The organism is Massilia sp. TWP1-3-3, from assembly GCF_049897805.1.
In the GTDB taxonomy this organism is placed as follows: domain Bacteria; phylum Pseudomonadota; class Gammaproteobacteria; order Burkholderiales; family Burkholderiaceae_D; genus Telluria_A.
On the sequence record NZ_JAFCWX010000008.1, the window covers coordinates 1 to 230,686 of the forward strand.

At 62.8% G+C, this 230,686-nt stretch carries 196 protein-coding genes, 1 tRNA gene and 2 pseudogenes; 108 read left to right on the plus strand and 91 right to left on the minus strand.

The features are described 5' to 3' along the window. Positions 1-101 precede the first annotated feature (101 nt). The 6 genes from ACP7D4_RS09605 (at position 102) to ACP7D4_RS09630 (ending at position 6,648) form a co-directional block, all read left to right on the plus strand. Positions 102-602, plus strand: a complete 501-nt coding sequence (locus tag ACP7D4_RS09605; RefSeq protein WP_426208832.1) for a hypothetical protein — start codon at positions 102-104, stop codon at positions 600-602. 654 nt (positions 603-1,256) lie between these two features. After that, positions 1,257-1,823, plus strand: a complete 567-nt coding sequence (locus tag ACP7D4_RS09610) for a DUF2889 domain-containing protein (protein ID WP_426107164.1) — start codon at positions 1,257-1,259, stop codon at positions 1,821-1,823. A 75-nt stretch (positions 1,824-1,898) separates the two neighbouring features. Continuing rightward, a complete protein-coding gene (gene sucC / locus ACP7D4_RS09615) occupies positions 1,899-3,068 on the plus strand; it encodes an ADP-forming succinate--CoA ligase subunit beta (RefSeq protein ID WP_426107162.1) in 1,170 nt (389 codons plus the stop codon). Positions 3,069-3,083: 15 nt separating this feature from the next. Next, positions 3,084-3,965: a succinate--CoA ligase subunit alpha gene (gene sucD, locus ACP7D4_RS09620; protein WP_426107160.1), complete on the plus strand. Its 882-nt coding sequence runs from the start codon at positions 3,084-3,086 to the stop codon at positions 3,963-3,965. A gap of 296 nt (positions 3,966-4,261) precedes the next feature. Continuing rightward, positions 4,262-4,822: an FHA domain-containing protein gene (locus ACP7D4_RS09625; RefSeq protein WP_426107158.1), complete on the plus strand. Its 561-nt coding sequence runs from the start codon at positions 4,262-4,264 to the stop codon at positions 4,820-4,822. Beyond that, positions 4,822-6,648, plus strand: a complete 1,827-nt coding sequence (locus ACP7D4_RS09630) for a sulfatase-like hydrolase/transferase (RefSeq protein ID WP_426208834.1) — start codon at positions 4,822-4,824, stop codon at positions 6,646-6,648. The genes ACP7D4_RS09625 and ACP7D4_RS09630 overlap by 1 nt, the downstream gene beginning before the upstream one ends. A 16-nt stretch (positions 6,649-6,664) precedes the next feature. Here ACP7D4_RS09630 and ACP7D4_RS09635 read toward each other — a convergent pair whose 3' ends face one another. Together ACP7D4_RS09635 and ACP7D4_RS09640 are read right to left on the minus strand one after the other, a co-directional pair. Further along, the gene (locus ACP7D4_RS09635) at positions 6,665-7,081 is read right to left on the minus strand and encodes a pilin (protein WP_426208835.1); all 417 of its coding nucleotides are present in this window, start codon (positions 7,079-7,081) and stop codon (positions 6,665-6,667) included. A gap of 105 nt (positions 7,082-7,186) precedes the next feature. After that, positions 7,187-7,855: a pilin gene (locus ACP7D4_RS09640; RefSeq protein WP_426208837.1), complete on the minus strand. Its 669-nt coding sequence runs from the start codon at positions 7,853-7,855 to the stop codon at positions 7,187-7,189. 35 nt (positions 7,856-7,890) lie between these two features. On the opposite strand from ACP7D4_RS09640, the gene ACP7D4_RS09645 reads away from it, so the two are divergent. Further along, positions 7,891-8,361 (plus strand): hypothetical protein, encoded by a 471-nt coding sequence (locus ACP7D4_RS09645; RefSeq protein WP_426208839.1) that lies wholly within the window; start codon positions 7,891-7,893, stop codon positions 8,359-8,361. Positions 8,362-8,372: 11 nt separating this feature from the next. Here ACP7D4_RS09645 and moaC read toward each other — a convergent pair whose 3' ends face one another. Then, positions 8,373-8,873, minus strand: a complete 501-nt coding sequence (gene moaC, locus ACP7D4_RS09650) for a cyclic pyranopterin monophosphate synthase MoaC (RefSeq protein WP_426107151.1) — start codon at positions 8,871-8,873, stop codon at positions 8,373-8,375. A 100-nt stretch (positions 8,874-8,973) separates the two neighbouring features. Between moaC and ACP7D4_RS09655 the strand changes: the two genes are divergently transcribed. After that, positions 8,974-10,563 carry a M48 family metalloprotease gene (locus ACP7D4_RS09655; RefSeq protein WP_426209018.1) on the plus strand — a complete coding sequence of 530 codons (1,590 nt, stop codon included), beginning with the start codon at positions 8,974-8,976 and terminating at the stop codon, positions 10,561-10,563. Positions 10,564-10,615: 52 nt separating this feature from the next. On the opposite strand, the gene ACP7D4_RS09660 is transcribed toward ACP7D4_RS09655, so the two are convergent. Genes ACP7D4_RS09660 through ACP7D4_RS09675 form a run of 4 tightly spaced genes read right to left on the minus strand, consistent with a single transcriptional unit; the run spans position 10,616 to position 12,900 of the window. Then, positions 10,616-11,248, minus strand: coding sequence for a DUF2946 family protein (locus tag ACP7D4_RS09660; RefSeq protein WP_426107148.1), 633 nt, complete (start codon positions 11,246-11,248; stop codon positions 10,616-10,618). Then, a complete protein-coding gene (locus ACP7D4_RS09665) occupies positions 11,241-12,233 on the minus strand; it encodes a YheT family hydrolase (protein WP_426209019.1) in 993 nt (330 codons plus the stop codon). The genes ACP7D4_RS09660 and ACP7D4_RS09665 overlap by 8 nt, the downstream gene beginning before the upstream one ends. A 4-nt stretch (positions 12,234-12,237) precedes the next feature. Further along, complete coding sequence (locus tag ACP7D4_RS09670; RefSeq protein ID WP_426208840.1) at positions 12,238-12,666, minus strand: YybH family protein; 429 nt, start codon at positions 12,664-12,666, stop codon at positions 12,238-12,240. A 39-nt stretch (positions 12,667-12,705) separates the two neighbouring features. Continuing rightward, the gene (locus ACP7D4_RS09675; protein WP_426107146.1) at positions 12,706-12,900 is read right to left on the minus strand and encodes a zinc-finger domain-containing protein; all 195 of its coding nucleotides are present in this window, start codon (positions 12,898-12,900) and stop codon (positions 12,706-12,708) included. A 123-nt stretch (positions 12,901-13,023) separates the two neighbouring features. On the opposite strand from ACP7D4_RS09675, the gene ACP7D4_RS09680 reads away from it, so the two are divergent. The 13 genes from ACP7D4_RS09680 to ACP7D4_RS09740 all read left to right on the plus strand — a co-directional run bounded on the left by ACP7D4_RS09680 (position 13,024) and on the right by ACP7D4_RS09740 (position 27,176). Then, positions 13,024-13,773 (plus strand): AzlC family ABC transporter permease, encoded by a 750-nt coding sequence (locus ACP7D4_RS09680; protein WP_426107145.1) that lies wholly within the window; start codon positions 13,024-13,026, stop codon positions 13,771-13,773. A 1-nt stretch (position 13,774) separates the two neighbouring features. Beyond that, positions 13,775-14,104 carry an AzlD domain-containing protein gene (locus ACP7D4_RS09685; RefSeq protein WP_426208842.1) on the plus strand — a complete coding sequence of 110 codons (330 nt, stop codon included), beginning with the start codon at positions 13,775-13,777 and terminating at the stop codon, positions 14,102-14,104. Between the two features lie 65 nt (positions 14,105-14,169). After that, positions 14,170-15,375, plus strand: coding sequence for a phosphoglycerate kinase (locus ACP7D4_RS09690; RefSeq protein ID WP_426208843.1), 1,206 nt, complete (start codon positions 14,170-14,172; stop codon positions 15,373-15,375). A gap of 46 nt (positions 15,376-15,421) precedes the next feature. After that, positions 15,422-16,870, plus strand: a complete 1,449-nt coding sequence (gene pyk, locus ACP7D4_RS09695; RefSeq protein WP_426107142.1) for a pyruvate kinase — start codon at positions 15,422-15,424, stop codon at positions 16,868-16,870. A gap of 109 nt (positions 16,871-16,979) precedes the next feature. Then, positions 16,980-18,044 carry a class II fructose-bisphosphate aldolase gene (fba, locus tag ACP7D4_RS09700; protein WP_426107141.1) on the plus strand — a complete coding sequence of 355 codons (1,065 nt, stop codon included), beginning with the start codon at positions 16,980-16,982 and terminating at the stop codon, positions 18,042-18,044. Positions 18,045-18,163: 119 nt separating this feature from the next. Then, a complete protein-coding gene (locus tag ACP7D4_RS09705) occupies positions 18,164-19,060 on the plus strand; it encodes a phosphoribosylaminoimidazolesuccinocarboxamide synthase (RefSeq protein ID WP_426208845.1) in 897 nt (298 codons plus the stop codon). Between the two features lie 2 nt (positions 19,061-19,062). Beyond that, positions 19,063-19,584, plus strand: a complete 522-nt coding sequence (gene purE / locus ACP7D4_RS09710) for a 5-(carboxyamino)imidazole ribonucleotide mutase (protein ID WP_426208847.1) — start codon at positions 19,063-19,065, stop codon at positions 19,582-19,584. Beyond that, positions 19,581-20,762: a 5-(carboxyamino)imidazole ribonucleotide synthase gene (locus tag ACP7D4_RS09715; RefSeq protein WP_426208849.1), complete on the plus strand. Its 1,182-nt coding sequence runs from the start codon at positions 19,581-19,583 to the stop codon at positions 20,760-20,762. Before purE ends, ACP7D4_RS09715 begins: the two co-directional genes overlap by 4 nt. Before the next feature lie 2 nt (positions 20,763-20,764). Next, a complete protein-coding gene (locus tag ACP7D4_RS09720) occupies positions 20,765-21,796 on the plus strand; it encodes an L-threonylcarbamoyladenylate synthase (protein WP_426107207.1) in 1,032 nt (343 codons plus the stop codon). A gap of 196 nt (positions 21,797-21,992) precedes the next feature. Next, positions 21,993-23,345: an SGNH/GDSL hydrolase family protein gene (locus tag ACP7D4_RS09725; RefSeq protein ID WP_426107137.1), complete on the plus strand. Its 1,353-nt coding sequence runs from the start codon at positions 21,993-21,995 to the stop codon at positions 23,343-23,345. Positions 23,346-23,589: 244 nt separating this feature from the next. After that, complete coding sequence (locus ACP7D4_RS09730) at positions 23,590-24,993, plus strand: SGNH/GDSL hydrolase family protein (RefSeq protein WP_426208850.1); 1,404 nt, start codon at positions 23,590-23,592, stop codon at positions 24,991-24,993. A 35-nt stretch (positions 24,994-25,028) separates the two neighbouring features. Then, positions 25,029-25,709: an OmpW/AlkL family protein gene (locus ACP7D4_RS09735; protein ID WP_426208852.1), complete on the plus strand. Its 681-nt coding sequence runs from the start codon at positions 25,029-25,031 to the stop codon at positions 25,707-25,709. A gap of 222 nt (positions 25,710-25,931) precedes the next feature. After that, a complete protein-coding gene (locus tag ACP7D4_RS09740) occupies positions 25,932-27,176 on the plus strand; it encodes a DUF1565 domain-containing protein (protein WP_426208853.1) in 1,245 nt (414 codons plus the stop codon). Between the two features lie 197 nt (positions 27,177-27,373). Here the strand turns inward: ACP7D4_RS09740 and ACP7D4_RS09745 are convergent, their stop codons facing one another. Together ACP7D4_RS09745 and ACP7D4_RS09750 are read right to left on the minus strand one after the other, a co-directional pair. Beyond that, complete coding sequence (locus tag ACP7D4_RS09745; protein WP_426106115.1) at positions 27,374-28,570, minus strand: acyl-CoA dehydrogenase; 1,197 nt, start codon at positions 28,568-28,570, stop codon at positions 27,374-27,376. Between the two features lie 74 nt (positions 28,571-28,644). After that, positions 28,645-29,154 carry a flavin reductase family protein gene (locus tag ACP7D4_RS09750; RefSeq protein ID WP_426106114.1) on the minus strand — a complete coding sequence of 170 codons (510 nt, stop codon included), beginning with the start codon at positions 29,152-29,154 and terminating at the stop codon, positions 28,645-28,647. Positions 29,155-29,495: 341 nt separating this feature from the next. Here ACP7D4_RS09750 and ACP7D4_RS09755 point away from each other — a divergent pair, with 341 nt between their 5' ends. Further along, positions 29,496-30,545, plus strand: coding sequence for an HD domain-containing phosphohydrolase (locus ACP7D4_RS09755; protein ID WP_426106112.1), 1,050 nt, complete (start codon positions 29,496-29,498; stop codon positions 30,543-30,545). A gap of 10 nt (positions 30,546-30,555) precedes the next feature. Continuing rightward, positions 30,556-32,892, plus strand: a complete 2,337-nt coding sequence (locus ACP7D4_RS09760) for an ATP-binding protein (RefSeq protein WP_426208854.1) — start codon at positions 30,556-30,558, stop codon at positions 32,890-32,892. 160 nt (positions 32,893-33,052) lie between these two features. On the opposite strand, the gene ACP7D4_RS09765 is transcribed toward ACP7D4_RS09760, so the two are convergent. Further along, on the minus strand, positions 33,053-34,252 hold the full coding sequence (locus ACP7D4_RS09765) for a class I SAM-dependent methyltransferase (protein ID WP_426208856.1): 1,200 nt from the start codon (positions 34,250-34,252) through the stop codon (positions 33,053-33,055). Positions 34,253-34,296: 44 nt separating this feature from the next. Beyond that, complete coding sequence (pdxH, locus tag ACP7D4_RS09770; RefSeq protein WP_426208858.1) at positions 34,297-35,478, minus strand: pyridoxamine 5'-phosphate oxidase; 1,182 nt, start codon at positions 35,476-35,478, stop codon at positions 34,297-34,299. An 84-nt stretch (positions 35,479-35,562) separates the two neighbouring features. Between pdxH and ACP7D4_RS09775 the strand changes: the two genes are divergently transcribed. The 4 genes from ACP7D4_RS09775 to tssI all read left to right on the plus strand — a co-directional run bounded on the left by ACP7D4_RS09775 (position 35,563) and on the right by tssI (position 43,586). Further along, positions 35,563-36,444 carry a tRNA threonylcarbamoyladenosine dehydratase gene (locus ACP7D4_RS09775; protein ID WP_426208860.1) on the plus strand — a complete coding sequence of 294 codons (882 nt, stop codon included), beginning with the start codon at positions 35,563-35,565 and terminating at the stop codon, positions 36,442-36,444. Positions 36,445-36,489: 45 nt separating this feature from the next. Further along, positions 36,490-37,155: an FKBP-type peptidyl-prolyl cis-trans isomerase gene (locus ACP7D4_RS09780; protein WP_426208862.1), complete on the plus strand. Its 666-nt coding sequence runs from the start codon at positions 36,490-36,492 to the stop codon at positions 37,153-37,155. 27 nt (positions 37,156-37,182) lie between these two features. Beyond that, entirely contained in the window at positions 37,183-38,112 is a 930-nt protein-coding gene (cysK, locus tag ACP7D4_RS09785) for a cysteine synthase A (protein ID WP_426106105.1), read from the plus strand. A gap of 146 nt (positions 38,113-38,258) precedes the next feature. Next, positions 38,259-43,586, plus strand: a complete 5,328-nt coding sequence (gene tssI / locus ACP7D4_RS09790) for a type VI secretion system tip protein TssI/VgrG (RefSeq protein WP_426208863.1) — start codon at positions 38,259-38,261, stop codon at positions 43,584-43,586. Positions 43,587-43,780: 194 nt separating this feature from the next. On the opposite strand, the gene ACP7D4_RS09795 is transcribed toward tssI, so the two are convergent. The 13 genes from ACP7D4_RS09795 to ACP7D4_RS09855 all read right to left on the minus strand — a co-directional run bounded on the left by ACP7D4_RS09795 (position 43,781) and on the right by ACP7D4_RS09855 (position 56,163). Continuing rightward, on the minus strand, positions 43,781-44,713 hold the full coding sequence (locus ACP7D4_RS09795) for a formylglycine-generating enzyme family protein (RefSeq protein ID WP_426208864.1): 933 nt from the start codon (positions 44,711-44,713) through the stop codon (positions 43,781-43,783). Between the two features lie 648 nt (positions 44,714-45,361). Beyond that, entirely contained in the window at positions 45,362-45,778 is a 417-nt protein-coding gene (locus ACP7D4_RS09800) for a hypothetical protein (RefSeq protein WP_426208865.1), read from the minus strand. Then, positions 45,765-46,547, minus strand: coding sequence for a DUF3592 domain-containing protein (locus ACP7D4_RS09805; RefSeq protein ID WP_426208867.1), 783 nt, complete (start codon positions 46,545-46,547; stop codon positions 45,765-45,767). Before ACP7D4_RS09805 ends, ACP7D4_RS09800 begins: the two co-directional genes overlap by 14 nt. A 143-nt stretch (positions 46,548-46,690) precedes the next feature. Further along, positions 46,691-47,467, minus strand: a complete 777-nt coding sequence (locus tag ACP7D4_RS09810; RefSeq protein WP_426208869.1) for a DUF3592 domain-containing protein — start codon at positions 47,465-47,467, stop codon at positions 46,691-46,693. Next, positions 47,464-48,417, minus strand: coding sequence for a formylglycine-generating enzyme family protein (locus tag ACP7D4_RS09815; protein ID WP_426208871.1), 954 nt, complete (start codon positions 48,415-48,417; stop codon positions 47,464-47,466). Before ACP7D4_RS09815 ends, ACP7D4_RS09810 begins: the two co-directional genes overlap by 4 nt. A 94-nt stretch (positions 48,418-48,511) precedes the next feature. Then, the gene (locus tag ACP7D4_RS09820) at positions 48,512-49,495 is read right to left on the minus strand and encodes a cation diffusion facilitator family transporter (protein WP_426208873.1); all 984 of its coding nucleotides are present in this window, start codon (positions 49,493-49,495) and stop codon (positions 48,512-48,514) included. Then, positions 49,492-49,812 (minus strand): ArsR/SmtB family transcription factor, encoded by a 321-nt coding sequence (locus ACP7D4_RS09825; protein WP_426208875.1) that lies wholly within the window; start codon positions 49,810-49,812, stop codon positions 49,492-49,494. Before ACP7D4_RS09825 ends, ACP7D4_RS09820 begins: the two co-directional genes overlap by 4 nt. Positions 49,813-49,901: 89 nt before the next feature. Continuing rightward, positions 49,902-50,621 carry a hypothetical protein gene (locus ACP7D4_RS09830; RefSeq protein ID WP_426208877.1) on the minus strand — a complete coding sequence of 240 codons (720 nt, stop codon included), beginning with the start codon at positions 50,619-50,621 and terminating at the stop codon, positions 49,902-49,904. Positions 50,622-50,679: 58 nt separating this feature from the next. Then, positions 50,680-53,457, minus strand: a complete 2,778-nt coding sequence (locus ACP7D4_RS09835) for a M16 family metallopeptidase (protein WP_426208879.1) — start codon at positions 53,455-53,457, stop codon at positions 50,680-50,682. A gap of 2 nt (positions 53,458-53,459) precedes the next feature. Next, positions 53,460-53,981 (minus strand): hypothetical protein, encoded by a 522-nt coding sequence (locus tag ACP7D4_RS09840; protein ID WP_426208881.1) that lies wholly within the window; start codon positions 53,979-53,981, stop codon positions 53,460-53,462. A 4-nt stretch (positions 53,982-53,985) separates the two neighbouring features. Further along, a complete protein-coding gene (locus tag ACP7D4_RS09845) occupies positions 53,986-54,714 on the minus strand; it encodes a hypothetical protein (RefSeq protein WP_426208883.1) in 729 nt (242 codons plus the stop codon). Positions 54,715-54,731: 17 nt separating this feature from the next. Continuing rightward, the gene (locus tag ACP7D4_RS09850) at positions 54,732-55,664 is read right to left on the minus strand and encodes a metallophosphoesterase family protein (protein ID WP_426208885.1); all 933 of its coding nucleotides are present in this window, start codon (positions 55,662-55,664) and stop codon (positions 54,732-54,734) included. Positions 55,665-55,680: 16 nt separating this feature from the next. Next, positions 55,681-56,163 (minus strand): CinA family protein, encoded by a 483-nt coding sequence (locus ACP7D4_RS09855; protein ID WP_426106089.1) that lies wholly within the window; start codon positions 56,161-56,163, stop codon positions 55,681-55,683. Between the two features lie 343 nt (positions 56,164-56,506). Between ACP7D4_RS09855 and ACP7D4_RS09860 the strand changes: the two genes are divergently transcribed. Beyond that, positions 56,507-58,534 (plus strand): response regulator, encoded by a 2,028-nt coding sequence (locus ACP7D4_RS09860; RefSeq protein WP_426208887.1) that lies wholly within the window; start codon positions 56,507-56,509, stop codon positions 58,532-58,534. Then, positions 58,531-61,110 carry an EAL domain-containing protein gene (locus ACP7D4_RS09865; RefSeq protein WP_426208889.1) on the plus strand — a complete coding sequence of 860 codons (2,580 nt, stop codon included), beginning with the start codon at positions 58,531-58,533 and terminating at the stop codon, positions 61,108-61,110. The genes ACP7D4_RS09860 and ACP7D4_RS09865 overlap by 4 nt, the downstream gene beginning before the upstream one ends. 106 nt (positions 61,111-61,216) lie before the next feature. On the opposite strand, the gene thiL is transcribed toward ACP7D4_RS09865, so the two are convergent. The 4 genes from thiL to ACP7D4_RS09885 all read right to left on the minus strand — a co-directional run bounded on the left by thiL (position 61,217) and on the right by ACP7D4_RS09885 (position 64,098). Then, the gene (thiL, locus tag ACP7D4_RS09870; RefSeq protein WP_426208890.1) at positions 61,217-62,182 is read right to left on the minus strand and encodes a thiamine-phosphate kinase; all 966 of its coding nucleotides are present in this window, start codon (positions 62,180-62,182) and stop codon (positions 61,217-61,219) included. A 93-nt stretch (positions 62,183-62,275) separates the two neighbouring features. Then, a complete protein-coding gene (locus ACP7D4_RS09875; RefSeq protein ID WP_426208892.1) occupies positions 62,276-63,424 on the minus strand; it encodes an FAD-dependent oxidoreductase in 1,149 nt (382 codons plus the stop codon). 1 nt (position 63,425) lies between these two features. Beyond that, entirely contained in the window at positions 63,426-63,590 is a 165-nt protein-coding gene (locus ACP7D4_RS09880; protein WP_426106081.1) for a rubredoxin, read from the minus strand. Positions 63,591-63,615: 25 nt separating this feature from the next. Continuing rightward, positions 63,616-64,098 (minus strand): rubrerythrin family protein, encoded by a 483-nt coding sequence (locus tag ACP7D4_RS09885; protein ID WP_426208894.1) that lies wholly within the window; start codon positions 64,096-64,098, stop codon positions 63,616-63,618. Between the two features lie 164 nt (positions 64,099-64,262). On the opposite strand from ACP7D4_RS09885, the gene ACP7D4_RS09890 reads away from it, so the two are divergent. From ACP7D4_RS09890 to ACP7D4_RS09910, 5 genes are all read left to right on the plus strand, one after another. Further along, on the plus strand, positions 64,263-64,979 hold the full coding sequence (locus tag ACP7D4_RS09890) for a FadR/GntR family transcriptional regulator (protein WP_426106078.1): 717 nt from the start codon (positions 64,263-64,265) through the stop codon (positions 64,977-64,979). A 118-nt stretch (positions 64,980-65,097) separates the two neighbouring features. Continuing rightward, positions 65,098-66,009, plus strand: coding sequence for a 5-dehydro-4-deoxyglucarate dehydratase (gene kdgD, locus ACP7D4_RS09895; protein WP_426208896.1), 912 nt, complete (start codon positions 65,098-65,100; stop codon positions 66,007-66,009). Beyond that, positions 66,009-67,586 (plus strand): aldehyde dehydrogenase (NADP(+)), encoded by a 1,578-nt coding sequence (locus tag ACP7D4_RS09900; RefSeq protein ID WP_426209021.1) that lies wholly within the window; start codon positions 66,009-66,011, stop codon positions 67,584-67,586. Before kdgD ends, ACP7D4_RS09900 begins: the two co-directional genes overlap by 1 nt. Positions 67,587-67,628: 42 nt before the next feature. Further along, positions 67,629-68,999 carry an MFS transporter gene (locus ACP7D4_RS09905; protein WP_426208898.1) on the plus strand — a complete coding sequence of 457 codons (1,371 nt, stop codon included), beginning with the start codon at positions 67,629-67,631 and terminating at the stop codon, positions 68,997-68,999. Next, on the plus strand, positions 68,996-69,886 hold the full coding sequence (locus tag ACP7D4_RS09910; RefSeq protein ID WP_426106074.1) for an SMP-30/gluconolactonase/LRE family protein: 891 nt from the start codon (positions 68,996-68,998) through the stop codon (positions 69,884-69,886). Before ACP7D4_RS09905 ends, ACP7D4_RS09910 begins: the two co-directional genes overlap by 4 nt. Positions 69,887-69,888: 2 nt before the next feature. Here the strand turns inward: ACP7D4_RS09910 and ACP7D4_RS09915 are convergent, their stop codons facing one another. Beyond that, the gene (locus ACP7D4_RS09915) at positions 69,889-71,124 is read right to left on the minus strand and encodes a DUF4861 family protein (protein WP_426208900.1); all 1,236 of its coding nucleotides are present in this window, start codon (positions 71,122-71,124) and stop codon (positions 69,889-69,891) included. A 13-nt stretch (positions 71,125-71,137) separates the two neighbouring features. After that, complete coding sequence (locus ACP7D4_RS09920; protein WP_426208902.1) at positions 71,138-72,550, minus strand: glycoside hydrolase family 88/105 protein; 1,413 nt, start codon at positions 72,548-72,550, stop codon at positions 71,138-71,140. 241 nt (positions 72,551-72,791) lie between these two features. On the opposite strand from ACP7D4_RS09920, the gene garD reads away from it, so the two are divergent. From garD to ACP7D4_RS09935, 3 genes are read left to right on the plus strand one after another with little or no spacing between them, the layout of a single operon-like run. Continuing rightward, positions 72,792-74,339, plus strand: coding sequence for a galactarate dehydratase (garD, locus tag ACP7D4_RS09925; protein ID WP_426208904.1), 1,548 nt, complete (start codon positions 72,792-72,794; stop codon positions 74,337-74,339). Between the two features lie 30 nt (positions 74,340-74,369). Next, positions 74,370-75,182, plus strand: a complete 813-nt coding sequence (locus ACP7D4_RS09930) for an NAD-dependent epimerase/dehydratase family protein (protein ID WP_426208906.1) — start codon at positions 74,370-74,372, stop codon at positions 75,180-75,182. A 7-nt stretch (positions 75,183-75,189) separates the two neighbouring features. Next, positions 75,190-76,092, plus strand: coding sequence for an aldose 1-epimerase (locus tag ACP7D4_RS09935; protein WP_426208907.1), 903 nt, complete (start codon positions 75,190-75,192; stop codon positions 76,090-76,092). An 81-nt stretch (positions 76,093-76,173) separates the two neighbouring features. On the opposite strand, the gene ACP7D4_RS09940 is transcribed toward ACP7D4_RS09935, so the two are convergent. The 4 genes from ACP7D4_RS09940 to ACP7D4_RS09955 form a co-directional block, all read right to left on the minus strand. Further along, positions 76,174-79,419: a pectinesterase family protein gene (locus tag ACP7D4_RS09940; protein WP_426208908.1), complete on the minus strand. Its 3,246-nt coding sequence runs from the start codon at positions 79,417-79,419 to the stop codon at positions 76,174-76,176. Next, a complete protein-coding gene (locus ACP7D4_RS09945; RefSeq protein ID WP_426208910.1) occupies positions 79,416-80,156 on the minus strand; it encodes a rhamnogalacturonan acetylesterase in 741 nt (246 codons plus the stop codon). The genes ACP7D4_RS09940 and ACP7D4_RS09945 overlap by 4 nt, the downstream gene beginning before the upstream one ends. Positions 80,157-80,248: 92 nt before the next feature. Then, a complete protein-coding gene (locus tag ACP7D4_RS09950; RefSeq protein WP_426106062.1) occupies positions 80,249-80,947 on the minus strand; it encodes a FadR/GntR family transcriptional regulator in 699 nt (232 codons plus the stop codon). A gap of 166 nt (positions 80,948-81,113) precedes the next feature. Further along, positions 81,114-84,047 (minus strand): TonB-dependent receptor domain-containing protein, encoded by a 2,934-nt coding sequence (locus ACP7D4_RS09955; protein WP_426208911.1) that lies wholly within the window; start codon positions 84,045-84,047, stop codon positions 81,114-81,116. A 219-nt stretch (positions 84,048-84,266) separates the two neighbouring features. On the opposite strand from ACP7D4_RS09955, the gene ACP7D4_RS09960 reads away from it, so the two are divergent. After that, positions 84,267-86,093 (plus strand): glycoside hydrolase family 28 protein, encoded by a 1,827-nt coding sequence (locus tag ACP7D4_RS09960; protein ID WP_426208912.1) that lies wholly within the window; start codon positions 84,267-84,269, stop codon positions 86,091-86,093. 248 nt (positions 86,094-86,341) lie between these two features. Next, positions 86,342-88,654: an NADP-dependent malic enzyme gene (locus ACP7D4_RS09965; RefSeq protein ID WP_426106058.1), complete on the plus strand. Its 2,313-nt coding sequence runs from the start codon at positions 86,342-86,344 to the stop codon at positions 88,652-88,654. 117 nt (positions 88,655-88,771) lie between these two features. On the opposite strand, the gene ACP7D4_RS09970 is transcribed toward ACP7D4_RS09965, so the two are convergent. After that, positions 88,772-89,809 (minus strand): RNA methyltransferase, encoded by a 1,038-nt coding sequence (locus ACP7D4_RS09970; protein WP_426106056.1) that lies wholly within the window; start codon positions 89,807-89,809, stop codon positions 88,772-88,774. 163 nt (positions 89,810-89,972) lie between these two features. On the opposite strand from ACP7D4_RS09970, the gene ACP7D4_RS09975 reads away from it, so the two are divergent. The 12 genes and pseudogenes from ACP7D4_RS09975 to ACP7D4_RS10030 all read left to right on the plus strand — a co-directional run bounded on the left by ACP7D4_RS09975 (position 89,973) and on the right by ACP7D4_RS10030 (position 104,109). Beyond that, positions 89,973-90,389, plus strand: a complete 417-nt coding sequence (locus ACP7D4_RS09975) for a DUF2170 family protein (protein ID WP_426106055.1) — start codon at positions 89,973-89,975, stop codon at positions 90,387-90,389. A 10-nt stretch (positions 90,390-90,399) separates the two neighbouring features. After that, the gene (locus tag ACP7D4_RS09980; RefSeq protein WP_426208914.1) at positions 90,400-91,107 is read left to right on the plus strand and encodes a PspA/IM30 family protein; all 708 of its coding nucleotides are present in this window, start codon (positions 90,400-90,402) and stop codon (positions 91,105-91,107) included. Between the two features lie 9 nt (positions 91,108-91,116). Next, positions 91,117-91,458 (plus strand): hypothetical protein, encoded by a 342-nt coding sequence (locus ACP7D4_RS09985; RefSeq protein ID WP_426106053.1) that lies wholly within the window; start codon positions 91,117-91,119, stop codon positions 91,456-91,458. Between the two features lie 23 nt (positions 91,459-91,481). Further along, complete coding sequence (locus ACP7D4_RS09990) at positions 91,482-92,144, plus strand: ubiquinone biosynthesis protein (protein WP_426208916.1); 663 nt, start codon at positions 91,482-91,484, stop codon at positions 92,142-92,144. Between the two features lie 39 nt (positions 92,145-92,183). Further along, positions 92,184-94,259: a flotillin family protein gene (locus ACP7D4_RS09995; protein WP_426208918.1), complete on the plus strand. Its 2,076-nt coding sequence runs from the start codon at positions 92,184-92,186 to the stop codon at positions 94,257-94,259. Positions 94,260-94,281: 22 nt separating this feature from the next. Next, positions 94,282-94,374 (plus strand): annotated as a pseudogene (locus ACP7D4_RS10000) (zf-TFIIB domain-containing protein); the annotation flags it as partial. After that, complete coding sequence (locus ACP7D4_RS10005) at positions 94,375-94,812, plus strand: hypothetical protein (protein WP_426106118.1); 438 nt, start codon at positions 94,375-94,377, stop codon at positions 94,810-94,812. It begins immediately after the preceding pseudogene. A 4-nt stretch (positions 94,813-94,816) separates the two neighbouring features. Beyond that, positions 94,817-100,075, plus strand: a complete 5,259-nt coding sequence (locus ACP7D4_RS10010) for a DNA repair ATPase (protein WP_426208919.1) — start codon at positions 94,817-94,819, stop codon at positions 100,073-100,075. A 5-nt stretch (positions 100,076-100,080) separates the two neighbouring features. Further along, positions 100,081-100,635 (plus strand): DUF4166 domain-containing protein, encoded by a 555-nt coding sequence (locus tag ACP7D4_RS10015; RefSeq protein ID WP_426106049.1) that lies wholly within the window; start codon positions 100,081-100,083, stop codon positions 100,633-100,635. 240 nt (positions 100,636-100,875) lie between these two features. Then, positions 100,876-102,204 carry a selenium-binding protein SBP56-related protein gene (locus ACP7D4_RS10020; protein WP_426208921.1) on the plus strand — a complete coding sequence of 443 codons (1,329 nt, stop codon included), beginning with the start codon at positions 100,876-100,878 and terminating at the stop codon, positions 102,202-102,204. 76 nt (positions 102,205-102,280) lie between these two features. After that, positions 102,281-102,967, plus strand: coding sequence for an SCO family protein (locus ACP7D4_RS10025; protein WP_426106047.1), 687 nt, complete (start codon positions 102,281-102,283; stop codon positions 102,965-102,967). Continuing rightward, positions 102,964-104,109 (plus strand): cytochrome-c peroxidase, encoded by a 1,146-nt coding sequence (locus ACP7D4_RS10030; RefSeq protein ID WP_426208923.1) that lies wholly within the window; start codon positions 102,964-102,966, stop codon positions 104,107-104,109. The genes ACP7D4_RS10025 and ACP7D4_RS10030 overlap by 4 nt, the downstream gene beginning before the upstream one ends. Here ACP7D4_RS10030 and ACP7D4_RS10035 read toward each other — a convergent pair. Then, complete coding sequence (locus ACP7D4_RS10035; protein ID WP_426208925.1) at positions 104,106-105,242, minus strand: DUF4272 domain-containing protein; 1,137 nt, start codon at positions 105,240-105,242, stop codon at positions 104,106-104,108. The genes ACP7D4_RS10030 and ACP7D4_RS10035 overlap by 4 nt on opposite strands. A 150-nt stretch (positions 105,243-105,392) precedes the next feature. Here ACP7D4_RS10035 and ACP7D4_RS10040 point away from each other — a divergent pair, with 150 nt between their 5' ends. The 3 genes from ACP7D4_RS10040 to ACP7D4_RS10050 are packed head-to-tail and all read left to right on the plus strand — an operon-like array spanning position 105,393 to position 107,132. Next, positions 105,393-105,851 (plus strand): DUF2809 domain-containing protein, encoded by a 459-nt coding sequence (locus tag ACP7D4_RS10040; protein WP_426106044.1) that lies wholly within the window; start codon positions 105,393-105,395, stop codon positions 105,849-105,851. A gap of 52 nt (positions 105,852-105,903) precedes the next feature. Continuing rightward, positions 105,904-106,821: a hypothetical protein gene (locus ACP7D4_RS10045; RefSeq protein ID WP_426106043.1), complete on the plus strand. Its 918-nt coding sequence runs from the start codon at positions 105,904-105,906 to the stop codon at positions 106,819-106,821. Continuing rightward, a complete protein-coding gene (locus ACP7D4_RS10050; RefSeq protein WP_426106042.1) occupies positions 106,821-107,132 on the plus strand; it encodes a hypothetical protein in 312 nt (103 codons plus the stop codon). Before ACP7D4_RS10045 ends, ACP7D4_RS10050 begins: the two co-directional genes overlap by 1 nt. Positions 107,133-107,200: 68 nt before the next feature. On the opposite strand, the gene ACP7D4_RS10055 is transcribed toward ACP7D4_RS10050, so the two are convergent. Then, the gene (locus ACP7D4_RS10055) at positions 107,201-109,009 is read right to left on the minus strand and encodes a hypothetical protein (protein ID WP_426208927.1); all 1,809 of its coding nucleotides are present in this window, start codon (positions 109,007-109,009) and stop codon (positions 107,201-107,203) included. Positions 109,010-110,087: 1,078 nt separating this feature from the next. Between ACP7D4_RS10055 and ACP7D4_RS10060 the strand changes: the two genes are divergently transcribed. After that, positions 110,088-110,342, plus strand: coding sequence for a TIGR03643 family protein (locus ACP7D4_RS10060; protein WP_133115090.1), 255 nt, complete (start codon positions 110,088-110,090; stop codon positions 110,340-110,342). A gap of 514 nt (positions 110,343-110,856) precedes the next feature. Here ACP7D4_RS10060 and ACP7D4_RS10065 read toward each other — a convergent pair. After that, positions 110,857-111,366 (minus strand): GNAT family N-acetyltransferase, encoded by a 510-nt coding sequence (locus ACP7D4_RS10065; protein ID WP_426106038.1) that lies wholly within the window; start codon positions 111,364-111,366, stop codon positions 110,857-110,859. Positions 111,367-111,649: 283 nt separating this feature from the next. Beyond that, the gene (locus tag ACP7D4_RS10070; protein ID WP_426208928.1) at positions 111,650-112,996 is read right to left on the minus strand and encodes an HD-GYP domain-containing protein; all 1,347 of its coding nucleotides are present in this window, start codon (positions 112,994-112,996) and stop codon (positions 111,650-111,652) included. Positions 112,997-113,355: 359 nt separating this feature from the next. Here ACP7D4_RS10070 and ACP7D4_RS10075 point away from each other — a divergent pair, with 359 nt between their 5' ends. From ACP7D4_RS10075 to ACP7D4_RS10095, 5 genes are all read left to right on the plus strand, one after another. Beyond that, positions 113,356-114,306 (plus strand): chemotaxis protein, encoded by a 951-nt coding sequence (locus tag ACP7D4_RS10075; RefSeq protein WP_426106034.1) that lies wholly within the window; start codon positions 113,356-113,358, stop codon positions 114,304-114,306. A gap of 1,157 nt (positions 114,307-115,463) precedes the next feature. After that, positions 115,464-115,850: a hypothetical protein gene (locus ACP7D4_RS10080; RefSeq protein WP_426208929.1), complete on the plus strand. Its 387-nt coding sequence runs from the start codon at positions 115,464-115,466 to the stop codon at positions 115,848-115,850. Between the two features lie 55 nt (positions 115,851-115,905). Continuing rightward, positions 115,906-116,298, plus strand: a complete 393-nt coding sequence (locus ACP7D4_RS10085) for a hypothetical protein (protein WP_426208930.1) — start codon at positions 115,906-115,908, stop codon at positions 116,296-116,298. 417 nt (positions 116,299-116,715) lie between these two features. Continuing rightward, positions 116,716-117,009, plus strand: coding sequence for a hypothetical protein (locus ACP7D4_RS10090; RefSeq protein WP_426208931.1), 294 nt, complete (start codon positions 116,716-116,718; stop codon positions 117,007-117,009). A gap of 620 nt (positions 117,010-117,629) precedes the next feature. Next, positions 117,630-118,187: a hypothetical protein gene (locus tag ACP7D4_RS10095; RefSeq protein WP_426208932.1), complete on the plus strand. Its 558-nt coding sequence runs from the start codon at positions 117,630-117,632 to the stop codon at positions 118,185-118,187. Positions 118,188-118,965: 778 nt separating this feature from the next. Here the strand turns inward: ACP7D4_RS10095 and ACP7D4_RS10100 are convergent. Beyond that, positions 118,966-119,052 (minus strand) — tRNA-Leu (locus ACP7D4_RS10100). A gap of 140 nt (positions 119,053-119,192) precedes the next feature. Between ACP7D4_RS10100 and ACP7D4_RS10105 the strand changes: the two genes are divergently transcribed. Together ACP7D4_RS10105 and ACP7D4_RS10110 are read left to right on the plus strand one after the other, a co-directional pair. After that, complete coding sequence (locus ACP7D4_RS10105; RefSeq protein WP_426208933.1) at positions 119,193-121,154, plus strand: APC family permease; 1,962 nt, start codon at positions 119,193-119,195, stop codon at positions 121,152-121,154. Next, the gene (locus ACP7D4_RS10110) at positions 121,155-121,613 is read left to right on the plus strand and encodes a cupin domain-containing protein (RefSeq protein WP_426208934.1); all 459 of its coding nucleotides are present in this window, start codon (positions 121,155-121,157) and stop codon (positions 121,611-121,613) included. Here the strand turns inward: ACP7D4_RS10110 and ACP7D4_RS10115 are convergent. The 10 genes from ACP7D4_RS10115 to hutC all read right to left on the minus strand — a co-directional run bounded on the left by ACP7D4_RS10115 (position 121,610) and on the right by hutC (position 133,524). After that, entirely contained in the window at positions 121,610-122,035 is a 426-nt protein-coding gene (locus tag ACP7D4_RS10115; RefSeq protein WP_426108011.1) for a DoxX family protein, read from the minus strand. The two genes, ACP7D4_RS10110 and ACP7D4_RS10115, sit on opposite strands and share 4 nt — an antisense overlap. A 24-nt stretch (positions 122,036-122,059) precedes the next feature. After that, on the minus strand, positions 122,060-122,923 hold the full coding sequence (locus ACP7D4_RS10120; RefSeq protein ID WP_426208935.1) for a DODA-type extradiol aromatic ring-opening family dioxygenase: 864 nt from the start codon (positions 122,921-122,923) through the stop codon (positions 122,060-122,062). Positions 122,924-123,037: 114 nt separating this feature from the next. After that, a complete protein-coding gene (locus ACP7D4_RS10125) occupies positions 123,038-123,916 on the minus strand; it encodes a LysR family transcriptional regulator (RefSeq protein WP_426208936.1) in 879 nt (292 codons plus the stop codon). A 4-nt stretch (positions 123,917-123,920) separates the two neighbouring features. Further along, positions 123,921-125,645, minus strand: coding sequence for an ArnT family glycosyltransferase (locus ACP7D4_RS10130; RefSeq protein ID WP_426208937.1), 1,725 nt, complete (start codon positions 125,643-125,645; stop codon positions 123,921-123,923). Positions 125,646-125,738: 93 nt separating this feature from the next. Continuing rightward, complete coding sequence (locus tag ACP7D4_RS10135) at positions 125,739-126,008, minus strand: type B 50S ribosomal protein L31 (RefSeq protein ID WP_426208938.1); 270 nt, start codon at positions 126,006-126,008, stop codon at positions 125,739-125,741. A 322-nt stretch (positions 126,009-126,330) separates the two neighbouring features. Then, a complete protein-coding gene (gene rho / locus ACP7D4_RS10140; RefSeq protein WP_054268339.1) occupies positions 126,331-127,593 on the minus strand; it encodes a transcription termination factor Rho in 1,263 nt (420 codons plus the stop codon). 96 nt (positions 127,594-127,689) lie between these two features. Beyond that, entirely contained in the window at positions 127,690-128,016 is a 327-nt protein-coding gene (trxA, locus tag ACP7D4_RS10145) for a thioredoxin TrxA (RefSeq protein WP_426107962.1), read from the minus strand. Positions 128,017-128,188: 172 nt separating this feature from the next. Next, positions 128,189-128,674 carry a response regulator gene (locus tag ACP7D4_RS10150; RefSeq protein ID WP_426208940.1) on the minus strand — a complete coding sequence of 162 codons (486 nt, stop codon included), beginning with the start codon at positions 128,672-128,674 and terminating at the stop codon, positions 128,189-128,191. A gap of 89 nt (positions 128,675-128,763) precedes the next feature. After that, positions 128,764-132,618: a PAS domain S-box protein gene (locus ACP7D4_RS10155; protein ID WP_426208942.1), complete on the minus strand. Its 3,855-nt coding sequence runs from the start codon at positions 132,616-132,618 to the stop codon at positions 128,764-128,766. A 183-nt stretch (positions 132,619-132,801) separates the two neighbouring features. After that, entirely contained in the window at positions 132,802-133,524 is a 723-nt protein-coding gene (gene hutC / locus ACP7D4_RS10160; RefSeq protein ID WP_426104118.1) for a histidine utilization repressor, read from the minus strand. A 135-nt stretch (positions 133,525-133,659) separates the two neighbouring features. Between hutC and ada the strand changes: the two genes are divergently transcribed. Further along, complete coding sequence (gene ada / locus ACP7D4_RS10165; RefSeq protein WP_426208943.1) at positions 133,660-134,751, plus strand: bifunctional DNA-binding transcriptional regulator/O6-methylguanine-DNA methyltransferase Ada; 1,092 nt, start codon at positions 133,660-133,662, stop codon at positions 134,749-134,751. Positions 134,752-134,915: 164 nt separating this feature from the next. Here ada and ACP7D4_RS10170 read toward each other — a convergent pair whose 3' ends face one another. Then, entirely contained in the window at positions 134,916-135,599 is a 684-nt protein-coding gene (locus ACP7D4_RS10170; protein ID WP_426208945.1) for a transposase, read from the minus strand. Positions 135,600-135,792: 193 nt separating this feature from the next. On the opposite strand from ACP7D4_RS10170, the gene ACP7D4_RS10175 reads away from it, so the two are divergent. From ACP7D4_RS10175 to ACP7D4_RS10210, 8 genes are all read left to right on the plus strand, one after another. Continuing rightward, on the plus strand, positions 135,793-137,466 hold the full coding sequence (locus ACP7D4_RS10175) for an amidohydrolase (RefSeq protein ID WP_426104121.1): 1,674 nt from the start codon (positions 135,793-135,795) through the stop codon (positions 137,464-137,466). A gap of 103 nt (positions 137,467-137,569) precedes the next feature. Then, positions 137,570-139,285, plus strand: coding sequence for a urocanate hydratase (gene hutU / locus ACP7D4_RS10180; RefSeq protein WP_426104122.1), 1,716 nt, complete (start codon positions 137,570-137,572; stop codon positions 139,283-139,285). Next, on the plus strand, positions 139,282-140,844 hold the full coding sequence (gene hutH / locus ACP7D4_RS10185; RefSeq protein ID WP_426104123.1) for a histidine ammonia-lyase: 1,563 nt from the start codon (positions 139,282-139,284) through the stop codon (positions 140,842-140,844). Before hutU ends, hutH begins: the two co-directional genes overlap by 4 nt. A 40-nt stretch (positions 140,845-140,884) precedes the next feature. After that, positions 140,885-141,673 carry an N-formylglutamate deformylase gene (hutG, locus tag ACP7D4_RS10190; RefSeq protein WP_426208947.1) on the plus strand — a complete coding sequence of 263 codons (789 nt, stop codon included), beginning with the start codon at positions 140,885-140,887 and terminating at the stop codon, positions 141,671-141,673. Further along, entirely contained in the window at positions 141,670-143,052 is a 1,383-nt protein-coding gene (locus ACP7D4_RS10195; protein WP_426208948.1) for a formimidoylglutamate deiminase, read from the plus strand. Before hutG ends, ACP7D4_RS10195 begins: the two co-directional genes overlap by 4 nt. Continuing rightward, positions 143,049-143,633 carry a HutD/Ves family protein gene (locus ACP7D4_RS10200; protein ID WP_426208950.1) on the plus strand — a complete coding sequence of 195 codons (585 nt, stop codon included), beginning with the start codon at positions 143,049-143,051 and terminating at the stop codon, positions 143,631-143,633. Before ACP7D4_RS10195 ends, ACP7D4_RS10200 begins: the two co-directional genes overlap by 4 nt. Before the next feature lie 3 nt (positions 143,634-143,636). Beyond that, entirely contained in the window at positions 143,637-144,875 is a 1,239-nt protein-coding gene (hutI, locus tag ACP7D4_RS10205) for an imidazolonepropionase (protein ID WP_426208951.1), read from the plus strand. Positions 144,876-144,892: 17 nt separating this feature from the next. Next, positions 144,893-146,368: a glycine betaine ABC transporter substrate-binding protein gene (locus tag ACP7D4_RS10210; protein ID WP_426208953.1), complete on the plus strand. Its 1,476-nt coding sequence runs from the start codon at positions 144,893-144,895 to the stop codon at positions 146,366-146,368. A gap of 152 nt (positions 146,369-146,520) precedes the next feature. Here ACP7D4_RS10210 and ACP7D4_RS10215 read toward each other — a convergent pair whose 3' ends face one another. Then, entirely contained in the window at positions 146,521-147,009 is a 489-nt protein-coding gene (locus ACP7D4_RS10215; protein WP_426104129.1) for a GNAT family N-acetyltransferase, read from the minus strand. Then, the gene (locus ACP7D4_RS10220) at positions 147,006-147,944 is read right to left on the minus strand and encodes a DMT family transporter (protein WP_426104130.1); all 939 of its coding nucleotides are present in this window, start codon (positions 147,942-147,944) and stop codon (positions 147,006-147,008) included. Before ACP7D4_RS10220 ends, ACP7D4_RS10215 begins: the two co-directional genes overlap by 4 nt. A 153-nt stretch (positions 147,945-148,097) precedes the next feature. Here ACP7D4_RS10220 and ACP7D4_RS10225 point away from each other — a divergent pair, with 153 nt between their 5' ends. After that, positions 148,098-148,232: a hypothetical protein gene (locus ACP7D4_RS10225; RefSeq protein WP_426104131.1), complete on the plus strand. Its 135-nt coding sequence runs from the start codon at positions 148,098-148,100 to the stop codon at positions 148,230-148,232. Positions 148,233-148,241: 9 nt separating this feature from the next. Here ACP7D4_RS10225 and ACP7D4_RS10230 read toward each other — a convergent pair whose 3' ends face one another. Next, positions 148,242-148,688: a DUF962 domain-containing protein gene (locus ACP7D4_RS10230; protein ID WP_426104132.1), complete on the minus strand. Its 447-nt coding sequence runs from the start codon at positions 148,686-148,688 to the stop codon at positions 148,242-148,244. Positions 148,689-148,779: 91 nt separating this feature from the next. On the opposite strand from ACP7D4_RS10230, the gene ACP7D4_RS10235 reads away from it, so the two are divergent. Next, positions 148,780-149,268, plus strand: a complete 489-nt coding sequence (locus ACP7D4_RS10235) for a DNA-deoxyinosine glycosylase (protein ID WP_426104133.1) — start codon at positions 148,780-148,782, stop codon at positions 149,266-149,268. 129 nt (positions 149,269-149,397) lie between these two features. Beyond that, positions 149,398-150,051 (plus strand): glycine zipper 2TM domain-containing protein, encoded by a 654-nt coding sequence (locus ACP7D4_RS10240; protein ID WP_426208955.1) that lies wholly within the window; start codon positions 149,398-149,400, stop codon positions 150,049-150,051. Between the two features lie 28 nt (positions 150,052-150,079). Here the strand turns inward: ACP7D4_RS10240 and ACP7D4_RS10245 are convergent, their stop codons facing one another. Both ACP7D4_RS10245 and ACP7D4_RS10250 read right to left on the minus strand, forming a co-directional pair. Then, positions 150,080-150,979, minus strand: a complete 900-nt coding sequence (locus ACP7D4_RS10245; RefSeq protein ID WP_426208957.1) for a tetratricopeptide repeat protein — start codon at positions 150,977-150,979, stop codon at positions 150,080-150,082. 65 nt (positions 150,980-151,044) lie between these two features. Beyond that, positions 151,045-151,908 (minus strand): HDOD domain-containing protein, encoded by an 864-nt coding sequence (locus ACP7D4_RS10250; protein WP_426208959.1) that lies wholly within the window; start codon positions 151,906-151,908, stop codon positions 151,045-151,047. 145 nt (positions 151,909-152,053) lie between these two features. Here ACP7D4_RS10250 and ACP7D4_RS10255 point away from each other — a divergent pair, with 145 nt between their 5' ends. Next, positions 152,054-152,626 (plus strand): DNA-3-methyladenine glycosylase, encoded by a 573-nt coding sequence (locus ACP7D4_RS10255; protein ID WP_426104137.1) that lies wholly within the window; start codon positions 152,054-152,056, stop codon positions 152,624-152,626. 9 nt (positions 152,627-152,635) lie between these two features. On the opposite strand, the gene ACP7D4_RS10260 is transcribed toward ACP7D4_RS10255, so the two are convergent. The 3 genes from ACP7D4_RS10260 to ACP7D4_RS10270 are packed head-to-tail and all read right to left on the minus strand — an operon-like array spanning position 152,636 to position 155,313. Continuing rightward, the gene (locus tag ACP7D4_RS10260) at positions 152,636-154,357 is read right to left on the minus strand and encodes a methyl-accepting chemotaxis protein (protein WP_426208961.1); all 1,722 of its coding nucleotides are present in this window, start codon (positions 154,355-154,357) and stop codon (positions 152,636-152,638) included. Between the two features lie 56 nt (positions 154,358-154,413). Beyond that, positions 154,414-154,851 (minus strand): cache domain-containing protein, encoded by a 438-nt coding sequence (locus tag ACP7D4_RS10265; protein ID WP_426104139.1) that lies wholly within the window; start codon positions 154,849-154,851, stop codon positions 154,414-154,416. Between the two features lie 3 nt (positions 154,852-154,854). Then, positions 154,855-155,313: a cache domain-containing protein gene (locus tag ACP7D4_RS10270; protein WP_426104140.1), complete on the minus strand. Its 459-nt coding sequence runs from the start codon at positions 155,311-155,313 to the stop codon at positions 154,855-154,857. 226 nt (positions 155,314-155,539) lie between these two features. Between ACP7D4_RS10270 and ACP7D4_RS10275 the strand changes: the two genes are divergently transcribed. From ACP7D4_RS10275 to ACP7D4_RS10285, 3 genes are all read left to right on the plus strand, one after another. After that, entirely contained in the window at positions 155,540-156,892 is a 1,353-nt protein-coding gene (locus ACP7D4_RS10275) for an MFS transporter (RefSeq protein WP_426104141.1), read from the plus strand. 82 nt (positions 156,893-156,974) lie between these two features. Then, the gene (locus ACP7D4_RS10280; protein ID WP_426208963.1) at positions 156,975-158,312 is read left to right on the plus strand and encodes a PQQ-dependent sugar dehydrogenase; all 1,338 of its coding nucleotides are present in this window, start codon (positions 156,975-156,977) and stop codon (positions 158,310-158,312) included. An 86-nt stretch (positions 158,313-158,398) separates the two neighbouring features. After that, the gene (locus ACP7D4_RS10285; RefSeq protein ID WP_426104143.1) at positions 158,399-159,250 is read left to right on the plus strand and encodes a fumarylacetoacetate hydrolase family protein; all 852 of its coding nucleotides are present in this window, start codon (positions 158,399-158,401) and stop codon (positions 159,248-159,250) included. Positions 159,251-159,573: 323 nt separating this feature from the next. On the opposite strand, the gene ACP7D4_RS10290 is transcribed toward ACP7D4_RS10285, so the two are convergent. From ACP7D4_RS10290 to yjgA, 8 genes are all read right to left on the minus strand, one after another. Continuing rightward, positions 159,574-160,269 (minus strand): hypothetical protein, encoded by a 696-nt coding sequence (locus ACP7D4_RS10290; RefSeq protein ID WP_426208965.1) that lies wholly within the window; start codon positions 160,267-160,269, stop codon positions 159,574-159,576. 182 nt (positions 160,270-160,451) lie between these two features. Beyond that, the gene (locus tag ACP7D4_RS10295; RefSeq protein ID WP_426208966.1) at positions 160,452-161,804 is read right to left on the minus strand and encodes an aspartate aminotransferase family protein; all 1,353 of its coding nucleotides are present in this window, start codon (positions 161,802-161,804) and stop codon (positions 160,452-160,454) included. A 294-nt stretch (positions 161,805-162,098) separates the two neighbouring features. Beyond that, a complete protein-coding gene (locus ACP7D4_RS10300; protein WP_426104146.1) occupies positions 162,099-162,296 on the minus strand; it encodes a hypothetical protein in 198 nt (65 codons plus the stop codon). A 1-nt stretch (position 162,297) separates the two neighbouring features. Further along, complete coding sequence (locus ACP7D4_RS10305; protein WP_426208968.1) at positions 162,298-163,416, minus strand: saccharopine dehydrogenase NADP-binding domain-containing protein; 1,119 nt, start codon at positions 163,414-163,416, stop codon at positions 162,298-162,300. A gap of 7 nt (positions 163,417-163,423) precedes the next feature. Continuing rightward, complete coding sequence (locus ACP7D4_RS10310; protein WP_426208969.1) at positions 163,424-163,708, minus strand: hypothetical protein; 285 nt, start codon at positions 163,706-163,708, stop codon at positions 163,424-163,426. Positions 163,709-163,832: 124 nt separating this feature from the next. After that, entirely contained in the window at positions 163,833-164,504 is a 672-nt protein-coding gene (locus tag ACP7D4_RS10315; RefSeq protein ID WP_426208971.1) for an alpha/beta hydrolase, read from the minus strand. 5 nt (positions 164,505-164,509) lie between these two features. Beyond that, complete coding sequence (gene mog, locus ACP7D4_RS10320) at positions 164,510-165,160, minus strand: molybdopterin adenylyltransferase (RefSeq protein WP_426104150.1); 651 nt, start codon at positions 165,158-165,160, stop codon at positions 164,510-164,512. Continuing rightward, positions 165,153-165,770 carry a ribosome biogenesis factor YjgA gene (gene yjgA, locus ACP7D4_RS10325; RefSeq protein WP_426104151.1) on the minus strand — a complete coding sequence of 206 codons (618 nt, stop codon included), beginning with the start codon at positions 165,768-165,770 and terminating at the stop codon, positions 165,153-165,155. Before yjgA ends, mog begins: the two co-directional genes overlap by 8 nt. A gap of 91 nt (positions 165,771-165,861) precedes the next feature. Here yjgA and pmbA point away from each other — a divergent pair, with 91 nt between their 5' ends. Next, complete coding sequence (gene pmbA, locus ACP7D4_RS10330) at positions 165,862-167,214, plus strand: metalloprotease PmbA (RefSeq protein WP_426208973.1); 1,353 nt, start codon at positions 165,862-165,864, stop codon at positions 167,212-167,214. 69 nt (positions 167,215-167,283) lie between these two features. Next, complete coding sequence (locus tag ACP7D4_RS10335; protein WP_426104153.1) at positions 167,284-168,369, plus strand: TRAP transporter substrate-binding protein; 1,086 nt, start codon at positions 167,284-167,286, stop codon at positions 168,367-168,369. Between the two features lie 160 nt (positions 168,370-168,529). Here the strand turns inward: ACP7D4_RS10335 and ACP7D4_RS10340 are convergent, their stop codons facing one another. Continuing rightward, positions 168,530-170,644: a hybrid sensor histidine kinase/response regulator gene (locus tag ACP7D4_RS10340; protein WP_426208975.1), complete on the minus strand. Its 2,115-nt coding sequence runs from the start codon at positions 170,642-170,644 to the stop codon at positions 168,530-168,532. A 49-nt stretch (positions 170,645-170,693) separates the two neighbouring features. Next, a complete protein-coding gene (locus ACP7D4_RS10345; RefSeq protein WP_426208976.1) occupies positions 170,694-171,824 on the minus strand; it encodes a M14 family metallopeptidase in 1,131 nt (376 codons plus the stop codon). A 272-nt stretch (positions 171,825-172,096) separates the two neighbouring features. Between ACP7D4_RS10345 and ACP7D4_RS10350 the strand changes: the two genes are divergently transcribed. The 3 genes from ACP7D4_RS10350 to ACP7D4_RS10360 all read left to right on the plus strand — a co-directional run bounded on the left by ACP7D4_RS10350 (position 172,097) and on the right by ACP7D4_RS10360 (position 174,342). Continuing rightward, positions 172,097-173,182 carry a TRAP transporter substrate-binding protein gene (locus ACP7D4_RS10350; protein WP_426208978.1) on the plus strand — a complete coding sequence of 362 codons (1,086 nt, stop codon included), beginning with the start codon at positions 172,097-172,099 and terminating at the stop codon, positions 173,180-173,182. 115 nt (positions 173,183-173,297) lie between these two features. Then, a complete protein-coding gene (locus tag ACP7D4_RS10355) occupies positions 173,298-173,558 on the plus strand; it encodes a DUF2442 domain-containing protein (protein WP_426208980.1) in 261 nt (86 codons plus the stop codon). A gap of 40 nt (positions 173,559-173,598) precedes the next feature. Next, on the plus strand, positions 173,599-174,342 hold the full coding sequence (locus ACP7D4_RS10360) for a hypothetical protein (RefSeq protein ID WP_426104158.1): 744 nt from the start codon (positions 173,599-173,601) through the stop codon (positions 174,340-174,342). Positions 174,343-174,423: 81 nt separating this feature from the next. On the opposite strand, the gene paaX is transcribed toward ACP7D4_RS10360, so the two are convergent. Beyond that, entirely contained in the window at positions 174,424-175,347 is a 924-nt protein-coding gene (gene paaX, locus ACP7D4_RS10365) for a phenylacetic acid degradation operon negative regulatory protein PaaX (protein ID WP_426104159.1), read from the minus strand. 106 nt (positions 175,348-175,453) lie between these two features. Here paaX and paaA point away from each other — a divergent pair, with 106 nt between their 5' ends. The 12 genes from paaA to paaZ all read left to right on the plus strand — a co-directional run bounded on the left by paaA (position 175,454) and on the right by paaZ (position 187,388). Further along, complete coding sequence (gene paaA / locus ACP7D4_RS10370; RefSeq protein ID WP_426208982.1) at positions 175,454-176,440, plus strand: 1,2-phenylacetyl-CoA epoxidase subunit PaaA; 987 nt, start codon at positions 175,454-175,456, stop codon at positions 176,438-176,440. A gap of 133 nt (positions 176,441-176,573) precedes the next feature. Further along, positions 176,574-176,858: a 1,2-phenylacetyl-CoA epoxidase subunit PaaB gene (paaB, locus tag ACP7D4_RS10375; protein WP_176652393.1), complete on the plus strand. Its 285-nt coding sequence runs from the start codon at positions 176,574-176,576 to the stop codon at positions 176,856-176,858. A gap of 8 nt (positions 176,859-176,866) precedes the next feature. After that, a complete protein-coding gene (gene paaC / locus ACP7D4_RS10380; protein WP_426104161.1) occupies positions 176,867-177,622 on the plus strand; it encodes a 1,2-phenylacetyl-CoA epoxidase subunit PaaC in 756 nt (251 codons plus the stop codon). After that, positions 177,622-178,140, plus strand: a complete 519-nt coding sequence (gene paaD, locus ACP7D4_RS10385; protein WP_426208983.1) for a 1,2-phenylacetyl-CoA epoxidase subunit PaaD — start codon at positions 177,622-177,624, stop codon at positions 178,138-178,140. Before paaC ends, paaD begins: the two co-directional genes overlap by 1 nt. Before the next feature lie 10 nt (positions 178,141-178,150). Continuing rightward, positions 178,151-179,227 carry a 1,2-phenylacetyl-CoA epoxidase subunit PaaE gene (gene paaE / locus ACP7D4_RS10390; RefSeq protein WP_426208985.1) on the plus strand — a complete coding sequence of 359 codons (1,077 nt, stop codon included), beginning with the start codon at positions 178,151-178,153 and terminating at the stop codon, positions 179,225-179,227. 13 nt (positions 179,228-179,240) lie between these two features. Beyond that, positions 179,241-180,032, plus strand: coding sequence for a 2-(1,2-epoxy-1,2-dihydrophenyl)acetyl-CoA isomerase PaaG (gene paaG / locus ACP7D4_RS10395; RefSeq protein WP_426104164.1), 792 nt, complete (start codon positions 179,241-179,243; stop codon positions 180,030-180,032). A gap of 2 nt (positions 180,033-180,034) precedes the next feature. Beyond that, the gene (gene paaH, locus ACP7D4_RS10400) at positions 180,035-181,591 is read left to right on the plus strand and encodes a 3-hydroxyacyl-CoA dehydrogenase PaaH (protein ID WP_426208987.1); all 1,557 of its coding nucleotides are present in this window, start codon (positions 180,035-180,037) and stop codon (positions 181,589-181,591) included. Further along, a complete protein-coding gene (paaI, locus tag ACP7D4_RS10405) occupies positions 181,584-182,045 on the plus strand; it encodes a hydroxyphenylacetyl-CoA thioesterase PaaI (protein WP_426104166.1) in 462 nt (153 codons plus the stop codon). Before paaH ends, paaI begins: the two co-directional genes overlap by 8 nt. Before the next feature lie 16 nt (positions 182,046-182,061). Beyond that, entirely contained in the window at positions 182,062-183,378 is a 1,317-nt protein-coding gene (gene paaK / locus ACP7D4_RS10410) for a phenylacetate--CoA ligase PaaK (protein ID WP_426104167.1), read from the plus strand. A gap of 17 nt (positions 183,379-183,395) precedes the next feature. Next, a complete protein-coding gene (pcaF, locus tag ACP7D4_RS10415; RefSeq protein ID WP_426209022.1) occupies positions 183,396-184,601 on the plus strand; it encodes a 3-oxoadipyl-CoA thiolase in 1,206 nt (401 codons plus the stop codon). Between the two features lie 105 nt (positions 184,602-184,706). Continuing rightward, on the plus strand, positions 184,707-185,303 hold the full coding sequence (locus ACP7D4_RS10420; RefSeq protein WP_426104168.1) for a phenylacetic acid degradation protein PaaY: 597 nt from the start codon (positions 184,707-184,709) through the stop codon (positions 185,301-185,303). 15 nt (positions 185,304-185,318) lie between these two features. Continuing rightward, entirely contained in the window at positions 185,319-187,388 is a 2,070-nt protein-coding gene (paaZ, locus tag ACP7D4_RS10425; protein WP_426208989.1) for a phenylacetic acid degradation bifunctional protein PaaZ, read from the plus strand. A 200-nt stretch (positions 187,389-187,588) separates the two neighbouring features. On the opposite strand, the gene ACP7D4_RS10430 is transcribed toward paaZ, so the two are convergent. From ACP7D4_RS10430 to ACP7D4_RS10440, 3 genes are all read right to left on the minus strand, one after another. Next, positions 187,589-189,763 (minus strand): sensor domain-containing protein, encoded by a 2,175-nt coding sequence (locus ACP7D4_RS10430; protein WP_426208991.1) that lies wholly within the window; start codon positions 189,761-189,763, stop codon positions 187,589-187,591. A gap of 90 nt (positions 189,764-189,853) precedes the next feature. Further along, a complete protein-coding gene (locus ACP7D4_RS10435) occupies positions 189,854-191,236 on the minus strand; it encodes a DUF1501 domain-containing protein (protein WP_426209023.1) in 1,383 nt (460 codons plus the stop codon). Positions 191,237-191,262: 26 nt separating this feature from the next. Next, complete coding sequence (locus tag ACP7D4_RS10440) at positions 191,263-192,996, minus strand: DUF1800 domain-containing protein (protein WP_426208993.1); 1,734 nt, start codon at positions 192,994-192,996, stop codon at positions 191,263-191,265. A 260-nt stretch (positions 192,997-193,256) separates the two neighbouring features. On the opposite strand from ACP7D4_RS10440, the gene ACP7D4_RS10445 reads away from it, so the two are divergent. Together ACP7D4_RS10445 and ACP7D4_RS10450 are read left to right on the plus strand one after the other, a co-directional pair. After that, complete coding sequence (locus ACP7D4_RS10445) at positions 193,257-193,961, plus strand: hypothetical protein (RefSeq protein ID WP_426104172.1); 705 nt, start codon at positions 193,257-193,259, stop codon at positions 193,959-193,961. 91 nt (positions 193,962-194,052) lie between these two features. Further along, a complete protein-coding gene (locus tag ACP7D4_RS10450) occupies positions 194,053-196,188 on the plus strand; it encodes a TonB-dependent receptor (RefSeq protein ID WP_426208994.1) in 2,136 nt (711 codons plus the stop codon). Here ACP7D4_RS10450 and ACP7D4_RS10455 read toward each other — a convergent pair. From ACP7D4_RS10455 to argH, 4 genes and pseudogenes are all read right to left on the minus strand, one after another. After that, positions 196,137-196,406, minus strand: a pseudogene (locus ACP7D4_RS10455) (M24 family metallopeptidase); the annotation flags it as partial. The gene ACP7D4_RS10450 and the pseudogene ACP7D4_RS10455 overlap by 52 nt on opposite strands. A gap of 141 nt (positions 196,407-196,547) precedes the next feature. Next, on the minus strand, positions 196,548-198,284 hold the full coding sequence (locus ACP7D4_RS10460) for a TRAP transporter large permease (protein WP_426208996.1): 1,737 nt from the start codon (positions 198,282-198,284) through the stop codon (positions 196,548-196,550). A gap of 10 nt (positions 198,285-198,294) precedes the next feature. Further along, on the minus strand, positions 198,295-198,867 hold the full coding sequence (locus ACP7D4_RS10465) for a TRAP transporter small permease subunit (protein WP_426209024.1): 573 nt from the start codon (positions 198,865-198,867) through the stop codon (positions 198,295-198,297). A gap of 60 nt (positions 198,868-198,927) precedes the next feature. Continuing rightward, complete coding sequence (gene argH / locus ACP7D4_RS10470) at positions 198,928-200,325, minus strand: argininosuccinate lyase (RefSeq protein WP_426104176.1); 1,398 nt, start codon at positions 200,323-200,325, stop codon at positions 198,928-198,930. Between the two features lie 211 nt (positions 200,326-200,536). On the opposite strand from argH, the gene ACP7D4_RS10475 reads away from it, so the two are divergent. After that, positions 200,537-200,971 carry a GNAT family N-acetyltransferase gene (locus ACP7D4_RS10475; RefSeq protein WP_426104177.1) on the plus strand — a complete coding sequence of 145 codons (435 nt, stop codon included), beginning with the start codon at positions 200,537-200,539 and terminating at the stop codon, positions 200,969-200,971. Positions 200,972-201,079: 108 nt separating this feature from the next. Here the strand turns inward: ACP7D4_RS10475 and ACP7D4_RS10480 are convergent, their stop codons facing one another. Together ACP7D4_RS10480 and ACP7D4_RS10485 are read right to left on the minus strand one after the other, a co-directional pair. Next, positions 201,080-202,465: a YfcC family protein gene (locus tag ACP7D4_RS10480; RefSeq protein WP_426104178.1), complete on the minus strand. Its 1,386-nt coding sequence runs from the start codon at positions 202,463-202,465 to the stop codon at positions 201,080-201,082. Continuing rightward, entirely contained in the window at positions 202,465-203,583 is a 1,119-nt protein-coding gene (locus tag ACP7D4_RS10485; RefSeq protein WP_426104179.1) for a succinylglutamate desuccinylase/aspartoacylase family protein, read from the minus strand. The genes ACP7D4_RS10480 and ACP7D4_RS10485 overlap by 1 nt, the downstream gene beginning before the upstream one ends. Before the next feature lie 206 nt (positions 203,584-203,789). Between ACP7D4_RS10485 and ACP7D4_RS10490 the strand changes: the two genes are divergently transcribed. The 5 genes from ACP7D4_RS10490 (at position 203,790) to ACP7D4_RS10510 (ending at position 211,192) form a co-directional block, all read left to right on the plus strand. Continuing rightward, on the plus strand, positions 203,790-204,785 hold the full coding sequence (locus ACP7D4_RS10490) for a MurR/RpiR family transcriptional regulator (protein WP_426104180.1): 996 nt from the start codon (positions 203,790-203,792) through the stop codon (positions 204,783-204,785). Positions 204,786-204,789: 4 nt separating this feature from the next. Further along, positions 204,790-207,522: a TonB-dependent receptor gene (locus tag ACP7D4_RS10495; protein ID WP_426104181.1), complete on the plus strand. Its 2,733-nt coding sequence runs from the start codon at positions 204,790-204,792 to the stop codon at positions 207,520-207,522. 12 nt (positions 207,523-207,534) lie between these two features. Next, positions 207,535-208,872, plus strand: coding sequence for a cyanophycinase (locus ACP7D4_RS10500; protein ID WP_426104182.1), 1,338 nt, complete (start codon positions 207,535-207,537; stop codon positions 208,870-208,872). A gap of 165 nt (positions 208,873-209,037) precedes the next feature. Beyond that, positions 209,038-210,453, plus strand: a complete 1,416-nt coding sequence (locus ACP7D4_RS10505) for a M64 family metallopeptidase (RefSeq protein ID WP_426208998.1) — start codon at positions 209,038-209,040, stop codon at positions 210,451-210,453. A gap of 232 nt (positions 210,454-210,685) precedes the next feature. After that, on the plus strand, positions 210,686-211,192 hold the full coding sequence (locus ACP7D4_RS10510; RefSeq protein WP_426104184.1) for a hypothetical protein: 507 nt from the start codon (positions 210,686-210,688) through the stop codon (positions 211,190-211,192). A 193-nt stretch (positions 211,193-211,385) separates the two neighbouring features. On the opposite strand, the gene parC is transcribed toward ACP7D4_RS10510, so the two are convergent. From parC to ACP7D4_RS10535, 5 genes are read right to left on the minus strand one after another with little or no spacing between them, the layout of a single operon-like run. After that, entirely contained in the window at positions 211,386-213,710 is a 2,325-nt protein-coding gene (gene parC, locus ACP7D4_RS10515) for a DNA topoisomerase IV subunit A (protein ID WP_426104185.1), read from the minus strand. Positions 213,711-213,715: 5 nt separating this feature from the next. Beyond that, positions 213,716-215,452 (minus strand): hypothetical protein, encoded by a 1,737-nt coding sequence (locus ACP7D4_RS10520; RefSeq protein ID WP_426209000.1) that lies wholly within the window; start codon positions 215,450-215,452, stop codon positions 213,716-213,718. Then, positions 215,449-215,790, minus strand: coding sequence for a hypothetical protein (locus ACP7D4_RS10525; protein ID WP_426209001.1), 342 nt, complete (start codon positions 215,788-215,790; stop codon positions 215,449-215,451). Before ACP7D4_RS10525 ends, ACP7D4_RS10520 begins: the two co-directional genes overlap by 4 nt. Next, entirely contained in the window at positions 215,787-217,496 is a 1,710-nt protein-coding gene (locus tag ACP7D4_RS10530; RefSeq protein WP_426104189.1) for a molecular chaperone HscC, read from the minus strand. The genes ACP7D4_RS10525 and ACP7D4_RS10530 overlap by 4 nt, the downstream gene beginning before the upstream one ends. A gap of 1 nt (position 217,497) precedes the next feature. Next, positions 217,498-219,495 carry a DNA topoisomerase IV subunit B gene (locus tag ACP7D4_RS10535; protein ID WP_426104190.1) on the minus strand — a complete coding sequence of 666 codons (1,998 nt, stop codon included), beginning with the start codon at positions 219,493-219,495 and terminating at the stop codon, positions 217,498-217,500. Between the two features lie 161 nt (positions 219,496-219,656). Here ACP7D4_RS10535 and ACP7D4_RS10540 point away from each other — a divergent pair, with 161 nt between their 5' ends. Further along, the gene (locus ACP7D4_RS10540; RefSeq protein WP_426104192.1) at positions 219,657-220,475 is read left to right on the plus strand and encodes a response regulator; all 819 of its coding nucleotides are present in this window, start codon (positions 219,657-219,659) and stop codon (positions 220,473-220,475) included. A 68-nt stretch (positions 220,476-220,543) separates the two neighbouring features. Next, a complete protein-coding gene (locus tag ACP7D4_RS10545; protein ID WP_426104194.1) occupies positions 220,544-221,524 on the plus strand; it encodes a gamma-glutamyl-gamma-aminobutyrate hydrolase family protein in 981 nt (326 codons plus the stop codon). A gap of 169 nt (positions 221,525-221,693) precedes the next feature. Here ACP7D4_RS10545 and ACP7D4_RS10550 read toward each other — a convergent pair whose 3' ends face one another. From ACP7D4_RS10550 to ACP7D4_RS10570, 5 genes are all read right to left on the minus strand, one after another. Next, complete coding sequence (locus ACP7D4_RS10550) at positions 221,694-222,818, minus strand: YbdK family carboxylate-amine ligase (protein WP_426104196.1); 1,125 nt, start codon at positions 222,816-222,818, stop codon at positions 221,694-221,696. A gap of 1 nt (position 222,819) precedes the next feature. After that, on the minus strand, positions 222,820-224,001 hold the full coding sequence (locus ACP7D4_RS10555; protein WP_426209002.1) for a cation:proton antiporter: 1,182 nt from the start codon (positions 223,999-224,001) through the stop codon (positions 222,820-222,822). Positions 224,002-224,110: 109 nt separating this feature from the next. After that, the gene (locus ACP7D4_RS10560) at positions 224,111-225,280 is read right to left on the minus strand and encodes a vWA domain-containing protein (RefSeq protein WP_426209003.1); all 1,170 of its coding nucleotides are present in this window, start codon (positions 225,278-225,280) and stop codon (positions 224,111-224,113) included. Position 225,281: 1 nt separating this feature from the next. After that, positions 225,282-225,875 carry a GNAT family N-acetyltransferase gene (locus ACP7D4_RS10565; RefSeq protein WP_426209005.1) on the minus strand — a complete coding sequence of 198 codons (594 nt, stop codon included), beginning with the start codon at positions 225,873-225,875 and terminating at the stop codon, positions 225,282-225,284. Continuing rightward, positions 225,875-226,741, minus strand: coding sequence for an AAA family ATPase (locus ACP7D4_RS10570; protein WP_426104202.1), 867 nt, complete (start codon positions 226,739-226,741; stop codon positions 225,875-225,877). Before ACP7D4_RS10570 ends, ACP7D4_RS10565 begins: the two co-directional genes overlap by 1 nt. Before the next feature lie 250 nt (positions 226,742-226,991). On the opposite strand from ACP7D4_RS10570, the gene ACP7D4_RS10575 reads away from it, so the two are divergent. From ACP7D4_RS10575 to ACP7D4_RS10585, 3 genes are all read left to right on the plus strand, one after another. Then, positions 226,992-228,059, plus strand: a complete 1,068-nt coding sequence (locus tag ACP7D4_RS10575; RefSeq protein WP_426209006.1) for an alpha/beta hydrolase — start codon at positions 226,992-226,994, stop codon at positions 228,057-228,059. Between the two features lie 140 nt (positions 228,060-228,199). Then, positions 228,200-228,517, plus strand: coding sequence for a c-type cytochrome (locus ACP7D4_RS10580; protein WP_426104206.1), 318 nt, complete (start codon positions 228,200-228,202; stop codon positions 228,515-228,517). A gap of 10 nt (positions 228,518-228,527) precedes the next feature. Further along, positions 228,528-228,869 (plus strand): c-type cytochrome, encoded by a 342-nt coding sequence (locus ACP7D4_RS10585; RefSeq protein WP_426104208.1) that lies wholly within the window; start codon positions 228,528-228,530, stop codon positions 228,867-228,869. 115 nt (positions 228,870-228,984) lie between these two features. Here the strand turns inward: ACP7D4_RS10585 and ACP7D4_RS10590 are convergent, their stop codons facing one another. After that, the gene (locus tag ACP7D4_RS10590; protein WP_426104210.1) at positions 228,985-229,410 is read right to left on the minus strand and encodes a DUF1841 family protein; all 426 of its coding nucleotides are present in this window, start codon (positions 229,408-229,410) and stop codon (positions 228,985-228,987) included. 552 nt (positions 229,411-229,962) lie between these two features. Beyond that, complete coding sequence (locus ACP7D4_RS10595) at positions 229,963-230,592, minus strand: RNA pyrophosphohydrolase (protein WP_426104211.1); 630 nt, start codon at positions 230,590-230,592, stop codon at positions 229,963-229,965. Positions 230,593-230,686 lie beyond the last annotated feature (94 nt).

The following is a 230,686-nucleotide window of genomic DNA, read 5'->3' on the forward strand; positions in this document are numbered from 1 at the left end:
GAGGGCGAGGCTAGATTATGAATCGCCGCTCGTCGTTTATACTCAGCACATAGCCTTGCTGCAACATCCGACTGACACTGTTAATTAACCCAGTGTTGCGCTTGGTATTTGAAACCGCCCCCTTTACGCCATTTCATCTCGGGCCAGGCGCCCTGTTCAAGGCCATCGGTGGCCGCCATGTCAGCTTCATGGTGTTTGGCGGAGCGCAAGTCCTGATGGATATCGAGCCGCTGATGGGTATCATCCAGGGCAAGCCAATCCTCCACGGCGCCACCCATACGCTGGCAGGCGCACTGCTTATTGGACTTGCGGCAGCGTTGGTCGGCAAGCCTGTCAGCACATGGGTCCTGCGTCTCTTGGCCATTGCGCACGCTCCGCTGACCTGGCGCGCTTCGTTTGCCGGCGCGCTGCTGGGCACTTTTTCCCACGTGGTATTGGATGCTGCGATGCATTCCGATATCAATCCATGGCGGCCTATCGCCAACGGCAATGGCCTACTCGGAATCGTTCCCATCGGCTCGCTTCACATCCTGTGCGTGGGGCTGGGCTGCGTGGGCGCTGTCGTGATTGCCATGCGTGCCTGGCATGATGGAAAAGCCTAGCGCGCTTTCGGCCTGTCGTCACATGGCCGGCTGGCGCGCCGGCCCTTGCGCTGATCGCGCTAATGAACGTTGTTGCTGCCGTTGCGGTAATCAAGGACGACTCGTGCACGACGCGGCAAAAGCTCATGCAGATCGCATTGACCTGGGTCGCGCCGATCGTGGGCGCCCCTGTCGTTCTCGCCGTCCACATTAAAATCTGGCAAGTCGATGGCAAATGGCCGCGCCAAAGACCGAGGTGGGGACGAAGGACCTGGCGCCGACGGCGCATTCGTGAAGTCCCTGTCCGAACTGCTTGACGATGACTGAACTTTCCCAAAAAGGCAGGCCGGCTGGTCGACGACGACAGGCGTGCGGATGCAATCCGGCGTCGTTTTCACGCCGCAGTATAAATACCGTAGTAGTTCTACGGGGGCCGCCTTGCACGCTACCTTTTTCGGTCCAGCGACCCGCTCTCCTGCCACCGATATCATTTTTTCGTCAACCGATGAAATTCTGACAATGTCAGACCAAATAATTCAAGTACGAGCCCGCTGTGATAGACTTTCGGGGTTTTAGCAGCGCCGCATGAGCGGTTGTTGTCGTAGAAGCTGCGGCAACGTGCAATAGCACACTGGCTGCATACTATTTACGCCGCATTTCCGGCATTGGTTCTTTATGCCCCTGTCTTCTCCCGTTCCCCGCGCGCTACGGCACACCCGCGCGATTCACATCGAAGCGTTCGCGCGCGATGACGGCCTGTGGGACCTCGACGCCCGTATCACCGACGTCAAGGTCCAGGACGTGACGCTCGCTTCCGGCCTGCGGCCCGGCGGCACTTTTCTGCATCACTTGAGCTTGCGCATTACCATCAACCGCGAACTGACCATTGTCGATGCCGAAGCCGCGTCCGATGCCGTTCCGTATCCCGGTTACTGCGACACCGTGAGTCCGGCCTACCGGCATATGATCGGGCTGAACCTGATGAAAGGTTTTCGTCTAGGCATCAAGGAGCGGCTCTCCGGCGTGCTAGGCTGTACTCACCTGACCGAACTGGCCAATATTTTGCCCACGGCCGCCATTCAAGCGTACGCCAACGACGTCATCAAGACGCGCGACGGCGATGGCGACGACCAGCTGCCGGACCGGCCGTTTCAGATAGACAAATGCCACGCCCTGCGCGCTGACGGCCCCGGCGTCGTCAAGTACTACCCGCGCTGGGCACCAAAAGCCGTACCCGAATAGCAGTCGCAGTCCCGTTTTTATCACGTACTTAAACCGTATTTCCACATTATCAGTATTAGAAGAAGGGAAGCCAGCATGAAAATCCATGAGTATCAGGGCAAAGAAATCCTCCGGCAATTCGGGGTGACGGTACCGCGCGGTATTGCGTGCATGTCGGTGGAAGAAGCCATCAAGGCAGCCAAAACGCTGGGCGGTCCGGTCTGGGTCGTCAAGGCGCAAATCCATGCTGGCGGTCGCGGCAAGGGCGGCGGCGTCAAAGTCGCCAAGTCGATGGAACAGGTCAAGGAATTTTCCGAGCAGATCATGGGCATGCAGCTCAAGACGATCCAGACCGGCCCTGAAGGCCAGAAGGTTCGCCGCCTGTTGATCGAAGAAGGCGCCGACATCCAGAAGGAACTGTACGTTTCCCTGGTTACCGACCGCATCAGCCAGAAGGTTGTGCTGATGGCGTCAAGCGAAGGCGGCATGGACATCGAGGAAGTGGCGCACGCCAACCCTGAAAAAATCCACCACATCGCCATTGATCCGTCGGTCGGCATCACCGACGACGAATGCAACGACATCGGCACCAAGATCGGCATTCCTGCCGCTTCGCTGGCCGACTTCGGCGTGCAGATGAAGGGTTTGTACAAAGCGTACTGGGAAACCGACTGCTCGCTGGCGGAAATCAACCCCTTGATCCTGACCGGTTCGGGCAAGGTGATCGCGCTCGACGCCAAGTTCAACTTCGACTCCAACGCGCTGTACCGCCAGCCGAACATCGTCGCCATGCGCGACCTGGACGAAGAAGATCCGGCCGAAGTTGAAGCATCCAAATTCGACCTGGCTTACATTTCGCTCGACGGCAACATCGGCTGCCTGGTCAACGGCGCCGGCCTTGCCATGGCGACCATGGACACCATCAAGCTGTTCGGCGGCGAGCCGGCCAACTTCCTGGACGTGGGCGGCGGCGCGACGGCTGAAAAAGTCACTGAAGCGTTCAAGATCATGCTGAAGAACCCGGGTCTGAAAGCAATTCTGGTCAACATTTTCGGCGGCATCATGCGCTGCGACGTCATCGCCGAAGGCGTGATTACGGCATCCAAAGCGGTGTCCCTGCAAGTGCCGCTGGTAGTGCGCATGAAGGGTACGAACGAGGACATCGGCAAGAAAATGCTGGCCGATTCCGGCCTGCCGATCATCGCCGCCGATACGATGGAAGACGCAGCCAAGGCCGTGGTCGCCGCCGCTGCTGGTAAAGCCTAATTCGAAGGAATAAATATGTCGATCCTGATCAATAAAGATACAAAAGTAGTCACCCAGGGAATTACCGGCAAGACCGGTCAGTTCCACACCCGCATGTGCCGCGAATACGCGAACGGCAAAGAGGCGTTTGTCGCCGGCGTCAACCCGAAAAAAGCGGGCGAAGACTTCGAAGGCATTCCTATTTTTGCCAGCGTCGCCGAAGCCAAGAAAGAAACGGGCGCCAACGTGTCGGTTATCTATGTCCCGCCTGCCGGCGCTGCCGCCGCGATCTGGGAAGCCGTCGAAGCCGAACTCGACCTGGCGATCTGCATCACCGAAGGCATTCCCGTGCGCGACATGATGGCGCTCAAGGACCGCATGGCCAAGGCCGGCTCCAAGACCTTGCTGCTGGGCCCTAACTGCCCAGGCTTGATCACCCCTGACGAAATCAAGATTGGCATCATGCCGGGCCATATTCACCGCAAGGGCCGCATCGGCGTGGTGTCGCGTTCGGGCACCTTGACCTATGAAGCAGTCGGCCAGCTGACCGCCCTCGGTCTGGGCCAGTCGTCGGCGGTAGGCATCGGCGGCGACCCAATTAACGGCTTAAAGCACATCGATATCATGCAAATGTTCAACGACGATCCGGATACCGACGCGGTCATCATGATCGGCGAAATTGGCGGTCCTGACGAAGCCAACGCGGCTTACTGGATCAAGGACAACATGAAAAAGCCGGTAGTCTGCTTCATCGCCGGTGTCACGGCTCCTCCCGGCAAGCGCATGGGCCACGCCGGCGCGCTGATCTCGGGCGGCGCCGATACCGCGCAAGCCAAGCTGGACATCATGGAAGAATGCGGCATCAAAGCCACCAAGAATCCGTCGGAAATGGCGCGCTTGTTGAAAGCGATGCTGTAGTCAGTCGAGCAGTGCACTGAGTAAATAGAAGGGGAGCGAAAGCTCCCCTTTTTGCATGGTGCTTACCTTATTGGGCGATGCACCACGCGCAGTTACATAGACCTGTTGCGCATAGCTTTCAAATAACGCGATGCGGACGATCCGAGGTGCTCATGCTGAACACTACTCTTCCCGACTCGCCGTAGCGATTGCCCTCGCTTCCCGCGCGTCGTTAGCTTGTGGCTGAGGGGAAAAATAGTTGATAATGGGGAAAATGTTCGCTGTTTGTGTGTGTTCGGCAGTTCCGGAGAATCGTTGTGGCAAAAATTATCATCACGTCCGAGGGGCAATTTGTCCGCGAGGTAGAGCTCGTCAAGGAGCGCGTTACGATCGGGCGCAAGCCGCACAATGACGTGACGTTGGACGACCGTGCTGTCAGCAGTCAGCATGCGACCATTTCCCTGATGCTCGACGATGCCATCCTGGAAGACCTGGACAGCACTAATGGCACCCTGATCATGGGCGAAAAGATAACGCGGCGCACGCTCAAGGATGGCGACAAGATTACGATCGCCCATTTTGTGCTGGAGTATCTCGCGACGCCTCCCAAGCTGGCGCCGTCGGGCTTTGTCGAAGTGCTGAACGGCGCGCACGCCGGGAAAAAAATTCAGCTCACCAAGCCCTTGACCACCGTCGGCAAGCCTGGTGCGTCGGTTGTCGCCATTACCTGTTCCGGCGGCGCGTTTTCCGCGTCGCGCATCGATGGGGAACTTGGTCCTACGGTCAATGGCGGTGTTCTCGGGGATGCCTCGCTGCGCCTGTCCCATGGCGACGTGATCGACCTCGGCGGCACGCGCATGGTTTTCATGAGCAACTGATGATGACGCGCCGCGCTTACTTCGTCGTCGAACTGCTGCTATGGTTTGCGGCGCCGCTTGTGTTTCTTACCGTTTATGTCACTCACTACCATTATCCAGCGGTAGTCATTCTCGAACACCTATACCCGATTGCGCTGATCACCGCCTTTGGCATGCTGTTCCGGCTAATCCTGCAGCGTCTGATTCCCTGGCGCGCGCTTGCGCAGGCCGTCAATACGGTCTTTTGCGTGTCGGTGCTGAGTCTGTTGATCGCCTACTATGCACTCGTGCTGTCGGGTTTGAAATCATGGGGTAAGGTGATCAGTGAAGAACTGATTGGCGCGTATGCACAGCAGGCTGGCGGCCTTTGCGAATCCATGGGGCTGTCGTTTCCTGGCGTGGTTGCTGGCTTAGTGTTCGTGTGGGCGATGCTGGCGGGCCTGCACTATGCAGTCAGTCGCCGCTTTGAACCGCTTAAACAGACTGCACCATCGCGCTATCCGCGGTCACTTGTTACCGTGCTGCTTGTTTGCGCTGCGCCATTCCCACTGCACCGGTTGTTGGATTACACGCTCCTTACGCACGCCGGCTCGCAAGAACCGTTTTACCTGACGCTCCATTCAGGGAAATTGCCAGTTGACGGTGTCGATCCAACCATCCATTACAACGACACGTACTCTGTGCAGGAAAAGGAGGCGCGCCTTAAGTACAGCGTTAATCCGCAAGCATATCGCCGCAACGTGGTGCTCATCGTCGCCGATGCCTTGCGCGCCGACCACCTTGCCGTCTATGGTTATGAGCGGCCCACCAGTCCTTGGCTAACGCAGCAGGTAGCGCTGGGCCAGCTGCAACGCTATGATAATGTTCACAGCGTCTGTAGCGAGTCCAACTGCGCCATGGCCGGGCTGCTAGCGTCGCGCTACGTCCCGCAACTGCCAAGCGATCCGTTCACGCTGCCACAGGTGTTAAAGCTGCATGGCTACAAAATCGTGATGATCCTTGGCGGCGACCAGACAAATTATTACAACAAGCGTTCTTTGTTCGGCAAGGTGGACGACTATTACGATGGGTCCATGGCCAGCGGCTACTACATGAACGATGACAGCTTCGTTACCGAGAGAACCAAGCAACTGCCGGAGTGGAATGGCAAGCCGACAATGCTGCAATTTCATCTGATGTCGGCGCATTTGCTCGGCAAGCGACTTGACGCTTTTAGCAAGTGGACGCCTGTCAAAAGTTACGGTGGCAAGACGAGGGGAGAGCCCGAGCCGCAGTACACCAACTTTTATGACAATGGGGTACTGCAGTACGATGACTTTTTGCGCCAGATCCTTGAGACGCTGCGGGCCAAAAAATACCTGGATGATGCGATCGTCATCGTGACGTCCGATCACGGCGATAGCTTGGGTGACCGAGGGATATTTTCCCACGCAAAAAATGTTCATGAAGCCTTGATCCACATTCCACTGCTGATGTCCGGACTTGGGGCGGTCCCGACGTCCTTGGCTGTCAAACCTTTTATTTCGCAAATTGACATCGCGCCGACTGTATTGAACGAGTTGGACATGGCGGTACCGGCAACTTGGGTCGGCACCCCGATGCACGCGACGCTGGAAGCTGGCCGCAACAAGGAGCTGATCTTATTTAAACAGTTCGAATTTGCCGGGGTCTTTGATGGCAGGGAGCCCGGCAAGCTGTGGAAATACTGGCTGAACAACTACTCGAAGGAAGAGTTCGTGTATCGATTGGACCGCGATCCAGAGGAAAAGGCGAATGTGCTTTGGCAAGCACCACCGGAGTTGCTACAACAATGGCGCGCGCGGGTTGTACCGGCACTAGCGAAGTAGGCGCAGGAGGGCTACTTTATTCCGTAGGACAGATGACGTGCGCACCAACTGCTATCTGTGGAGCGGTGGTGCTGCAAGTCCAGACGCCGTCTACATCGCGCGCGAGCGTGATCAAGGTACCGTCGACAATAGTCGGGCCACCCTTAACGCTGCAAACGAGTTTAGCGCTTCCGTCTGGCTGGACCTCCAGCGTGTTAGTGCAATGAGATGTTTTGCTGGCAATGGTTACATCCTTCAGCCCGGGTTTGTTGCCGGCAACAATGCTCTCTTCAATTTTGGTCCTGCCCCAGTGCATTTCTGCATGGGCGGCATTCCACTTCGTTCTGCCAACATAGTTTGTGTACTGGGGGATTGCAACCGCTGCCAAGATCCCGATGATGGCTACCACGATCATCAGTTCAATCAGTGTAAATCCTTCTTGTTGGGTGCGCATGACGGACTCTCGTAAATACTGCTCATAGAAATAAAAACACCCCGTTCACATCTGCTCACGGGGTGTTTCGTCTTACTGAGGTGCCCCCCGAAGGGGCTTACTTAATTAAGAACCTTTGCAAGGGCCACCAGCAGTTGGATCTTTGCCGACGTATTTCTGCTTGACGGTCGTGGTGCACGCCCATGCGCCACCGTTCGACGACGTTGCGTCGGCCGTGCGGGTCATCGTGATGCTACCTGGATTAACGGTCGAAGGGCCGCCGAGGATTGCGCAAACAATGGTGCCAGCGCCGCCCGAGCCGCCAGTGACGCTAACGGTGCAGTTCGAGGTAGGCGATTTGAGACCGGTGTACGATACCTGCCACGCGCCTTGAGTATCGAGCATTTTTGTATCGATCCCAACCTGGCCGGCGGAAACTTCGGTATAGGCGGCAGCCCACTTGGCTTTAGCAACATAATCCTGGTATGCAGGAATGGCAACGGCAGCCAGAATACCGATAATGGCAACGACGATCATCAATTCGATCAGCGTGAAACCTTTTTGAGCCTGTTGCTTGTATTGTGCGAATTTCATAAATCCTCCGGTGGTGGTTTGTACGGCGAGTGGTGAATCGAATTTTTTCCTGCTGAAATAACATAGAGCAACATGTGTGCCAGACGCCAAACCTGTTCGATCGTAGAAATCTGTATAAAATATGGCAATTATGGCGGGCGAAAATGCCCGCCACTTGACCTGTGGCGCAAAAACTGTCGGTGCCGCTTCAAAAATTGGCACTAATGTTTGTGCTTCGGTAATGAGATGACCAAATTATGGAAGTAATTTCGCTGGCGGCGGCAATCACCCTGACGGAATGGAGCGAGCGCACGTTTTGGCGCCGATTCACGGAGGGTACGATCAAGAAGGAAAGTCGCAATGGCAAGGCGGTGATCCGCTTTGCGTCCATTCGCGACAATTTGTGCCTGCCGCTCAATGCCGACGATATGCTGCTCCTTGAACTGGCGGACGGCGGCGATGCTGGCGCGCAAACCGAGTTGGCGCTGCACTTTCTCGACCATCGCAAGCCCAAAGGCGCACTGGCGTGGCTGGGCTTGGCAACCAAGCAAGATGATGCGAACGCCATGTACTTTCTTGGGCGCTGCTATATAGATGGCGGCAGCAGGGATATCGAGCGCGATGAAAACCTCGGCCTGATGTGGGTGGCCAAGGCCGCCTGCCACGGCAGCGGCCTGGCAATTGCCGTCATGGAATCGATCCGCGAGCGAATCGGCGCGCCTGGCTGATTGCGCGCTGATTATTCCAGCGGCAAAGCGTTCCAGTCGCCGGACTTGCCACCATGCTTTTCCAGCACCCGCACATTGGTCATCACCATGCCGCGGTCGACCGCTTTGCACATGTCGTAAATGGTCAGCAGGCCTACTTGCACGGCCGTCAGCGCCTCCATCTCCACCCCTGTTTTGCCTATCGTTTCCACTTGTGCGCGGCAATGGACGCTGTTACCGGCCTGGTCGATCTCGAACTCGACCGCTACGCGTGTGATGGCCAGCGGATGACACAAAGGAATCAGGTCGCTGGTGCGCTTGGCGCCCATGATGGCGGCGATCCGGGCAATGCCCAGCACATCGCCTTTTTTTGCGTTGCCCGACGCGATCAGGGCCAGCGTGGCGCTCTGCATGCGGATGGTGCCGGCGGCAACGGCAATGCGGTGCGTGTCGCCCTTGGCGGCCACGTCTACCATATGGGCCTGGCCGGTGGCGTCGAAGTGGGTCAATTGCTCGTTGTTGGTGTCAGTCATAGCGTCAGGGGTAATATTTTGTTTCCGGCCGGGAGCGGGGCTGCGCCGGCGCGGAGGATACGGTTATCATAGCATCGTGAAAACGAAAACCCCTCCAGCCATGGCGGTTCGCCAACGCCGCCGCACCCGCCACCTATTGCTGTGCGGCGCCTTCCTTGCCGGCTGTTGCGGCCCGGCCGCGCAGGCGTGGGGCCAGATCCGCGCGGACGCGCCCGCGCTGCCTGTGCTGGGCGACGCGGCGCGCGGCGACCTGTCGCCAGTCATGGAACGCAAGCTGGGCGAAGAAATCATGCGCGACATCCGGCGCGACATCGATTTTCTCGACGACGCGCCCATCCTCGAATACCTGAACACCTTCGGCAGCGGGCTGGTCGCATCGCACCCCGGCGCGCGCGGCGAAACCAATGCCGACTACTATTTTTTCGCCGTGCGCGACAGCCAGCTCAACGCCTTTGCCTTGCCTGGCGGCTTCATCGGCGTGCACTCGGCGCTGCTGCTGGCCGCGCAGACCGAGTCCGAGCTGGCCTCGGTGCTGGGACACGAAGTAGGCCACGTGGCCCAGCGCCACATCGCCCGCATGATCGGCCAGCAAAAGCAAGACGCCTTGATTCCGCTGGCGGCCATGGTGCTGGCGGCCTTGGCCGCGCGCGGCAGTGGCGACGCGGCAATGGGCGTGATGGCCGGCGGGCAAGGCCTGGCCATTCAGCGCCAGCTCAATTTCACGCGCGAGGCTGAGCGCGAGGCCGACCGCGTGGGCTTTCAGATCATGTCCGAAGGCGGCTACGATACGTCCGGCATGGTCGCTTTTTTCGGGCGCCTGCAAACGGCCAGCCGGGCCTATTCGGATCTGATGCCCGCCTCGCTGCGCAGCCACCCGCTGACCTCGGAGCGCATTGCCGACATCCAGGCGCGGATTCGCGACGTGCCGTACCGCCAGCATGTCGACAACCTTGAATTTCAGCTGATCCGGGCCCGTGCGCGCGTGCTGCAAGACGGCAGCACGCAAGGCCTGGCCGAGGCCACAGCCGCGTTTGAATCGCAGCAGAAATCGCAGAACCGCCAGCAGCAAGTGGGCGCGCAGTACGGCCTGGCTTTCGTGGCGCTGAAAAGGGACCAGCTGCCCCAGGCGCAGGCGATGCTCGACAGGGCGCGCGCCACCTTGCGCCGTACTGAAGGTGCGTTTTCGACGGGGCAGGCGGGATCCGACGGCGCCGCCGTGTTTGCCGCGCTGGCGCTCGATATCAAGCTGGCTCCAGGGCAAAGCGCTGCCGTCAAGTTGCAGGGACTCAAGGACGCCGAACTGGCGCATCAGCAATTTCCGCTGGCGCGCGGCCTGGCTTGTCAGTACGCCGATGCATTGATCCTCAATGGCAAGCCGGACGAAGCCACGCGCTTTTTGCGCGAGCAAGTCTTGCAGTACCGGGAGGAGCCGAAATTGCATGAGTTGTTGAGCAAGGCGTATGCCGCGCAAGGAAAGCAAGCCTTGCAGCATATCGCGCTTGCCGAGCAGTACGCGCTCAGCGGTGGCAAGCAGGCGGCGCTCGATCAGCTGGCCATTGCGCGCAAGGCGGGCGATGCATCGTTTTACGACATGGCGCTGATCGATGCGCGCGAGCGTGAACTCAAGACGCTGCGGCTGGAGGAAATCAAGGAAGCGAAAAAGGCGGGCAGGCCTGACGAGGGGCGGTGACTTGGGATGGGTCGGTAGGTCTGGCGCTTATCCGACCTACGCCCCACGCTCCTCACTGCGGCGCGGTCACATTACCTGAATGGTCGTTCGCGTTGCTGGGGGGTGCCGGCAAGCGCGTGAAATGCAAGCGCTCAGGCACGTCGGCGCGTTTGATGGGCTCGACGGGAATGGACTGCTCCCTGTAGCGCAGCACCAGCTCGCCTTGGCCGTTCTCCAGCCACGCCATCAAGGCTTCGTCGGATGCTGCGGCGCCGTTCATTTCCAATGCCGTCATCAGCTGCGCCACATCACGGTCATCCACTTGCGCGACTTTGCCCCCGCAATCGACTATCAGCTCACCGGTCTCGGTCATGAACACGCGCTCGAGATGGACGACCGATTCGCCCGTCTGCAACACCAGCCCATGCTCGGGATCGGTGCGCGCAATGAACGGCGTTGCTTCCAAATTCAGGTACACCCGCTGCGGCCCATTCTGGAAATACCAGCAGCCGCGCTCATCCACAGCATAGTTGCGGTTAATAAAACCCAGCAGTGCAAGCTGGATCACCTTGTCGCCGGCCAGCCCCAGGTGCTGGGCGCGCTCGTCGCGCATGCGCCAGGCGCCGCGCGCATCCAGCGCCAGCCAGCCGTAGCAGTGCGGAACGTCCGGCCACTTGACCATGGCTTTTTTTACGATGTCATCCATGGCGCTCAGCTTCGCATAGTTCACCTGGCGCAGGCGCGCGCGACGGCGATGTGCCTTCAAGGAAGTGCAGCAGTTTGCGCGGCAGCCAGTCGAGCCGGCCGGGCACGCCGCCATTGGCGAACCCGACATGACCACCGTGCGCCGGGTAGTCCAGCGTCACCGCGCGCGAAGCGCTGGTCGGCAAGTGTACGCCGGGCAAAAACGGGTCGTTGCGGGCATTTAACACCAGCGTGGGAACGGTGATGTCGCCCAGCACGTGCTTGGCGCTGGCCCGGTTCCAGTAGTCGTCGGTATCCTTGTAGCCGTGCAGCGGCGCGGTCACGACATTGTCGAACGCGTACAGGTCGCGCGCATTGATCAGCGCATCGCGGTCGAACAAGCCGGGAAACTGGTCCAGCTTGGCCAGGCATTTCGGCTTGAGCGATTTAAGGAAATTGCGCGTGTACACCATGTTCAAGCCCGTTCCCAGCGATTCGCCGCCGCGCGCCAGGTCGAGCGGGGCCGACACTGCGCACGCGGCGTCGACAAAGTCGGCCTGGTGCTGCGACTCGCCCAGCCAGCGCAGCAGCGCATTGCCGCCCAGCGAAACGCCGGTGGCGTACAGCTTGCCGCCGGCGCGCTGGCGCAGGCGGCGCAAGATCCAGTCGACTTCCAGCGCGTCGCCGGAATGATAAAAGCGCGGCGCCAAATTCAGTTCGCCCGAGCAGCCGCGAAAATGCGGGATCGCGCCCGACCAGCCGCGCGCGGCCACGGCCGCCATCAGGGCGCGCGCATAGTGGCTGTCCGACGAGCCTTCCAGTCCGTGAAACAGCACCACCATCGGCTGGCCCGGTTCGCCGTCGACGAAATCGACATCGACAAAGTCGCCGTCCTGCGCATCCCAGCGCTCGCGCCGGAAAGCGACGGGCGGCTTGGCAATGCACAGGGCAGGGTAGATGGTCTGCAGGTGGGCGCCGGGCAGCCACAGTGGCGCGCTGTAATCCACGCGTTCAGTGCAGGCTGCTGCCCACGTGCTCGATGGCAGGCGCGGCGCCGGGCGCCACCGACACATGGTGCAGCACCATGCGCCAGCCGCGCGGGGTTTTCATGTACACATTGGTGGCGACCAGGTGCGCCGGTTCGTCGCCGGCGGTTGAGGTGACGCCCTCGATCACGGTATGCACCGAGCTCATCAAGTTATTTGTCTCGTACAGCCGGGACGGGTGGATTTGCAGGCCGCCCCGTTCCAGAATCGCTTCCCATGCCGTCTGGATGGCCACATGGCCGTGCAGGCGCGGTCCGCCCGGGTGAATGCAGACAATTTCCTCGTCCTCGGCCCAGAGCGCCATCAGCGCCTCGACGTCGGCCCGATTCAGTGCTTCGTAGAACGCGGCTTCAACTTCGGCCGCGCTGCCATTCATCTGTTTGACTTTCTTCATGCTGTCTCCGGGCGAAGCAGGGCAGGGCAGGTGCCGCGTTTAGTGGTGAGAGAGGACGGTGCCTGGCTTGAGGCGGTACTCGGTGCCGCAGTACGGGCACTTGGCCAGGCCATCGTGGCCAAAATCGAGGAACACGCGCGGATGCGACGACCACAGCGGCATGGCCGGGTTCGGGCAGTGGGCGGGCAGGTCCTTGTCGCCCAGTTCAACCGCAGGCAGCTTTTTGTCGTTCATGAATTCTCCGTCAGGCTATGCAAAACCACGATTTTAGTCGATTCCGGCAGCTTGCCGGAATGATCGGTAAAATAGTGGCACTCACCACGATGTAATTTTTGCATCACTCTTGAATTGCACCGCATGCCCGATCCCCGTTCCTCGCTGTCGCAGGAAAACCACATTCCCGTCCGCCTGGCGGACGAAGACCCGGCCATGTGGCGCGAGGGCTTCAAGGCTGGCGCGCCAACCCTGTTCGGCATCGCCGCCTGGGGCATGGTGGTCGGGGTTGCCCTGATCAAGGGCGGCTTGACGCTGAATCAGGCACTCGGCATGACGCTGCTGGTCTTCGCCGGGACCGCCCAGCTGGCCTCGCTGCCCCTGATTTTTGCCAACGCCCCGATCTGGGTGGTGTTTGCCACCGCACTTGTCGTCAACTTGCGTTTCGTGATTTTTTCGGCCTTGCTGGCGCCGCATTTCGCTCACTTGCCGTGGTACAAGCGTTTGCTGCTCGGTTACACGGCCGGCGACATCACCGTCAATATTTTCCTCCAGCGCTTTCCGACCGAGGCGCCCGCCGTGGGCAAGGTTTCCTACCTGAAGGCCTTGCTGATTCCTAACTGGCTGGCCTGGCAAGTCGGTTCGCTGGCCGGCATCTTTTTGGGCAGCACTGTGCCAGCCGCGTGGGGTCTGGGTTTCGCCGGCACCCTGGCCATTTTATGCATCCTGGTGCCCACCATGCTGACCAGCGCCGCGCTGTGCGGTGTGGTGGCCGCCAGCGCCACGGCGGTGCTGGCCTATGGCTTGCCATACAAACTGGGCATGCTGCTCGCCGTCGTGGTGGGCATGGTGGCCTCGATGCTGGTTCAGGAATTGATCGAAAGGAAAAATTGATATGTCTGAACTGGACATCTGGATCACCATTGTTGCGCTCGTGGTAGCCACGGCAATTGCGCGCAGTTCGTTCTGGCTGGTGGGCCACCACATCACGATCCCGCCTCGGGTGCAGGAAATGCTGCGCTACGCGCCCGGTTGCGCACTGGCGGCGATTATCGCGCCGGAACTATTGATGACAACCGACGCCCATCCGGTGTTTAGCCCGCTGAACATCAAACTGGCCTCCGCCGTGGCGGCCGGAATCTATTACCTGTTGCGTAAAAGTATGCTTGAAACCATCATTTTCGGCATGGCAGTGTTCACCATTCTACGTATCTGGCTGATGTAAGTATTTCATGCGGTGCTTGCGGTAAAATAGCGTTCTTTCATTATTTGACTCGTGGATACCCGCCCATGCACGCTGTTTTGAACTTTACCCGTTTGCAAGACCTCATCGACCAGAACGCCCTCGCCGGCAAGCGCGTCTTCATTCGCGCCGACCTGAATGTGCCGCAGGACGATGCCGGCAAGATCACGGAAGATACGCGCATCCGCGCTTCCGCACCGGCCATCGCCGCCGCCCTCAAGGCGGGCGCCGCCGTCATGGTCACCTCGCACCTGGGCCGCCCGACCGAAGGCGAATTCAAGCCGCAAGACAGCCTGGCGCCGGTCGCCGCGCGCCTGTCCGAGTTGCTCGGCCAGCCGGTGGAACTGAAGCAAGACTGGGTCGACGGCGTCGATGTCGCGCCGGGCCAGGTTGTGTTGCTGGAAAACTGCCGCGTCAACAAGGGTGAAAAAAAGAATAGCGACGAGCTGGCCCGGAAAATGGCCAAGCTGTGCGATATCTACGTCAATGACGCCTTCGGCACCGCCCACCGCGCCGAAGCGACCACCCACGGCATCGCCAAGTTCGCGCCCATCGTGTGCGCCGGCCCCTTGCTGGCCGCCGAACTTGACGCGCTGGGCAAGGCGCTGGGTGCACCGGCCCGTCCCTTGCTGGCCATCGTGGCCGGGTCCAAGGTGTCGTCCAAGCTCTCGATCCTCAAGGCACTGGCGGACAAGGTCGACAACCTGATCGTCGGCGGCGGCATCGCCAACACGTTCATGAAGGCCGTTGGCCTGAACATCGGCAAGTCGCTGGTCGAAGCCGAACTGGTGACGGAAGCCAAAGCCATCATCGACATGATGGCCGCGCGCGGCGCCACCGTGCCCATTCCGGTCGACGTGGTGTGCGCAAAAGAATTTTCGCCAACCGCGGTGGCCACCGTCAAGGCTGTGGCCGACGTGCAAGACGACGACATGATCCTCGACATTGGCCCGAAGACGGCAGCGACGCTGGCCGCGCAAATTGCCAAGGCCGGCACCATCGTCTGGAACGGCCCGGTCGGCGTGTTTGAATTCGACCAGTTCGGCGAAGGCACCAAAACGCTGGCGTTGGCCATTGCCGACTCCAATGCGTTCTCGATTGCAGGCGGCGGCGACACGCTGGCCGCCATTGCAAAGTACGCGATCACCGATAAAATCGGCTACATCTCTACGGGTGGCGGCGCCTTCCTCGAGTTCCTCGAAGGTAAGACCCTGCCAGCGGTTGAAATCCTGCTGCAGCGCAGTTCCCAGTAATTCCACAGCGCAGCCCTCTGGCTGCGCTTTTACTTAAAGGATAGCTATGTATCGTGGTACCAAGATCGTCGCAACCATCGGACCGGCATCGACCGATTTCGATATTCTCGTTCGCATGATTCAGGCCGGCGTTGACGTCGTGCGCCTGAATTTTTCCCACGGCAAGGCGCAAGACCATATCGACCGGGCTGCCCTGGTACGCAAGGCCGCGGCCCAGTGCGGGCGCGAAGTGGCGATCATGGCAGACATGCAGGGTCCGAAGATCCGCGTTGGCAAGTTTGAAGAAGGCAAGATTCAGCTCGAAAATGGCGACAAGTTCATTCTCGACGCCAAGTGGGGCGACGACGGCGAACTGGGCAACCAGGAACGCGTGGGCCTGGACTACAAGGCGCTGCCGCGCGACGTGCGCACCGGCGACAAGCTGCTGTTAAATGATGGCTTGATCGTGCTCGTGGTCGAGCGCATCGTCGGCCATGAAATCTTCACCGTCGTTAAAGTTGGTGGCGAGCTGTCCAACAACAAGGGCATCAACCGCCAGGGCGGCGGCTTGACCGCGCCGGCGCTGACGGCCAAGGACATGGAAGACATCAAGACGGCCATGAGTTTCCAGGCCGACTATCTGGCGATTTCGTTTCCAAAAAGCGCGACCGACATGGAAATGGCGCGCCAGCTGGCCAACATCGCCGGCGAGCAATACCATCACAAACCGATGATGATCGCCAAGATCGAGCGCGCCGAAGCCATTCCTGTGCTGCAGGAAATCCTGGACGCGTCGGACGGCATCATGGTCGCCCGCGGCGACTTGGCCGTGGAAGTAGGCAACGCCGCCGTGCCGGCGCTGCAAAAGCGCATGATCCGCATGGCGCGCGCCTCCAACAAGCTGGCCATTACGGCCACGCAAATGATGGAGTCGATGATCGTCAACGCCGTGCCGACCCGCGCCGAAGTGTCGGACGTGGCCAACGCCGTGCTGGACGGCACCGACGCCGTCATGACCTCGGCCGAAACCGCTTCCGGCCGCTATCCGGTTGAAACGGTGGAAATGATGGCGGCCATCTGCGCCGAAGCCGAGCAGTCCGAATACAACAAGCTCGACGCCGACTTCCTCAATGCGCGGTTTACCCGCATCGACCAGTCGATCGCCTACGCTGCGTTGTTTACGGCGCACCACTTGCGCGTCAAAGCCATCGTGGCGCTGACCGAGTCCGGCTCGACCGCTTTGTGGATGAGCCGCCACAGCATCGACACGCCGCTCTTCGCGCTGACCCCGATTACCACAACCCAGCGTAAAGTAGCCCTGTACCGCAACGTGCGCGCCTACCACCTGATGCAGTCGGGCGACAGCGCACAGGTGCTGCGCCAGGCGGAAGACTTGATGGTGGCCAAAGGAATCGTCAAAAAGGGTGACATGATCGTCGTCACTTGGGGCGAGCCGATGGGGCAGGTAGGCGGTACCAATGCACTGAAGATCGTGCGCGTCGGTGAATTTGATTAATTGAAAGCGGGCGGCGCCGACCAGGCGCCACCGGCGATTGCTGCAAGAACTGCGCGCATCCCGCGCTTCCTGGGCAACACTGGTTTCTTATTGTTTTTGGAGTATTACTATGGCTCTCGTATCTTTGCGTCAATTGCTGGACCATGCTGCTGAAAACGGCTATGGCTTGCCTGCGTTTAACGTCAACAACCTTGAACAGGTGCAGGCCATCATGGCTGCGGCTGACGCGGTCAACGCACCGGTCATCATGCAAGCGTCTGCGGGCGCGCGCAAGTATGCCGGCGAAGCGTTCCTGCGCCACCTGATCGAAGCGGCCGTCGAAGCGTATCCGCACATCCCGGTTGTCATGCACCAGGATCACGGCCAGTCACCGGCGGTGTGCATGACGGCAATCCGCTCCGGCTTCACTTCGGTAATGATGGACGGCTCCCTGGAAGCGGACGGCAAGAGCGTTGCCTCGTACGAATACAACGTGGAAGTCTCGCGTGAAGTGGTCAAGTTTTCGCACGCGATTGGCGTGACGGTCGAAGCGGAACTGGGCGTGCTCGGCTCGCTCGAGACCATGAAGGGCGACAAGGAAGACGGCCACGGCGCCGAAGGCACCATGACGCGCGAGCAACTGCTCACCGACGTGGCCCAGGCCGCCGACTTCGTGCAGCGCACCCAGTGCGACGCGCTGGCCATTGCCATCGGCACCTCGCACGGCGCCTACAAGTTCACCCGCAAGCCGACCGGCGACATCCTGGCCATCGACCGCATCAAAGAAATTCACGCGCGCATCCCGAACACCCACCTGGTGATGCACGGCTCGTCGGCAGTACCGCAAGAATTGCTGGCCATGATTCGCGAATTTGGCGGCGACATGAAAGAGACCTACGGCGTGCCGGTTGAAGAAGTGCAGGAAGGCATTCGCCACGGCGTTCGCAAGATCAACATCGACACCGACATTCGCCTGGCGATGACGGCAGCGGTGCGCAAGTACATGTTCCAAAATCCGGGCAAGTTCGATCCGCGCGACTTCTTGAAGCCGGCGCGCGAGGCGGCTACCGACATTTGCAAGGCGCGTTTCCTGTCGTTTGGCTGCGAAGGCCAAGCTGCCAAGATCAAGCCGATCACCATGGAAAAAATGGCCGAGCGCTACGTCAAGGGCGAGCTGTCGCAAATCGTCAAGTAACAATCGTCAAGCAACAATCGTCAAGTAACAATCGTCAAGTAACAATCGTCAAATAAGCTCTCTACCACGCATCAACCTCGCGCCCTCCGGGGCGCGTTTTTACCTGTACAAGGAAACACATGTCTGGCGTTCTCGAAACAAACCTGAAGTCCCTGCCATTTTTGCACCGCGGGAAAGTGCGCGACATTTACGCCGTGGGCGACGACAAGTTGCTGGTCATCCAGACCGACCGCCTGTCCGCCTTTGACGTCATCCTGAATGAGCCGATCCCTGAAAAGGGCAAGATTCTGACGGCCATGTCCAACTTCTGGTTCGCCAAATACAAAGACTTGATGCCCAACCACGATACCGGCATCGATCCGGTATCGCTGGTCTCGCCGGACGAGCGCGCACAAGTTGACGGCCGCGCCATCGTGGTCAAGAAAATGACGCCGCTGGGGATCGAAGCGATCGTCCGTGGCTACCTGATCGGTTCGGGCTGGAAAGATTACCAAAAGACGGGCAAGGTGTGCGGCATCGACTTGCCAGCCGGCCTGCAGGAAGCGCAAAAGCTGCCGCAGGTATTGTTCACACCGTCGACCAAGGCTCCGGCCGGCGCGCACGATGAAAACATCTCCTTCGAGCAAGCCGAACAGATCGTCGGCGCCGACATCGCGCGCCAGGTGCGCGACTACGCCGTGCAGCTGTACACCGCCGCCGCCGAATACGCGGCCACGCGCGGCATCATCATTGCCGACACCAAGTTCGAATTTGGCCTTGACGAGCACGGCACGGTGCACCTGATCGATGAAATTCTCACGCCCGACTCGTCGCGCTTCTGGCCAATGTCGAGCTACCAGGTCGGCATGTCGCCGCCGTCGTACGACAAGCAGTTTGTGCGCGACTATCTGGAAACGCTGACCGACTGGAACAAGGCCGCGCCGGCCCCGACCGTGCCAAGCGAAGTGATCGCCAACACCCGCGCCAAGTATCTTGAGGCGCTGGAACTGTTGACCGGCGTCACGCTGAAGGGTTGATGATGAGCGCAACGGTATCCGCTTTAACGTCGGCAACAACAGCACCGTTGGTCGGCATCGTCATGGGTTCCTCGTCCGACTGGGAAGTCATGCAGCACGCTGTGAACATCCTCAAGGATTTCGGCGTCCCTTTCGAAGCCCAGGTGGTGTCGGCCCACCGCATGCCTGACGATATGTTCGCCTACGCCGACAGCGCCCGCGCGCGCGGGCTGCGCGCCATCATCGCCGGCGCCGGCGGCGCGGCCCACCTGCCCGGCATGATTGCCGCCAAGACCATCGTGCCCGTGTTGGGCGTGCCGGTGCCGTCGCGCTATCTGTCGGGCAAGGATTCGCTGCTGTCGATCGTGCAAATGCCCAAGGGCATTCCCGTGGCCACCTTCGCCATCGGTGAAGCCGGCGCGGCCAACGCCGCGCTGGCCGCCATCGCCATGATCGCCTGCACCGACGAGGCCCTGGCCGAAAAACTCCAGCAATTTCGCCTGCAGCAAACCGCCGCTGCCAGGGCCATGACGTTGCCGGTATGACGGCCCCGCTTGCTCCTTTTCTGCCGCCTGCGCAGCTGGGCGTGATGGGCGGCGGCCAGCTTGGCCGCATGTTCGTGCACGCGGCCCAGGCCATGGGCTTCAAGGTGACGGTGCTGGAGGCGGCGCCCGACAGTCCTGCCGGGCAAGCCGCCGACAGCCTGATCGCCGCCGATTACAGCGACGCGCAGGCGCTGGCCCAGCTTGGCCAGTCGTGCGTTGCAGTCACGACCGAATTTGAAAACGTCCCCGCTGCCAGCTTGGAACTGCTGGCCAATCACGCCTTTGTGGCGCCGGCGGCGTCCTGCGTTGCCATCGCCCAGGACCGGATTGCCGAAAAACATTTCCTGGCCGCTTGCGCAGCGCGCTCCGGCGTGCCGCCGGCGCCGCACATGACCATTGCCGCGCCCGCCGACATCGACGCCATCCCTGACCTGCTGCTGCCCGGCATCCTGAAAACAGTGCGCATGGGCTATGACGGCAAGGGCCAGAGCGTGGTGCGCACGCGCGGCGATGTGCGCGCGGCATTCGCCACCATGGACGGCGTGACCTGCCTGCTGGAAAAGATGCTGCCGCTGGCGTACGAGGTGTCGGTACTCACCGCGCGCGGCTTTGACGGCGCATCGGTGGTCTACCCGATTGCCGAAAACGTGCACCGCGACGGCATCCTGTTCACCACCACCGTGCCCGGTCCGAATGTGGCGGCCGATTGCGCGGCCGCAGCGCAGCAGGCGGCGCGCGTTATCGTCGAAGAACTTGGCTACGTAGGCGTGCTGTGCATCGAATTTTTTGTGCTGACCGACGGTACGCTGGTGGTCAACGAAATGGCGCCGCGGCCGCACAACAGCGGCCACTACACGATGGACGCCTGCGTGACCAGCCAGTTCGCCCAGCAAGTGCGCGCCATGGCGCGCTTGCCGCTAGGCGAGGTGCGCCAGCATTCGCCGGCCGTCATGCTCAATATTTTGGGCGACATCTGGTTTGCGGACGGCGCCGCCGCGCCGCGCGAACCGGACTGGGCAAAATTGCTGGCGCTGCCAGGCGCTTGCCTGCACTTGTATGGCAAAGAGCAGGCGCGGCCAGGGCGCAAGATGGGCCATGTGACCTTGATTGCGCCCACGCTGGCCCAGGCCCAGGCCCAGTTGGTGGCGGCCTGCGCCATTCTCGGCATCGCGCCGTGAGCATGGACCTGGACCAGCCGCTTGACCTGGCCGCGATCGCTGCGGCCGCGCGCCTGCTGGAGCAGGGCCGTCTGGTGGCCTTGCCGACCGAAACCGTCTACGGCCTGGGAGCGGACGCCGAAAATCCGGCCGCGGTGGCCCGCATCTACGCGGCCAAGGGCCGCCCGCAAGACCATCCCGTCATCGTCCACCTGGCCCCCGGCGCCGACCTGGCGCACTGGGCGAGCGAGATTCCCCCGGAAGCGCACCAGCTCGCTGCCGCCTTCTGGCCCGGGCCGCTGACCATGATTCTCAAGCGCGCGCCGCACATTCCCGACGCCGTCTCCGGTGGCCAGGACACGGTTGGCCTGCGTTGCCCGTCGCACCCGGTCGCCATCGCGCTGTTGCAAGCATTCAAGGGCGGCAAGGGTGGGGTGGCGGCGCCATCGGCCAACAAGTTCGGCAACGTCAGCCCGACCACGGCGCGCCATGTGCGCGATGAATTTGGGGCCGACGGCAGTATTGATGCCGTGCTCGACGGCGGTCAAAGCCAGGTGGGCATCGAATCGACGATTGTCGACCTGTCACGTTTGGCTTCCCACGGGCCAGTTCTGTTGCGTCCTGGCCACATCAGTGCGGAAGCCATCGGCGCCGTGATTGGCCGCTTGCCGGCCGCGCCTGACGCCCAGGCGCCGCGCGCGTCGGGCACGCTCGAGTCGCATTACGCACCGCACACGCCAGTGGCCATGCAGAACAGTGCCGCGCTGGCGGCAACGCTGGCGCAGCTCGACGTTGCCGGACGTAGCGTGGCGTTGATCCATTATTCGGACTTCAGCCCCGTGCACGCCAGCGTTCGCCTGCCGCTGACTCCGGAAGGTTTTGCCTATGCGCTGTATGCCGCGCTGCGCGCCATGGACCATGCCGGGGCCGAGCTGATCCTGGTTGAAGCGCCGCCGCAGGGCGCCCAATGGCTGGGCGTGAACGACAGACTGAGGCGCGCCGCCTATGGTTCCACCACAATTGTGCAGGGACTGTTAAATAACACTGTCTCCTGACTGTCCGCGCTGCCGCCGGTTGCTATAATCGATTTCATCGCGCCCAGGGGCACGGGCTGGCGAGGGTCGATGTTGCATCGAACTGACGTCGCCAAAGTTTATTTCTATACAAGCGTGTAGAAGACTGGCATATTAGCTGAGTTGCGAATAGCACGCGCGTTCGTTTTAACACCAAAAATTTTATTCAGGAGACATAATGCGTCAAACCAATTTTGCGCTGGCTTTGCTTACGGCAGCCATTCTTTCGGCATGCGGCGGCAGCAGCAACGACACCGCTCCAGCCCCGGCAGCCAAACCGAAATTCCTCGCGCAGGTCAATTTTGGCGACAGTCTGTCCGACGCCGGCACCTACAAGGTTGGCGCGATCGCTCAACTGGGCGGCGGCAAGTACACCATCAACGGCGACCTGACCGCGACCAACGCTGCGCTCAATGGCAAGATCTGGCCAGAACTGGTCGCTGCCCAACTCGGCCTGCCGGCGCCCTGCGCTGCGCAAACCGGGCTCGAAGGCACGGGCACCGGCTTCAATGTTCCTGTCATCAATTACCCACTGTGCAATAACTACGCACAGGGCGGCTCGCGCGTTACCGTCGCTGAAGGGCCTGGCAACAAGCTCTACACGCCAACGCTGGGTCAGCTGACGCGGCCTGTCACGGAACAGATCGATCGCCACCTGGCGAAAAACGGCGGCAAGTTCAGCGGCACCGAAGTCGTTTTCGTGATGGCCGGCGGCAATGACGCCCTGCAACTGCTGAGCAACCTGAGCACCGCATCGACCGCCGCTGGTGGCCAGGCGTACGCCAAGTCGCTGGTCCCGGCGCTGGCAGCGGGCACCACCAACCCGGCAACGGCGGCAGGCACCATTTCCACCGCGTTCACCGCCGAACTCGGCCGCGGCGGCACCTTGCAAGCCGCCACCACCAACGCCATCGGCGCTGCCTACCAGCTGGGTTTCCGTACCGTCATCGATCCGGCAGTCAACACGCCAATCGTCGACAAGGCCAAGGCTGATGCCGCCGCCGCTGGCGCCGCCTATGGCGCTGCCAATGGTCCTGCGCAAGTGACCGCAATGAGCCAGGCCGGCGCTGACGAAGCAGCACTGATCCGCACCAAGATCCTTGCAAAAGGCGCCAAGTACGTTGTCGTCAACAACCTGCCTGACCTGGGCAGCAGCCCATTCGGCAAGGCCCTTGGCGTGTCGAGCCCATCGAGCCTGACGCTGGTCAACGGCATGGTCGGCGCCTTCAATCTGGCGTTGCGCGCCGGCATTGATGGCCTTGAGGCTAACGTCGTCTACGTTGACCTGTTCACCGTCAGCGCCGACCAGGTTGCCAATCCGTCGAATTACGGCATCTCCAACGCGGCAGCGCCGGCATGCCTGGCCACCAATGCACTCGGCGGTACTTCGCTGGTATGCAATGGCAAAAACCTCGTTGCCGGCGACGTCAGCCACTATCTGTTCGCAGACGGCGTGCACCCGACCCCGTTCGGCAGCTCGCTGATCTACAAGGCGACGACCGATGCAATGGTCGCGCGCGGCTGGCTGTAAGAGATTTTGAAGCCGCCTGGTCGTGACGACAGGCGATGCGCTAAAGGCTGCCCGGTTCAACACCAGGCGGCCTTTTTTTATGCCGGGGCGGGTCGCGCCAGCGGCACAATTCAAACTGGCATGTTTGAACAAATGGATTGTCACAAAAGCGCAAGACGAAAGCGTCATCCCGAATTAGTCTGGCATCCTTGGCAACGGGTCCAGTTCCGAGCAATCGTTTAAAAACACATAATTAGGAGATAGAATGCGTCAAACTCATTTCGCGCTGGCCATGTTGACGGCTGCCGTGCTCAGCGCTTGCGGCGGCGGCAACGGCACCAGTCCAGAAGAACAAAAGCTGGCCACCACGTTCAGCTCCATGGTGTCGTTCGGCGACAGCTTGTCCGACGTTGGCACGTATGCGGTGGGTAGCATCAAGCTGGCCGGCGGCGGCAAGTTCACCATCAATGGCGACAACACGGCCACCAGCGCCACGCTGACGGGCAAGAATTGGACCGAGCTGATGGCCAAGCAATTCGGCCTGCCGGCGCCGTGCGCCGCCCAGACCGGGCTGGACGGCAATGCCGCGGCCGGCTTTTCGGCGGCCGTGCTCGATCACCCGGAATGCCTGAGCTACGCCCAGGGCGGCGCGCGCGTGAGCAATCCTTATGGTCCCGAGAACAAAGTCACCGGCTCTGCGTTTGGCTTCTTGACCAAGCCGGTCGTGGAACAGGTCACGCGCCACCTGGCCAAGGCTGGCGGCAAGTTCAGCGGCACCGAAGTGGTGTTCGTCACCGCCGGCGGCAACGATGCCCTGGCGCAGCTCGGACAAATGCAGGCGGGCGCCAAGGCTGCGGGCGAGGCGGCGGGCGCTGCGGAAGGCGCCAGAGTGGCGGCCGAAACCTTCGTCACCACGCTGGTGAGCTTGCTGGCCCAGACCGCCGACAATCCGCAAACCGCAGGCCAGGCGATCGGCACGGCCGTCGCCATTGAATCACAGAACCCCGCGCGCACCACCCAGAGCATCATTAACGTGGCTGTCGCTAACGCCATGGCCCAGCCGGGCGCAACTGAATTGCAAGATCCACTGGTGGCAGGTTCAATCGTCGCCAAGTCGCAGACAACGGCAGAAGCTGCCGGGGCCGCCGCCGGCCTGGTGGCGGGCCAGAAGGCGGGCGCCGCCTACGCTGCGGCCCAGGCCCCGGCGATGGTCGCGGCAATGGGCGTGGCCGGCGCCGAACTGGCCGGCATCGTCAAGACGATGATTGTGGCCAAGGGTGCCAACTACGTGGTCGTCAACAACCTGCCGGACCTGGGCGGCTCGCCGGCCAGCAAGGCCCAGGATGCGGCCACGCAGACATTGATCAAGACGATGGTGACGACGTTCAACACGCAGCTCAAGGCGGGCGTGGCCGGGGAAGCGAAGGTGGTGTATGTCGATCTGTGGGCGACCAGCCACGACCAGATCCTCAATCCTGCGCCTTACGGTCTGACCAATACCAGCACGGCTGCGTGCACGGTCAAGTCGCTCGTTTGCACCGGCAAGACCTTGATCACCGGCGACGTCAGCCACTTTATGTTTGCCGACGACGTGTTGCCCACGCCGTATGAAAACACGCTGATCGCCAAGTATGTGGCCGAGCAAATGATCCTGAAAGGCTGGCTGTAAGCCACCGCCCCACCTACAAGAATTTCGGAGAAAAAATGAAAATACGTTTGCATAGTGCTGTTTCCGTGCTGGCCGCCGTTGCCGCGATGGCTGCCTCGTCGGGCGCGTTGGCGCAGGCTGAGGGGCAGTGGGCTATCAAGGCCGGGGTGGGCAAGATCACGCCCAAGGTCGAGAGTGGCGACGTCAGCGCGCCAGCGCTGCCGGGCAGTAAAGCGGCGATCAGTGCCGATACGCAGCCGGTGTTTGCGGTGGCCTACGGCGTGACCGACAACCTTACCGTCGAGCTTGACCTGGGGCTGCCGTACAAGCACAAGATATTGGGCGCGGGCGCCATCGAAGGCGTGGGCGTGCTGGGGACGGTCAAGGCTTTGCCGCCGACGCTGTTTGTCTACCACCGGTTCTATGAGCCGGAAGCGCGTTTCCGGCCGTACTTGGGCGTGGGCGCAACCTATGCTTATTTTGCAGATGAGACGGGCTCGGGCAAGTTGACGACGCTGAGCGATATTGGCGGTCCGCCGACGACGTTTTCGCTGAAGAACAAGTTCGCTGCGACGCTGCAGGTGGGATTGATCGTCAACATCAACAAGAAGTGGTTTGTAGACGGAAATATCAGCAAGACGTGGCTGAAGACGAAGGTGTCGTTTTCGTCGGGGCAGACGCAGGATATGACGCTCAATCCGCAGGCGGTGACGCTGGCGCTGGGGTACAAGTTTTAGATAATCAAATCTAGAGAAGTGCGACGGAGAAGCCGCTCAGCCACAAGCTGGGCGGCTTTTTTTCGCGCCCGGCTCCTGTTTGTTGCCGATCCCAAATTCGTCCGGCCGCACGCGTCACTTATGACACTGCTACTAGCCAGAAACTTTCTTAGGAAAAGCCTGAACCAAAGAATTTGATCGCCGTCAAAATCCTTCATTCATTGATTCACGAAGGAACGGTCCATGTCGACAACCCTCACCGCAAAGTGCCAACAACGCAAACATGTAGCAATCATTTTCACCGCTCTTGTCGGACTCGCCAGCGCCTGCAGCGCCGTCGCTCAATCGGAGCCGGATGCAGCAGCGGCAAGCCAGAACGCGCCAAGCGCTGGCGATGCCGGCGAATATCAAATTCCCGCCGAAACAATCGAAGCCCAAGCTGCCGGGCGCAATGTCTATGTTTCCGCATCCACCGGTAGCGACAGCAACCCAGGCACCCAGTCCAAGCCGTTCAAGACGCTCACCCGCGGCATCCGTGATGTCGCGGCCGGCAGCACGCTCTATGTGTCTCCCGGCACCTATGAGGGCGGCATCAAGACGAGCGCCAGCGGCACAGCCAGTGCCCGCATCCGTTACCTGTCGACTACGCCTTGGGCCGCAAAAATCGTCCCACCCGCCAATTCAAAAAACAGCACCGCCTGGGACAACCGCGGCAGCTACGTCACTATCGACGGCTTCGAAGTCTCCGGCACCAAGTCGCGCGCCGGAACCAAGTGGCGCAGCGGCATCTACAACGGCGGCTCCTACGTCAAAATCCTGCGCAACCACGTCTACGACATCGCCCGCAATTACAATTGCACCGGCGGCGGCGGCTCGGGCATCGGTGTGGACAGCTACTACAATGGCAAGCAGTCTGACGTGGTCGGCAACATCGTCCACGATATCGGGCCCAAAGGCTGCCGCTTTATCCACGGCATTTACGTCAGCACCTCCGGTTCCATCAAGAACAACCAGGTGTACCGGGTGGCGGAAGGGGGCATCCACCTGTGGCACGATGCGCGCGACGTGACCATTACAAACAATACGGTCGCCGCCTGCAACACCGGGATCATCATTGGCGGAGGCGATTTCTATCACTCACGCAGCGGCAACGACAATACCCATGTCTACAGCAATATTGTCTACGACAACAAAATGGGCATCTCCGAACAAGGCAAAACTGGCAAGCGCAACAGTTACCGCAACAACCTCGTGTACAAGAACGCGACCTACAACTTCAGTTTGAAAAATGGGCTGCAGCACGTGAATACAGTCTCGTCCGAGCCTTACTTCCAAGCCTACGGCAAGAGCGGTTTCATGGATCTAAGGATCACAAAGAGCTCGCCGGCTGTCGGGCGGGGCAGCGACATAGAGGCCGAAAGTGTCGACTTCAACGGGCGGCCACGCAATCACGTTACCGGATTTGATATTGGCGCCTATCAGCACTGAGTGCTGGGCAACTATTTTCTCCTAAACCTAGCTAGCGTTGCAACAAGCGCCGTCGATGACCCATGTTGGAATGCGAGCTTCGCTCTTTTCCAACCTACGCCACTCTCCGATTCCGTGGCCGGGCTTCTGCGCGGTTGTTCAGGGTGAACACGACGTAAAAAAACCCGCCGAAGCGGGTTTCATCATCAGCGATCCAGTTACTGGAACGCTTGAATGCCCGTCATCGCCCGCCCCAGAATGAGCGCGTGAATATCATGCGTGCCCTCATACGTATTGACCACTTCCAGGTTGACCATGTGACGGATCACGCCGAACTCGTCCGAGATGCCGTTTCCGCCCAACATATCGCGCGCGACACGGGCAATGTCCAGCGCCTTGCCGCATGAATTGCGCTTCATCATCGACGTGATCTCGACGGCAGCCGTGCCCGCGTCCTTCATGCGGCCCAGTTGCAGGCAGCCTTGCAGGCCGAGCGTGATTTCGGTCTGCATGTCGGCCAGCTTTTTCTGCACCAGTTGATTGGCCGCCAGCGGACGGCCAAACTGGTGCCGGTCCAGCGTGTACTGGCGCGCCTTGTGCCAGCAATCTTCCGCCGCGCCCAGAGCGCCCCAGGCGATGCCGTAGCGCGCCGAGTTCAGGCAGGTAAACGGTCCCTTCAGGCCGCGCACGTCCGGGAAGGCGTTTTCTTCCGGGCAGAACACATTGTCCATGACGATTTCGCCGGTGATCGATGCGCGCAGCCCGAACTTGCCGTGGATCGCAGGCGCCGACAAACCGGCCATGCCTTTTTCCAGCACAAAGCCGCGGATCGCGCCTTCATCATCCTTGGCCCAGACGACGAACACGTCGGCCACCGGTGAATTGGTGATCCACATCTTGGCGCCGGACAGCGAGTAGCCGCCGTCCACTTTTTTGGCGCGCGTGATCATGGAACCCGGGTCGGAACCATGGTTCGGCTCGGTCAGGCCAAAGCAGCCGATCCATTCGCCGGTCGCCAGCTTGGGCAGGTATTTCTGGCGCTGCTCTTCGGTGCCGAACTCGTAGATCGGCACCATCACCAGCGACGACTGCACGCTGGCCATTGAGCGGTAGCCCGAATCAACGCGTTCAATTTCGCGCGCAATCAAGCCGTATGCCACGTAGTTCAAGCCCGGGCCGCCGTATTGTTCAGGAATCGTCGGCCCCAGCAAGCCGAGCTCGCCCATTTCGCGAAAAATCGACGTGTCCATCTTTTCGTGGCGGAAGGCTTCCAGGATGCGCGGTTGCAGCTTGTCCTGGCAATAGGCAGCCGCAGCGTCACGAATCATGCGTTCGTCGTCGGTCAGTTGATTATTTAGGAGCAACGGATCGTCCCAGTGAAATTGGGCTTTACGCGGCGATTCGGATCGGTTCATGGCTTTTCCTGTCTCTGTTGACGTATTGTAAGGAGGGGGTAAGTTGTATAGACTACTTTGCCGGATGCCTGATTTTACCGCGTTTGCGTGCTGCCGAATTGCCCGGCATGAAAAATCAGGGAGGCTTGCGGGTGAAATGCGCATTCTTCGACTTCGCCGACGAAAATGACGTGGTCGCCTTCCGGGTAGCGGCTGCGGTTGTGGCATTCGAACCAGGCTGAAGCGCCCTTGAGGATGGGCTGGCCGGTGCGCGAGAGCTCGTACTCGACGCCGTCGAAGGGATTGTCGGTGCGTTTGGAAAAGCGCTGCGCCAGATGCGCTTGCTCGGCGCCCAGCACATTGATGACGTAGTGCGAGTTGCCGCTGAAAATCGGCAAGCTGTTGGCCGCGTTGCCCAGGCTCCACAGCACCAGCGGCGGCGCCAACGATACCGAATTGAACGAACTGGCCGTCAAGCCGCGAAAACTGCCGTCCGCCAGGCGCGTGGTAATGACGGTCACACCCGTGGCGAACTGCGACAGTGCCTGGCGAAACTGGGCCGCGTCGAAGTCGCGCGCGGCGGCGCGGGGAGAGCTTGTGTTCATTGGTGCCTCGTATATTTCTGACATTATGCCAAATTTTGGTGCAGCTCACAGCAGGAAATTGCCTCAGTGCTCAGCGTCCCGGTACAACAAGCGAGCCGTAGCGCACGGGGGCGCTTTGCGTTACAGTCGTCAACCTCAAGTTCCCACCTTGCGCGACCGGCATGTCGCAATCGACTGCAAGCGACATGGCGGTTCTGGACGGCGGCGGTTTCTGGTGCGGCGAGTCCTCTCCCTCAAGGTGATCAAATTCGGTAAGACCTTTGCCGACAGGTTAAAATAGTGTCGGGCGGACAACCAGACGTGCGGCTTGTCTTTATATGTGTAACCGGATCGGACCTGCAATGAAGGTAGTGATCGTCGACGACACGCACATCAACCTGGTGCTGATGTCGCGTTTGATGGAAAAGCTCGAGGGCGTGTCGACAGTCGCGTTCCAGTCGGCGCGCGAGGCGCTTGATTGGTGCCGCAGCAATCCCTACGACCTGCTCATTCTCGACTACATGATGCCCGACATTAACGGGCTCGAATTCATCAGCCAGCTCGACCCGGACCCGCGCGCCCGTCCACCGGTGCTGATGGTCACTGCCAGCCACGATGTTGAAATCCGTCACCGCGCGCTGGAAAATGGCGCCAACGATTTTTTGATCAAGCCGATCGACAAGGTCGAATTTTTGGCACGCACCCGCAATATGCTGGCGCTGCGGCGCGCCACCGTTGCGCTGGAGAGCCGCGCCAGCTGGCTGGCCAGCGAGGTGAACGCGGCCACCGCCGAACTGCGCGCGCGCGAGCAGGAAACCATCTTGCTGCTGTGCCGCGCCTCGGAATACCGCGATCCGGAAACGGGCGCCCACATCCAGCGCATGGCGCATTATTCCCGCCTCATTGCCGCCGAGCTGGGCATGTCGAGCGCCGAACAGGACCGCATCCTGAGCGCCGCGCCCATGCATGACATCGGCAAGGTCGGCACCCCCGACACCATTTTGCTCAAGCCCGGTCGCCTGAATCCGGACGAGATGGAAATCATGCGCCAGCACGCGCTGATCGGCTACAACATTCTGAAAAGCAGCGAAGCGAAAATGCTGCAGCTGGCCGCGGAAATTGCTTACTCGCACCACGAGCGTTTCGACGGGACCGGCTACCCGAACGGCCTGAAGGGCGACGCCATTCCGCTGGCCGGGCGCATCGTTGCCGTGGCCGACGTGTTCGACGCGCTGACCAATGTGCGTCCCTACAAGCAAGCCTGGACGCTGGAGGCGGCGCGCACCTTTTTGCTCGACAACAGCGGCTCCCATTTCGACCCGGCCTGCGTCAACGCGCTGCTGCGGCGCTGGTCCGACGTGCTCGCCATTCGCGGCCGCCTGAGCGACGCCGCCGCGCGCGACGCGGCCTAGGCCTGGCTTGATGCGCCACAAGCGATTGGTGCGCCAGGTGCGCCGCGCCTTTGGCGTGAGCAGCGAGCAGGCGCTGCAGGATTTGCTGGGCGCGCTGGCCGAGCGTGGCGACAAGGCGCTGGCCGACGGCATCGCCGCGCTGCTCGAGTCCACCCACCGCAACTACGAACAGTACGACCGCGACCTGCAGGTGCGCACCCGGATGCTCGACATCAGTTCCGAAGAACTGCTTGGCGCCAACGCCCAGCTGCGCGAGGAAGCGGGGCGCCAGCGCGAAGTGCTGCGCTCGCTGCAAGCAAGCGTGCAGCGCCTGACCTTTGACGCCGGCACCGCAAACGAGCCACCACCGGCCGACCACGACTTGCTGGGACTCACGCATGCGCTCGAACAATTGGTCCAGCAGCGCGAAACGGCGCGCGAGCTGACCGAGCAAATTCTCGACCAATTGCCCATTCCCGTTTTCCTGAAGGACCGCGAAGGGCGCTTTGTGCGCTTCAACCGCCAGTTCCAGAAGTTTTACCAGATGACGCGCGCCGAGCTGATGGGCGCCAAGATCGAGCATTTCACTTCGCCCGAGTGGGCCGCCGTCACCCAGCAGGAGGACGAGCAAGCCTGGCGCACGGGGCTGATGGTCAGCAGCGAGCGGCGCGTCACCCAGGTCGATCCACCGATCGATCTGGTAGTCAACCGAATCGTCATTACCAGCGGCGGCGAATCGTATTTGCTGGGCTTTTCCATTGATGTCAGCGAGCAGCGCGCCGCGCGCGACGCGATGCAGCGCGCGGTCGAGTCGGCGCAGGCGGCCAGCCAGGCCAAGAGTGATTTCCTGGCCAATATGAGCCATGAAATCCGCACGCCGATGAATGGCATTCTGGGCATGACCGAGCTGGTGCTTGAGTCGCGCCTGGAAGCGGAGCAGCGCGACGATATCGGCCTGGTCAAGGCATCGGCCGGGGCACTGCTCACAATCGTCAACGAAATTCTCGACTTTTCCAAGATCGAGGCTGGCCGGCTCGATTTGGAAGACGTGCCTTTCGACCTGCGCAAACTGGTGCGCGACACGGTGCGCCCAATGGCCCTGCGCGCGCAGCAAAAAGGCCTGGACCTGCAGGTCGCGATGCCGGCCAACTTGCCGCGCGCCATGAAGGGCGACCCCGGACGCTTGCGTCAGGTCTTGATCAATCTGCTCGCCAACGCCATCAAATTTACCCAGCAAGGCAGCGTGACGCTGGCGCTGGCGCTGGCCATGGGCGCCCGGGTGGACGAGCGCTGCGACATCGCCTTTGCCGTCAGCGATACCGGCATTGGCATTCCGCTGGAAAAGCAAAAGCTGATCTTTGAACCTTTCTCGCAAGTGGACGGCTCAACCACGCGTCAGTTCGGCGGCACGGGCCTGGGCCTGACCATTTGCCGCCGCCTGGTGATCTTGATGCAGGGCGACCTGACGGTAGCGAGCGAACCTGGCAAGGGCAGCACCTTCCGCTTTACCGTGCCCTTGCGCCACGCCGCCCAGCAACTGCCGGCGGACGATGAACTGGTGGACTTGGACGAGGTCGAACCTGTGACGGTGCCGGCACCGGCGCTGGCGCGGGAGCAAGGCAGCGGCAACGGTTTGCGCATTTTGCTGGCCGAAGACAATCCCGTCAACCAGCGCCTGGCCATGCGCTTGCTGCAAAAAATGGGGCACCGCATCACGCTGGTCGACAATGGACTTGCCGCGTTCGAATGCGTGGTGCAGGGCGGCTTCGAGCTGGTGCTGATGGACGTGCAAATGCCCGAACTGGACGGCCTGAGCGCAACGCGCCGGATTCGCCAGTGGGAGGCGGTGCACGGCGGCCACGTGCCAATCATTGCCATGACGGCGCGCGCCATGCAGGGCGACCGCGACCGTTGCCTGGAGGCGGGTATGGATGACTATCTGTCCAAGCCCATTGACAGCGAGCGGCTGCGCCAGATTGTCGGCCGCTTCCATATCGAGCAGGCCGGGCCGGTGCTGGCGTGGCGCGCCGCGCTGCTGCGTCTTGATGGCGATGCGCTGTTGCTGCTGGAACTGGCGCAACTGTTCATCGATGACGGGCCGCAATTGATGCGCACCTTGTATGACGCGCTGGCAGACGCCGACTTGCCCGGTTCGCAGCGGGCGGTGCACAGTTTGCAAGGTGTGCTGGTCAATTTCGGCGCGCAGCGCGCCATTTCGCAGGCCGAGCGGATGTCGGCCAGCTTGCACCAGCCGGCCCAGTCGGCGCAGTGGAAGGGGCAAGCGGTGGAGCTGGGCGCGGCGCTGGAGGAAGTGTATGCTGCCTTGCATGCCTTGATCACGGCCGGCCCGCAAGCCATGGCGGAGTAGGGGGCCGCGCCCACATGCCGCTCGCCTCGCGCGGCATCGTAGGGCGCAAAAGGGCAAAGCCCGCATTGCGCCATGCGTCTCGACGGCGCTTGCCGGAAAAGGGGGCCGCCCAGGCCTGCGCTTTTCCGACCTGCGTGCCTGCCAACTCCTTTGCCACGAATCACCGATACATGTACTTGCGTGACCACGCAATCCCCCCTGGAGCCCGGCCCGCCTTGCCGCACACCACCTGATACAAGCTGATCCAGTCATGCTCAAAGGCATACGTGCACCCCGCCAGATACACATGCCATATCCGGAATTTGCGCGGATCGGTCAGCAGCTTGATCTGCTCGGCCTTGGCCTCAAAATTATCCGTCCACAGCGCACACGTGCGCGCGTAGTGCCGTCGTAAGTTTTCCACATCGAGCGCCTCCAGTCCGCCTTCCTGCATGGCCGTAAGCACCGTCCCCAGATGCGCCAGCTCGCCATGCGGAAACACATAGCGCTGGATAAATTCCCCAGCGCCGAACGGCGCCGTCTTGCTGTTGGTATTGGTCGTGGTCAAGCCATGATTCATTGCCAGCCCGTCGTCCGCCAGCAGCGCATTGATGCGGCCAAAGTATTCCGGCAAGTGGCGCACGCCCACATGCTCGAACATCCCCACGCTGGTGATGCGGTCGAACTTGCCGCGCACGTCGCGGTAGTCTTCCAGCCGGATCTCGACCAGGTGGCCGACGCCGGCGCGCTCGACCTGCGCGCGCGCATGCCGCGCCTGGTTTTCGGACAAGGTGATGCCCACGCAGCGCGCGCCGTGGTGCTGGGCCGCCCGGATCACCAGCGCGCCCCAGCCGCAGCCGATGTCGAGCAAGGTATGCCCGGGCCGCAGGTCGATTTTCGTGAGGATGTGATCGATCTTTTTGCGTTGCGCCTGGGCCAGCGTTTCATCGCCGTTTTCAAAATAGGCGCACGAATACACCATGGCCGGATCGAGCCAGGCGGCATAAAAATCGTTGGAAACGTCGTAGTGGTAACTCACCGCCGCAGCGTCGATGGCGCGCGTGTGGGTAATGGAGCGCAGCGCGCGCAGCAACCGTCCGCGCGGCCCGCTGTTGGCCGCCAGCAAGCCAACCACGGCGATCATGTCATTGGCGCGGCCGGTGACGTCGATTGCCCCTTCAACATACGCGGTGCCCAGGTTGTACAGCGAAGGCGAGAGCAGGTAGCGCACCGCCGCCGCATTGGGCACGCGAATGGTGACGCGTGGCGGCTCGGACGAAAAATCGAGCCGCTGCCCGTTCCACAGTTCCACGCGCAGCGGCACGGCCACACGGTTGCGCACGCCTGTGCTCCAGGCATTGAGTCGGATCTGATTGAACACAAGCACCTCCCGCGCGTGGCAGCGCGGCAGGCGCCATCAGTGCGCTACGGTTGCAACCGCTGCCGCGTCCAGCTGCCGTCTGCCTGCAGCATGTACACAATGCGATCGTGAAAACGGGACCGGCGTCCCTGCCAAAATTCGATACGCTCGGGCACCAGGCGGAAGCCACCCCAGTTCAAAGGACGCGGTGGCTCTTCGCCGAACTGCCTTGCGATTGCAGCATAGTTGTCTTCAAGCGCGGCCCGGTTGAGAATTGGCAGGCTTTGCTCAGAAGCGATTGCCGCCAGGCGACTCTTGAGCGGACGGCTGTGAAAGTACTTGTCGCTCTCCTCGCTGGCGGTGCGTTCGACCCGGCCCTCGATGCGCACCTGGCGCTCCAGTTCCGGCCAAAAGAACAGCAGGGCGGCGTTCGGATTGGCGGCCAGCTGGCGTCCTTTCTGACTCTCGTAATTGGTGTACCAGGTAAAGCCGCGCGCATCGTACTGCTTGATCAGCACGATGCGCGATGTCGGCCGCCCGCGTTCGTCGACGGTGGCCACGCTCATCGCGTTCGGCTCGTTCACTTCGGCCTTCAAGGCTTGCTCGAACCAGGTATTGAATTGCTCGAAAGGATCGTCCGCCACCGCGTCTTCATCCAGCGTGGCCTGACCGTAATCCTTGCGCAGGCCGGCCACCGCGTCGCCCGTCGATACCGGCACCGCGATGCCGCGCCGCAGCTGCATCGCCTGGCCCAGCTGCGCCATCTGCGCCGCGCTGAAAATGCGCTTGGCCATCGGTGCAATGTGGCCTTCCTCGCGTTCCATGTGCGCGCCGTAAGTGTCCACAAAACGGCGCACGTCGTTCTCGCGCAGCAACGCCGCGCTGCCGTCGGCAATGGCGCGCAACTGTTCGTGCAGGCCTTGCCACATCGCATCCATCTGGCGGTGTTCGTCCAGGATGCCGGGCGCCAGCTGCGCCAGCAGCGCGGCGTCGTCGCCTTGCGCCGTGGCTTGCAGCATGGGGATCAGGTCTTGCTCTTCATCTTCATGATGCAGATGCGCTGCCTTGTCGAAATACTTGATGACTGCGGCGGCCGCCTGCTGCGCCTGTTCGTCGGCGCCATGCGCTGCCAGGTGCGGCAACAATTTCTCCATGGTGGCAAGTTGCTTGCGGATACGGTCGTGGCAATGCTTGAGTACGGCGATCGGCTGGTCGAAGCCGGGCGCGCTGTCGGGCAGGACGTTCATGGTGGGTTCTCTCGTTGCTTGCCAGGGTGGCTATACGCTGCATTTTAGAGCAGTCTGAACGGCCGCGTCCGTTAAAATGGCACAATGAAGACCTTCACACCGCCTATTTCTCCGGACCACGCCCACGAGGCCGATGTCGAGCGCCGCTTCGGCGGTATTGGCCGCCTGTATGGCCAGCCGGCGCTGGCGCGCTTTCGCGCCGCGCATATTTGCGTGATTGGCGTGGGCGGCGTCGGTTCCTGGATCGTTGAAGCGCTCGCGCGCAGCGCCATCGGGCAACTCACGCTGATCGACCTCGACAACGTGGCCGAGTCCAACATCAACCGCCAGATCCAGGCGCTCTCGGGCACCATCGGCCAAGCCAAGATCGATGCGCTGGCCGAACGCATCGCCCAGATCAATCCCTTTTGCCGCGTCAACCTGGTGGAAGATTTTATTACGCCCGACAACCTGGACCAGATGATCGGCGGCAAGGGCTTCGATTACGTGGTCGACGCCATCGACAGCGTCAAGTCGAAGGCCGCGCTGATTGCGTATTGCCGCGCGCATGCGCTGCCCATCATCGTCATCGGCAGCGCCGGCGGCAAGACTGACGCGGCCCGCATCGAAGTGCGCGACCTGACCAAGACCGAGCAGGAGCCTTTGCTCAAAATAGTCAGGAAACGCCTGCGCACCGATTACGGTTTTCCGCGCAGCCTGAAAACCAAATTCAACGTGGACGCCGTGTTTTCAATGGAACCGGTGGCGATGCCCGAAACGCTGGCCTGCGACATCGACATCGACATCGACGGCGAAGCGGCCGGCATCACCGGGCTGAACTGCGCCGGCTTTGGATCGAGCATGGTCGTGACCGCCACTTTCGGCATGATTGCCGCCGGACACGTGCTGAACCGGCTTGCGGCAGAGACTGCTTTATCATCAGTTTGCCCGAACCCTGTGCAGTCGTCCGATGCCTTGCTATCATAGCGTTACACAATTGCATGTAGCCCCACTTTTTCGAAAGAACCCAACATGATGCGTCGTTCCATTTACCTCCTGATGATTTGCACCGCCGCCGCTTCGATGGCGCACGCGGCCGGCCAGGCTGGCGATGCCAGCGCAAAGGCGACGGCAACGGCAACGGCAACGACCAAGCCGGCCGTCAAGGCTAAGCACAAGACCAAGCTGCAGGCCTCGGCCGCGGCAGCAGCCACGGCCGCCGCCGCCGCCACCGATTCCGCGTCCGCCGCGCAGCTTGCTGCCGGCGCCGCCAACGCTGCCGTGGCAGCCGAAGCGGGCGCCCCTGCAGCCGACGCGCCAGCGACGCTGACGGTGCCGTCCGCGCCCGGCTTGGATCCGCTGGTCATTACCGATACCGTGGTTGGCAAGGGTAAAGTGGCCGGCCAGGGTTCGATGGTGTCGGTGCATTACATCGGCTGGCTGTTCAAGTCGATGGCTCCGCGCCAGCGCGGACGCCAGTTCGATTCCTCGCACACGCGCGGCGAGCCGCTCGAGTTTGCGCTGGGCACCGGCCGCGTGATCAAGGGCTGGGACCAGGGCGTGATAGGCATGAAGGTGGGCGGCAAGCGCACCCTGATCATCCCCAGCCACCTGGCTTACGGCGGGCGCGGTGCGGGCGAGCTGATCGGGCCGAACGCGGACTTGATCTTCGACGTTGAACTGATGGACGTTAAATAACGCAAAGAACCACCTCGGGCGGGCACAATGAAAATCGCAAATGATGTCACTGAGTTAATCGGCAACACCCCGTTGGTCCGGATTCGCAACTTGGCCAAGGGGGCAGGCGCGGAAATTCTCGCCAAGCTCGAGTTTTACAATCCTGCCCACAGCGTCAAGGACAGGATCGGCCTGGCCATGATCGAAGCGGCCGAGGCAGCCGGTCTGATCGGGCCCGACACCATCATCGTCGAACCCACCAGCGGCAACACCGGCATTGCGCTGGCCATGGTGTGCGCGGCGCGCGGCTACCGCTGCAAACTGGTCATGCCCGAAACCATGAGCAGCGAACGGCGCGTGCTGCTGCGCGCGTATGGCGCCGAGCTGGTGCTCACGCCCGGCCCTGAAGGCATGCTGGGCGCCATCCGCACGGCCGAGGAAATGTGCGCGGCCAATCCCCACTACTTCATGCCGCAGCAGTTCAATAATCCTGCCAATCCCGAGATCCATCGGCGCACCACGGCCGAGGAAATCTGGCGCGATACCGACGGTAATGTCGATATCCTGATCGCCGGCGTGGGCACGGGTGGCACGATTACCGGTGTGAGCGAAGTCATCAAGTCGCGCAAGCCAGGCTTTCAGGCTATTGCCGTCGAGCCAGAGGCTTCACCCATGTTGTCCAAGGGCACCAAGGGACCGCACCCGATCCAGGGCATCGGCGCCGGGTTCATTCCCGGCGTGCTCAATACGGCGGCATACGATGAAGTCATCACCGTCAAGAGCGACGATGCTTTCGCAACCGCCAGGGCCGCAGCGCGCGAAGAAGGGCTGCTGGTTGGCATTTCGTCGGGTGCCGCACTGTGGGCGGCGATCCAGGTGGCGCGCCGTCCCGAAAATGCAGGCAAGCTGATCGTGACGATCATTCCCTCGTTTGGCGAGCGCTACCTGTCCACTGCGCTGTTCGCCAACCTGGCCTGAGGCGCGCTGCAGGGCGTCGTTTTTGATGCATTTTGACTATATTTTCATCAGTTCTGCACGATTAATAATTATATTAATGTAATGTTTGCTAAAATTAAAGCCTTGTTCTGCTCCTTGAGCGGCAAGGTTTTTGGGAGACATTACACATGGCCATCACGGCAGCATCGATTTCGCAGTTACTGTTAGCGCAATTTTCGCAGGAAACGCGCCTTCTTCAATTGACCACCCCGCTGGGACGCGACAAGCTCCTGGCGGAGTGCGTGCGCGGCGAAGAAAGTATCAGCGGTGGCTTCGAATTTGCGATCAGTGCGCTGTCGACCGATGCCGATATTGCGCTCAAGTCGCTGATTGGCCAGCCTGCGCTGTTGCAACTGCTCACTTCGCACAGTCGTGATGATCTGCGCCCTTTCCATGGCTACATTACCGGCATCGAGCACAGCGGCGCCAATGGCGGCTTTGCCCGCTACCAGCTGACACTGGGCCCGTGGACCAGCTTCCTCGGCCTTGGCCGCGACAGCCGTGTGTTCCAGGACATGACCGTGTTTGACATCCTGGACGCCGTCTTTGGCGAATACCAGGGCAAAGGCAGCCTGGCGCCCGAATGGCGCTTCGATATTGCCGACCGTGACGTCTACCCGATCCGCAGCTTGAGCACCCAATACCAGGAAAGCAACCTGGCCTTCGCCGAACGGCTGATGGCCGAAGAAGGCCTGTTTTATTTCTTTGAGCATAGCGGCGACCCTGGCAGCGCGACGCTGGGCAGCCATACGATGGTGATTGCCGACCATAACGGCAGCTTCCAGTCCAATCGTCAGCCGCAGATCCGCTTTACGCAGTCCGGCGCTGTCATGAAAGAAGACGGCCTCGACCGCTGGCGCACCGAGATGCGCCAGCAAACCAATGCGCTTGAACTAAGCAGCTGGGATTACCGCAGCCTTGACCACCGTCCGCTCAATACTGCCAGCGGCGACGGCAGTGAGACCGTGCTGCTTGGCCGCGACACGCTCGGACCGTACGCCTACGAAACGCGCAAGCAAGGCCAGCGCCTGGCCGATCATCAAATGCAAGGCCTGGTCGCGCGCAGGGAAGTTCATGTTGCTGCAGGCACCGTGCGCACGCTGTCGCCTGGCACCACCTTCACTTTGCAGGGGCAGGCCCAGCTCGACGCTGCCGACAGCGCCGACGGCCGCACCTTTTTGATCGTGCGCACCGTGCACCTGATGCACAACAATCTGAGCGCGGAACTGCAAGCTGACCTGCACGCCCGCCTTGCCCCGGCAGCGCTGACGCTGTTGATCGATGAAGAAAGTGCCGACAGTCTGCACGCAGTGGGCAAGGAAAAAGGCGAACGACCGCTCTACCGCAACCGCATCGACGCGATTCGCAGCAGCATTCCATACCGCAGCTGTGTGTTCGACAGCGAAGGGCGCGCGCGGTTCCAGCGTCCAACGATACGGGGCCAGCAAACAGCCATCGTGGTGGGCCCTGCGGGCAGCGTGATCCATACCGACCGCGACCACCGGGTAAAGGTGCAATTTCACTGGCAGCGCGGCGTGCAAAGCCACAGCCGCCTGGACCATCCGGCAGCGGGCAACCATACCGGCGCCCCGGCCGACGATACGGCAGGCACCTGGGTGCGGGTTGCCACACCGCTGGCGCCGGTCGCAGGCGCGAATTGGGGCAGCCACGCGCTGCCGCGCGTTGGGCAGGAAGTGCTGATCGATTTCTTCGAAGGCGACATTGATCGCCCGGTGGTCATTGGCGCCGTCTACAACGGCAGCGGGCAGGCCGACCAGCAGAATAACCAGGTCAGCCAGGGTGCTGGGGTAAGCACGGGCAATGCACCGCCATGGTTTCCGGGCGAAGCTGGCGCGCATGCGCATCCTGCGGTCCTGTCAGGCATCAAGACCCAGTCCATGAAGACCAGCCAGGGTGGCGCGGGTGCGTACAACCAACTGGTGATGGACGACAGCCCGGGCCAGTCGCGCCTGTCGCTGCAGCGGCACGCCGCTGCGCACAAAGGGACCGATGAACTGAACCTGGGCCACTTGCGCCATCAGACTGATAACCAGCGTTTGCAGCCAGTAGGCTTTGGCGCTGAATTGAAAACCGAGATGAGTGCGGCGGTACGCGCGGGCAAGGGGCTGCTGTTGTCGACCGATGCGCGGAATAACGCGACCGGGGCGCAACTTGATTCGAAGGAAGCGAGCGCGCAGGTGCAGCGCAGCATGAACTTGCAAAAGTCCATGGCGACGACCGCGCAAAAGCATAATGCCAAGTTGAAAAATGAACCCGCGCCGGAGAAGTTGCCTGCCATTGAGAAGATGGCGGACAGCATCGCCACGCTCGACACTAAGGCGAAGGGTGGCGAGGTCAAGGAAGGCAGCGGGGGCATGGGCGAAGTTGCTGCCTACAACATGCCGCAGCTGCAATTGTCGGCGCCGTCGGGCATTGTGGCGGCGACGCCAGCGAGCGCGATTATTTCTGCCGGTAGGACATCGAGCATCACGGCCGGGCAGGACATCAATCTGGCGTCGCAGGGCAATCAGTTTCACGCGGTGATGGATGGCATTAGCCTGTTCACGTATGGCAAGGCAAGCAATGCCGACAAGCCGAACCAGGAAGTGGGCATCAAGCTGCACGCGGCCAGCGGCAAGGTCAATGCGCATAGCCAGTCGGACGAAATTCGCGTGACTGCGGACAAGGCGATTACGGTGGCGAGCGTGACCAAGAGTGTGACCGTGGCCGCGGCAAAAAATGTGATGATGACGGCGCAGGGCGCGTTCCTGAAGATCGAGGGCGGCAACATCATGCTGCACGGTCCGGGAAAGATCGAGTTCAAGGCGAGCAAGAAAGAGCTGTCTGGTCCCGCTGATGGCAGCTTTGGCCCACCTGAACTGCCGAAGGCCAAGCCAAGATATGACGAGCAGTTCGTTATTGAGGACGAGTTCACTGGCCTGCTAATGGCCCATATGCCTTACTGCATCAAGCGAGGCGACGGTAAGGTATTTTCTGGCACCACAGATGAACATGGACGCACTGAACGCGTACACGGGAGTCGCCAGGACAGTGTCGAGATTTTCGTTGGTACGACCACGCCGCCCGGCTCTGCTGAATCGAGTGCGGGTGCCGGCCAAGTTGCGGCAAAGGGCGGCGAAAATGTGTCCCATCCAACTGCGCCTGCATCCGACGCTGGCAAGTCGAAGCCGACGCCTTCAGCGCCTGCCGGAACCGCGCCATCTCATCCGTCCGGTGCCGAACCCACGCACACTGGCGCACCTGCAAATAAGAAACCTGCGAGTGCCCCACCGCAGCGCCCGAAAGGCACCTTGAATACGACAAAAAATAGCCATGTCGTGGCCAAGTACGAACCTGCGCTTTTATACTTCAGGCCGGAGACTTTCGAACTCATTCATGTCCCCGAGCGTGCCGCAGCCAAGTTCGAGGCGCACATATTAGAAATGCGCAAAGTGGTAAGCGATTACCACAAAGCCAATGCAGAGGTTTCGGAGGTGCTCGATTCCTACGATGCGCTCAGGAAGTTTCCTGCCGATCCGGGCAAGCGTCTGGAAGCGGGGAGACTCCAGAAAGCTCACGCAGATGCATGTGAGAAAGTGCAAATTACCAACGCCAGGCTGCGCAAGAAATTAGGTCAACTTGACTCTCTTGAAAAGTTCAAAAAGGGTGGAGCAAGCAGAGGGATTGTCGAACTTGTGCCCGTTTATAAAAACGGCGAGCACAGGGCAAAAATGGTATTCGTAAATTCCCAAGAATTGGACAAGTCATGGCCGTGCATTTCCCTTGCACCGAAGGATGGGCCGGAAAAGCTTAATACGACAATGCATAAAGATCCGAAGGAAAACCTTTGGAAGAAAGATCCTACTACTGGAAGGAAGAAGCTCGATGCGGCAGAGCTGAAAAAGCAAGTCAGCGATGTCAAGAAAACCGAGGCTAAGTGGGAGCTCTATTCCTTCGACGAACATCAGACAATTAAGACGCTTAACTCCTGGACAGAAGAGTTCAACAAGAACACAAAGTGGGACGCGAAGGGAAAATTTGGAAGCGGTCAGCTGGGCAAGCTTGCTGATGACGTGATTGACCTTAAGGCAGAGGCGCAGTTAATGCGCTACGTCGGTGGAGTCGGCGTGGATGCAATTTGGAAGCCCCTTGAAGGCAAGGTTGGTCTGAAGGCAGAGGCAAAGGCGCAGCTTTCGTTGGCTGAAGGGAAAGTGAACTTCGTTGTGAATATTCCAAACAGATTTGGGTACGATCTTAAGTTTTGGAACATGAACAACACGAAGTCATTCAGCGTTGGTCTGATTCGGTTGCAAATGGAGACGGTGGTGGCCGGCGTCGTGGGTGCGCATTGCGTTGGGGAGTTAGGAATGGAGTTTGACAAGAACTCCTTTAGGGCCGTCCCTTCAACCCCGGGTCCCCCGCCCAATTTGCCTCCTCCGCCCGGTTGGAAGTTTGGAAGAGTTGGGTCTGCACATCCTGACAACGCACCAACAGCACAGGCGGGACCTCCATCGCATACAAAGGATCCCGATGAGTTAGTAAAAGGAGAGTTGGCTGTATTTGCCGGCGTGAAAGTTGATGTTGATCTCTATGTCCTCTTCCAATGGTGGAATTTTGAGAAGGCTGACGAGCAAAAATGGGACGACTTGGCAAAAATTTCGCCTGGCTTTTCGGCGATGGCCGGGGCTGGTGCATCTATTGGTCTAAAAATCATCTATAAGCACGGGAAGTTTGGAATCATTTTCCATGCAAGCGCGTCCTGGGGCCTCGGCCTGCGTGGGAAGATCGCTTTTGAAGTCAATGTTCCCGAAATATTCAATTTCGTTTGTTGGTTCTTCCACCAGTTACACGCTTCAAATTACGAATTTCTTGAATATGTCGAGAAGGCAGCATTCGATGCGATAAAGGACATTGTCTTTCTGGCGATTCAGTCGGGTCAGGCGTTGGGCGAGTTTATGTACGAGACGCAGCGGCAAATTGACGATGTTGCAAAGTCCGTATCACGGAAATTGGACGAGTCGGGCAAGCGAAATGCACTTGCGAAACGCATTCTAGCGGACGACACTTTGCTGCGATTTAGCACTCCTGAGACGAAAGGTATGCTTTTGTATCAGCTCACCCGCCACGGTCCCGCAGATAGTATGGACGTGGGCAACTATGGTTTTTCCAGCAGAGATGTGCTTTCGAACCGTTTTATCATGCTTCCGGACCGCTACCCTGAACGCAAAAGAGCCGTGTTGGCGATACTTAGGTGGGTCCAAACTCAAAATGAGTGGAAAAATGTATGCTGGCGTGTAACTCCGCAAGGCCAGAAGGGGCCGGGAAGTTATCGTGGACAGCTGATCAAATTTTTAGAGCAGGGCTTGGACATGAGCGATGCATTGAAAAAAATGGAAAGCGATTTAAGAGCCAAGCCTCGGGAAGGCAAGATTAAGCCCAATTTTGTGAAGGTTTAGGCAATAAGGGTGAACTTCGCAAGCTGCGGTCGCGGGTTTACTAACAGATGACCTCGCGCCAACTGCGCTTTCGGAGTTTTTTATAAAAAAGGGCGCCGCGGTATTCCCTTTTTGAAGCAAGTATGATTGCGCAACTGATCTTGTTGCGCATCTGCGTGGCAAGAATCAGCGGCCTCCAGTCGCAGCCGCGTCGGCTATTTTTGTCGGGTCACGCAGCGAAATCCATAGCCCGCGTTTGTCGCATTTTTTTTGCTATTTACCAGTTCCTGCTCACGCGCGCTACGTTCGAACGTTTTTGCAGGTAAATCGACACCATTATCGATACCGCGCACGACCTTTTTGGTGCCGCTATCGGGGCCATGCGGGTCTTTTGCAGGGGAACGTGCATAGTAATCCTCAGCATACCAGTCGTTGGTCCATTCGAAGCCGTTGATCCCCATATCGAACAATCCCAGCGAATTGGGCGGATATTTACCAACCGGCAAATCACCACTTCCTGAACCGCGGATTTTGACTACCTGATCGTAACTCGGGAAATTACGTCCAAGGTTCGCCTCCCCATTGTCCGTTGCGTAAACGAGAAACCTCCCGCGGGCACGAGCTGCATACTCCCACTCCGATTCCGTTGGCAAATCCATTGCTTGCCCAATTTGCTTTCCGATCCAATGACAATAGCCTAGGGCGTCTTGCCAATTTACTCCTACGGGAAACAGTGGGCTTTGTGGGTGGGCTCGTAACGTGGGGTCGTCTGCGACGACATCTGGTGCCTGGTATGGCAAGGGCAGGCCGTTCGCCGATGCGTAGATATCATAGTCACTAAGGGTGACCTTATATTTGGATATGGAGAAATCCGAAAGCATTACCTTGTGCAATGGACCGTCGTACGGCTCACTGGTGTAGGGCAATTTGTCGGCTGAATGAATTTCACCGAAGTCGCCCATTTGAAATTCGCCGCCCTGCACGAGCACCAACTGAGCCTTTGTTTTGGTGGCGAGCGCCTGGATTTGCACTGCTGTCGGCGTGGGGACGTGGACTGGCTTTGCTTCGCAGCCCAGTAAAAAACTTGTTGTAAGCAACGCAGCACAGGCAAGTGTCGGGCGAAGCGGAAGAATGGCTTTATTTTTCATGGGGTCGCTTGAGTTGTGACGCAGCTCCGCGTCGAATGTTATTGTCGCAAGATTTCTTCCAGAATATCACAGGACTGGCGAAAACCGGCTTAGGCACGAGCTGGCGAAAAACCATCGGAGATCCATGGATAGCCTTGGCATCAATAGAGCCCAATCATCCGAAGGCTCCGCCTCACGGCCCGGCACTGGCGCGCGATACACAGCGAAACCCATAAGAACGATTCGTGACGTTGGTCGGGCTCTTTGCCACTTCGGGTTCTCGCGCACGGCGTTGGAACTTCATGGCGGCATTGCTGCCGTTGTGATGACTGCGGATGACTTTCTTTAGCCCGCTTGCCGGCCCCGTCATATCGCTGGCCGGCGAGGCTGCGTAATAGCCCGCCGCATACCAGTCATTTGTCCATTCGAAGCCATTGCTCCCCACATCACATCATGCAAACCGAGCGAATTAGGCGGGAAAAGGCCGACCTGCCATTCCGCATTGCCGTCACCGCGAATTTTTTTTGGTTCCCTCGTATGAAGGAAAATTCCGCCTTGGTTCTTCTTTCCCGTTGTCCGTTGCCTGAATCAGCCAGGCGCCCCGCGCTCGGGCGGGGTACTCCCAGTCCGCCGCCGTAAGCAGCTCCATGGCCTGCCCGGTTTGCTTGCCTATCCGCCGGCAAAAATCTTGCGCATCCTACCATCCACCCCTACAGGGAAACGTGCGCTCTCAGGATGCGCGCGCATCGCGACGTCGCCTGCTTTCGCATTGCTTCCGGTGTAGGGCAGCGGTAACCCTGTCGCCTTGACGTAGCTATCATATTCCGCAAGCGTGACTTTATTTTTTGATATGACGAAGTCCGATAGCGTTACCTTGTGCAAGGGGCAGAAGAATGGATTTGGCCGAAGTCCCCCATCTGATAATCGCCGCCTTTCACAAGCACCATTTGATTCTTCATTTTTTCTGCGAGTGCCCGAATCTCGCCTTTCGTGGGAAGCGCAGGTCTGGCGTCGCAGCTCAGGAGACACCCAGCGACAATCAAACCAACTGCGGCGGCGGCGTAGTGCGGCATCATTGCCTTTCAACTAGCGCCTGTAACCTCGCCGGCAGTAGATTGAGCATGACAGATTGCGCAGGGTCCTTGGGGTCGTAAAGTAGCCGCGCCGCACCGTTCGCGCCTTCCAGTAGCTCAATCTTTTCCGTCGTCGCGCTGGCGGTGAAAACCCTGCCGTCCCGGTGCGTGAACTGGAAGCGGAAAGCGAACATATAGCGCCCGTTGTACTGCGTGCTCGTGATTTGTTTGCCAACCAGCGAGCCGGTCGTCAGTACGCCATGCCGCACAAGATGGATATTTTTCACGATCCACTTGATCGCAAAATAGGCCATCACCAGCCCTGCCAGTGTTACACCCAGCAATACGCCCCCCAGCCAAATACCGCCGGTGACGAATGGCGCCGCCGTCATCCCTTGAATGCGGGACAGCTCAGGTTTGTCGGCAACGTAGGCAACCGTCACGTGATCGCCTGGATTCAAATCGTTGTAAGCCGCCATTGATTTGCTGCGATGGTCGACGGCGCCAACCGTGTACGCATATTTGTAATCGTAGAGGTAATAGCCATTGTTGCGGCTGCCAACCGAAGCGCCCGATTTTGTTTTGCTTAGCAACACGGCTGTAGTGAGCGGGTCACTGTCCGTGAAATAAAACACGGACTTAAAGTCGGCCATGCTGTCAGCAACAACCAGGAACATGATTCCGACTACCAGCAGCAAGAGCGCGACGCCGACGCTGATTGTGTTGAGGAGCCTTATCCGGACGCCAAACGGGACAGAGCGCGGCAGAGCAGGCTCGCTCATGCCAACGCAGACTGAGTGATCGCGCTGGATCGGAATGCCTGTTTAAAGGGGCTTATTGGATATTTACACTGACCGCGGTGGCGAGCCGATAGTTTGCTAATTTCCATGAAATCTCTCCATATTGAATGACGAAGCGCCCGCGATTACCCAGGCACAAAAGAGCGCAGTTGCCTCGGCAGCCCATCGACCAGAATGGCATTCGACGGTTTGGCAGCATCGTAGAGAACCGGCTCGAGCTGCTGATCTTCCAGCAAGTCCGTCTCGTGCTCCTTCACGCTCCCCGTGCATATCCGGCCATCCTGATGCTTGAATTGAAACTGCACGTGAAATTCGTTTTTGCCGTTCACCGTCCACCCCGTACTCACCTTGCCCGTGACAGTTCCCGTAGTTAACACGCCTTTCCTCACCAAAAAGCTGAATTGCCAAGCCTTCTTCATCCCAAAAAATAAGATACCAAGACCTGTGACGCAAATCGCCGCCGCGCCCAGCGCCAGCCAGATGCCGACTTTGACGAACGGCCCCGAGCTCATGCCCTTGATACGGGCCACGCCCGGATTGCCTGGAACGTAGGCCACCGGTATCGCGCTGCCCGCCATCAGGCCGATATCCTTAGCATAAGAAACGCCTGTATAGCGGGATGAACCTGCGACGTAGGCGAACTTGTACTTGAATACGTAAAACCCCCTGCGGCCACCAGAACGATTCCCCGTCTGCCGCTTGTCGACCAACTGGCCCATCGTGACCGGGTCGCTATCCCTGAACTGCATGGTCGAACCAAAATCAGCCATTGATTGGGCCACGGCCACGAATACCGCCCCGAACAGGAACAGGGAAAAGCCGACGATGTTCATGATCGAGCGCACATAGAGGTTCAGCCGGACCCGTAACGGCACTTCGCGCGGCAGTCCCATCGAACTCATTGCTGGCCTTTCGCAGGCGCCACGGGATGGGATGCGCAGCGAAATCCATAGCCCCCATGGCTTTCAACTTGTGCACTGCGTTCCCGCTCCGGCGTGCGCCCGGCGCGCTGGAACGTCGTGGCCGCAAAGGCGTGGTTGCTCCACACGCCACGGATGACCTTTTCGGTCCCGCTCGCCGGACCGCGTGGATTGTCAGACGGCGAATGGCTGTAATAATCGGCCGCATACCAGTCGCTGGTCCATTCAAATCCTAGCGCCGCCAGATCGTGCAGTCCCAGAGGGTTGGCAGGGTACTGGCCTACAGAAAAATCACCAAAAAAGTCGTCGTCGCCCAGCGACTGAACGGGCCACGGGTAATTTCTTCCCAGGTCCATATCGCCGTTGTCTGTCGGATGCACTAACTTTCTCCCGCGTGCACGCGCCGCATATTCCCATTCGGCTTCAGTAGGCAGATCCATCGCTACGCCGGCCTGCTTGCCAATCCAGCGACAGTAATCCTGTGCCTCGCTCCAACTGACGCCTGCCGGAAATGCCGCGCTTTTCGGGTGAGCCCGACTCCTGCGGTCCGGGTGCCGCGCCTTGAGCATCGTGTAAGGCAGTAGCCGGCCATTCGCCGCAGCGTACAAGTCATAGTCGCCCAGCGTGACTTTGTATTTTCCGATCAAAAAGTCGTACAGCCTGACCTGATGCAGCGGTCGCTCGTCCATTTCGTCGGGCGGCGGTGCCTTCCGATCCGCACTGCGTTCCATGAAGTTACCCATCTGGAATTCACCTCCTGCGACGAAGACCAAGTGCTGCTTGGTCTTTTCCGCCAGCGCCTTGATTTGCGCTTGGGTCGGGAGCGGCGGCGGGGGGAAGGCTTTGTCCCGGCAGCCTTGAAAAATGCCGACCGTGAACATGGCGGCAATGGCCATCCCCGAATGCAGTGCAATAAGTGACTTCGATTTCATCTGGGCTCGCCTGCACTTGTCAGCGTCCGGCGTATATTCTTTTGTTTAAGATTGCCCAAAGCTTAACACAGCCATACACCCAAGTTGCACACCCTCAATGCCCCGCCACATCCAGCGCGCACCCATGCTCCGTCGTCCCCATCTCCACCTGCAGCGTGCAATGATGAATCGCATAGTCCGCCTTCAGCTGATCGGTAATCGCATCCACCGCCGCGTCGCCCGGATACCCCGCCGGCATCACCAGATGCGCCGTCAGCGCCGTCTGGGTCGTGCTCATGGCCCAAATATGCAAATCATGGATCGACGTTACGCCCGGTCGCGCCTGCAGGAACGCGGTCACCTTGGCCGCGTCCACATTGTCCGGCACCGCCGCCAGCACCATCCGCAGCGACTCTTTCAGCAGTGACCAGGTACTCACCAAAATCAGCAGCACGATGACGATACTGGCGGCCGGGTCCAGCCACGTCCAGCCCGTTGCCATGATGGTCAGGCCCGAAATCACCACGCCCAGCGAGATCGCCGCGTCTGCCGCCATGTGCTGGTAGGCGCCGCGGATATTGATGTCGTCCTTGCTGCCGGCCATGAACAGCCAGGCCGAAAAGCCATTCACGGCAACCCCGATCAAGGCCACCACCGCCACCGTGCCACCCACCACCGGCGCCGGGCTGGTGATGCGATGCACCGCCTCCCAGCCGATAGCGCCGCAGGCCAGCATCAGCAACAGCGCATTGAGCAGCGCCGCCAGAATCGAGGTGCTGCGCAAGCCGTAAGTGTAGCGATGATTGGTCGCGGTCTTGGCCAGCATGGCGGCGCCCCAGGCCAGCATCAGCCCCAGCACGTCTGATAAATTGTGCCCGGCATCGGCCATCAGCGCGGTGGAGTTGGCGATGAAGCCGTAGCCGAACTCGATCGCCACGAACAGCGTGTTCAGGCCGATCGCCAGCGCAAAGGCGCGCCCGTTGCCGTTGGGGTCAACGTGATGGTGATGGTGGCCATGGCCGTGATCATGCTTCTCGTGCGCATGCTCGTGCTTGCAATCGTGGCCGTGCTCGTGGTGGTCGTGGTGGTCGTGGTTCATGGGTCGATTCCGTTGGTGGGTTCTGCAATGTGTTCGAGCATGTCGGCCAGCACGCCGCTGATGTGGGCATCGGCCGCCGAATAAAACACCTGCTTGCCCTGGCGCTCGGCCTTGACGATGCGGGCCGCGCGCAGCAGGCGCAAGTGATGGCTGACCAGGGAGCTGCTCAGTTGCAGCGTGGCGCCGATGTCGCCGACGGCAATCGGCGCGTCCAGGCACGACAGCACAATGCGCAACCGCGTGGGGTCGCCAAGCAGATGAAACAGGTCGGCGAGCTGGGCAACATCGGTATCGCTGAAATTGTTCATAGTTAACATGTGAAGAGTTGTTCACATGTTAGGTCATGTTTGTCCGGGCAGCAAGGGAAACTTCACCGGGACTGCGCAGCAGACGCCGCCTTACCTGCTTAGTTGAGGTACGCCCGTATTTCCGGCTCGAGATAGTCAAGCATGACCGCGCTGGCCGCCTCGCCTGGCACGTAGAAAACGACGCGGCTTTCGCCTTCCGACACGATACTGCTCTGCGTATCGGCAGCGATGTCGTAGGAAAGGCCGTCCGTGGCGGTGAACTGCAGCACGCGCGCGGAGCCGCCCGTGGCCAGCTGCTTGCGCACGATCGTGGCATTGATCGTGATGCCATGCCGAATACGGCGAATGTCGTACAGCGCTCCAGATACGCTGATAAACAAGACAAGCAAACCCATCAAGCCGAAGCCCAGCGCCAGTACCAGAAGCCCGAACGAGCTGTTAGCGTCCAGTCCCTCGATGCGCGACATCTCAGGCGCGCCAAGAATGTACTGCACGTTCACCTGGTCCGTCTGGAGGTAGTCGGTGCTGACCATCTGCGCGTCATAGGTTCTGCCATTGACCTGGTAACGGTAGTCGTACGTGATATTCCTGCTGGTGGCGGTGTCGCTGCTGTTAGATGGACGAAAAACCTTCGTGACCACCCCAGCAACGCGCGGATCATCCTTGCTGAAATGCCGTGATACATCTGTGGCGGCCAAGTAAATGAACACAAACAGCAGCCCGAGCGCGAAAAAAGCCGCCCCCAGCCACATGGTAAAGCTATTGAAAAACCCCAGTCGGGCTTGGCGTGGAAGCGGGCGCGGAGGAGCAGTGATCATGGTGACTTTCGTTAACTTGCTGAAAAGTCATTATAGATCATCAGGCAAGCGCGGCCCCTTAACGCACCTTGCCGTCCACCCCACGTACTTCGATCGTCCCCAATTTCAGCTTTTTCAGCTGCGGTTCGATCTTCTTGCGGTCGCCCACCGCCACCACCACCAGTTTTTCCGGCACCAGGTATTTGCGGGCCGCGTCCTGCACCTGCGCCGCCGTCACGGTCGAAAACTGCTGCGCCAGCGTACTGTAATAATCGAGCGGCAGGTCGTACACGAACAAGCCGGCCAGGCTCGCGCCCACGCCTTCATTGGTGTCGAAGTGGCCCGGCAGCGACAGCACCTGTGCATTTTTCGCGTTGTCCAGTTCCCCCGCCGGCAGCGGGTGCTCGCGCATCGCCTTGACTTCCTTCATGATCTCGGCCACCGAAGCGCCGGTCGCATTGGTGCGCACGCTGCCGGCGATGTCGAACGGGCCCGCCGTGCGGCGGTAGTCGAACTGCGAAAACACGCCGTAGCTATACCCTTTTTCTTCGCGCAGCTTGTTGTTGATGCGGCTCGTGAACAAGCCGCCCAGCGCCGCGTTCATCACTTCCAGCGGCGCAAAGTCCGGCGTCTTGCGGTCGGGTCCCAGCAGCGTTACCTGCAGTGCCGTCTGGGTCGCATCGGCCTTGTGCACCAGCACCACGTTGGCCTTGGTCGTCACCGCCGCTGCGGCCACGTTCGCCGTCAGCGCGCCGGCCTTCCAGCTGCCGAACGATGCCTCGGCCAGCGCCTGCGCCTCGGCTTGCGTCAGGTCGCCCGAGAGCACCAGTGCCGCATTATTGGGCAGGTAGTGGCGCTGCCAGAAGCCGGCCAGATCGGCGCGCGTGGTCGCGGCGATCGCGGCCTCGATTCCCAGTTCGCCATGGCCGAACGGATGCTGCGGCCCGTACAGTACGTTCAGGGCGACCAGATCGGCGACGGCCGACGCATCTTCGCCATGCTGGGTCAATTCAGCCAGCCGGCTGCTGCGCTGGCGCTCCACTTCCACCTCGGGGAAAGCGGGATTGCGTAGCAGGTCGGCGGCAATTGCCAGCGTGCCGGCAAAATTGGCCTTGAGCGACAGGAACGAGATGCGCGTGCTTTCCGCGCCGCTTGAAATGCCGATCGCCGCGCCCAGCTGCGCCAGTTCCTCGGCGATCTGCGGCGCGCTGCGGCTGGCCGTGCCTTCATCGAGCATGGCCGCGGTAAAGCCGGCAAGGCCGGGCTGCGCCGGCGGATTGGCGCTGGCGCCCGCGCGCACGATCAATTCGGCCGCCACCAGCGGCAGCGCCGGGTTGTGGTGATGGATCACCGTCATGCCGTTGGCCAGCTTGAACGATTGCGCCGCCGGCAGCGTGATGCGCGGCGCCGGCCCGGCCTTGGGCACCTGGTGGCGCCAGGCTTCGTCGGCATTGGTGCCGGTGGCCTTGGGCGGCTTGTCCTTTGGCTTGGTGACCGGCACCTCGGGCGCCAGCACCGGCGTGCCCGGCACGCCATGCACCACCACGCGCGCGTTCTTGCGCAGCTGCGCAGCGAGCACGCGCTGCACGTCGGCCGGCGTCACGCGCCGGTAGCGCTCCAGGTCCTTGGCCAGGTAGTCCGGCTCGCCCGTGTACTGGTTGTATTCGTTGACGATGTCGGCCAGGCCGTCGCCGCCGATTTTTTCCACGGAGGTGAGCAGCGACGTTTCAATCGCATACTGGGCGCGCTGCACTTCCTGTTCGCTCGGCCCGGTCTTGATCAGGGCATCGAGTTCGGCATCAATCGCCGTTTCAATTTCTTGCGCGCTGTGCCCCGGGCGCGCGGTGACGTCGATCTCGAACACGGACGACAGCGCATAGCCGTGTTGCGATGCACTCACGTCTTGCGCCAGCTGCTTGTCGTACACCAGCGCCTTGTACAGCCGGCTGGCCTTGCCGCCGGCCAGGATCTGGGCGGCGATTGACAGCTCGGCGTCGTCCGGCTGGTAGGCCGGCGTGGTGAGGTAGCCGATGATCACGCGCTCAAGCTCGACCCGGTCGGCCACCGTCACGCGTCGCTCGGCCGTGATGACAGGCGTGGCGACGTTCGGCTTGGCGACGTCGGCGCCGCGCTTGAAAGTGCCGAAGTATTTGGCCACCAGCGCCCGCGCGCCGGCCTTGTCGATGTCGCCGGCGATCACCAGGCTGGCGTTGTTGGGCGCGTAATAGCGGGTGAAGAAGTCGCGCACGTCGGCCAGCCTGGCGCTCTGGATGTCGGCGTGCGAACCCATGATGTTGGCGTGATACGGGTGCGTCTTGGGGAACAGGTTCGCAAACAGCGCTTCTTCGACGATCCCGTACGGATGGTTCTCGATGCTCTCGCGCCGCTCGTTGCGCACCACGTCCTGCTGGTTGGTCAGCGCCTTCTGGTCCAGCACGTCGAGCAGGTAGCCCATGCGGTCCGCGTGCGCCCACAGCGCCAGCTCCAGCTGGTTCGACGGCAGCGTGTCGTAGTAGTTGGTGCGGTCAAAGTCGGTGCTGCCGTTCGAGTCGGTGGCGCCGGCGCCTTCCATCAGCTGGTCCACCAGCCCGCGCGGCGCGTGCTTGGTGGCGGCAAACATCATGTGCTCGAACAGGTGCGCAAAGCCGGTCAGGCCGGGCGCTTCGTTGGCCGGGCCCACGTGGTACCAGATGTTGACGGCCACCAGCGGCAGCTTGCGGTCTTCGACCAGGATCACTTCCAGGCCGTTGGGCAGCGTGTATTTTTCGATCGCCAGTTTGGGCGCGGCGGCAGCGCCGGTCATGGCGCCCAGCGAGAGCACCAGGGCGGGCACCGCCAGCAGATTAAGTGAAGACATGGTCAAGGTTTTTGCATCTCCGCCAGAATGGCGTTACGGGTTTTAGGGTCCAGTTTCTGGACGATTTTGTTGAGTTTTTCGCCGTGGCGAATGGCCAGCGCCTGCTCGGGCGTGAGCTCTTTTGCAATCACGGTCGAGGGCAGGGCGGCCGGTGGCTTCAACAGCAACGCCTGCCCGGCCAGCACCAGCAGCGCGCACAGAACGGCAGCGCCACCGGCCAGCGCTATCAAGCGTTTTTCCGCCAGCGGCGGCGCGACAGCGGGAGTGAGTGGCATGAGCGGCGTGGCGGGTGTGGCCAATGGCCGTTCTCCGGCGCCATAGCGGCACACGCTGCCGGCGGCCAGCAGGGCGTCTGCCTGCTCGGCCAGGTCGGCGGTGGCGTCGTCGAGCAGCGCCACGTGGCGCTCCACCGCTTCGGCCAGCACCGCTTCGTTCAGGGCGACGAGGGCGAAAATCGGGTCGTCGATGTCGATCCTGACGCCGGTCTTTTCAAACACCAGCGTGCGCAGTTTTTGCTGGTCCATCGTCTTACCACTGCACTTTGTCGAGTTGCTCGAACAGGTCGCGGAACACGACCTTGATGCGCTGCTTTTCCATCACGTTAAATTTTTCGCTTTCGCGCACTTCGGCGGCGGTCATGCGCGCGATATTCATCTTCTTGATGTCGGCCCCGAAGGTGTCGGCATTGCGCTGCGCCAGCACCACGCGGCCCACCACGCGCGCCGCATTGTCGGCGTAGGTCTGCGACTCGGTAAACACTTTGCCGGTGCCCGACTGCAGCAGGCCAAAATGCTCGTTCTCCCACAGCACCAGCGGCACGCTGGTCGACTTGGCGGTCGACACAAAGCCCATGGCCGTGTCGTGCAGCGTGTCGCCGCCGCCCACGATGCAGTGGATGTAGACCTTGCGCCCGGATTCTTGCAGTAGGTCGAAGCAATCGTTTTCGAGCAGGTAGCCCATCAGCGGCGAAAAAGTATTGGCGCCATTGTCGATCACGCAGTTGCCTTCTTCCTCCAGGATGTCGATCATCAGCGCGTCGAAGCGCTTGGGGTCGATGGTGCGCGCGTCGGTCATCACGGGCACGTGTTTCACATCCATCGCCTTGTAGCGCGAGAAGGTGGCGTTTTCCTGGTCGGTGTCGTAGCAGCGCAGGCGCTGCGCGTCCTTGCCCGCCAGCCATTGCGCCAGGATGGTGGAGACCAGCGTCTTGCCGATGCCGCCCTTACCCTGGAGAATGAAGTGTACCGTGTTGTGCATCTATTGCTCCCGTATGTTTAGTGGCACTTGCCTTCGCCGCGATCGGCTTGTTGCCCGTTCGGGAAGCCGTCATACGATGCTTCCAAAAATTCCCAGGTGTAGCTGTCTTCCCGCAACACCAGTTTCAGTACGCCAAAGCGGCTATTGTCGCGCACTTTGCTGTTCTCAATTGGGAACTTGAACGGCGTGTAGTACGCGCCGCCCGTGCCGACCACGAACTGGCGGATGCCGCGCTCTTCGTCGAGCTTGCCGTTGGCGTCTTGCGGCAGGAAGCGTTCGTAGATGTGGTCATGGCCCGACAGCACCAGTTCGGCGCCCGCCTCGTACAGCAAGGCCCAGGCCGGCCGCATCACCGCAATGCTGCCGTGCCAGCCGGAACTATACAGGGGGTGGTGCCAGTAGGCGAGGGTGCAGCGGGTCCGGCTGCCGGCCAAGTCCTTCTCCAGCCAGGCCAGTTGCGCCTGCTGGGCCGCGCCGCTCAGGTTGCTGTTGAGCGATATCACATGCCAGGCGCCCAGTTCCACGCTGTAGTAGCCGATACCGGCCGCGTTGCCAAAGTAGTCGAAATAGCCCTTTGCGCCGGGCGTGGCGTATTCATGGTTGCCGGGGGACGGCCAGGTGCGCGCCTTGAAGCGGCCCCAGGTGGGCTGGTAGCAGTCGTGAAATTCGCGCGCCGTGCCGCGCTGGTAGACGTTGTCGCCCAGCAGCAGGACCGACGCGTCCCGGCTGGCCGCAAGACCCCTCTCGACCAATTTTGCGGTGTCGTTGGCGTCCGACAGCAAGGCGGGTTTTTTCTCGCACCAGGCAATGTCGCCGGCCGCGTAGACGGTGTGCACGGTAGGCACGGTAGGCACGGTAGGGGCCTTGGGCGCCTGACGCGCCTGGCAGCCCGGCGCCAGCGCCATGCAGGCCGCCGCCAGCGGCCAGCCCCAGGAAAATAGGGATCGCAACGGACCGCGCGTCAGGCTATTCAACGAAGCGGAGCAGTCCCTTGAGGGCATGCACCACCGTCTGCTCGCGCACCGACTGGCGGTCGCCCGCGAACACCAGGCGCTCGGTATAGGTCGAGTCGCCGCGGGTCCAGCCAAAGCACACCGTGCCGACCGGCTTGCCCGGCACCGCGCCGGTGGGGCCGGCGATGCCCGTGGTCGACAGCGCCACGTGCGCGTTGCTGTTGGCCAGCGCACCCTTGGCCATGGCGGCGGCCACTTCTTCGCTTACCGTGCCCAGCTGCGCTATCAGCGCCGCCGACACGTCCAGCATTTCGGTCTTCGAGGCGTTGGAGTAGGCAATGAAGCCGCAGTCGAACCAGCCGGTCGAGCCGGCCACTTCCGTGATCGCCTGGGCGACTCCGCCCCCGGTGCAAGATTCGGCCGTGGCCAGCAGCAGCCCCTTCGCTTGCAGGGCGCGGCCCACCTGTGCGGCCAAGTCGATAATGTCGTTCGTCACGTGTTGCTCCTTGAGGTCGGTCGTCGGGTGAAATTGGGCGCGGCTGCGGCCTGGGCCTTCAATTCTACTTTACCATGCAGGGGCGAAAACTGTCCCCTGATCCTTATGTAATTGTGGGCAATAGTCAAGCTGGACAGCACAGCACCGGGCTGGGCGCATTGATATGCGACAAATAAGAGTATCTGCCGTGCGCCACTTCGTTGCTCGAGGCTGCTATCCTCTAATTGCGTAGGGGTAAGAACATTGCCCCATCCTTTTTTTGGACCAACATGCCGCCAGATCGTCCGATCCTGGTTCCCATGGGGGAACCACCCCCGCCGGCCCCGCTTGCCTGGGTCAAGGCATGATCACGCTGCGCTCGATCCGCCAAAAGCTGGTGGCCGTGGTGTTGCTGGCCACGCTTGCCGCGCTGGTCGTATCGATCAGCGCGCTGATGGCGTACGACCTGCGCGCCTACCATCGGGCGCTGCTGGCCGACATGTCGACCCAGGCCGAGCTGCTCGGCCGCATGACCGCTTCCGCGCTCGCCTTTGACGATGTCAAGCTGGCCAGCGACAACCTGGCGCTGCTGCGCATCCGCCCGGCCGTGCGCGCCGGCGCGCTGTATGACGCGCAGGGCAAGCTGTTCGCCGCTTACGCCGCGCCGGGCGACCAGCGCCCGCTGCCGCGCCACGCGCAGCCGGCGCAAATGCGGCTCGAGGGCGCGCGCGTTGTTGGTGATTCGCTGCTGGTCTACAAGCGGGTGTACGAAAACGGCGAGCTGCTCGGCACCGTGTACCTAAACGCCGAATACACGCTCGTTGCGCGCGCCATCGACTATCTGCTCGTCGCGCTCGGCGTCACGCTGCTGGCGCTGCTGATCGCATGGCTGCTCACGCGCCGCCTGGGGCGGTTTTTGACGGCGCCCATTTCCTCGATCACCGAAGTGGCGCGCGACGTCGTCGCCACGCGCGACTATTCGCGCCGCGCGCGCCGCATCAGCGACGACGAAGCGGGCGAACTGGTCGACTCCTTCAATGCCATGCTGACCGAAATCGAGACGCGCACCGGCGCGCTCGAGCAGTCCAACGACGCCATCGCGCGCGCGCAGCAGGAAGTAATGCGGCTAAACGAGCAGTTGGAGGGGCGCGTCCAGGAGCGCACCATGCAGCTGGAAATGATCAACCAGGAGCTTGAAGTGGCCATGGCTGCGGCCAACAGTGCCAGCGCCGCCAAGTCGGCCTTCCTGTCGTCCATGAGCCACGAACTGCGCACGCCGCTCAACGCCATCCTGGGCTTTACCCAGATATTGACGTCCGACACGCTGCCCACGACGCTGGCGCAAAAAAAGGAGTTCGCCAGCCATGTGCTCAAGTCCGGCCGCCATCTGCTCACCTTGATCAACGAAATCCTCGATCTGGCCAAGGTCGAATCGGGCACCGTCACGCTGTCGATGGAACCGGTGGCGTTAGACGACATGCTGGACGAATGCCGCGGCATGATCGAACCGCTGGCGCGCGCGCGCCAGATCCGCATGCTGTTCCCGGACGCCACCGGCGCGGTGGTGCTGGCCGACCGTACCCGCCTCAAGCAGGTGCTGCTCAATTTGCTGTCGAACGCGGTCAAGTACAACCGCGACCTGGGCGCCGTGGTCTTTAGCTGCACCTCTGCCGGGCCGGGGCGGGTGCGCCTGGCGGTGCAGGACACCGGCCACGGTTTGCAGAGCGACCAGGTAGCCGCGCTGTTCCAGCCGTTCAACCGGCTGGGCCAGGAAAACAGCGGCGAAGAGGGCACCGGCATCGGCCTGGTCGTCACGCGCCGGCTGGTCGAACTGATGAAAGGGGCGATTGGCGTCTCGAGCAGCGTCGGCGTGGGCACGCTGTTCTGGATCGAGCTTGGGTTGGCCGAGCCGGCCGCTTCGGCGCAGCCCAGCGCCACCATGCTGGCGCTGGAGCGGCGCCAGGCTCCCACCGGCCCCGGCGCTGTTCACACGCTGCTGTACGTGGAAGACAATCGCGCCAACCTCAAGCTGGTGCAGGAGATCGTCGCCTTTCGCAGCGACCTGCAGCTGCTCGCCGCGCCCGACGCCCACCTGGGCATCGACATGGCGAAGGCCCACCAGCCGCGCCTGATTCTGATGGACATCAACCTGCCCGGCATGAGCGGCATCGACGCCTTGCAGGAACTGCGGCGCGACCCGGCCACCAGCCACATTCCGGTGCTGGCGCTAACCGCCAACGCCATGCCGCGCGACGTGGAGCGGGGCCTGGAGGCGGGCTTTTACCGCTACCTCACCAAGCCGATCAACATCGACGAATTGAACGACGCGATCGACAGCACGCTGGCCATGCTCGACGCGCTGCGCGGCCAACAGCTGCGGGGGCAATCATGATCACCCAGGCCGACATTCACGCCGCCGCGATCCTGATCGTCGACGACCAGGCCGTTAATGTGCAGCTGCTCGAATACCTGCTGGTCAACACCGGCTACACCAACGTGAGCAGCACCACCGATTCGCTGACGGTGGCGGCCCTGCATCAACAGCACCGCTACGACCTAATCATCCTCGACCTGCACATGCCCGGCATGAACGGCTTTGAAGTCATGGAGGCGCTCAAGCCGATCGAGACCGGCTCTTACCTGCCGGTGCTGGTGGTGACGGCCGAACCGGACAAAAAGCTGCAGGCGCTCGACGCCGGCGCGCGCGATTTTGTCGGCAAGCCGTTCGAGCCGGTCGAGGTGCTCACCCGCATTCGCAACATGCTCGAAGTGCGCCTGATGCACCGCGCGGCATGCGACTACGGCGCGCTGCTCGAGCAGACAGTGCGCGAACGCACCGCCGAACTGCAGCGCTTTCGCAGCGCCATGGATGCCACCGCCGACGCCATCTTCCTGATCGACGGCGCCGGCATGGCGCTGATCGACGTCAACGAAGGCGCCTGCCGCATGCTGGGCCACGAGCGTGCGGCGCTGCTGGCGATCGCGCCGGCGCAGTTCGGCCTGTCCTGCCCCCTTGACCTGACGCTGCAGGACGCGCGCGGCGCGGCCGGCGACGCCGAACCGGATCTGGTGGAAGGCCGGCTCACGCGCGCCGACCAGACCTTGGTGCCGGTGGAGACCTACTGGCAGGTGCAGACGCTGGGCGCCCAGCGCATGCTCATAGCCGTGGCGCGCGACATCAGCGAGCGCCAGCTGGCGCAGCAGCGCCTCAAGCACCTGGCCAGCTACGACAGCCTGACCGGCCTGCCCAACCGCACCTTGTTCTTCCAGACGCTGCACGAGGCGATCGAGCTGGCGCAGGACAAGGAGTGGCGCATCGCCGTGCTGTTCATCGCGCTGGACCGCTTCAAGATCATCAACGATTCCGTGGGCGCGGCGCTGGGCGACGAGCTGTTGCGCCAGTTCAGCAGCCGCTTGGTCCAGTGCGTGCGCATTCGCGACACGGTGGGGCGCCTGGGCGGCGACGAGTTCGGCCTCATCGTCACCATGGCGCGCGACCAGGTCGATGCGGTGGGCGTGGCCAACGAGGTGCGCGAAGCGCTGCGCGCCCCGTTCGACCTGCACGGGCAGCAGGCCGCTCTGACCACCAGCATCGGCATCGCCATGTACCCGGACGACGCCACCGACCCCGAAACGCTGGTGCGCTACGCCGACACGGCCATGGTGCGCGCCAAGGAGGCGGGGCGCGACGGCTACCGCTTTTTCACCGCCGGCATGAACGTGCAAGTGCTCGCGCGCCTGGACCTGGAGCTGGCCTTGCGGCGCGCGCTCGACAACGACGAATTCGTGCTGTACTACCAGCCCAAGATCAACCTGTCGACGGGGCGCATCAGCGGCGCCGAAGCGCTGCTGCGCTGGAACCGCCCCGGCTACGGCCTGGTCTTCCCGGCCGAATTCATTCCCGTGATGGAGCAGACCGGCCTGATCGTGCGCGCCGGCGCGTGGGTCATCAATGAAGCATGCCGCCAGATGGCGCAGTGGGTGGCCGACGGCGTGGGCGAACTGCGGGTCGCGGTTAATGTGTCGAGCCGCCAGTTCGTCGAGGGCGACCTGGAAGCGGACGTGCGCGCCGCCATCGCCAACCACCATGCCGACCCCGCGCTGCTGGAGCTGGAGCTGACCGAAAGCGCGCTGATGTCGAACGCCGAACACACCATCGCGGTGCTGAACAACCTCAAGCAGCTCGGCATCAAGGTGGCGATCGACGATTTCGGCACCGGCTATTCGAGCCTGGCCTACTTGAAGCGCTTCCCGATCGACAAGCTGAAGATCGACATTGCCTTCGTGCGCGACATCATTGTCAACCCGGACGACGCTGCCATCGCGCGGGCGATCATCAGCATGGCGCACAGCATGAAGATGACGGTGATTGCCGAAGGCGTCGAGTCGCGCGCGCAGATGGTGTATTTGCGGCGCCACCGCTGCGACGAGATCCAGGGCTTTCACTTCAGCCGCCCGTTGCCGGCGCAGGAGATGGCCGCGATGCTGCTGGCCAACCGCGCGCTGCCGATGGAGCAAGTGGCGAGCGAGTCAAGCCGCCAGACGTTGCTGCTGGTCGATGACGACGTCAATGTGCTCTCGGCGCTGCACCGGCTGTTCCGGCGCGATAATTACCGGATTCTGACGGCCTTGTCGCCTGCGGAAGGATTCGAACTGCTAGCCCTGCACCAGGTGCAAGTGATCGTGTGCGACCAGCACATGCCCAACATGAGCGGCACCGAGTTCCTGAGCAAGGTCAAGGAGCTGTATCCGGAGACGATACGGATTATCCTGTCGGGCCATACCGGGCTTGAAGCGATGCTCGATTCGATCAATCGCGGGGCGATCCACCGGTTCTATACCAAGCCGTGGGACGACACGCAACTGCGCGACAATATCCGGCTCGCGTTTCACCACTACTGGCTGGTAAACGGCGCGCGCGACGAGCGCAGGGTGTCGCGCGAGCCTGGGGCCGAAGCGGCGCTGTGACAGCGGCATCACCCCACATCGTCCTCGCGTACGTGCGGGGACCCATGGAACAGTTGCTCAGTTGAACCGTTCCACGGGTCCCGCGTGCGGGAGGACGATGTGGTGGCTAGCTCGCGAAGTGATCAAACCCCGCCAGCCCCATCGACACCAGCGTACCGCCGCCATCAACCAAACGCAGCCCCGGTTCAGCGTCGATACTGCCCACCCTGGTCACCGCCGTCCCCGCCGCCAGCGCCGCCGCAACGATTGCCGCCCGGTTGGCCGCCGGCGCCGTAAAGCACAACTCGTAATCATCGCCGCCGGCGGCGCAAAACCGGCGCCGCAAATTCACGTCCTGCGCCCCCAGTACGGGTCCAGCCGGCAGCGCATCGACAGCGAGCGTGGCCCCCACCTGCGAGGCGGCCAGGATATGCCCCAGGTCGCCCACCAGCCCGTCTGAAATATCGATCGCCGCATGCGCCAGCGGCCCGGCGGCCAGCGCCATGCCCAGCGCCACGCGCGGCGCCGGCGTGTGCATGCGCGACGCGGCAATTGCCATCGGCCCTGGGTCGAGCGCATAGTCATCCCAGTAGCACGCCAGCGCCAGGCGCGCGTCACCGAGCGTGCCCGAGATCCAGATGTCGTCGCCAACCTTGGCCGCGTCGCGCCGCAGCGCGTGCCCCGGCGCCAGTTCCCCGAACACGGTGATGCAGATCGTCAGCGGTCCCTTGGTCGTGTCGCCGCCTATCAGTTCGCAATCGAAGGCGTCCGCCAGCGCGAACAGGCCGCCCGAAAACGCTTCCAGCCAGGCCGGATCGGCCGCCGGCAGCGCCAGCGCCAGCGTGAACGCGACCGGCTTGGCGCCCATGGCGGCCAGGTCCGACAGGTTCACGGCAATGCATTTGTGGCCCAGCATGCGCGCGTCGGCGCCGGCAAAAAAGTGACGGCCCTCGACCAGCATGTCGGTGGAAATGGCCATCTGCATGCCGGGCGCGGGCGCGAGCAGGGCGCAGTCGTCGCCGATGCCGAGCGTGGCGCGGCCCGGGCGCGGACGGTTGAAGTATCGTTTGATGAGGTCAAATTCAGAGAGCATGGGCTGATTGTACCGTCTATGATGGGCGAGCCCCTCGCGCGCAGTGACGATGTGAGGTTGGGTTTTTGAGCGCTCCACACGTCGCCCGGTGATTCAGCCAATTTCACCCTGCAGCTTTTGGCGCAGCGCCGGCGTGTGGGCTGAGATCCCGAACCCGTGCAGCTTGCCCTGTTCGTCGACAAAACGTGCAATCGTGCGCTCCCCATCGATTTCATCGACCCAGCTGCCTTTGATCCCCGCCGCCGGCGGCGCCAGCGCCAGTTTGTAGCTCGGCGTCTTGACGATCACCGCTTCCTTTTTATGCACGATCGGCGTGGGCGTGCCCGCCAGCGTGGCGGCGATCGCGCGCGCCGCAGTCAGCAGCGGCGCCACGTAAGGCAGCACGCCCACCCCCGCGTACTCGGCACAGTCGCCCAGCGCATACACCCCGTCCGCGCTGGTTTTTCCGTATGCATCGACCACGATGCCGCGCCCCGTGGCCAGCCCTGCCGCCTGCGCCAGAGCGATTGCCGGCCTCAGTCCCACCGCAGAGAGCACCAGATCGGCCGTCACTGCGCCACCATCGGCCAGCGTGACGAGTAAACCGTCGGCAGTACGCGCCACGCCCGCCACAGTCGTGCCAAGGCGCAAAGAGAGCGAGCGTCCGTGCCAGGCTTGCGCCAGTCCTGCCGCCAGGCTGGGCGCGGCCAGCGCCCCGAGCGGCTGCAAATTCGGGTCGACCAGCGTCACGTGGTGCCCGCCGGCGAGCAGGTCGTCGGCGAATTCGCAGCCTATCAAGCCGGCCCCGATAATCGTTACACGCGCTGCCTCGCCCACTTGTTCAAGGCGCGCGCGCATCTGCACATAGTCGTCCACATGGTTCACCGACAGCACTTCGGTAGCCGCGTCGCCCGCCATTGGCAGCCGGATCGGATCGGCGCCGAGCGCCAGCACCAGCTTGCCGTAGACGACCTCGCCCTGGTCGGTGCTCAATGTGCGCGCGGCGGTGTCGATCGCCAGCACCCGGGTGTGCGCCAGCACGGTCGCATCAAGCTGCGCGGCCATCTGCGCCGCGCTGTGCGAAACCAGTTGGTGCGCTGCCTTGCCAAGCGCGATGGCGTTTGACAGCATCGGCTTGGCGTACGCGCCGGCGCTGTCGCCGGCGACGATGATCAAGGGCGTCGCCTTGTCCAGCTTGCGCAGCTCGCGCGCCACGCCGTACGCGGCCATGCCGGCGCCGACAATGACGATGGGCCCGTTCATATTACAGCTCCACCATGTCGAAGTCGGACTTGGCCACGCCGCAGTCCGGGCAGGCCCAGTCGTCTGGAATGTCGTTCCAGCGGGTGCCGGCGGCGATGCCTTCGCCCGGCAAGCCGACGCTCTCGTCGTAGATAAAGCCGCATACGATGCACTGATAGGTTTTCATGGTGTGGTCCTTGTAAGTTGATGGTTCAGGCGGCGGCGTTGAGCTTGTCCAGCGCAGCCTTGTAGTGGTTGGCGTGGCGCTCTTCGACATTGGCCAGCGCGGCAAAGCGCTTGGCGGCAATTTCCAGCGTGCGGCGGAACTGGGCGGCGTGCACTTTGGACTCTTCAATCTGCTCGTCGTACTCGGCCACCGCGGCGCTGTTGCCTTCTTCAATGGCCAGGTGGCGGAACTTCGGATACATCTCGGTGTATTCGTACGTCTCGCCCTCGATCGCAATTTCCAGCGAGCGGGCCGGCGTCATCTTGTCCTTTGGGTAGAGCAGGTCAAGGTGGCCGAAAGCATGTTGAACTTCCTGGTCGGCGGTGGCTTCAAATGCTTCGGCAACTTCGATGTCGCCGGCGGCGCGCGCCAGCTTGGCAAAGTAGCGGTATTTGATGTGGGCCATCGATTCGCCGGCAAAAGCGGCTTCGAGGTTTTCGATGGTGACTGACTTGATCTGGGTGGTCATGCTGTTCTCCGGTGAAGTGGTATGAACGAATGATAGATAAAATCAATTGATTTGGGAAATTGATAGTATTCATCGAATCGATAGTATTTGTGCGTAGAGGATGTAAGTCGTCATACAACATGGGCGGCGCTATAATTGGGGTCTGACGACAATTCAGCCCAGCCATGAACCTGCCACGCAAGAAACACCGCAACCTCGCCCAAGGCGTCATTGAACAGTTCGCCAGCGACATTCACTCCGGCATCCTCAAGCCGGGCGACAAGCTGCCGACCGAGTCGGCCATCATGGCCTTGCATGGCGTGAGCCGCACCGTGGTGCGCGAAGCCATTTCGCACTTGCAGGCCAGCGGCCAGGTTGAAACCCGGCATGGGATCGGCACCTTCGTGCTGGAGGCGGCGCCCGCCACCGGCGGCTTGTTATCGGACACGATCGTCACCCTGCGCGACGTCCTCGCCATCCTGGAGTTGCGTATCTGCCTGGAGACCGAAGCGGCGGCGCTGGCGGCCGCTCGCCGCACCGACGAGCAGGCGGCGCAGCTGGGAATCATCGTCGAGTCCATGCGCGCCAGCGGCGAGCAGGGCGGTGCGGTCGGCGACGACGTCCAGTTTCACCTGCTGATCGCCCAGGCAACCGGCAATAAATATTTCGTCGAGATCCTGGCCCACCTTGGCTCGGCCATCATTCCCAGGGCGCGCGTGAACGCGGCCAAGCTCGCCCAGGATGAGCCAGGCGCGTTTACCCGGCGCGTGCACCATGAGCACGAAGAGATCTGGCGCGCCATCGAACGCCAGGATGGCGAAGGCGCGCGCGCTGCCATGCGTACCCACCTGAGCAACAGCCGCGAACGGCTGCGCCGCGCTCACGAAACCATGACCGCTTGACCACGACGGCAATAGTTCGCATAAGGATCTTGTAGCAGTCTATTTTATGTTGTACGATGACGTACGACTTAATATTCAGACTCAACATTTACTAGCTATCGCCCACACTGGAGTTGAAATGCATCCTCAAGAATTGAAACACACCCTGTCCTCCGGCTTGCTTTCCTTCCCGATCACCGACTTCGACGCCAATGGCGACTTTCGCGCCGATACCTACGCGCGCCGCCTGGAGTGGCTCGCGCCCTACGGCGCCAGCGCGCTGTTCGCCGCCGGCGGCACCGGCGAATTTTTTTCGCTCACGCATGCGGAGTACAGCGACGTCGTCAAGGTAGCGGTCGACACCTGCCGCGGCAAGGTGCCGATCCTGGCCGGCGCGGGCGGCCCGACCCGCAGCGCGATTGCCTTCGGCCAGGAAGCCCAGCGTCTCGGCGCACAGGGCGTGCTGCTGCTGCCGCATTACCTGACCGAAGCGAGCCAGGATGGCCTGGTGGCGCACGTCGAACAATTCTGCAAGGCGGTCGACATCGGCGTGGTCGTCTACAACCGCGGCCAGTGCCGCTTGACGCCCGATTCGCTTGCCACGCTGGCCGATCGCTGCCCCAACCTGATCGGCTTCAAGGACGGCATCGGCGACGTCGAACTGATGGTGTCGATCTGGCGCCACATGGGCGACCGTTTCAGCTACCTGGGCGGGCTGCCGACCGCGGAAGTCTATGCGGCTGCCTACAAAGCCCTGGGCGTGCCGGTGTATTCGTCGGCCGTCTTCAATTTCATGCCCAAGCTGGCGATGGACTTCTACCATGCCATTGCCACTGACGACCAGGCCACCAGCAACCGCCTGATCGACGACTTCTTCCTGCCGTACCTGGAAATTCGCAACCGCAAGGCCGGCTACGCGGTCAGTATCGTCAAGGCCGGCGCGCGCCTGGTGGGCTACGACGCCGGCCCGGTGCGCGCGCCGCTGACCGACCTGACCGGGGCCGAATGCGAGATGCTGCAAGCGTTGATCAGCACGCAGGGCCCGCAATGATGGCGTTTGATGGCAGCATGATCATTGCGGGGGCCGCAGTGCGCGGCGCAGCCGGCACGGTGCGCGCGATCGACCCGGCCAGCGGTGCCGAATTGGCGCCGCCTTTCGGGCTGGCCAGTGGCGGCGACGTCGAGCGCGCGTGCACGCTCGCTGACGCCGCATTCGACGCCTACCGCGCCACTTCGCTGGACGAACGGGCCGCCTTTCTGGAAGCGATCGCCCAGGAAATCCTGGACCTGGGACCGCAGCTGATCGAACGCGCGATGCAGGAGAGCGGCTTGCCGCAGGCGCGCCTGGAAGGCGAGCGCGGTCGCACCGTCGGCCAGCTGCGCCTGTTTGCCAAGGTGGTTCGCGACGGCCATTTTTTGGGCGCCACGCTCGATGGCGCGCTGCCTGACCGGGTGCCCGCGCGGCCCGATCTGCGCCTGTGCAAAATTGGCCTCGGTCCCGTGGCCGTATTTGGCGCAAGTAATTTTCCACTGGCGTTCTCGGTCGGCGGCGGCGACACCGCGTCTGCGCTGGCGGCCGGCTGCCCGGTGGTGGTCAAGGCCCACAATGCCCACCTTGGCACGTCCGAGCTGGTGGCGCGCGCCATCGCGCGCGCCGTGGCGTCGTGCCAGCTGCCGGCGGGCGTGTTTTCGATGGTGATCGGCGAAGGGCGCAGCGTGGGCCAGCAACTGGTGGCCCACCCGGCGATCAAGGCGGTCGGTTTTACCGGTTCGCGCCAGGGCGGCATGGCGCTGGTGCGGGTGGCCAATGGGCGCCATGAACCCATTCCCGTGTACGCCGAAATGAGCAGCGTGAACCCGGTGTTCATGCTGCCGCACGCACTGGCGGCCGACAACGGCGAGCTGGCCCAGGGTTTTGTCGATTCGCTGACCATGGGCGCGGGCCAGTTCTGCACCAACCCTGGCATGGTGCTGGCCATTGCCGGCGCCGATACCGACCGCTTTTTCGCGGCGGCCGCCGCCGCGCTGCAGGCCAAGGCCGGCGCCACCATGCTCACGCCCGGCATCCACCAGGCCTACCAGGGCGGCGTGGCGACGCTCGATGCCCTGCAAGGAGTAAGCCGGCTCGCCGCTGGCCAGGCCGGTGCGGGCTCCTGCGCCGCGACCGCAGCCCTGTATGCCTGCGATGCGCTCACCTACATGGCCACGCCGGCGCTGGAAGACGAAGTGTTCGGCCCCTGCTCGCTGCTGGTACGCTGCCACGACCAAGCCGAAATGCTGCAGGTCGCGCAACGCCTCGAAGGGCAGTTGACGGCCACCGTGCATGCGCTCCCTGCCGACCAGGCGCTCGCCGCGCGCCTGCTGCCGGTCCTGGAACGCAAGGCCGGCCGCATCCTGTTCAATGGCTTTCCGACCGGCGTCGAAGTGGCGCATGCGATGGTGCACGGCGGCCCTTTCCCGTCCACTTCGGACAGCCGCAGCACGTCGGTGGGGGCGGGCGCGATCGACCGCTTCCTGCGGCCCGTGTGCTACCAGAACCTGCCGGCGGCGCTGCTGCCGCCCGCGCTGGCCGACGCCAATCCGCTGGGGCTGACCCGCATGCAGGATGGCGTGCCGAGCGCGCCGTAACCTTCCACTCCCGTTGCAAACATAAAATAAAGACGAGACAATATGAAGCAGCAAGGAATGGGCAGTTACCGTTGGACGATCTGCGCGCTGTTATTTTTCGCCACGACCGTCAATTACCTGGACCGCCAGGTCCTGAGCCTGCTGGCGCCCGACCTGTCCAAGCAGTTTGGCTGGTCGAATACGGACTATGCCAACATCACGGCGGTGTTCCAGTTCGTGTACGCGATCTCGATGCTGTTCGCGGGGCGCGTGGTCGATAAACTCGGCACCAAGGCGGCCTTCGTGCTGGCCATTCTTGTCTGGTCGATCGGGGCGGTGATGCATGCCTTCGCGCTCGGCCTGGGCAGCGGCATGGCATCCGTCTTGAACGCGCTGGGCCTGGCGGCAGTGCCGGTATCGATCGCCGGCTTCATGATCGCGCGGGCCGTGCTGGCGCTGGGCGAGGCCGGCAATTTTCCGGCCGCGATCAAAGCCACGGCCGAATACTTCCCCAAAAAAGAGCGTGCCTTCGCCACCGGGATTTTCAATTCAGGCGCCAACGTGGGCGCCGTGCTGGCGCCGATCTGCGTGCCGCTGCTGGCCGCCGTGTGGGGCTGGCAGGCGGCGTTCGTGGCGGTGGGCGCGATCGGCTTTGTCTGGATGGGGCTGTGGATCACGTTCTACGAAAAGCCGGAACAGCAAAAACGCCTATCGAAGGCGGAACTGGCCTACATCACCAGCGACGACGCCCACAGTGGGGCGCTCGCGGGTGCGGCCGGCCTGGCGCTAAGCTGGGTTGCCTTGCTCGCCTATCGCCAGACCTGGGCCTTCGCCTTCGGCAAATTCATGACGGACGGCGTGTGGTGGTTCTTCCTGTTCTGGCTGCCCAAGTACCTGTCGGCGCAGTACGGCATGACGTCGTCCGACATCCAGTTACCGCTTGCCATCCTGTACAGCATGACCATGATCGGCAGCGTGGGCGGCGGCTATTTTCCGACCTATTTCATCAACAAGGGGGCCTCGCCTTACGACGGGCGCATGCGCGCCATGTTCCTCATTGCGCTGTTCCCGCTGGTGGTGCTGCTGGCCCAGCCGTTCGGCTACATCAGCTTCTGGGTGCCGGTCCTGCTGGTGGGCATCGGCACCGCAGCGCACCAGGCCTGGTCGGCCAACTTGTTCACCACCGTGTCCGACATGTTCCCCAAGCGCTCGATCGCTTCGGTGGTTGGCATCGGGGGCATGGCCGGTGGCCTTGGCGGCGTGTTGATCACCAAGATCGGCGGCTGGCTGTTCGATCACTACGGCGCGCTCGGCCAGGTATCGACCGGCTACACCATCATGTTCAGCGGCTGCGCGGTGGCCTATCTGCTGGCCTGGTGCGTGATGAAAACCCTGGTGCCGCGCTACCAGGTGATTACCGAGCCGTCGGCATGAAGGGCGGCGTGCGCATCGAGCGGATAGAGGCACCACGCTGCACGGTGGGCGAATCGCCGCTCTGGGTCGTGGCCGAGCAGGCCTGGTACTGGGTCGATATCGTGGAGCGCACCATCTGGCGCTGGAATCCGGCCAGCGGCGCCATCGCCAACTGGAACACGCCCCAGATGGTGGCATGCCTGGCCGCCCGCAGCGGCGGCGGCCTGGTGGCCGGCATGCAAAGCGGTTTGTTTGCCCTGGGCTTGGGCGACGCCGGCCTGCTCAGGGCCGCGGTGCTGGCCCGCCCTGTTGGAATCGAGGAGGGCATGCGCTTTAACGATGGGCGGTGCGACCGCCAGGGGCGTTTCTGGAGCGGCACCATGGTCATGGACATGGCGCAGGGCAGGGCCGAGGGCAAGTTGTACCGTCTGGACGCAGCCGCCCTGGAAGGGCCTTTTGTGTCAGGCCTGATGGTGCAGAACGGCCTGGCGTTTGCGCCCGACGGGCGCACCATGTACTTGTCCGACTCGCATCCGCAGGTCCAGAAAATATGGGCGTTCGACTATGATCCGGACAGTGGCGAGCCTTCGCGCCAGCGCCTGTTCGTCGATATGCTTGACCATCCCGGGCGGCCCGACGGCGCCGCGGTCGATGCCGACGGCTGCTACTGGATCTGCGGAAACGACGCCGGCTGCATCTTGCGGTTCACCCCGGACGGGCGGCTGGACCGCAGAATCGACGTGCCGATGGCCAAACCGTCCATGTGCAGCTTTGGCGGACCGGCTCTCGACACCATGCTGGTGACTTCGATCAGTGCCGGCCAGAGTCCGGACGACGCGTGGGCCGGCGCCACCATCGCCTTCAGGCCCGGCGTGCAGGGCTTGCCCGAGGTGCCCTGCGTCGCTTGAGCTCAAGGCTTGTCCGTCGCCGCGCCCGCGCTCAGCGACAGACGCAACGGATTGGCCACGCGCGCAGCCAGCGTGGCGATCTCGGCGTTCCATTGCTGGGAAGTGGCGATGCGCCCGGCTTTGGACCAGGCCGCGCCGACGTAATAGCGCAGCGGCCGGCCGGAAGCGACGCTGGCCAGCACCAGTTCATTGAGCCCGTCTTGCGCATAGGCGCTCGCACCCGGCAGCATGATGGCCGTGCCAAAGGCGCCATTGCCGGCCTGCTCAACCCATTGCATCAAGGCGCCACGCGCCGGGTCGCGCGTAATCGCAATCTGCGGCTGCTGGCCCTTGCCGGCGGGGTTCTTGTTCAGTCCTATCGCCACCGTCAGCGCCGCAGGTCCGGCAAACGTAAAGGTGCTGTCGACGCGGTCGAACTGGTGGCCGGCGTCGACCGTGAAGCGTTTGACTTCCGAGACTGCGACCCCGCCGGCGTCCCAGCTGTCGTAGCTCAGCTCGAAAATCGCGCGCACCGGGCCGTTGGCGAGCACCTTCCAGGATGCGTAGTTGACGCTCGTGTAGAGCTGCTTGCCGTCCCACACACCGCTGCCGCCGCAACCGCGCGACTGGCCGACGTTGTACATGTCCATGCCTTCGCCTTCGTCCTTGTGGTAGTGGTCATGTCCCTTGTTGTACCAGCGGTCCACGATCGGATAGCTGACCCGCTTGAACCAGATATCGAGCCCGCTGGTGACCAGTACTTCCTTGGTCACGCCGGGCGGGGCGGGCGCTGCCAGCGCGCGGCCGTACGTGCGGTGCGCCACCAGGTCGTTCTCCCAGGCGAAGTCGTCGAGCCGCTCCTGGACGTAGCGTGCCGTGACCGCGGCTTGAAACACGGGCGCGAGCGACTCGGTTTTTTCGACCGTGAAGCTGGCGCTTTTTTCACCCGCCGCAAAACTGTACTGGAAAATCAGTTCGCCATAGGCGGCGCCGATATTGCGCGGGTCCTTGGCCTGGGGCAGGACATTGGTGACCTGGTGCGCCAGTACGCGCCCGGCCCGGTCGCGCACGGCCAGGTGCTGGATCAGCGCGCCGGGCAGGGCGCGGTTCACTTCCGTCCACGGGACGCTGATGGTTTCGGACGCGCGCGCAATGGCCAGGTCGTGGCTGGCGTCGATGCGCAGCTGTTCGGCCGCATGGGACGCCGATGCGGCACCCAGCACGCCCGATACGGCGAGGAAAAGCATGGTTGGTTTCATGTGAGGCTCCGGCTTAGTGGTGTTCGCGGTAATCGGTGCTGCCGCCCTTGGGCACGTAGTGATAGGTGCGCACCTTGTACTCGATGTCGAAGGCTGGATTTTTCAGCAACTTGATCATCTCGGCGCCGGCCAGCAGCGTGGGGCCGTAGCCGTGCAGCGCATGCACGCTGGTGGGGCGGTGGTAGTAATAAGTCTGGTCGCCGGCGAGCGTAGTGCCAACGCAGGTGCCTTCAACCTGGCCCTTGGCGTTGATGCGCGCCGACAGGCCGGCCCACCCGGCCTGGGCGATCGCGCCGTAGGTCACGGGACTGATCCAGCCCTGGTTGATCGCATGCGCCAGGCCATACGTGAACATGGCGCTGGCCGAGCTTTCCAGGTAGGAGTCGTTGCGGTCGACCATCTGGTGCCACAGTCCCGCACCCGACTGCAGCTCTGCGACGCCACGCAAGGTGGCGCGCAGCTGGGCCAGCACCGGTGCGTAGCCGGGATGGGTTTTGGGCAGCACGTCAAGCAGGTCGGACATGGACAGCACGGCCCAGCCGTTGGCGCGCGCCCAGTAAAACCGGGGCGCGTCCGGGTGGTTGGCGTTCCAGCCGTGGGTATAGATGCCTTTCTGCTTGTCGAACATATAGGCCGACATCTGCAGCACGTTTTTTACCGCGTCGTCGAAGTACGCGCTCTTGCCGCTCATGCGGCCCAGTTCCGCGAGCGCGGGCACGCCCATGTACATGTCGTCGGCCCACAGCGACGACGCCTGCGGGCGCTTGCGCGCCATCGTACCGTCGGCGAGCCCGTACTGGCCAGCCGCCACCCACTGGCCGCAGACGGCGATCTGGGCCGACAGGTCGGGGCCAATGCCCGCTGCCCGCGCGCGCATCATGGCCGCGCACATGGCGCCGGCGTCGTCGAGCGAACGCGGATCGATGAAGCGCGAAAAACTGTTGGCGCGCCCCAGCTTGAACTTCCGTTCCTGGGCCCGGAAGTACGGGAGCCGGTCAGCGAAAAAGGCCAGGTGGCGCGCCGTCATGTCGGTGAAGCGGCGCTCGCCCGTGACCTCGGCCGCGCGCATCAGGCCCGCATGCACCACGCCCATTTCATAGACTTGCAGGCCGAAGTCGCCATCGCTCGCTTGCACGATGGCCTCGGCCACGGGCGTACTGAAGTCGGTGATCTCGGCGCCGTTATCCTTGCGCACCACGCGCGAGGGCGTCGCCGCGTCGAGGTAAGCGCGGATGCGGTGCAGCGCCGCGCCGATCTCTGCCGCGTCAGGTTTTTTATAGGGGATCGGGTAGCTGCCTTCGCCCAGGTCTTGCGCGTTCTTGTTGTCCGGGTTGCGGTACGGGCCTTCGGCGCGGGCCGGTCCAGCGACAGCGAGTACAGTCAGGCAGGCCAGCGCGGCGAGCAGTTTGCTTGGGGTGGGTGTCACGGTGTCTCCGGTAAGGTATGGGACGGCAAGCTGTTGCGCATTATCGGCCATTTCCACGGGCCAGAATGCCATTCGTGTCAGGCCGAAACCACGATTTGGTCGGTCCATTGTATTTTGGTTGGACCAAAATAGCAATGTGGACTAGCCAATCGCGACGCATATGTGGCATACTGGATGAACGGTCGCAAGCCTTGGTGCGGCGGCCGCCACACGGTATGACGAGGCGTTGACGACGATGATGATGACGATGAAAAATGACCAGGCACGCTATATCCGCATGCATGAGAACGACAATGTCGCCATTGTCGCCAACGATGGCGGCCTGGGCGCCGGTGCCGTGTTTGCGGACGGCCTGGCCCTGGTCGAGGCGGTACCCCAGGGGCACAAGGTCGCGCTGCACGACCTGGCCGAGGGCGATGCGGTGGTGCGCTACAACGTCACCATCGGCTACGCCAGTTGCGCCATTGCGCGCGGCGCCTGGGTGTCCGAGCGGGTGCTGCGCATGCCGCCGGCGCGCGCGCTAAGCGACCTGCCCGTGGCCACCCGCCTGGCGCCACCCGCCGCGCCGCTCGAGGGCTACACCTTCCAGGGCTACCGCAATGCCGACGGCAGCGTCGGCACGCGCAATATCCTGGCCATCACCACCACCGTGCAATGTGTCTCGGGCGTGGTCGATTTTGCGGTCCGGCGCATCAAGGAAGAACTGCTGCCGCGCTTTCCAAATGTGGACGACGTCATTGGCATCGAGCACAGCTACGGTTGCGGCGTGGCGATCGACGCTCCCGGCGCCGAAGTTCCGATCCGCACCCTGCGCAATATCAGCAAGAACCCCAATTTTGGCGGCGCGGTCATGGTGGTGAGCCTCGGCTGCGAAAAGCTGCCGCCGGCACGCCTGTTCCCGGCCGGCGCAATTGCCATCGGTGCGGCTGTGCCGTCCGTGGTGTGCCTGCAAGACCAGCAGCACGTGGGCTTTGACGCCATGATCGCCGCCATCGTCAGCACGGCCGAAGGCCATCTGCGGCAACTGGACGCGCGTCGCCGCGAAACCTGTCCCGCCTCGGAACTGGTGGTCGGCGTGCAGTGCGGCGGCAGCGACGCGTTTTCCGGCGTGACGGCCAATCCGGCTGTCGGCTTTGTCACCGACCTGCTGGTGCGCGCCGGCGCCACCGTCATGTTCTCGGAAGTGACCGAGGTGCGCGACGGGATCGACCAATTGACCGCGCGCGCCGCCAACGCCGACGTGGCCGCGGCCATGGTGCGCGAGATGCAGTGGTATGACGATTACCTGCTGCGGGGCGGCGTCGACCGCAGCGCCAACACCACGCCGGGCAACAAGGCGGGCGGCTTGTCGAATATCGTCGAAAAGGCCATGGGCTCGATCGTCAAGTCGGGCACCTCGCCCATCGTGGGGGTGCTTGCGCCAGGCGAAAAACTCACCCGCAAGGGCTTGATCTACGCCGCCACCCCGGCCAGCGATTTTATCTGCGGCACGCTGCAGCTGGCGGCCGGCATGAACCTGCACGTTTTCACGACCGGGCGCGGCACGCCCTACGGGCTGGCCGCCGTACCGGTTATCAAGGTGGCCACGCGCGACGAGCTGGCGCGCCGCTGGCATGACCTGATGGACGTCAATGCCGGGCGCATCGCCAGCGGCAGCGCGACGATCGAAGACGTGGGCTGGGAAATGTTTAAGCTGATGCTGGAAGTAGCTAGCGGGCGCAAGACCTGGGCCGAGCACCACAAGCTGCATAACGCGCTGGTGCTGTTCAACCCGGCCCCGGTCACGTGACCGGAACACTATCTGAACCAAGGAGACAACATGACGCAGGCAACCCCCTTTAAACGTATTCTTCTGACCGGCGCTGCCGGCGGCCTGGGCAAGGTGCTGCGCGAGCGTATCAAACCCTGGGCCGAAGTGATTCGCCTGAGCGACCTGGCCGACCTTGGCGTTGCCGGCGAAGGCGAGGAAATCGTGCAGTGCGACCTGGCCGACAAGGCGGCCGTGCTGGCCCTGATGGAAGGTGTGGACGCCGTGCTGCACTTCGGCGGCATTTCCACCGAGGCGCCGTTCGAGGCCATCATGCATGCCAATATCCTGGGCGTCGCCAACCTGTACGAAGCGGTCCACAAGGCCGGCGTCAAGCGCGTTGTGTTCGCCAGCTCGAACCATGCGGTGGGCTACTACCGCACCACCGACATGGTCGATGCCAGCATGCCGACCCGTCCGGACAGCATGTATGGAGTGAGCAAGTGCTTTGGCGAGTCGCTGTCGCGCTACTATTACGACCGCTTTGGGATCGAGACCGTTTGCCTGCGCATCGGATCGAGCTTTCCGGAGCCGCTCAACCGGCGCATGCTGACCACGTATTTCAGCTACGATGACCTGGTCGAAAGCCTGCGCTGCTGCCTGTTCGCGCCGCGCGTGGGGCACACGATCGCCTTTGGCGTCTCTGACAACGACAGCGCCTGGTGGGACAACAAGCACGCCGCCTTCCTGGGCTTTCGGGCCCGCGACAGTGCGCGCCAGTTCGCCGGCAAGTTCCCTGATTCTGCCGACTTCCCGGCGGCCGACGACATCACGGCGACCTACCAGGGCGGCAAGTTCCTGCTCGACGGGCCACAGTACCAATAGGTTCGGCGTGGACGTCGTCTCGCTGCGCAATGCGCACCTGCACGCGCAGGTGCTGCCTGCCATCGGCGGCGCCCTGGCCCGCCTTGACGCGCTGGCCGGCGGCCATCCGTGCACGCTCCTGCGCGCATGCGAACTGCCGGCCGGCGCGCCCGATCCCACGCCCTCGCAGCTGGCATGTTTCCCACTCGTGCCCTGGTCGAACCGGATCGGCGACGGCGGCTTTCACTTTGATGGCCGGCGCATCGACCTGGCGCCCAACCGCGCGGGCGAGCCTTGTCCGATCCATGGCGAAGGCTGGCAACAGCCCTGGCAGGTCGTTTCGCGTTCAGCGACCAGCGTGGCCTTGCTGCTCGACCGGGGCGGGCAATCGCCTTTCTCGTACGTGGCCCGGCTGTGCTATGCCTTGCGCGGGCCGCTGCTCGAAGTGACGCTGGAAGTGCGCAATGACGGCAACTACGCACTGCCGTTCGGCCTGGGGCTGCATCCCTGGCTGCCGCGCACCGAAGGCGTGCTGCTGCGCGCTGCGGCGCGTAGTGTCTGGCGGCGCGGCGAGGATGGCTTGCCCTCCGAGCCGACGGACATTCCGATTGAGTGGGATTTTAGCGGTGCGCGCCCGCTGCCCGAGCAAGCGATTGACAATGTGTTTTCAGGCTGGGATGGCGTGGCCGAGATCTTTTGGCCCGAATCCGCGCAGCGCTTGAAAATTACCGCGGACATGGGCTACTACATCGTCTACACGCGACCGGGCGCGGATTTTTTTTGCTTCGAGCCGGTCGATCACATGATCAATGCGCACAACTTGGAAGGCGGGCCGGTGCGCCATGGATTGAGTGTGCTGGCGCCGGGCCAGTCGCTGACGCGCACGGTTCGGTTTGAAGTTTTGGCCGACCCAATCCGCTACAGGCGGTAGGTCGGATAAGCGCCAGCGTAATCCGACATGCGTCTCGTTGACGCTGTCGGATTGCGCTGTCGCTTATCCGACCTACGCTCCTCACTGATCTGGCGGATTCCATCCCTTGCCGTTGTTGAAGCTGGCGAAGATTTTGGCGCGGCTGCCGAAGCGGGCGGTGCGCGCGGCCGCGTCTAGCACATGGCCGCCGCTGCGCTGCGACAGGTCGAGCGCGGCGCCGGCCAAATCGGTGCTGCCATGTTCGCGCCATCCGTGCGCGGCATCGGCTTGCGCCGGATTGGGCGCCGGCTCGCGTCCAACGCCGGCGCCGGCCCAGCCGCCCGGCGCGATGTGCCGGTCCATGCGGCAGTTGATGAAACTGACGTTGTCCCAGGTTGCGGCGGTGCCCGGACTGCGCGCCAGGTACGTGCTGGCCTCGGGGACCGCATTGCCGGCCGGGCCGGCGCCGTGGGTCAGTACGCTGTCGAGAAACACGAAGCCCGGCTCCGTGGCCGCCACCGTGCGCGCCTGGACGATGTAGCCGCCGGACGCCTGGTTGGCGCTGTCGCCGAGCGAGCGGATTTCGCTCTGTTCGAACAGGGCGGCCCGGTTGGCGCCCCAGATGAAGTCGACGTTGCCGGCGACCAGGGTGCGGTAGAACCAGGCGTAGCCCTTCAACTGCAGCGTATCCTGTTCGCTGAAAAATCGCGCGTCGCGCGCGACCAGGCGGCCGGCGTCGCTGTTGAAGTAGATGGTCTCGGCCTGCCCCGAACGGCTGTAGCGGCGCTCGCTGTCGTTGCGCAGCGTGAGCGAGGCAAGCGTGAGCAGGTCCAGCTCTTCGGCCAGCAACAGTGCGCGGCCCCCGCCGATGCCGGGTGTGCCGGGCGTGGCGCTGGCGCCTGAACCCGCATGCATGCCTTCATTGTTGGTGGCGTGGATGACGACGCCGTCGGCGCTCTCGCCGCGCAGCGTCACGCGGTCGCGGGCGCGCAAAAACAGCAATTCCTCGTAGCTGCCGTTGCGAATGGCGATGGTCAGCGGCGCGGCCTTCGGATAGCGCGCCATGGCGTGGTCGAGCGCCCCTTGCACAGTACGAAAGTCGGCCGGGCCGTCGTCGTCAACCACCAGGCGGGCAGGAGAGCCCATGTCCTTGCGGGTGCGAAACGACCAGCGGCCCACCGCATGCTTGAACACGCCCGCACCAATGATGACCAGGTACTCGGTGTCGTAGCCGAGCACGCCCGCGTGCAGGGCAATGTAGGCGCTGCGTTGGGAAATGCGGATCGGATCGCTCCGCACGTAGCGATGCCGCTCCGCTTTTGGCGGCCCAATCCTGGCGACTTCTTCCCCGGGGCGAATAATGTCGACCAGGGCCATGTCGCGCTTGCGGTAAATGCGCACCGATCCGGCCTCGCCGAGTACCGGCGGGGCGGCAAAGGTTAGGCGCAACGGCGTGTCGACCGGCACGCCGCGCGCGCCAGGTGGCGGAAACACCACGGGCGCGGGCAACTGCGCCGGCGGTTTGCCGAAGCGCGGGCCCACCTTGACGCTGAACCAGGTTTGCAGTGCCGGATCGGTCGGGCTGCTCAGAAGGACATCAGTCTCGCCCGGGCTGACCGGCACCACCGTAACGCCGGAAGCACTGACGGTGACGCTGGCCACGCGCGGATTATCCGAGCGCGCCGAAAAGGCGACGGGCGTGGCGCCGTCGCCGCCAAGGGCACTGACCGGCACCGTCAGCGGGCCGTCGCCGGCTTGGGCGCGCAGCACGTCGGCCACGCCCGAGAGGGCAAGGCGGGCCGGCTTGTCAGCCGCCGCGCCAGAGCTGGCCTGGTCGATCTGAAAGGCATTGCCCTGGCTATAAAAGCCTACTTGCGTGCCGCCGTGCGCGAAGCGCGCATCGTTCACCGTGCCGAGCTTTTCGCCATTCAGGTAGACCGTCAGCGCACTGCCTGCCAGCTCGACGCGCAACAGGTCGGGCCGGCGGTCGGGCGCTGCAAACCGGCGCAGCTGCTTTACGCGCGTCAGCACGCCGTCCTGCATGCGCATGACGTTCACTTCAAGCACACCGTCGGCCAGCGCCAGGCCAGCGCCCGACCAGTTGCCCGCTTGCTGGCGTCCAAGCAGCACCAGCTGGCCATTCCCGGTAGCTGGCCGCAGGGCGCCGATGCGGGCCTCGATGTGAAAGTCGGGCGTGGCCGGCGCCAGCTGCGAGGTGGCGGGGGCAAGGGCCAACATGGCGCCGTCCGGCATGCTGTCGAATTCCCAGTTGCCGGCGCCGGCATTGGCGAGCACGTGCTGTTTCACTTGCGGCGCCGGGAGCGCGGTGAAGGGGTAGGGCACCTGCCAGGCAGGTGCGGCCGGCAGTGCACATGCGCTCAAGGCTGCGCCATTCAGGGTCGAGCCGGCATCAAGGAAGGAATTACCGGCGCCATGGCTGCGCACCACGTCGGCACAGCCGCGCGCGCCATCGATCTCGTAGACATTGGCCTGGGCGATGATGTCGGCCTCCTTGCCCACGCCCACGCTGTACTGGTGCGGATAGGCCGCATGGCGGCGCGCGCCGACGTGATAGTTGTTGTACAGGTGCACCTGGCCGAAGCGCACCCGGGGCGCCCGGCTGGAGACAAACTCGAACAGGTTGTTGCTGAAGGTGACGTGCAGGCGCCCGCGGTCGTCGCTGGCATTGTCGCTTGAACCGATAAGCGAATTTTTTTCGTGCAGCGCGAAACGGTTGTACGACACCGTGACCAGGTCCGCACCGTGGCTGATGTCGAGCGCGCCGTCATGGCACTGCTTGGGCATGCCGTTTTCAAGCGGCGCCAATTGGTCGCCGTGCGGCGCGTCCGTAAAGCTGTTGTGGTCGATCCATACTTTGCGCGAGGCAGACACGGTGATGGCGTCGAACTGCGCGTTCCAGTGACCCTTGGGGCCATCTTCCGGATCCCAGAGCGGGTCCACGTCGCACGGGTTGCGCAAATTCAGCTTGCGGATGATGACGTTGCTGACCTTGTCCAGCACCAGGCTAGCGTGCAGCAGGCCGGAACCGCTGCCGGCGCCGGTCAGCGTGGTATTGCTGGGAACGCGCAGGGTGCCGCGTTGTTGCTGGTCGGCGCGGCTGGCAAACGGCTTGCCATCGCGCATGTCGATGATGCCTGCCACTTCAATCACGCGCGCGCCTCCAGCCAGCGCCGCGCGCAACTCGGCCGCACTGCTGACCGTCAGCGCGGCTACCGCGCCGCCGCCGCTGGTGCCGCCGTCTTGGCCGGCCCAGCCGTCGGCAAGCTGGGCCCGCGCCGGTACGCTGCACAGCAGGACCGCCGCAGCCAGCGCGCGCAGAGCGCTCATAACGGGCGCAGCGAGGCTGCCAGTGCCGGGTGCAGGCGCACCAGGTCGCGCAGCACGATGCCGGAAAACAGTACGGCGCCCTTGGGGCCGACATGGGTGTAGTCAAAGGCGCTCTTGCGCCCGTCGGGCAGCGCTTGTTGCGTGGCAGGTTCCTGGGCCAGGGTGTCGGCTTGCGCCGGGCCCATCGCCTGGACCGCCGCGGCGCTGTACTTGTACAGGTCGAGCAGGTCGGCCTGTTGCTGGCGCGCGATGGTGCGCACCGCTGCCGACCATGGCGCCAGGTCGTCGTGCAGCCACGGACCGCGAAAGCTGCGGCGCGTGAGGGGCGTGACCAAAATCGGCACCGCGCCCAGCGCGCGCGTCTCGCTCACGTAGCGCGCCAGATTGGCGGGATACTGGGTGACCAGGTCGGTGGACCGGCCCGGTTTGCCCGGCTGGTCGTTATGCCCGAACTGGATCAGCACGTAGGTGGCGCTGTAGGGGGCGCCCGCGCGCAACTGCTCCTGCACGGTGTTCCACAAGCCTTCGGCGCGGAAGCTGCCGCTGCTGCGCCCGCCGCGCGCCAGGTTGACGCAGGCCACGCCGGGCAGCAAGCGCGCGCACAGCGCCTCGCCATAACCGGTGCGCGGGGCCATGGTGGAGTCGCCCACCAGGATCACGCGGGCCGGCAGAAGTGGCGCGGCCAGCGCGCCAGCCGCGCTGGCGCACAGCGACAGAAAAAATGCGAAACGAAGCATTGTGCTCTCCTTCAGATTGATGGGCGAATGTCCAGACCGATTCTAATGCGGTTGGACCAGTTGCGCAATCTGGATGAGCCAATTCTCCGGTATTAGCCTCGCGAAAACGTGCGTGTGACCCGTTCGAGGTGGGCCCGCATGGCTTGGCGCGCGCCGCTGACGTCGTGGGCGGCAATCGCTTCAAGGATGGCGCGATGGTCGTTCAGGGTATTGGTGCGCAATTCTTCGGTCTGGAAATGTTCCTTGAGCTTGTGCCACAGGCTGCCGCGCTGATTCCACAGGTAATCGATGACGCCCACCATGGCGCTGTTGCCGGTGGCCCTGGCGATGGCCAGATGGAAGTTGCGGTCGGCCTGTTCGTTGGCGCTGCGGTCGTCGTGGTGCTTTTCCATTTCCAGCACGGCCAGCAAAATGGCGTCGATGGCCGAATCGGTCGCCATCTTGGCCGCCAGCGCCGCCACTTCGGCCTCGATCATGCGGCGCGCGGCCAGCACTTCAAACGGGCCCGGACCTATCTCCACCACGGGCGCGAGCGCTGCGGCCTGCTCGCTGACATACACGCCCGAGCCGCCCCGCACTTCGATGAAGCCGCCAAGTTCGAGGGCAATAAGCGCTTCGCGCAGCGACGTGCGGCTTACGCTTAGTTTGAGCGCCAGGTCGCGTTCGGACGGCAGGCGCTCGCCCGGGCCGATGTTTTCTTCTTCGATCAGGGCCTGGATCCGGCTGGCGACGACCCGGTACAGGCGCGGCTCGGCATGGTTCGCCTCTGGTGCTGCGGTAGTTTTTTTCATTGCGGGTGGGGGCGGCGTAGGCAGGGATGGAGATAAGCGATTTTAGGTTGGTCTGGCCAATCTGGCAAGGCGGTCGCGCCGCCTGCGACGTTTGGCAGCGTGGCCTTGCCAAAAAACAAGCGGACCCCGCAAGGAGCCCGCCGTCACACTGCACTACCAGTCGAGCTTAAAACTTGTACTCGACCGAGACGCGAAAGACACGGCCCATCATGTCGGCCAGGCTGGTGACGTAGCCGCCCGGATACAGGCTGTTCGCGGTCAGCGACGGGTATGCTTCGTTGATGTTGTTCACGCCGGCCGAGATCGTGGTGTGCTTGATGCCGCTGTATTTGACGTTCACATTGAACTGGCTGTACGCATCGATCTTGGTCAGCTTGGAACCGGTGCGCGGGGTCAGGTCGGTCAGCGAGGAATTGTAGCGCTGCGACAGGCTGGCGCGCCATGCACCGTAGGCGTAGCCGATCGAGGCCGTGTGTTTCCAGCGTGGGTTAATCTGCGGCAGGCCCGCCAGGCCCGAGTTCGGCCCCGCACTGCCATAGCGCCCGTCGTTGGTCACCACGCCAACGTTCTGGAGCCACACGCCATCCTTTTCGGCCTGGAACTCGTACTTGTGATACCAGGTGCCGTCGAGCTGGGCGTCGAAGTTGCCAAAGCTCGTCTGGGGAAAGCGGTAGCGGGCCGACAGGTCGGTGCCGCGGATGCGGGTCTGCCCGCGGTTGGCCTGGCTGGCCACGATGTGGTCGATCGTGCCGTCGCTGGCGCGCACGAAGTTGCCCGCATACTTGACCGGGTTTTGCTGGATCTCGGCAATGGCTACGGCGCCCAGGACGTCGCGCAGGCTCAAGCCCCAGTAGTCGAGCGTGATGGACAGGTTCTTCATTGGCTCAAGCGCAAAGCCGTACGAAAAACCGCGCGATTTCTCGGGCTTGAGGAAGGTGTTGTTGGGCGACTTGGTCCAGTACGAGGTCGATACATTGCAGACCTGCTCGGCGCTGTAGCCCGCGGCCGGGGTGCCGGTGGCAGGCACGGTTGGCTGCGCACTCGGGCACAGGACCGGGTCGTCCATCAGCTGGGTGCGCACTTCGGGCGTCGGGTTCTGGATATCCATGATGGACGGCGCGCGAAAACCCGTCGACAGCGAGCCGCGTAGTACAAGCGAGGCGGCGGGCTGCCAGCGCACGGCCAGCTTCGGATTGACCGTGCTCTGGTCCAGGTCCTTGTAGCGGTCGGCGCGCACGGCGGCGTTGACCAGCAAGGTCGGCGTGACCGGCATGTCGATTTCGAGCATCAGCGAGGTAATATCGCGGGTCAGCTTTTTGGCCACGCCTTGCGGCACCTCGCCCACCAGGTCGCTCTGCACTACGTTGCCCGTGGCGTCGATGTTGTAGCTGCCGTCGGCCTTGCGCAGCACGTAGTCGAGCGGGGCATTGAAGGTGCGGGCCGAATCGCGCCGCCATTCGCCCGACACCGCCAGCACCGCGTCGCCGCCGCCCAGCTTGAAGACGGGACGGGTCAGCGTCACATCCACGCTCTGGTTGTAGGCCTTGTTCAGGCGATAGGTGTAGTCTTCGGCCTGGATGCTGCGCAGGTATTCGGCGCCGGCCTCGTCCTGCAGGCCGAAGGGATTGAGGATGCCCTTGTCGAAGCCTTGCTGGGCTTTGCTGTACAAAATGTAGCCTTCGCCGGCCTGCGTGTCGCGCTCGGAACGGCCGTAGTTCAGGCCGGTGCGGTAGTCCCATCCCAGTACGCTGCCTTCCGCGGTCAGCACGATGCGCTCGTTGGTCTGCTCGTCGTTGCGGTAGGCGGAGCCAAGCTCGGCCGGACCCCACTGGAAGAAGACGGTGCGGTTGTTCAGGTTCAGGTCGCTGACGGTTCCCGGCGTGCGGGCCGGATCGATGTACATGGCCGGCGTGTTGGCGCCGGTATTGCTGCCCACGACCTTGACCGGCGCGGTGATGCCCTTGCCCGGATAAAAGCGGCTGGTGGATGGCAGCGAATAGGTCGTGAAGGGCTGGTTGGCGTTTGGAATTTGCAAGCCGCGGTACTTTTGCACGTTGAAGTTGCTGTGCAAGATATCCAGGTCGATCTTGTGGCCGCCCGCCAGATTCATGCTGGCGCGGGCGGCGATGTTGGTGATCTCGCTGCCGTCGGTGACCGCCGTCCAGTGCAGCGCGTCGCGGGCGCAGCCAGGGGCGTACACAGGCGGCGTGTTGGCGCTCGCCGCACCCAGCACCGGGATCGTGTAAGGCGCCACGCAGCCGGAGGCAAAGGCCGGATTGTAGTTGGCGTTGGCGGCACGGGTAAAACCGAAGTTGGCAATCGGGGAGGGATTGCGCGCATCGGGCAACAGGCCCAGGCCGAGGGAGCGCAGCACGGCCGGGTCGTGCTGTTCAAGCCGGTCCTTCTGAAACAGGGCCGACTTGGACTGGTGGTCGACCGCCAAATAAGCGTTCCAGCGGTCCTGGGCCAGGTCGCCGATACCGACAATGGCGCCGATGCTCCTGGTCTGGCCGCCGCCATCCTGTTGCGGGGTCGCATATTCGGCCTTGACCGTGGCGCCCTTGTAGCCGCGCTTGGTGATGAAGTTCTGGACGCCGCCAATGGCGTCGGCGCCGTAGGTTGAAGCGGCGCCGCCGTTGAGCGTTTCGATGCGCTCGAGCGCCGTGCGCGGGATCACGTTGACCGACACATACTGGTCTTGCAGCGGCTCGTTGGCAAGACGGCGTCCGTTGAGCAGCGTCAGGGTACGCATCGGGCCCAGGCCGCGCAGATTGGTCACGGGGCCGGCAGCGCCCGTATTGGTGCCCAGCGACAGCGACTGTGGCTGCTCGAGCACGAAGTCTTTCAGCTCAAGGTTGCCGCGCGCTTCCAGTTCGCTGGCCTTGATCGTCGACAGCGGCGTGGCGCCTTCGTTGGCGATGCGGCGGATCAGCGAGCCGGTGACCACGACGGCCTGCAAGGGTTCGGCTTGTACGGCCGCTTGCACGGCGGCCTTTGCGACAGTCTGGGCGTGGGCCGGCATGGCCAGTTGCAGCATGGCCGAAGCCACGGCGACGGCCATGACCGCAGGTTTGATCTCGGATGGGCGTGAACGGTGCATCTTGTCTCCTCATGGTTGTGATCACAATTGGCATGATCACTTTTTTTGTTTGATTGGACCAAATACTAAACTGGTCAGACCAATCAAACAAGCAAAATGTTGCGCAAACGTTGTTGTTTTGCCAGCGTCCTGCAACGACAGTGGCTGGTCCAGATTGCTATTTTGGTCCAGCCAAAATACAATGACTGAAGAGTAGCGGATGACAAATCAAGGAAAACCATGAAGCAAATGACTGTGCTCCCGAATCTGCAGCGTCGCACCCTGATCCGCGCCACGTCGGCCGCGGGCCTGCTGGCGGCCGGGGGCTGCGCCACCGGAACGGCGACCCTGGCGAGTCCCGCCGATCCGTGGCGGCGCGCCCAGGCGATCATTGATCGCGTGGGCCTGCCACGCACTTTTCGGCAGGAGGATTTTGTCATCACCGCTTACGGGGCCAGGCCGGCCGCGCTGGTCAGCGTCAAGGGAAGGCTGACCGACGACACATCGGGCCAGCTTGCTTCTCCCGCGCCCGGATCGCACGACTGCCATGGCGCCATCGCCGCCGCGATTGCCGCCTGCCACCAGGCCGGCGGCGGGCGCGTGCTGATCCCGGCGGGGAACTGGTACTGCGCCGGCCCCATGGTGCTGCGCTCGAATGTGCATGTGCACCTGGCGGCGGGCGCCCACGTCTTTTTTAGCGCCGAGCCGGCCGACTACGCCCGGCATGGCGATGTTGACTGCGGCGCCAACGGCAAGCTGGTGCTGTCGCGCTGGCAGGGCAACGATTGCCTGAACTATTCACCCCTGGTGTACGCCCATGGACAGGACAATATCGCCCTCACCGGCGCCGACTGGACCAGTGTGCTCGACGGCCAGGGCGGCTTGCCATTTGCAGGCGGCGCCAACTGCTGGTGGGATTGGAAAGGGCGTCACCGGGCGGGCGCGAGCGACAGCGAAGTGGCCGTCAACCCGCGCAACGCCGCCACGCTGGCCGTGCTCGCGCCGCAGCTGGGCGCAGCCAGGCGGGCGCAAATCCAGGGGGCGGGGGAGCGCTGGCGCAGCGACGCGCGCTACCTGCCCGCCCTGTCGGAAGCGGGGCTGCCGGTCGCGCAGCGCGTGTTTGGCATCGGGCACTTCCTGCGCCCTTGCATGATCGAATTCATCGGCTGCTCCAACGTGCTGCTGGAAGGCTACAAGGTGCAAGCTTCGCCATTCTGGCTGCACCACCCGGTCAATTGCCGCAATGTCCTGATCCGCAAGGTCAGCATGGACAGCATGGGACCGAACAGCGACGGCTTCGACCCGGAAGCGTGCGACGGTGTGCTGGTCGAGAACTGCACTTTCAATACCGGCGACGACTGCATCGCGATCAAGGCCGGCAAGAACAACGACACCGGCCATGGCCCAACGCGCAATATCGTGATCCAGCACTGCGTGATGAACAGCGGCCACGGCGCTGTGACGCTGGGCAGCGAAATGGCGGGCGGGATCGAGCACGTCTACGCGCAACATCTGGAATTTCGCAACATTCACTGGGCCAGCGATCCGCTCAATACCGCGATCCGGATGAAGACCAATATGAACCGGGGCGGCTTTCTGCGTCACTTTTATGTGCGTGACGTTTCAATACCCAACGGGGTGCAGGTTGCGCCAAAGTTCTATCCGCCGCTGCCAGGGTCGGTGATTTCGGCAAACACGGTGGCCTCGACCGCGGGCGGCATCATCACGATCGATTGCGATTACGCGCCCGCCGACGACAGCGTGCGCACGCGAGCGCCAATGGTCTCGCAGGTGCATATTTCCGGCGTCAAGGTGGGCAATGTGGCGACCCAGGGCGGGCAGTATTCCTGTTACCAGGCGCTGGTGATCCTGGGACCGGTGGCCTCGAGTTTCAATGGCGCGCCGGGCACGCCGGTGTTGCCGCTCACGGGCATCAGCATTAGCGACTGCGACTTCGGCACGCCGCGCAATGCGGCGCAACCATGGTTCCTGCATAACGTTCAGTCGCTCACGCTCAAGAACGTGATCATCGCGGGCAAGTCATTGTCGACGACCTTGTCGGCCTGAGGCGCCAGGTGACAGTCCCGGCGCCGGGGCCGAACTTTTCATCGTCGCAGCGCTCATAACCGTGTCGACGCGTGGTTTCGTGTGCGATACTTTTTTTGCTGGTTGCGATGAAATGTTGTCTAGACGAGGGCTCGTACCGGGTTCGAACCGCGCTCAAACCGGTTTGTTGGTAGAAATACGTAGCTTGCGAGTTTGGTACGTCTGCTAGAATCAACGATCCCCGTAAGTCATAGGAAGGCCGCACCAGCATGGATTCGTCATCGGAAAAAAAAGAAGAATTACGTCAACAGCTGCGCCTGGCAGCACTCGAATATCACGAATTTCCCCGTCCGGGCAAGATCAGCGTTACGCCCACCAAGCAGTTGCTCAACCAGCGCGACCTGGCCCTGGCCTATTCGCCCGGTGTGGCGGCGCCGTGCGAGGAAATCGTCAAGGATCCGGGCAACGCCTATAAATATACGGCGCGCGGCAATCTGGTCGCGGTCATCACCAACGGCACCGCCGTGCTGGGCCTGGGCAATATCGGTCCGCTCGCTTCCAAGCCGGTGATGGAAGGCAAGGGCGTACTGTTTAAAAAATTCGCCGGCATTGACGTCTTCGACATCGAAATCAACGAGCTCGATCCGGACAAGCTGGTCGACATTATCGCCTCGCTCGAGCCGACCTTTGGCGGCATCAACCTGGAAGACATCAAGGCGCCCGAGTGCTTCTACATCGAGCGCCAGCTGCGCAGCCGCATGAAGATCCCGGTCTTTCATGATGACCAGCACGGCACCGCCATCATCGTCGGCGCGGCCATCATCAATGGCATCAAGGTGGTCGGCAAGGATATGCGCGAGTGCAAGATGGTGGTGTCGGGCGCCGGCGCCGCGGCGCTCGCTTGCCTGGAACTGATCGTCGATCTTGGGTTTCCGATTGAAAACATTTTCGTCACCGACCTGGCCGGCGTGGTCTACAAGGGCCGTGCCGAGCTGATGGACCCGGACAAGGAACGCTTTGCCCAGGAAACGCCGCTGCGCACGCTGGCCGAAGTCATGCCGGGCGCCGACATTTTCCTCGGCCTGTCCGCCGGCGGCGTCTTGAAGCAGGACATGGTCAAGCAGATGGCGCCCAATCCCTTGATCCTGGCGCTGGCCAATCCAACCCCGGAAATCTTGCCTGAAGAAGTCAAGGCGGTGCGCGGCGACGCCATCATTGCCACCGGCCGTTCGGATTACCCGAACCAGGTCAACAACGTGCTGTGTTTCCCTTACATCTTCCGCGGCGCGCTCGATTGCGGCGCCACGACCATCACGCGCGAGATGGAAATTGCGGTAGTGCACGCGATCGCCGAACTGGCCCACGCCGAGCAGTCCGACGTCGTGGCCACCACCTACGGCATCAGCAACCTGTCGTTCGGTCCCGAATACCTGATCCCGATGCCGTTCGACCCGCGTTTGCTGATGCAGATCGCGCCGGCGGTGGCCAAGGCCGCCTTCGAGTCGGGCGTGGCAACGCGTCCGATTGCCGACCTGGACGCCTACGCCGAAAGCTTGCAGCAATTCGTGTACCGCAGCGGCACCTTCATGAAGCCGCTGTTCGCCCTGGCCAAGGCGGCGCCGCCCGAAATGAAGCGCATCGTCTACGCCGAAGGCGAAGACGAGCGCGTGCTGCGCGCGGTGCAGGTGGTGGTCGATGAAAAGCTGGCGCGCCCGATCCTGGTCGGTCGTCCGCAGGTGCTGCAACAGCGCATCGAAAAATTCGGCCTGCGCCTCAAGCTGGGCGAGCACTTCGACATCATCAACCCGGACCATGAAGACCGTTACCGCGACTTCTGGCAGACCTACTACCAGATGGCCATGCGCAAGGGCGTCACCCAGGAATACGCCAAGCTCGAAATGCGCCGCCGCCACAGCCTGATCGGCGCGATGATGATCCACAAGGGTGATGCCGACGGCATGATCTGCGGCACCTTCGGCACCACCAACTTGCACCTGCATTACATCGACCAGGTGCTGGGCCGGCGGCCGGGCGCCAATGTGTACGCAGCGATGAATTTCCTGATCCTGCCGGAGCGCCAGATGGCGCTGGTCGACACCCACGTCAATGAAAACCCGAGCGCCGAGCAGCTGGCCGAGATCACCATCATGGCCGCCGACGAGATGAGCCGCTTTGGCATTGTCCCGCGCGCAGCGCTGCTGTCGCACTCCAATTTCGGGTCTGCCAACAGCGAATCGGCCAAGAAGATGCGCGCGGCGCTCGCGCTGGTGCAGCAGCAGCGCCCCGAAATTGAAGTCGATGGCGAGATGCATGGCGACGTTGCGCTCGACGCCAAGCTGCGCAAGACCATGATGCCGCACTCCACGCTGCAGGGCGACGCCAATTTGCTGGTGATGCCTAACATTGACAGCGCCAATATTGCCTACAACCTGCTCAAGACTGCAGCGGGCAATGGCATTGCGATCGGGCCGGTGCTGCTGGGCTGCGCCAGGGCGGTGCATATCCTCACGCCATCGGCTACCGTGCGCCGGATTGTGAATATGACGGCGCTGTGCGTGGTGGACGCGGTGTCCGAGCGCTAGTCTCGGCAAGCCACAGCAACAGGGCAGGGCGTCGTGATGGGCGCCCTGCCCTTTTTTTTTGATTTTTTGAAGTGGGCCAGTGGCGGAGCTTGGCGGAATGCGCTGCGCTTTTCCGCCCTACGTTGCGGTCGTACTGGTACGGATCGGGATCACGCGCGGCGCGCCGGCGCGGGCGCGCAGTTGCCCGCAGCCGCCGTCGACGTCTTGCCCGGCCGAGTCGCGCAGCTTGGTCAAGATGCCGCGCCCGTGCAGCGCGGCGGCAATTGCGCGCGCCTTTTCCCAGCTGGGACGCTTGAAGGCGAGGTCGGGAATGGTGTTGTAGGGGATCATGTTGAGGACGGCGTATTTGCCTTTGAGCAGGGCGACAATGCCGTCTAGCTCATCCTCGCCATCGTTGATGCCGTCCAGCAGCGTCCACTGGTACTGGATCGGATAGCCCGTCTGGCGCGCATACGCTTCGCCCAGCGCCACCAGTTCGGCCGGGGTAAGCCGCGGCGCGCGCGGCAGCAGCTTTTCGCGCAGCGCCGCCTTGGTGGTGTGCAGCGACAGCGCCAGCGCGGGCTTGACGCGCCCGAGCGGCAAGCGCTCGAACACGCGCGCGTCGCCCACCGTGGAGAACACAATGTTCTTGTGGCCGATATTGCCTTCGGTGCCGAGCAGTTCGATGGCGTCGAGCACATTGTCCAGGTTGTGCGCCGGCTCGCCCATGCCCATGAAGACGACCTTTTTCACGCTCCGCTGTGCGCGCGCCAGCACCACCTGGGCGATGATTTCGCCGCTGGTTACTTGCCGGATCAATCCTTCGCGCCCGGTCATGCAGAACTGGCAGCCGACCGCGCAACCGACCTGGCTGGAGACGCACAGGCCGTCACGCGGCAGCAGCACGCTTTCCACCGTTTGCCCGTCGGCCAACCCCACCAGCAAGCGCGCCGAGCCATCTTCGCCAGGATGGGACGACACCAGGCGCGCCATGGCCGCCAAGTCGGCGTCCAACGCCGGCAAGGCGTCGCGCACGGCGCGCGGCAAAAAATCCTGCGCGCGCCGCCGCCCGTGCTCGTGCCCGGCGCCCTGGATCCAGTCGCGCAGCACGCGCTGTTCGTGCAAGGGCAGGGCGCCCAGGGCACGCAGGCGCTGGCGGATGGTGGCGATGTGCATGGTGTGTGGAGAGGTTTGCGGAAGGTTGGGGGCAGGCGCATTTTACACGCCGCTGCGGACCGACCAAGCAATAGTGATTGTTCAATAAACCGCTTGACATCTTATGTCGCAGGCCTATACTTTGGACATATTATGTCTGAGGATGAACACCATGGAAGTGGCAATGACACAGTTACTGGCAATTGAACAGGCGCTCAGCCTGAAGCTCGGTTCGCTGGGCGTGAGCGGCAACCTGTTGCCGGCAGAAGAGGCCGACGGGGTGCCGGTGATGCGCATCGTGATCGAGGGCCAGGAGGAGCTGCCGATTTTCGTTACCGGCTCGGCCAGCCAGGTGCTGTGCATCTGCTACCTGTGGACCGAAGACGAGATCAAGCCCGAGCGCCGCTCGGAGATGCTGGAGGCAATGATGGACCTCAACATCGCCATCCCGCTGTCGAATTTCGGTCGCATCGCCGGCCACTATGTGATTTACGGTTCGCTCGCGCATGACGCTGACGCCGCCAGCATTGCAACCGATGTGGCCATGGTGGCCGACAACGCGCTCGAGGCGCTCAACGTCTTCACGGACTATCTCAAATAAGGAGAGCAACATGGCTGTCTTTTCAAAAATTCTCACGATGCTGCGCGGCGATGTCCGGAGCATCGGCCAAAGCATCGTCGACAACAACGCCAACAATATCTACGAGCAGGAAATCGTGGAAGCAAAGGCACACGTGGCCACCGCCAAGCACGACCTGACCGGCGTGATGGCCAAGGAAATGCAAGCGACGCGCGAGATCGAACGTCTGGGCAAGGAAATGCACCGCTACGAAGACCTGGCCCTCGAAGCGCTGAAAAAAAAGCAGGATGCGCTGGCCGAGGAAGTGGCCGTCAAAGTAGCCGACATCGAACTGGCGCTGGCCGAACAGACGGGTGCGCGCGATCAGTTTGCCGGCCATATTACGCATCTGAAAGACTTGATCCGCAACGCCGAGGCGACGCTGCGCGAGCACGAGCGCGAGCTGGCCATGGCCAAGACCACCGAGAGCGTCTACCGCGCCACGGCGACGATCTCGCAAAGCATGGGCAGCAGCGGCAGCAAGCTAATGAGCGCGAAAGAGTCGCTCGAACGCATCAAGCAACGCCACCAGGACACGGCCGACCGGATGCAGGCGGCCGACGTGCTCGAGGGCGAATTTGGTAACAAGGCGCTGGAGCGCAAGCTGGCCGCCGCCGGCATTGGCGAGCCGGATCGCAAGGCGCAAGTGATGGCGCGTCTGCAGCAGCGCCTGAATGCGAAGCCGTCCGAGCCGAGCTGAGAGGCGAGCATGGTCAGCAGTTCGCCCCTCTGGACCAGTTCCGACGCGGCCCTGCGCGCGGTGCAGGTCGCCTTTGATGTCGAGAAAAAAGTGATCGATGCAGTGCGCTACGCCGCTTTTGAAAACCAGGTCTCGCCGTCGGACCAGATCCGCAAGATCCTCGGCTTGCCCTGCACCAGCAAGCCGGTGCGGCCGCGCCTGACGGTGAGCCTGTCGGACGCCGATTACGCGCTGCTGGCCGACAAGTTCGGCGTCGCCGCCGACGACAAGCGCAAGATCAAGGAAGCGCTGCATGAAGCATTAATAAACTTTGCCAAAAAGCAAATACCGCGCAACAATAGCGCGGACTAAACTTTACAACCAAAAGGCGTGCGATGCCCATCTTGCAGCTGCTGACCAGCTTCCCCACGGCCGTGCCCACGGTACTGCTGGCGGTCCTGATGATTTACTGGCTGATGTCGATCGTCGGCATTGTCGACTTGGGCGACGCGCTGCACGCGCACCACGGCCACCTGGACGGGATCGACGCAGCGCACGGCGCCACCGACCTGCCGGATCTGCATTCCCTGGCCGGTTACCTAGTCGCGCTCGGCCTGGGCGGGGTGCCGCTGTCGGTGGTGGCCAGTGTGCTGGTGTTTTTCACCTGGTTGGGCACAGCATTGCTGCACAACTACGTGATCGTTTACTTGCCGCTGGAAACCGTGCGCATGCTGTGCGGCGTGGCGGTGCTGCTGTTCACGGCGGCGCTGTCGATCCCGATTGCGGCGCGCGTCATCAAGCCGATGCGCGGCTTGTTCGTCAAGCACGTTGCGCGCAGCAACAGCAGCCTGGTGGGCCTGGAATGCAAGATCGTCACCGGAAAGGTCGATCCCGGTTTCGGCCGCGCCGAGGTGGCCGATTCGGGCGGCGGCATCAATATCCGGGTCTGGGCCAGCGAGCCCAATGGGCTGCGCAAGAATTCAAGAGCCATCATCGTCGCTTACGACGAAACAACCCGGCAGTACGAAGTGCAGGCAGTACCTGACAGTATTCACTAGCCAAAACACTCGCCAACCAACAGGAATCACAAGGAAATCATGGAAATTATGTTGCTCGCCATCGGTGGCATCGTCATCGTCGTCTTCGGCTTACTGGTGATGTTCGCCAAGTTTTACCACAAGGTAGAACAGGGTCACGTCATGATCATCAATACGCTGCGCGCCCAGCCAGAGGTTACCTTCACGGGCGGCATGGTGTATCCGATCATCCACAAAAAAGAGCTGATGGAAATTTCGCTCAAGACCATCGAGATCAGCCGCATGGGCAAGGATGGCTTGATTTGCATGGACAATATTCGCGCCGACATCAAAGTCACCTTTTTCCTGCACGTAAACAAGACCACCGAAGACGTGCTGAAAGTGGCGCAGACGGTCGGCTGCGTGCGCGCCTCGCACCAGGAAACGCTGGAAACCTTGTTTGAAGCGAAGTTTTCCGAAGCGCTCAAGACGGTCGGCAAGTCGATGGATTTTGTCGACCTGTACCAGGCACGCGGGCGCTTTCGGGATGACATCATTCGCCAGATCGGCGATGACTTGTCCGGCTACGTGCTGGAAGACGCTGCCATCGATTACATCGAGCAAACGTCGCTGTCCCACCTGGACGGCCACAATATTCTCGATGCGCAAGGCATCAAGAAGATCACCGAGCTGACCGCCATCGAACACATCCGCACCAACGAGTTGCAGCGCGATGAAGAAATGCGGATCAAGAAAAAAGACGTGGAAACGCGCGAAGCCATCCTGGAACTTGAGCGCCAGCAGTGCGACGCCGAGTCGCGCCAGGGCCGCGAAGTGCTGTCGGTTCGGGCGCGCGAGCAAGCCGAAACGCAAAAGATCCAGGCCGAAGAGCATGCCAAGTCTGAAATGGCGCGCCTGCAGTCCGAACAGATCGTGCTGGTGCAGCAGGAAAACACCACGCGCGAAAAAGAGGTGGCCGAGAATAACCGCAAGCGCGCCGTTGCCATCGAGGAAGAACGCGTCATCCGCGCCCGCCAGCTTGAAATCGTTGACCGCGAAAAGGAAGTGGCGCTGCAAACGATCGACAAGGAACGCGCCATCGAAGTGCAGAAGAAGGCCATTGCCGATGTCATCCGCGAGCGCATCGTGGTGGAACGCACCGTGGCCGAGCAGGAAGAAGCGATCAAGGATGTGCGCGCGGTTGCGCTGGCCGACCGTAACAAGAAGTCGATCGTGATCGCCGCCGAAGCGAGCGCCGAAGAAAAGCTGGTCATGACGGTCAAGGCTGCCGAGGGCGAAGAGCGCTCGGCCAAACACCTGGCCGCGCAAGACTTGACGCTGGCCGAGGCCGCGCTCAAAGTAGCCGAGCGCAACGCCGAAGCGCAAAAACGCAGCGCCGAAGGCAAGGAGGCCGAACTGGCCGCGCCAGGTTTGGCCAGTGCCAAGGTGATGATCGCCTCGGCCGACGCCCAGCTCAAGCAAGGCGCGGCACTGGCCGAAGCGACCCGCCTGCGCATGGCCGCCGAAGCGGCCGGCACGGAACAGATGGGCCTGGCACACGCCGCCGTCAAGGCAGCGGACGCCGCCGCGACCGCCACCCACGGTGACGCCGAAGCGAAAGTCATTGAAGCGCGCTTCGAAGCCGAATCGAAAGGCTTGGCGCTCAAGTTTGCCGCCATGTCGGCCATGAGCGCCGAAACGCGCGCCCATGAAGAGTTCCGCATGCAGCTGGAAATGACCAACCAGCAAATTAACAAGGGCATCGATGCGCAAACGCACATCGCCAAGGACCAGGCCGAAGTGCTGGGCAAGGCCTTGCAGAACGCTAAGATCGACATTGTCGGCGGAGAGGGCGATTATTTCGACAAGTTCGTCAAGGCACTGTCGATCGGCAAGGGCATCGATGCCACCGTCGAGAAGAGCCGCACCTTGCAAATTGGCCTGAAGGATCATTTGACGGGCGAGCGCGACATGGTGGGCGACTTGCGCGGCCTGATCGGCGCGCTGGGCAGCTCGTCCGGCGAATTGCAAAACCTGACGGTGGCCGGCTTGCTGGCGCGCGTTGCCCGCGACGGCAATACCCAGCAGCAAGCCGCGCTGCAAAGTTTGCTGGCCACGTTCCAGCCGCAACTTGAAGCGCCACGCGCGGGAGCATGAGGTGATGACGGAAAATACGATGATGTGCCCAGCTTGCGGCGCCAAACACTTTGCGCCCGTAAAAATTGAGGGTGGCCTGCCGGCCGCGCAATGCGCTAATTGCCAGGGCGTATGGATGGAACTGGAGCTGTACCGCATGTGGCGCAAGAACCGTCCGCAAATCGCCGCACATGAATTCGCCGGCGAGATTACCGAGGTCAATGATGCGGTGCGCCTGTGCCCGGCCACCGGCCGCATGATGACGCGCATTCGCGTGAGCAACGAGAATCCCTTGCTGCTGGACTATAGCGTGGCCGCCAAGGCGGTCTGGTTTGACAAGGGCGAGTGGGAACGGCTGGTCGCACTCGGGCTGTCGGACCAGCTCGATGCGGTGGTGTCGGAACGCTGGCAAGCCGACCTCAAGCAGGCCGCATCGCGCGAGCGCCTGGAAAAAGCCATGCGCGCGCGCTTTGGCGACAGCGGCTATGAGGAATTGCTGCGGGTGCGCGACTGGTTGTCGGCCCAGCCAAACCGCCTTGAAATGATTGCCTTCCTGAACGCCAAAGCAGACTAAGCACATGAGCGAAGCACCAGCAGGTTCAGTATCACCGGCAACGCCGGCGCAAACCATTGCACCAGCGGAAGCGGCCCCGCAATCGAGCAGCTTCGACCTGCTGCGCGCGCGCCTGGGCAACCATGGCAAGGCTTTGCTCGACAAGGCAGCCACGCTGAACGGGGCGCGGCTGGCCGAGTTTGGCCGCCAGGAAATGGTGTTGCTGTCGCGCACACGTGCCCGCACTGAAAACAATTGCGTGGCGCGCGACCTGGTGCTGGTGGGCGACGTGCTGCTGTTCGGTTACAACGTCTTCATTGGACTGCGCCAGGAGACCAAGGTTTCCGACGTCTTTGGCCTGTACCGCCTGCGCCGCGAAGGCGACCAGGCAGAGCTAGACCCGGTGCCGTTGGGCCAGACTTTCCTGGACGATCCGCGCTTCCTGCTCGAATTCAAGGAGCTGTACAGTTATTACAAGAACGCCCAGCTGATCCAGTTGCGGGTGCACCAGGGCAAGTTGCTGGCTGCCTTCAAGATCGGCGAGCGTTTTTCCGACATGCGCGTGTTCCGCTGGACACTCGCCGACAGCGGTGAAGCGGTCTACATCGACAACCGTGGCGAACGCGACATTGCGCTGCCGCCCACTCACGATTTTGAGTGGATCCAGACCACGCGCGAGCAGCACGTGCTGGGCAAGCACCCGCACGTCAACGTGCTCGACACGCTGTTCGTGGAGACGGTGGGCGGCGACTTGACCGTCAAGATCGAAGACAATACCGAAACCGGCCTGGGCATCTACAGCGAGCTGGTCGAGGACCGCAACCAGTCCCTCAACGATGGCGATATTTCCTACGCCGCCGTGGGCGAACTGATTTTGCTGCGCATTAAGCCGTACCGCGAAACGGTGTTTCGCTACCTGGTGTTCAACCGCCGCACGGTGCAGGTGACGCGGGTCGATGCGATTGGTGAATCTTGCGTGCAATTGCCGGAGGACCACGGCATCGTTTTCCCGGACGGCTATTTCCTGCAGAGCGGCGAGATGAAAATCTTCGCCGACCTGCCGCCCGAGCTCAAGTTCAAGCGCCGCGTCCTCTCGCCCAACGGTGAAGACGTACTGTACATTTTCTACGGCGTCGAGCCGGGCGTGTACGTGCTACTGACCTATAACATGATCAACAAGACGCTGGCGCAGCCGCTGGTTGCCCACGGCTACGCGCGTTTCAGTGACGGCAACATGCTGCTGTTTACGGCCGACAGCGACGAGCCCACGCGCAACCACAGCATGCAGTTGTGGCAGACCGCCTTCGACAGCGACGAGCACGCGGCCGGGCAAGCCCCGCGCCATAGTGCGTTGGGCAAGATCGGCAACCGCGAACTGGTGCGCGGCATTTCCGAACTGTATTCCATCGCCAAGCTGGTGCGCGAACAGGCCGAAGCCCCGCGCGACCAGTTGCCGGGCCGTTTTGTCTTCGAAACCCTGGTCAAGCAATGCCGCCGCATCATCGACGCCTACCATTGGCTGAACGGCGGGCAAGCGCACGGTGCGGGCGCCGAAGTGCAGGCGATGATCGAAGTGGCCGGCGCCACGCTGGACGAATTCGACAAGGTGGCGTCCGTGCGGCGCGAAGCTGCCAACACGCTGACCCAGACCACCCAGGCCCAGCGCCAGCTGGTGACGGAAACGGCGAGCCGGCTGTGGCAGTCGCCCACCGACTTCATCGAGGCGCTCAACCTGATCCGCCTGTTCCGGGGCCGCCTGGCCACGCTCAAGGAACAGCGTTACATGGACGTGGCAGCGCTCGCTGTGCTCGATACCGAACTGGCGGCCGAGGAAGGCCGCGTGGCCGACAAGACGGTGCAGTTTTTGGCGCAAGACAATGCCTTCGTCAAGGTCAATGACGACCTTGCCAAGCAGCGCGCCCAGCTGGGCAACATGCATACCACGGCCGAACTGGCGCCGTTGCACGACACGCTGGACCGCAACGCCGCCAACCTCGACGGCCTGACCGAATTGCTGGGCACGCTGGCGGTGGGCGACGCGACCTTGCGCACGCGTATCCTGAACACCATCTCCGGCATCTACGCGGACGTCAACAAGCTGCGCGCCGAAGCGCGCCATCGGCGCAAGCAATTGTCGCAGGGCGAGTCGGCAGCGGAGTTTGCGGCCCAGTTCCAGCTGTTCGGCCAGTCGGTCGAAAGCGCGCTGGAGCAGGCCGAATCGCCCGAACGCTGTGACGAGTTGCTCACGCGCTTGCTGGCGCAGCTGGAAGACCTGGAAGGCAAGTTTGCAGAGCAAGAAGATTACCTGGCCGAAATCGCGCACAAGCGCGAGTCCGTCTATGAAGCGCTGGAAGGGCGCAAGCAAGGCTTGCTGGACGCACGCGGACGACGCGTGCAAGCGATCATGGAAGCATCGCGCCGCATCATGGCGGGCGTCCCCAAGCGCCTGGCGCAACTGACCGAACCGGCCCAGCTGGAAGCCTATTTCGCAGCCGACGCACTACTGAATAAATTGAAGTCCAGCATAGAAGAGTTGCGCAAGCTGGGCAATGCCGTCGGCGCCGACGACCTGGCCGGCCAGCTGAAAGCCTTGCGCGAGCACGGCCAGCGTGCGCTGCGCGACCGCAACGAACTGGTGACCGGCAACACTATCCGCTTGGGACGCCACCGCTTTACGGTCAACCAGCAAGTGCTGGATTTGACGATTGTTTCCCACCAGGACCAGCTGGCGTTCAGCCTGACCGGCACCGACTATTTTTCGCCAGTTAATTCCCCCGAGCTGGACGCGCTGCAAGCCTACTGGGCGCTCGACAGATTGTCGGAAAGCCCGCAGGTGTACCGCGCCGAATATCTGGCTCACCAGATTATCCTGGCGGCGCAGCAAGGTACCGAGCAATGGTCCTGGCCGGCGCTGCTGGACGCGGTGCGCGAGCCCGTCACCGATGCCTTTGAGGAAAGCGTGCGCCGCTTCGCCGCCCCCCGTTTCCACGAGGGTTACCAGAAGGGCATTCACGACCATGACGCCGCCGTCATCTTGCGCCTGGTCGCGCCGCTGATGGAAAACGCGGCCTTGCTGCGGTTTGGTCCCCTCGCGCGCGCCATTGCCGTCTTGTACTGGCAGCACCTGACCGCCACGCCCAGCCTGCAACAGGGCGCCCAGACCGTCCAGCACCAGGCTGAGCAAGCCGAGTTGATGCGGCGCCAGTTCGGCAGCGAGCGCATGGCGGGCCAGATTGCCGCGCAGATCAAAAGCTCGGTGCAAAAATTCCTCGCGCAACAGCAGCTCGAGATCGAACCTTGGCTTGACAGCGCTACCGAATCGGTCCCGGCCCTGCTGGACCAGGTCGCCGCCTATCTGATGGCCGAACTGGGCGCCGAGGCCGGCGGGGCCAAGCGCGCCGCCGCGCACGAATGGGTGCTCAGCCGCGCCGGCGCCGATCTGGCGCAAGGCTTGCAGCAACACTTGAGCCGCCAGGCGATTGCCTTGCCGTGGACCGATGAAACGTTGACCTGGCGCGAGCGCTGGCAGCTGGCTACCGAGTGGCTGCATGGCTTTAGCGAACAGCAACAGATTGACCTGACCTTGCTGCCGGAAGCGGCGGCGCATTTGCTCTCCAGCCTGCCGCGCAGGGTACAGGCCGCCGAGCTGACCGCCAGGGCCAGCGGCTTGCTGGGCGACCATGCGCGCATCGACAACCAGGTGCTGGATCTGCAGCTCAACGAATTTTTGCGCCGCCTGGAGCACCACGTCGGCGTCATCGTGCCGGCCTACCGGCAACTGCAGCAATTGCGCCAACACCTGGTGCAGGAAGAAAAGGCCCGCCTGCGGCTGGAGCAGTTCCAGGCCAAGCCGCTGTCCAGCTTTGTGCGCAACCGCCTGATCGACGAAGTGTATCTGCCGCTGGTGGGCGACAACCTTGCCAAGCAGATTGGCGCGGCCGGCGAACAGCGCCGCACCGATTCGATGGGCATGCTGCTGTTGATTTCGCCGCCCGGTTACGGCAAGACCACGCTGATGGAATACCTGGGCGACCGCCTGGGCATGATCTTCGTGCGCATCAATTGCCCGGTGCTGGGCCACGGCGTGACTTCGCTCGATCCGGCCCAGGCGACCAATGCAGCGGCGCGCATGGAACTGGAAAAGCTGAACCTGGGCTTGGCGATGGGTAACAACGTCATGTTGTACCTGGACGATATCCAGCATACCCATCCCGAATTCCTGCAAAAATTTATCGCGCTGGCGGACGGCACGCGCCGCATCGAAGGCGTGTGGCGCGGCGAGAGCCGCAGCTACGATTTGCGCGGCAAGCGCTTTGCCATTGTGATGGCGGGCAATCCCTACACCGAGTCCGGCGACGTGTTCAAGATTCCCGACATGCTGGCCAACCGCGCCGACATCTATAACCTGGGCGACGTGTTGAGCGGCAAGGAAGATGTGTTTGCCATGTCGTACATTGAAAACGCGCTGGTCTCGCATCCGGAATTGCAGCCGCTCGCCTCGCGCGATCCGCAAGACGTGTACCGCCTGATCCGCATGGCGCAGGGCCAGCCGGTCGCCGCCAGCGAGCTCAAACACGCGTACACGACCCAGGAATTGGCCGAGATCTGCAATGTGCTGCAGCGCCTGTTCAAGGTGCGCGACGCCTTGCTGGGCGTGAACATGGCCTATATCGCATCGGCCGCGCAAGACGATGCGTACCGGATCGAGCCGCCGTTCAAGTTGCAGGGCAGCTATCGCAACATGAGCAAGCTGACGCCCAAGGTATCAGCGCTGATGAAGGATGGCGAACTCGACGACTTGCTGCGCGACCATTACCGGGGTGAAGCCCAAACCTTGACCACGGGGGCCGAGGAAAATCTATTGAAACTTGCGCACCTGCTGGGACGTCCAACAGAAGACGAACAGGCGCGCTGGCTGGCGCTGGTCGAAGACTTCGTACGCCTGCGCAAGCAGGGCGGCGCCGACGCCGATGGCGCCACCCGCGTGGCCAACACTTTGTCGGCCATCGGCATGCACATTGAAAGCCTGGGCTTGAAAATGAACCCGGCGGTGCATGTCAATGTACCGGAACAGCAAGCGCTGCAAGACGCCGTGCTACGCCTGGCGGACAGTTACGAGCAATCGCTGTTGCCATTGATCAGCGCGATGAACCACAAGATGCGGCTCGACCACAGCATCTGGGACAAGGTGCGCGACACCTCGGCCGACATCAAGGAGATTGAACAAAAATTGGCGCGGCTGATACCGAAAGCGGCGCCCAAGGCTGACAAGAACCCTGGTTGACACAGATGGCTAGCGCTGACCACCTTGTGGCGCACTGGTTCGGCGACGCGTTCGCGCAGTTGGCCCCCCAGCTGCAGGCTTTGCATGCGCACGGCGGCATGCTGCGCGGGCCCTGCAAGGTCGCGTATGGGAAGGGCTTGGCCGGCGTCGTGGGCAAGTTGCTGGCGCAGCGCCTGGGAATCGGCGCTGCTGGCGGGAACGCCACCATGACCGTGACGATCGCCGCCGACGTGACCGGACTGCGGTGGAGCCGGCGCTTCAATGACGGCCCGGCCTTCGTGTCGCATTTCGAGCCGGTCGGCCGCTATCCCGACGGCTATTGGCTGGAGCGCTCAGGCGCCATCAAGCTGCGTTTTGGCGTCGTGCTGAAGGAGGGTGCCTGGCATTGGCAGCAACAGCAGTTGAGCTGGCTGGGGATGCCGCTGCCGGGAAGACTGATGCCGGAAACCATCGCTTCCAAGGCCGTGGTCGACGGCGCCTATGTGTTTGGCGTAGACATTCGTTTTCCCTTGCTGGGTACGGTGTTGTCGTACCGAGGTGCACTTGCGTTGCTTGCCTAAATCAAAGAACGGCGCCACTGTCGTCTTTCTCGCGGCGCAGATGCGATACAGATTGCGGCTGATACCTTGTCCAACTGTGTCATTTAAACAACCGTTTCGAGATTGCCGGGCTGACGACGCAAACAAAGTCCCCGGCACCGCGCCGATACGCTACATTCGCTAGCGGACCGGCGTAATGTATTTGCGCTGACGATGATAAAAGCCAGCGCGACCGCGCCAACCTTATTGGAGACACAGCCCATGCACATCCATCGCATTAAAGCGGCCCCGCTAGCCGTTGCCTTTGCCCTCAGCGCGCTTGTTGCCACCCCGCTCGCGCTGGCGGACGAAACCTGTAATTCACCGTATATGTCCAGCCTGATCAAGGGCCAGGAAGATTACGTCCACGTCTGGACGCTCGGCGTCAAGGGCCTGGGCGACGGCTTCGACAAGCTCGTCACTGTCGACGTCAACCCCGCTTCCAAGCAATACGGCAAGGTGATCGGTCATATCTCGGTCGGCTCGCGCGGCGAAGCGCACCACATGGGCTTTACCGACGACCGCCGCTTCCTGTGGGCCGGCGGACTGGACGACAACAAGATTTACGTGTTCGACGTGGCTACCCAGCCCGGCAAGCCCAAGCTGGTCAAGACCATCACCGACTTCGCGACCAAGGGCGGCCTGGTCGGCCCGCACACGTTTTACGCCATGCCCGGCCGCATGCTGATTGGCGGCTTGTCGAACGCCAAGGATCACGGCGGCGTGACCGGCATGGCGATGTACAACAACAAGGGCGACTTTGTCAGCAAGCATGACATGCCTGTGGCCAATGGCGGCGATGGCTACGGCTACGACATTGCCATCAATCCCGGCAAGAACGCGATGCTCACGTCCAGCTTTACCGGCTGGAACAACTACATGATGGACCTTGGCAAGCTGATCAAGGACCAGGGCGCCATGAAAAATTTTGGCAGCACCATGGTAATGTGGAACCTCAAGGCCATGCAGCCAGAAAAGGTGTTGAAAGTTCCAGGTGCGCCGCTGGAAATTCGCTGGTCGCTCAAGCCTGGCGACGACTGGGCCATTACCGCCAGCGCGCTGACGTCCAAGCTGTGGCTGGTGAAAAAAGATGCCAAGGGCGAATGGCAAGCCAAGGACGTGGCCACCATCGGCGACCCGGCCAAGATTCCACTGCCGGTCGACATTTCGATCACCGCCGACGGCAAGGGCCTGTGGGTCAACACCTTCATGGACGGCACCACCCGCTACTTCGACCTGACCAATCCGGAAGCGCCCAAGCAGACCTACACCAAGCACACCGGTTCGCAGGTGAACATGGTTTCGCAAAGCTGGGACGGCAAGCGCGTCTACATCAGCAGCTCGCTGCTGGCCAACTGGGATAAAAAAGGCGCCGACGACGAGCAATTCCTCAAGCTGTTTGCGTGGGACGGCAAGGAACTCAAGGAAACCTGGAAGATCGACTTTTACAAAGAAAAATTGGGCCGCGCGCACCACATGAAGTTCGGCGCCAAGGCGATGACAACTGCCGCGATCCCGCAGCAGAAAGCGGCCGCGCTGGCGTTGCGTTAAGCCTAGGTTGGGCCGTACGCGGGGCCGTACTTGGCGTTGCCGGGTACGGCTTGTTGTTATCGATTCAGACAAGTTCATGAAAAATTTTCTCAACGCGGCAAGTTGCCTGGCGTTACTCTACGCCGCGCTGCCTGCGCCTGGCCTGGCGGCGCAGTCCGCCGTGCCGGCGTTGGCATTCAAGGCGCCGGCGCCGGGCACTTACAAGTTGTACCAGATCATGGCCGCGCCCGAGGGCGCCGTGCTCGAGACCGATGGCAAGTCGCACGCCCTGTCCGAGTTCACCAAGGGCAAGGTCACGCTGTTTTCCTTCATCTACACCTATTGCACGGACGCCAAAGGTTGCCCGCTCGCTTATGAAACGCTGCACAGCCTGAAAGCGGTGATTGAGCAGGACGCAACGCTGCGCGACAAGGTGCGCTTCGTCAGCATGAGTTTCGATCCCCGCAACGACACGCCCGAGACCATGCGCCTGTATGGCGACGCGGAAATGCGCGACCGCAAAGGCTTGCGCTGGCATTTCCTGACCACCCGTTCGGGGAAAGAACTCGCCCCCTTGCTCGATGGCTTCGGGCAAGACGTGACCGTCGCTGCGGACCAGCCGCAGGGCGCGCGCGTGCCCGTGCTCGCGCACATGCTCAAGGTTTTCTTGATCGACACCAATGGCAAGGTGCGCGAAATCTACAGCACGTCCTTCTTGCATCCGACCATTTTGCTCAACGACATCCGCACGCTGCTGCTCGAACCGCGCGGCCCACGCAAGTGAAACGTCTTTCCGTGATGGTGCTGTTGGCAGCGCTGCTTGCCTGCCGCGAACCATCGACCGTGTCGCTCCCCAGTCCGGCGCTGGGATTGCCGCCATTGCCAGCGCCTTCGGACGGGGCGGCAACGCCGGCCCAGATCGCGCTGGGCCGCAAGCTGTTCATGGACCGCCGCCTGTCGAGCAACGGCACCTTGTCGTGCGCCATGTGCCATGTCCCCGAACAAGGTTTTTCCGCTAATGAACTGGGCACGTCGATTGGCCTGGAAGGCCGCTCGCTGCGGCGCAACGCGCCAACACTGCTCAACGTTGCCTATGTGGGCAAGTTGTTCCACGACGGCCGCTCGCCATCGCTGGAATCCCAGGCCTGGGAGCCGTTGCTCAACCCCATCGAAATGGGCAACGTCGGCGCGCCCGATGTGCTGGCCCGGATCGGTGCGATGGCTGACTACGCCGGCTTGTTCGAGGCGGCTTTTCGCGGCGCCGGTCCCGACCGGGACAATGTTGCAGCAGCGCTCGCGGCCTACCAGCGCACGCTGGTATCGGGCAATTCGCGCTTTGACCGCTGGCGCTATGGCAAGGACAGGGCAGCCCTGACGGCCGCCGAGCAAGCCGGGTTTGCCGTGTTTGCAGGCAAAGGCCGCTGTATCGCCTGCCATACGGTGGGCGAGCGGCACGCGCTGTTGTCAGATGGGCGCTTTCACAACACGGGTCTGGGCTGGTTACGCAGCCAGCCCGATGCCGAGCGGCGTTACAAGGTGCAACTGGCGCCCGGGGTTTTTACGGAAGTATCGCAGCGCTCGCTGGCCAGCGTTTCGGAGGCGCTGCAGGAAGATGGCGGGCGTTTCGAGGTTACCCGCAATCGGGCCGACCGCTGGGCCTATCGCACGCCCAGCCTGCGCAATGTGGCCATTACCGGACCGTATATGCATGACGGCTCGCTTGCGACGCTGGAAGATGTGATTGCGTATTACGAGCGCGGCGGCATCGATAACCCTGGCAAGGATCCGCTGGTCACGCCGCTGGCGCTCAGTGACGAGGACAAGCGCAACCTGGCCGCATTCCTGCGCTCGCTAACGGGCGAGAACGCCGCAGCGCTCGCGGCCCAGGCCAGGGCCGGGGCCGCCATCAATCATGCGGGACACTAGGTCGGCGTATCCACGTCGTCCCACGCGGCGTCTTCAAACTGCACCAGCCAGTTCAAGGCGCGGTGCCGTTCCTGGATCACGCCCGCTTCCAGGCCGGCGCTCGTCGCTTGCTTGTCCGCTTGCGCTTGGCGCGTGATCCAATGCAGGCGCTGGTGCAGGTCCAGGCAATCGAGCAATTGCGCAACCGGGCGCAGGCGCGCCGCTTCGTGCACGCCGGCCGCGCGCAGCTTCAGCAGTGTTTGGGCGATCAGTTCAACGTCGCAAATAGCCGCCGGAAAAGGCAACTTGTCGAACACGCCCGCCGCCCACGCCAGGGTATAGGCGCATTCGTAGCACCAGCCGAACTTGACGGTATCCTTTTGGGTCGGCATCGTGTCGGCCATGAACTTGCGCTCTTGCGCACTGAACGCCGTGTCGGCCAGGCCCAGGCGGTGCATGATCTCGTCGCCCGGCATCGGGCTTTTCGAGGCGACCGATTCGGCCCGCACCGCCACCGCGAACAGCGCCATGAGGCGCTCGGCCACGGCGCCGGCGCTGCGCAGCACAACTTCCGATTCTGCAATAACGGGCGGCAGGCTGGGGGCCGGCGTCAAGTTGCGGTTGGCCAGCAACGCCTCGGTGCGCGCCTTGCGCTGGTGCGCCGCCTGCGGGTAGGGAACGCAGGCCTGGGGATTATCGTCGGCGCCGTCGGGCGAGAGCAGGACAGCGGTGGCGGGATCGCAGATAAATCCGCTTGGCAAAAATGCGATGGCATTGGCTTGCAGCGCCCAGGCGCTGTACCGGTCCATGTGCGAAGGATGCACCAGGATGCTGACGTGATGCCTGACTTTCTGGAGGTGGCGCAGCACCGCATAGCGCGCCGGCGTCATCGCGCCGTTGGCCAGGCTGCGGACCCAGCCGGCGAAACCGCGCAGATGTTCCTTGAGCGCAGGGTCGGACCCATCGCGCCTGCCTTGCACGGTATGCGGAAAGTCGAGCGCGGGCAAGGTGTTGACCGAACAGTAGGCGTTGATGAGCAAGTCGTCTTCAACGGTTGCCGATGTGACGGGCACTGGCGTGACTACCGGCATGACTTCCGGCGGGGCCGGGACCGCAACCTTGAGGGTGAAAAATTTTTTAAAAAAACCGAACATCACTTCTCTTTCCTGCCAGTTGATTCGCACATGTCTTGAATGGCGTTTTGAACGCCATGCGAAGTGTAATATTCGTCAATATTGCAGCTTACTTCAGGTTGGGCTCCCCGTCCATCTGTGCTGCCCGCAAACTGGGATGATGAGGAAATCTTGACCCGCACCCGAACGAGCAATAGCGTTTTGGCCCCGTACCGACGCCCCAGGCCTTGGCTTGCCCTGGGCCTCGTGCTGGTGGTCGCGCTCGGCCTGGCGTCGCGCGCCTACCCGGCGCTGTTTCCGGCAAGCCTGGGCAGCTACACGGGCGACGCGCTGTGGGCGCTGATGGTGTTTCTCGGCATCGCCTTCTTCAAGCCGGCGCTGTCACGCACGCGCCTGGCGGGCGCGGCACTGGCCTTCGCGTGGCTGGTCGAAGCGTCGCAGCTGTACCAGGCACCGTGGATCAATGCGCTGCGCGCCACCACGCCTGGCCACTTGGTGCTTGGAACGGGCTTTCAATGGCTGGACCTGGTCGCCTATGCAGCGGGGATTGCCTGTGGCTTTCTGGGCGACTGTTGTAGTTCCCCACACACAGTTGAGCGCTCGCAAGTTGATAAGTTAATAAATCAATAATCTGGATTTGTACACTGCCAATCAACCGACTGGCGTACTACCGGAGAAAATGATGAGAAGAGTGCTGGCGGCGGTGGCCGCATTGACGTTTCTGTGCTCGGCACGTGCGCAGGAAGCTGCTAAACCGCCGCCTTCCGTGATCGACCGATTTCACTTTGACACCACCTACGAACATGGTCGCTTGCTGACGCTCAAGACCCCGCGCGGTATCACCAAGTACGAATACGCGCCATCGGGTAAACTCAGCCGCAAGATACTTCCAACCGGCATCACCATCGATTATTTCCATGACCGGGACGGCAAGCTGGTGGAAACGCGTTTCTCCAACGGACTGGTGCGGACGCGGTATTACGATCGCAACGGCAAGTTATCCAAGATCATCGGTAGCGACGGCTATGTCCTGACCGTGACCGGTGCGGGCCAGTCGCGCAGCGTGGTGGTAACGGGGCCGAACAACTACCACTTCGACATGACGCCGATTATCCAGAAAGGGCGCACGTCGTATGCCGCAATGATGGGCAAGTCGAGACCGCACGCAATGTTGGCCGACAGTGGCGGCGGTGGCGGTTGCAGCGGCTCATGGTGGGGGGAGGCCGGTTGCGACTGGTACGACGGCGGTGATTTCGGCGGTAGCGGCAGTTACGACGACGGCTGGGGCGCGGGCGCCGATGAATGGAATGACAACGACGATGTCGCCGCCGACTGGGGCGTTGGAAACGGCGAGGGAGAATATGGCGACGACCCCTGGTACGGCGGGGCGGGCCCCGGATCGATGGACAGCGACCCGCTGCTGCCGTCGCCCGGCGACTACAATTACATGCGTTGCATGCAGTCCAACTGCGAAAATCAAAACGTCGACTTCAGAGCAATTTGCGCGCGCGAGCCCGTTCAAAACCAGGAAATGTGTTATCGCTACACGGCAAAATATTATTTCAAATGCGAGCGTGAATGCTGGTATGCGAGCTACTGATGGACGACGACATTGCCTGGGACTTGCTTTGTCTTGCCAGGAAAAACCAGATCACCGGGAACAAGCCGGAAGCGCTGAAGCGCTATGCGACGCTGATGCGTGCCGACCCGAAAGCCTTTCCTTTTTTTAATTTATTCCAGCGGACCTATGTGTTGTCGGGGCTGGTCGAGCTGGCGCGGCGCTATGCCCCGGCGCGCGCCGAACTGTTGCATTTGCTGGAAGCCAAGCGCCGGCAACTCGCGCTGGCGCCCGCCGATCAATACCTGGTCGATGACATTGCCACGATCGAGCAGGGCATCAGAAAGTTGTAGCCTTTCAAGCCCTACCAAACTGAGCATTCCGGCGCAACAGGCGTGGGCGTGATCCCGGCGGTTCGACCTTATGCCAGCCGAGTGTAGCGGAACACAATTTCGTAGCGGCTGTCTTCATCGTCGCTGATGTACTCGCGCCGTTCACGGTACTGCCCGGCAATCTTGCCCAGCGGCGTGACCTTGACCTTGATTCCTTGCGGAGTGACATGTTCGCTCGCTGCCGGCAGCGCAAAGTTCATGCTGGTCAGCTCCACCAGATCCTGTGTGCTGGGGCCGATCATATCCTCGATGATCGGATCGGCCGGCGCCCACAGTGCAACAAATACATCAATCGCAACGACCACCGCTGCTGCAATAGCGCCCGCGATCAATCCCTGCAGGCCGTAGCTTGCCAGCTTGCTGGCGATGCCGCCGGCCTCTTTGAGATGGTCGAGCACGAATGCCAATTGGTTTTTCAGAATCGAAATGAAAACATCAAGGGTGTTCTCTATCTGTTTTTCGAATGCCTCCTCGCCATCGATTTCGAAGCCCCGAATCGACAGCGCCACGCCGGCAATCGGCTGCTGGTGCGAGAAGAGCACATGGTCCATCGCGCGCGTCTCGCCGCTGTCGACGTCGGTAAAGCGGATTGCCGCGCCGCCGTTGGGCAACTGCGCGTCGCCCGATGACAGGTCGGGAAACAGCGGCACTGCAAGGATCCGGATGCCCACTTCGTCCGAGCCAAAGGAAGCGGGCGACGTTTCCGCACGCGCGAACAAGGTCTCGCTCTTGATCTCGAAGCGTGCGCTCGACGGCGTCGCCACACTGATGTATTCGACATTCGACAGCAGCACGGGGCCATGGCCCGGGAAGGGGCTCACATTGGGAACGGCGACCTGGAACGAATACACGCCGGGGGCAAGGTCGCCGGGTACCTGAAACGTGAGACGATCATGGACGCGGCAATCGAGGATCAGGCGGTCCTGCTCTTGAATGCGTTCCGTGAGCGGCGTTTCGTCGTCGCCGCACAACTGGGCGGGAACTTCACGCAGCACTGTTTCAGGCGCGGCCCTGGTCGCTATTCTCACCGTGGCGTCGACACTTGAAAAGTTCACACCCTCGACCACCACGCCCTGGCCCGCTTCGATCTCGAGCACGCGCTGGCAGGCGCCGCTTAGATCGTTGCCGGGGCAGTCGACGGCTTGTACGTCGCACACTTGCCGCAGTTCGCCGCCTTCCAGAATCACGCGGCAGCGCTGCTGCACTTCAGCCGGCGTGTAGTCGCCGAGGGCAAGGGGCGGCGTGAAAGAACTGGTGCGCAGACCGTTGACTCGGCAGATCCTCACCAGCGGATCGAAATTTTCTTCTCCCGGCACGAATGGCCGCACCCGCACCCGGCCCGCGTGTTCGTTCGTTGCACAGGCTGCGTCGTCGAAAGCCTGGATGCCGACGCGAGCGGCAATTTCCTGGGCGAACGCGGTTGCCAATTGCGCGAGGTCGACCGGTTGCTCGATTGCTGGCAGGAGGCTTGCATCGAACAGGCGGTTGCGCTCGCCGCTGGAGAGGCTGTCGAGCGATTCGCTGGCGCACGACAGCACACGTTTCAATTCCTTGGGCAAACTGCGCAGCGTGGCAAAGCCGCGTTCCTCCAGCGCATTGGCCGGCGTTTTGCCTGCCAGGTAGCGCCGCGCCATGTGAAAGAGCGAGGCGCCCAGCGCGCTCGGGACCCGATTGTTTGCCAGCAGCTTGTCGAGCTTGTTGCGGCGGCTCTGCTTGGGCTTGCCCCCCAGCGACACCGGTACGCAGGCGCCGGGAACCCCGGGCGGGCAGGTGTGGTCCTCTGGTGGTGGGCAGGCAGTGTCCGGTGAACGCTGCGGGGCGCAGTTATAGATGTTCACGTCGCCACGGCTTTTGATGTGAATATTGATGGTGCAAGCGCTTGCGTGGACGGGTTCGCAGTTGTTTGGGTCCTTGGATGTTGCTCCGTTTTTTTTGCTCGTTTTCATGATTTGATCCCCAGTATGAAGTCGACAGCCGCAGGTCGTGGATACTTCAAACAGACTCGGCACTAGTGACCGTAGCGCGGAAAGCAGGGCCGGCGTTGGACCGCGCACAAAGTCAGTGTGCTGGCTTGCCGTGAACGAAATGCTGCGAGAGATTTTCGGGATGGCAGCGCTGCTGCTCGGTCTTTCCTTGGCGCCGCAGGTGTCGGCTGGTGGCTGGCTGAGACGACGCTGTACGGGCCGCCACGACTGGAAGATAGAGTTCCAAATCCAAGTACCTCCGGCGGGTTGAGCGGGTCTGCGCCGTGCTGAATAGGTATTTTAAAATATGCTTTTTCTGTCACAAAAAATATCCGTTTTGCGACGACAGCAGCCGCGCTCGGGATGCTCGCCGATGGTCAAGTACAATCGACGGCATCCGGCCGACAGCGGCCATTCGTACGCTCGAAATTATGAACCCATGCAGCGACACCATCCTCAACAAAGTGTCGAGGCGTAACGCGATCTGAATTGCGCTGGGATCGACATGCCAGTAAAAATGAAACGAGAGACTAAATGGATCGGTTTGACTCGCAGCCGGGAAACGGGATTGATGACCTTGCATTGGCCCGACTTCGCGGGCATTTCCACAAGCCGGTTTCGCCTATGGGTGAGGCCTGGTTCATGGGCGAGAGAAGGATATTTGATGAGCTGCGAGGAGACCTTTCTAGAATTGGCGTAAGCAAATTGCAAGCACCGCTGCGCGAGATTGCTAGTTCACGGGGTCTTTGGTCTCGCGGGCTTCGTAGTCTTCTTTCTGCTCGAAGCAGCATGTATTCGTTGGTACAGGAAGGCCGGCCTCTACGAAGCCATACTACAGGTAATGGTATATTTTGCTAATGCGACAGAGCCCCGATGGACGCCGGTCGAAGCGATGGTGCGCTCGTGTCAGCAATATATCCTATCTATCGTGCTTGGAAGAAAAAGGAGAATTATGCAAAAGCGTGCTTTAAGCGACCAAGAAATCGATCGTATTGTTGAAATGGCGTGGGAGGACCGTACTACCTTCGATGCCATCGAGATGCAATTTGGCTTGAACCAGCAAGCTGTGATCGAACTGATGCGCACGGAAATGAAAGCATCAAGCTTTCGTATGTGGCGCCAGCGCACGCATGGCAGAAGCAGCAAACATGCCGCACTCAGAAGTGATGACATTACCCGTTTCAAATGCTCCAGTCGGCGCCAATAGCGCACGTTCAAAAGAACATGCTTTTCCGGTAATTCTTGGCGTCAGCGCATGGTGTCGCGCACCGCAGCGCGTCCGCTATCAATCATGGCGCCGAGGTTGTGTCGGGCCAGCGCATGGCCCAAGTACGATGCCAGGCCATACCAGTACACCGCCATGTTGCCATCCTGTAGCAAGCCCGGGCGGTTGGCGTGAATCACGCCGCCGGCAAAGGGAATTGCGACTGCGTCTCCACGACAGTTCGACGCAGTCGAAAGTGTCCAGATCTATCCCGAGTTCATCATTATTTAAGCGTCGCACGGCCGCCACGGCGCCCCAGTTGTCGAGATAGGTGCGGCAACGTAAGCGTCGAGTACAATCCGACAGAGATCGGCCAAAAGCTGCCGGTCACCGTAGGCGCGCATGAACAGGAAGCATGGAAATTGATCACTGAAAATATGATAGCGGCGCTCGCTAACTTTGCGCCGGCCGATGGGGCCGAAATTGTGGGTTGGTTATACGTTGCATGATGGGAAGCTCAAGGGGTATCGAGGAAAAGCACCATACGATCTTCGTCATGGTAGCCGCCGTCGATAAACGTGGAACGGCGGTCGACGCCCGTCTTGATGAAGCCGAATTTTTCGTACATCAACCTGGCGGCGTCATTGTCACTTCTGACGACCAAGGTTACCTGCACAAGTTGCGGAATCTGTCGCACATGATCGAGCATTTCAGTAAGCATACGAGCGCCCACTCCCTGGCCGCGAACCGTCGGTGAAACGTACAGACCCCAGATATTGCCGCGATGTTGAACCTGGGACATGGCTTCGCGCTTGAATCCTCCGATTGCGACCAAGCGTTCATCGATGAAGCCGCCAAAAATTAGATTGAGGGGGGTGGCCGTCAGTCGTTGCTGCATTTGTTGAAGCGACATCAAGCTTTCCTCCTCATGCGATGCCCACGCGACACCGGGCGATTCGAGGATGCCCGATAGCCGCAAGCTGCGATAGGCATTGACATCGGACGGGCTAAGTACTTTGGTTTGCATAGAAAGTCGTAAGCGGGAGCGTGAACAAAAACGGCAAACTACGCTGATTTGCGGCTCGACAGTGGAGCGTGTGGCAGTATGCGTAGTCCTATTGTAGTTGATAGGTCTACGACCGCTGTGGGGCGGCAAAAACCAAGCGGGCCGGCGCCGACGTGCCGTCGAGTACAATCGGCAGTGATCGGCCAAAAGCCGCCGTTCGAGTCATGACGAAATGTTAGTGCAGACTGGCGTCCTTTGCGGGCGAAAAGCTTGTTGCGTGAGACAGCTAGCGCACTTAATTCTGCTAGATAAACTCCTCCATAGCTTGCGCGGGATGAGCATGCAGTAGAGAATTGAGATGCTGTGAGTAGTCGTCGTCGAGCAGATTAATGAGCGGAACTAGCAGAAGCCGATCGTCCGACTGGACACTCTGCAACGCTAGGTCACGCGCGATATCGCGCAAATGCCACTGTATTTCTCGTGTTGCGACGTTTCGTTCGAACATCAGTGCGAGATCTTCGCTGCTTAGTCGTTCAGGGTCCAGACCCAACGGGAGGTCCAAACCGGTGCTGATGACCGCCCGCTGTATATGCTGGATGCGGATGATTGTTACTGCCAGCAGTTCCTTTACACGGGCTGACTTTGAACCGGATGAAATCAGTATGGTTTGGCTGGTTTTCAAAGCCGCGTCGATTCTTGAAAGCAGTCTGGGCACATCCTCTGCATCCACCCTGTAACTGCGCTCATCGTTCTCATGTACGGGAGGCGGACCTCCACGGAACGCCCCCGATAGGCCGAAAACCACTTCCCGAGCGTATTCACCAGGGATAATCTTCAGCGCGAGAGCAGCGCGCTCCAACGGATGATCCTTCACGATCACGCCTGCCACGGTTTCGGCGATGGCAACGACATGTCCAGCCATACTGATGGCAGGGCCAGTAAGCCGACGCGGATAGCCGCTTCCGTCACTGCGCTCATGGTGCTCGGCCACAGCACGCCCTACGCCTTGCGGATATGACTCCAGCTGGTTAATCAGCATCATTCCGGTATGGGGGTGGACAACGATGTGCGCCCACTCGTGGGGTAGCAAGCGCTTTCCCTTCCCGAGAAATGCCGGATCGATATACAGTTCGCCGATGTCGTGGAGCAATCCGGCCAGGCCGGCAATCGTTTGGTCCGTCTGGCTCAACCTGGCTTTGCGCGCGATCGCAATCGACAGCAGGCTCACCGTCACAGCATGGTCCAGCGCACTACCGCCTTCGCGATCCGCAATGGTCAGCATCATGCTCAAAGCACTGCCAAATTTCAGATGAGATAACAAGCCGACCGGCGATACGCCGTCTGTCTGGGTCACGGCAAGAATGTGGCTTAAGGCGGCCGAGGTCGCCAGCACCCGATCCGCCGATTGCCTGACCGACTTGCCGTTGACGCCCCCTTCGACAAAAATGCACGCTTCCAACGGTTTTTTCAGCTTATGGACAATGAGTCGCTCCTGCAGCGCCCGAGACACTTGCGTGCCTTTCGCCAACAGCTTGTTGCCGCGGGCGTCAAAAATATCTTCACTCGCTTCAACCCGCATGTTCTCGCTCAAGTCGATTACCTTGTTGAGGTAATGCTGATTGACTGCGATGTTTGAACTGAAATCGGGCATGGAATATCCTGCAAATACGATTAGGAACGGGGTCAACGTTAGCATGTATTATTTCATTTTGAAAACTATATTCTCTTCAATTCGCGTCCCCGTGGGCGCACAGCAACGCTGGCTAAGTTGCAAATAATTCTCAGTACGCCCATATTCCATAAGGCGAAGCGCGATTTTGCCGTCGCCGCGTGGCGTACAAATCACTTTGCCAGCGCAGAAGTGTAAGCTAGTGAAATCAATTCCAGATATAGTCTAGTCTCCTGTTTTCCATGCCCTCGAAACTAGGTCGTCCTGCCGGCCCCGTCTGCCGCAATCCATTTTTTCCGAATAAGCGTGGCCGTGCGCCGCGTTTTCACTTGTGGTGACAGATGAATAGCTTTCAACAGGAAATCGACGAACGCAGCAACTTAACCAGTTTGAACAAGATGGAGCTCCTCCTGTTCAGATTGGGGGGCGATGCCAGCGGCGCGCACACCGAACTGTACGGGATCAACGTATTCAAAGTGCGCGAAATCGTTGTTATGCCCGAGGTGACCAAGATTGCTGACAGCCATCCGCATATGCTGGGAGTGGTCAACGTGCGCGGCGAAATCATTCCTGTAATCGATTTGCCGTCCGTCGTGGGATGCATTCCCACGGGTCCCTTGCAACTCATGCTGATCACGGAGTTCGCGCGAACCACCCAGGCCTTTGCGGTCGACGCCGTTGACGAAATCGTGCGCCTAGAATGGACCGATGTGCTACCCAGCGATGCGGCGACATCGACGGCACTTATTACCAGCATTGCGAAAATAAATGGCGATGGTGTTGACGGGCGACTGGCCCAGGTGCTGGATGTGGAATCGATCTTGCGCCTGTTCCAGCGACCGGCAGAGCCAACCAAAGGTAAGCTCGGCGACGCCATCGTGCTGAAGAACGACCAGATACTCATCGCCGCAGACGACTCGATAATCGCCCGCACGCTAATTGAAGCTACTCTGAAAGAGCTGCAAATCAATTACGAGATGCTCGCTTCGGGCAAGCAGGTGTGGGATAGGCTTCAGCAGATCGAACTCGAAACCGCGTCCAGTGGCGGTTCGGCTCGCCAACGCGTCGCATTAATTCTGAGCGACCTGGAGATGCCTGAAATGGATGGCTTTACGCTGACCCGTAAAATAAAAAAGGATATCCGCTTTTCGTCCATCCCCGTCGTAATTCACTCATCCCTGTCGGGCGCAGCAAACGAGGCGCACGTCGACGGGGTCGGCGCCGACGCCTATATTGCCAAATTCATACCGGAAGAGCTTTCCGCTTTGTTGCGAAAAATGCTGAATTCTTAGACTACGTGTTGGTATGTACCGTTGAACCGGTCAGGGCGCTGTCCTCCAGGAGGAATTAACGGGCATTGATTGGTCCGCCTTGGGTCGCCAGCGGCGGAGACGGCAGACGTCAGACTGCAGTCAAGTACAATCGGCCGGAGCCGGCCAGAAGCGGACATTGCAAGTCAAACTAAGATCATATGAAACAGTCGCTAGCAGCCTGTCGGACTATGGGTAAAAAAGAAACTTTATTGACCGCTTGCTGAAAATTTAGGCTAAATTTCCGCATTTAAATGCCACGAATTGTATCCAGAGCCAATATTTTTCGTTTCAGGCGCGCAATCGTGTTTTAGTTTCGCAAGTCCGACAGGCTGCTAGCAAGTTTTTCGCAGTATTTCCGTATCGGGCTAGAAGTCGGGCTGTGTGAACCGGAAGAAGCTAGAGACTGGGCAATCTCAGTCATTGACCGCAGCGGGATGCTCTCGGTGGCCACTGCTGGGCGCTTTTACAGCGCCGCTAAGCGGTCAGGGGTGGGGGAATTTGAGGTGGCCAGAGGTGGGGGATTTTGACCGGCCAACGGGGTTCAGGGGTCGCCAGATCAGCTCAGAGTTGTGTATAGCGATATGGGTAAAGGCAGATGTCCTCAATGGCCTCCTTGTTATGCCTGGACACGAACTGCATCAGGAAGTGACGATGGAGATTCAGAGGCTCAAAAGCCTCTCGAGCGTTCCCTGCATTCGATCAGTACTCGAAGGTGGGTTTGACTTCCTCGCTTATACATCCTCTGACGACGAGGTAATCGCAAAGTGGTTCAGTCATGCTCTAGCCAAAATTGGCACGCGTGAGGCCATCGAAGTCATCAAAGAATTCTCTGTCGCTGACAATGTAGGGATCGCTGAGGAAATGAGCTACCGACTTGGAAAACTAGCGATCTAATGTGATCGCTTTGATTCATCGGTGCGATGTCCGATTAGGTGCGGCAGCGGCGGAGATGGCAGCTGCCGACTGCAGTCGAGTACAATCGGCAGGAGTCGGCCAGGAGCGGACCTTCAATTTGAGAGCAAACGCCAGCGAAGGTAGTGAAAATTGGATGTTTTCGCAAACAGCCGCGCTGCCGTCCGCTTGCGGCAAGAACGGTGGCAAATCTTGCCGGCGCCTATGTGAGATAAAGAGGTGTAATGGCTGTCCTGTCTGATAAATTGGTGGAATTGTGCGAATTTCTTCGTGTTTCAGGTGGACCGACAACTTGGCGCGGGATTAAAATTTTTGAGGTCGATTCGAACTATGATGATTATGGTAGGCCGCGTGTTTCGGGCGATCGACTGCTTTCGCAAGAAGAATATAGCGCACGCTTTGATGAGTTGCTAACCTGTGGACTTCCCTGGATTAATCTAAGCTGTTTTGGGATATATGACGGTTTTTTAGTTGTTGGAGTTGAAGCCTCAAACCCTTCGGCAACATTGATTTCGAACACGTCAATCAATTATTCGGGACTGCCAACCTCTGTGCTCAGCCCTCGGTGGGATTCGTCCTCTGCCTTGGTTATAGAGTGCCGCGAAGGCTAGCCATAATCGGCCGCAGTCGGCCAAAAGCCGCCTTTCAATTTTTGGGATCTAATGGATGCGTAAACCGGTCTACGACCTTACCCCTGCTGATTTGAAACTCTCTCCAATTTGGGAGTTTTCCTCTGATGAGGAAGGAATCGAGGGTCAAGACGAGGCTACGGTGCGACCGGTTATTTTGAATAACCTACAGGATGCATTAGCCGGATTGTGCATCGCAAAAGCACGGTTTAAGTTAGCGGATGGCTCGGCCATGTACGGATATCTGACACCCGGAATACCAGGTAGTTCTGACTTAGGCTCGATTCAACCAGCAATAGTCACGAACAGCGGTCAGGTATCATTTTGGTGCGGGACCATCGAACCTACTCAGGCATATCGAATCGTCATATGCGATGCTGGGGGAAAAATCGGAGGAGATCTTTCCGCTATCTTACGCTTTGGACACTGAACTGATTGATCATGAAGTTTCTGGGACTGTTCCTGGTTTTTTAGTTCTGGTAAATTGGAATTCTTCGTCTACGCGGGTCATCCGCTAGCGGCCAAGTTCGGACATTCGAACACAAAGTTCGACCGCAAACTCATCGCCACAAGTGGCTGCTGTGATTTCGGCTGACTTGAGGCGAGCCCGGCATCGTCAGATGCTGGGCCAAAACTCAACTTCCGTAGGGGGAGCAACGCCTTGTGTAAGATTTCGCTCGCAATCATTGTCGCCTGCTTACCGTTATTTGTAGTGGGCGCGCCCGGCGTTAACCCCAAGCCTCCGACCGAGGTGCGCAGAATGGCCTTTAGGGCGGTGGATCGCTGCTCGATGAGGATTACTTCCCAGGCTTCGTTTAAACGTGGGGAGTGTGGAACGAGCGGCTGCATGAATGCGCTTTTGTCGTGCAAAGTTGACGGTGAGGCGGTTGTCGAAAAAAATGCCACAACAGCGGTTCGCATGGCCGAAGACCACCAGATCGCCCCAAATTGTGCGAGCGTGCTCTCGTCGCTGGAGAAAATAGCCACCAACGATCTGGGACCATCGGAATATGATGGCGCTGCGGAAGGCTCATTTGATGCCGGCGAAGCGGTCGCCCTAGTGCGTCGGTTAGCGGCGTACGAATTGATCTACATCGTGGTAAAAGATCACAGTTGTTACGTCAAGACGATCGAAAAATGAGATGCCCCAGGGAATGCATTAAAAATCTCTCATTCACCTGCCTTGCTAACCGCTGCGGACGTGACGTTACAGAAATTTCTGCTCTGGGGCGGCAGCCGCCGAGCTTCAGAGTTCAACCAAACGGTCGAGTACAATCGGCAGAGACTGGCCAAGAGCTGTCGCTCATCAACCCGTGCGTGGATGATTTTTTGTCACATATCTATTTAAGCAGGTGGGGCGTAGCTCACGAACGACTGCGCGTTAGGCGCACAATGCGGTACTCCTGGGATCGCCTTTCTTGACCGGACCAGGGGCCCAGCCAAATGTATGCTCGGTCCTGAAGCGGAGCCACGATGCCAGGGCGGCTACAACGGTGCGGAATGGATGGCATGAGCCGTTGCGCACCTTCGATAACAGAGTTCAACGTGACTTGTATACCGATTTTAAAGAGATGATGGTGTTCGCGGTCCTGCTGGGGCCGCTAAACGCATACGCCTTCGATTCCCGATTCCCCCCAGTCTGCGAGCGTGCTGGCGACGCAATAGGGGGGGCATGGTCATTGGCTAGCGCAGGGTTATTGCTCCGAGACGCTTTCCCAAGCCGTCCAAGTCGGACGGCTGTTCATTGACGCTGGCTCGAGCGTGACATCGAATGCTGACCGTGCCATCCGGTCGGCCCGTCTGCTGGGGGCCAGCAGGTTCGACGGCGTGAACCTGCCGCCGGGCACGATATGGCTGAGGGCAAACAACGAATACGATTTCCCCAGCCCGGTCAACATTGGTCCGGTTCAATTGAATGGACAGGCCACGTTGCTTTACAGCGAGGCAGATGAGACTCGTCCCGGTACGTATGTCGCCGCGCGTCGTCCCGGGCAGGAAGGTACCGTGTCGTTCGAAGGAACTGAGGTCATCGAGGTGGTTTTTACAGAGCCGGACTACGCGGTGGATAGGATTTACCTCGACAAGCCCGGACGAATCCGCGGCTTGCTGGTCGCCGATTTTTTTTCGGCCGATGGGCATGTATTTGCTTTCAGTTCCGGAGGCAGGCAGGTGGTCGATGGCGTCCGCTTGGGCGGCTGCGAAGCAGTCACAATGTCAAATGGGAAGGTGACTTCCCACTTCCTCTATCCGCCATTCCGGCGCCAAATCGGCAATGTCCGCTGCGTTGCTGCGCCACCGGCAAAACGAGTAAGACGGTGACAACAATGCTGCCCATCCGACAGCAACTTCACCCGCGTGACCACGCGCATCCGCGAAGCCGGATTTGTCGTCTATGGTTTTGGCGCTGCACACCCTAAAACCCTTTTGGTCCCCAACGGACCAAGGCCCGCTCCGGGGAGGTAGTAGACATTCCGGAGGTTGGTTTCGAGAGGTATAATGGCCCAGGATTAGGAACGCTCGCGAAAACAGGAGGCGTTGCCAGTAACCCTTGCCCCAGTGCCAACACTAAGCCGATCAAAATAATACCGGACCGCTTGATCATTTCATACTTTTCAAATCCGATTCAAGTTTAAGAATGATTTTCTTCAGATCAGGGCCGGGAATCCGTTTGCTGATGTCGCTGATCAGGCTGTCTTTCTGTTCCTTGTATGGGACACCACGAAGATAGTACAACCCTTCTGCGTAGCATGTTGGCCACGCCGTGCATGGCGCCGGTAGGATGGCCGTCCGGGCTGCACAAGTCTGGCGGGGAAGTCAGCGGAACGGTCGAGATAGATCTGGCCGTTGATCTGAGCCTGTAACCTACCCAGTGGCAGTTCAAAGTACTCCAGCGCGACGTCCGCACCATCTCGTGTCTTCATATCATGAGACCGAAAATTGGTGCTGTAAGTTGGTGCTTGGCTGACGTACTACATGCAAAAAGCTGATTACAAACTCGCTTTCTGGATGGCACTGATCCAGTGAGCTGCAATTTGAAAGTGGGGAGGGGATGATTTTAGACACCAATAAACTTGAATGGACGTCTCTGACTGCGTTTTGGTGCCGGGAGCCGGAATCGAACCGGCACGCTGTTTCCAGCGCGGGATTTTGAGTCCCGTGCGTCTACCTATTCCGCCATCCCGGCAACGCGAGCCGCATTATGGCTGATTTGTCCGGTTCCGGCAACTGTTTCGCGATCGTGCGGCCCGGGGGGCGGTAGGCAGAAGGGGATCGGCGTATGATTCTGCCTACCTGAGCTACTCTGCCGCCCCTTCGGCCAGCAAGATGAAGAATAAAAAGATCCGGGAAATTTTACTCGGTAAAGCACTTGATCCCATGAAGAGTGAAACACGCCATTCGATGGCGTTGGTCGCCTTCCTTGCATGGGTGGGGCTGGGCGCCGACGGGCTGTCCTCCTCCGCTTACGGCCCCGAAGAAACCTTTCGCGCACTGGGCGGGCATAACGAGCTGGGCCTGTACCTGGCCATTGCCACCGCCGTCACCGTGTTCGTCATCGCGCTGGCCTACAACCAGGTCATCGAACTGTTTCCCACGGGCGGCGGCGGCTACCGCGTGGCAACCAGCCTGGTCGGCCCCTACATGGGCCTCATCTCCGGCTGCGCGCTGGTGCTCGACTACGTGCTGACGATTGCCATTTCCATCGCCTCCGGTGTCGACGCGCTCGCTTCCTTCCTGCCACTGGGTTTCCAGCCCTACAAGCTATGGGCGGAAGCGTTTTTCATTGCCTTGCTGATCGTGATGAATTTGCGCGGCCTGAAGGAAGCCATCCAGATCCTGCTGCCCATTTTCCTGGGCTTCGTGGTCAGCCACCTGGTGCTGATCGTGTACGGCATCGTCGCGCACGTCGCTTTCCTGCCGCAACTGGTGCCCACCACCATCGCCAGCACCAGCGAACTGGCCGGCAATATTGGCTGGACCGGCGTTGCCGCCATGCTGCTGCTGGCCTACTCGCAAGGCGGCGGCACCTATACGGGCCTGGAGGCGGTGTCCAATAATGTGAACCTGCTGGCCGAACCGCGCGTGCGCACCGGCAAGGTAACGATGATGTACATGGCCCTGTCGCTGGCCTTTACGGCCTCGGGCATCATCCTGCTGTACCTGTTGTGGGATGCCAAGCACGTCCCCGGACAAACACTGAACGCCTCCACCTTCAAGCTCATCATCGACAGCATGCACCTGGGTGGCCCGCTGCTCAACCAGGGCCTGCTGGTGCTGGTGCTTGCCTTCGAGGCCGGTTTGCTGTTTGTCGCCGCCAATACGGGCTTTTTGGGCGGGCCCGCCGTGCTCTCGAACATGGCCGGCGATTCGTGGGTGCCGCACAAGTTCCGCTACCTGTCGACCAGGCTGGTGACCCAAAATGGCATCCTGGTCATGGGCATCGCGGCGCTGGCCATCCTGTTCTGGACCGAAGGCAAGGTCACGCTGCTGGTGGTGCTGTATTCGATTTCCGTATTCCTGACCTTCGCCATCTCGCTGCTGGGCCTGGTCCTGTACTGGTGGCGCAGCCGCAACCAGGGGCATAGCTGGGTGCGTCGCCTGCTGCTGTCGTTGACCGGGTTCGTGATTTGCTCGGGCATCCTGGCCGTGTTGCTGTACGAGCGCTTTACTGAAGGCGGCTGGGCCACGGTGGCCATCATTGCCGCCATCGCCGGCCTGTGCGTTCTGGTGCGCAAGCATTACCGCGAAACCAAGCAAGCCATTCATTCGGTCGATGAAGTGTTTGCCAGCCAGCCATTTGGACCGGTCAAGGAAGCAGTCGAACCGGACAAGGAAAGCCAGACCGCCGTGTTCATCGTCGGTTCCTCGCGCGGGGGCGGCTTGCATGCCTTGCTGTGGGTGCAGCGCATGTTCCCCGGGCACTTCAAGAACTTCCTGTTCGTCAATGCGCGCACGGTCGATTCGCACGCCTACGGCGGGATTGGCGCGCTTGAAAAAATGCGCGAGGAAGCCGCTGACACGCTGGAGTTTTTCGTCGACTTTTGCCACAGTCACGGTATGGCCTCGTCCTCGTACATCAGCTTTGGCACCGATGCGGTCGACGAAGTGACCAAGCTGTGCGAGGAAATCAACCGCGATTATCCGAATTCGATTTTCTTTACCAGCAAGCTGATTTTTTCAACCGATAACTGGTTCACCCGCGTGCTGCACAACCAGGCGGCGCTCGCCGTCCAGCGCCGCCTGCACCTGGAAGGCTTGCAGATGGTGATTCTGCCGATGAAAGTGTAAATGCCCAAACTTGACCTCGCCGCCATTGCCACCAACATGGGGTCCGATTATCCGGCGCCCTTCCATGAACCCATCGGCCAGCGCATGCGCCAGCGCCTTGGCGACGCCGGCGGCCTGACCCAGTTCGGCGTCAACCGGGTGCAATTGCCGCCGGGGTGCTGGTCTGGCCAGCGCCACTGGCATGCCAAGGAAGATGAGTTCGTGTACGTCATTTCCGGCGAGGTGGTGCTGGTGACCGATCAGGGCGAGCAAGTGTTGTGCGCAGGCGAGTGTGCGGCGTTTCCCGCCAACACGCCCAATGCCCATCATCTGGTCAACCGCAGCGCTGCGCCTGCGGTATGCCTTGAAGTCGGTTTCCGCAGCTTGGACGAGCGCGTGGTGTATGCGGACATCGACATGGTGTACGACGCGACGGCCGATGCCTATTTCCACAAGGACGGCGCTGCCTACCCGCGCTAGTTGAAGCGGCCCGCCGCGCCGCCGATGCTGAAACGCCCGGCGCCCAGCAATGCAACGGCGATGGCTGCGAGCAGGTACATGCCCTGCAGTTCCAGCGCCCAGCCGCCGGTTGCCGACAGTGTGAACAAGTCGCCCATGTGCACCAGCAAGACGGCGACGACCATGTTGACGGCTACCACGGCGGCCGCCGCCCTGGTAGCGATGCCGAACAGGATCATCAGCGGCGCCACTATTTCGCCAACGTAGACCAGGTAGGCCAGAAAGCCTGGCAGACCGGCCTGGGCCAGCATGGTGCTGACAAACCCGACGCCGCCTGTCAGCTTCGATATGCCGTGAAACAGGAGGAGGATGGCAAGTGCGGCGCGCAGAACAAGCTTGCCGCTGTCGTCGGTGGCGTACAAATGAGGGCGATTAATCGTCATGAATATTCCCTGGTTGTCTAAAAATTAGCTGGCGCCGCCAAATTCGTACGATGCCATCGGCACTTTCATCACGTTCTCGACGACCAGCACCTTGCCTGCATCGTTGCCCGCAGCGCCAGCGACCACCATCAGCGGCAACAGGTGATCTTCCTGCGGGTGTGCCAGGCGGGCGCCGGGGGCGTGCTGCCAATCGACCAGCAGCTGGTTCCTGGCGGCGCCTTCTGTCTGTTGGATTGCGTCGCTGAGATAGCGTTCGAACGCCACCGCAACCCGGGTCGATTCATCGCGGCCAAAGCCGCGCATATTGTGATACGTCAGGCCGCTGCCGATAATGAGCACGCCCTCATCGCGCAATGGCTGCAAGGCTTGGCCGATCCGGATATGTTCGAGCGGATCGTAGCTGGACTTGAGCGAGAGCTTTACGACCGGTACGTCGGCCTCGGGATACATCAGTCCCACCGGTACAAACGTGCCGTGATCGAAACCGCGCCGCGCGTCGCCAAGTGCCGTTACGCCGGCCTCGCCCAGCAGCGCGGCGACCCGTTCTGCCAGTGCAGGGGAACCTGGCGCCGGATAATCGATCTGATAGGTATGTGCGGGAAAGCCTGAGTAATCGTATTCCATGGGCGGCCTGGCGGCGGTCGAGACTGAAAACTCGGCAGCTTCCCAGTGCCCGGTGATCACCAGTATCGCTGCCGGTTTCGCCGGCAGGCGCGCCGGCAAGGCCCGGAATGCGCGCTCGGTAGTGGCGTATTGCTCACGCACGCCGTCAATGTACGGCCATGGTCCTCCGCCGTGGGACAGGAAATACACGGGCATCCTGCCCGCGGCCGGGGTGGGCGTGGTCGTACTGGTGGCGGCGCTGGCGATGTTGGCGTTGGTGCTCATTGTTCGGCTCCTGTGGTTGCCTGGCATAGGCTATCAACGAACTATAGAAGCAAAACTTGCAGTGCACTAGCGGGGATAATCAGGAATGACTGTGCAGTATTTTGTACAATCCGGCTAGCCGGCCCCGGTCATGGCCAAGGCCATGGCAATGAACGCCTGCACCTTCGGCGACGCGTATTTCTGGCCCGGGTACACAAAGCTGAAGCCCGCCACGTCTTGCGTGGTCCAGTTGGGCAGGACGGGGACCAGCGTCCCGGCGGCGACAGCGTCGGCAACCAGAAAATCCGGGAGCCAGCCTATGCCTTCGCCGGCGATCACCAGCGCCTTGATGGCCTCGAAGTCATCGGTAATGACGCGGCTTGCAATGGCGACCTGTACGGTCGCCTTGCCGCTGGTCAAGTGCGCAGCCTGCATGGCCGCCAGCGCACTCAGGCGGTGCCGGTGCAACTCGCGTGGATGGGCGGGCGTGCCCGCGCTGGCCAGGTAGGCGGGCGCGGCCCACAGGTTGACGCTGATCGGTAAAAACCGCCTGGCCACCAGCGACGAGTCGTCAAGCCGGCCGGCGCGAATCGCCAGGTCAATGCCTTCTCCCACAAGATCCGCCATGCGGTTCGACAGCAGCAGTTCGACCCTGGTGCCAGGGTAGCGTTCCAGGTAGGCGTGTACGATCTTGGGCAACAAGGTGTGGCCAAGATCGACGGGCGCAGTCAGTTTCAACACCCCGGACGGGGTATTGTGCGTCGCCATCAGGGCCGCTTCGCCCAGCGCGATTTCGCGCACAGCAGTGGCGCAGTGACGGTAATACTGCTCGCCCGCTTGCGTCACGTAAAGTTTGCGCGTGGTGCGCTGGATCAGGATCGTGCCCAGGCGCTTTTCCAGGGCCGCTACTTTGGCGCTGACCGTGGTTTTAGGCATGTTCAACAGCCGGGCCGCGCTCGCAAAATTGCCTGCCTCAACCACCTTGACGAACACCGCGATCGCATCCAGATCCATCGAGCTACTTGCGCTGGTACAGCTTGAAGCGTTCGTCGCGGTCCGATGCGCGCCGGCCTTCCCAGATCTGCTGCCACTGCGCCGGGTCATGCACGGGCGCGCGTTCCTTGTCGTCGCGCAGCTTGACGCTGTCTTGCACCAGCAACAGTGAACAGCCCTGCTTCTCGCCGACCGGGGCAAACGGCACAGCGCCATAGTAGGCGAACGACGCGCGCTGCGGCAGGCCGACGTGGCCATCCACGCACTTGTCGCCCGCCGGCAGGTTAGCCGCCAATTGCCGGGCCACGGTGGCGTAGCTCTTGCTGTAGTTAAGGTCCGGTAGGAACAGCGTCATCAACAGCACCCACAGCAGGATCAGCCCACCGGACGACAGCACCACGGCGCGCCACAGCACGGCCGGCTGACGCGAAATGCGCCACAGCACCAAGGCGATCCAGCCCACGCTCGCGCAGGCGGCAACAATGAAGGGCACGGCGCTAAACTCCGGCACAAAGCCGGGCAGCAATTTCGCCGCATTGCGCGCCGCCCAGGCCGGCATGCCGCTCAACTGGGCAATCCAGAACATCCACAGCATGCCGGCCAGCATGGTGAGCACCATCACCGAAAACCAGTCGATGGCGTTGATGGTGCCCCGTTTCATGGTCGGCATGCCGAAGGCGGCCATGATGGCCAGCGGCGGCAACAGCTTGAGCAGGTCGCCATTCTGGGGCACCGGGTCGAGCACGATCAAAACCGTCAGCGTGGCCAGGAAGGTCAGCGGCAAGACAATGTGCAGCAAGTTGTCCTGGCGCCGCCAGGCGTAAATGGCCCAGGCCGCAAACGGCCATGCGGGCCAGAAAAACCAGATGCCCACGCGCAGGAAGGTCGCGATCGACGCCCAGGTGGGAAAGCCGACCTGGCTGGCGCTCCACAGCATCCAGCCCTGGACCGGGTTGACCGCGTCGCCGGGGATCAGCACGACGGCAGGGAAAATCCAGAGCAGGGCGATCAGCAACGCCGTCAGCACGGCCAGGCCGAGGTGGGCGAGGGTGCGCGGCAGCGGCATGTCGAGGAAACGGCTGCACAGGAGCAAGGCCAGCGCCAGCGTCACCGGCGTTTGCCAGCCGCGCGCCAGCGTCAGCAAGCCCAGCGACAAGCCGATCAGGGCGATATTGCGCAGCGATGGCGCCTCCACGTAGCGCACGGCGCGGTACAGGAAATAGGCGACCAGCGTGCCCTGCAGCGTGACCGCCAGCGTTTCGTGGCTGAACAGCAAGAGGCCCAGGCAGCCGAGATAGATCAGTGCGGCCGTGTCGGCCAGGGTGCGGCCGTAGTCGTTCGGTTCGGGCTGGCCGCCAAAGGCCAGGCGCAGCGGCTGCGCTTCGGGCCTGCGGCCCAGGTGAAACGCCGTGTACCAGACCGACATGGCGCCCACGACAAAAATGCCCATGGTCGAGACGCGCGCAGCCATGATATCGCCCAGCAACCAGCCGAACAGCTTGATGCACAAGGCGCCAAGCCAGAACGCAAGCGGTCCTTCGCTATCGACCGGCAGGCCGGCGATGTTGGGCGCGAACCAGTCGTGCAGGTTGCCTTGCGCCATGGTCCACATGATGCCGAAGCTGCCGGCGTCATCTTTCCACAGGTCGCGGCCAATCAGTCCGGGCAGGATGTACAGCAAGCCCAGGCCGAACAAGGCCCAGCGGGGCAGGGCGAGGGTGGCGGCGGCGGCGAGGCGGACTGGCTTCATCGATAACATGGGCACTGGGGAAATAAGGGTGGACGTAGTATCAACGAAAAAAAAGCAGCCGTGGCTGCTTTTTCGATCTTGCGCGGCAAAAACTTAGCCGTTTGCAACTGCGGTCTTGGAACCGACTGCGCCGAATTTCTGGCGGAACTTCTCGACGCGGCCAGCCGTGTCGACGATTTTGTGCTTGCCCGTGTAGAACGGATGCGATTCAGCCGACACCTCGATCTTGACCAGTGGGTATTCTTTACCGTCGTGGGTAATCTTGTCGCGGGTCTGGATGGTCGAGCGGGTCACGAATTTGAAGTCGCACGACAGGTCGTGGAACACTACTTCGCGGTAATCTGGGTGGATATCTTTACGCATGGTATTGCCTTTTTAGGTAGGTAGCCAAACAGCACTTCGTCGGTCGGTGACGCTTCTTGACCCGGTTGCCGCTCACTTGCCAGGGTTTAAATACTGCAACCGGCGATTATACAGGGGTTTTGGGACTTCAGGCAATGGCTGTCGGCGCATGTTGGCGTGGAGTCCGACCCCGGTTCGACGGCGGCGCTGGCGTCAACATGTTCAGTCGCCGTCGCACCGGGGGCCGACCCCTAAAAGAAAACCGGGGTCCGACCCCATGCCAACACTGCTTTACCACGTAAAAACGGACGGCAAGCCGTCCATTTTTTTTGATGCTTTGACGTTAACCGCCGCGGCGCATCATGTCGAAGAACTCATTATTGTTCTTCGTCGCCTTCATCTTGTCGAGGATGAACTCCATCGCTTCGATCTCGTCCATCGAGTACAGCAGCTTGCGCAAAATCCAGATCTTCTGCAACTGGTCTGCCTTGATCAGCAACTCTTCGCGGCGCGTACCGGATTTGTTCAGGTTGATCGCCGGATAAACCCGCTTCTCGGCCAAGCGGCGCTCGAGGTGGACTTCCATGTTGCCGGTACCCTTGAATTCCTCGTAAATCACGTCATCCATACGCGAACCGGTCTCGATCAGCGCGGTCGCGATAATGGTCAGCGAACCGCCTTCTTCGATATTGCGGGCCGCGCCAAAGAAACGCTTCGGACGCTGCAGCGCATTGGCATCCACACCACCGGTCAACACCTTGCCGGAAGCAGGAATGACAGTGTTGTAGGCGCGCGCCAGGCGGGTGATCGAGTCCAGCAAAATGATCACGTCTTTCTTCATTTCAACGAGGCGCTTGGCTTTTTCCAGCACCATCTCGGCCACTTGCACGTGGCGCGTGGCCGGCTCGTCAAAGGTGGAGGCCACCACTTCGCCGCGCACCGAACGCTGCATTTCCGTCACTTCTTCCGGACGCTCGTCGATCAGCAAGACGATCAGCGTGCAGTCGGGATGGTTGGCGGTAATTGCATGGGCGATGTGCTGCAGGATGACCGACTTGCCCGACTTGGGGGACGCCACCAGCAAACCGCGCTGGCCCTTGCCGATCGGGGCGATCAGGTCGATGATGCGGCCGGTGATGTTTTCCTGGCCATTCATTTCGCGCTCGAGGCGCAGCGGCTCGTTCGGGTGCAGCGGGGTCAGGTTCTCGAACAGAATGCGATGCTTGCTCGCTTCCGGAGATTCGCCGTTGACCTTGTCAACCTTGACCAGCGCAAAATAGCGCTCGCCGTCTTTCGGGGTGCGCACTTCGCCTTCGATCGAGTCACCCGTGTGCAGGTTGAAACGGCGAATTTGCGAAGGTGAAATATAAATGTCGTCGGTGGACGCCATGTAGCTGGCGTCGGGCGAGCGCAGGAAGCCAAAGCCGTCTGGCAACACCTCGAGGGCGCCGTCGCCGAAAATCTGTTCGCCTGACTTCGCGCGCTTCTTGAGAATGGCGAACATCAGTTCTTGTTTACGCAGCCGGGCCGCGTTGTCGATATCGAGGCCAATTGCCATCTCCAGTAGAGCAGAGACGTGCATAGCCTTCAGTTCAGATAAATGCATGAGTTGAGTCCCGTGACGGGAAGTAAAGGTAGGGGAGGGAACAGCGTGGGTTAATCAAAGACGGCAACGCGGGCGCGCTGCCGTCACATGGATTGTTTAGATGTTGCTGTCGATGAACGACGTCAGCTGGCCTTTGGCGAGGGCGCCAACTTTTTGGGCAGCCACGACACCATTCTTGAACAGGATCAGAGTTGGAATGCCGCGGATACCGAACTTGGCCGGTACGGCCTGGTTGGCGTCAACGTCCATCTTGGCGACCAAAATCTTGCCGTTGTATTCCTTGGCGACTTCTTCGAGCATGGGGCCGATGGCCTTGCACGGACCGCACCATTCGGCCCAGAAATCGACCAGCACGGGACGCTCGGACTTGAGAACGTCCGCTTCGAAGGATGCATCGCTGATGTGTTTAATGTTTTCGCTCATGTATTCCTCAACAGAGGTAGGGGTGTAACGCCTGGGGACAAGCCGGCCCTGCTTTGCATATCGCCAGCTTCCGTATTTTTAGTTGCAACACTATGATGGTGACACTGTGTGCAAATTCAATGTGGAAGGGCGGCAAGAGGGTGTCAGGCGGGGATTTAGCCGAAATAATAACCTATTTTGCCCGATGTGTCGCCGGATTGTACAAATTCTCGTTCTGGCCCCCGGCATGGGACGCCATCGTTGCCATGGTTGCCAGCGCGCTGCGCAGGTCGGCTTCGCTGATCGGCTTTTGCCAGGCGCCCAGCACCTTGAGCCCATGCGCGCGCGCCAACCTTTCGGCCGCGCGCCGCACGCCCCCATCCATGCCCGAGAGTAGCATCACGCTGCCCTGGAAACCGGCCGCCGCCGCCGCATGCATGAATTCGATGCCATCCATGTCCGGCATCGACAAGTCGCAGATCAACAGGGCCGGGCGTTCGCCGGCCAGCGTGGCCAGCGCGCGCCGCGCCTGCGTTTCGCAGCGCACGTCAAACCCGCCTAGCGCGGCCAGCATGTCGGCCATGATTTCCAACGTAAAGTTGTCGTCGTCGAGCAGCAGCACGCGCACGCTCTGGGCGGGGCGCGAGGGGAGTCGGGACGGGGCAGCGTTGTCGGTCATGGTGTCATCGGGGTGATAAGAACTTATATTATCGTGGAAGTTCGTCCTGCGCAGCGCACTGCAACAAAAACGGCTGTCAGCTAACACTCTTAGGTGTCGCTGGCGAAGGTCGTGTTCTGCATGATGTGCTCGGTAATTTTTTCCAGCAGCGGCCACAACCCGGCCACCATCGCGGCCGCCTCGGCCTGTTCCAGCTGCGCCGTGCCAAACGGCAAATCTTCCAGGCGCTGGCACATCTCGGCCATGCCCAGCGCCCCGACCGTGCGCGCGGCCGACTTGATGCGGTGTCCCAGTTCGCGCACCCGCATGACGTTGCCATCCCTGAGCGACGCTTCCATGTCATCCAGGCCGCTCTGGGTGCTGTGCAAGAATTTGAAGGCGAACTTGCGCACTTTGTCCTGGTCGTAGCTGAGCAGCTTGGCCAGGATCGTCAGGTCGATCACGTCCGGGTCGCCCGCCAGAATCGTGCGAAAGCCGCTGCCGGGGGCCGTCTGCGCCGGCCCGCTCGCCGCTGTAGCCTGCTGCGCCAGACAGTGGCGCGCGGGCAGCCAGCGCGCCACCGTCTGGCACAGCAGCGCCGGCTGGATCGGCTTACTGATAAAGTCATCCATGCCGGCGGCCATGCAGCGCTCGCGGTCTTCGCTGGTGGCCGTGGCCGTCATGGCCAGCACGCGCAAGCCCTGCAGGCGCGCGTCGAGCCGGATCAAGCGCGTGGCGTGCAAGCCGTCCATGACCGGCATCTGCACGTCCATCAGCACGCAGTCGAAGCTGGCCTTAGCCAGCAGGTCGAGCGCTTCGAGGCCGTTCTGCGCCAGGCACACGGTGCAGCCGGCTTCTTCCAGCATCTCGAGCGCAATTTGCTGGTTGAACGTATTGTCTTCAACCAGCAGGATGCGCGCGCCGTCCAGCGAGGGATGGACCGCTCCGACGGCTGCGCCCGCGCCACGGCCGTGGCGCTCGGCCAGTGCGCCGGCGGAGAGCTTGCCCACGCGCGCCGTAAACCAGAAATTGCTGCCCGCGCCAGGTTCGCTCTCCACGCCCACGTCGCCGTCCATCAGGTGCGCCAGCTGCTTGCAGATCGCCAGGCCCAGGCCGGTGCCGCCGTATTCGCGCGTGGTCGAGGTGTCGGCCTGCTGGAACGACTGGAACAGCTTGCCCGCTTCTTCGGGCGAAAGGCCAATCCCGTTGTCGCGCACCTCGAAGCGCAGCAGGCAGTCGGCAAGCTGCTCCTCGATCATCATGATGCGCACCATGATGGCGCCGCTGTGGCTGAACTTGATCGCATTGTTGGTGTAGTTGATCAAGACCTGGCCCAGGCGCAGCGGGTCGCCCTGCATCACCGCCGGCAGCGCCGGATCGATCTCGAACTGCAGCGCCAGGTCCTTGCTGGCAGCCTTGGGCGCCACCACCGTGGTCAAGGTTTCCAGCACATGCGCGAGCGTAAAGGCGACGTTCTCGATATCGAGCATGCCCGCCTCGATCTTGGAAAAATCGAGAATGTCGTCGATGATGCCCAGCAGGTGTTCGCCGGCGAAGCGGATCTTTTCGATGTAGTCGCGCTGGCGCGCATCGAGGTCGGTCTTGAGCGCCAGGTAAGCCATGCCGATCACGCCGTTCATCGGGGTGCGGATTTCATGGCTCATGTTGGCCAGGAACTGGCCCTTGGCCTGGCTGGCTTCCTCGGCCACCTGCTTGGCCAGGTCCAGCTGCACGGTGCGCTGGCCGACGCGTTCCTCGAGGTGTTCGTTCAGTTCGCGCAGCTGGCGCTCGGACTGGATCGAGTCGCTGATGTCGACCATCATGCCGATCAGGTATTCGGGCTCGCCCTGCTCATTGAAGACGGGCTTTTTGATGGTGCGGATGAACTGCATGCGCCCGCTGGCGGCGTTGAACGCAGACTCGACGTAGTCCACCATGGCGCCGCCCTCGAAGGCCTGGCGGTCGTGCGAAGCGTCGCCGGCGAGCTGTTCGACGGCGAGCGCGAACTGGCTCTCGCAGGCGCTGTTGACCAGGGTGACGCGTCCTTCCGGGTCCTTGATGAATAGCCCGATCGGCATCATCTGGATGATCTCGTGCAGGCGCGCCGCCAGCGCTTTCAAGGCCACCTCGGCCCGTTCGCGCTCGCTGATATCGCGCAGCGACACGATCCACACCGGCTGGCCCTGCGCCTGCATCGGTGTCAGGTTCACTTCGGCCGGAAAGCTGCTGCCGTCGCGCCGCCAGGCCGTCAGCACCTGGTTCGGTGCGCCCGCATTTTGCATGCCGGGCGCCAAGCGCGTGGCCTGCATCCCGGTCAGTTCGTCGAGCGTGTAGCCAAAGCCGCTGGCGCACAGCGCGTTGGCGTAGCGGATGCGCCCTTCGGCTGTGAGCACCAGCATCGCCTCGGGCGAGGCTTCGAGCACGGCGCGCACGCGCGCCTCGTCGGCCTCCTTGCGACCGCTGATGTCGGCCATGGTGCCGGTCATGCGCAGCGGCAGGCCGTCGGCGTCGCGCGCCACCACGATGCCGCGCCCCAGCATCCACTTCCACTGGCCATCCTTGGAGCGGATCCGAAACTCCACCGACAGGCTGGTACGGTCGCCGTCCGGCACCCGGCGCGTAAAAATTTTCGCCTCCGAGCGGAACGTGCCCAGGTCGTCCGGATGCAGGTGCATCAGCCACTCGTTAAAGCGCAGCTCGAATTCGTCCGGCCCGTAGCCGAGCAGCTCCTTGTAGCGCGGCGACAGGCTCAATTCGCCGCCCGGCTGGGTCAGTTGCCACATGCCTTCGCCCGAGCCTTCGAGCGCAAAGCCCCACAGGTTTTCGGCGCTGGTGAGCTGCTCCTGGGTCGCGCGCAAGGCGCGCCGCTCGGCGCGCAGCGATGCCGTCAGCTGCGCGAAGCGCCACGCCACGGCGCCCGCCGCCACCAGCAGGAACAGCGCCGCCGACAGCGTGATGTACAGCATGTGCACGTCCAGTGTCTGCGCCTTGTACAAAAAACCGTCCAGCGCAAAGTCGGCCGGCAGCAGGCCGAGCGCGGCGTAGATGCTGGCGATGGCGCGCCAGCGCTCCGGGTTCGAGTAGCCCGCTTCGATCACGTCGGTCTCCATCAGCGCCGCCATCTGGCCGGCCTGGTACAGCAAGTGTTCGCGTCCCAGGCGCTGCGGGTAGCGCGCCCGGATCAGGTCCACGATCTCGGCCTGGTGGGTCAGCGCGTAGCTCCAGCCGCGCAGGGTGGCTGCGCGGATCGCCGCGGCGCGCGCCGGATGCTCGCGCAGTTCGGCTTCGGTGGTAAACAGCACGTCGCCGTAAAAGTCAATCCCGGCCGTGCGCGGCGAGAGCAGGTCGAAGCTGGCGGCGCCGGTGGTGCCGGTGGTGCCGGCGGTGCCAGCGACGGTCAGCACCGGTGGATCGGTGATGAAGGCCGACATGGCGTCGACCCGGCCGGCGGCCAGGTCGTCCGGGTTGGCGCTGTGCGTCAGCTGCTGCAGACGCTCGAGCTGTACCCCGCTTTTTTTCAGGTACGCGAGCAGCTCGATGCTGCGCGGCGCCAGCATCACGCGCCGGATGTCGGGCAGTGCAACCTGGCCATCCGGGCCGGTGCGCACCATCAGTACCGCCGGAGAATGCTGGAAGATCGAGGCCAGCACCACCACCGGCTCGCCGCGGCTGCGCGCAAGCAGCAAGGTACTGTCGCCGATGCCGTAGGTCGCTTCCCCGGCCAGCACCGGCTGGGCGGGGTCAAGAGCGGCCAGTTCGCGCAGCTGCACTTCCAGCGCCGCCTCGCGGTAAAACCCTTTTTCCTGGGCCGCATACACCCCGGCATACTGGAACTGGTGCTTGCCGTTGAGCTGCAGCGTGACCTTTTCAAGCGCCACAACGTCGCCGGCCATGAGCGCCAGCGCCACCAGCGCGCTCAGGCGCAGGCGGGCAGGGGCGTGGCGGCTGCGGCGGAGCAGGGGCATGGTGTCGGCGGCGGCTAAAAAGTGATCAAGCAGAGTGATCAAGCAGAGTGATCCAGCAGAGTGATCAAGCAGGGGCGGGAAGGGAGCATGGACCCATTCTAAATGCGCTGTAAAGATAGCCGTAAATAATCTTTCAGGTCTTCGTGTGAAATAATATTACACACGAAGGCGTTTCATGAAATATTATTGCCCGACGCTGCCGGTGAACTGGTACAGCTGGCCTGGATGCCACATCGTCACCACCGACGCGATCTGGCCCAGCGCGCGGGTGCGGCGCTTGAGGACCAGGCAGCACTGGCGCGGCTCGATGGCCAGCATCTCGGCCACTTCGCGCGGGCTGTGCAGCGCTTCGATGCTGTAGGTGGCGCTTTGCAGCGGCGCGGCCTGCATCAGGTGTTCGTTGGGCGTGACGGCGGCGAAGTCCTGGGTCAGGTAATCGGGTGCGCAGGCCGGATTGACCCAGCGGTCCTCGACCTGGATCGGCGCCTCGTTCTCGAAGTGCACGATCACCGAATGGAACAGCGGCACGCCGGGCGCCAGCTCGAACTGCAGCGCCAGCAGGTCGGTGGCGCGCGCCTGTTCGAGCAGGTGCAAGCTGCTGTGGTGGCGGTGACCGCGGGCGCGGATTTCGTCGGCGATGCTGCGGATCTCGACCAGCGTGGCCTGGTACTTTTGCGGGGCCACGTAGGTGCCCGAACCCTGGCGGCGCGTGAGCACGTGTTCGGCCGTCAGTTCGCGCACCGCGCGATTGACCGTCATGCGCGAGACGCCGAACTGGCGCACCAGCGCCTGTTCGGACGGGACCACGTCGCCCTCCTTCCAGCGGCCGGCGGCGATTTCGCTCATCAGATAGTCCTTGATGCGCTGGAAAATGGGCGTGCTGTCTTGCGCAATCTGGTGTTCCAAACTACTCTCCGAAGGGCGGGCCGAGGATGGATTCTAGCACCGCGCGTGCGGCCCGATTCAAAAGCAAGAATGGGAGTGTTGCGGATGGCCGTACGCGCTACGATAGCGCCAGGTAAATACAAAGCGGAGCGCAGCATGAAACTTGAGACCATGGCGGCACCCTATGCCAGCGACGCGGCGCGCTGGGCGGCCGTGAAGGCGCGCGATGGCGGCGCCGACGGCCTGTTCTGGTATGCCGTCAAAAGCACCGGCGTGTACTGCAAGCCCTCGTGCGCGGCGCGCCCGGCGCTTGAGCGCAACGTCACCTTCCATGCCAGCCGGGCCGACGCCGAGGCAGCCGGCTTTCGGTCCTGCCTGCGCTGCAAGCCAGACTTGCCGCCGCTGGCCGAGCGTCATGGCGACGCCGTCGAGCGCGCGTGCCGGCTGATCGACGCCAGCGAGGCAGCGCTGGACCTGGACACGCTGGCGCAAGCTTGCGGCATGAGCCGCTTTCACTTCCACCGGGTCTTCAAGGCGCACACCGGCATCACGCCCAAGGCGTACGCCGCGGCCGGGCGCGCCGCGCGCCTGGCGCAGGCGCTGGCCGGCGCGACCAGCGTCACCGACGCCATTTACGCGGCTGGCTTTGGCTCGAGCGGGCGCTTTTATGCCGGCGCCCCCGACAGGCTGGGCATGCTGCCTTCCCGTTACCGTGCCGGGAGCAGTGGCGCGACGATCCGCTTTGCGATCGGGCAGTGCACGCTGGGCGCCATCTTGGTGGCCGCGACCGAGGTCGGCATTTGCGCCATCCTGATGGGCGACGACGCCGGCCAGCTGGCGCGCGAGCTGCAGGACCGCTTCCCGGCGGCCGAGCTGGTGGGCGCGGACGCCGGCTTTGAAGCGGCGGTGGCGACGGTGGTCGGTTTTGTCGAAGCGCCGGGAATCGGCTTTGACTTGCCGCTGGACGTACGTGGCACGGTGTTCCAGCAGCGCGTATGGGAAGCGTTGCGGCAAGTGCCGAGCGGGTCCACGGTCAGCTATGCCGAGCTGGCGGCGCGCATTGGCCTGCCGTCGGGAGCGCGCGCGGTGGCGGGCGCGTGCGCGGCCAATCCGGTGGCGGTCGCGATCCCTTGTCACCGGGTCGTGCGCAACGACGGCGCGCTGTCGGGCTACCGCTGGGGCGTCGAGCGCAAGCGCGCCCTGCTGGCGCGAGAAAGCACCCCTCCACCGGGGTCAGACCACGATTAAGCAAATGTTTTTTAATTGGGGTCAGACCTCCGAATTTGTGCAACTGTTTCTCCTATGGCTAGAAATCTGGCGCTTTGTTGTCTCTGCGGCAAAGGTACTGTGCCGCGTGAAATGTTTTTTAATTGGGGTCAGACCTCGACATTTGTGCAATGTTTTTTGCGGAATCAGAAGGGCCTGCGACCCGCAGTCTGCCGGGAAAAATCCCGGCCCAAAGCGACGCTGATCTGTTCCGAAAACTGCGCTGATCCATATATCCCGTTGCTTTGTGTCGCTTGCCGTACCTGGTCCAGCAGCGGTTCTGGCAACGCCTGCGCAAATAACGCGCGGTAGGAAGATTCTCTCGCGCGCTTTTCGGCGTCGATCGCATGGTAAAGATCGTGGGGCACCACGATGTCACTCGGTTCGCCGTGCGCATGCACGCGATAGCTCGACCAATCGTAGTCCACCGGATGGGCGACAATGCCGGCTCTGACGGGGTTAAGCTCAATGTAGCGTTGGCACGTCAGGAAGTAGCCTTCGTTATCCACCAGGCTGGAGTGGTAGCGTCCCTGCCATAAGGTGCCATACCGGCGATACCTGCGATTGACGTATTGCGTGTACCGCTGTCCTACTCGTTGCATGAGGGAAGCGGGCGCGGTAGTGTCCACGGGGGACGCTAGCAGATGCACGTGATTTGGCATCAGCACGTATGCGTGAAGGGTACAGTCGAACTCTGCAAGGGCGTCTTCCATCATGCCAAGAAAAACCTGGTAATCGCCCTTGCAAAAAAAACAGGGATTCCGATTGTTCCCGCGCTGCACGATGTGGAGCGGGACATTGGCAAAAACGGGGCGGCGATAGCGGCTCATGGTACCTCCTGGAATCGTGGAATTGCCTTCAAACTTAGCGCGGCCTGTAGCTGCCCACCAAGCATCGCTCAATCGAGCGCGAAGTTTCCAGAAATCGGAGGCCTGACCCCAGTTAAAAAACTATTTCAAAATTGAGGTCTGACCCCGGGGTTGCGCGCTACACTCTGAATTCGTTCATTTTTGGGGGTGGCTGATGCGCTTGATTCATTCTTCTGTTCTGGTTCTGCTGGCAGTCGGGGCCCTGGCCCACGCCAATACCGTCATTGATAACGCCAACGGCTACACGCTCGACAGCAAGGGCAAGCTCTTGCGCTTCTCGTCCATGGCCTTCGATCAGAACGGACGCATCCTGGCCGTCGGTTCGTCCGCGCTGGCCAAGGCCAAGGCGCCGGGCGCCAAGCATATCGATCTGCATGGGCAGACGGTGCTGCCGGGACTGATCGACGCGCACGGCCATGTCTTTGGCCTGGGCGAGCAGCTGACCCAGCTCGATTTGACCGGCAGCGCTTCGCTGGCCGCCGCGCTCGCGGCCACGTCCACCTACGCGGCGGTCAATCCGCAGCACGCCTGGCTGGTCGGGCGCGGCTGGAACCAGGAGATCTGGAAACTGGGCCGCTTTCCCACCGCCGCCGAACTCGATGGCGCCGTTGCCGACCGCCCCGTGTGGCTCTCGCGCGTCGATGGCCACGCAGCCTGGGCCAATACGCGCGCCATGCAACTGGCAGGCATCACGCGCGACACGCCCGACCCGGCCGGCGGCAAGATCGTGCGCGACGCGCAGGGCGAGGCCACCGGCCTGTTCGTCGATGCGGCCCAGGACCTGGTCACCAAAATCCTGCCGCGCCATACCAATGCCCAGGCCCGCGCGATCCTCGATCGCTCGCTGCAGCAAATCGCGGCGATGGGCCTGACCAGCGTGCACGATGCGGGCTTGAACGTGGCCGCCGATGCGCTGTATCGCCAGTACGCCGACGCCGGCAAGCTCACCACGCGCGTGTACGGCATGATCGGCGACACGGGCGAAGACTTCGACCAGCTCTCCAAGGCCGGCCCGCTCAAGTCCTACGCGGGCGACCTGTACGCGCTGCGCGCCGTCAAGCTGTACGCGGACGGCGCGCTGGGCAGCCGCGGCGCCGCCCTGATCGCGCCGTATTCGGATGAACCCAAGTCGCACGGCTTGCTGTTCCGGTCCAACGCCGACATCGCCGCAGCCATGGACAAGGCGATGCAGCGCGGCTACCAGGTCAATGTGCACGCCATTGGCGACGCCGGCAACCGCCAGGTGCTCGACGCCTACCAGCAGCTGGTGAAAAAGACCGCCAGCGTCGCCCAGCGCCACCGCATGGAGCATGCCCAGGTGGTGGACCTGGCCGATATCGCGCGCTTCAAGTCGATCGGGATCATCCCGTCGATGCAGCCGACCCACGCCACGTCCGACATGAACATGGCCGAACAACGCGTGGGCGCGCAGCGCATCAAGGGCGCCTACGCCTGGCGCACTTTTCTGAAGCAGGGCTCGCGCATCGCCTGTGGTTCCGACTTTCCGGTCGAGTCGCCCAATCCGTTCTTCGGCATCCACGCGGCCGTCACGCGCCAGGACGCCGCCGGCCAGCCCGCCGCCGGCTGGCACCCGGACCAGGCGATGACGCTGACCGAGGCGCTGCGCTGCTTCACGCTCGACGCGGCCTACGCGGCGCACCAGGAAAACGTGGTCGGCTCGCTCGAAAAAGGCAAGTGGGCCGACTTTATCGTCATCGACCGCGACCTGTTTGCGATCCCGCCGGCCGACCTGTACAAACTGGCCGTGCGCCAGACCTGGGTCGCGGGACGCATGGTGTACGCAGGCAGCGCCAAACCGATCGACTAAATTAAATCGGTTGACTGGGTTGTCTATACAACCTAAACTTTGTTCATTGCACGAGGCGCGTGCGGTGTCGCCGCGCCAGAGAGCACCACGCACAGGAGCTGCCATGACGCTTGAGATCAACCAGATGGGCATTGACCCCCGCTTTGACGCCACGCGCGAGATTCGCGCCCCGCGTGGCACCGACCTGGCCTGCAAAAGCTGGCTGACCGAGGCGGCCTACCGCATGATCCAGAATAACCTGGATGCGGAAGTGGCGGAAAACCCCAAGCACCTGGTGGTCTACGGCGGCATCGGGCGCGCCGCGCGGAATTGGGCTTGCTACGACCAGATCCTCGCGTCCCTGCGCGAACTGGAGGACGACCAGACCTTGCTGATCCAGTCCGGCAAACCGGTGGGCGTGTTCCAGACCCACCCGGACGCGCCGCGCGTGCTGATCGCAAACTCGAACCTGGTGCCCAAGTGGGCCAACTGGGAGCACTTCAATGAACTCGATCGCAAGGGCTTGTTCATGTATGGCCAGATGACGGCCGGCAGCTGGATTTACATCGGCACCCAGGGCATTGTGCAGGGCACCTACGAAACCTTCGCCGAAGCGGGCCGCCAGCATTTCGGCGGCGACTGGGGCGGGCGCTGGATTCTCACCGCGGGCCTGGGCGGGATGGGCGGCGCGCAGCCACTGGCCGCCTCTTTTGCCGGCGCGGTGTCGCTCACCATCGAGTGCCAGCAGTCCAGCATCGATTTTCGCCTGCGCACCAAGTACGTGGACAAGCAGGCCACGGACATCGACGACGCCATCGCGCTCATCAAGCACCACACGGGCCTGCGCGAAGCGGTCTCGATCGCCCTGCTCGGCAATGCGGCCGAAGTGCTGCCCGAGCTGGTGCGGCGCGCCAAAGCCGGCGGCCTGGTGCCCGACATGGTGACCGACCAGACCTCCGCGCATGACCTGATCAACGGCTACCTGCCGCTCGGCTGGAGCGTGGACCAGTGGAAGGCCGCGCAACAGGATCCGTCCCAGCACGCGCGCCTGACTGCCGCCGCCGCCCAGTCATGCGCGGTGCATGTGCAGGCAATCCTCGACTTGCATGCAATGGGCGTGAAGGCGGTCGACTATGGCAACAACATCCGCCAGGTGGCCAAGGACCAGGGTGTCGAAAATGCCTTTGCCTTCCCGGGCTTTGTGCCGGCCTACATCCGTCCCCAGTTCTGCGAAGGGCGCGGCCCGTTTCGCTGGGTGGCGCTGTCGGGCGACCCGGAAGACATTTACAAGACCGACGCCAAGATCAAGCAGCTGTTCCCCGACCAGAAGCAGGTCCACCACTGGCTCGACATGGCGCGCGCGCGCATCGCTTTCCAGGGCCTGCCGGCGCGCATCTGCTGGCTGGGGCTGGGCGAGCGCCACATCGCGGGCCTGGCCTTTAACGAGATGGTGCGCACGGGTGAACTGAAGGCGCCCATCGTGATCGGGCGCGACCACCTCGATACCGGCTCGGTGGCCAGCCCGAATCGCGAAACCGAGAGCATGCGCGACGGGACCGATGCCGTTTCCGACTGGCCGCTGCTCAACGCCATGCTCAACACCGCCGGCGGCGCCACCTGGGTCTCGCTGCACCACGGCGGCGGCGTGGGCATGGGGTACTCGCAGCATTCGGGCGTGGTGATCGTGGCCGACGGCACCGACGCCGCCGCCCGGCGCCTGGCGCGCGTGCTGGTCAACGACAGCGGCTCGGGCGTCATGCGCCATGCCGACGCCGGCTATGAAACCGCAATTGCCTGCGCCAAGCGCAACCACCTCAATCTTCCTATGGTCCCTCAATGAAAAACACCCAACAAGGCTGGACATTGACGCCGGGCGCGCTGGCGATGGACGACCTGCGCGCCGTCTGGGCCGCGCCGGCCAGGCTGACGCTCACGCCAAACGCCTATCCGGCCATCCTGGCGTCAGCGGCGGCGGTCGAGGCCATCGTGGCCAAGGGCGACGCCGCCTACGGCATCAACACCGGTTTCGGCATCCTGGCCAAGACGCGCATCCCCGACGAAAAGCTCGAGGAACTGCAGCGCAACCTGATCTTGTCGCATTCGGTCGGCACCGGCGAACTGCTGTCGGACGCGGTGGTGCGCCTGATCATGCTGATGAAAATCGGCAGCCTGGCGCGCGGCTATTCGGGCGTGCGCCCCCTGATCGTCGACACCCTTATCGCCATCTACAATGCGGGCATCGTGCCGGCCATTCCCGCCAAGGGCTCGGTCGGCGCTTCGGGCGACCTGGCGCCGCTGGCGCACATGACGCTGGCGATGCTGGGCGTGGGCCAGGTGCGCCACGACGGCAAGCTGGTCGAAGCGATCGACGCGCTGCAGGCGGCCGGCATCAAGCCGGTGGTGCTGGCGGCCAAGGAGGGCCTGGCGCTGATCAACGGCACCCAGGTCTCCAGCGCGCTGGCGCTGCATGGCTTGTTCATGACCGAGCGCCTGCTGGAAGCTGCGATGGTGGCTGGCGCGCTATCGCTGGACGCGGCCAAGGGCAGCGACGCGCCGTTTGACGCGCGCGTGCACGCAGTGCGCGGCCAGCCGGGCCAGATCGCCGCGGCCGCCATCTATCGCGAGCTGGTGGCCGCCAGCGCGATCCGCGCCTCGCACCTGGTGGGCGACGAGCGCGTGCAAGATCCTTACAGCCTGCGCTGCCAGCCGCAGGTGATGGGCGCGATCATCGACCTGATCGTCAATGTCTCGCGCACGCTGCTGATCGAGGCGAATGCCGTCACCGACAACCCGCTCATTTTTCCCGACGCCGGCTCGCCCGAGGGCGGCGAAATTATCTCGGGCGGTAACTTCCACGCCGAGCCGGTCGCCTTTGCGGCCGATACGCTGGCGCTGGCGATCGCGGAAATCGGCGGCCTGGCCGAGCGCCGCATTGCGCTCTTGATCGACGCTACCTTGTCCGGCCTGCCGCCGTTCCTGGTGCGCGAGCCGGGCATCAATTCGGGCTTCATGATCGCCCACGTCACGGCCGCCGCGCTGGCGTCCGAAAACAAGTCGCTGGCCCATCCGGCCAGCGTCGACAGCCTGCCCACGTCGGCCAACCAGGAAGACCACGTCAGCATGGCGACCTTCGCGGCGCGCCGGCTGGACGATATGGCGCAAAATACGGCTGTCATCGTCGGCATCGAACTGCTGGCCGCAGCCCAGGGGATCGACTTTCACCGGCCGCTCAAGTCCTCGCCGCAGCTCGAACACGTGCATTCGCAGCTGCGCGCCCGCGTGCCGTTCTATGACGCCGACCGTTTCTTTGCGCCCGATATCGAGGCTGCCAGGCAGATGGTGGTTGGCGGCGAATTGAGCGCTTCGTGCAAGGCGCTGTTCGCAGGCCTGTATATGTAATTTTACGGTGTAGTTTGACGATTAACGCGACGGAGCACTGATGGATTTCGAGTTCACGGAAGGCCGCATTCCCCTGCTGGTGTCCATGCCCCACGTGGGCACCGACATCCCGGACGACATCGCACTGCGCCTGGCGCCGTGCGCCAGCGCGCGCGCCGATACCGACTGGCATCTCAAGCAGTTGTATGGCTTTCTGGGCGAGATGGGCGCATCCGTGATCTCGGCGCGCTGGTCGCGCTACGTGATCGACCTGAATCGCCCGCATGACGACACCAATCTGTATCCGGGCCTGTCGACGACGGGCCTGTGCCCGGTCGACACCTTTGCCAGCGAACCGCTGTACTGCGGCGGCGACGCCCCGAACGAGCAGGAAGTGCGCGCCCGGCTGGTCCGTTACTGGGAGCCGTATCACCGCCAGCTGCGCGCCGAACTCGATCGCCTGCTGGCCATCCACCCCCGCGTGGCCCTGTGGGATGCGCACTCGATCGCGTCCCGGGTGCCGCGCTTTTTCGACGGTCGCCTGCCCGACCTGAATTTCGGCACCGCCAACGGGACGACCTGCGCGCCGCAGATGGAAGCGGCAGTGGTCGGCGTCGCGCGTGCGCAACAGGCGTTTTCGGTGGCCGTGAATGGTCGCTTCAAGGGCGGCTACATCACGCGCCACTACGGCCAGCCGGCACGCAAGGTGCACGCGATCCAGCTTGAAATGTGCCAGTGCCTGTACATGGATGAAAGCGCACCGTTCGCCTACCGTCCGGACGTGGCGGCGCGCGTCCAGCCCTTGCTGCGCCAGCTCGTCACGGCGGCAGTCGATTGGCCTGGCGAATGAATCCGGGTCTGACGCAGTCGCTGTTCGCGCGCCACGCACTGCTGCCGGACGGCTGGCGGGACGACGTGCGCATGCAATGGGATGGCGCCGGCAACCTGACCGCGGTCACTGCGGGCGCCACCTTCCTGCCCGGCGAAGCGCAGGCGGGCCTGGCCTTGCCTGGCATGGTCAACCTGCATTCGCATGCCTTTCAGCGCGCGCTGGGCGGCCTGACCGAGAAGGCGGGCGAGGGGCCGGACAGCTTCTGGACCTGGCGCGACCTGATGTATCGCTTTGCCCGCAACATCACTCCCGAGCATATCGAGGCGATCGCCGCGCAGCTGTTCTCGGAGTGTCTGCGCCATGGTTATACGTCGGTGTGCGAATTTCATTACGTGCAGCGCGACCAGCAGGGCGCCATGTATGCGCGCCCGGCCGAAACGGCTGAGCGCATCGTGGCCGCCGCGGCGCTGGCCGGCATCGGGGTGACGATGCTGCCGGTGTTGTACAGTTACGCCGGTTTCGGCGACCAGCCGCTCAGCATTGAACAACAGCGCTTCAAAACCGGGCCACGCGACGTGATGGACATTATCGCCGCGCTCGAGCCGCTGCGCGGGCCGCAGGTGGAAGTGGGCGTGGCGCCGCATTCGCTGCGCGCCGCCGCCGGCGCCCAGATTGCCGAGGTGCTGGCCAGCCTGCCGCCGGCGCGTCCGGTGCACATCCATGTCGCCGAACAGCAGGGCGAAGTGGCGCAGTCGATCGCCGCCACCGGCATGCGCCCGGTGCGCTACCTGATGGAGCAGTTCGAGCTGACGCAACGCTGGTGCCTGGTGCACGCGACCCACCTCGATGCGGGCGAGACCGCGGCGTTGGCCGCGAGCGGCGCGGTTGCCGGTCTGTGCCCGACCACGGAGGCGAACCTGGGCGACGGTCTGTTCCCGCTGGCGCCGTTCCTGGCCGCAGGCGGGCGCTTTGGCATCGGCAGCGACAGCCACGTGTCGCAGTCGCCCGTGGAAGAGCTGCGCTGGCTCGAGTACGGCCAGCGCCTGCTGCACCAGCAGCGCAACGTGGCCGCATCCCCGGGCGAGCGGCGGGTGGGCGACTTTTTGTGGCGGGGCGCCCTTGCCGGTGGCGCGCTGGCTGCTGGCCGCGCCGTGGGCGCGCTGGCCCCGGGCAAGCGCGCCGACCTGCTGGTGCTCGACAGCGACCATCCGAACCTGTTCGACGTGGCGCCGGCCGACGTGCTGAGCGCCTTGGTTTTCTGCGGCAACGACAACCTGGTGCGCGACGTGATGGTCGGCGGGCAGTGGGTGGTGCGCGATCAAAGCCACGTGGCGCAGGCGGCGATCGCACAGCGATACATGCACACCATCGCACAATTGCGTACACTGCGAGCATGACACTCCTGATCCCCTTTGCCGGCCTTGAGCCCGCTCCCTGGAAAAACGGCGGCGGCAGTACCACCGAACTGGCGATCGCGCCGCCGGGCGCCAGTCTCGACAAGTTCGACTGGCGCATCAGCCTGGCGACGATCGGCGCCGACGGCCCGTTTTCGCTGTTTGGGGGCGTGGACCGGTCGCTGGCGCTGGTCGACGGGCCGGGCGTGTTCCTCGACATTGACGAGGAGGGCCGTTTCGCGCTCGACTACGACGCGCCACTGGTCGAGTTCGCGGGCGAATCGCACGTGCTCGCCACGCTCAACGGTGGCCCGAGCACCGACTTCAACGTCATGACCCGGCGCGAGCGTTGCCACCACAAGCTGGGCCGGCGCGTGCTGGACGGCGTGTCCCAGTTCGCGCCGCGCGGCGACGTCTCGATCCTGTTCCTGGCCGAAGGCGACAGCCTGTCCGTGTGCAGCGATTCCGAACGCATCGGCCTGGTCCGGTACGACGCCGTCATTTTCGACACCAACACCATCTGGACGCTCGAAGCGGGGCAGGCCACCGTGTTCGTGGTCGACATCTTCCTCAACCAGGCGTAAGCGATGGCGCGGCCGTTCGAGACCGGCTTGGACAGCCTGTTCACCAACGTGCAGCTGGCAACCATGGCCGGCGGCTATGGCGAACTGCGCGACGGCGCCATTGGCGTAAGCGACGGGCGCATTGCCTGGATCGGCCTGGGGGCTGCAGCGCCGCCTGCGGCCGTGGTGCACGACGGGCGTGGGTGCTGGCTCACGCCCGGTCTCATCGATTGCCACACCCATATTGTCCATGCCGGCAACCGCAGCGATGAATTCGAAGCGCGCCTGAACGGCGCCACCTACGAGGACATTGCGCGCGCGGGCGGGGGCATCATGTCCACCGTGCGCGCCACGCGCGCGGCCAGCGACGAGGACCTGCTGCGCCAAAGCTTGCCGCGCATTGCCAGCTTGCTGGCCGAAGGCGTGACCACGCTTGAAATCAAGTCCGGCTACGGTTTGACGATCAAGGCCGAAGCGAAAATGCTGCGCGTGGCGCGCCGCGTCGGGCAGGTGCTGCCCGTGAACGTGGTTACCACCTTCCTTGGCGCGCACGCGCTGCCGCCCGAATTTGCCGGCCGCGCCGACGACTACGTGGCCCATATTTGCGAGCACATGCTGCCGCAGCTCGCCGCGGCCGGGCTGGTCGACGCGGTCGACGCGTTTTGCGAACGCATCGGCTTTTCCAACGCCCAGACTGGGCGCGTATTCGAGGCGGCGCGCGCACACGGCTTGCCGGTCAAGCTGCATGCCGAACAGCTGTCCGACCAGGGCGGGGCCGAACTGGTGGCGCGCTTCAAGGGCCTGTCGGCCGACCACCTGGAGCACCTGGGCGAAGATGGCATTGCCGCGATGGCCGCTGCCGGCACGGTGGCCGTGCTGCTGCCGGGCGCTTACTATTTTTTGCGCGACACCACGCCGCCGCCGATTGCCGCGCTGCGCGCGGCCGGGGTGCCGATGGCGGTGGCCACCGACTGCAATCCGGGCACCTCGCCCATGACGTCGCTGCTGCTGGCGATGAACATGGCTTGCACCCTGTGGCGCCTGACGCCCCAGGAGGCGCTGGCCGGCGCCACCATCCACGCGGCGCGCGCGCTCGGGCGCGCGGCGGACATCGGCTCGCTGGAAGTGGGCAAGCGCGCCGACTTTGCGCTGTGGGACATTGCGCGGCCGGCCGACCTGTCGTACGCGATCGGGCTGAACCCGTGCCGCGGCGTCGTCAACGCCGGCGTGCTGCGCGATCCGGTGGTAAGCTTGCCCGGTTAATTTTTCCGGGAGCGTGCGTGCGCGCCACAATCACTTTCATCGCTCTGTGCCTGCTTGGCTGGCTCGGCCTCGCTTCGGCCCATGCCGACGACGTGCTGCACGTGGGCTCCAAGCGCTTTACCGAGTCTTACGTGCTGGGCGAGGTGCTGACCCAGACCGCCGCCGCGCATGGCAAGGCCGAGCATCGCCAGGGCTTGGGTAATACGGCCATCGTGTTGGCCGCGCTGCGCGCCGGCAGCATCGACGTGTATCCGGAATACCTGGGCACGATCGACCTGGAGATATTAAAAAACTCGAAGCCGACTTCATTGGCGGCGATGCGCGCGGCACTGGCGCCGTGGGGCCTGGGCGTGGCGGTGCCGCTGGGCTTTAACAACACGTACGCACTGGCCGTGCGCGCCGACAGCACCGTCACAACGCTGTCGCAACTGGCGGGCCAGCCGCTGCGCTTTGGCCTGTCGCACGAATTCATCGGCCGCGCCGACGGCTGGCCGGGCCTGGCGCAGCGCTACGGCTTGCGCCAGCAGCCGCGCGGGCTCGATCACGGCATCGCCTACGAAGCGCTGGACCAGCGCCAGGTCGACGTGATCGACATCTACGCCACCGACGCAAAAATCGCACGCTACAAGCTGCGCGTGCTGAAAGACGACCTGGCGTACTTCCCGCGCTACGACGCCGTGCTGCTGTACCGGCTCGATGCGCCGGCGCGCTTTCCCGCAGCCTGGCGCGCCATCAGCGCCCTGGAAGGGCGGATGACGGCGGACCGGATGATCGCGATGAACGCGGCGGTCGAACTGGAAGGCAAGAGCTTTGCCAGCGTCGCGGCTGCGTGGCTGGCGCCGACCGTCGCCACGACCAGTGCCGTGCGCGCCGGCCTGATGGATAAACTGTTCGGCCCCGACCTGTGGACGTTGACGCGCCAGCACTTGCTGCTGGTGGCCGCAGCCGTGGTGCTGGCCTGCCTGATCGGCATTCCGCTGGGCATCCTGGCCGCACTGGCGCCGCGCCTGCGCCAGGTTGTGCTGGGCGCGGCGGGCGTGCTGCAGACCGTGCCGTCGCTGGCCTTGCTGGCGATATTGATTTCCTTGCTGGGCAAGATAGGCAGCGTGCCGGCGCTCATTGCGCTGGTCGTGTATGCGCTGCTGCCGGTGGTGCGCAATACCTGCACCGGCATCCTGGGCGTGCCGGCCGGCATGCGGCTGGCGGCCCAGGCGCTCGGGCTTTCCCCTGGTCAGCGCCTGCTGCATGTGGAGTTGCCGCTGGCGCTGCCGGTGATCTTGGCGGGCGTCAAGACGGCGGCGGTCATGAGCGTGGGGACGGCAACGATTGCCGCCTTTATCGGGGCCGGCGGCTATGGCGAGCGCATCACGATCGGCCTGGCGCTCAACGACAACGCCATGTTGCTGGCGGGTGCGATTCCGGCGGCGCTGCTGGCCTTGCTGACGCAAGCTTTGTTTGAAGGGGTGGAACGCCTTGCAATGCGCCGCGCATGAGGCACCTTTGCGCAATAACAAAGGACCGTTTTTCGGATGGGTAATTATTACTGGGACGAGCAAGAAGACGTAGACCAGCCTCTATCTCCCCTCCCCATCTTAAACACATGGGTTCACCCACGGCGCATTGCATGCCCGTGGGTTTTTTCTTTTTAGCCTTTGGCCAGTACGTCCAGCGCATCACCGGCCACGCGGCAGATGCGCCAGTCAGGCAGCAGCTCGGCGCCCATCCCTTTATAAAAATTGATCGCCGGTTCGTTCCAGTCCAGTACCGACCATTCGAAGCGGCCGCAATTGCGTTCGACGGCCAGCTGCGCCAGCGCCACGAGCATCTGGCGGCCATAACCCTTGCCGCGATGGTCTTGCTTGACGTACAGGTCTTCCAGATACAGTCCCTTGCGGGTGAGGAAAGTTGAAAAATTATGGAAAAACAGGGCGAAGGTGACGATCTCGCCGTTTTCTTCGCCCATGATGGCTTCGCACGCCGGGCGCGCGCCAAACAAGCCTTCGTGCAGCATGGCTTCGGTGGCGATGACGAGGTGTTCGAGTTTTTCGAACACGGCCAGTTCGACGATCATGGCGTGAATGTGGGCAACGTCGGCTGGCTGGGCCGGGCGGATCGTAAAAGTGTTGGTAGTCATGGAACCTCGGGGTAGGTGGTCAGGTTGATTGCTGCTTGGAGGGTAGGCGAGGGCGTGCGCACGGCCCAGGCCACGCTGGCCAGGCACACGAACATGCCGGAAAACTCGAGCGGACCGGGGCGGTAATGTTCGAGCTGCATCGACAGCAGCAGCGAGATGACCGGCGTGACGACGCCGATATACACAGCCTTTTGCGAACCGATCCGGTTGATCAGCGTGAAGTAGGCGGCAAACGCAATCACGGAGCCGAACAGCGACAAATACAGCAGCGCGGCCCAGTAACGCGGCGCCTGGGGTAGCGTGAAATGCTGGCCCGTCGCCAGGGCGTACAGTGCCACCATGACAGTGCCGGAGAACATCGACCAAGCCATGGTCAGGAATAAGTTCGACGACTGCTCGCGGATCTTGCTGACCACCACGTTGCCGGCCGAGCTGGCGATGGTGGCCGTGACGGCGAGCGCCAGGCCGAACAAAAAAGTGCCGGCGCCGCCGCGCACGATCTCGCCCCAGCCGTCGGCGATGGCGTGGAAGAACAGCATGGTCACGCCGCTGACGGCGACCATGCCGGCGGCCCAGGTGCGCCACGCGACCGGGGTGCCAAAGGCGAGGCGGCTGCACAGCGGGTTCCAAAACACCATCAGCGCGAACAGCACCGCCACCAGCGCCGAGACCAGGTATTGCTCAGACGTATAGGTGCACACATACGACAGCGCGAAGGTGAACAAACCTTGCAGCAGCACCCAGCGCACGGCCGGGCGCGGCAGGCGCAGGCTCTGCCCGCGCAGCAGGCACCAGGCAAACAGCGCAGCCGAAGCCAGCGCAAAGCGGTACACCACCGACACGGCAGGGGCGACTTCGCCCAGCTGGTAGGTGATGGCAAAAAAGGTGGAGCCCCAGATCAGGGAGGCAATCGCAAAAAGAAGGGGAGAGGACATCGCGAAAGTATACGGTGATTCGATGTTTCCTGCTGAACATTGCGCGAAAGCGACAGTGCGCCGTTCCGGCCTTGACCATCGTCAATACGGCGCCGTTCCCGCGCGTGCGCCAGGCGAAAGGCGCTACGCTGGTTGCTCTCTTGGGGAATGATCATGAAACCGCTGCTGCACCTGAAAACCGCCGTGCTGGTCGCCTACGTGGCACTGTGCGCGCACCTGGTCCTCGATTTGATGCAGGCCGATCCGGCGCTGCACGCAGCGCCACAGGCGCACGGGTTCGGTGAGTAGGATCAGGTGCTACCACGCCAGATGCAGGCGCCGGTACAGGAAGCTGAGCACGAACAGCGGTCCGATCAGCAAAAACCGCAGGTCTTCCAGGAAGGATGGCTTCTTGCCTTCGATCTTGTGGCCGATGAACTGGCCGATCCAAGCCAGCATGAAGATCCCGATCGACAGCGGCAGCACGGTCTGGCGCGGCATCAGGCTGAGCAAACCGAGCATCAGGCCCGACATCACCAGCATGCCCAGCGCGAAAGGCCTGGAAAGCTGGACATAGTAGGCCAGCGCGATGACCGCCACCGTCACCGCCGCCAGCGGGTGAAAGGCCCAGATCATGCCGAGCAGTGTGAAGACGATCACGGGTACGCACACGAAGTGGATCAGCTCGTTGGTATGGTTCAAGTGGCTTTCGCCGTATTGGGCCAACAGGGTGTCGATGGTGCGCGGCTGTACGGTGGTGGTCATGGTGAGCGGGTCTCCGAACTGGGCATTTTTGTTGTAGGGTTGCTTGCCGATTTTACACCGGGGCGGGGCGCCGGAAGTTAGAATCGGCGCCATGATCATCCCTCCCACCGCGCTCACCGGCCTGGCGCCCGTCATCGATGCCCACACCCGCATCCTGATCCTGGGCAGCTTTCCCGGCGCCGCTTCGCTGGCCGCGGGCCAGTACTACGCGCACCCGCGCAATGCGCTGTGGCCGATCCTGGCGGCGCTGACCGGCGAACCACTGGCGGCGCTGCCGTACGCCGAGCGTCTGGCGCGCCTGCTAAAGCACGGTGTCGGCCTGTGGGACGTGCTGGGGGCGTGCGAGCGGCAGGGCAGTCTCGATGCGCGCATCCGCCATCCGGCCGCCAACGATTTTACGCGGCTGCGCGCGCTGTGCCCGCAGTTGGCCGTGGTCGGCTTTAATGGCCAGACCTCGGGCAAGTTTGCGCCCCAGTTTGCCGCCGCCGGCTACCGCACGCTGATCCTGCCATCGACCTCGCCTGCGCTGGCCGCCATGTCGTTCGAGCAAAAACTGGAACGCTGGCAGCAGTTGCTGTGAACTGCAGCAGTTGCCTTGAGTCTTTTATCGATTACATCTGCTTACGATTGATACAGCATCGCCCTAGCCTTGCGTGCAGCGCGCCGTTAAGGTGGTCATGCAGACACATTCACAGCACAGGAGCAGACCATGGAAAAGATCACCACAGCAAGCCGGATTCACCCATTGATGGCAGCCGCGGCGTTGTCCGTCATCACCATCAGCGCTGTCGGCACTGCAGCGATCGCCGGCTGGTTACCCAATTCGCAGGCCCAGACTGCCCAGCTGCAACCGGCCCAGTTCCAATCGGCGCAGTTGCAGTCGGCGCCAGCCGTCGTCACCGCCACGCCAGCGCAGCAATTGCTCGAAGCCCAGCAATTGCTGGCAGCCCAGCAGGCCCTGGCAGCGCAGCGCCAACTCGCCGCGCAGCCCTTGGCAGTACCGGTCAACACGCTGGTGGCGCCTGCATCGGCAGTGCTGGCCGAGCCGACGCCGCGCGCCCACGCGGCAGCGCCCAAGACCCGTGTGGTCTATCGCGATGCACCCCAGCGTACCCGCGTGGTGTACCGCGACGCGCCGCAGCGTACCCGTCACTACAGCAACAGCTCGAGCTACCAGGCTCAGGCACCGGCGCCGCAGCCGCGCCAGCCTAACTATGTGGGCATCGGTACCGGCGCCGTTATTGGCGGCCTGCTCGGCAACCAGGTGGGCGGGGGTAATGGCAAGAAGCTCGCGACGGTGGCCGGCATCATCGGCGGCGGCTACCTCGGCAACGAGATGGCCAACCGCTACCAGCAGCGCTGAGCACAAACAGCATTGTGCCCAAACAGCACTAATTGAGCGAGCGCAGGTGGGCCAGCTTGGCGAAATAGCGGCGCTTGTCCTGGGCGCCGCTGCCGTAGGATAAGGCGGTCGCCATTTCCTTGCGCGCGGCGAGCGTCTCGCCCAGGCGCATGTGGGCAAGGCCCAGCCAGTAATGCAACTCATGGTTGAAGGGCGAGCGCGTCGTTTCGCGCGCGAACAGCTTTTTCGCTGCGGCGAAGTCGCCCGTTTCCATCGCCGTGATCCCCGCCTCGAAGAAATACAGGGGCGGCTCCGGATCGCGTGCGGCCAGCTGCGCTGCCAGGGCGCGCGCTTCGGCCACCTTGCCCAGCCGGTCGAGCACCGGCACCAGATTTTTCATCAGCATCGGGTCGGCCGGTGTGCGCGCGAGTGCGCGCCGGAACACCCGTTCAGACATGGCACTGTCGCCGCGCGTGTAATACACAACGCCCAGCGTGTTGTGGGCGGCGGTAAAGCCAGGCTCTTGCAGCACGGCCGCGCGCGGCCCTTCCAGCTCGAGCGCCTTGGCGAAGGCGGCGGTCATGATCACCAGCGACAGGCAATTGCCGCGCCGGCCGGCGAAGGTGGCGGCGGCGTCGCGCGTGGTGCTGTCGTCATACTCGAGCTTTAAACTTTTCTTCGCGTACAGGGCGTCGACCAAACCCAATTCAGGCCCGCGCGCGTGCAGCGCGTCCTGGAATTGCTTGCTGTTGAAAAATTCCAGCATCGGTCCGCTCATGGCGAACAGGCCCGCCGCCGTGGCCGGGGCCGACGGTGGCGCCACGCGCGCATCGGTCAACAGGTCGGCCAGCGCGCTTGGGCTGGGTGCGGGCGGCGCCTCGGGAGCGCTGGCGCGGCCGCCCAGCAGGCAAGCCAGGCTGGCCATCAGGGTGCGGGTCAAAATGTGCATGTCGAGCCCTCCACATGTGCATCAGTCCAGTATTGTCCCGCTTGCCGGCGATGTCAAATGGGTTGTTAGTGTTCGCCATGAAAGCAGTCGTGCAGTTCGTCGAGCAGGTCGGCCGTTTCCCCGCTCGACAAGCCGAGGTAGCGGCAGGCGCGCGCGCCTCCCTTGTCCCATTCGAGCGAACCGGGCATGCCCTGGTATTGCTGGATCGCGCTTTCGGCCAGCAGCGACAGCGCCACCAGCGAACGCACGCCGTCGTCGGTGGCCGTGTCTTCCAGCACCGCGTAATCCTGGTGGTGCAAGATGGCCCAGGAGACCTCGGTCGACAAGCCCCAGTTGCGCGCCAGCAGGCAACCGATGGCGGCGTGGTTGGTGCTGTGGCGCTCGTCCTCGAGCGCGGTCAACGCTCGCAGCGGGTCGCGCGCCGCTTCGGCGAAGGTGGCTGCGTAGTCAGGAAAGCGTGCCATCAGCAGCGGCACGCCGGTGTCGCAAAACAGGCCGAAGGTATGCGCCACGTCCGGTGCGCCGATGCGCAGGCGGCGCGCCAACATCACCATCGCTTGCGCGCGCCGGGTCGACAGGTCCCAGAAGCTGGCCAGCGCGGCATTGTCGGCGCCGATCGCCTGGCGCGCCAGCAGGCCCGTCATCAAGGCCGCGACCTGGTTGATGCCGAGCAATATGATGGCCTGGTCGACCGACTTGGCTTGGCGCTTGCCGCCATAAAACGAGGAATTGGCCAGTTTGAGCAGGGCGCCGGACATGCCGACGTCGCGCCCGATAATGCGCCCGATGGCGAGCGGGTCAGGCTCGTCGGCGCCCAGTTCGCGCTGCAGGTCGCACAGCAGGCTGGGACGGGGCGGAATCCGGATCGACTTGATCAGCGCGTCGACCGGGTCGGCGGTCAAACTTGCGCAAACGGCTAGGTTGCTCATTGGGTTTTGGCTTTGCATGAAAACGCGCAGAAGCCGACTATAAACTACTCCCGTCAAAGTTGCACTAAGGCAAAATAATTTTTCGCGGGAACGCGCCTGGCTTCTTGTGCGGCGGGCAATGCTGCTTTTTGGCTAGAATTGGCCCATGAACAAGCTCATTGCTGGAATCGATTTCTCGCGCGACGCGCAGACCGTGGCGCGCCAGCTGATCGGCGCCGTGGTGCTGGTCGATGGCGTGGGCGGGCGCATCGTCGAAACCGAGGCCTACGACCAGAGCGACCCCGCCTCGCACACCTTTGCCGGGCCGACCGAGCGCAACGGCGCCATGTTCGGCGCGCCTGGCCACGCCTATGTCTACCGCTCGTACGGCATCCACTGGTGCCTCAATTTCGTCTGCCGCGAAGCAGGCCACGGGGCCGGGGTGCTGATCCGCGCGCTTGAACCTTTGGCCGGGCTCGATCTGATGCGCGAACGGCGCGGGGTGGACGCGGTCGGCTTGCTGTGCTCGGGGCCGGGCAAGCTGTGTCAAGCCCTGGGGGTGACGCGGGCGCTGAACGGCGCGGCCTTGTCGCAGGCGCCGTTTTCGCTGGTGGCGCACGAGGGCGAAGGCGCCGCGCTGGTGGTGGCCGGTCCGCGGATCGGCATTTCCAAGGCGCTCGAGGTGCCCTGGCGCTTCGGGCTGGCCGGCTCGCGTTTCATGAGCCGCCCGTTTCGCTGACGCGCGCGTTCAAGCTTCGTGGCGGCCGGACGGTTGGTCCAGGCCGGGACGGTAGGGCAGGCCGCGCGCGGTGCGCTCGCGCATCGGACTGGCGCTCGCGCGCCGTTCCGGTGCGGTGCGTGCCGGGGGCGCTTTGCCCCTTGCCTCAGTGGTGTTTTCAGGATGGCAGTTTGGCCCGGTCTCGGCCTCGCCAATCCGAAACACCGACACCGCGTGCGCCAGGTTCGCCGTCTGCTCGTGCAAGCTGGCGGCAGCGGCAGCGGCCTGTTCGACCAATGCCGCGTTTTGCTGCGTCATGCCGTCCATCTGCACCAGCGCCAGATTAACCTCGGCAATGCCGGCCGCCTGCTGGGCGCTGGCCGCGCTGATGGCGCCGATAATGTCGTTCACCTGCCGCACCGACGCCACCACCTCGCCCATGCCGGCGCCGGCCGCGTTGACCGCCGCGTTGCCGGCGTCGATGCTGGCCACCGAGGCGGCCAGCAAGGTCTTGATCTGTCCGGCCGCCGCCACCGAACGCTGCGCCAGCGTGCGCACCTCGGTCGCCACCACCGCAAAGCCGCGACCATGGGCGCCCGCGCGCGCCGCTTCCACGCCCGCATTCAGCGCCAGGAGACTGGTCTGGAACGCGATCGCGTCCATCACGCCGATGATCTCGACAATCTTGTGCGAACTGGCTTTCAGCTGGTCCATCGTGATAACCGCCTGCTGCACGGCGCCGCCGCCGCCTTCGGCCAGCAGCGCGGCGCGCGCGGCCAGGTCGCTGGCGCGGCGCGCACTGGCTGCGTTGTCGGTCACCGCGCCGGTCAGCGCCTGCAGCGCGCCGGCCGTTTCTTCGAGCGAACTGGCCTGCAGCTCGGTGCGCGCCGACAGGTCGTGGTTGCCGCCGGCGATATCGTGCGCGGCGCTGTCGATCGCATGCACGCCGTCCAGGATGGCGCGCAGCGTGCCGCCCAGGCGCTCAATGGTGCGGTTGAGGGCGCGCGCCGTGTCGCCGATTTCATCGCGCCCGGCGCGCGCCGCGCCGGCGGCCAGGCGCCCCTGCGCCAAGGCGTCGACCGTGTCGGCAATGGCGCCGATATCGTCCAGCATGGCGCGCCGCACCTGCACCGTCACCAGCAGCGAGAGCGCAATCGAGGCCAGCACCAGCAGCGCCATGCCCAGCACCAGCTGGCGAAATTCCCGTTCCGCGACCTGGTAGCCTTCTTCGCTCAGTTTTTTTTCGAGTGCCGCCAGTTGCCCGACGCTGGCTTCGAGCGCACCGAACTGCTGTTCGGCCTTGTGCATGGCGTTCGCCGCCAGCGACTGGTCGGCCAGCGCCAACTCGATCGCTTCGGCGGTGCTGGCGCTGTATGCAGCCAGGGCCGCCGCGCTGGCGGCGGCGATGTCGCGCTCGGCCGGCGCGGCCACGTGCGTCAGGGCCTCCAGCGCGCCGCCCAGCGCGGCGTGGCGGCGCGCGATGTCAGCGCGCAGCGCGTCCAGACGCTCGCGGGCAAAGCTGCCGTTGATCCACGCGAGCAGCTGCCAGGTGCTGGCGTGCGCCTGCCTGGCGTCGGCCGCGATGTCGGCGACCGCCTTCAGGCGCGCGGCCCGTACCTGCACCATGTTCTCGAGCGAGGCATGCTGGCGCACCATGCCGTACCAGGCCAGGCCCGCCAGCAGCAGCAGCAGGGCGAGCACCACGCCGGGGGCAAGCAGCAGCTTGGGTCCGATCCGAAGTTTGTTCAGCATGGCGCTCCCCTGGTGCTGCGTGGCCGGTCCGTGGTCCGTGGGTGGTCAGTGCGTGCTCAGTCCTGAATCCCGGCCTCGAGGACCACGTCGCCGACCCGCTCGACCCAGGTGTCGCCCACGCGCCCCTTGCCGCTGGACTTGGCAAGCTCAATCACGTCGCGCGGATGAAAGCGCGTGGCCGGGTCAAGGCCGGCATTGTCGCTGCCGGTGAACTTGGGTCCGCGCGGGTGGGCCAGCACGACGCCCGTGTACAGGTCGCGCATCGTCACCGCCAGCGTGCCTTTCACCTTGGCCGGATCGGCCGAGTGAATGCGCATCATCATTTCTTCCTTGCCCATGGCGTCGACGATGACGGCGGCGCGCTTGGTCAACAGGCGCGCCTCTTCCTCCTTGAAGGCCGGATTGGCGCGGGACGCGGCGCCGGGCGGGGCGCTCGCGCCCATGCTGGCGGCCGCAGCCAGGCTGAGCATCGCGGCCAGGATCAGGGTTTTCATGGCTTATTTCTTGTAGATACCGGCTTCGAGGACGATGTCGTCCACGCGCAGCAAGTAGGTGGTTTTTGGCTCGATCTTGCCGGTCTCGGGATTTTTGTACGTGTAGTCGACCCAGCCCTTGCCTTGCTTGGCGGCGACCTGCAGGATTTCGCGCCGGTAGGTTTTGCCGTTGGTGTCGGGCACGTCGGTCAAGTCCTTGCCAACGATGGTGCGGTTGATCGGATGGGCCAGCACGACGCCGGTTTTCAGGTCGCGCACGTACAGGTAAAGCGAGCCGTTGATGAAGGTCGGGTCCTTGGCTGCGATGCGCCGGATCACTTCATCCTTGCCCTTGATCTTGACCATGGCGGCGCCTTTTTCGACCATCGCGACAGCGTCGCGCGGGGTCGGATCGGTGGTGGCGCCGGCCAGGCTTGACGCGAGCAAGAGGCAGGCGGCGCTAAAGTGAACGAGCTGTTTCATGTGAGTGTCCTTTGTAAGTTTATGTGGCCCAATATTGCTCAGGTGCATTCCCAATGTACGCTTGCTGCTTGTACGCAACTTGCGGTTACGCAAGAGCACTGCGGCTACTACTTACGTTGATTCCAAGCAATTAGAATTCCCTGAAAGATAGTAACGTCCCTATTCACAACGTCGGTTTCCCGTTGTTCAAAAACCGCCCCAGGCCGCTACTTCCCAGGAGTTCACCGTGACCGATCCCACCGCGTTTCCCGAGTCGCACAAAGGCGCCGGCCCCGCCGGCCTCGGCATCTTTTTCTACGTGTTCCTGCCGTTCGCGCTGGGCCACTTCCTGTCGCTGCTGCTGCGCAACGCCAACGCCGTGCTGGCGCCCTACCTGGTCGATTCGCTTGGTCTGGGCACGGCCGAGCTGGGCATGCTGACCAGCGCCTTTTACTTTGCCGTGGTGCTGGCGCAGTTGCCGGTGGGCGCCGCCATCGACCGCCACGGCTCGCGCAAGACGCTGCTGGTGCTGCTGCTATTGGCCGCCTGCGGCACCTTGATGTTCGCGCATGGCCGCTCCTACATAGACCTGATGGTGGCGCGTTTCATCATGGGCTTCGGGGTGGGCGGCACGCTGCTGGCCGGGGTCAAGGGGATCGCGCCGTGGCTGCCGCCGAGCAAGCTGCCTTCGCTACACGGCTACCTGATGGCGGCCGGCGGGCTGGGCGCGGCTTCGGCCACGCTGCCGGTGCGCCTGGTGCTCGACTACACCGACTGGCGCGCGCTGTTTACGCTGCTCGCTGCCGTCACCGCCGCCGTCGCGCTGCTGATCTGGTTTGTCACGCCGCGCACCTTCGTCAAACCGGCGCAGGCCGCGCTGCCAACCGGGCGCGCGCTGGCCGAAGTATGGCGCCATCCGAGTTTTCGCCGGGTGATCGCGCTGGTGCTGGCCTCGCATACGATCTTCCTGGGCTTGCAGGGACTGTGGATCGGACGCTGGCTGGCCGACGTTGGCCACATGTCCAATTCCTCGGTTGCCTTCCTGCTGTACTTGACCATGGCGGCCGTGATTTTCGGCGCCATCGGGGTGGGCATCATCACCGAATGGGCCGGGCGGCGCGGCATCGGCCCGCATGACGTGGCCGCCATCGGGGTCGGCCTGTTTTTGCTGCTGCAAGGGGCGATGGCGATCGGCTTTGCGCCCAGCTTTCCGCTGCTGGCGGTGCTGTTCGCGCTGATCGGCACCATCACCGGCATTGAATACACGCTGGTCGCGCAAAGCATGCCGGCGGCGCTGAGCAGCCGCGCCTCCGCCTGCCTGAACATGCTCATTTTCGCCGGCGCCTGCGTGGTGCAGGGCGGCTTTGGCCAGATCCTCAACTGCTGGACGCCGGACGCGCTGGGCCACTATCCGGCGCAGGCATACCGGGCCGCCTTTGTGGTGCTGATTGCGCTGCAGGTGCCAGGACTGGTGCTGTTCGCCCTGCGCCGCTTTCGCCAGCAACTGCAGCCGCTGGCGGACTTGGCCTGCGCGGACGAGGCCTTGCCGTGCATGCCTGCCGGGCTGGCAGGACGCGGGCGCGAACAAAGTACGGCGTAAAGATGGCGCGCCGTAGGCGGCGTTGCCGAATGCGCAAATGGTCTAGAATTCTCCGCAGAGATGCCTACCAGGAGAGTTTTCAATGTCTACCGTTTTCACCTTGCGCGCCCGTCCAGTCCCGCTGCTGCTGATGTCGTCTGTTCTGCTGGCGCTGGCCGGCTGCGCCGACAAGGCAATGCTGCCGCCGGTGGCCAGCACCGGGCCCGCGCCGGCGCTGCCCCAGCCCGTTAAAAGCCTCATTCCCACGGTCGATATCGCGCCCGCCAAGGGTTGGCCTGCCGGCGTCACGCCGCGCGCGGCCAGCGGCTTTGCGGTGGCCGCTTTCGCCACTGGCCTGACCCATCCGCGCTGGCTGTACGTACTGCCCAACGGCGACGTGCTGGTGGCCGAAACGAACGCGCCGCCGCGCCCCGACGAAGGCAAGGGCATCAAGGGCTGGGTGATGGGAAAGGTCATGAAAAAAGCGGGAGCGGCGGTGCCCAGCCCGAACCGCATCGTACTGCTGCGCGACGCCGACCATGACGGCGTGGCCGAAGTGAAGACTGAATTCATCAAGGGACTCAATTCGCCGTTCGGCATGGCGCTGGTCGGCTCCACGCTGTATGTGGCCAACACCGACGCCGTCGTCGCGTTCCCGTACACGCCCGGGCAGACCGCGATCTCCGCCGTGCCGGTGCCGGTGGCCCCGCTGCCGGGCGGCACGCTCAATCACCACTGGACCAAGAACATCATCGCCAGCAAGGACGGCGCCAAGCTGTACGCCACCGTCGGCTCGAATAGTAATGTCGCCGAAAACGGCATCGACAAGGAACAGGGGCGCGCCGCCATTGTCGAAATCGACCTGGCCAGCAAGGCCACGCGCCTGTTCGCGTCCGGCCTGCGCAACCCCAATGGCATGGGCTGGCAGCCGCAAAGCGGGGCCTTGTGGACAGTGGTGAACGAACGCGATGAACTGGGCAGCGACCTGGTGCCCGACTACCTGACGTCGGTGCGCGACGGTGCTTTCTACGGCTGGCCGTACTCCTACTACGGCAACCATGTCGACGAGCGCGTCAAGCCGCCGCGCCCCGACCTGGTGGCCAAGGCCGTCGCGCCCGACTACGCGCTGGGCACCCACGTGGCGCCGCTGGGCATGGTGTTCTACGAGGGCACGCTGTTCCCGCCGCAGTTCGCCGGCGGCGCCTTTGTCGGCCAGCACGGCTCGTGGAACCGCACGCCGCTCAATGGCTACAACGTGGTGTTCGTCCCGTTCGCCAACGGCAAGCCGAATGGTGCGCCGATCGAGCTGCTGGCCGGCTTTGTCAACCAGGCTGGAGATGCCTACGGACGCCCGGTCGGCGTGGCAGTCGACAAGGCGGGCGCGCTGCTGGTGGCCGACGACGTGGGCAACGCGGTGTGGCGCGTCACGCCCGCCAGGTAGACCGGTACGCTACAATCGCGGTCGTGCACGGTAGTGCCCATGTGTACACGACAGTATATTCACGCACCGCGATTGGAAACCCCACAATGAAACTGGTCCGCTACGGCCGCCCTGGCAAAGAAAAACCCGGCATGCTCGACGAAGAAGGTCGCCTGCGCGACTTGTCGGGCATCGTCGCCGATATCGATCCATCGCTACTGTCGGAGAAGGCGCTGCGCAAGCTCGCCAAGGTCGACTACAAGACGCTGCCGCTGGTGCGCGGCAATCCCCGCCTCGGCGTGCCGGTGGCGGGCGTGCGCAAGTTCATCGGCATCGGCCTCAATTACGCCGATCACGCGGCCGAGACGGGCGCGCCGATTCCGACCGAACCGATCATCTTCATGAAGGCCATCACGTGCCTGAACGGGCCGGACGACCCGGTCATGCTGCCGCAGGGGTCGAAAAAAACCGACTGGGAAGTCGAACTCGGGGTGGTGATCGGCACGCGCGCGCAGTACGTCAGCGAAGAAGACGCGCTTGCGTATGTGGCCGGGTACTGCGTCGTCAACGATGTCTCGGAGCGGCAGTACCAGAAGGAGCGCGGCCCGCAATGGGACAAGGGCAAGGGGTGCGACACCTTCGGCCCGGTCGGCCCGTGGCTGGTCACCCGCGACGAAGTCATCGACGTCCAGCGCCTGGACCTGTACCTGGAATTGAACGGCAAGCGCATGCAGACCGGTTGCACCGAGACGATGATTTTTTCAGTCGCGCAGATTGTCAGCTATGTGTCGCGCTTCATGACGCTCGAGCCGGGCGACATCATCGCCACCGGCACCCCGCCGGGCGTGGGCGATGCGCGCACGCCCAAGCGCTTCCTGAAAAAAGGCGACAAGCTGCGGCTGGGAATTGCCGGCCTGGGCGAGCAGCAGGCCGAGGTGCTGGCGTACAGCAAGGCTTGAATATATAAAATAGATTAGCCGCAAGTTGGGCGTGTCCGGGGTGGAGTGCCCTGTGCGCGCCCTCGGGCGTTTTGTCTCGTTTGATGTCGCATTTTGTCGAATTTGCCGGTCGCCTTGTCGCGTTTTGCGCTGCACGCGAAAACAAGACGTTGCATGGGACGGATGCGACAAAACGAGACATTGGATTCGACAAAACGCACGAGCGATTGCGGCGGCGCTGCCATGCTGCTGCTGCAACAGCTTGGCATTAGGAACTGTCGCGTATGCAAGGCCAGGGCCGCCAGTTGGCGCGGTGATTTTTCGGGCGCGAACGGGCGGCGTGATCAGCGGTAATTCAAGCGGTAGGCTTTTTCCGCAAGTTGAAACTTGGCAAGCCTTACAAGGTCTTCGGACGGTTCTCCTCCCGAACGCTGCTCCCGCAGCTCGCCAAGGTTGGCGATCAAATACGTTGGCGTCATGATCAGCCCGAAGGGCACGCCCCACCACCCCAAGAAAAAGGTAAACAGGAAAGACTTGAAATTCTGTTTGCGCCCGCAGGCAACGCAGCAAAAGCGGCTTTTCCGTTGATAGCTGGTGAAGTAAAGGGCGGACACCACGCGGTAATGATAACGAATTTCAATCACGCTTTCGGATGAGCCGCAGTCGGGGCAGGCACCAGAGCGCATTGCCAGCGCCCGCGCGCCGATCTGCCCCGCGCTGAGGTCGACTGCCGCTTCGCTGATGCGCGCGGCATGCAGGCAGTCTGCCGAGCAAAACTGTTGCCCCTGGTCGAAAAGTGGTTTTTTCTTTGCACTGTTACCGCAATAATCGCACTCGATCGTGCCCCGGGGACGCCGGATGTTGGCCTTTTGCGTCGCCTTGGTTCGGGCGTCGAGCTGGCCTGCCGTGATGCCGCGTTGTCCCAGCAATGTCACGACGGCGTCGCGTGCGTTATCGGCTAAGTCACCGGACAGTTTGAAGAGCAAGGCCTCGGTGTCGAGGTCGGCGAATTGCTCAACAAAATACTCTTTGGGATACATCAATGGGCGCTTTCGTCTTGTCGACAATCGCGCTCGATCATGCAAGGGCCTTGCAGGCGACGAACGCGACGAGTGCGACGAATGCGACGAATGCGACGAATGCGATGAATGCGATGAATGCACACACGCGACAAGAACAGGCATTGTAGTCGACTCACCGCCGGCGGGGGCCGCAGAGCACGCTACCACCCCGGCTGCGGCTTAAGCTTAGCTCCCGGCAACGCCGCGTTGATCGCGTCGGCGAGGCGCGACACGATCTCCGACAGGTCGGCATCGGTGGCGATAAAAGGCGGCGCGATCAAGACGTGGTCGCCATGCAGACCATCGATCGTGCCGCCGCCCGGATACACCATCAAGCCGCGCGCCATGGCCTGCTTTTTGATCAGCGCGTGCACCTTGAGCGCGGGATCGAAAGGCGCTTGCGACACCCGGTCGCGCACCAGTTCGAGCGCCATGAACAGGCCGCGGCCGCGAATATCGCCGACGTACTCGTGGCTGCCAAAGGCGTCGCGCAGCATGCGGCGCAGCGCCTCGCCGCGCTGGCGTACGGCCGCCAGCAGGTCGTCGCGTTCGATCACCTTTTGCACGGCCAGCGCCGCCGCCGCAGCCACCGGATGGCCGGTGTAGGCGTGGCCGTTCTGGAACACGCCGCTGCCGCTGCGCAAACGCTCGACCAGCGCGCCGCGTGCCAGCACCGCGCCGATCGGCTGGTAGCCGGCGCCCAGGCCATTGCCGATGACGGCGATGTCGGGCGAGATGCCATCTTGTTCGAGCGCGTGCATGGTGCCGGTGCGGCCCATGCCGCACATGACCTCGTCGGCGATCAGCAAAATGCCGTACTTGTCGCACAGCGTGCGCACACCGCGAAAGTAGCCGGCCGTGGGCGCGATCGCACCGCCGGTGGCGCCAACCACCGGCTCGGCGCAAAAGCCGATCACCTTTCCCGGCCCGGCCGCCAGGATCGCCGCTTCGAGTTCCTGCAGCAGCGCGAGCGTGTAATCCTCGCGCGACTGGCCTTCGGCGCGGTCGCGGTATTCGTAGCACGGGGCCACGCGCGGCACGTCCATCAGCAGCGGCGCGAACTGGTGGCGGCTCCAGGCGCTGTCGCCCACGGCCAGCGCGCCCAGCGTATTGCCATGGTAGCTCTGGCGGCGCGCGATGAACACGGTGCGCTCGCTGGCACCGCTCTCGACAAAATACTGGCGCGCCAGCTTGAGGGCGGTCTCCATCGCCTCGGAGCCGCCGGAGACCAGGTAGACTTCGCTCAAGCCCTCGGGGGCGCCCGCTACCAGGCGCTCGGCCAGTTCCTCGGCCACGTCGGTAGTGAAAAAGGCGGAATGGGCGTAGGCGTTGCGGTCGATCTGGCGGTGGATCGCGGTCAGGATATCGGGGTGGCCGTGGCCGAGCGTGGAGACGGTCGCGCCGCCGCAAGCGTCGATATAGGTGTTGCCGAGACTGTCGCGCACCAGCATTCCCTGCGCGCTGATGGCGACCGGCGGCTTGTCCCCCAGCCTGCGGTGCATGATGCGGCTCATGACGTTCCTCGCTCGAAATTATTGACAGTTGACAATAATCTGAGAAGGACCGGGGACTTTTGATATTTCCCGTGTGGAAAGCAAATAATCGATGAGGAGTCCTATAAGGGCCGCCCCATCTGCCGGCAATCGAAAAAAAGTTAGCTACCCCGTAGGTCGGAAAAGCGCAGCGCATTCCGACACTGCATGCGTCACATTGACGCTGGCAATGTCGGAATGCGCTGCGCTTTTCCGACCTACGGCCTACGGTGTACAGCCCTTCGCAGTGCCAAGCCGTCCGCGAGGACGACGCTGCTAAGCCAGCGCTTCCTTGGCCGCTTCCTCAGGCGTCAACCCATCATAAAACTGGTCGGTAAACCACTCGACCTGCTCTTCAATATGATCCTGCGCCTGCTTGACCGTGGCGCCGCCCTTCACCAGAAAACCTTCCACCTCGATACACCAGTGAATCAATGCCAGTGTTTCTTCGTCCAGTTCTTCTTTCTTGGCCATCTCATTCCCCTTTCAATGCATCGTTATTGGCGACAATCTCGCTCACCATATTCCATTTTGCAAACTCCGGTTCAAACTCGGCCAGCGTCAGCTGGCTGATGCTGGTGAACGCACCCGCCTCGAACGGCGCCCCCGCCGCCAGCCGGCGCGCCAGCAGGATCGCCGGCATGCACGGGATCTCGGGACCGTTGTCGTCGTCGGCCGCAATGTGCCATGCCAGGGAAGCGGCCACGCCCGCGCCATCGACCCCGCGCACGCGCACCACCATGCCGCCCAGCGCGCTGCCGAACGGGTCCAGCAGATCGGCGGCGCGGTCCATGAAGCCAGCCAGGCCTTCAGGCCTGGAAATCACCCCCCAGCGCCGCAAGGCCCCGATGACTGCTAGAGCCCGCTGGCTGACGCCCACTTCCAGCGCGGCCCGAAACATCACCGACTGCACGCCCTTGTAATACGCAGGGAACAGCTCAAGGTCCGGAATGTCGCACAGCGCCCCGATGCGCGGCTTGAGACGCGCGAACTGCACCCGGCTCGGTGCGCACCACCCGTACTGCGTCTCCCATCGCCCGCCGTGCCAGACTTCGATTGGCGCACCGCAGTAACTGAGCACGCTGGCCATCGTGGCGATCCCGCGCGGCGCCGTTTGCGCCGGCGCGATGCAGTAGTCAATCTCGCTGACGCTGCGCCAGCCCTGGGTGAGGTGATCGATGACCGCCGACGACAGGGCGGGCACGGTGCTGGCGCCGGTGACGGCCTTGCGGCCCTGGCGCCGGAACCATGGGTCCAGCGTGGCCGCAAAATCGCACACGAAACGCCGTCCGTCGGCCAGGTCGATGTAATGGGCGCCCGCCGCAGCGCTGGCCAGCGCCACGGCGTAGCCTTGTTCCTGGAACGGACCTGCGGTATGGATGACGAGCTCGGCGCCGAGCGCGGTCAGTGTGCGCCCGAGGTGTTCGTCGGTGATGTCGATGACGGCCGAAGCGGCGTCGCATTCGGCGGCCAGCGCGGCCGCCTTGACGCCGCTGCGCCCGGCGACGACCAGCTCGATCCCCGGCCAGTTGGCCAGCGCGCGGCAGATGCGGCTGCCAAAGTTCCCATAGCCGCCAAGGACGATGGTTTTCAAGCGCGGCTTACGAGGCCAGGCCTTTGACGAGCAGGCTGGCAACGGCTTCGTTCAAGTCGACGCCGGCCGTTTTGGCGTGTTCCTGCAGCTGCTTGACCAGGTCTGCATTGAGCTTGACGGCAAATGGGACCAGGCCCAGGGCGCGTTCGCGCTCGCGCAATTCCTTGCGGTCGACGACGGCGTTGTCGGCGTTGCCGGCGTTGCCCGCGTTGCCAAATACGGCGGCGCCGGGAGCTGCCATCTTGCCCATCAATTTTTTGGCGTCGCTCTTTGCCATTCCGGTTTTTTTCATTTGCTGCTTTCAGTGTAAGTGTTCATCGTAGGGCGGAAAAGCGAAGCGCATTCCGCCGACGGGTGCGCCTTCGTAACGCCGGCATGGCGGAATGCGCGATCGCTTTTCCGCCCTACGTTTTTAATCAGGCCAACAATACTTTTTTAAGCCAGGCGCCGATATCGTCGACTTCTTCCTGGCACAGCGAGTGCTGCATCATGTATTCGTGCCACTCGACCTGGTAGCCAAGCGCCTTGAGCAAGTCGCGCGACTGCTCCGCGCGGGCAATCGGAATCACACCATCCTGCACGCCGTGCACCATGAAGATCGGGGTGGCCACGCTGGCGTCATGCCGCTCATTGGACAGGTTGGCCGCGAGCGGCACATACCCCGACAGGCACATCAGTCCGGCCAGTTTTTCGGGATGGCGCAAGCCGGTCTGCAAGGCCATCGCACAACCTTGCGAGAACCCGGCCAGGATAATCCGGCCCGCTGGAATGCCGCGTTCCTTCTCGCGCGCAATCAGCGCCTCGACCTGCAATTGCGACGCGCGCAGCCCCTTTTCATCTTCGCGCTTGACCAGATCCTGCCCCATGATGTCGTACCAGGCTCGCATCACATAGCCGCCGTTCACCGTCACGGGCATGGTCTGCGCATGCGGGAACACGAAACGGATCGCCGGCAGACCGGCCAGGTCGAGCTCTTTGACCAACGGCACGAAGTCGTTGCCATCGGCGCCCAGGCCGTGCATCCAGATGATCGCGACCGTCGGATTGGGCGCGCTTTCCACTTCAATATTGTCGAGTAGTTGGCTCATGTTTTTCAATTGGTAGACTGCGCGCTTATCTGCGCTTTCAGCGCCGACTTGGGCCGGAACGCCTTGCACACGGCAGCATGGGTGTCGATGTACGGACCGCCGATCAGGTCCACGCAATACGGCACGGCGGCAAAAATGCCCGGTACGATTTGCTTGCCGTCGGCGTCCTTCGAACCTTCAAGCGTTTCCTTGATGGCCTTGGGCTGCCCGGGCAGATTCATGATCAGCGCCGCGTGGCCGTCGATCTCGCGGATCACCGCCGTCTGGCGCGACAGGATCGCGGTCGGCACGAACTGCAGGCTGATCTGGCGCATCTGCTCGCCGAAGCCGGGCATGTCGCGCGTCCCCACGGCCAGCGTCGCCTCGGGCGTCACGTCGCGCCGCGAAGGTCCGGTGCCGCCGGTGGTCAAGACCAGGTCGCACCGGGCCACGTCCACCAGTTCGATCAGCGTCGCTTCGATCTGCGCGCGCTCGTCGGCAATCAATCGCTGTTCGATGCGGTAGGGCGAGGCGAGGGCGGCGGCCAGCCAGTCGGCCAGCGCCGGCAAGCCCTGGTCTTGATAGACGCCGGCGCTGGCGCGGTCCGAGACCGACACCAGGCCGATCACCAGTTCGGCCACCGGTTCGGCCGTCACGCCGCCGGCCAAATCAGGCATCGCCGGACTCGTCATCGTCAAGCTCGGCGTCGGCGTCGGTTGCGGCCGCAGATGCTGCGCCGGCCTTGCCCTTCTTGGCCAGGTCCTTGAGGATCTGGTAAATTTCGCGATAGGCCTTGGGCGGCTTGTTCTCGGCCTGCTCCTTGCGCGCATTGCGGATCAGCGTGCGCAGGTGCTGCACGTCCAGTTCCGGATGCTCGGCCAGCAAGACGGTGAGCGCCTTGTCGTCGGCCAGCAGCTTGTCGCGGCGGCGCTCGAGCGCATGCAGGGCGGCGGTGTCGGCCTTGGACATGCCTTTCCAGCTGTCGATGGTCTGCTGGATGACGGCAATTTCAGCTTCGTCGAGGGTGCGCATTTTTTTGCCGACGAACTGCATCTGGCGCCGGCGGCCCTCGTGATTGGTAATCGTCTGGCACATCAGAATCGCATCGCGCACGTCCTCCGGCATCGGTACGCGCTTGACGCGGTCGCGCGCTTCGGCGACCAGCTCTTCGCCCAGCTTTTGCAAGTCGCTCATCTGGCGCTTGAGTTCGGACTTGGAAGGCCGCTCGTACTCTTGTTCGAATTCGGAGGATTGGAACCCGCAGGCACCGCGATTAGGATTTGGCATGATATAGATCCGATAGGCGCAAGGCCGACCGGTGAAAACTGTAAACGACTGCTATCATACCCTTTTAACCGCACAGTCGAAGAAAACACCCATGACCGAATCCGTTTTCATCCATACCCAGGATCAGCTCAGAGAGCTGGCGCGCGACGTGCTGGCCTTTGCCAGGCAGATCGGCGGCACCGATTGCGCGGTCGAAATCAGCGAAGGCAGCGGCCTGTCGGTCTCGGTGCGCAAGGGTCAGATCGAGACGATCGAGCAAAACAAGGACAAGGGCATGGGCGTGACGGTCTACAGCGGCCAAAAGCGCGGCAATGCCAGCACCTCCGACTTTTCCACCGCTGCCCTGCGCGCCACAGTGGAGGCGGCCTACAACATTGCCCGCTTCACGGCCGAAGACGACTGCGCGGGCCTGGCCGACGCCGACATGCTCGAGATGGCCCCGCGCGACCTGCGCCTGTGCTACCCCTGGCAAGTGACGACCGAGCAGGCGGTGGCGCTGGCCCAGCGCGCCGAAGCTGCCGCCTTTGGCGTGGATAAACGCATCACCAATTCCGAAGGCGCCAGCGTGCACGCGCAGCAGTCCCATTTTGTGGCGGCCAATTCGCGCGGCTTCATCGGCGGCTATCCGTTCTCGCGCCACACCCTGTCGGTCGCGCCCATTGCCGGCAAGGGCGCCAAAATGCAGCGCGACGACTGGTACACCTCGGTGCGCGACGCGCGCAACATGGCCGACCCGGAGCACGTGGGCCGCTACGCCGCCGAGCGCGCGCTGGCGCGCCTGAATGCGCGCAAACTTGACACCCGCACCTGCCCGGTACTGTTCGAAGCGCCGCTGGCCGCCGGCTTGCTGGGCGCTTTTGTGCAGGCGGTGTCGGGCGGCTCGCTGTACCGCAAGTCCAGCTTCCTGCTCGATTCGCTCGGCACGGCCGCCTTTGCGCCCCACATCCAGATCCTGGAAGACCCGCATGTTGTTGGCGGCGTGGGCGCCGCCCCGTTTGACGAAGAAGGCGTGCGCACCGTGCGCCGCAATGTGGTCCAGGACGGCGTAGTGCAAGGTTACTTCCTGTCGTCGTACTCGGCGCGCAAGCTGGGCATGCAAACCACCGGCAACGCTGGCGGCGCGCATGGCCTCACGCTGTCCTCATCCGCCACCAAACGCAGCGACGACTTCGCCGGCATGCTGCGCAAGATGGGCCGCGGCCTGCTGGTGACCGAACTGATGGGGCAGGGCACCAACTACGTCACCGGCGACTACTCGCGCGGCGCCTCCGGCTTTTGGGTCGAGAATGGCGAAATCCAGTATCCGGTCGAGGAAATCACCATCGCCGGCAACATGAAAGACATGTTCCAGCAGATCGTTGCGGTCGGCAACGACGTTTTGACGCGCGGTAGCAAGGTCACCGGTTCCATCCTGATCGAAAAGATGGTGGTCGGCGGGAGTTAAAATCGTTGCATGGTTGCCCAGTCAAACATACACTAGGCCGGGCAACCACAACAACACGGAGACTTCTACATGCAACGCCGTTCCTTCATCACCAAGGCTGCCGTCGGCGCCTCGGCCGGCATCATCGCCGCCCCCAGCATTGCGCAAGCCAATCCCACCATCAACTGGCGCCTGGCCAGCAGCTTTCCCAAAACGCTGGACACCATCTTCGGCGCGTCGGACACGCTCACCAAGCGCGTCTCGCAACTGACCGGCGGCAAGTTCAACATCCGTGTGTTCGCTGCGGGCGAAATCGTCCCCGGCTTGCAAGTGATGGATGCGGTGCAGGCCGGTACGGTGGAAATGGGCCACAGCGCGTCGTACTACTATTTCGGCAAGGACGCCACGTTCGCCTTCGATTGCGCGGTGCCGTTCGGCCTCACGTCGCGCCAGCATACCGCGTGGTACGAGCAGGGCGGCGGCAAGGAATTGATGCGCGACTTTTTCAAGGGCTACGGCATCGTCAACTTCTTGGGCGGCAATTCCGGCACGCAGATGGGTGGCTGGTTCCGCAAGGAGATCAAGACCGTGGCCGACCTGAAGGGCACCAAGATGCGCGTGGGCGGCTTTGCCGGCAAGGTCATGGAACGCTTGGGCCTGGTGCCGCAGCAGCTGGCGGGCGGCGACATCTATCCGGCGCTGGAAAAAGGCACCATCGACGCGGCCGAGTGGGTCGGCCCGTACGACGATGAAAAGCTGGGCCTGTACAAGGTGGCGCCGTACTACTACGCGCCGGGCTGGTGGGAAGCCGGCGCGAGTTTCTCGTTTTACGTGGGCGTAAAGGAATGGGAAAAACTGCCGAAGGAATACCAGGCGGCGCTGGAAGTGGCGACCTACGAAGCGCACGTCGTGATGCAGGCTGAATACGACGCCAAGAACCCGGCGGCGCTGGCGCGGCTGCTGAAAAACGGCGTCAAGCTGCGCACGTTCTCGAAAGACATCATGGCTGGCTGCCACAAGGCGGCAATCGACGTGATGGCTGAAGAAGCGGCCAAGAACGCCAAGTTCAAGAAAGTGTACGAACCGTGGCAGCGTTTCCGCCAAGATCAGAACATGTGGGCGTCGGTGTCTGAAGCCACCATGCAGCAATACCTGATCAGCGCCGGCCGCAAATAAGCCTTACCTCGCCGCGATCCTCGTCACGTAGGGCGGAAAAGGCCGTAGGCCGCATTCCGCCATGCGTCTCGGCGGCGCTTGTCGGAATGCGGGCTTCGCCCTTTTCCGACCTACCCGGTCATTTTGCTATCACGATGTAGTGAAGGCGCGGCTGCCCCTTCTACACTCCCGCCAACACACTGTGCCCGGCCACGATGCGCAGCAGCTTTTGCGCATCGACCGGCTTGACCATGTGATGATCGAACCCCGCCGCGAACGCGCGCTGGCGGTCGCTTTCCTGACCATACCCGGTCACCGCGATCAGCAACGCGCGCTCCAGCCCGCGCACTTCGCGCAAACGGCGCGCCAATTCATAACCGTCCATATCCGGCAGCCCGATGTCGAGAATGCAGATCGCCGGCAGCGCCTCGGTGGCCAGCTTCAGTCCCGCCAGCGACCTGTTCTCCACCATCACCTCATGCCCCGACGCTTCAAGCAGCATGCCCAGCATCGTGGCCGCGTCCGCATTGTCGTCAACAATCATGATGCGTTCATTCGCGTCGGCCGCTTCCAGCCGCGGATGCTTGCGCCGCTCGACCGGCTCGGGCAAGGCCTCAAAGCGCGGCAGGCGCAGCGAAAAACTGCTGCCGCAGTTGGCGCCTTCCGAAAAACAGCTGACCTGCCCGCCGTGCAGCGCGACCAGGCTCTTGACCAGCGCCAGTCCCAGTCCCAACCCGCCCTGCGACCGGTCGGAGGTGCGCTCGGCCTGCGCGAACAGGTCGAACACGCGCGTTTGCAGCTCGGGCGCAATGCCAATGCCGTCGTCGATGACGCGCACGATCACCTGCGACGGCTCGGTCGCCATCGTCAGGCGCACATGGCCGCCCTCGGGCGTGTACTTGGCCGCGTTGTTGAGTAAATTGGTGATCACCTGGACCAGCCGCGTCTCGTCGCCCAGCACCTGCGCCGTCTCCGGCGGCAGCTCCAGCGTGAGCCGGTGGTTGCGCGCGCCGATCAAGGGGCGCACCTGCTCCACGGCGCTGGCCACCACGTTCTTCATGTCTTGCGGCGCCTGGTTGAGCGTGACTTGGCCGCGCGTCACGCGCGACACGTCGAGCAAGTCGTCCACCAGCCCCGTCATGTGGCGCACCTGGCGGCTGATCACGGCGCTGGTGCGGCGCACGCGCTCCGCGTCCTGGGGCGAGCGTTCCATCAGTTCGGCGGCGGCCGAAATGGGCGCGAGCGGGTTGCGCAATTCGTGCGCGAGCATCGCCAAAAATTCATCCTTGCGCTGGTTCGACTCGCGCAGTTGGCCTTGCGCCTGCGCGCTTTCAACCGCCGACCAGGTGCGCTCGGCCATCTCTTGCGCCATCCGCACGTCGCTGTCGTGCCAGGCGCGCGCAACGTCGCTGTGCATCGACAAAATCGCAATCAGTTTGCCCCCTTTGACCAGCGGCACCGAGACCATGGCGCCAACGCCCATCGCCCGATAGGCGCTGGCGAAAGGCGCGGTGAAAACATCGGTGAACACGTCGGCCACGGCAATCGGGTGGCCCGCGCGCAGGCGCGCGATCACCTGCGGGCCGAAGTCGTCAAGCCGGCGGATTTCGCCCGCCACGCTGAGCGCGCCCTTGGCCAGCCAGTCGCGCCGGATATAAAAGGTGCCGCGCTCGTCGTCCACTTCGGCATACAGCACGCGCGCGACCTGGGTGGCGCGGCCCAGGCTTTCGCTGGCTGCAGCGACAATCGCCTCGCTCGAGGTGAGCGCGCGCAAGGTGTCGGACAGGTGCAGCTGGAACGCTTGCACCTGGCGCGCTTCGACATTGGCGGTCGTTTCCACCACCGCGCAATAGATCCCTCCGACCCCGCCGCCGGAACCTGCCACGGGCGAATACGAGAACGTGAACCAGGCACGCTGCACGCTGGCGTCGCGCTTGATCATCAGCGGCAAGTCTTCAAAGTAGCTGGAGCGCCCGGCCATGGCGTCGGCGGCAATCGGCGCGATGACTGGCCAGATCTCGCCCCACACCTGCTCGAAACGCTGGCCCAGGCCACCCGGGTGCTTGTCGCCCATGATGGTGGCGTAGTCGTCGTTGTAGAGGAAAATCAGTTTGGGCCCCCACGCGACAAACATAGGAAAGCGCGAATTGAGCATGAGGTTGACGACGGCCGACAGTTCGCTCGGCCACGCTGCCGGCGGCCCAAGCGGGCAGGCTTGCCAGTCGATGCTGCGCAAGCAGGCGCGCACCGCGCCGGGGCCGTCAAAGTTGCTGTACTGGTGCGAAAAATTGGTCATGAAATATTTTCTCATGAATAAGCTTTTCGCCGCAGTACGTTTCCTACGATTACTTGTTTGCCTTAAGGAACTGCACGATGGCTTGCAATACCGACGCGCCCAGGCGTGCGCTGCGCGCGCCATCCCAGCCGCAGTGCGGATCCGGGTCGTTGGCGTTGTCCTTGAACGGCAGCTCGAGCGTGAGCGACAGGCAGCCAAATGCGTGCGTGATGTGCGGCGAGCCCATGGTGAGGGTTTCGGGCGTGTAGGGCGCGTCGCCATAGCCGTGCTGGTCCTGGAAGTCCGGACTGGCGACCTTGAACAGGTCGGAAAACAGCTTTTCCGCCGCCGCCTGCTCGGACGTGAAGGTGGGCAGGGCGGCGCTGCCGGCCACAAACACATACGGCAAGCCTTCGTCGCCGTGCACGTCGAGAAACAGGTCGCAACCCGTCTCGAGCATCTTGTTCTTGACCACGAATACTTCCGGGCTGCGCGCCATGCTCGGCGTGTTCCACTCGCGGTTCAGGTTGGCGCCGGCGGCGTTGGTGCGCAGGTTGCCGCGCACCGAGCCGTCCGGATTCATGTTCGGCACCACGTAAAACACCGCCTCCTTGAGGCACTGGCGGCCATAGCCGTCGGCCGGGTCGAGCAGGGCGTCGAGCATGCCTTCGACGAACCATTCGGCCATCGTTTCGCCCGGGTGCTGGCGCGCGATGACCCACACTTTTTTCGCCGCCTGCGGGTTGCCGATGACCAGCGCATTGATGTCGTGCCCGTCGACTGTGCTGCCCAGGTCGAGCATGCGCACCTGCTCGGAGAGTTGCGCGCGGTCCAGCAGTTCAAGGTGGCGCTCCCAGGAATACGGCTCGAAATAGGCGTAGTAGACGCTGTCCATTTCCGGCGTGTGGGTAATCGTCATGACTTCGCCGTCAAAGCTGGTCGGGACCCGGAACCAGCTCACGCGGTCGTAACTGGCCATGGCCTGGTAATCGTTCCAGCCGTCCGGATAGGCCGTCTTGCCCGCGTTCAGGAAGCGGATTGTGCACGCCTCGCCCTGCGCGCCTTGCAGGCGGAAATAAAACCACTGGGTGATGTCGGCGTGCGAATCCTTGCGGATGTTCAGGTCGATGGCGCCGGCGCTGGTGGCGCTGACGACGTCGATGGCGCCGGCGTCGAACTGGCTGCTGATCTTGATAGACATTGTGTGTCCTTGGGGTCGATGGAAGGGGAAATGCGGCATGGCCGAGGCATTATCATAGCCTTTGATGCTGTCGTTTGCACATTAAAACAACAGTTTGTGCCGACAAACATGTGACAGTTCGATGACGCAGGGGGCTGCGCCCTTGGGTAAGTGTCAATTGGTTTTCGACAATAAATGTTGCAGTAAATAAGGCGTACGCTTTCCTGTTCACTAACGGTACAATTGTCACCTTTAGTAAATACGAAAATTTAACAACATTGGCTGGAGGTCAGATGCAGCGTCGTTCTTTCCTTACCAAGGCGGCCGCCGGGGCAGGCGTGGGCGTGGTTGCCGCACCGGCGCTGGCGCAGGCGCTGCCGACCATCCAGTGGCGTTTGGCGTCCAGTTTTCCTAAAACGCTGGACACGATTTTCGGCGCGGCCGACACCTTCACCCGGCGCGTGGCGCTGCTGACCGGTGGGCGCTTCCAGATCCGCGTGTTCGCCGGCGGCGAAATCGTCCCGGGCCTGCAAGTGATGGACGCCGTGCAGGCCGGCACGGTCGAAATGGGCCATACCGCGTCTTACTATTACTACGGCAAGGACGCCAGTTTTTCGTTTGATACGGCCATGCCGTTCGGGCTGACGTCGCGCCAGCAAACGGCGTGGTTCGACCAGGGTGGTGGGCGTGAGCTGATGCGTGAGTTTTTCCGCGGCTACGGCATCGTCAATTTCCTGGGCGGCAATACCGGAACCCAGATGGGCGGCTGGTACCGCAAACCCGTCAAGACGCTCGACGACGTCAAGGGGCTCAAAATCCGCATCGCCGGCCTGGCTGGGCGCGTGATGGAGCGCATGGGCGCGGTGCCGCAGCAAATCGCCGGCGCCGACGTCTACCCGGCGCTCGAAAAAGGCACGATCGACGCGGCCGAATGGGTGGGCCCGTACGACGATGAAAAGCTGGGCCTGGCCAAGGTGGCGCCGTATTACTACACGCCGGGCTGGTGGGAAGCGGGGCCGCAGCTGTCGTTCTACGTCAATATCAAGGAATGGGAAAAGCTGCCCAAGCAATACAAGGCGGCCATTGAAGCGGCCAGCTACGAAGCCCACGTCGTCATGCAGGCCGAGTACGACGCCAAGAATCCGGCAGCGCTCGCGCGCCTGCTCAAGGCCGGCGCCAAGCTGAATTATTTTTCCAAGCCCATCATGGATGCGGCCTACCGGTTTTCGAACCAGGTGATGGAGAAAGAGGCGTCGAAGAACGCCAAATTTAACAAGATCTACGTGCCGTGGAAGCGGTTCCGCCAGGACCAGAATATGTGGGCATCGGTCTCCGAAGCACAGATGCAAAATTACCTGATCTCCAGCGGACGCAAGTAACTGCTCAGTTTGTTTGTTTGTTGTTTGTTCTATGTCAAACCACACACTGGCGTAGCTGTTAATTTTTGTAACCGGTACGCGCCGCGTGGTCGGGTTTCGCTTTGGAGGGGTTTACATGTTAGGCATTTTCTTGAAATCGGCAAAAGTCACCAGCATTAACAGCCATGGCTTCTGGATCAAGTGCGGCGATGAAGAATTGTATTTGCCGTTCGTCGAGTTTCCCTGTTTCGAACACGCGACCGTCCCGCAAATCTGCCGCGTCAAATACGTCAGCTCGACCCGCATTCACTGGCCTGAACTGGACGTCGACTTCACGCTCGAATCGCTGCGCAACCCGCTCTCGTCTCCCGACAGCACCTTTCACTACGATTGCTAAACAGCTGTAGAATGGCGGCACATCCTCCATGGGAGTGAGCGTGTCGCCGTTTTCCCTGTTCTTTACCATTGTTTTGCTGTGTCCTGGCCTGTGCCTGGCCGCAAAGCTGCGCGTGTGCACCGACGTGCATCCGCACGCACCCTACCTGCTGCCCGACGGCGGCGGCAGTGTCGGCAAGCTGGTCGAAGCGGGCGCCCGCGCGGCCGGTTTCGAGCTCGAATTTTACGCCGTGCCGCTGGCGCGCTGCCGCGCCGAAGCCGAAGTGAACGTCGTTCATGCGTTTCCCATGACGCCCTATATTCCCAACGTACTGCCGTATGCCCGCTACCCGATGCGCCACGGCGTGCCCGATGCCGCGCGCGCCACCATGCGTGCGCGCATCATGCTGTACCAGCGCAGCGGCGGGCCGGTCACCTGGAACGGGCGCCGTGTTGGGGGCTTGGTGCGCCCGGTGCTGGTGCCCTCGGGCAGCCTGGCCATGATCGACGTGCTGCGCAAGATTGGCGCACCGATGGATGAGCAGGGCCGCTCGCTGCACGCCAACCTGTCCAAGCTGCTGGCCGGCCGGGGCGACGCCGCAGTCGGCGTCTGGGACGAGGGCGAACGCTTGCTGGCGCTGCCCGAATTCGCCGGCAAGATCGAAATGCTGGCGCTGCCCGTGTACGAGCAGGCCTATTTTCTGGTCGTCACCAAGGCGTTTTATGCCGAGCACGGCCCGGCCGTGGAAACCATGTGGGACACGATCGGGCGCCTGAACCAGAATCCGCCGCCCTTGCGCAGGTAGCCGCAGGTAGCCGCAGGTAATCGAAGTAAGCACAAGTAAGCACAAGTAAGCACAAGTAAGCACAAGCAAGCCCAAATCCGCTTACAGTCCCCCGAAGCGCTGGTAAAACGCAGCGTCCGCGGCGCTCGCCTGCGCGTCTTCGCGCCGCAGCGCGGCCAGCACATGCTGCTCGGCTGCGGCCTGCGTCATCCGGTACAGCGCGCGCGCCAGTTCATATGCCGCTGAACCCGGCCACGGATCGGGCAGCAGTTCAATCGGCAGCATTGGATCATGCAGCTGCACCCGGCGGTAAGCGTGAATGAGCAGCGTGCGGATCACGAAGGCTTGCTCCGGCGCTAGCGGCGCGCTTGCTTCCAGCAGCGCCAGCAGGGCCGAAAACTGGTCGATGAAACCGCGATAACCCTGCACCACGGCCGACAAATCCCAACCCTCGGCGGCCAGCTCGCGCAGCGGACGGCCCGCCACGCCCGGCAGTTCACCGGCGCGCAGCACCAGCAACTTGCCCTGCACGCCATGGCGCTGCAGCAGTTCGGCGATCACGTCGGCCCTGGCCACGGGATGGCCGAACATGCCCGGCGCGATCTGCGCGTAGCCTTCCCACGCCAGCTCTTTCTTGAGCGTGACGCGGGTAGGGGCGTCGATACTGTTGCCGGTCGCTAGCAGCATGGTCCAGCTGCCGTCCCAGTGCGTGGCCAGCGGCGCGTAAATGCGTCTGTTGGCCCGTTCAAAGCGCGGCAGCGCCTGCGGCAAGATCGCATACGAACTGCGGCGCCCGTCGCGGTTGGCCACCAGCCAACCCTCCTGCGCCAGGCGAAACACGCTGGTGCGCAGCAAGCGGTCCGACACGCCCACGCTCGCCAGCAGCTCGATCAGGCTGCCCAGCCAGATGGTGCCGCCATGGGGCGCGATGGTGTCGCCGAAGATCGTCATCACCAGCGACTTGGAACGCGGCGGGTCGGTGGCCAGGAACTGGGCTATCCATTCGGTCGGAGTCAATAGTTTCATACGCGAATCTTACCGTGAAAAACAATATGATCCACAAAAAGTGGTATACTTCGGGTTTTTTGTATCGTATTATGGTTTCCCAGTCTTAGCAACGGGAGCAACAACCATGTACGCACAATTGGTGGAAACCGGCCTGACAAAAGTCCAGACGGCCGAGGACATGGGCGAGCAGGAGCTGGCCTTCCAGGCCCGCATCGACGCCGGCATCAAGATCGAAGCGAAGGACTGGATGCCCGACGCTTACCGCAAGACGCTGATCCGCCAGATTTCCCAGCACGCGCACTCCGAGATCGTCGGCCAGCTGCCCGAAGGGAACTGGGTCACGCGCGCGCCCACGCTCAAGCGCAAGTCCATTTTGCTGGCCAAGATCCAGGACGAAGCCGGCCACGGCCTGTATCTGTACAGCGCGGCCGAAACGCTGGGCGTCTCGCGCGACGAACTGCTCGCCGCGCTCCACTCCGGCAAGGCCAAGTATTCGAGCATCTTCAATTATCCCACGCTGTCCTGGGCCGACATGGGCGCCGTGGGCTGGCTGGTCGATGGCTCGGCCATCATCAACCAGATCCCGCTGTGCCGCTGCTCGTACGGCCCGTACGCGCGCGCCATGATCCGCGTCTGCAAGGAAGAATCGTTCCACGCGCGCCAGGGCTACGACATCATGCTGAGCCTTGCCAAAGGCACGCCCGAGCAAAAGGCGATGGCGCAAGATGCGCTGAACCGCTGGTGGTGGCCGTCGCTGATGATGTTCGGCCCGTCCGACGCCGAATCGGTCAACAGCGCGCAGTCGGCGCAGTGGCGCATCAAGCTGTTCTCAAACGACGAACTGCGCCAGCGCATGGTGGACCAGACCGTGCCGCAGGCCGAGTTTTTGGGCTTGACCGTGCCCGATCCCGACCTCAAGTTCAATGCCGAGACGGGGCATTACGAGTTTGGCGAGATTGACTGGAGCGAGTTCCAGAATGTCTTGAAAGGGAACGGGCCGTGCAACCGCGAGCGCTTGGCCACGCGTGTCAAAGCCTATGACGACGGCGCATGGTTTCGCGATGCGCTCGTTGCGTACGCCGACAAAAAAGCGGTACGCGCCGCCGCGTAATTGAGATTGGCGGAATGCGCGCTACGCGCTTTTCCGCCCTACGATTGGAGCTGACGCAGCATCGTAGGGCGGAAAAGCGCGTTGCGCGCATTCCGCCATGATCCGCCAAGAACAAAACACCGGAGAACAAAAAATGAGCAAAGAATGGCCCCTGTGGGAAGTCTTCATCCGCAGCCAGCACGGCCTGGCCCACAAACACGTAGGCAGCCTGCACGCCCCGGACGCCGAAATGGCCGTCAATAACGCGCGCGACGTCTACACCCGCCGCAACGAAGGCGTCTCAATCTGGGTCGTGCGCGCGGCCGACATCGTCGCCTCCAGCCCATCCGACAAAGGCGCGCTGTTCGAGCCGTCCAACAGCAAAGTCTACCGCCACCCGACCTTCTTCCCGATGCCGGAAGAAGTCAAGAACCTGTGAGCGCGGCCGTGACCGATCCAAAATTCGACTACCTGCTGCGCCAGGGCGACAACGCCCTGATCCTGTCCCAGCAGCTCTCCAAGCTGTGCGGCAAAGGCCCGGCGCTGGAAGAAGACATGGCCCTGACCAACGTCGCGCTCGACCTGCTCGGGCAAACGCGCATGTGGCTCACCTACGCGGGTGAACTCGAAGGGCGCGGCCGCGATGAAGACGCTCTGAGCTTCCTGCGCGACGCCCACGACCTGCGCAACTGCCTGATCGTCGAGCAGCCGAATGGTAACTACGCCGACACCATGGTGCGCCAGTTCTACTTCGACACCTGGCACTATTTCCTGATGCAAGGCTTGACCGCCTCCACCGACCCGCGCATCGCCGACATCGCCGAAAAGTCGATCAAGGAAGTGACCTACCACCTGCGCCGCAGCGGCGACCTGATGGTGCGCATGGGCGACGGCACCCCCGACAGCCACGTCAAGACCCAGGCCGCCGTGAACGCCCTGTGGATGTACAGCGGCGAAGTGTTCCTGTACGACGCCGTCGATGAAGCGATGGTCGCGCTGGGCGTGGCCCCCGCCGCTGACGGCTTGCGCGCCAGCTTCCTCGAACACGTGTCCGAGATCCTGGCCGAAGCCACCTTGAGCATGCCCGACCCCGCAGCCTGGATGCAGCGCGGCGGCAAAACCGGCCGCCACAGCGAGCACCTGGGCTTCATCCTGGCCGAAATGCAGTTCCTGCAGCGCGCCTATCCCGGCGCACAGTGGTAATGCACGCGCAGAGCGCCAGCATCGAACAGGTCTGGACCTGGCTGGCCGCCGTGGCCGATCCGGAGATACCGGTCATCTCCGTGGTCGACCTGGGCATCGTGCGCGCCGTCGCTTTCGAGGGCGACGCCTGCGTCGTCACGATCACGCCCACCTACTCCGGCTGCCCGGCCATGCAGGTGATCGCCGAATCGGTGCAGGAAGCGCTGCACGGTCACGGCGTCAATAACGTCAGGCTGGTCAACCAGCTCTCGCCCGCCTGGACCACGGACTGGATGAGCGACGCCGGCAAGGCCGCCCTCAAAGGCTATGGCATTGCGCCGCCGGCCCAGCAAGTGGTCGACATCAGCGGCTTGCACGCAGGCGTCAAGCGCCGCGCCGAGCCGCTGTTGATCGTTGCCTGTCCCAATTGCGGGTCCACCCACACGCAGCTCACCAGCCAGTTCGGCTCCACGCCCTGCAAGGCCCTGTACAAGTGCCTGGATTGCCGCGAACCCTTCGATTACTTCAAGTGCCATTAAGACGAGCCCAATGAGCAAATTCCATCCCTTGCGCATCGCCCAGGTGCGCCACGAAACGCGCGACGCCATCGTCGTCACCTTTGCCGTGCCGCCCGAACTGGCGCCGAACTTTCTCTACCAGCAGGGCCAGCACTTGACGCTGCGCGCGCTGATCGACGGCGAAGACGTGCGCCGTTCCTACTCGATCTGCTCGGCCGTCCAGGAAGGCTTGCTGCGGGTGGCCATCAAGCGCACGCAAGGCGGCCTGTTCTCCAGCTGGGCCAACGATAACCTAAAGAGCGGCATGACGCTCGACGTCATGCCGCCCATGGGCCACTTCAACGTGCCCCTGAACGCCGACAATGCGCGCCACTACCTCGCCTTTGCGGCCGGCAGCGGCATCACGCCGATCCTGTCGATCATCAAGACCACCCTGCTGGCCGAACCTGACAGCCGGTTCACGCTGTTTTACGGGAACCGCGCCTCGTCGGCGGTGATCTTCAAGGACGAGCTGTCCGACTTGAAGGACACCTACATGGGGCGCTTGACACTGGCCTACGTCATGAGCCGCGAGCAGCAGGATATCGCGCTGTTCAACGGGCGCATCACCAAGGAAAAGTGCGAGCAGTTCATCGCTCACTGGATACGCGTGGAGGACATCGACATCGCCTTCATCTGCGGCCCTGAAGACATGATGCACGGCGTCTCGGCCGCCTTGCAGGAAGCCGGCATGCCCAAGGAGAACGTCAAGATTGAACTGTTCGCCGCCAGCATTCCCAAGCACCAGCACCAGGCGCGCACGCTGGACGCCGGCGCGCGCCACGAGACGGAAGTAACCGTCATCATGGATGGCAGCCACACCAGCTTCACCATGGACAAGGACAAGGAATCGATTCTCGACGCGGGCCTGCGCGCTGGCATCGACATGCGCTATTCTTGCAAAGGCGGCGTATGCTCTACTTGCCGCTGCAAGCTGATCGACGGCAAAGTCGATATGGACGCCAACTACGCGCTTGAAGACTACGAGATCGCCCGTGGTTTCGTCCTCAGCTGCCAGGCCTTCCCGGTCACCGACAAGGTGGTCGTCGACTTCGATCAAGCAGAATAAAAAGGGCACAGCCATGAACTTCGAACACATCAAATTCACGCTGAACAATGGCATCGCGGTGCTCACGCTGAACCGCCCCGATAAACTGAACAGCTTCACCCAGGCCATGCACATGGAAGTGCGCACCGCGCTGGTGGCGGTCAAGACGTCGCCCACCGCGCGCGTGCTGCTGCTGACCGGCGCCGGGCGCGGCTTTTGCGCCGGCCAGGACTTGTCCGATCGCGCCGTCGAGCCGGGTTCCGAGGGCGTGGACCTGGGCGAATCGGTGGAAACCTGGTACGCGCCGCTGGTGCTGGCCTTGAAGGCCTTGCCGATGCCGGTCATCTGCGCCGTCAATGGCGTGGCGGCCGGCGCCGGCGCCAACCTGGCGCTGGCCTGCGACATCGTGTTGGCCGGTAAATCGGCCAGCTTTGTCGAAGTATTTTGTAAACTTGGCCTGATCCCCGACACCGGCGGCACCTGGCACCTTCCGCGCCTGGTTGGCCATGCGCGCGCGATGGGCATGGCGCTGCTGGGCGAGAAAATCACCGCCGAGAGGGCCGAGCAGTGGGGCCTGATCTGGAAGTGCGTGCCCGACGAAGCGCTGATGGACCAGGCCATGGCCATGGCCGTGCACTTTTCGACGGCGCCCACCAAGGGCCTGGCCTACACCAAGCAGGCGCTGCTGGCCAGTTCGGCCAACACGCTGCCCGAACAGCTCCAGCTTGAAGGCTTGATGATGCGCGAACTTGGCTACACGGCCGACTACAAGGAAGGCGTAGCCGCCTTCATGGGCAAGCGCCCGCCAAATTTCAAGGGAGAGTGAGCATGGCGACGGCACTGGGAAAAGGCAGCGTGGTTGCCGTCATCGGCAGCGGCGCGATGGGCGCGGGCATCGCGCAGGTGGTCGCGGCCGCAGGCTACGAGGTCAAGCTGTTCGACACCCGTCCCGAGGCGGTGCAAAAAGCCATTCTTGACATCGGCAAGGTCTACGCCAAGCTGGTGGAAAAAGGCCGCATGGGCGGCGCCGACGCGCAAGCGGCGAATGCGCGCCTGCACTGCGTGGCCGACCTGCACGAGGTGGCCGGCTGCGCGCTCGTCATCGAAGCGATCGTGGAAAACCTGGACGTCAAGCGCATGCTGTTTGCCGACCTTGAAAACGTGGTGGCCGACGACTGCATCCTGGCCACCAATACCTCGTCCATTTCCGTGACCGCGATCGGCGCCAAACTGCGCCGCCCCGAGCGGCTGGTGGGCATGCACTTTTTCAACCCGGTGCCGCTGATGGCGCTGGTCGAAGTGATCAGCGGCCTGGCCACATCGCCGGTCGTCGCTGGCACCGTCTTCGCCACCGCTGCCGCCTGGGGAAAGAATCCCGTGCACGCCAAGTCGACGCCGGGCTTCATCGTCAACCGCGTCGCCCGTCCGTTCTACGCCGAGGCGCTGCGCCTGCTGTCGGAACAGGCCGCGGACCCGGCCACGCTCGACGCCGTGCTGCGCGAAGCGGGTGGCTTTCGCATGGGCCCGTTCGAACTGATGGACCTGATCGGCCATGACGTCAATTTTTCAGTGACGCAGTCGGTCTTTAACGCGTACTTTGGCGACCCGCGCTTCATGCCGTCGGTGCTGCAGCAAGAAATGGTCAACGCCGGCTTTTTGGGCCGCAAATCGGGCCGCGGTTTTTACCAGTACGGCGACGAGGCGGTGAAAGCGGCAGCCAGCCTTGAAGCGCCACAGCCCAAGCCGGAGGCGGTTGGCGTGAGCATTGAACCGGGCGTGAAAAACGCCGTCACCGAACCGGTCGAACAGCGTCTGCGCGCTGCCGGCTTTAGCGTGGCGCACCGCAAACCCTTGCCGGGCGCCGGCCAGCACGAAGCACCGGGCTTTCATTGCAACGGCGCCGCCGTGTTCCTGACCGACGGGCGCACGGCGACCGAACGCGCCAACGCCAACAACCATCCCGACACCGTGCTGTACGACCTGCAGTTCGACCCGGCCGGCGCCACCCGCATTGCGCTGGCCCGTTCGGACCAGTGCAGCGACGCGGCCTATGGCGCCGTCGTCGGCCTGTTCCAGGCGGCCGGCCTGCACGTCACCCGCCTTGACGACGTGCCGGGCATGGCCGTCATGCGCACGGTTGCCATGCTCGCCAATGAAGCTGCCGACGCCGTCAACCAGGGCGTGTGCTCGGCCGCCGCGGTCGATATCGCCATGCAAAAAGGCGTGAACTATCCGCGCGGGCCGCTCGCGTGGGCCGACAGCGTGGGCATCGCGCACGTAGTGACGGTGCTGTCGAACCTGGCCGCCACTTACGGCGAAGAGCGCTACCGCGTCTCGCCGCTGCTGCGCCGCAAGCTGGCCAATGGAACGCGCTTTCATGGATGAGCTGCCAACGCTGGCTCAGGCTCAGGCTCAGGCTCAGGCTCTGGCGCTGGCCGAACTGGCCGGCAAGACCATGTTCGAGCGCGATAATGCCAGTGGTGCGCTGGGCATGCAGCTGTCCGAAATTCGCCCCGGCTACGCGCGCATGACCATGCCGGTGCGCGCGGACATGCTCAACGGGCACGCCACCTGCCACGGCGGCTACATCTTCATGCTGGCCGACAGCGCCTTTGCGTTCGCCTGCAATTCGCATAACCATAATACGGTTGGCGCAGGCTGCACCATCGACTACCTGGCGCCTGGCCGCCTTGGCGACCTGCTGACCGCCGAAGCGGTGGAGCAGGCGCTGGCCGGCAAGACCGGCGTGTATGACGTCAAGGTGAGCAACCAGGAGGGACGCACCATCGCCCTGCTGCGCGGCAAATCGCATCGCGTCGCCGGCATGGTGGCCGGCTAACGCTGGGGACAACAACATGGTTCAACGCATACCTGCACCGGGCGACCTGGAACCGATCGAAACTGCCAGCGCCGACGAGCTGCAAGCCTTGCAGCTGCAGCGCCTGAAATGGTCGCTCAGGCACGCCTACGACAACGTGGCGCATTACAAAGCGGCGTTCGACGCGGCGGGGGTGCATCCGGACGATCTGCGCTCGCTGGCCGACCTCGCCAAATTCCCGTTCACCGACAAAAAGACCCTGCGCGACAATTACCCGTTCGGCATGTTCGCGGTACCGCGCGAGAAAGTGGTGCGCATTCACGCCTCGTCCGGCACCACCGGCAAGGCGACCGTGGTCGGCTACACGCAAAACGATATCGACACCTGGGCCGGCGTGGTGGCGCGTTCGATCCGCGCGGCCGGCGGGCGGGCCGGCGACATGGTGCACGTCGCCTACGGCTACGGCCTGTTCACCGGCGGGCTGGGCGCCCATTATGGCGCCGAGCGCCTGGGCTGCACCGTCATCCCCATGTCCGGCGGGCAGACTGAAAAGCAGGTGCAGCTGATCTGCGACTTCAAGCCCGAGATCATCATGGTCACGCCCTCGTACATGCTCAACATCGTCGAGGAATTCACGCGCCAGGGCCTGGATGCTGCCAAGTCGTCGCTGAAAGTGGGCATCTTCGGGGCCGAGCCGTGGACCGAAGCGATGCGCCGCGAGATTGAACAGCGCGCCGGCATCGACGCCGTCGACATCTACGGCCTGTCCGAGGTGATGGGCCCGGGCGTGGCCAGCGAATGCATCGAAAGCAAGGACGGCCCGGTGGTCTGGGAAGACCATTTCTACCCCGAGGTGATCGATCCGATTACCGGCGACGTGCTGCCCGACGGCGCAGAAGGCGAGCTGGTATTCACCTCGCTGACCAAGGAAGCGCTGCCGGTCATCCGCTACCGCACGCGCGACCTTACGCGATTGCTGCCGCCCACCTCGCGCGCCATGCGCCGCATGGGCAAGATCACGGGTCGCTCCGACGACATGCTGATCATCCGCGGCGTGAATGTCTTCCCCAGCCAGATCGAGGAACTGATCCTCAAACTGCCCCTTCTGGCGCCGCACTACCAGCTCATTGTCGCGCGCGAAGGGCACCTCGATACGCTCGCCGTCAAGGCCGAACTGCGCGACCCATCACTGTCGCAGGACGCCATGGCGGCACTGGCGCGCGAGCTTGAACACCATATCAAGACCTACGTGGGCGTGACCACGCGCGTCACGCTGGTCGGCCCGGAAGGCATCGAACGCACGCTGACCGGCAAGGCCAGGCGCGTGATCGATCAGCGCCCGACATTAACCTGAAAGCAGCCATGACCAATATGTACGACGCCTTTATTTGCGACGCCATCCGCACCCCTTTCGGCCGCTACGGCGGCTCCCTGTCGGGCGTGCGCGCCGACGACCTGGCCGCGCTGCCGATCGCCGCCCTGATCGCGCGCAATCCGCACGTGGACTGGCAAGCCGTTGACGATCTGTACTACGGCTGCGCCAACCAGGCCGGCGAAGACAACCGCAACATCGGCCGTATGGCGGCGCTGTTGGCCGGCTTGCCGCCCGAGGTGCCGGCCAATACCATCAACCGCCTGTGCGGCTCGAGCCTGGATGCGGTGGGCATCGGCGCGCGCGCCATCAAGGCCGGTGAAGCACAGCTGATCATCGCCGGCGGCGTCGAGAGCATGACGCGCGCGCCGTTCGTGATGGGCAAGGCCGACAGCGCCTTTGCGCGCGCCGCCAAGATCGAAGACACCACGCTCGGCTGGCGTTTTGTCAACCCGCTCATGAAGGCCAAGTACGGCATTGATTCAATGCCCGAGACGGCCGAGAACGTAGCAAAGGAATTTGGCATCAGCCGCGCCGACCAGGATGCGTTTGCGCTGCGCAGCCAGCAGCGCTGGGCCGCCGCGCATGCGGCGGGCGTGTTCAAGGAAGAGATCGTGGGCGTGACGGTTCACCAGAAAAAGGGCGAGTCGCGCCTGTTCGATACGGACGAACATGCAAGGCCCGACACCAGCCTCGAGATGCTCGCCAAGCTCAAGGGCGTGGTGGCGCCGGATGGCACGGTCACGGCGGGCAATGCGTCGGGCTTGAATGATGGCGCCTGTGCGATCCTGATCGCGTCAAGCGACGCGGCGGGGCGGTTTGGCTTGACGCCGCGTGCACGCATCGTCGGGATGGCCACCGCCGGTCTCGCGCCGCGGATTATGGGTTTTGGGCCGTCGCCCGCGAGCCGGAAGGTGCTGGCAATGACCGGGCTGACGATTGGGCAGATGGATGTGATTGAATTGAACGAAGCGTTTGCGGCCCAAGGGCTGGCGGTGACGCGCGATCTGGGGCTGGCCGACGATGCCGCGCATGTGAACCCGAATGGCGGTGCGATTGCGATCGGCCACCCGCTCGGTGCCTCGGGTGCGCGGCTGGTGATGGCGGCGGTCAATCAGCTGCACCGCACGGGCGGACGGTATGCCCTGTGCACCATGTGCATCGGCGTCGGCCAAGGCATCGCCTTGATCGTCGAAAGAGTGTAGTCGTGTCCGTAGGGCGGAAAAGCGGAGCGCATTCCGCCATGCTTGCCACAGTGGCGGAATGCGCTCCGCTTTTCCGCCCTACGTGTGGATGGATCGGTACCTACTATGGTTAAAGTTTACGAAATCAACGGCGTGCGGCCAGTAGTCCACCCCACCGCCTACATCCACCCGTCCGCAGTCCTGATCGGCGACGTGATCGTCGGCCCGCGCTGCTACGTCGGCCCGCTCGCGTCCCTGCGCGGCGACTTCGGCCGCCTGATCATGGAAGAAGGCGCCAACCTGCAAGACAGCTGTGTCATGCACGGCTTCCCGGGCGACGACACCGTGGTCGGCGTGGACGGCCATATCGGTCACGGCGCCATCCTGCATGGCTGCCGCATCCTGCGCAATGCCATGGTCGGCATGAACGCCGTGGTCATGGACCAAGCCGTTGTGGGCGAAGAATCGATCGTCGCCGCCATGAGCTTTGTAAAGGCCGGCATGATCATCCCCCCGCGCAGCATGGTCATGGGCACGCCCGCCCGCGTGGTGCGCGCGCTGACCGACCAGGACGTCGCCTGGAAGAGCTTCGGCACAAAACAGTACCACGACCTGGCCGTGCGCTCGCTGCAGACCATGCGCGAAGTCGACGCCTTGACCGAACCCGAAACCGACCGTCGCCGCATCGACTTCGGCGTTGACGCGCACGCCCCAAAAAACTAAATCTGGAGACCCACCATGTCCAACGTAGCAACCCTGCAAAGCCTGATCGGCGGCCGCTGGCTCGGCGCCGAAGCATCCGTTCCGCTCCACAGTGCCCTGAACAATGCGCTGATCTATCACACCCACGCCGAGAAAATTGACTTCGACGAAGCCGTTACCTACGCCCGCAAGACCGGCGTGCCGGCGCTGATGGCGCTCGACTTTCAAAAGCGCGCGCTGGCCTTAAAAGCGCTGGCGCTGTACCTGATGGAGCGCAAGGAAGAGCTGTACAAGGTCTCGGCCCTGACCGGCGCCACCCGCAGCGACAGCTGGGTCGACATTGAAGGAGGCATCGGCACCCTGTTCGCCTACGCCAGCATGGGCAGCCGCGAACTCCCGTCCAGCAACGTGCTGCATGAAGGCCCGGCACTCGCGCTGGGCAAAAACGGCGGCTTTGCCGGCACCCACATCCTGGTGCCGCGCGGCGGCCTGGCGGTGCACATCAACGCCTTCAATTTTCCGATCTGGGGCTTGCTTGAAAAATTCGCGCCCAGCTTTTTGGCCGCCATGCCCTGCATCGGTAAACCTGCTACGGCCACCAGCTACCTGACCGAGGCGGTGGTGCGCATGATCCACGATGCCGGCATCCTGCCGGAGGGATCGCTGCAGCTCGTCATCGGCAGTACCGGTGACCTGCTCGACCGCTTGAGCGGCTTTGACGTAGTCACCTTCACCGGTTCGGCCGACACCGCCGCCATACTGCGCGTGAACAAAAACCTGGTCGCCAATTCGGTGCCGTTCACCGCCGAAGCGGACTCGCTCAATTGTGCCATCCTGGGCCCGGACGTGTCGCCCGACGATGAAGAATTCGACCTGTTCGTCAAGGAAGTGGTGCGCGAAATGACTGGAAAATCCGGCCAGAAGTGCACCGCGATTCGCCGCATCATCGTGCCGCAGAACCGCATCGAGGCGGTTGGCGAACGCCTGCGCGCGCGCTTGGCTAAGATCGTGGTGGGCGACCCGTCGGTAGAAGGCGTGCGCATGGGCGCGCTGGCCTCGATGGCCCAGCAGCGCGACGTGGGCGAGCGCGTTGCGCTTCTGGCCAAGGGCAATGAGGTGCTGTTCGGTTCACAGGATGGCTTTGCGCCGGTAGGCGAAGGCGTAGCTGACGGCGCCTTCTTTTCGCCTACGCTGCTGCTGTGCCGTAACGGCATGAGCAACGACGCCGTGCACGACATCGAAGCCTTTGGCCCGGTGAGCACGATGATGGCTTACACGGACCTGGACGAAGCGCTGGCGCTGGCCGCGCGCGGCAAGGGAAGCCTGGTCAGCACGCTGTGCACCAGGGACCCGATGATCGCGGCCAGGGCGGTGCCGGTAATCGCCGCCTCGCACGGGCGCGTGCTGGTGCTCGATCGCGAAGCGGCGGTCGATTCGACCGGGCACGGTTCGCCATTGCCCCAATTGAAGCATGGCGGCCCTGGGCGCGCCGGTGGCGGCGAAGAGCTGGGCGGAATCCGCGCGGTGCGCCACTTCCTGCAGCGCGCCGCGTTGCAGGGTTCACCCACCATGCTGGCCGCCGTCACGGGCGAGTATGTGCGGGGCGCAGCGGTCAAGGAAAGCGAGCTGCATCCGTTTCGCAAGTACTTCGAGGACCTGGAAATGGGCGACTCGCTGCTGACGCACCGGCGCACCGTGAGCGAGGCCGATATCGTCGCCTTTGGCGGGATCTCGGGCGACTTTTTCTACATGCACTTTGACGAGATTGCGGCGCGCGAGTCGCAGTTCGGCAAGCGCATTGCGCACGGTTACTTTGTGCTGTCGGCCGCGGCAGGCTTGTTCGTTTCGCCCGCGCCGGGGCCGGTGCTGGCCAACTACGGGCTCGATAATCTGCGCTTCATTACGCCGGTGGCCATTGGCGACACGATCCGCGCGCGGCTCACGTGCAAGCGCAAAGTGGACCGCAACCGCACCGATGAACAGGGTGTGGGGCAGGGCGTTGTGGCGTGGGATGTGCAGGTGACGAACCAGAATGACGAACTGGTGGCGAGCTATGATATTTTGACGCTGGTGATGAAGCGCTCATTGCGGCTGGTGCAAACCTAAGCTGGTCCCGGGCGGAACATGGCGGAATGCACTTCGTTTTTCCGCCCTACGTAAACCTCGGCTCGCCTGGCGGAATGCACTTCGTTTTTCCGCCCTACGTAGGCCTCGGCTCGCTTGGCGGAATGCACTTCGTTTTTCCGCCCTACGCATACCTCGGACCGTAGGGCGGAAAAGGCCTTGGCCGCATTCCGCCAAGCGAGCTACAGATGCCTGCCCGACCGCACCAGCGCCTCGAACTCACCCGCCGGCAGCGCCTTGCTGAACAAGAAACCCTGCATCTCATCGCACGCAAGCGTGCGCATCACCGCCAGCTGCGCGTCGGTCTCCACGCCTTCAGCCACCACCTTCAGTCCCATGCTGTGCGCCATGGCGATAATGGCTGCGGCAATCGCCTCATCCCCGGCATTGCTGCCCACGCCCGATATGAACGAGCGGTCGATTTTGACGAAATCGAACGGAAAGCGCTTGAGCTGCGCCAGCGACGAGTACCCGGTGCCAAAATCATCGAGCGACAACTGCACCCCTAGCGCCTTTAACGCGCGCAGATTGCGCGCAGCCTCGTCCGGGTTGTCCATCACCGCCGTCTCCGTCAGCTCGAACTCAATAAACCGCTGCTCGAGCCCATACGCGGCCATCGTGCCGGCGATCATATTGAGCAGCTCGGCCTGCATGCACTGCACCGCCGACAAATTGATCGCCACCGGCACAATGGCCGCGCCGCTGCCCTGCCACGCCTTTTGCTGCGCGCAGACCGCGTCGATCACCCACGCTCCGATCGGCCGGATCAAGCCGGTCTCCTCGGCCAGCGCGATAAAGTCGATCGGCCCGACCACGCCGCGCTCCGGATGGTTCCAGCGGATCAAGGCTTCGGCGCTGACCACCGCGCCGCTGACCAGGTCCACGCGCGGCTGGTAGTACATCTCGAACTGATGCTCTTCGAGCGCCGTCTGCAGCGCGTGCTCGAGCGCCATGCGCGCGGCCAGGGCAGCGTTCATGCGCGGCGCGTAGTACAGATAGCGCTCGCCCGACGACTTGGCGTTCTTGAGCGCCGCCTCGGCGTGCTTGAACAGCGTTTCAGCGTCCGCGCCGTCGGCCGGATACAGCGCCAGCCCGGCGCGGGTCGAGATGCGCACGTCGTGGCCGTCAAGCTCGAACGGCTGGTCGAGCGCGCCGAACACCGCCTGCTGCAAGACTTCGGCCGCGTCTTCGGCGCGCGCCAGTTCGGCCAGCGTCAGTGCAAAGGTGTCGCCGCCGATGCGCGCCAGGTTGTATGCGTCGGGCAGGCAGGCGCCCAGGCGCTGGGCGATCTGTACCAGCAAGGCGTCGCCGGCGTGGCGGCCCAGCGCGTCGTTCAACTGCGCAAAGCGGTCCAGGTTGATCAGCGCCACCCCCAGCAGCGGGTGCGACCCGGCATGCAGCAGTTGCGCCAGCCGGTCCTGGAACAGGCGCCGGTTGGGCAGGGCGGTCATGACGTCGTAATAGGCCATGTAGCTCAGCTGCTCTTCGCGGTCCAGGAACAGCAGCGCAAACGAGAGGTCGCCGGCCAGTTCGTTGAGCACTTTCAGTTCGTCGGCGTCGAACACGTGGGGCGTGTCGGACACCAGCGTGAGCACCGCCTCCAGGCGCTCGCCCACCAGCAGCGGAAACGACGCCACGGCCCGAAAGCCGCGCGCGGCAAGGTGGTCGCAGAAGGGGACCATGGCCCCATCTGTATCGATGTCGTTGCACACGACCGGGGTGCGCTCGCGCGCCGCGCGCGTGGCAATCCAGCCGCTGTCAAGCAGCGCCGCCCGCGCCGGCAAAGCGCACCCTGCATGGGACTCATTGCGCAGCGTTGCGCCGTGCGCCTCCGCCTTGTCGATGCTGGCCGCGACGAAGCCGCCTTCCATGGTCGCCAGGCGGCACGCTTCCTTGAACAGGGCATCACGGTCGCGAATGCGCACAATGGCCGAATTGATCCCCGACAGCAGCGCATAGACGCGGTTCAGGCGAGCGATCTTGCGCTGCGCCTGGACCCGGTCCGTCACGTCATGGGCCAGCACGAACTTGCACGCGCGGCCGTGAAACAACAAGGGGTGCGAGCTGATCTCGACGTCGATCAGCGCGCCTTCTTTTGTGCAATGGTGCCAGGTGCCGGATTTTTCGAACGTGTCGCGCGGCGCGCTTTTCAGGTTGGCGTACAGCCTGGGCAGTTCATCGGCGGGGCGCAAATCGGCGATCGTCAGCGCCAGAAATTCCGCCTCGCTGTAACCGTAGTGAACGACAGCGGCCGTGTTTACCGCCAGGAACGCCAGCGTCTCCAGGTCGTACACCCACATCGGCAGCGGGTGCGCCAGGAAAAGTTCGTCAAACGACGTGTCGTTCGGTTCTGCCATCAAGAAAGTTCGACCGCATGGAAACTGCGACGCCGTACGTTGTAAAAAATGCAGCTAGCAAAAGATGCGGTAGTGTTTCAAGACTGAAGTTTAAACGAAGCCGAGCTTGCGCACGGTTGAATTGTAGTTCGACAAGTTAGGCAATAGCGACAGCAATTCGCTGTCCGAGACGCCGAGCCAGCCGCCGACGGTGGCGGCAACTTGTTCGACTGATGTGGTCGGCAACAAGCGCCCCTGGCCCACATCGTCCGGGCCGCCGTTGGCGACAATTGGCGCGGTACCGTAAAACTTGCTGCCGTTCACTGCGCCGCCCATGACAAAATGCATGCTGCCCCAGCCGTGGTCGGATCCGTTGGCGTTGCCCGTCAGCGTACGGCCAAAGTCTGATGCGGTAAACGTTGTGACCTGATTGGCAACGCCAAGTTCCGCCGTCGCTGCATAAAAGGCCGCCAGCGCGTCGCCCAGTTTGCTCATCAATACCGGGTGGTCGGTCAGCATGCCGTCGTGCGTATCAAAGCCGCCCAGCGACACGAAAAACACCTGGCGCTTGGTACCCAGCGTGCCCGATGCCGAGATCATGCGCGCCACCAGCTTGAGCTGGTCGCCCAAGCTGTTCCCGGCCGGGAACACCGTGGTGAGCGCCGGGGCGCTTGCCAGCGCGCCAGTCAAGATGTCATTGGCCTCGATCGAGCGCTTGCTGACGATGTTGTATTCGTTTTCCAGCATGTGCGCGCGTGGCTGGGTAATCAGCGTGCGCAGGGCAGCGCTCGCCGCGCTCGAACCAAACAAGGGATTTTTCAAGCCGGAAAGCGGGACCGAGCCGCTGGTCGATACTTGATATTGCACGGCGCTCTTGCCGGACAAATAGACGGCATTGCCCGACACGTTCACGCAGGTGAAGGTAGCATACGTGTTTCCCGCCTGGAACAGGTCGCCCATGCGCCCGCCCCAGCCCGAGGTTGCCCCTTCCGGCGAGGATGATTGCCATACCGATTGCTGGTCATTGTGCGAAAACAACTTTGGCGGCAGCTTGACTGACTTGTTCGTGTATTGCCTCTTGGTGGTCGGCTGCACCAGCGTGCCGACGTTGAGCAGCACGCCCAGCTTGCCCGTATTGAACAAGGGCACGAGCGGCGCCAGGCCCGGCGCCAGCGCGTACTGGTGGGCGAACCCGGCCGTGTCGAGCGGAGCGGTGGCGCTCGTGAGCGCGGTGGCGGCCAGGCTGTCGCGGCTGTGGGCAAACGACGGTCGCGCCTGCTGGTAAATAGCGTAATTGCTGGTGTCGTACGGCACCAGTGTGTTCGCATAGTCGTTGCCGCCGTACAGGAATACGCAGACCAGCGCCTTGTAATCGGTGGCGCCTGCCGCGCTCGCTTCCGCCATCGCAGCCAGGTTGATTGCCCAAGGCGCCGCCACGCCGGCAACGGACAGGGCCGATGCGCGTTTCAGAAAGGCGCGCCGCGATGCGGTCATTCCATCTTTGCTGTTCAAGGCGGCTCCTATTTTTGCACAATGAATTCAGGCGCGGCCATCACCATGACGAGCGCTGCGTAAATGCGGTTAAGTCGGCTTGCATCGGTGCCCGATGGCATGCTGTCCAGCGCGCCTTTGATCAATGCCACCGTTGGCGCCGACAACTGGCCGGCGACCAGCACCACGTTGATTTCATCGAGCAGCGTTTGCGCCGTGTCGGCCAGCGGCAGCAGGGCGCTGTAGTCGCCCTTGACGTCGCCCACGCCGCGGCTGATCACGGTCTGCAGGTAATTGACGTAGCCAACCACGGTCGACTCGTTAGTGATCTGAAACTCCGGCGCCACCAGGCCGGCCGTGCCCATGGCACTGTTGGGCGGCACGTAGCCGGGCCGGAAAAAATTGAACACGCTGCCGGAACGCAAGGGGCTCTGGCCTAGGCGCGTGCCCGGATCGGACGTATTGCCAATGGCCCAGGCGTCGCTGGGGGAGGTGGCCTTGAAGGCGCGGCCCCAGGCGGTCAAGCGCAGGATCGGCTCGCGCAATTTGCCGAAGCCAGGCTCGAGCAGGTGCGCCGCGCTGCGCGCCTCGGCGTCGAGCAAAATGGCCTTGATCACGGCCTTCAGGTTGCCCTTGACGCCGCTGCCATCGTTATTGAACACGGTAGCCACGCGCGTCACGTAGGCCGCGCTCGGGTTGCTGCACACCATGCGCTGGATCAGCTGGCGGCCGATGAACGGCCCCACGTTGGCGTGCGCGAAGATAGCGTCCAGCGCCTGGCTCAGGCTGGCGACACCGTCGACGCCGGCCGCGATCGTGGTGCCCAAAAATGTCTTGCTGCCCCCCTCGTGACGGGTGGCGGTTTGAATCATCGGGCGACGCTTGAAGTCCGGCGTGTCGGTGGTGGTGCCCGTCAAGTCGTAGTTCCAGCCGGTGAACACGCGCGCCAGGCCGGTGATGTCGTCCAGCGTATAGGTTTCCGTGGGCAGGCCAGTGCGCAGTTTTGGCGTGCCGTCGAGGTTAAGCTGGACCAGGCCGATGGTAAACAGCTGCATGATTTCGCGCGCGTAGTTCTCGTCCGGCATGGCGCCGGTGGTCGCGTTGAACTTGACGTTGTTGCGGTAGGTGAGAAATTCACCCATCGGCGCGCTGAGCGAGACTTGTTGCAGCAGCGTGCGGTAGCTGCCAAAGGCGTTTTCTTCCAGCAGGTCGAGGTAGGCGGCGGCCGAAAATGCCTTCCAGCCCGAACCGACGAAACCGGTGACGGCCGCGACCAGAATTTCGGAGAGCGCGAGCGTGACGCGCTGGCGCAAGGTGTCGGGCGCGGTGAGCAGCTTGCGCCACTGGCAGGCGTCGGCGCCCGCTTCGCTGTTCTTGTTGGCCGCCGCGTCGTAGCCGCCTGCCACCAGATAGTCCCAGCGCGCGCCGCTGGCCGGCATGGCAAATTGTTCGTCTAGCCAGCCGGCGTAGCCGAGCAATTGCACTTTGGTGATTTGCTCGCGCGTGGCGCCCATCGAGGCCTGGGCCAGGAAGCGCGAGGCCCGTTCGGGGGTGACGGGTTCGGGCGGAACAACCACCGGGGGCGGTGTTGGCGTCGGGGTGGGAGCGCCGCCACCACCGCCACCACCGCCGCCGCAGGCGGAAAGCGCCACGCCGGAAAGCAGGGCGCCAATTGGCAGGGCCAACGAAGGCGGCGCGGCGCGGGACTTGTCGAGGGAATCAGCTTCGATATCGGTCAGACAATCATCATGTGACACTGGCATGGCAACCACCCTGATGTGTTCGTTTGTCTGTCGATAATAGATGATTTTAGGAATGTAACCTATCTCCCATTTGTAAATATTTGTGAATGGATTTGCTGTACCATCCGTGGCGAAGTGATGGCCGTGAACGCTGTAAAAGTATCGCATGGCGCGCTGTTTGGTCCCGCCAGGAGAGACTTTTCATTGCGCAGCGGGTGTGGCCTTGATCCTAAATATACTTGGTGATCATCGTAAAGTCACTGACCTGCTCCATGCAAACCATGTCATCAACCATCCGGCAGCGTGGCGCCACAGCTGCCGCGCTGGTCCTGTCGCTCGCGGTGACCGGATGCGCCACTGTGACCCACACCATCCCTCAAGATATTGCCTCGACCGACACGCCATTCGAAGTACGCTCTGCCGGCCGCATGTACCAGCTATTTAGCGACGGATACTTTCAAGTGGGCAGCTATGGGGTGACGGGGATACACCATGACATCAGCGTTGGAAATGAGCTGAGCATCGGCCAGTACAGCCAGGCAAGCGCGACGGGACGTTTTACCTTTGCCATCGCCGGCCCGCGCGCCGCCTGGAGCGCGCAATGCAACCGCGTGTTCCAGTCGAGGGCGATTGCACTGCGCCGGGTGGATGTGGAATCGAGCAAGTCCATGCTGTATTGCGAACTGGGCAGCGGCGCGCAGCGCGCCACGCTGGAACTGCACGACAACGCCAAGGGTTTATACGGACTGGTCCAGATCGGCAGCGATCGCTACGACATGCGCGGTTTTTCACACGACAATTCTGCGGCGGACCCTGGTACGGTTTCCGATGTGCTGGGCCTGCGCATCGACCGCGGCGGCCAGAATGTGGCCGCGCTGGCGCTCGCCCGTCCCGGGACCTTCTGGCTCAACAGCCGCTTGGCGCCCGAACAGCAAGACGCCTTCGCCGCCGTGCTGGCGGCCTTGCTGATCAACGCCAGGCACTGATGGCAAGGCGCTGCCACTAGGGCCTGGTGCCGGTGAACATTCTCGGCTGATGCCACGCACATTCGTCATTGCAAAAATCTATAATGCCGATATGCCTTCCAATCGAGTTTTCACCTTTGCCAAAATCGTCCCGGCTGCGGCGTCGCGTGCCGACGCGCTCAAGACACTGAGCATGATCGTCCTTGGCCTGGTCGCGCTGCCGGCGGCAACCCGTGCGCAAGAGCCGCCCGCCACGGTCACGGTGACAGCCAAGAAAGAGGCGGTCGTCAAAAAGCTCGACAAGACAGTGTATGACGCATCGAACATGCCGCGGGCGGCCAACGGTACGGCGCAAGACGTTTTGCAGTCGACACCTGGTTTGTCGGTGACGGTCGACGGGCAGATCTCGGTCAAGGGGAATGGCCAGGTCACGGTTTTGGTCGACGGCAAGCCAACGGCCATGTTGTCGGGTGACGGGCGGGCGGTGGCGCTGCAAACCATGAGCGGCGCCGACATCGCCAGCATCGAAGTCATCACCAATCCGTCCGCCGCCTATGCCAATGGCGGGGCAATTTTGAACATCGTCTTGAAGCGCAATCGCAAGCCGGGCGCGCACAGGCAGGTGCAGGCCAGCGCCGCCGACCAGGGCTTGTGGAATGTCAGCACTTCCGGCGACGTGACGCGCAAGGCGATGAGCGTGCATGGCAGCCTGGCGCTACGCCATGACGGCACGTTCAAAGTGCGCCGCTCGGCCGTCGGCTGGCATAATCGTCTCGACGGCCAGACCGGGCAAACGCTGCAGGCGTCGGAAGTGTTCGTGCGCCGCATCGTGCAAAGCGCGGCACTGGGCGTCGACTACACCCTGAGCGACACCGATAGCCTGAGCCTTTCGACGCGTTATAACCGGCGCCGCTCGCGCCCCCTGTTCGACGTGTTGAACGAAGAACGTACGGGTGCGGCCCAGAGCATTTTTCACCGCATTTCGCTTGGCCCCAACGAGCAGTCTGACGGCAGCGCCAGCCTCAGTTACAGCCGCCAGGACAGCGGTGCCGCGCTCAAGGCCACGCTCCAGCGTAGCGATACGCACGGGCTGATCGACAAGTCGTATCGCGACGTGTTCGTGCAACCTGTGCGCGCCACCGCCTACAGTCACGGCGCCACCAGGTCGGCGCGCCACCTGAGCGAAGCGAGCATCGACTGGAGCCGTCCATCGGAACACGGCCAGTGGGGCCTGGGCGTCGATATCCAGCGCCAGGGCGACGACATCGACAACTACCAGGGCGCAGTCGATCCTGCGACCGGGGCCGAGACGCCCGCGGCCGACACCACCAACGGCTACGCGGTGAGCACCACGCTGAGCGCGGCCTATCTGACCGACCAGATCAAACGCGGGCAATGGGAAGTGCTGCTGGGCGCCAGGGCCGAGCGCATGGCGCTGCGGGTCAGTCCCGCGCAGGGCAGCGTGCAAAACAGCGCGCAGACCAGCCATTGGCAGGCGTTCAATCCCAGCCTGAACCTGAAGTATGCCGTCAGCGACAGCACCGGTCTGACGCTTGGCTACCGGCGCAGTTTGCAAAGGCCCGATTCGCGCGACCTCAATCCGTTCAGCACCTACGTCGACGCGCAAAATATCAGCCGCGGCAATCCCCGCCTCAAGCCGCAGTTGCTCACCTCATGGGAAGCAGGCGCCGATGCCGCCCTGGAGCACTTGAGCGGCAGTGTGGGTGCCTTCTACCGCGCCAGCAGCGATACGGTCACCGATGCGCGCAGTTTTGCCGACCAGGTGCTGGTGACCTCCAAGCAAAATGGCGGGCGCGCGCGCTCGGCCGGCGTCACCGGGGCGGTGAATTGGAAGCGCGACGCAAAGCTGCAGGTGGGCCTGGACGGCGGCGCCTACCGCGTGATGCTGCAGACGCCCGACCTGCCCGGCCTGGTGCGCCAGGATCGTATCTCGACTTACATCAACGTCACGGCCACCTACAACGCGGGACCGGACGAGGTGTCGCTTGACGCGCATGGCCAGTCGGCGGGAATCACGCCGCTCGGGCGCTATGGGGCCACCAGCAGTGTGAACCTGAGCTGGAAACACCGATTGACGAAGACGCTCAGCATGACGGTCAACGCCAGCGATATTTTCGACGGCAGCAAGCGCACCTATCAAACCGAATCGAGTACCTTTCGGCAGAGTGGCTTCGATCACTTCGTCGCGCGGCGCCTGTATGTGGGCTTGGTGCAAAAGACCGAGTGAGCGGCGAGCCCGAACGGGGCGTCAATGCGGTGCGCCGGCTCTGTGAACCACTTCGGCCCCGTCGCCGTCATGTAAAAATGGTCTTCGTGGCGGATCCCGAATTGCCCCGGAATGCAGATCATCGGCTCATTCGAAAAGCACATGCCCACTTCCAGCGGCGTGCTGTCGCTGCCCACCAGGTAAGGCCACTCATGAATATCCATCCCGATGCCATGCCCCGTGCGGTGGGGAAGTGGCGGACTTTATCGCGCGCGCGCACCGCATGGTCGAAAGCGAACGGCTTCGGGGCGGGCTACAAACTGCCGGGCCTGCAGCACCTGCCCTGCCCATCGTGGCGCCGCCTATGCGCATGCTGTTCCTTATTTTTTCGGGTCGGCGTCGGTCGAGAAATGCAGCGCCGGCGTCGTGTCTTCTTCCTTCTTTGCTTCCGGCTTGGCCTGGTCCGGCGTGGCTTGCCCATCAGTGGAAAAATTCAGTTCCGGCGTGCTGTCCGTGTCGTCTTTTACCGCGTCAGGCTCGGCCAGCGGCGCATCGATTTTCAGTTCCAGCTTTTCTTCCATGTCGACCGCTTTTTCGACCGACACAATGCGCGGATAGGCGATGATCAGCGCCACCATGATGACCTGGATGCAGACAAAGGGAATCGCGCCCCAGTAGATGTCCGACGTCTTGACTTCCTTGGGCGCCACCGAGCGCAGGTAGAACAGCGCAAAGCCGAATGGCGGATGCATGAATGAGGTCTGCATGTTCACGCCGAGCAGCACGCCGAACCAGATCAGGTCGATGCCCAGCTTGTGCGCCACGGGACCGACCAGCGGCACCAGGATGAAGGCCAACTCGAAAAAATCGAGAAAAAAGGCGAGCAGGAAGAACATCACGTTGACGACAATCAGAAAGCCCGTTTGGCCGCCCGGCAGGCTGGTCAGCAAGTGCTCGACCCACAGGTCACCGCTCACGCCGCGAAACACCAGCGCGAACACGGTCGAACCGATCAGGATGAACATCACAAAGCACGACAGGCGCGTGGTGTGGCCGAGCGCCTGCTTGAGGAGCGCAAAGTCGAGCCGGCGGTTGGCCATCGCCATCAGCAGCGCGCCCATGGCGCCCATGCCGCCGCCTTCGGTCGGGGTGGCGATGCCGACGAAAATCGTCCCCAGCACCAGGAAAATAAGCGTGAGCGGGGGCACCAGCACGAACACGACTTTTTCAGCCATGACCGACAACAGCCCCAATGTGAATTTGCGATTGGCCAGCGCGAACACGAACACGCTGACGATGCCCACGGCGGCCGAGTAGATGCCCAGTTTGTCGCTCGCCAGGTCAGCGTGGCTGGCGCCCCACAGGTGGGCGAACGCGAAGGACACGCCGATGGCGCCGGCAATGAGCACCAGCAGCGAACCGATGCCGCTGTCGCCGTTGGGCTGGCGCAGGTTGCGCGCTTCGAGCGGCAGTGCCGGCATGTGCTTGGGCTTGAAAATCGACAGCGCCAGCACGTAGCCGGCGTACATTGCGGTCAGCATCAGGCCGGGCAGGAAGGCGGCGCGGTACATGTCGCCCACCGAGCGGCCCAGCTGGTCGGCCATCACGATCAGCACCAGCGAAGGCGGAATGATCTGGGCCAGCGTGCCGGAGGCGGCAATCACGCCGGACGCCAGGCGCTTGTCGTAACCATAGCGCAGCATCACGGGCAGCGAAATCAAACCCATCGAAATGACCGAGGCGGCCACCACGCCGGTGGTGGCGGCCAGCAGCGCACCGACAAAAATGACGGCATAGGCCACGCCGCCGCGCACGGGGCCGAACAGCTGTCCGATGGTGTCGAGCAGGTCCTCGGCCATCCCCGACCTTTCCAGGATCAAGCCCATGAAGGTGAAGAAGGGGATCGCCAGCAGCGTGTCGTTGGCCATGATGCCAAAAATCCGGTTGGGCAGCGCCTGCAGCAGTTCCGGCTTGAGCAGCCCGAGTTCGATCCCGACCAGGCCGAAGAACAGGCCGTTGGCGGCCAGCGAAAACGCAACCGGAAAACCGGACAGCAGGAAAATGACGAGCGCGCCGAACATGATGGGCGCGATATTCGCAATGAGGAAGTGTTCCATGATCGAAGGCTCAGTCGAGATTGTTGGCGGCTTTGATCGCGTCGATCCCGTCCTGTGGCGTGGAAACGTGCTTGGCGAATTCGTGGCCGTCGCTGCGGCCGGTCAGAAAAGCGATGCGCTTGATGATCTCCGACAGGCCCTGCAGCACCAGCAGCAAAAAGCCCAGCGGCACCAGCAGCTTGGCCGGCCAGACGATCAAGCCGCCCGCGTTGCTCGACATTTCGGCGCTGCGCAGGGAAATGAGCGCAAACGGAATGCCATGCCACAGGATCAAGAGGCACACCGGAATCAGGAACAGGAGAAAGCCCAGCAGGTCGATCCAGACTTGCGTGCGTTTTGAAAAGCGCCCGACGATGACGTCGATGCGCACATGCTCGTCGCGCCGCAAGGTGTAGGCCGACGCCAGCATGAAGATGGCGGCGTACAGGTACCACTGGATTTCGAGCCAGCCGTTGGAGCTGTAGTTAAAGGAATAGCGCACCAGCGCGTTGCCGGCGCAGATGATGACGGCCCCCAGCAGCGCCCAGCCGACCAGGCCTGCGATTTTTTCGTTCAGGCCGTCGATCAGGCGTGAGAGTTTCATGAACATGTGCAGGAGTCTCCGTTATCTATTGTTTGAACTACGCGCCTGCGCCCTGCCGTTTTACTTCGCCAGCTGCTCCCTGACGCGCGCAATCGCCAGCTTCACCTGGCGCGGCGCGGTGCCGCCCACATGGTCGCGCGCGGCGACCGAGCCTTCGAGCGTGAGCACGGCGAACACATCGTCCTCGATCAGGCTGGAAAAATCGCGCAGGCGTTCGAGCGACATCTCCGACAGGTCGCACTTGGCGTCGTCGCAGGCGCGCACGGCGTGGGCCACCGCTTCGTGCGCGTCGCGAAACGGCAAGCCCTTCTTGACCAGGTAGTCGGCCAGGTCGGTGGCGGTGGCGTAGCCTTGCAGGGCGGCGGCGCGCATATTGTCCGGCTTGACGGTGATGCCCGAGGCCATGTCGGCGAAGATGCGCAGCGTGTCGACGACGGTGTCGACGGTGTCGAACAGCGGCTCCTTGTCTTCCTGGTTGTCCTTGTTGTAGGCCAGCGGCTGGCCCTTCATCAGCGTCAGCAGGCCCGTCAGGTGGCCATAGACGCGGCCGGTCTTGCCGCGCGCCAGTTCGGGCACATCCGGGTTTTTCTTTTGCGGCATGATCGACGAACCGGTGCAAAAGCGGTCGGCAATGTCGATAAAGCCCACGCGCGGACTCATCCAGATGATCAGCTCTTCGGACATGCGCGAGACGTGCATCATGATCAAGGCGGCCGCGGCGCAGAACTCAATGGCGAAATCGCGGTCTGACACTGCATCGAGCGAGTTGTGGCACACGTCGTCAAAACCAAGCGTGCGGGCAACGCGCTCGCGGTCGATCGGGAAGGTGGTGCCGGCCAGTGCGGCGGCGCCAAGGGGCAGGCGGTTGACGCGCTTGCGGGTATCGGCCATGCGTTCACAGTCGCGCCCGAACATTTCAACGTAGGCGAGCATATGGTGGCCAAACGTAATTGGCTGGGCAACCTGCATGTGGGTAAAGCCCGGCATGATGGTATCGGCGTGCTGTTCGGCAAGGTCGGTCAGCGCGCCGCGCAGGGCGTTCAGCAGTACCGTGATGTCGTCGATCGCGCCGCGCACGTACAGGCGGATATCGGTGGCGACCTGGTCGTTGCGCGAGCGGCCCGTATGCAGGCGCTTGCCGGCGTCGCCCACCAGTTCGGTCAGGCGTTTTTCGATGTTCAGGTGCACGTCTTCCAGGTCGAGCAGCCAGGTAAAGGTGCCTGCGTCGATCTCACTTTTGATCTGGGCCATGCCGCGCTCGATTTCGGCGCGGTCAAAGTCGCTGATGATGCCCTGATCTTGCAGCATCTCGGCATGCGCCAGCGAACCCTGGATATCGAACAGGGCCAGGCGTTTGTCGAAAAATACCGAAGCGGTGTAGCGCTTGACGAGGTCGGAGACGGGTTCGGAGAAGCGGGCGGACCAGGCTTCGGCCTTTTTGGAAAATTGTGAGGTCATGTGGGAGGTTCCTTATATTTACCTGATTATAAACAAGGTAAGAGTGAGGCGTACAATTGCTCCGGCACCTTGGTGACTTGGTCGATCGTCAGCCGGTCTGCAATGCGGGCGAAAAACATTCGAAAATATTTATCCAAAAATCGTACAAGGGAACGTTGGTGTCTCCGCGTTCAACGTTAGAATTGCTTCTTTCAGCAGGATCCGAGCAGCCATGGCCAGTGTGTCGAATTTCCAGATCAGTACCGACCGGACGGAGCTTGACGTTCCGCTCATTTACCGTTTTCTGAGCGAGCAGTCGACTTGGGCTGTGGGCATTACCCGCGCCCTGGTGGATCGGTCGATTGAAAATTCCCTATGTTTCGGCGGCTACGTCGACGGTCGCCAGGTGGCGTTTGCGCGCGTGGTGACCGACTACGCCACTTTTGGCAACCTGGTCGACATGTTCGTCATTCCCGAGTATCGGGGGCGCGGCTACAGCGCCGAGATCATGAAGGCCGTGATCTCCCATCCCAGCCTGAAGGGCTTGCGGCGCCTGACGCTGGCCACTGGCGACGCGCATGGCCTGTACGAAAAATTCGGCTTCACGGCGCCGCAGCGCCCCGAAACGCTCATGGAACGCTACTTCCCGAACATGTACCTCAGCTAGCCCCCCGCCCGGCAATTCGCCGGCCCCACTGCCCCACATCCAAAGTCCCGGCAACGATCAGTCCGCAATTTCACACACAATCTCACCCGGGGTAAGATTTCTTTGGCTCTATTGCCAGTTCATCAGGCAGGGGGGGATGAGCAGCAGCAGCGCCAGGACGAAGTACAGTGCCTGCAGCGGTATCATCCACTTGAACCAGGTTATCCAGGGGATGCGCGCCAGCGCCAGCACGCCGATCGTCACCCCCGAGGTGGGAATCGCCGGCAGTGTCAGCTCGCCGAACTGGAACGCCAAAATGGCGGTCTGGCGCGTCACGCCCACCAGGTCGGCCAGCGGCGCCATGATCGGCATCGTCAACGCAGCCTGCCCGGTGCCCGAGTGGACGAAAAAATTGATCACGGTCTGGATCAGAAACATTTTCTGCGCGGCGAACACCGGACTGGACGACTGCACCAGCGGCATCAGCGAATGCAGCATGGTGTCGATGATGTGCGCCTCGCGTGCCAGGATCAGCGTGCCGCGCGCCAGCGCGATCACCAGCGCCGTGGTCACCAGGTCGCGCGCGCCATGGATGAAGGCGTCCACAAAAGCGTCGCTGTCGAGCCGCCCGACAATGCCGACCACGATCGCCATCCCCATGAACAACGCGGCAATCTGCGCGATATCCCACTTGAACTGCACCACGCCGACCACCATCGCCGTCATGAAACCCAGGAAGATGAACAACACCGCCGCGTGCTTGCCGGTCATGCCGGCAAAGTCGTCGAAACTGACGCTGTTTTGCTGGCGCCGCTCCTGATCCATCTCGAAAGTCGGGCTAAGCGATGGCTGGCGCTTGATGCGCGCCGCGTACCACATCAGGAACGCGATGGTTACGCCGGTGAAGATCAGCCACACGATGATCCGGTACCCCAACCCCGAAAACATTTCGATGCCCGAGATACCCTGCGCCACGCCGACATTGAAAGGGTTCAGGAACGCTGCCGCAAAACCGACCTGCGCGCTGACAAACGGGATCGATACGCCAACGATCGAATCGTAGCCAAGCGCCAGCGCCATGGGCACGAAAATGAGCACGAAGGGAATCGATTCTTCGCTCATGCCAAACGTGGCCCCGCCCAGCGAGAACATGGTCACGAACACCGGAATCATCATGCTGCGCACAAAGGCCGAATGCGTATGCGCGCGGGCCACGCTCTTGATCATCGAATCGATGGCGTCAGTGCGCTGCAGGACCGAAAAAGCGCCGCCGACAATGAGCACGAAGCCGATGATTTCGGCCGCCTCGATGAAGCCCTTGATGGGCGCCATCATCAGCTCCACCAAGCCTTGCGGGTTGCTGGCGATGTGATGGAAGGTGTTGGGATCGATGCGCGGTTTGCCGTCGACGATCAGCTTGTCGTACTGCCCGCCCGGCACCAGCCAGGTGGACAGGGCGATCATCGCCAGGATCAGGAACAGCAGGACAAAGGTATTGGGGAGGCGGATTTTCATTATTGGCTCAGCAGTTTGCCGGCGCGGAAAGCGACCTGGCCGGCGATTTTACCGACCGCCATCCCGCGCAGCAGGTGGCGGTGCGCGGTGCGGGCAAAGAACACGCCTTCAACCGTCGCTTTCAGCTCGGTCGTGGCGCCGCTCACCGGCTCGACCAGGTCGGCGATGATGTCGCCCGGCTGCACGCGCTCGCCCAGCGCCTTGCGAAACACCACGATGCCGGCGTGCGGCGCGGCGATCGGCTCCACGCCTTCGAGCGGCGTGGGGCCGCACACGGGAGCGGGCATCGGATCGGGCACGATGTCCAGCACGCCCGCATGCGCCAAAAAGTTGAGCAGGGCGCGCGCATCCTGCTTCGCATAGTCGTAATTGACGTCCATCTCGCCGCGCAGTTCCACCGTCACCGACAGGCAGGCCGGCGGGATCGGGAACGCCGGGCCGAAGTGCGCCGGCAAGTCCCACCACAGGCGGCTGCAGGCTTCGTCGAACGGTTCCTCGCCCGCCGCCAGCGCCAGCAGCAGCGCGTGCGCGCCCAGGTAGGCTGACAGCGGCGCGGCAGCCTGCGCCAGCGGAGTGCCGGCGTAGATATGCAGCACGGCCTCGTTATCGCAATGCAGGTCGAGCACGATGTCGGCATCGATCGCCATGCCCAGCAGCGTTTTCTTGAGCGTTTCGGCGTCGGTGGCCGGTGTCCAGCTGGCCACCGACTGGCGCGCGTGCGCGCGGATCAGTGCCACGTTGGCCGCGGCATCTTGCCCCAGGCTGCCCGCCAGCGACTGCTTCAAGTCGTCGGCCACGTGTTTGTAGGCGCGGTTGAAGTTGGTGCCGGTGCTCAGGTCAAAGCGGCCGAACGGCGCTCCGTGGATGGCCTGCGCCAGGCCGAGCGGATTGGCGGCCGGGACCAGGATGATCTCGCCCTTGATGCTGCCCGCAGCTTCGAGCGCGGCCAGTTCGGTGCGCAAAAACTGCGCCACCAGCATGCCGGGCACTTCATCGGCGTGCAGCGCGGCCTGGATGTAGACCTTCTTGCCGGCGCCCGGTGCGCCGTAGTGAAAGCTGGTGAGCTGGCTGGACATGCTGCTGCCCGGCGGTGATATCGCGTGTGTGTGTGATTGCATGATCAGGTAGGAGTTGCTGCGGTTGGCCGACAAGGTGGCATGAATCGATTATGTCTCATTTTTTTCATGTCGTAAATAAATGCAAGAATATTTTCAAAAAGAAGTTGAGTTTTATTTTTTATGGCGGTACAGTCAATGTCATCTTGAAAATATTCATGAAAAAGACTCTTACAGGTTTTTTTTCAAACCAGCGCACAGGACCATCCATGAAGTCGACCCAGATTGCCAGTCCCCGCGATTATGCCTCGCCCGAGATCGGTTTTGCAGAATCTTCGCTCGGCGTCACGCTGCTCAAGGTGCTCTCCGAGGGTTCGGCCTCGAACCGCGCCATTGCCGACTACCTGCTGCGCAACCAGGTGCGCGTGACGGCGGTCGGCATCGAGGAGCTGGCCGAAAGCTGCCAAGTGTCGGCCGCCACCATCAGCCGCTTTGCGCGCGACATCGGCTTCAAGAATTACGCGGCGATGCGCAACGAGGTCGCCGCCACGCTGCAGTCGGTGCTGCAGCCGGTCGACAAGCTGCGCAACAATATCGCGCGCCGGCCCGGCGCCACCGCACCGGCGCTCGAAAGCCTGGAATACGCCAGCGCCAACGTCAAGGCGTGCAGCCAGGCGCTCGACTTGGCCGCACTGGAAAAAATCGTCACGGTACTGACCCGTGCGCGCGCCGTGTATGTGCTCGGCTTTGGCCTGTCGTCGCAACTGGCCGCCATGCTGGCGCTGCACCTGCAGCCGTTTTGCCAGCAAGTGATCGAAGTGGCGGGGCAGGGCGGCACCGAAGTCGCCGCCGGCCACCTGGCCAACATCACCGCCCACGACGCGCTGGTCGTGATCTCGTTTCCGCGCTACTCGCGCGACGTGATCCGGCTGGCCGAATTCGCCCGCCAGCGCGACGCCTGCGTGGTATCGATCACCGACTCGCCGGCGTCGGCGCTGGCCAAGGTAGCCAACCACGTGCTGTACGCCCAGAGCACCCATCCGGTGCTACCCAGCAGCGCGAGCGCGGCCATCGCCGTGATCGAAGCGCTGGTCGTTACGCTGATGGTCTCCAACCAGGACAACGTCGCCAAAGCCGCGCGCCTGACCGATGCCATTGCGGCCTGGCTGCAGGGCGCCGATGCAGATTTCAACAGCAGTACCGGTGGCGTCCGCCGCCGGCCCCCCGTTCGCACCAAGAAGACCATAAAAACCCCTCAGGAGTAACGACATGACCCAGCACTATAAAAAGCAGCCCGCCCGGACTGCTCTGGCCGCTGCATTGGCCGCCGCATTTGGTTTGTTCTCGCACGACGTGCTGGCGCAGGAGGAGGCGGCCAAGGTGCAGCGGGTCGAAATTACCGGTTCCTCGATCAAGCGCCTGGCCAGCGAGACCGCGCTGCCGGTGCAGACGATCCGGCGCGAAGACATTGAAAAAAGCGGCGTCACCACCGCCGCCGAACTGCTGAAAAACGTCAGCGCCAACACCGCGCCGCTGTCGGACGGCGCCAGTATCACCGACGGCACCTCCGGCCAGCGCGGCTTTAACGGCGCCAACCTGCGCGGCCTGGGCGTGTCGTCCACGCTGGTGCTGCTCAACGGCCGGCGCCTGGCCAACTTTGCCTCGCCCGGCGACAATGCCGGCGTTGACTTGAACAACATCCCGGCCGGCGCGATCCAGCGCGTCGAGATCCTCAAGGATGGCGCCTCGGCCATCTACGGGACCGACGCCATCGGCGGGGTGATCAACTTCATCACCCGCAAGGACTACCAGGGCGTGGACCTGAACGCGTCGGCTGCCGCCACCCAGCACGGCGGCGCCGGCAAGCGCACCGCCAGCATCAGCGGCGGCAAGGGCGACCTGTCCAAAGACCGCTTCAATGTCTTCGGCGTGCTCGACGTGCAGCAGCTCGATCCGCTGCGCTCGACCCAGCGCGGTTTTATCGCCGAACGCCCATTGGCAACCACGCTGCCGGCGCTCATGTCCAGTAACACCTATCCGGCCAACGTCGACGTTTCCGGCGCCCAGCGCAATGCACTGATCGCGTCCGGCGCCCTGCCGGCGGGCAGCACCCGCAACCGCGTCAATCCGAGCGCGCGAACCTGCAATGGCCCGGCCAGCGTGTACGCGCCGCAGGGCCCGGGCGGCCCGCTTGGCTGCAGCTACGACTACATGCAGGACACCGAGCTGTATCCTGAGTCGCGCAAGATCGGCTTCATCGGCCGCGCCACGTTCCAGGTCGCGCCGGATCACCAGGTATTCGCCGAAGTGGTGCAGTCGCAGGCGAACAGCCGCTACGTGCTCAGTTCCAACCCGATCCGCATCCGCAACCTGGCCGTCAACCGGCTGCCGCCTGCCTACGCCACGGCGCTCGGCGCGCCCGGCCTGCCGGCCACCGTCAGCGGGATTCGCTACCGCATGGAAGAAGCGGGCAACCGCACCAATGAAGTGACCAGCCGCGCGCAGCGCCTGGTGCTGGGCGCCTCGGGCGTGCTTGGCGGCTGGGACTACGACCTGGGCGTGAGCCGGGCCGAGAACCGCGCCACCGACAGCTATGTGGACGGCTACGTGCTGTTCGACCAGTTCGACGCCGGCGTGCGTTCGGGCTTGATCAACCCGTTCGGGCCTTCCGGCCAGACCGGCCGCGACCTGATCAACAGCATCAAGATCAATGACGACGCGCGCAAGTCGAAGGGCGTCTCGAGCGCCATCGACGGCAAGGTGTCAAAGTCGCTGATGGCGCTCGAAGGCGGCGACATGGCCATTGCCATCGGCGGCGAAGCGCGGCGCGAGAACACCACGTTCACGCCGTCGCCGCTGCTATTGTCGAACAATATCGCGGGCGACCGCAGCACCGGCTCGGCCGATCTGACGCCGACCGACGACAGCCGCAAGGTGTATTCCGTGTTCGCCGAGCTGAACGTGCCATTGACCCGCGCGCTCGAAATTCAACTGGCGCTGCGCCACGACGACTACAGCCAGGTCGGTTCCACCACCAACCCGAAAATCGGCATCCGCTGGCAGCCCTCCAAAACGGTACTGCTGCGCGCCTCGGCCAACACGGGCTTTCGCGCACCGTCGCTCGCTGACCTGAACCGGCCCACCACCTATGGCACCGCAGCGAGCTTCCTGACCGACCCGCAGTGCGTGAGCACGGGCCTGGACAAGATTGACGGCTGCACCGACCAGTGGCCAGTGGAGCGCCGCTCGAATCCGGATTTGAAGCCTGAAACGTCGCGCCAGTTCGCGCTGGGCGCGATGTGGGACGCTACCCGCCAGTTGAACCTGTCGCTCGACTACTGGAATATCGAAAAAAGGGATGTGATCAGCACCCTTGGCGAGCAGGTCATCGTCGACAGCCCCGCAAAATACAACGCCAAGTACATCGTGCGCGATGCTGATGGCTTCATTACCAACATCTTGCTGCAGAAGGAAAACCAGGGCCGCCTGAAAACCTCCGGCGTCGATGTCGGCGTCGATTACAAGAGCGCACCGGCGCCGATGGGCCGCTTCAGCGTTAACCTGAGCGGTACCCTGGTGCTAAAATACGACCGCCAGTTCGGGCCGCTCGAAGCGGACCGCAGCAACCTTGGCGTGTTCCTCAATGACCAGGTGATCCAGAAATGGCGCCACCGGATCAGTTTTGGCTTCGACCGCGGCCCCTTGAGCGCGACGCTGGCGAACCAGTATTCGTCGTCGTACCGCGACCAGAACACGACCTACGACCCGTCCAGCAATGCGCTGCTAGCGGCGCGCAGGGTCAAGGCGTATTCGCTGTGGGACCTGAGCGCCAGCTACGCTTTGAGCGGCGCGGTCAAGCTGCGGGCGGGCGTGCTCAACGTGCTTGACACGGCTCCGCCGTATTCTAATCAAGCATATTATTTCCTGGCCGGTTATGATCCTACCTATACCGACCCGCGCGGCCGCAGTGCGTTTGCGAGCGTGAATTACTCATTCAAATAGAGAGAAACACCGATGTTGAAAATGGCCCGCCAATCTGCACAGAGTGTATTAGTGGCGCTGGTGCTGGCCGCTCTGGCCGGCGTGGCGGGGGCGCAGGTAGCGGTTCCGGCGCCGGCGCCGGCCGCCGCGCCGGTGCAGCCGGAGATCAAGGCGCAGGACCAGGTCAAGGCAAGTAGCCCGGCCGAGGCCAAGGCGCCGGCCGGGGCGGCGGTGGCGCCGAAAGGCACGCTGGTGATCATTGGCGGTGGCCTGCGCGGCGAGAACGAACCGGTCTGGGAACGGATCGTCGAACTGGCCGGCGGCAAGGGCGCGCGCATTGCCGTCTTCGGCTCGGCCTCGGCCAATCCTGAACGCGCCGCCAGGCTCGATGTGGCGCGCCTCAATTTCTACGGCGCCGACGCCTTTGTGGTGCCGATCGCTGTCAAGCTTCCCAATACCGATTACCGCGCGCTGGCCAATGATGCGGCGCTTGCGGCGCAGGTCAGTTCCGCGGCGGGCGCGTATTTCGTCGGCGGCGACCAGGCCCGCATCACCGAAGCGCTGCGCAAACCGGACGGCAGCAGCACGCTGATGCTCGACGCCCTGTGGCAGCTGTACCGGCGCGGCGGCGTAATCGCCGGAACCAGCGCCGGCGCGGCGATCATGAGCAAGACCATGTTCTACAACGTCAGCTCGGTGCTGACCACGCTCAAGCGCGGCGTGGCCGACGGCATGGAGATGGCGCCGGGGATCGGCTTCATTGGCGACGACGTGTTCGTCGACCAGCACCTGCTGGTGCGCGGGCGCTTCGCGCGCATGCTGCCGGTGATGCTGGCCAAGGGTTACAAGACCGGGCTGGGGATCGACGAAAATACCGCCATGATCATCCATCCCAACCGCGACGTGGAAGTGCTGGGTTACAAGGGGGCGCTGCTGATCGACCTGCGCCATGCGAGCAGCGTGCCGGGTCCTTTCAATGTCAGCAACGCGCGTTTGAGCTATCTTGACAATGGCGACCGCTTCAACATTGCCAGCCACGTTTTTACACCAGGCGCGGACAAGCTTGGCGGTAAATTCGATCCGGCCAATCCGTACTACAAGGGGCCGTTGTTTACGGCCGATGTGCTGGGGCACACCACCATTGTCGACCTGATGACCAAGCTGCTTGACAGCGACCAGCCGGACGCCATCGGCATTGCCTTTGGCAGCCCGCGCGACTTGCAGGCGGACCTGGGCTTCGAGTTCAAGCTGAGCCGGATCAACGACAGCGTGGGGTATGCATCCACGGTGGCCGATGCGTATTCGGTGTATGACATTCGGCTGGACGTCAAGCCGATCAAGATTCAGCAGCCGTTTTACCAATACAGGTAACATCGGCGTTGTGCGGGGGCCGCCAAGTGCCCCGCGCTTCCGCCACATCGTCCCCGCGTGCGCGAGGACGATGTGGCGGGTGTTCCGGGTGTAACTCAATATATTGATGATCCTCACACGCGCCTTACAATGGGAGCAACAATCACCCTCCCGCAAGGACCCGCCATGCCCCTGTCCCCGCTCCATATCCTGCGTTTTTGCGCCGCCATGCTGGCGCTGGCCGCCGCCACCGCGCACGCCGCCCAACCAGCCACGATCCGCGTCGACTACACCCACAGCGGCAATGCCCTGTCCGACCAGTACGCCCTCGAACGCGTCGTCGTCGAACCGCTGCCGTGGCCCGGCAGCCTGGCGCAAGGGCTCGACAACACCGACCGTGGCCAGAACCGGGTCGAAGTGGTCGACGCCAAAACCGGCGACTTGCTCTATTCGCGCGGCTTTTCCACCATCTTCGGCGAATGGCGCACTACCGATCAAGCGACCAAGGCCAGCCGCTCATTCCAGGAATCGGTGCGCTTCCCCAAGCCGGCCGCTCCGGTGCGCGTGCGCGTACTGAAACGCGATGAACGCAATCAGTTCTCGGTGGCGTGGAGCGTGGAGCTCGACACCGATGCGCCGGACGTGGTGCGCAAGCAGCAACCTGCCCCCGCCTGGCCGATCCCGATCCGGGTCAACGGCGCCTCGCCCGACAAGGTCGACCTGCTCGTCATTGGCGACGGCTACACCGCCGCCGACATGAAAAAATTCGAAGCCGATGCAAAACGCCTGGCCGACCATTTGTTCACCGTCTCGCCGTTCAAGGAGCGCGCTGCAGACTTCAATGTCTGGGGCCTGGCCGTACCAACCCAGGAGCCGGGCGTTTCGCGCCCGTCGACCGGCGTGCACCATGCGTCGGCCCTGGGCACGCGCTACGACATTTTCGGCAGCGAGCGCTATGTGCTTACGCTCGACAACCGCGCCCTGCGCGAGATCGCCCAGCACGCGCCCTACGAGTTCATTGAAATTTTGGTCAACAACGACACTTACGGGGGCGGCGGCATCTTCGGCCAGTTCAGCACCGCTGCGGCCAGCAACGACTGGGCCAATTACTTGTTCGTGCACGAATTCGGCCACCACTTCGCCGGCCTGGCCGACGAGTACTACACTTCGCCGGTGGCGTACGCGCCGTCGGACAAGCGCATGGAGCCGTGGGAGCCGAATGTGACGGCGCTGCGCGACCCGGCCGCGCTTAAATGGAAGCGCCATGTCCTGGCCGGGACGCCCTTGCCGACGCCCTGGCCCAAGGCCGAATACGAGGAGCATTCGCGCGCTTACCAGAAGCGCCGCGCCGCGCTGCGCGCCGCCAATCGGCCGGAGTCGGACATGAACGCCTTGTTTCGCGAAGACTTGGCGTTTACGGGCAAATTGTTTTCACAGGCTCCGCAGCGGCGCACCGTGGGCGCTTTCGAAGGCGCCAATTACGAGGCGAAAGGCTTTTATCGTTCTGAGATGCAATGCATTATGTTTGACCGAAGTGAAAGATTCTGTAACGTCTGTAACGACGGCATTGAAACGATCATCGATCTCTACAGCGGGAAATAGGCGTAGTGCCCGCAGGTACCGGAGGTCTGTTGATGGGGTCGCATTTTTCCTCGTCTTGATATTGCCTTTGAGTACCCATAAAGTGCGTGCGGTGGCGCACAGACCCTGTTGTCTATAAACCATATTCTGGATCCGTTACTTGACGAAACATACAGTTGAGGACGCTAGATGAGCGGGAACTTCGCTCCGAAACGCTCACGAATTTCCACCATATAGTTAAAGGCACCTAAACATGAATAAATTACTCGCTACCCTGATCGCCGGTTTGTTTGCTACGTCGGTTTTTGCACAAACTCCTGCAGTGACCGCCAAGGCTACTGCTGCTACGCCAGCATCGTCGGCTGTTGTTAAAGCAGTTGCCGAAGGTGACAAGGACATCGCCAAGGCAGAGATGAAAGAAGCCAAAGTCGACGCCAAGGCTGACACCAAAGTCACCAAAGCTCATGCTAAAGCCCACGAAAAGAAAGTCAAAGCCAAAGCGAAAGCTGTTGAAGCTCACGCCGACGCAGTGGAACATGTCGCCAAGGCAGACCCAGAAGACAAAATGAAAGCAGAAGCCAAGGGCGAGAAGAAAGTTGCTTCCGCCAACTTGAAGGCTGAAAAGAAGATGATCAAAGCTGATGCAAAAGCAGAGAAAGTTGCTGTTGAAGCTGGCGCCGACAAGGCTGTTGCTGCTGCCAAGACTGCAGAAGTCAAAGCGGAAGCCAAAGCTGACGTAAAAAAAGCCGCAACCAAGTAATATTGGTTCAGCAGTAAAGAAAAACGGAGCCTGCGGGCTCCGTTTTTTGTTGGCTGATCAAGTCTGATCAAGCCATGAGATGCCGCTTCCCGTAGGGCGGAAAAGCGCAAGCGCATTCCGCCAGTGCGTGCGACCCATTAACGCATGCATCGGCGGAATGCGCTCTCGCTTTTCCGCCCTACGTTTGCCGTCACTATACGATCGGTTTGAGCGTGATGCACTTGATCTTGGCCACCAGCGCCTTGCCCTTGCGCGCGCGCTTGCCAAAGTGGACCGCCAGCCCTGAAGCGGACAAGTCCACGTCGCGCGGCTTGTTGCCGGCCCAGGTGCCGTGCACGGTCACGCCCTTTTGGCTGATCGGCTGCACCGATATCAGCTTTTCCTTCGGCTCCAGTTCCATCAGCGTGACGCCGCGCCCGCCATTGGTCAGCGTCTTGAGTTCATCCATGCCGAACACCAGCAGCCGACCCTTTTCGGACAGGCACGCCACGGCACTGGCATTGGCCGCCACGACCTGCGGCGGCAGTGGCGCGCCGCCTTCGTCGAGTGTCATGAAAGCTTTGCCGCCCCGTAGTCGGCTGACCATGTCGCCAGCCTTGGCCGCGAAACCGTAGCCGCTCGAAGACGACAGCAACAGGTTGGTCGCGGCGCTCCCCGCAAAGTAGTGCAGGATGCGCACGCCGCCCGACAGATCGACCAGCGTCGTCACCGGCACGCCGTCGCCGCGCGCGCCCGGCAGGGCCGCCACGGGCACGGAATAGACCTTGCCGTTGTCGCCAAAGCCGAGCAGGGTGTCAACGGTGCGGCATTCGAAGGCGCCGTACAGCGAGTCGCCCGCCTTGAAGGTGAATTGCGCGATATCGTGGCCGATGCCGGTACGCGCGCGCACCCAGCCTTTTTCGGAAATGATGACCGTGACCGGTTCGTCGATGATTTTCTGTTCGGTGCTGGCGCGCTGCGCTTCCTCGATCAGCGTGCGGCGCGTGTCGCCGTACTGCTTGGCGTCGGCCTCGATCTCCTTGATGATCAGGCGTTTCATCGTTGCCGGGTTGTCGAGGATATCCTGCAGCGATGCCTTGTCCTTGCGCAGTGCGGCCAGTTCCTGCTGAATTTTGATGTGTTCCAGGCGCGCGAGCTGGCGCAGGCGCAATTCGAGAATATCTTCGGCCTGGATGTCCGACAGCCTGAATTCTGCAATCAGGGCCGCTTTCGGCTCGTCAGAATTGCGGATGATGCGGATCACTTCATCGATATTGAGCAGGACCGCCTCGCGCCCCTCCAGAATGTGGATGCGATCATTGACCTTGCCCAGCCTGTGCTCGGTGCGCCGGCGCACCGTCACAAAGCGGAAGTCGATCCATTCCTGCAAGATGTCGGTCAGCCCTTTTTGGCGCGGACGGCCGTCGCCGCCGATCATGACCAGGTTGATCGAGTTCGACGACTCCAGCGACGTATGCGCCAGCAGCATCTGCATGAATTCGGTCTGGTCCTGGTTCTTCGACTTCGGCTCGAACACCAAGCGCACCGGTGCGGCGCGGCCCGATTCGTCGCGGATCGTGTCGAGCGAACCGAGGATCAGCTGCTTGAGCGTGAGCTGTTCCGGCGAGAGTGCTTTTTTGCCCATCCTGATTTTCGGATTGGTCAGCTCCTCGATTTCCTCGAGCACCTTTTGCGACGACGTCCCCGGCGGCAGTTCCGACACCACGGCCTGCCACTGCCCGCGCGCCAGCTCTTCGATCTTCCAGCGCGCGCGTACCTTCATCGAGCCGCGCCCGGTGGCGTACATCTCGGCGATCTGCGCCGGCGGCGTGATGATCTGCCCGCCGCCCGGGAAGTCCGGGCCGGGCACCAGCGCCATCAGTTCGGTGTGCGTGATTTTCGGGTTGCGGATCATCGCCACCGCGGCCTGCGCCACCTCGGTCAGGTTGTGCGACGGGATTTCCGTCGCCAGACCAACCGCGATGCCCGAGGCGCCATTGAGCAGCACCATTGGCAGGCGGGCCGGCAGCGTCTTCGGTTCCTTGTGTTCGCCGTCGTAGTTGGGCTGGAAGTCGACCGTGCCCTGGTCGATTTCATCGAGCAGCAGCGCCGCGATAGGGCTCAGACGTGCTTCCGTGTAGCGCATCGCCGCAGCGCCGTCGCCGTCGCGCGAGCCGAAATTGCCCTGGCCGTCGATCAGCGGGTAGCGCAGCGAAAACTCCTGCGCCATGCGTACCATGGCGTCATAAATCGACTGGTCGCCGTGCGGGTGCAATTTACCCATCACGTCGCCGACCACGGCGGCCGATTTGCTCGGCTTGGCCGTGGCCGAGAGGCGCAGTTCGTTCATGCGGTACAGGATGCGGCGCTGGACCGGCTTCTGGCCGTCCGCCACGTCCGGCAGCGCGCGGCCCTTGACGACCGAGACGGCGTAGTCGAGGTAGGCGCGTTCGGCGAAGGTGGACAGCGTCAGCGTTTCGGCGTCGTCGTCGCCCGGCGGCGGTGGAGGTGCTTCAAAGAGATCGGTTTGGTTAGGCATGGTGCTTATGAAAATTGATGTTGATTGGTTTTTGCGCGAACCATGTTCACGCTCATGAAAGTAGCGATAAAGATCAGGCCAAGGGTGAGGCTGGCCACGGGCTGGCTGGCGAGGCTCGACGCCGCCCCGAAAACATTGAACAGAAGAGCGCGCACGACGTAGGCTGCAATGACGGCGTAAAAATGCTGGATCGTCGGCCGTGACAGCAGCATCCCGGCGAGCAGCCAGATCCACATTCCCTGCGGGTACTCGGCATCGACTTGCACCCTGCCGGCGTAGCCGGTCAATGCGGCGACGCCCGCGAGCCAGGTAACGCGGCCAACGATGATCCAGCTGTCCGGCACGCCCAGCCAGTCGGCCAGGTCGGCCCCGCCGCGATTAAGCAGCAAGAAGAAGCAGTATGCGGCCAGCATGTATGTCAACATGCCGTTGACACCATGACTGCTGTAACCCATGCTCAGGCTGACGACGACGCCGACGACAGCTGCAATAGCGAGCCCTCGGCGCGACATTACTGCTGAATTTGCAAACGTGGCGGCGAGGGCGCAACCGAGCATCACCGCAAAAAGGCACAGTGAGGCCAGCTTCGACAGGTTCGGGATGAACAGGCACAGCGACGCAATCGCAAACACGCCCATCCAGCCAAATTGTGCGCCCGGTCGAAAGCGCACGTCATGCACCATCTTCGCGAGCCAGTTCCCCAGGGCCGCCGCGTAATCGCGTCCCTTGAACACCAGATAGCCAATGCCGATAAAGGAGATGGAATGGGCCACGATGAAGGCCGGCAGACCGTAGTCTTTCAGCAGGGTGACGGTCTGCCCTTCAGGCGTTACTGTATTAATATTGAGCAGCGTGAAAACCGCGATCAACCACAATCCCATTCCGGTCAGGAATGAGCCAAACGCAGTGCCAATAAAATAGCGCTTGCGTTCGGCGGCTGCTTCCCACGCTTCGAAGATGTCGCCATCGAGGTGAAAGTGCAGCATGTCGGCGTGCCCCCAACGGATCGAGGCTGCCAGTTCGCGCATTCTGACGGTGAACGCCTTATCGCACAGTCGCAGGAACTTGTTCTTGCCTTCGCCGTCAAGCAATACGCGAACCGCTTCGTCCTCGCCCGCCTGCGCGCGGAAATACATGAGCGAGCGGTAGGCGCGCAACCATGACAGCATGGCGCCTGTCTCTTCTGGCATGTCGCGCGAGACCAGGATGCAGTCCTCTTCCCATCGAAAGTACTCTGCCAGCGCCACGCGCAATTCATCGGCGCATCCTTCTGCGGCACAGTACTGGACGGCGCACAGCTCGAAGCAGTGGCGCACGTCGAAGTTGAGCAGTTCGCCATCGACTTCAAGCCGCCGCAGGGCCTGGCCCGGCTCTACGTGGACGTCGGTCAGGAAAGCGACCCATACGCGGCGCGCTTCGATCATGGGATCCACCGCCAAGCTGGACGCCGGTTCGAATTCGTAGGCGGCGGTATAGATTTGCGCTTCCGGTTCGGTCGCATCCTCCTGGCCGCGCTGGTAGGCTGCGGTGTACACCGGAACTTCAGTAGCTTCGTCCTCATCTTCGTCGGCCAGCGCCGCTTGCCTTGCGAGCCGCAGGGCGGACTCGTAAGCCTCGCGCAACGCCTGGAACGCCTGCTGGTCGTCTTCGGGGCGGGTAATTTTCAGCCTGGCGGCGTACGCGCGTTTGATCGCGCGTTCATCGCTGGTGGCCTTTATCCCGAGAATGGACCAGATATTCACGGCGCGATCCCGCTTTCAAAAGGCGCAGGGGCCAGGAAGGCGCAGGCCGCAACCAGCAAGTTCAACAGCGGACCGCCGTCGCAGAATGCCTTGTGTCCTTGCGTCACCTGGCCGGGTTCCTGCAGCACGAAGTCATTCCAGATCTGCGGCGCCGGGCCGCTTGCTGCATCGACCGGCCCGGCACCCATCCGCAGCGCCGCATCGTATGCTGCGCGCAGCTCCTGGAACGCCTCGGGATTTTCCTCGGGACGCGTGACTTTCAACCTCCTGGCGCACGCGCGCTTGATCTCGCGCTCGTCGCCGGTCGCCTTCGTCCTCAGGATGGTCCACACATTCACAGGAAAATACCGCCTTCGAGCTGGCGCATCACCTGCTCGAGCACCTCGCGCGCGCGGCGCGTGGCGATCGGCTCCTGCTTGTCGAGCACGGCCTGGAAGGCGGCGATATGCTGGGCCAGAAATTCGCGGTCCTGGCCGAGCAGCTGTTCGTACAGACGGTCGGCCTGGGCCACCAGCGTGCGGTTTTCAATCCGGTCGCGCGGATGGATCTTCAGTTCGGACAGTTCGACCAGGCGCTGCTCGATCTGCGCGGGCGTCATCACGCCGGCGTTTTCGGTGATCACCAGCTTGTGCTTTTCCTGCGAGGGCAGCACAGTGATTTCCGCTTCCAGCACGCCGCTCACGTCGTAAGTAAAGCGCACGTCGGCGCTCACTTCGCCCGCTTTCTTCGCGTCGATCGGAAACGTTAATGTACCCAGGTAGATATTGTCGGAAACGCGCCTTGACTCGCCCTGGTACACCTTGACCATCAGCTCCTTCTGGTAGTCGTTGATGGTGGTGATGTTCTCCACGCGCGACACCGGCACCGTCGAATTGCGCTCGATGATGGGCAGGAAGTGGCCGCCCTCATAGTTGTTGGGACCGACCTGACGCGCAATGCCGATCCCCAGCGAATACGGCGCCACGTCCGTCATCACCACTTCGTCGAGCGCCGCGTCGCGCATTTTCAGGCCCGCCTGCACGGCCGCGCCCAGGGCAATGGCTTCGTCGGGATCGAGATGGATCATCGGGAAACGGCCAAACATGCGCGATGCCAGTTTGCGCACCAGCGGCATGCGCGTGGCGCCGCCGGCCAGCACCACGGAATCGAGCTCGGACGCCTTGATGGTGGCGTCGCGCAGCGCGCGCTCCACCGGCGTGCGCAGGCGCTGCATCAGCGGCTCGCACAGTTGCGCCAGCGCGTCTTCGCTCAGCTCCCAGCTGTATTCTGTGCCGTTGTAGTGGAACGTCATCTTCGCCGTGGCGGCCTCCGACAGCGCGCGCTTGACGCGTTCGGCCTCGTCGCGCAGGCGCTGGCGCTGGCTGGGACTGAGCGGTTGGCCGCCGAGTGCCTTGTCCAGGCCACTCTTGATGAAAAAAGTGTCGAACATCAGGGTGACGAAGTCTTCGCCGCCCAAAAAATTGTCGCCGGCCGAGGCGCGCACTTCCATCACGCCTTCGAACAGTTCGAGGATCGACACGTCGAAGGTGCCCCCGCCCAGGTCGAACACCAAAAACTTGGTCTCGCGCTGGGTATCCTGGATGCCGTAGGCAAGCGCCGCGGCGGTCGGCTCGTTGAGCAGGCGCTCGACTTTCAGCCCTGCCAGCTGGCCGGCCACGCGGGTGGCCTTGCGCTGCGCGTCGCTGAAATACGCCGGCACCGTGATGATGGCTTCGGTGACCTTGTGGCCGAGGAAGGCCTCGGCATCTTCCTTGAGCGAGCGCAGCACCATCGACGACAGTTCTTCCGGACGGAAGCTCTGCTTGCCAAGCTGCGTCTGGCGCTCGCTGCCCATGTAGCGCTTGAACAGGGCCGCCGTCAGGTGCGGGTGGGTCTGCAGGCGCGCGCGCGCCGCTTCGCCGATCAGCACCGTGCCGTCGTCGTCCATGCCCACGCACGAGGGCGTCAGGTTCTGGCCCAGGGCGTTGGGAATGATGTTCGCCTTCCCGTCGCGCCAGACTGCTACCAGGCTGTTGGTGGTGCCAAGGTCGATCCCGATGATCATCTCAGATATCCGCTTCCGTTTCGTTGCCGTGCTCTTCGATCCACGCGCGGCGTGCTGCGGCCTCGCCCTTGCCCATCAACATATTAAAGCGCGCCGACGAGTCGCCGTGGCTGAAGTCGCCCAGCTTCACAGGCAGCAGGCGCCGCGTGTCCGGGTTCATCGTGGTTTCCCACAGCTGTTCGGCGTTCATCTCGCCCAGGCCCTTGAAGCGCGAGATGCTCCACGCGCCTGCCTTCAAACCGTCCTTGGACAGCTTGTCTTCGATCGCCAGCAGTTCGCCGGCGTCGAGCGCATACAGCTTCTGGATCGGCTTTTTGCCGCGCGCCGGTGCGTCAACCCGGTACAGGGGCGGGCGCGCGATGCAGATGTTCCCGTTCGTGAACAGGGCAGGGAAGTGCTTGAAAAAGAGCGTGAGCAGCAGTACCTGGATGTGCGAGCCGTCGACGTCGGCGTCCGACAGGATGCAGATTTTGCCGTAGCGAAGACCGGACAAATCAGGTGCGTCGCCGTGGCTGTGCGGGTCCACGCCAATGGCGACCGCAATGTCGTGGATCTCGTTGTTGGCAAACAGGCGGTCGCGGTCGGTCTCCCATGAATTGAGCACCTTGCCGCGCAACGGCAGGATGGCCTGAAATTCCTTGTCGCGCCCCATCTTGGCCGAGCCGCCCGCCGAGTCGCCCTCGACCAGGAAGATCTCGTTGCGCGCAATGTCGGTCGATTCGCAATCGGTCAGCTTGCCCGGTAAAACGGCCACGCCCGACGATTTTTTCTTCTCGACCTTTTGCAGCGAGCGCAGGCGCGACTGAGCCTGCTTGATGACCAGGTCAGCGAGCTTTTTGCCGTATTCGACGTGCTGGTTCAGCCACAGTTCGAGCGGCGGCTTGGTAAAGCTCGACACCAGGCGCACCGCGTCGCGCGAGTTCAGGCGCTCCTTGATCTGGCCCTGGAACTGCGGGTCGAGCACCTTGGCCGAGAGCACGAACGAGACGCGCGCAAACACGTCTTCGGGCAGCAGCTTGACGCCTTTTGGCAGCAGCGAGTGCATCTCGACGAAGCTTTTCACGGCGCCAAACAAGCCGTCGCGCAGGCCCGATTCGTGGGTGCCGCCGTTGGAGGTCGGGATCAGGTTGACATAGGACTCGCGCACCACGCCGCCTTCTTCGGTCCAGGCCACGACCCAGGCCGCGCCTTCGCCTTCGGCAAAGCCGTCGGTTTCGCCGTTCGAGTACTGGGCGCCTTCGAACACCGGGATCAGGGTTTCGCCGCTCGAACTTTGCGCCAGCATTTCGTTCAGGTAGCCGCGCAAGCCTTCTTCGTACTTCCAGGTGGTGACGTCGCCGGTCTTGCCGTTGGTGAGCGTGACCGTCACGCCCGGCAGCAGCACGGCCTTGGAGCGCAGCAGGCGCTGCAACTCGGGCTGCGAGATGGCGGGCGAATCAAAATACTTGGGATCGGGCCAGGCGGTCACGCGCGTGCCGCTCTTTTTGCCGTCGCGCGGGGCGGGCACCGAGACCAGCGGTTCGATCACGTCGCCGTGCGCGAACGCCATCTTGTGCATGCCGTTGCCGTTTTCTTCCTTGCGCCAGACCGTGATCTCCAGGCGCGTGGAAAGCGCATTGGTGACCGAGACGCCAACGCCGTGCAAGCCGCCCGAAAACGCATACGCGCCGCCCGAACCCTTGTCGAACTTGCCGCCCGCGTGCAATCGCGTGAAGACGATTTCCACCGTCGGCACGTTTTCTTCAGGGTGCAGGCCGACCGGGATGCCGCGGCCGTCGTCCTCCACCGTGATCGAACCGTCGGGGTTGAGCGTCACGCCGATGTTCTTGCAGTGCCCTCCCAGTGCTTCGTCGGAGGCGTTGTCGATCACTTCCTGGATGATGTGAAGCGGATTCTCGGTGCGGGTGTACATGCCCGGACGCTGTTTTACGGGTTCGAGGCCCTTGAGAACGCGGATGGATGATTCGCTGTAGTCGGATACGGGTTTTTTGGTGGCCATGTCAAAATTCTTTATGCGGATGCCTGCGCATTCTATCTTGTCGGACGGCAAAGTAAGAAGATTCGGCGAGAATCACTGCTTGCCAGCGCTGCCAATTGTGGTTAGATTCGTACGCACAGTGTGTCGGACGTGTGAATTCTTCCCCGGGTTGCCATAAATGTATGCATAAATACCCTTTTGCCATACGCCTGACCGGGTTCTGCCCGGAGGAAAGACCACGCCTGGCCAATATCCTGGCCAAGGCGCCGGTCGACGGGCCGGGCTATTTTTGCCTGCTTGAAGACAGTTTGCAAGACCCCGACCTGACGATCGCCAACGGCGACGACATCAAGGCGCTGGCGCGCCTGATGGCCATGCCGCCCACCGCGCTCGAACCGGCGCTGGTGGTGGGCGATGCGGTGCTCGATTTTCCGTATCCGCGCCTGGCGCGCCCGCTCGAGTTGCCGCGCCTGTTCGCCGTGCTGGGCGAGCTGCTGCAGCGCCGGGCCGAGGCGCAGGCGCAGTTGACCGCGCGCGGCCTGCCTTTCATCACCGAGCGGCGGCGCCAGCCGCGGCTGGACCTGGACATCACCGATCCGGACGAGTACGCCAGGCGGCGCAAGGCGCCCATCAAGGGCGCCGTGCTGATCATCGACAAGAGCGGGGCGCTGCGCGACCACATGGCCACGCTGATCGGCGAGTCGATCGCCGTCGAGTGGACCGATACTGCCGCCACCGCCGTGCGGCTGTGCGAGGAAACGCCGGTGTCGGTGGTGTTCATCAATACCTCGACGCCCGGGATCGATCCGTACGGCCTGGCCGGCGCCATCAAGACCCAGCGCAGCGGCGAGCGCATCGCCATTGTGCTGCTGGTGGGCGGCGCCTTTCACTATCACAGCCAGCGGGCCAAGGCGGCGGGGGTGCGCGGCATCCTCGACAAACCGGTTGCCGACCGCCACATCGTCGCCACGCTCAAAAGGCTGCTGTCGTTTCCCCTGTGACGCTGCACTGGAACCTTTTTGTTACATCTTTGAATCGTGCGACGGGCACATCGGGCTATATTTGACGGATGCCCGATTATGACAAGCCCGACCGGCGCGGACCGCCGACCGAAAAAGACGGTCTGCCGCATGCCACCCGCGTTCCGGACCGGCGCGCGGCCGATGCGCCGCCGCGCTATCTCAAGGTCAACGACACGCCACTGTCGTTGGCCCGGCGCATCGTCAGTTCGCGCTGGCGTGCGATGCGCGACAAGATCGGACGCGATTTTCTGCGCCGCACGCTGCGCATCGGGGTCTCTGCCCGCATTTTTCATCCGGAGCCTGGTTCCACGGGTTTGCGCAGCAAAAATCTGCAATATCTTGAAGAATCGATCGCCCAGTGGGTGATGTCGCGCGACGTGCTGGTGTTCATGGTGCCGACGGTTAATACCAGCGGTCTTCTACATCCCAGCAACATCACCTTGCGCCATTACGCGCGCCATCTGGACGGACTGGTGCTGCAGGGAGGGGCGGATGTGTCGCCGCAGACCTATTCCGAGGCGCCGACCAGGCCCGAGTGGAATGGCGACCGGGCGCGCGACCTGTATGAGCTGGAGTTGCTGCATGAGTTTGTGGATGCGGGCAAACCGGTGCTGGGGATTTGCCGTGGCTGCCAGCTGATCAATGTGGCGTTCGGCGGCAGCCTGTACCAGGATGTGGCGACCAACGTGCCTGAGGCGCTGGCGCACGTGCATTCGGATTACGATGCGCATCGGCATGCGATCGTGTTTCCCGAGGGGTCGTCGCTCAGCCAGATGTTTCCGAAGGGGGCGCGGCCGGTTGTCAATTCGATTCACCACCAGGCGGTCAAGGATCTGGGGCGCGATATTGTGGTGGAGGCGGTGTCGGACCCGGACGGGATCATTGAAGCGATCCGGTATCAGCGGGCGAACTTTGTGATGGGGTTGCAGTGGCACCCGGAGTTTCACCGCGCGGGCGGCGTGGATTTGCTCGATTGCACGCCAATTTTGGACCGGTTTTTGCGGGCTGCGCGGGAAACCCGGCTGTAAAAGGCCGATGCTGCAATCGGCTTGGCCAACGCCCAGGTCGAACAAGGCCGGAGGCGCTGGGCGGCCTCCTTTTGCGTCAAGCGCCGTCGAGACGCATGGCGGAATGCGGGCAAGCCCTTTTCCGCCCTACGGCCCGTGGAAGTGCATAGTATTCCCACCGATCGCCCCTTCAATCACCGCTCCCCCTGAAGCGCCTGATCGCCGCATCCACCATCGCCTCCGCGCTGCCATGCGCCGCATACTCCATGCGCAGGTAACTCGCGTCGCTCGACCCCTGCGCCGCGGCCGACAAATGCCGTAACGCCGCCAAGCTCCCCAGCGCCTCGCCGTGCGGCTCCATCCGCTCCAGCGACGCCAGAATATCGTCCCGCAGCGACGTCGTCTCGTACGTCTTGGGATGCGTGATCGATCCATCGAGCCCGAACCGGCACGCCTGGAAGCGGTTGAAGTTGTACACCAGGTAGTCGTCCTCCACCGGCGCCTCTTCGCGCCGCTCCAGCAGGTGGCGGCACAGCGCCTGCAAGTATCCCGCCAGCGCCGCCGCCCGTTCCACCGTCAGCGGCGTGTCGCACACGCGCAGCTCGATGGTGCCGTACTCCGGCTTGGGCCGGATATCCCAGTAAAAATCCTTCATGCTCTTGATGATCCCGGTGGCCTCCATCTTGGCAAAGTACGCATTGGCAAATTCGTCCCAGGTCAGCATGAACGGCGCGCGCCCGCTCATCGGAAAAGCAAAGACTGAATTCAAACGCGCCGAATCGAAATGACTGTCATGCCCCTGCACGAAGGGCGACGACGCCGACAGCGCAATAAAATGCGGAATGTAGCGGCTGAGCGAATGCAGCAGGAACATGGCGTCGTCGCCCGAGGCGCACCCAATGTGCACGTGCTGGCCAAACACGGTGAACTGCTTGGCCAGATAGCCGTACAGCGCCGACAGTTCCCGAAAGCGCGGCTTTTCAAAGATCTTTTGTTCCGACCAATGCTGAAACGGATGCGTGCCGCCGCCCGACAGGCCGATATTAAGCTGGTCGCCGGCCGCCACCAGGATGTCGCGGATCTCGATCAGTTCGGCCAGCAGCGGCAGGTGGTGGGTGTGCACGCTCGAATTAATTTCGATCATGCTCTCGGCGATTTCCGGCGTTACGTTGCCGGGAAAGGGTTTGCGCGCCAACAGGTGCAGCAGGTCGGGGCTGGCGGCCGTCAGGTTGAAGTCCGACAGGTTCACCAGCTGCAGCTCGAGCTCCACGCCAAAGGTGAGCGCCTGCGACTGGGCGAATGGTTCGAGCGGCATGTCAGCTCTTCACCGGCGTTTCTTTGGCCCACACCAGCGCGCGCTGGATCAGGATCGGGCCGAACACTTCAAGCAGCAAGGTCACGCCGGCCATGGCGCGCAATTCCTCGGCCAGGTTCACGCCGCGCAAGCGTGTGTGCTCGAGCAGCAGGATCACAAATACCGACACCGGCGCCAGCCCTATCCCGGTCAGCGCACCCTTGCGCCACGAAATGCCCGACAGGTGCGAAAACGCCGTCACGCCGGCGGTCTTGGTCAGCAATCGCACCAGTACCAGCGCCAGCGCCAGCGTTATGCCGTCGGCCACGGTGCGCCAGTCCAGCGTGGAGGCGGCGAACACGAACAGCAGCACCGTGAGCAGTTCGCCCAACGGTCCAAAATTGCGCTGCGCCTGGCCAAACGCCACCCGCCTGTGGCGCGCCGTCAGCCCGAACGCGAGCGTGGACACCACCGGCGAGAGCTGCGCCGCGTAGCACACTGACACCAGCAAGATCACGGCCAGCGCAAAGCCCACCGTGGCGTCCTCGGACAGATTGCCCAGGGCGCGCAGCAACGCCGGCACGGCCACGCCGAACGCGGCGCCGATGGCGCCCGACAGCAGCAGCGCAACCAGACTGCTCAAGGTGGCATCGCCAATGTCGGCCGAGCTCTTGAAAATCCAGAATCCGACAATGACGTTGAAGGTGAACACCGCCATCACGCAGTTGAGCGCCGACAGGTGCAGCACCCGTTCGGTCACCTGGCCCGAACTGCGGCTTTCGTTAATGACGCGCACGACGGTGGCGGGCGAGGTCGACATGCCCAGCGAGGCGAGCATCAGCGCCGTCATCGACGAGGTGTCGAAGGCGCTGGCGACCAGGTAGATGGCGACAAAAGTGGCCAGCGCTTCGGCCAGGGAAGCGGCTCCCAGCCAGGGGTTGGTGCGCAGCCAGCGCAGGTTGATGCGGTAACCGAGCTCGAACAGGATCAGGCCAAAGGCCACGTCCGCCAAAAACAATATCGGCCCCGCGCCGGAGGGCGGCAGCACGCCAATCTGCGGGGCCGCCAGCGCAAAGCCGGTGACGCCGTAAAAACTGATGCGCGGCAGGCTTGTCAGGCGCTGGCCGATTTCTCCCGCGATCCAGGCGATGCAGATCGCCACGGGCCACGACAGGTCGGTCAGAATCGTCAGCAAATCGGGCATGAGGTCCTCGGTGGTAGATCGGGTAGATCGCACGCGGCATTGCGTGCCCGATTCTACAACCCGATCTCCCGCGCACGATTCCACATGGCGGGAATCCCGAGGAAAGTCCTTATTTACTCAGCAGGCGCATGGCGCGTTCCAGCCCATCGATGGTAAGCGGAAACATCCGGTTGTTCATGATTTGCCTGATCACGGAGATCGACTGGCGATACTGCCAGACGCCTTCCGGCTCAGGATTGAGCCAGGTGAATTTGGGGAAGGCGTGGCAAAAGCGGGCCAGCCATTCGGCGCCGGCTTCCTCGTTGTTGTATTCGACCGAGCCGCCGGGGGCCAGCACTTCATAAGGACTCATGGTCGCGTCGCCGACAAAAATGAGCTTGGTGTCGGCCGGGTACTTGCGCAAGATGTCCCAGGTCGGAAAGCGCTCGGCCGTGCGGCGCCGGTTGTTCTTCCAGAGGTAGTCGTAGACGCAGTTATGGAAGTAGAAAAACTCCATGTTCTTGAATTCCGTCTTGGCCGCCGAGAACAGCTCTTCGGTGCGCTCGATATGGTCGTCCATCGAACCGCCTACGTCGAGCAGCATCAGCACCTTGATCTTGTTCTTGCGCTCGGGCTGCATCTTGATGTCGAGGTAGCCGGCGTTGCTGGCGGTGGCGCGGATGGTGGCGTCGAGCGCGAATTCGTCCTCGGCGCCCTGGCGCGCGAATTTGCGCAGGCGCCGCAGCGCGACCTTGATGTTGCGCGTGCCCAGTTCGCGGTCGGCGTCGTAATCCTTGTAGGCGCGCTGCTCCCACACCTTGACGGCGGTCCGGTTGCCGCCGGCGCCGCCGATGCGGATGCCTTCCGGGTTGGTGCCGCCATTGCCGAACGGCGAAGTGCCGCCGGTACCGATCCACTTGCTGCCGCCTTCGTGGCGTTCCTTCTGCTCCTTGAGCAGTTCGTTCAGGCGCTCCATCAGCTTGTCGTAGCCGAATTTTTCAAGCTGGGCTTTTTGTTCGGCCGACAGCTCGCGCTCCATGCGCTTGATCAGCCAGTCCATTGGAATGCCGGTGCCCGTTTCGAACGCCGCGTTGATGCCCTTGAAGTACTGGGCAAAGGCGCGGTCGAACTTGTCGAAGTGGGCTTCGTCCTTGACCAGCGTGAGGCGCGACAGATAGTAAAAGTCGTCCATCGATGGCGCGATCACTTCCTGCTGCATCGCTTCGAGCAGGGTCAGGAACTCCTTGATCGTGACCGGGATCTTGGCGTCCTTGAGCGAAAAGAAAAAATCAATCAGCACGTTAGTTCCTTTGCAGCGTGTACTGCAGCTTGTAATGCAGGTGTGCTTTGATTTCCGGCCACTCGCCGCGCAGGATGCTATACATGACCGTGTCGCGCACGGTGCCGTCGCGGCGCAGGTGGTGGTGGCGCAGCACGCCGTCTTTTTTGGCGCCCAGGCGCTCGATGGCGGCCTGCGAGTGGAGATTGAAGTTGTCGGTGCGCAGTCCCACCACGGCGCAGCCGAGCGTGTCGAAGGCGTGCGAGAGCAGCAGCAGCTTGCAGCTGGTGTTGACATGGCTGCGCTGGCGGCTCTTGGCGTACCAGGTCCAGCCAATTTCCACGCGGTCCACTTCAGGCACGATGTCGTGGTAGCTGGTGGTGCCCATGACGGCCCCGCTGGCGACGTCGAGCACCGCGAAAGCGAGCCGGTTCGGCGTGGCCAGCGCGCTGGCGATGTCGTGCTCAACGTCCTGCGGCTCGGGCATCGACGTGGTGCGCAGCTTCCACAGCTCGCCGTCGCCGGCGGCCGCGCGCAGGCCGTCGGCGTGCGCCATCGAGAGCGGTTCGAGGCGCACGCCGTTGAACTCGAGCCGCAATGGTGCGACCTGGATCATCAGCGGTTCGCCCGTTGCATGGCGATCAGGCGTTCGAACAGGTGCACGTCCTGCTCGTTCTTGAGGAGCGCCCCGTGCAGCGGCGGCACGATGGCCTTGGCGTCCTTGCTGCGCAGCGCTTCGGCCGGGATGTCTTCGGCCAGCAGCAGTTTTAACCAGTCGAGAAACTCGGAAGTGGACGGTTTTTTCTTCAGGCCAGGCACGTCGCGCACTTCGTAAAAGCTTTGCAATGCGGTGGCCAGCAGTTCCTGCTTAAGGGTCGGGAAGTGGACCTTGACGATCTGCTCCATCGTATCCTTGTCCGGGAATTTGATGTAGTGGAAAAAGCAGCGGCGCAGGAAGGCGTCGGGCAGTTCCTTCTCGTTGTTGGAGGTGATGATCACCAGCGGACGGTGGGTGGCGACGACCATCTCGCGCGTCTCGTAGACGTAGAACTCCATGCGGTCAAGTTCGCGCAGCAGGTCGTTGGGGAACTCGATGTCTGCCTTGTCGATTTCGTCAATCAGGAGCACCACCGGTTCCGGCGCCGTAAAGGCTTGCCACAGCACGCCCTTGACGATGTAATTGTTGATGTCGCGAACGCGCTCGTCGCCAAGCTGCGAGTCGCGCAGGCGCGAGACGGCGTCATATTCGTACAGGCCTTGCTGGGCCTTGGTGGTGGACTTGATATGCCACTGCATCAGCGGCATGTCGAGCGCCTGCGCCACTTCTTCGGCCAGCATGGTCTTGCCGGTGCCCGGCTCGCCCTTGATCAGCAGCGGACGCTGGAGCGTGAGGGCGGCGTTGACCGCCAGTTTCAGGTCGGCTGTGGCGACGTAGCTGTCCGAACCCTGGAAACGGTGAGCCTTGTTGTGCGGTGCTTGCATGGGCGTGTATGGTCAAAGTGAAGTTAATCGGAGTATACGGCAGAACGGGAAGTGCAGGCTCGCCGGCGCCCTGAACCCGAGTGCGCACACTAATGACATCGCGTGGACGGAAAAGCGGCATCTCGTTTTGTGGGCACTTCGAGCTTTAATGTTAGAGTATTAACCTTGCTCGATTGCTTAGCGGGCCGTACCATGTTCAATGGTCCATCCGTAGCACCCCTTGATCAACCCACTGCCATCGATCCCCCTCATGAATATACGCGCCACCGTGTTGTTTGCATCCCTGATTGCCGCAGCGCCCCTCCAGGCATCGTCGCAGTCTGTCCAGAGCATTGCCGACGCGCCGCTTCCCTGCAAGGCCGGCCAGCAGATCAATGAAGAAGGCTACGTCAAGATCGGCGGTATCGAACAATGGGTGACGATCAAGGGTGCCGACTGCACCAATCCCGTGATCCTGATGGTGCACGGCGGGCCGGGCAATCCGAACACGGTGTTCGGCGCGCTGCCTTACGTGGCTTGGGAAAAGGACTTCACCATCGTGCAATGGGACCAGCGCGGCGCGGGGCGCACTTTCACCCGCAATCCTGCCACCGCAGAGGGAACGCTGAGCATCGCCGGCCTGGCCAACGACGGCACCGAAGTGGCTGCCTTTGTCGCCCGCCACCTGAAGGCCAAGAAATTGATCTTGATGGGAGGATCGTGGGGTTCGGCACTGTCGGTGCATATGGCCAAGTCGCGGCCCGAGCTGTTCGGCGCCTACCTCAGCACCGGGCAACTGGTGAACGGGCGCGAGAACGAAGCCGACAGCTATCGCAAATTGATGGCCCTTGCCCGCGCCGCCAACGACGCTGCGACCATCGCCGCACTTGAAGCGTTGGGCGCGCCGCCATGGCTCGCTCCGCGCAGCCCGGGCCAGTTCAGGAAAATTTCGCGCGGATACGAAGCGAAGACGACCACGCCCGCGCCCAAGGCCTGGTGGAGCCTTGCGCCGGCCTATGCATCTGAAAAAATGCAGGCCGAGTACGAAAGCGGCGAAGATTATTCGTGGATCCAGTATGTGGGCATGAAGGGCGACGGCATGCATGCCACCCTCGACCTGTACAAGCTGGGTACCGAGTTCCGGATGCCGGTGTTCATGATCGTCGGCGAGCAAGACCTGACTACCACGCCGGAGGTGGCAAAGCGCTACTTTGACGCCATCAAGGCGCCGAAGAAAGCGTTTTTCTTGCTGCCGCTGACCGGCCACGATCCCAATGGGCCAATGGTCGACGCCCAGTACAACATCCTCAAGACGCGCGTTACGCCGTTGTTAAAGTAAGCGATCCCGGCTCGCTTGATGTTGCTGCGCAGGCTGCATTGATGGACGAGGTTTGCTAATTCAGTTAAACTCGCAGGCTGATAGTGCAAGAAGTATCAATTTTGCACGTACGGTACCGACTACCTCTTACCATCGCCACCATGAAAAAATTCTTCGCACTTCTCGTGCTCGCCGGTGTCGCCAACTTCTCCGCGGCTGCGGATACGGTTGGTAACGCCAAGGCCGCTAAAGTTGAACAATGTATCGGCTGCCACGGCATTCCCGGTTACAAAGCAACTTTCCCTGAAGTTTATCCGGTACCGATGCTGGGCGGTCAGTCTGCCAAGTACATCGAAAACGCGCTGAACGCCTACAAAAAAGGCGACCGCAAGCACCCGACGATGCACGGCGTTGCCGCGTCGATGTCCGACCAGGAAATCGCCGACGCTGCTGCGTACTACTCCCAGCAAAAGAAATAAGGACAGAGCCATGAAAAAACTGATGATCGCCCTGTTCTGCGGCGCCGTGTCGATGAGCGCCTTTGCTGGCGGCAACGTCGCCAAGGGCCAGGAAAAAGTCAAGGAACTCAATTGCGCGGCCTGTCATGGCGCCGATTTCAACAAGCCGATCGACCCGAGCTATCCCAAGCTTGCCGGTCAACATGCCGAGTACATCGAGCACGCGCTCAGGGCTTACAAGCGTGGCGATGGTCCTAACGGGCGCAACAACGCGATCATGATGGGCCAGGTCAAGCCCTTGTCGAATGCCGACATGGCCAACATCGCCGCCTATCTGCAAAGCTTGCCGTCGGAGCTCGTGATCAAGCGTTGATGTTCAAGCGTTAATGATCGAGCGTTAAGTTTATCTTCCTCGCGCTGCCCCTGAATCCTTCCCGCCGGCTGAACCAGCCGGCCCGGAAGGATTTTTGCATGTGGCGCGCGCAGTGCTAACCGGCCCGCTTGCGCACACAGTCGACGTAGGCTGCGGCGTCGGGAGGGGCGCCGTCGCGCTGCGACTTCCAGATCATCTCGCCCAGGCATTCCATGATCTGGTGGTGGGCGTCGTGTTCGCCCAGGCGGGCGGTGAGGGCGGTGCACGCGGCGCGGATGCCGGGCGGCTGGTCGATCGAGACCTGCTCGGCGATCGACAGGTGCATCGACAGGTGCAGAAAGGGATTGGCCTGGCCGCCGTCGACGGAATAGTCGCGCGCGATGGCGGCGTCGATATCGGTCAGGGCGTCGGCGTATTCGGGGTGCTGGACGATCCAGTCGGCCGCGATGGCGTCCATCGGGGTCAGGATGTCGCCCGAGCGCTGTTTGCGGAACGCTTCGCAGAAGAAGCGCCGCACGTCGTGGGATGAGGGTGTGAACATGGGCGTATTGTACCCGTGTGTCGAAGCTGCCGACGACTCATGGCCGATTGCGGGCTGTGCCCTTATCCGCCCTACATGACTTCTTCGCAGCGAGCATGGGCGGATTGTTCCCCGGTGTCGAACGTAGGGCGGAAAAAGGCGAAGCCTGCATTCCGCCACGGGCCGCCGACGACTCATGGCGGATTGCGGGCTGTGCCCTTATCCGCCCTACATGACTTCTTCGCAGAACGCACGTGGCGGGACATGGTGCGAGCATGGGCAGATTGTTCCCCGGTGTCGAACGTAGGGCGGATAAAGGCGAAGCCTGCAATCCGCCATGAGCCGCCGACGACTCAAGGCGGATTGCGGGCTGCGCCCTTATCCGCCCTACATGACTTCTTCGCAGAACGCACGTGGCGGGAAGTGGTGCGAGCATGGGCGGATTGTTCCCCGGTGTCGAACGTAGGGCGGAAAAAGGCGAAGCCTGCATTCCGCCACGAGCCGCCGGGGACTCATGGAACAATGCAGGCTTCGCCTTTTTCCGCGGGGCACGGAGCCCCTACAATTGCTTGATTACTCTTTGGTCGGCACCAGCACCAGCTGCTGCGGCTCCTGCTCGCAACCGCTGTCCTCGGCCAGCACCACCGGCGCCTGGCTGCTGCGCGGCGCGTGCGGCTGGCGTAGGTAGCGCGCCGTATGGCGCCGTTCCTGCGTATGCCCGCCACTGGCCGGCCACGTCAAAAAGCGCGACAATTCCTGCAGCGCGCGCTGGTACACATCCCGCTTGAACTCGATGACCACGTCCAGCGGCACCCAGTAATCATGCCAGCGCCAGGCGTCAAACTCCGGATGGTCGGTCAGGCGCAGATTGACGTCGTTGTCGCGCGCGCACATGCGCAGCAAAAACCAGATCTGCTTTTGGCCACGATAATGCCCGCGAATCTCACGCTTGATAAAATGATCAGGTACTTCATAGCGCAGCCAATCCCGGGTGCGGCCTACAATCTTGACGTGCTCCTGACGTAATCCAATTTCCTCCTCGAGTTCGCGATACATCGCCTGCTCAGGCGTTTCACCGTATTTAATGCCCCCTTGCGGGAATTGCCACGAGTGCTCGCGCACCCGCTTGCCCCACCACACCTCGTTATTGGCGTTAAGCAGGATGATGCCGACGTTGGGCCGAAACCCTTCACGGTCGAGCATAGTGCACCTCGAAACTTTCTGCCGGGAGTGCGCCTTCTTACATATTTACCCACAAATTCTGTTCCCCACCAGGTTTTCGGGGTACGAAAACGGC

Bases quoted from the DNA above. Each gene is read 5' to 3' on its own strand.
- ACP7D4_RS09610 (WP_426107164.1), top strand. From the start codon at position 1,257: ATGCCCCTGTCTTCTCCCGTTCCCCGCGCGCTACGGCACACCCGCGCG.
- sucC (WP_426107162.1), top strand. From the start codon at position 1,899: ATGAAAATCCATGAGTATCAGGGCAAAGAAATCCTCCGGCAATTCGGG.
- sucD (WP_426107160.1), top strand. From the start codon at position 3,084: ATGTCGATCCTGATCAATAAAGATACAAAAGTAGTCACCCAGGGAATT.
- ACP7D4_RS09630 (WP_426208834.1), top strand. From the start codon at position 4,822: ATGATGACGCGCCGCGCTTACTTCGTCGTCGAACTGCTGCTATGGTTT.
- ACP7D4_RS09635 (WP_426208835.1), bottom strand. From the start codon at position 7,081: ATGCGCACCCAACAAGAAGGATTTACACTGATTGAACTGATGATCGTG.
- ACP7D4_RS09645 (WP_426208839.1), top strand. From the start codon at position 7,891: ATGGAAGTAATTTCGCTGGCGGCGGCAATCACCCTGACGGAATGGAGC.
- moaC (WP_426107151.1), bottom strand. From the start codon at position 8,873: ATGACTGACACCAACAACGAGCAATTGACCCACTTCGACGCCACCGGC.
- ACP7D4_RS09655 (WP_426209018.1), top strand. From the start codon at position 8,974: ATGGCGGTTCGCCAACGCCGCCGCACCCGCCACCTATTGCTGTGCGGC.
- ACP7D4_RS09660 (WP_426107148.1), bottom strand. From the start codon at position 11,248: ATGGATGACATCGTAAAAAAAGCCATGGTCAAGTGGCCGGACGTTCCG.
- ACP7D4_RS09670 (WP_426208840.1), bottom strand. From the start codon at position 12,666: ATGAAGAAAGTCAAACAGATGAATGGCAGCGCGGCCGAAGTTGAAGCC.
- ACP7D4_RS09675 (WP_426107146.1), bottom strand. From the start codon at position 12,900: ATGAACGACAAAAAGCTGCCTGCGGTTGAACTGGGCGACAAGGACCTG.
- ACP7D4_RS09680 (WP_426107145.1), top strand. From the start codon at position 13,024: ATGCCCGATCCCCGTTCCTCGCTGTCGCAGGAAAACCACATTCCCGTC.
- ACP7D4_RS09685 (WP_426208842.1), top strand. From the start codon at position 13,775: ATGTCTGAACTGGACATCTGGATCACCATTGTTGCGCTCGTGGTAGCC.
- ACP7D4_RS09690 (WP_426208843.1), top strand. From the start codon at position 14,170: ATGCACGCTGTTTTGAACTTTACCCGTTTGCAAGACCTCATCGACCAG.
- pyk (WP_426107142.1), top strand. From the start codon at position 15,422: ATGTATCGTGGTACCAAGATCGTCGCAACCATCGGACCGGCATCGACC.
- fba (WP_426107141.1), top strand. From the start codon at position 16,980: ATGGCTCTCGTATCTTTGCGTCAATTGCTGGACCATGCTGCTGAAAAC.
- ACP7D4_RS09705 (WP_426208845.1), top strand. From the start codon at position 18,164: ATGTCTGGCGTTCTCGAAACAAACCTGAAGTCCCTGCCATTTTTGCAC.
- purE (WP_426208847.1), top strand. From the start codon at position 19,063: ATGAGCGCAACGGTATCCGCTTTAACGTCGGCAACAACAGCACCGTTG.
- ACP7D4_RS09715 (WP_426208849.1), top strand. From the start codon at position 19,581: ATGACGGCCCCGCTTGCTCCTTTTCTGCCGCCTGCGCAGCTGGGCGTG.
- ACP7D4_RS09720 (WP_426107207.1), top strand. From the start codon at position 20,765: ATGGACCTGGACCAGCCGCTTGACCTGGCCGCGATCGCTGCGGCCGCG.
- ACP7D4_RS09725 (WP_426107137.1), top strand. From the start codon at position 21,993: ATGCGTCAAACCAATTTTGCGCTGGCTTTGCTTACGGCAGCCATTCTT.
- ACP7D4_RS09730 (WP_426208850.1), top strand. From the start codon at position 23,590: ATGCGTCAAACTCATTTCGCGCTGGCCATGTTGACGGCTGCCGTGCTC.
- ACP7D4_RS09735 (WP_426208852.1), top strand. From the start codon at position 25,029: ATGAAAATACGTTTGCATAGTGCTGTTTCCGTGCTGGCCGCCGTTGCC.
- ACP7D4_RS09740 (WP_426208853.1), top strand. From the start codon at position 25,932: ATGTCGACAACCCTCACCGCAAAGTGCCAACAACGCAAACATGTAGCA.
- ACP7D4_RS09745 (WP_426106115.1), bottom strand. From the start codon at position 28,570: ATGAACCGATCCGAATCGCCGCGTAAAGCCCAATTTCACTGGGACGAT.
- ACP7D4_RS09750 (WP_426106114.1), bottom strand. From the start codon at position 29,154: ATGAACACAAGCTCTCCCCGCGCCGCCGCGCGCGACTTCGACGCGGCC.
- ACP7D4_RS09755 (WP_426106112.1), top strand. From the start codon at position 29,496: ATGAAGGTAGTGATCGTCGACGACACGCACATCAACCTGGTGCTGATG.
- ACP7D4_RS09760 (WP_426208854.1), top strand. From the start codon at position 30,556: ATGCGCCACAAGCGATTGGTGCGCCAGGTGCGCCGCGCCTTTGGCGTG.
- pdxH (WP_426208858.1), bottom strand. From the start codon at position 35,478: ATGAACGTCCTGCCCGACAGCGCGCCCGGCTTCGACCAGCCGATCGCC.
- ACP7D4_RS09775 (WP_426208860.1), top strand. From the start codon at position 35,563: ATGAAGACCTTCACACCGCCTATTTCTCCGGACCACGCCCACGAGGCC.
- ACP7D4_RS09780 (WP_426208862.1), top strand. From the start codon at position 36,490: ATGATGCGTCGTTCCATTTACCTCCTGATGATTTGCACCGCCGCCGCT.
- cysK (WP_426106105.1), top strand. From the start codon at position 37,183: ATGAAAATCGCAAATGATGTCACTGAGTTAATCGGCAACACCCCGTTG.
- tssI (WP_426208863.1), top strand. From the start codon at position 38,259: ATGGCCATCACGGCAGCATCGATTTCGCAGTTACTGTTAGCGCAATTT.
- ACP7D4_RS09795 (WP_426208864.1), bottom strand. From the start codon at position 44,713: ATGAAAAATAAAGCCATTCTTCCGCTTCGCCCGACACTTGCCTGTGCT.
- ACP7D4_RS09805 (WP_426208867.1), bottom strand. From the start codon at position 46,547: ATGAGCGAGCCTGCTCTGCCGCGCTCTGTCCCGTTTGGCGTCCGGATA.
- ACP7D4_RS09810 (WP_426208869.1), bottom strand. From the start codon at position 47,467: ATGAGTTCGATGGGACTGCCGCGCGAAGTGCCGTTACGGGTCCGGCTG.
- ACP7D4_RS09815 (WP_426208871.1), bottom strand. From the start codon at position 48,417: ATGAAATCGAAGTCACTTATTGCACTGCATTCGGGGATGGCCATTGCC.
- ACP7D4_RS09820 (WP_426208873.1), bottom strand. From the start codon at position 49,495: ATGAACCACGACCACCACGACCACCACGAGCACGGCCACGATTGCAAG.
- ACP7D4_RS09825 (WP_426208875.1), bottom strand. From the start codon at position 49,812: ATGTTAACTATGAACAATTTCAGCGATACCGATGTTGCCCAGCTCGCC.
- ACP7D4_RS09830 (WP_426208877.1), bottom strand. From the start codon at position 50,621: ATGATCACTGCTCCTCCGCGCCCGCTTCCACGCCAAGCCCGACTGGGG.
- ACP7D4_RS09835 (WP_426208879.1), bottom strand. From the start codon at position 53,457: ATGTCTTCACTTAATCTGCTGGCGGTGCCCGCCCTGGTGCTCTCGCTG.
- ACP7D4_RS09840 (WP_426208881.1), bottom strand. From the start codon at position 53,981: ATGGACCAGCAAAAACTGCGCACGCTGGTGTTTGAAAAGACCGGCGTC.
- ACP7D4_RS09845 (WP_426208883.1), bottom strand. From the start codon at position 54,714: ATGCACAACACGGTACACTTCATTCTCCAGGGTAAGGGCGGCATCGGC.
- ACP7D4_RS09860 (WP_426208887.1), top strand. From the start codon at position 56,507: ATGATCACGCTGCGCTCGATCCGCCAAAAGCTGGTGGCCGTGGTGTTG.
- ACP7D4_RS09865 (WP_426208889.1), top strand. From the start codon at position 58,531: ATGATCACCCAGGCCGACATTCACGCCGCCGCGATCCTGATCGTCGAC.
- thiL (WP_426208890.1), bottom strand. From the start codon at position 62,182: ATGCTCTCTGAATTTGACCTCATCAAACGATACTTCAACCGTCCGCGC.
- ACP7D4_RS09875 (WP_426208892.1), bottom strand. From the start codon at position 63,424: ATGAACGGGCCCATCGTCATTGTCGGCGCCGGCATGGCCGCGTACGGC.
- ACP7D4_RS09880 (WP_426106081.1), bottom strand. From the start codon at position 63,590: ATGAAAACCTATCAGTGCATCGTATGCGGCTTTATCTACGACGAGAGC.
- ACP7D4_RS09885 (WP_426208894.1), bottom strand. From the start codon at position 64,098: ATGACCACCCAGATCAAGTCAGTCACCATCGAAAACCTCGAAGCCGCT.
- ACP7D4_RS09890 (WP_426106078.1), top strand. From the start codon at position 64,263: ATGAACCTGCCACGCAAGAAACACCGCAACCTCGCCCAAGGCGTCATT.
- kdgD (WP_426208896.1), top strand. From the start codon at position 65,098: ATGCATCCTCAAGAATTGAAACACACCCTGTCCTCCGGCTTGCTTTCC.
- ACP7D4_RS09900 (WP_426209021.1), top strand. From the start codon at position 66,009: ATGGCGTTTGATGGCAGCATGATCATTGCGGGGGCCGCAGTGCGCGGC.
- ACP7D4_RS09905 (WP_426208898.1), top strand. From the start codon at position 67,629: ATGAAGCAGCAAGGAATGGGCAGTTACCGTTGGACGATCTGCGCGCTG.
- ACP7D4_RS09910 (WP_426106074.1), top strand. From the start codon at position 68,996: ATGAAGGGCGGCGTGCGCATCGAGCGGATAGAGGCACCACGCTGCACG.
- ACP7D4_RS09915 (WP_426208900.1), bottom strand. From the start codon at position 71,124: ATGAAACCAACCATGCTTTTCCTCGCCGTATCGGGCGTGCTGGGTGCC.
- garD (WP_426208904.1), top strand. From the start codon at position 72,792: ATGACGATGAAAAATGACCAGGCACGCTATATCCGCATGCATGAGAAC.
- ACP7D4_RS09930 (WP_426208906.1), top strand. From the start codon at position 74,370: ATGACGCAGGCAACCCCCTTTAAACGTATTCTTCTGACCGGCGCTGCC.
- ACP7D4_RS09940 (WP_426208908.1), bottom strand. From the start codon at position 79,419: ATGAGCGCTCTGCGCGCGCTGGCTGCGGCGGTCCTGCTGTGCAGCGTA.
- ACP7D4_RS09945 (WP_426208910.1), bottom strand. From the start codon at position 80,156: ATGCTTCGTTTCGCATTTTTTCTGTCGCTGTGCGCCAGCGCGGCTGGC.
- ACP7D4_RS09950 (WP_426106062.1), bottom strand. From the start codon at position 80,947: ATGAAAAAAACTACCGCAGCACCAGAGGCGAACCATGCCGAGCCGCGC.
- ACP7D4_RS09955 (WP_426208911.1), bottom strand. From the start codon at position 84,047: ATGCACCGTTCACGCCCATCCGAGATCAAACCTGCGGTCATGGCCGTC.
- ACP7D4_RS09960 (WP_426208912.1), top strand. From the start codon at position 84,267: ATGAAGCAAATGACTGTGCTCCCGAATCTGCAGCGTCGCACCCTGATC.
- ACP7D4_RS09965 (WP_426106058.1), top strand. From the start codon at position 86,342: ATGGATTCGTCATCGGAAAAAAAAGAAGAATTACGTCAACAGCTGCGC.
- ACP7D4_RS09970 (WP_426106056.1), bottom strand. From the start codon at position 89,809: ATGCACATCGCCACCATCCGCCAGCGCCTGCGTGCCCTGGGCGCCCTG.
- ACP7D4_RS09975 (WP_426106055.1), top strand. From the start codon at position 89,973: ATGACACAGTTACTGGCAATTGAACAGGCGCTCAGCCTGAAGCTCGGT.
- ACP7D4_RS09980 (WP_426208914.1), top strand. From the start codon at position 90,400: ATGGCTGTCTTTTCAAAAATTCTCACGATGCTGCGCGGCGATGTCCGG.
- ACP7D4_RS09985 (WP_426106053.1), top strand. From the start codon at position 91,117: ATGGTCAGCAGTTCGCCCCTCTGGACCAGTTCCGACGCGGCCCTGCGC.
- ACP7D4_RS09990 (WP_426208916.1), top strand. From the start codon at position 91,482: ATGCCCATCTTGCAGCTGCTGACCAGCTTCCCCACGGCCGTGCCCACG.
- ACP7D4_RS09995 (WP_426208918.1), top strand. From the start codon at position 92,184: ATGGAAATTATGTTGCTCGCCATCGGTGGCATCGTCATCGTCGTCTTC.
- ACP7D4_RS10005 (WP_426106118.1), top strand. From the start codon at position 94,375: ATGGAACTGGAGCTGTACCGCATGTGGCGCAAGAACCGTCCGCAAATC.
- ACP7D4_RS10010 (WP_426208919.1), top strand. From the start codon at position 94,817: ATGAGCGAAGCACCAGCAGGTTCAGTATCACCGGCAACGCCGGCGCAA.
- ACP7D4_RS10015 (WP_426106049.1), top strand. From the start codon at position 100,081: ATGGCTAGCGCTGACCACCTTGTGGCGCACTGGTTCGGCGACGCGTTC.
- ACP7D4_RS10020 (WP_426208921.1), top strand. From the start codon at position 100,876: ATGCACATCCATCGCATTAAAGCGGCCCCGCTAGCCGTTGCCTTTGCC.
- ACP7D4_RS10025 (WP_426106047.1), top strand. From the start codon at position 102,281: ATGAAAAATTTTCTCAACGCGGCAAGTTGCCTGGCGTTACTCTACGCC.
- ACP7D4_RS10035 (WP_426208925.1), bottom strand. From the start codon at position 105,242: ATGTTCGGTTTTTTTAAAAAATTTTTCACCCTCAAGGTTGCGGTCCCG.
- ACP7D4_RS10045 (WP_426106043.1), top strand. From the start codon at position 105,904: ATGAGAAGAGTGCTGGCGGCGGTGGCCGCATTGACGTTTCTGTGCTCG.
- ACP7D4_RS10050 (WP_426106042.1), top strand. From the start codon at position 106,821: ATGGACGACGACATTGCCTGGGACTTGCTTTGTCTTGCCAGGAAAAAC.
- ACP7D4_RS10060 (WP_133115090.1), top strand. From the start codon at position 110,088: ATGCAAAAGCGTGCTTTAAGCGACCAAGAAATCGATCGTATTGTTGAA.
- ACP7D4_RS10065 (WP_426106038.1), bottom strand. From the start codon at position 111,366: ATGCAAACCAAAGTACTTAGCCCGTCCGATGTCAATGCCTATCGCAGC.
- ACP7D4_RS10070 (WP_426208928.1), bottom strand. From the start codon at position 112,996: ATGCCCGATTTCAGTTCAAACATCGCAGTCAATCAGCATTACCTCAAC.
- ACP7D4_RS10075 (WP_426106034.1), top strand. From the start codon at position 113,356: ATGAATAGCTTTCAACAGGAAATCGACGAACGCAGCAACTTAACCAGT.
- ACP7D4_RS10080 (WP_426208929.1), top strand. From the start codon at position 115,464: ATGGCTGTCCTGTCTGATAAATTGGTGGAATTGTGCGAATTTCTTCGT.
- ACP7D4_RS10085 (WP_426208930.1), top strand. From the start codon at position 115,906: ATGCGTAAACCGGTCTACGACCTTACCCCTGCTGATTTGAAACTCTCT.
- ACP7D4_RS10090 (WP_426208931.1), top strand. From the start codon at position 116,716: ATGAATGCGCTTTTGTCGTGCAAAGTTGACGGTGAGGCGGTTGTCGAA.
- ACP7D4_RS10105 (WP_426208933.1), top strand. From the start codon at position 119,193: ATGAAGAATAAAAAGATCCGGGAAATTTTACTCGGTAAAGCACTTGAT.
- ACP7D4_RS10110 (WP_426208934.1), top strand. From the start codon at position 121,155: ATGCCCAAACTTGACCTCGCCGCCATTGCCACCAACATGGGGTCCGAT.
- ACP7D4_RS10115 (WP_426108011.1), bottom strand. From the start codon at position 122,035: ATGACGATTAATCGCCCTCATTTGTACGCCACCGACGACAGCGGCAAG.
- ACP7D4_RS10120 (WP_426208935.1), bottom strand. From the start codon at position 122,923: ATGAGCACCAACGCCAACATCGCCAGCGCCGCCACCAGTACGACCACG.
- ACP7D4_RS10125 (WP_426208936.1), bottom strand. From the start codon at position 123,916: ATGGATCTGGATGCGATCGCGGTGTTCGTCAAGGTGGTTGAGGCAGGC.
- ACP7D4_RS10130 (WP_426208937.1), bottom strand. From the start codon at position 125,645: ATGAAGCCAGTCCGCCTCGCCGCCGCCGCCACCCTCGCCCTGCCCCGC.
- ACP7D4_RS10135 (WP_426208938.1), bottom strand. From the start codon at position 126,008: ATGCGTAAAGATATCCACCCAGATTACCGCGAAGTAGTGTTCCACGAC.
- rho (WP_054268339.1), bottom strand. From the start codon at position 127,593: ATGCATTTATCTGAACTGAAGGCTATGCACGTCTCTGCTCTACTGGAG.
- trxA (WP_426107962.1), bottom strand. From the start codon at position 128,016: ATGAGCGAAAACATTAAACACATCAGCGATGCATCCTTCGAAGCGGAC.
- ACP7D4_RS10150 (WP_426208940.1), bottom strand. From the start codon at position 128,674: ATGACCGACAACGCTGCCCCGTCCCGACTCCCCTCGCGCCCCGCCCAG.
- ACP7D4_RS10155 (WP_426208942.1), bottom strand. From the start codon at position 132,618: ATGCCCCTGCTCCGCCGCAGCCGCCACGCCCCTGCCCGCCTGCGCCTG.
- ada (WP_426208943.1), top strand. From the start codon at position 133,660: ATGAAACTTGAGACCATGGCGGCACCCTATGCCAGCGACGCGGCGCGC.
- ACP7D4_RS10170 (WP_426208945.1), bottom strand. From the start codon at position 135,599: ATGAGCCGCTATCGCCGCCCCGTTTTTGCCAATGTCCCGCTCCACATC.
- ACP7D4_RS10175 (WP_426104121.1), top strand. From the start codon at position 135,793: ATGCGCTTGATTCATTCTTCTGTTCTGGTTCTGCTGGCAGTCGGGGCC.
- hutU (WP_426104122.1), top strand. From the start codon at position 137,570: ATGACGCTTGAGATCAACCAGATGGGCATTGACCCCCGCTTTGACGCC.
- hutH (WP_426104123.1), top strand. From the start codon at position 139,282: ATGAAAAACACCCAACAAGGCTGGACATTGACGCCGGGCGCGCTGGCG.
- hutG (WP_426208947.1), top strand. From the start codon at position 140,885: ATGGATTTCGAGTTCACGGAAGGCCGCATTCCCCTGCTGGTGTCCATG.
- ACP7D4_RS10195 (WP_426208948.1), top strand. From the start codon at position 141,670: ATGAATCCGGGTCTGACGCAGTCGCTGTTCGCGCGCCACGCACTGCTG.
- ACP7D4_RS10200 (WP_426208950.1), top strand. From the start codon at position 143,049: ATGACACTCCTGATCCCCTTTGCCGGCCTTGAGCCCGCTCCCTGGAAA.
- hutI (WP_426208951.1), top strand. From the start codon at position 143,637: ATGGCGCGGCCGTTCGAGACCGGCTTGGACAGCCTGTTCACCAACGTG.
- ACP7D4_RS10215 (WP_426104129.1), bottom strand. From the start codon at position 147,009: ATGACTACCAACACTTTTACGATCCGCCCGGCCCAGCCAGCCGACGTT.
- ACP7D4_RS10220 (WP_426104130.1), bottom strand. From the start codon at position 147,944: ATGTCCTCTCCCCTTCTTTTTGCGATTGCCTCCCTGATCTGGGGCTCC.
- ACP7D4_RS10225 (WP_426104131.1), top strand. From the start codon at position 148,098: ATGAAACCGCTGCTGCACCTGAAAACCGCCGTGCTGGTCGCCTACGTG.
- ACP7D4_RS10230 (WP_426104132.1), bottom strand. From the start codon at position 148,688: ATGACCACCACCGTACAGCCGCGCACCATCGACACCCTGTTGGCCCAA.
- ACP7D4_RS10235 (WP_426104133.1), top strand. From the start codon at position 148,780: ATGATCATCCCTCCCACCGCGCTCACCGGCCTGGCGCCCGTCATCGAT.
- ACP7D4_RS10240 (WP_426208955.1), top strand. From the start codon at position 149,398: ATGGAAAAGATCACCACAGCAAGCCGGATTCACCCATTGATGGCAGCC.
- ACP7D4_RS10245 (WP_426208957.1), bottom strand. From the start codon at position 150,979: ATGCACATTTTGACCCGCACCCTGATGGCCAGCCTGGCTTGCCTGCTG.
- ACP7D4_RS10250 (WP_426208959.1), bottom strand. From the start codon at position 151,908: ATGAGCAACCTAGCCGTTTGCGCAAGTTTGACCGCCGACCCGGTCGAC.
- ACP7D4_RS10255 (WP_426104137.1), top strand. From the start codon at position 152,054: ATGAACAAGCTCATTGCTGGAATCGATTTCTCGCGCGACGCGCAGACC.
- ACP7D4_RS10260 (WP_426208961.1), bottom strand. From the start codon at position 154,357: ATGCTGAACAAACTTCGGATCGGACCCAAGCTGCTGCTTGCCCCCGGC.
- ACP7D4_RS10265 (WP_426104139.1), bottom strand. From the start codon at position 154,851: ATGAAAACCCTGATCCTGGCCGCGATGCTCAGCCTGGCTGCGGCCGCC.
- ACP7D4_RS10270 (WP_426104140.1), bottom strand. From the start codon at position 155,313: ATGAAACAGCTCGTTCACTTTAGCGCCGCCTGCCTCTTGCTCGCGTCA.
- ACP7D4_RS10280 (WP_426208963.1), top strand. From the start codon at position 156,975: ATGTCTACCGTTTTCACCTTGCGCGCCCGTCCAGTCCCGCTGCTGCTG.
- ACP7D4_RS10285 (WP_426104143.1), top strand. From the start codon at position 158,399: ATGAAACTGGTCCGCTACGGCCGCCCTGGCAAAGAAAAACCCGGCATG.
- ACP7D4_RS10290 (WP_426208965.1), bottom strand. From the start codon at position 160,269: ATGTATCCCAAAGAGTATTTTGTTGAGCAATTCGCCGACCTCGACACC.
- ACP7D4_RS10295 (WP_426208966.1), bottom strand. From the start codon at position 161,804: ATGAGCCGCATCATGCACCGCAGGCTGGGGGACAAGCCGCCGGTCGCC.
- ACP7D4_RS10300 (WP_426104146.1), bottom strand. From the start codon at position 162,296: ATGGCCAAGAAAGAAGAACTGGACGAAGAAACACTGGCATTGATTCAC.
- ACP7D4_RS10310 (WP_426208969.1), bottom strand. From the start codon at position 163,708: ATGAAAAAAACCGGAATGGCAAAGAGCGACGCCAAAAAATTGATGGGC.
- ACP7D4_RS10315 (WP_426208971.1), bottom strand. From the start codon at position 164,504: ATGAGCCAACTACTCGACAATATTGAAGTGGAAAGCGCGCCCAATCCG.
- mog (WP_426104150.1), bottom strand. From the start codon at position 165,160: ATGCCTGATTTGGCCGGCGGCGTGACGGCCGAACCGGTGGCCGAACTG.
- yjgA (WP_426104151.1), bottom strand. From the start codon at position 165,770: ATGCCAAATCCTAATCGCGGTGCCTGCGGGTTCCAATCCTCCGAATTC.
- pmbA (WP_426208973.1), top strand. From the start codon at position 165,862: ATGACCGAATCCGTTTTCATCCATACCCAGGATCAGCTCAGAGAGCTG.
- ACP7D4_RS10335 (WP_426104153.1), top strand. From the start codon at position 167,284: ATGCAACGCCGTTCCTTCATCACCAAGGCTGCCGTCGGCGCCTCGGCC.
- ACP7D4_RS10340 (WP_426208975.1), bottom strand. From the start codon at position 170,644: ATGACCAATTTTTCGCACCAGTACAGCAACTTTGACGGCCCCGGCGCG.
- ACP7D4_RS10345 (WP_426208976.1), bottom strand. From the start codon at position 171,824: ATGTCTATCAAGATCAGCAGCCAGTTCGACGCCGGCGCCATCGACGTC.
- ACP7D4_RS10350 (WP_426208978.1), top strand. From the start codon at position 172,097: ATGCAGCGTCGTTCTTTCCTTACCAAGGCGGCCGCCGGGGCAGGCGTG.
- ACP7D4_RS10355 (WP_426208980.1), top strand. From the start codon at position 173,298: ATGTTAGGCATTTTCTTGAAATCGGCAAAAGTCACCAGCATTAACAGC.
- paaX (WP_426104159.1), bottom strand. From the start codon at position 175,347: ATGAAACTATTGACTCCGACCGAATGGATAGCCCAGTTCCTGGCCACC.
- paaA (WP_426208982.1), top strand. From the start codon at position 175,454: ATGTACGCACAATTGGTGGAAACCGGCCTGACAAAAGTCCAGACGGCC.
- paaB (WP_176652393.1), top strand. From the start codon at position 176,574: ATGAGCAAAGAATGGCCCCTGTGGGAAGTCTTCATCCGCAGCCAGCAC.
- paaD (WP_426208983.1), top strand. From the start codon at position 177,622: ATGCACGCGCAGAGCGCCAGCATCGAACAGGTCTGGACCTGGCTGGCC.
- paaE (WP_426208985.1), top strand. From the start codon at position 178,151: ATGAGCAAATTCCATCCCTTGCGCATCGCCCAGGTGCGCCACGAAACG.
- paaG (WP_426104164.1), top strand. From the start codon at position 179,241: ATGAACTTCGAACACATCAAATTCACGCTGAACAATGGCATCGCGGTG.
- paaH (WP_426208987.1), top strand. From the start codon at position 180,035: ATGGCGACGGCACTGGGAAAAGGCAGCGTGGTTGCCGTCATCGGCAGC.
- paaI (WP_426104166.1), top strand. From the start codon at position 181,584: ATGGATGAGCTGCCAACGCTGGCTCAGGCTCAGGCTCAGGCTCAGGCT.
- paaK (WP_426104167.1), top strand. From the start codon at position 182,062: ATGGTTCAACGCATACCTGCACCGGGCGACCTGGAACCGATCGAAACT.
- pcaF (WP_426209022.1), top strand. From the start codon at position 183,396: ATGTACGACGCCTTTATTTGCGACGCCATCCGCACCCCTTTCGGCCGC.
- ACP7D4_RS10420 (WP_426104168.1), top strand. From the start codon at position 184,707: ATGGTTAAAGTTTACGAAATCAACGGCGTGCGGCCAGTAGTCCACCCC.
- paaZ (WP_426208989.1), top strand. From the start codon at position 185,319: ATGTCCAACGTAGCAACCCTGCAAAGCCTGATCGGCGGCCGCTGGCTC.
- ACP7D4_RS10430 (WP_426208991.1), bottom strand. From the start codon at position 189,763: ATGGCAGAACCGAACGACACGTCGTTTGACGAACTTTTCCTGGCGCAC.
- ACP7D4_RS10435 (WP_426209023.1), bottom strand. From the start codon at position 191,236: ATGACCGCATCGCGGCGCGCCTTTCTGAAACGCGCATCGGCCCTGTCC.
- ACP7D4_RS10440 (WP_426208993.1), bottom strand. From the start codon at position 192,996: ATGCCAGTGTCACATGATGATTGTCTGACCGATATCGAAGCTGATTCC.
- ACP7D4_RS10445 (WP_426104172.1), top strand. From the start codon at position 193,257: ATGTCATCAACCATCCGGCAGCGTGGCGCCACAGCTGCCGCGCTGGTC.
- ACP7D4_RS10450 (WP_426208994.1), top strand. From the start codon at position 194,053: ATGCCTTCCAATCGAGTTTTCACCTTTGCCAAAATCGTCCCGGCTGCG.
- ACP7D4_RS10460 (WP_426208996.1), bottom strand. From the start codon at position 198,284: ATGGAACACTTCCTCATTGCGAATATCGCGCCCATCATGTTCGGCGCG.
- ACP7D4_RS10465 (WP_426209024.1), bottom strand. From the start codon at position 198,867: ATGAAACTCTCACGCCTGATCGACGGCCTGAACGAAAAAATCGCAGGC.
- argH (WP_426104176.1), bottom strand. From the start codon at position 200,325: ATGACCTCACAATTTTCCAAAAAGGCCGAAGCCTGGTCCGCCCGCTTC.
- ACP7D4_RS10475 (WP_426104177.1), top strand. From the start codon at position 200,537: ATGGCCAGTGTGTCGAATTTCCAGATCAGTACCGACCGGACGGAGCTT.
- ACP7D4_RS10480 (WP_426104178.1), bottom strand. From the start codon at position 202,465: ATGAAAATCCGCCTCCCCAATACCTTTGTCCTGCTGTTCCTGATCCTG.
- ACP7D4_RS10485 (WP_426104179.1), bottom strand. From the start codon at position 203,583: ATGCAATCACACACACACGCGATATCACCGCCGGGCAGCAGCATGTCC.
- ACP7D4_RS10490 (WP_426104180.1), top strand. From the start codon at position 203,790: ATGAAGTCGACCCAGATTGCCAGTCCCCGCGATTATGCCTCGCCCGAG.
- ACP7D4_RS10495 (WP_426104181.1), top strand. From the start codon at position 204,790: ATGACCCAGCACTATAAAAAGCAGCCCGCCCGGACTGCTCTGGCCGCT.
- ACP7D4_RS10500 (WP_426104182.1), top strand. From the start codon at position 207,535: ATGTTGAAAATGGCCCGCCAATCTGCACAGAGTGTATTAGTGGCGCTG.
- ACP7D4_RS10505 (WP_426208998.1), top strand. From the start codon at position 209,038: ATGCCCCTGTCCCCGCTCCATATCCTGCGTTTTTGCGCCGCCATGCTG.
- ACP7D4_RS10510 (WP_426104184.1), top strand. From the start codon at position 210,686: ATGAATAAATTACTCGCTACCCTGATCGCCGGTTTGTTTGCTACGTCG.
- parC (WP_426104185.1), bottom strand. From the start codon at position 213,710: ATGCCTAACCAAACCGATCTCTTTGAAGCACCTCCACCGCCGCCGGGC.
- ACP7D4_RS10530 (WP_426104189.1), bottom strand. From the start codon at position 217,496: ATGATCATCGGGATCGACCTTGGCACCACCAACAGCCTGGTAGCAGTC.
- ACP7D4_RS10535 (WP_426104190.1), bottom strand. From the start codon at position 219,495: ATGGCCACCAAAAAACCCGTATCCGACTACAGCGAATCATCCATCCGC.
- ACP7D4_RS10540 (WP_426104192.1), top strand. From the start codon at position 219,657: ATGCATAAATACCCTTTTGCCATACGCCTGACCGGGTTCTGCCCGGAG.
- ACP7D4_RS10545 (WP_426104194.1), top strand. From the start codon at position 220,544: ATGCCCGATTATGACAAGCCCGACCGGCGCGGACCGCCGACCGAAAAA.
- ACP7D4_RS10550 (WP_426104196.1), bottom strand. From the start codon at position 222,818: ATGCCGCTCGAACCATTCGCCCAGTCGCAGGCGCTCACCTTTGGCGTG.
- ACP7D4_RS10555 (WP_426209002.1), bottom strand. From the start codon at position 224,001: ATGCCCGATTTGCTGACGATTCTGACCGACCTGTCGTGGCCCGTGGCG.
- ACP7D4_RS10565 (WP_426209005.1), bottom strand. From the start codon at position 225,875: ATGATCCAGGTCGCACCATTGCGGCTCGAGTTCAACGGCGTGCGCCTC.
- ACP7D4_RS10570 (WP_426104202.1), bottom strand. From the start codon at position 226,741: ATGCAAGCACCGCACAACAAGGCTCACCGTTTCCAGGGTTCGGACAGC.
- ACP7D4_RS10575 (WP_426209006.1), top strand. From the start codon at position 226,992: ATGAATATACGCGCCACCGTGTTGTTTGCATCCCTGATTGCCGCAGCG.
- ACP7D4_RS10580 (WP_426104206.1), top strand. From the start codon at position 228,200: ATGAAAAAATTCTTCGCACTTCTCGTGCTCGCCGGTGTCGCCAACTTC.
- ACP7D4_RS10585 (WP_426104208.1), top strand. From the start codon at position 228,528: ATGAAAAAACTGATGATCGCCCTGTTCTGCGGCGCCGTGTCGATGAGC.
- ACP7D4_RS10590 (WP_426104210.1), bottom strand. From the start codon at position 229,410: ATGTTCACACCCTCATCCCACGACGTGCGGCGCTTCTTCTGCGAAGCG.
- ACP7D4_RS10595 (WP_426104211.1), bottom strand. From the start codon at position 230,592: ATGCTCGACCGTGAAGGGTTTCGGCCCAACGTCGGCATCATCCTGCTT.